Genomic DNA, 230,686 nt, shown 5'->3' with positions numbered 1-230,686 from the left:
ATTGGAAAATACGGAATCAAGATACAGTGGAGAAAAGAGTGCAATGTTGTAGGCGACTTTTTTTACTTCACGTCCAAAAGCAGGCACATTAAACGGAGCTGCTTTGTCTTCTTTTTTACCGTTGTCTTTCTTTACTTCCTGAACAGGTTTCGATACAGTTGGCGGCGGCATGTTTGTTGTTTTGCTGGTCTTTTTAGAGACGGAACAGGCAGACAACAAAACAGCCAGCGTGCATGCAGCAATAAGATGGCTGCATATTTTGGATTTACTCATAGCGATCATTAAATTACAAAAATCATTCCCAACAAACATTATACAAAGAAAGCCCCGTCCGGAGCTTCCTTTGTAATATCAAAAACTATTCCCACTCGATAGTAGCAGGCGGTTTGGAACTGATGTCGTACACCACCCTGTTAATACCTTTCACTCTGTTTATAATATCGTTGGACATTTTTGCCAGGAATTCATAAGGAAGATGTGCCCAGTCGGCAGTCATTCCATCTGTAGAAGTTACCGCACGTAATGCAATGGTAAATTCATAGGTCCTTTCATCACCCATTACACCCACACTCTGTACAGGAAGGAGGATAGTACCTGCCTGCCATACTTTATCGTAGAGTCCTGCATCACGCAGTCCGTCTATATATATGGCGTCTGCTTCCTGCAGCATGGCTACTTTATCCGGAGTGATATCACCCAAAATACGGATAGCCAGACCAGGGCCCGGGAACGGATGACGGCCCAGGAATATTTCACTGATACCTATCTCACGGCCTACACGTCTTACTTCATCTTTAAAAAGGAAACGTAATGGTTCTACCAGTCCCATCTTCATCTTTTCCGGTAATCCACCTACGTTGTGGTGAGATTTAATAGTCACTGACGGACCATTTACAGAAACAGACTCAATTACATCAGGATAGATAGTCCCCTGTCCCAGGAAAGAAATATCCTGTAACTGGGTAGATTCCTGCTGGAATACCTCAATGAAGAGGCGGCCAATGATTTTACGTTTTGTTTCAGGGTCGCTCACACCTTTCAGTTCACCGTAAAAGAGGTCCTGTGCATTTACTCCCTTTACGTTCAGTCCCATATGTTTATATGAGTCCAGTACAGTTACATATTCATCTTTACGGAGCAGTCCGTTATCCACAAATACGCAGTAGAGGTTTTTACCTATCGCTTTGTGGATCAGCTCTGCCGCTACGGTAGAATCTACGCCACCACTCAGGGCCATCACCACTTTCTTATCACCTACCTGGTTCTTGATCTTTTCTATAGTCTCCTGTACAAAAGCAGCAGGGGTCCAGTCCTGTTTGCAACCGCAGATATGTACCAGGAAGTTGCGTAACAGCAGTTTACCTTCCAGCGAATGTGTTACTTCAGGATGGAATTGCAGACCCAGCAACGGATGTGCAGCTATATTATCTGCCTTGAAGGCTGCTACGGGGATGGTATCTGTAGTGGCGATCACTTCAAAACCAGCCGGCAGTTTCACGATAGAATCAGAATGGCTCATCCATACCTGGCTGCGGGCAGAGATATCGTATAATAACTTTTCTTCCCTGTTGTCATGCTCCATGAAAGCACGGCCATATTCACGGATAGTGCTTTTAGCTACTTCTCCGCCAAAATTTTTAGCCATCAGCTGGGCGCCATAGCAAACCCCCAGTACCGGAACTTTAGCCGCCATGGCTGCAATATCTACCGAAGGGGCCTGTGCATCATTCACAGAGAACGGGCTACCTGATAAAATAATGCCTTTAATCGTATCATCCCATTGTACCGGTTGAAGACAAGGTTTGATTTCACAATAAATATTCAGCTCCCTGATGCTACGGGCAATCAATTGCGTATACTGGGAGCCAAAATCGAGGATTAGTATCTTTTCTGTCATGGTGGTGCAAAGATAAAGGCCTAATATCAAATCCCAAGTCTGAAAATAAGAATAGTCTTACACACCCTGAAATTTAATAATATGATGACTATGTATGGCAATGTCAATCAGTTTTGTATTTTCGAGCCGTTATCCGCCATTTTAAAGACCCATAAACATTATCTAATGAAGCATTTAATTTATTGTACATCGTTGATCCTGTTAACCTTGACGCTGTTTTCCTGTGAAGGAAGACGTATAAAAGGTAGTGGGCACGTCACTACAGTGACCAAAAACGTAGGTAGTTATAAAAAGATATCAGTGCACTCCTCTGTAGACGTATACGTGACCCAGGGGCCGGAAACCGCCCTGGTGATAGAGGCTGATGACAATATCATCCCTTATATTATCATTGAGGAGGATGGAGGTGAATTGACTATCAGGCAAAAGGACAATACCTCCTATAGTACGTCTCATCCTATCAAGGTAAAACTGACAGCACCCAATATCACCGAGTTGAATCTGACCAGCTCCGGTAGTATCCATCTGGTAAATACCATTGATAATGAGGAGTCTATAACTTTAAGTGTAACCGGCAGCGGTGAAATCAAAGGAAATATTCATACCCCGGAAGTAAAGGCAGACATCACCGGTTCCGGTGATATTACCGTTACCGGAGAAACCAGGGATATAGAATATGATGGTACCGGCAGTGGAGATTTCAGAGCAAAAGGACTAAAAGCAGAGAACGCAACAGTAAGCCTTACTGGCAGCGGCGATGCGGACATCAACGTCAGCGCAAAGCTGGAAGCTAATACCACCGGTTCAGGAGACGTGAATTATTACGGTAACCCACAGGTGACTTCCAGCAAGACCGGCTCTGGTGACGTGCACAAAAAAGGTTAACATGGACATGACAGAAGTGGCGCGTCAGTTACGACAGCCGGAAGGGGAGGATGGTGTGAAAATGGGGGTGCAGATGAATAAGTCTAACCGCCTGATATACGAAATGACATGGAACTTCCTGCAGATGAAAAAGGAAGATGCCATTCTGGAAATAGGAATGGGAAATGGTCATTTTGTAAGAGAACTGATAGAAAAAGAACCTTCCATTTATTACACCGGCATAGATTTATCTGATGTAATGGTGGAAGAAGCACGCCGCGAAAATGAAGGCATTACTTTTCATTGCGCAGCAGCAGAGAAAATGCCGGTAGAAGATGAAAGGTTCAACAAAGTATTTGGAATAAACGTATTGTACTTCTGGGATCAGCCCGCTGTCACACTCAAAGAAATTCACCGCGTATTAAAACCGGAAGGAGAGCTGATACTGGCTATCCGCTCTAAAGCTACCATGCAGTTGCTGCCATTTACCGATAGTGGTTTTACATTGTATGATATTGAAACGGCTACAAAATTGCTGGAGGAAAATAATTTTAGTGTAGCAGAAGTGATCACAGCAATAGAGCCTGAAAAGCTTGCTGCTGACGGTAGCAGGCTGGTACAGCTGGAAAATATATGCATACGGGGTGTGAAACTTTAAGTTGTATTTAACATTTGGTTAATCATACAAGAGGCATCTTTGTAGTTCTTAAAGGAAAACATTAAGTCCTTTGGCCACGGTACTGTTGTAAACAAATGCAGAGGATTGCAGCAGTACCTGGCTAAGGCACAAGAACTACTTCCCGCCACCATCACACCTCCGTACCGGCATCATATAACAAAAAAATATCTTTACTCTACAGTTGTTTTTTGTATGTTTACAACAACAATTGTTCAACTCCTATTCCTTGTATGACTGAACGACCTAAGATCCTGGTAGTATATTATACGCAGACCGGGCAACTGAAAAGAATCATCGATAATGTGGTAGGACCTTTACAAGACAAGGCTACTATTGTGTATGAGGAGATTAAACCGGTACAGCCATTTACATTCCCATGGGATAAGCAAGTGTTTTTTGATACCATGCCCGAAACTGTATTGGGAAGGCCACGTGCAATAGAACCGTTGAAGGTTAATCCGGACGAACATTTTGATCTTGTTATACTGGCCTATCAGCCCTGGTTTCTGTCTCCGTCACAACCAACAGCTGCATTCCTGCAAAATGAAACTGCTAAACGTTTACTGAAAGATAAACCGGTAGTTACATTAATGGGATGCCGTAACATGTGGCTGAATGCACAGGAAAAAGTAAAAGGTTATCTGCAGCAGGCAGGTGCCAAACTGGTAGGCAATATTGTACTGGTAGATACTTCTCCTAACCTGATAGCGTTGCTCACTGTATTACGCTGGCAGTTCAAAGGGCAGAAAGAAGCTACTAAATGGTTGCCCGCAGCCGGCGTACAGGAAAAAGATATTATTGCCTCTTCCCGTTTTGCCGCACCATTGCAGAAAGCCCTGGACAGCAAACAGTGGGATGCCCTGCATCCTGAACTGATGGAACTGAAAGCCGTTGAATTAAAACCTAACCTGATATTACTTGAACAAAGAGGGATCAGTGCTTTTGGCTTCTGGTCTAAATTTATAAGTGCTAAAGGCGGGCCGGGCGCACCCGAAAGAAAGGGCCGTTTAACCATGTACCGTTTATTATTATTAGCTGGTATCTTTGTCCTTACGCCCATTGATAAGGTATCTTCGATCATAAAGCTGACCTTCAGGAAAACCAAACTGCAGGAAGACGTTGAGTACTTTAAAGGTATAGATCTGCGTTAATTTTCACAGGTGATCATGTAATTAGCCAATATTGAGGGGGAAGTATTATCTGCTATTTACGGTTATATCCGTATAGTATTTTATATTTACGGCCGTTTGTATGCAGTTTTACGCTAAAATAGCACTAGAAAAGGGGGAAGGGACAACGCCAGTCAACCCGGGAGGGTGTCGGGCATCAAAATAACAACAAAAAAATAGGAACCTAATTCAAATGAAGGAAGTTTATATTACAAGGCTCTCTAAATTTTTGCCAAACGAGCCAGTCGGGAATGATGACATGGAAAGCATACTGGGAATGGTGAATGGAAAGCCTTCGCGTGCGCGTGTGAGGATTCTGGGAAATAATAAAATTAAAACCCGCTATTACTCATTAGATAAAGAAGGTAACTCCACCCATACCAATGCTGATATGACAGCCCTGGCAGTGAAAGGCCTTTTCGACGATAAATTTCCTATCAGCAAGCTGCAATTGCTGGCTTGCGGTACTACCTCTCCCGATCAGTTATTACCTAACCATGCTGTAATGGTACATGGCCTGCTCAAATGCCAGCCTGTAGAACTGATTTCAGCTACCGGCGCCTGTGCAGCTGGTATGCAGGCATTTAAATATGCCTGGATGTCCATCAAATGTGGTAACTCTAATAATGGTGTAAGTACAGGTTCCGAAAAATTGTCCAGCTGGATGCAGGCAAACAAGTTCGAACCTGAAACAGAAAACCTGAAACTGCTGGAAGAAAATCCTATCATCGCTTTTGAAAAAGATTTCCTGCGCTGGATGCTGTCCGACGGTGCCTGCGCTGCCTTATTCCAGGATAAACCTAATGAAGACGGATTATCACTGCGTGTAGACTGGGTAGAGATCGCATCTTATGCACATGAGCTGGAAACCTGTATGTATGCAGGTTCTGTGAAGAATGAAGATGGTTCCGTTACCGGCTGGTCCGTAATGAAACCGGATGAATGGGTGAAACAAAGTGTATTCGCTTTCAAACAGGATACCCGTTTACTGGGCAATAACATTGTTCCATCCGGTGCTAAAATGTGGAAAGAACTGGTAGAGCGTTATAATATAGATATTGATAAGCTGGATTATTTCCTGCCTCATCTGTCATCCGAATTTTTCCGTTCCAAAATAGATGAAGAGATTACCCGTCTGGGCGTTCCTATCCCACAGGAAAAATGGTTTACCAACCTGGTGAAAGTAGGTAACGTAGGTACGGCTTCTCCTTATTTTATGCTGGAAGAAATGATGAATACAGGAATGCTGAAAAAAGGACAAACCATTGTGATGATGGTCCCTGAAAGCGCCCGTTTCACTTATGCTTACGCACACCTCACGGTTGTTTAATGAGCAACCTGTAACTTATATAAAGGAGCTTGGTGTTATTACACGGCTCCTTTTATTTTAATGTAAATTTGGCTTTTGTGAAGATGCAGATCACTTAAAGACAACAAAACCCATGAAAAAAGAGGAAGTTCCCCAGGATGGAAATAAAATGCTTGGAGGCACCTTCAAGCAGTTATTTTATGCTACAGACGATGAGGGAAAGTATGTACCTGTAACCAGCGTAGGCTGGGAACCCGAAAATGTGGCTATGCAACAGGCCTGGGAAGAGGTACATGCCCGTGTGGAAAAGGCCCGGCAACAGGTACTGTCTGGCGAAATAAGTCCCATCAGTTACTACATGGAAAAGAACATTATGGACCTGGCACTACTGGCCAGTTATGTCAGCAAATTCCAGTGGCAGGTGAAACGGCATATGAAACCTGCTGTATTTAAGAATTTGAGCGAACGCACCTTGCAGCGTTATGCTGCTGCGTTTAAGATCACTGTTGATGAATTAAAGCATATTAAGGAATAGCAATTATGAGCGATATAGAGTTCAGTCATGTGCAAACTGCGCATTGCGAAAGCGGAGTTATTTCAAACATTTTCCGTCATTACGGCTTACATATCAGCGAACCAATGGCCTTCGGTATTGGTGCGGGTATCTTCTTCGGGCATTTACCTTTTATTAAAGTAAATGGTGTTCCGGGTACTACCTACCGCATATGGCCGGGCGCTATTTTCCAGCGTGTATGTAAACGCATGGGTGTCAAAATGCAGTCGCAGAATTTTTCTACACCGGAAAAAGCAATGCTGGAACTGGACCGTGTACTGGAACAAGGTACACCGGTAGGCATGTTATCCAGCGTGTACTACCTGCCTTACTTACCTGCTGCTTACCGTTTTCATTTCAATGCTCATAATATTCTGGCATTTGGTAAGAACGGGGACAACTACCAGATCAGTGATCCTGTAATGGACCACACTACAGAAATAGACCCCAAAAGTCTGGCAGAAGCCCGCTTTGCAAAAGGCTTTCCGGCTCCTAAAGGCAAAATGTATTATGCGCTGAGCGTTCCCGAACAGGTATCCTTACAGAAGCCTATTAAACAAGGGATCGATCAGTCTTGTCATTATATGCTGAAACTGCGCCTGCCTATGTTTGGCGTTAGTGGTATCCGCTACCTGGCTAAACGTTTAAAGCATTATCCTGAAAAAGTAGGAGAACGCAAAGCCGTACTGTACCTGGGAAATATCATCAGGATGCAGGAAGAAATAGGTACCGGTGGAGCTGGTTTCCGTTTCATGTATGCTGCTTTCTTACAGGAAGCTGCTAACCTGCTGAAGAAGGATGAACTGGGTGTATTATCACAGGATCTTACCCGTGTGGGAGACCTCTGGCGCAACTTTGCCTTCAACGCCGGCAGGGTGTGCAAGAACAGGGCCGTGAATAACGTGTCTTATGGAGAACTGAGTGAAATGCTGATGCAATGTGCAGCGGAAGAAGAACTGGTGTTCAAACGCCTGTCCAAAGTAAAATTATAACGAATGACGAGCATCGCGGTGCAGGACCTGCATAAAACATACAAAGGTGCGTTGGAACCTTCACTCAGAGGACTGTCCTTCAGCTTTCAGAAGAATGCTATTGTAGGATTGTTAGGTCCTAACGGTGCAGGGAAAACGACAACGATCTCTATTTTATGCGGACTGGTAAAAGCGGGCAGCGGGCAGGTGAAAATATTTGATCTGCCACAGGATGCCGCTCACCGGGAAGAGATTAAACGACTGGTAGGCATAGTGCCGCAGCAGATCGCTTTGTTCCCTGAACTGACCGCTATAGAAAACCTCGTTTATTTCGGTAACCTCTACGGATTAAAAGGAAAAGGACTGCGTTCCCGCATAGATGAATACTTACAGGTATTCGGACTGGAAAAGAACGGTAACAAAGAAGTACACCGCTTTTCCGGGGGAATGAAACGCCGTACAAATATTATAGCAGCCATTCTGCATCAGCCACAATTGCTGATCCTGGATGAGCCTACTGCCGGTGTGGATGTGCAGTCGCGCAGTATGATCCTGCAATTCCTGCGGGAATACAACAAGCAGGGTGTGAGCATTGTATACACATCGCATTTACTGGAAGAAGCCCAGACCATCTGCAGTGAGGTAGCCATCATCGATGAGGGCCGGTTGATTGTACAGGGAACTCCGGATGCATTGATTGCTAAACACAGCAATTGCGGCAACCTGGAAGATGTGTTTTTGCATTATACCGGTCATGCGGTGAGGGACTAATTATAAAATATTCATGTTAAGATTACTGGCTACCATAAAGAAAGAATGGCTGTTGTTATTGCGCGACAGAACAGGGATTATCCTGCTGTTTGCAATGCCGCTGGTGCTGATCACCGTGATGGCACAGATAGAAGATGCACCGTTCAGGGACTACCAGGAAGTAAAGTTTGATATTCTTACTGTAGATAATGATCATGGACGTTTAGGAAGATATATACAGGAAGGATTGCAATCCAGCGGACAGTTCAACATTGTGGATTCTGTGAAAGGCCATCCTGTTACAGAACAGGCGGCCAGAGAAATGGTGAATGCCGGCGACTACAAAATTTGTATCATCATCCCGCAGGGGGCTACCGGCGCTATTGTAAGCAATGCGAACAAAATTGTGAACGACATTTCCCACAGAATGGGCATGTCGATTGCGCTACCGGTAAGTGCGCGTACAGATTCATTACATGTAACGGTCTATTTTGATCCTGCAGCCAAGAAGGCGTTCAAGAGCGCTATTCATCAGGCACTGGATAATTTCCTTACGCAGGTGGAAACAGATTTGCTGATGGACCGCATCAAACAACAGTTGAAGAGAAAGGACGTTCCGGAAACGGATACCATGCAGATACAGTTAAAGGCAGTAGGATTGAAAGAGCAGTTTGCCGGTGAATCAAAACAGCCGGATGTGATCTCTAACTCTGTGCAGCATAATGTACCGGCATGGAGCATTTTCGCGATGTTCTTTATAGTGATACCGATTGGAGGGAATATGATTCGTGAAAGAGAAGATGGTAGTCTGCTGAGAATGAAACTGATACCTGGTTCTTATCTGGCTATACTGGCGGGTAAGATGTTGTTCTTTGTAGGTGTTTGTGTGGTACAGTTTTACCTGATGATCCTGGTGGGCATCTATCTGTTACCGATGATGGGCTTACCCAAACTGGTGCTGGGACATAGTCATGTGGCTACATTGATTGTCGCGACCTGCATAGGACTGGCTGCCACGGCATACGGCATACTGGTAGGTACTTTATTCAAAACACCCAACCAGGCATTGAATTTCGGGGCTATCTCCATCGTCATCCTGTCTGCCATTGGTGGTATCTGGATACCATTGGAGATCATGCCGCCAACAATGCAACACATAGGGCATTTGTCGCCGTTAAGCTGGGGACTGGATGCTATTAATAATATCTATCTGCGTGATATGGGGGTACAACATATCCTCACAGATGTAAGTAAGCTGGTGGTATGTGCTGTTGTGATGCTGTGTATAGCAGCAGGGATAGAGAAAAGAAGGATCAGCTGATATTGACTATTGAAGGTAAAACTGTATTTTTATGGCCGTTTGGCATAAAAGGGCAGGTCTTGCTTTCTGGAATAAGCAAAGGGGAGTATAAACCTACAACATACATATGGAAGAATTAAAACAGAAACTGAAAGAACAGATCATCGAAGCTTTGAATCTCCAGGATACCCGTCCGGAAGACATTAAAGACGATGCGCCATTGTTTGGAGAAGGTCTTGGTCTGGATAGTATTGATTCCCTGGAATTAATGGTATTGCTGGAAAGATCTTACCAGATTAAAGTGGAAGATCCCCGTGAAGGCCGCAAGATATTGCAGTCAGTACAATCCATGGCAGAATTTATCAAATCTAAACAACCTGCATAAGAATAACGAGGTATGGCGGAACGTGTGTTTATAACAGGAGTGGGGATGATTACCGCCATTGGTGATGATGTAGCAGGGAACCTTCACAGCCTGTGCTCACAACAGAGTGGACTGGGATTTACCAGTCATCTTGATACTATTTACAAAACGATACTCCCGGTAGCGGAAGTAAAATATACTACTCAACAGCTAAGTGAAATGGCTGGTGTAGCCGGTATTGACGGTTATACCCGTACCACTTTACTGGGGCTGATCGCCGTGCGTGAAGCACTGGCACAGGCAGGTATCACCGACGTGCAGCAGGAGCCTACCGGCTTTATCAATGCATCTACTGTTGGTGGTATGTGCGATACCGAAAACGTTTATTTCGATATCGTAGACCCGGAGAAAACGGGCGACTTCCTCAAATTTATTGATACGCTTGATTGTGCAGACTGTACACAGCGTATTGCTGATACAGTAGGTTTTACAGAACATATTGCTACTATCAGTACAGCCTGTTCTTCTTCCGCCAATGCACTGATGTATGGTGCCCGTCTTATCAAGGCGGGCCTTACTCGCAGGGTTATCTGCGGAGGAACGGAAGCGCTCACGCGGTTTACGCTAAATGGTTTTAACTCACTCAAGAATATAGACAAGCGGCCCTGCCGGCCTTTTGATCAGCAACGTAACGGGTTGAATCTCGGAGAAGGCGCTGCTTATCTGGTGCTGGAAAGTGAATCTTTAGTAAGAGAAAATAATAGTAAAGTGATAGCAGAGCTGAGCGGGTATGCGAATACCAACGAGGCTTTTCACCCCACTTCACCATCTCCTGAAGGGGATGGCGCTTTTGCTGCTATGCGGGATGCGCTGGCGATGAGCGGACATACTATTGCAGATGTGCAATATGTGAATGTACATGGCACGGCCACACTCAGCAATGATGTGTCTGAGGGCAAAGCATTGCAGCGTTTGTTTGGCACTAAGGTTCCGCCGTTCAGCAGTACCAAGCCTTTCACAGGGCATACACTGGCTGCGGCAGGAGCGATAGAAGCTATTTATTCTGTACTGGCTATTCAGCATCAGTTAGTGTTTCCTAATCTCAATTTTACAGAAGGGATGGAGGAGTTGTATATCACTCCGGAAACACAGTTGAAGGAAGGATATCCTGTACATCATGTTATTTCAAATTCATTCGGTTTCGGGGGTAATAATGCCTCTCTGGTGATCAGTAAATATGAAGGGTAAGTATTACATACAAGGAATGGCGGCAATCTCTCCTCAGCATACGTTTGAGGGAGATCTTTCTGTGCAGCCTATGGTGATCAGCAACGGCAATATGCTCTCCTGTGTAGAACCTGATTATAAAGCTTTTATTCCCGGCAATAGTCTTCGCCGTATGAGCCGCATTCTAAAAATGGGGCTGACTACCGCGCTGCGTTGTTTACAGGATAGTGGTATTGAAACACCTGGGGCTATTGTTACCGGTACAGGTAAAGGCAGCTTACAGGATACGGAGAAATTTATCAAGGAGATCCGTGATTATAAGGAGACTGCACTCAATCCTACTCCTTTTATACAATCTACTTATAATGCTGTGAATGGTCTGATAGCCCTACAGCAGAAGTGTACCCAGTATAACAACACCTTTGTACATCGTGGATTCTCTTTTGAGAATGCGTTGCTGGATAGTATGTTGTTATTACATGAGGGAACGGCCAATGTTTTAGCGGGTGCTTTTGAAGAAATTACGGCAGAGCATTTTTATATTAAAAGCCGGATAGGGCAGTGGAAGTCTGAGCATATTTCTAACGATACTTTATACAAGCATTTCTCCCCTGGAACTATTTCAGGAGAAGGTGCTGCGTTTTTTATATTAGGTCCTTCACCCACCACTAATACTTACGCAGAGTTGGCGGGATTGAAAATGTTATACAAACCGAGTCCGGAAAAACTGGCGGCTTCTTTACAAACATTTATTTCCCATGAGGAAATAGATATGGTACTGACCGGCCGTAATGCAGATACTAATTACGATCAATACTACCAGGTAGTAGATCAGCAGTTATCCGGCATCCCACAATTACCATTCAAACACCTTTGCGGGGAATATGATACAGCAGGTGCTTTTGCCTTATGGCTGGGAGCGCAGTTGCTGAAAACACAACAGTTACCGGCACAGTGGTTCCCTATGCTGCAACAGCCACCAGCGAAGCTGCGCAATATTCTCATCTACAATAACTTCTTCGGAGAGCAACATGTGTTCATGTTGTTAAAGGGTATATAAAAACAAAATCCCTGCGAGGCAGGGATCTGTAGTTATTTTACTCTGAACACCGGATATCTCAGATATCCTGGTTCTGCATAAACAGAATGTTCATATACAAATCTTAGCTGTGCATCTGCACTTTTAGCAAATGTGCTATCACTTGCTCTCTTATCTTTTAACTGTTGTTGTAAAGAAGGATGAGAAGATAAATACTCGGCTGCAACATCTTCAAATACATAAGCAGAATACCCTTCTTTTCTACCTAATATCGCATCAAAGAAATTCCAGGCAAAGAAAGAATCTCCACCGGTAGGTTCTAAAGTCTCTATTAAATATCTGTTCGCTACCTGGTTCAAAGGAATATAATAATCTCCTTTTCTAAAATGGATACTATCATTGCTGGTATTCACCTGTACACTATTATGTAAATAATGTCCTTCATAAGGTCGAAGCGCCGTTTTGAAATCTGCTATATGATAAGTCTCTACTAAGATGGTAGTATCATGCGCCAGCGGCTGCATTATTACCTTATTATTTTTAAGGATATCGAGTACTGTCCACCATCCCTGCGGGATGATGTAAGCACTGGGCTTCTGTACAAAATTCCCCGGAATCATGTAATTATAAAACTTTACCTGACGGGTATAAGGTCTTGACCGGTTATAATACAAACGGGGTAAACCGGAAACAGCGCTGGTATGATGTTCTGCTTCAAACCCTGAAAAAGTCAGATAGCTGTAACGCGTTGTATCTATGTTCCAGGCTAAAGGAAAAGTAGCCTGTGTTTTCACCTGTTCTTTAGTTTGTGCACGTAACGTTTTAATCTCTTCACTATGTTCACTTACAAACTGTATAAAAGATTCCATCAGCGCATAAGTAGCCTGTACCCGTAAAGGATATGCTTTCAGCATATGTGTTTCAGGCACAAATCCAAAAGTATGGAAGAGGGTAGTATACCCACTGGAAAACCGGGGACTGTCATCAAATGTCATCCAGCCGTTTTCAGGTGTTTCTCCTTCAAACTCTACATAAGGAACAACATCATACCCTTTTGTCTTCATCAGTTTATACAACCCTGGCTCGAATGTGGAATGCATAAAAGCACCCATAGATCCGCCCAGTTTGGTATATTCAGTAGCTAATAAAGTCATTATATGCTGATAATCAGCCCCATTGCTCACGTGGTTATCAATAAATACATCCGGGTCTGTCATCTGATAAATCTGCTGGAGAGCTCTTGCATTCCTGGAATCAGCCTTGATAAAATCCCTGTTTAGATCAAGATTTCTTGCATTTCCCCGGGAGCCAAAAGCATCCGGGCCATTCTGATCTACCCTGAAATCTGTGCTGCGGTTTAATGCCCCGCCGATATTATAGAGAGGGACAACAGCCAGTACCACATTATCCGGTAACTTCTTTTTCCCAAGCGCAAGATCCCGGAGCAGCATCATACTGGCATCAATTCCATCAGGTTCACCAGGGTGAATCCCGTTATTGATGAGGATGATCCGTTTATTTTTACTGCGGAGGCTGGCGAAATTAAAATCTTTGGAAGGAGAATAAACAACGAGATTAAGCGGGTAACCACTATCAGTATTCCCGATCTCCATCATATGTATCTGCGGGAACTTTTTTACTAAAACGCGATAGTAGGCGATACATTCATCATAGGTAACTGTTTCTTTCCCCTGAGTCCGCTCATACCGGGTGGTAAGGTCTTGTGCAATAGCGGGGGAGCATAGCAAAACCAACAATGCAATCTTTATAAGCTGTTTCATAGAGGAAAATGATATAGATAAAACAAAGAAATGATCGGCGACTAAGATTTTGGCATATTGTAATCTCATAACCGGGCTCTCCATAGGAACCCGTGTTAACATGGGTAAAACAAAAAGCCCTTCCCAGTTACAGGAAGAGCAATTGCATCAAATATTTTAATTCAAAAGCTGCTTAAGCGATAGCATTCACTTTCTTAGTGAGTTTGCTTTTCAGGTTGGCTGCTTTATTCTTGTGAATGATATTGCGTTTAGCCAACTTGTCAATCATAGAGATCACGTCAGTCAACTTCTCGTCAGCAGCCGCCTTCTCAGTCAATTTCTTCAGATCACGGATCGCGTTACGGGTAGTTTTACCGTGGTAACGGTTACGCTCATTCCGTTTGTTGCTTTGACGGACGTCTTTTTTCGTTGCTTTATGGTTTGCCATTTTTGTAATTTCAAGTTTCGGACGGCAAAGGTAACTATTACTTTCTTAGAAAACAAAAAATTCCGAAATAATCCCGTTTTGCCTAAAGCACAAATGTACACAAAAACCCCTTTAAGTGTATTGCTAACAATCAACTAAACATATATTAACAAATTCAACCTATGAAATCCTTTTTTCCTCTTCTCCTTTATCAAAAAACGAACGATATTTGCAATCCCATATATTATATTGTGGGGCCATTCATTAGAATAGCAATTTGAATCGAAGCTTTAGCAAAATATGTTGTAAATGAAGGACTTCTCATTTGTTACCAACTCACATCCTGCCTACATTGAATCTTTATACCAGGATTACCGTAAAGACCCTGGTGCAGTAGACCCTGAATGGGGCAAGTTTTTTGAAGGGTTTGACTTTGCGGTAAATAACGTTAATGGAAAGGCAGGGGCACCGGCAGCAGCCGGAGCTGGGCTACCAGTGAGCAGTGATCAGTTAACAAAGGAGCTGAATGTTTACCGGTTGATACAGGCTTACCGTAAAAAGGGCCACCTGATCTCCAAAACCAATCCTATCCGCGAAAGGAAGGACAGACAAGCCAACCTGGATATCTCTTTTTATGGTTTATCCGAGGCCGACCTCAAAACCGAATTTTATGCCGGTCAGGTCCTGGGTCTTGGAAAGACCAGCCTGGAAAACATCGTAAACCGTGTTAAAACAGTGTATGCCGGTCCTGTAGGACTCGAATTCACCTATATTAACGACGCTAAAAAGGTGGAATGGCTGCAACGTGAAATGGAAACCACTTTCCAGAAACCACTGAGCCTGGAACAACGTAAGCGCATCCTGCTGAAACTGAACCAGGGTGTTATGTTCGAAAGATTCCTCCACACTAAATATATCGGTCAGAAAAGATTCGGACTGGAAGGTGGTGAAAACACCATCCCGGCCCTGGATGCTATCATCAGTACCGCTGCCATCAAAGGCGTTCAGGAAGCTGTTATCGGTATGGCTCACCGCGGCCGTCTGAGCGTATTGGCAAATATCCTTGGTAAAACGTATGAGCAGATCTTCAATGAATTTGAAGGCCATGCCGTACCAGACCTTACCATGGGTAGCGGAGACGTTAAATACCACCTGGGCTTCCACTCCATCGTAGAAACCCCTGAAGGTAACAAGGTGAACCTCCAGCTGATCCCCAACCCTTCCCACCTGGAAGTGGTAGATCCCCTGGTTACCGGTTACGCCCGCAGCAAGGCAGACGTTATCTACAACAGCGATTACGATAAGATCCTGCCTATCCTCATCCACGGTGATGCCGCGGTTGCCGGTCAGGGTGTGATCTACGAACTGTTACAGATGTCTGCCCTCAAAGGTTACTATACCGGTGGTACCATGCACCTGGTGATCAACAACCAGATAGGCTTTACCACTGACTTCGATGATGCCCGTTCTTCCGACTACTGTACTTCTATTGCTTCTACCGTACAGGCTCCTGTATTCCATGTAAATGGAGATGATGCAGAAGCAGTGGTGAAAGTGGCTGAGATAGCTACCCGCTACCGTCAGGAGTTCAATTCAGATATATTCATCGACTTACTGTGCTACCGCAGACATGGCCATAACGAAGGTGATGAACCTAAGTTCACCCAGCCAAGCCTGTATGCACTGATAGATAAACATCCTAATCCAAGGGAAGTATACACCCAGTACCTGCTGAACAACGGTGAAACCGCTGCACAGGAAATGGCCAAGGAAATGGAGAAGAGTTTCTGGGCAGATCTCCAGGAACGACTGGACGAGGTAAGGCAGCACCCGCTTCCTTATACTTACCAGAAACCGGAAGAATGGTGGGCTTCCCTGCGTAAATCTAAATCCGAAGATTTCGAGAAATCCCCTGTTACTGCCGTAAAGGAAGAGGATATCAAACGCCTGTTTGGCGCCCTCACCCAATGGCCAAAGGAATTCGTGCCTTTACGTAAAGTAGAGAAACTGCTCCAGGAAAAGATCAAGGTATTTGAAGCAGAAGGCAAGATCGACTGGGCTACCGGCGAACTCCTGGCTTATGCTACTTTACTCACGGAAGGTAAAGACGTTCGTATGAGCGGGGAAGACGTGAAGAGAGGTACTTTCTCTCACCGTCACGCTATCCTGTTCGATGAAAATACAAATGCTACCTATAACAGGTTAGGCAACTTACAGGAAAAACAAGGCCAGTTCCGCATCTACAACTCTTTGCTGAGTGAGTTTGCAGTACTGGGTTTTGAATACGGCTACGCAATGGCCAATCCCAACACCCTGGTGTTGTGGGAAGCACAATACGGCGACTTTGCCAACGGTGCACAAACAGTAATAGACCAGTACGTGACCAGTGCAGAACAGAAATGGGGTACACAAAACGGACTGGTAATGTTATTGCCACATGGATATGAAGGGGGCGGACCAGACCACTCCAATGCCCGTCCTGAAAGATTCTTACAGGCATGTGCTGAAATGAATATCATTGTTACCAATATCACTACTTCTGCCAACTTCTTCCACGCATTGCGCCGCCAGTTAACCTGGCAGTTCCGCAAACCGCTGGTAAACTTTGCACCAAAAGCTAACTTACGTCATGTGGGTTCTTACTCTCCTTTATCTGCTTTCACAGAAGGCGGATTTAAAGAAGTACTGGATGATGAATTTGTAGAGGATGCATCAAAAGTGAAGAAAGTATTGTTATGTACTGGTAAGATGTATTTTGACCTGAGCGAGAAACAACAGAAGGATAACAGGAAAGATGTGGCGATCGTGAGGCTGGAACAGTTATATCCTTTACCGGTACAACAACTGGAAGCGCTGAATCAGAAATATAAAGCTGCCACCTGGTTCTGGGTACAGGAAGAACCGTTAAATATGGGAGCAGCGTCTTACCTTCAGATGAACTTAAAGCAGATCAATTATGGTGTAATCAGCCGTAATCCAAGTGCAGCTACGGCTACAGGGTATGCGAAGGTTCACGGACGTGAGCAGCTGGAGATCATTGAAACAGCTTTTAACATTTAAAGAATCACAGAAATTAGAAATATGGCTATCGAAATCAAAGTTCCTACGGTAGGAGAATCTATAAGCGAGGTAACAATTGCAAAGTGGTTGAAGAAAGACGGAGATTATGTGCAGCAGGATGAAGTGATCTGTGAACTGGAATCTGAAAAAGCCACCTTTGAACTGAATGCAGAGAAGGCGGGTATCCTGAGAATTGCAGCCCCTGAAGGCGCTACTTTGAAAGTAGGCGATGTGGCTTGTAGTATTGACACTGACGCTGCAGCTCCTGCAGGCAGTACACCGGCGCCGGCCGCTCAGCCAGCCGCAGCTCCCGTTGCAGCACCTGCACCAGCCGCTGCTCCTGCTCCTAACAAAGGAACGATAGAGATGAAGGTGCCTACTGTGGGAGAGTCTATCAGTGAAGTAACTTTGATCAAATGGATCAAGAACAATGGCGACTACGTAGAGCGTGATGAAGTGATCTGTGAACTGGAATCTGAAAAGGCCACCTTCGAACTGAATGCAGAAGAAGCAGGTGTGTTAGAAACCCTTGCCAAAGAAGGAGACGTATTAAAAGTAGGCGATATCGCCTGTAAAATAGATACCAGTGCTGCCCGTCCTGCGGGTAAAGCACAACCTGCTGCGGCAGTGGCTGCCCCTAAAGCGGAAGCAGCTCCACAGGTACAGCAGGCACCGGTTACGGCTATCCCTAACGATATCAAAGCTACCCCTGTAGCGGCGGCCGTTATTGCCGACAAACACGTAGATCCATCCTCTATTAAAGGTACCGGTGCTCATGGCAAGATCCTGAAAGATGATGTATTTGCAGCATTGCAGAACCCGGGTGTGGCTATCGGTCAGGAATTGTTTGGCCGTACAGAGCGTCGTGAGAAAATGAGCAACCTGCGTAAGACTGTTTCCCGCCGCCTGGTGGAAGCCAAGAATACAACGGCTATGCTCACTACCTTCAATGAGGTAGACATGACTGCCATCATGGAGCTGCGTGCTAAATACAAAGAAGTATTCAAGAAACAACACGAAGTGAACCTGGGCTTTATGAGCTTCTTTACCAAGGCTTGTTGCTTTGGTTTACAGGAATTCCCTTCCGTGAATGCTTACATAGATGGTGAAGAACTGGTGTACCACGATTTCTGTGATATCTCTATTGCCGTATCTGCTCCGAAAGGACTGGTAGTACCGGTAATACGTAATGCAGAAAGCCTGGATATGGCTGGTATCGAGAAGAAGGTGGTTGAACTGGCTACCAAAGCCCGCGACAACAAACTCAAAATGGAAGAAATGACCGGCGGTACTTTCACTATCACCAATGGTGGTGTGTTTGGTTCCCTGCTCAGTACTCCTATCATCAACATCCCGCAGTCTGCTATCCTGGGTATGCACAAGATCCAGGAGCGTCCTATGGCGGTGAACGGACAGGTAGTGATCCGTCCTATGATGTACGTAGCGCTGAGTTATGATCACCGTATTATCGATGGTCGTGAATCCGTAAGCTTCCTGGTACGTGTAAAAGAAATGCTGGAAAATCCTGAACAACTGTTGTTCGGTAAGGACCCAATGAAAGCATTATTGAAATTATAAAAGTTTTTAACTGCATTAAAGCTCCGTTAGGAGCTTCGTGTTTGTAGTAAAACATAATATTCTATTTGACTCCGTAGGAGTCCCCTAAACGGCTAATATCAGGGGACTCCTACGGAGTCTGTGTTTTGTTTTTAAAGATATTTGCTACAAACACGAAGCTCCTAACGGAGCTTTAATGCTGCGAAGATTTTCAGATAAGAATTTTTGGCTCCATTCGATTCGCGTTTGTAGCAAATATTTAGTCAGCAAATTTGGCTCCGTTAGGAGCCTCGTGTTTGTAGCAAACGTACAATACAACAAAACACAGACTCCGTTAGGAGTCCCCTCTTTATTATAACTTATTAGTATGACCCGCTGGGAAAATTACTTATCTACTGCAGAAGAAATCATACTCGTTTATGACGGAGAAGTGCCCCTGCACCATTTCCTGAAAGGGTTCTTTAAACAGCGTCCTTATATGGGCAGCCGTGATCGTCGCTGGGTATCGCAGCTGGTGTATCATTACTACCGCTTAGGGCACCTGTGGAAAGATGAAAGAGCTGTGCCGGAGAGAATATTAAAGGGTACTTTTCTATGTGAATCTGAGAACAATGAACTATTGCAGTTTTTCCGTCCTGAATGGAATGAAAAGATAATCCTGTCACTGGCAGAGAAGTTATCTATACTTTCATTTGATGGAGATGTAAAAGATATCTTTCCCTTATTATCTCTTCTTTCAGAAGATATTGATGCGACTAAATTTGCTTATTCTTTCTTCACACAGCCTTATCTTTTTATCCGCACAAGGAATAAAAAACAAGCTGCTATCATAAAACTGCTGGAAGCAGCAAACATCACATTCACAGCTGTCAGCAATGAGAGTATTGCGTTACTCAACAGTACCAAAATAGATACTATTATCACTGATAAAAGCTGGTATGAGATCCAGGACCTTTCTTCACAGAAAGTGGGAGATCTGTTCCATGCAAAAGCAGGAGAAACATGGTGGGATTGCTGTGCAGCAAGCGGCGGGAAATCTATCATGTTAATGGACAAGGAACCGGGCGTAAAACTGCTCGTTAGTGACGTACGGTCCTCTATACTCCAAAACCTGCATCAGCGCTTTAAAGAGGCTAATATCCGCAGTTATGAGGATGTTATACTGGATCTCACATCCCCTGTCACCAATTCCCCTGTAGCTACCAGGAAATTCGATCAGATCATACTGGATGCACCCTGTACCGGTTCCGGTACCTGGGGCCGTTCTCCGGAGAACCTGTATTATTTTGATGAAGAGAGTATAGCTACTTACCAGGATTTACAAAAACGTATAGCAGAGAATGTAGTACAGTTGTTAAAACCCGGAGGATCATTGATCTACATCACCTGCTCTGTTTTTAAGAAAGAGAATGAAGAGGTAGTACAATACATAGAAGAAAAGACAGGCTTGAAAAAGGAGGAGGGAGGGGTGATAAAAGGTTATGATGAGAAGGCTGACAGTATGTTTGCCGTGAGGCTGATAAAAGCTACAACTTAAAATTCAATGTAGCGAGGAAGGTAGTACCTAACTGGCTGAAATGTGAGCCATCATAAGTAACAATACCATACCGGCCATTAAAGGTAATAGCATTGATATTCCTTTTAACAAGAGCCGCATCATTTAAAACAGCCTGGCCCTCGGTATTTAATGCTTTCAGCTTATACTCAGGAAGGATATTCAAAATGTTGTTTACGGCCAGTGATACACCCAGCCGGCGGTTGAACTGGTAACTTATATGGATGTCCGTCACCACTTTGCTGTTAAAAACCAGTTTTATATTCCTGTTCAATCCTTCGCTGCGGAAAGTAGCAGGGCCAAATAGTGAATTGTTCAGGAAAAAGCCCCACCTGTTTAGTGTAAGATCAGTACCCAATATGGCTTTATATTTTGGTCTGCTCGTTAACAGCAATGCTTCCTGTGTATAGTCAAAAACAGCCTGCCCTGCATTTGCGATCAGTTTTGGGTTTGAGACCATACCAAGCAGCCTGTTTGAAATAGTATAATTACCTGCAAGATTAACCGTTAACCAGCTACCCGGATTTATCTGTATGTTCCTGTAATTAGCCACCAGGTCAATGCCCTGTGTGTTAGTCCTTATACCATTAGTAAAAAAACTGACACCAACAATGCCATTGGCCGTTAACACTTCATCCAGTTGCGTACTACCGCGGGAAGTATGCCCTATGTTGGAACTCAGGATGATCCTGTCTTTGATATCAATATTGTAATAATCCAGTGTAAGGCTAAAGTCCTTTGAAGGTCTCAGACCAAATCCTGCAGTAAAGTTGAGCGATCGCTCCGGTTTCAGGCTGGGGACTTCCAGTAAATGGGCCTGCACACTTTTATTGCTTATTACTCCTTGTGTCTGGATGCCATGTCCCGGAACAAAAATCTGTTGTGCAATCTGCAGGTTTACCTGGTGCAGGCCTGGTGCACGGAAGCCGGTGGATACAGACGAACGCAGGGTTAGTTTATCACCCATCAGTTTAGTTCTCCCACTCACCTTCCACACAAAGGCACTGCCAAAATCATTGTAATATTCCTGTCTTGCTGTAGCATTGATCAGTACCGACTTTGAAAGATCATAGCTTACATCAAGGTAGCCGCCAATATTAAAGCGATACGCTTTAATAGCATTAGCTGCACTGATGCCGAAAAAAGAAATAGGACCAATGCCGGAAGAAGAGGCAGTGTCTCCTTCAATAATCCGGAAGCGCTCATTACGGAATTCATATCCAAAACCAATAGATAACCTGTCACTGACCGCTCTTGTAATATCAATATTTCCTACTACATGATTAAAAGCATAACCACCAGGCTTGAATGAAACGGGGCTTTGTGCTTCCAGTGAAGGGTTCCAGGTATTGTTCACTGAATACAACTGTCTGTTTCCTCCAATAGTAAGGCTGATATCAGTATTCCAGCTGCCTACCTCACTTTTTAAGCCAAGGGTAGCATTATAGTCATTGAGATCTCCTGCAAACGTGGGCCCAAAACCGAGATACTCAGTGCCGGCAGCATGTAATAAATTATAGGGGTCCTGTTTCCAGTAAGGGGTTCTGTAATTGGCAAAGCTTTGGATTTTTTTATACACGTAAGCCGCATTGGCATAAAAGGTGGTGTTGTCTTTTAAAGGAATACCGGCGTTGACAAGGAATTTTGCAGACCTGTTGATGGGTGTTCCGTTGATATTATTGGCATCCGGGAAACGTGCGAGGTATGCTTTTACCTGAGCAAGACCCGCAGCAGTACCATCGCCGAGATCTTTGTTATCCTGTTCTGCATCTACTATGCCGGGACGGTTTGTTTTATTTTCCTTCTGGAAATTAATCGTGTAATTGATAAATCCTTTGGTCCCGATATTGGCGCCGCTGTTAAGACTGGTTGACAGCGAAAAACCATCGCCTTTATGTGTAATGCCGCTGGCTATTTTAAAATTTGTGTATTCGAACCGGTCTTTAAGAATGATATTCATGACACCTGCAATAGCATCCGATCCATATTGGGCAGAGGCGCCGTCGCGTAAGATCTCTACCCGTTTAATGGCGTCGGTAGGAATGGCGGAGAGATCGGTTTCTGTTTCACCGCGTCCCGGTGAGGTCTGTATATACACCAGCGAACCGGCATTCTTTCGTTTTCCGTTTATCAATATCAGTGTACGGCTGGGGCCCATGTTCCTTATCTCATAGGGGTCCGACAAAGACGTGGCATCATGTACAGGCATGTTAATGGTATTAAAAGAAGGGGCCCGCAACTGCAACGCTTTATCAAATGATAACTGACCGGTGGTCTGCAACTCAGCAGCATTGATGTTATCAACAGGAAGTGGCGTATTGGTAAACGTTCGTTGTGATGCACGGCTGCCTACAGTTACGACTACCCCGCTCAGGTCCGCCACAGCATTGCTGAGCATTATATCTCTTCTTATATCTGCATTTTCAATTTTAACAGTAGTTGAGTGACTGTTATATCCAACACTGCTGAAGAGAATTTTATGAGTCCCGCTACCAAGTAATAGCCGGTAATTTCCATAGGCATCTGTAACAGTTCCTTTAGGGATGCCCATAATGATCACAGATGCATTTGGCATCGGCTCGCCTTTTTCATTTCTTACAGTTCCTCTTAGCAGGTTTGGCTGGTCATTAATGTAGCCGGAGCCTCCTGTTTTTAAGCCGGATGTTTCTGAAATGATGATCTGAGTGGCCGTAATTTTTTTGAATGTCAGCCCAAGAGGGGTAAGCAGGTTATAGAGCGCTGTATCAGTATTGTAGCTGTCCGTTTTGATGGCTGCTACCATTTTATTCTGAACAATATTTTCTCTGTACAGGATATTGATATTGTATTTTTTTTCGAATGCTGTCAGTACGTTTTTCAGCGGAACTTTATCATCCTGGTTATTACCCAATTGCACAAAGTCCTGTCCCTGCAGTGTATTTACTGCACAGGTCAACAGGCTTATCACAATAAACCATACCCTTAGCATGCGTAGGATCATATGCTCATAACAGTTTCTTGCTAAAAAGGTGACTTACTCTATAATAATATCCCGTCCGTTTTTGGTGATAGAAGCATTCAGCAACTCAGAAAGAGTGTTCAGCAGCAATTGTTCATTTTGTAACTCCAATGTTCCGGAAATGTGCTGTTCTGACAGGTCCTTGCGCCGGAAAATGAAACTATAACCAAAATAGGCTGTAAGGGTTTGGCATACTTCCCTGGCTGGTGTTTTTTCAAACCTGTATTTGTGTTTCATCCATGATGTATACAACTCAGGGTCTATAGGGCTGATAATAATTTTTCCAAGTGATGCATCAAACTGGCAGTAATCGTCAGGTTGCATAATCGTTTGCTGCTTCAGCGCCGGAACACTGAATTTTACTTTCCCTTTCTGAAGCATTACGCCTGTAGTACTATCATTACTTTTCACATTGAATTCGGTTCCAAGTACTTCAATTTCCGCATTGGCTGTATATACTTTGAAGTGCTGTGTTTCCCCGGTAGTAGCGATATGTCTTACTTTGAAAAATGCCTCACCGCTTATCCATACTTCTCTTTTATGCTCCTGCCAGCTGCTGAGGTACCTGATCTTTGAATGGGCATTCAGCACAACTTCAGAACTATCAGGCAGCCATATCGTTTTAGTTGCTGCATAAGGAGTAGCAATGACTGTATAAGAAGGTTTCATGAAATAGTATACCAGCGCACCACCCAATAGTATACCGGTAACAACGGCAGCTACGCTCAGCCATTTTGGGAATAAGGTAGCCACTTTGGAACTCTCCTGGTTTTTATAACCAATTGTCTGATCAATGCTTTGCTTGAGATCAGTATAAAAGTTTTCCGCTACCGGTTCCTGTTTAAAATCAAAAGAACGGATAATATCTATTGCTTTCTGGACTGTTTCTTTTTTATGTGGATTGGATTTTACCCAGGCGGCCCATGATTTGTTGCTCGCTTCTTCCGGGTTCAGTACCCAGTTGATAAACGATTCATCCTGAATAAAATCTTCGGTTTGATAAAGCCGGTACTTGTCCATAGCATTTTTCATTACAGGTCCATTGTTAGGAGAAAAATACAAAAAATTACTCCATTCTGGCTAATAACATTGCGTTTACACTTTCCAGTCCCATATTACAATACTCCAGGTTTCACCATCAGGAGCCTGGTACTCGTAAATGGTATTAAACCCGATCCGTTTATGAGCATTCAGGGAACGCTGATTCCGGTTTGAGATCTCTGTTATGGCAAAGTCATACTTATTTTCAAAGTGTTTTTTATATTCAGCATAACAGCTGTCCAGAATGCCTTTCCCTCGGTATCCTGCTGCAACACAGACCTGGCCGACAACGATATACTGATAATCAGATATTTTTTTATTACGAAATGTTATGTTGTCAAAGGCATCGAACATAGGAATCAGTATAGGTATATCCAACTTCGACTTTTCCGTCATTGCCAGTAAATAGGCTATAACGCGGTCATCATCTTTAGCAATGATACTTTCTTCAATACTGTTCATTTTTTGCAGATCCCCAAAACTATGGGAAACTGTTACAAAACCCTCTGCTGCAATCTGTTCACTTGTTAAACCGGCCGGCAGATTATTTTTCTGCAGTTCCAGGATCTGTAACAGGTCTTTGTCCGTTTTTGATGTCGTATAAACTATCATACTCGTAAAAATATTAAAAGGGGGCGGCATTTGCGATATTACCGCCCCCCAACTGCACAGGTCAACCACTTTTACAATCTAAAATTCAATGTAGCCAGGAAGGTAGTACCCAGTTGGCTGAAGTGGGAAGCATCGTAGGTAACCATGCTATACCGGCCATTAAAAGTGATAGCATTGATATTGCTTTTCAACTGTACAGGATCGTTTAAAACGGCCTGTCCGTCACTGTTTAATGCTTTCAACTGATATTCCGGTGTGATATTCAGGATATTGTTTACTGCTATAGAAGCACTTACCCGGTTACCGAAGCGGTAGCCTATATTAATGTCCGTCAGCACTTTGGTTTTGAAAACCAGTTTCAGGTTCTCATTCAGCCCGTCATTGCGGAAAGTAGCAGGTCCGTATAATGTATTATTCAAACTGAAGCTCCATTTGCTGATATCCAGGTCACCGCCCAATATAGCTTTGTATTTTGGCCTGCTGGTTAAAAGCAGCGCTTCCTGTATATAGTCAAAGGTCGACTGCCCCGCATCGCTAATGAGCTTTGGATCTGTAGGGGCACCATCCAGTTTATTGGAGATGGTATAGTTACCTGCAAAGTTAAGGGTAAGTCTGCCGGAGGTGCCGATCAGCAGATTCTTATAAGTGGCCACCACATCAATTCCCTGTGTTTTTGTACGGATACCATTGGTGAAGAAGCTAACGCCTACAATACCATTGTTGGTCAATACAGTGTCCAGCGCTGCAGTTCCGCTGGCAGTGTGGGTAATGTTAGAACTCAGGATGATCCTGTCTTTAACATCAATATTGTAATAATCAATAGTAAGGCTGAAGTTCCTTGATGGTTTGAAGCCCAAACCTGCTGTAAAGTTTACGGATTTCTCCGGTTTCAGAGCGGGTACTCCCAGCAAATGTGCCTGGGGGCTGTGGTTATTTACAATACCTTTTGTCTGGATGCCCTGGCCCGGAACAAAACTTTGCTGTGCAATCTGCAGGTTTATCTGGTGCAGACTTGGTGCACGGAAGCCTGTGGATATGGATGAACGCAGGGTAACCATATCATCCGCTAATTTGGCTCTTCCGCTTATCTTCCATACAAAGGCGCTACCAAAATCGCTGTAATATTCCTCTCTGACAGTACCGTTGAAAAGCAGGGAATGAGTAAGATCATAGCTCACGTCTAAGTATCCGCCCATATTAAAACGGTTTGCTTTCAGCGCATTGGGCTGACTGATACCCGGAAAAGAGTTAGCACCCTCACCGGAGTAGGAGGCAGTATCCCCTGCAATGATCTGGAAATTCTCACTCCGGAACTCACTACCAAAACCTACAGACAGTTTATCACCCACCGCTTTGGTAATATCAATATTTCCTACCATCTGGTTAAAAGAAAAACCACCGGGTTTGAAAGAGATAGGACTATTTGCCCCTAAAGAATGATTCACGGTATTATCTACTGTATATAACTGTTTGTTACCTCCGGTAGTAAAGCTGATATCATGTGTCCATCCGTCTTTTTCTGTTTTAAATCCAACTGTGGCATTGTAATCATTCAGATCGCCCTGGAAGGTAGGTCCATAGCCCAGGTATTCAGTTCCGGCAGCATGCAGCAATCCATAATCCTGTTTCCAGTAAGGCGTACGGTAATTGGCATAGCTTTGCACCTTCTTGTATATATAGGCCGCATTGGCATAAAAGGTAGTATAGTCATTTATGGGAAGGCCGGTGTTCACCAGGAATTTAGCAGCAGTACTGGTGGGTGTGCCATTGATATTCTTTGCATCCGGAAAACGTGCCAGGAAAGCCTTTACATTCGCAAGACTTGCTTCGGACCCATCGCTCAGATCTTTGTTATCCTGCTCTGCATCTACTTTACCGGGGCGATTGGTTTTATTCTCTCTTTGAAAATTAATGGTATAATTGATGAAACCTTTACGGCCAATATTGGCGCCGCTGTTAAGACTTGTTGACAGTGAAAATCCATCACCTTTATGGGTAATACCGCTGGCTATTTTAAAGTTGGTGTACTCGAACTTATCTTTCAGAATAATGTTCATAACACCGGCAATGGCATCAGAGCCATATTGAGCGGAGGCGCCATCGCGCAGGATCTCTACTCGTTTGATGGCATCTGTAGGAATGGCTGCAAGATCAGCGCCTGTTTCACCACGTCCCGGCGATGTTTGAATATATACCAGTGCACTGGGGTTCTTACGCTTACCATTAACCAGTATCAAAGTGCGGCTGGGTCCCATGTTCCTGATCTCATAAGGGTCCAGTAAAGAAGATGCATCATTCACCGGCGTGTTAACAGTATTAAAAGAAGGTACCCTTAATTGTAATGCTTTATCAAATGATAACTGACCGGTGGTCTGTAGTTCCGATGCACTGATATTGTCAACAGGAAGCAGTGAGCTGGTGGATGTTCGTTGTGAGGCACGGCTACCTACAGCTACTATTATTTCGCTTAAGTCAACCGCAGCAGTGTTCAGGATAATATCCTTTGTTATGTCTGTATGTTCTATTACAACAGGAACAGAAGAAGGGGTGTAGCCTATACTGGTGAAGGAAATTTTGTAGGCACCGGCAGGGAGTGACAGTTGATAAGCTCCGCCGGCATTTGTAGAGGTTCCGCCTTTTTGTCCGGTGATGGTTACAGATACATTTTCCAGCAGTTCACCTTTTTCATTTTTTACAGTTCCTTTTAATATGCTCTGCGAAATTGCAGACGTGCAGACATGCAGCAGTATAGCCATCACAATGATGGCATGAATGAACTTATTCATACGATTTAGAATTTAGATAGATTCTGGTTAAGAGTATTTACCTTTTTAACCGCAAGTATATATTGTAATGGTTTGCAGGCCTGCATCAACCCATTATTACCAGCGGATCAGATACAAGAGGAGGAAGCCCCGGAAATTACCCCATGGGTTTAAAACTTTTTTTATTTAGAGAATTCCTTTAGTGGAGATGAAGTAATACAAGAAGCAGTACCCGGGAACCAGGCATGTTTTCGCGGAGGGTGGTAATAGCCCGTCCCATTAATTTGTAAGATGCTTTCACAGAAAGATTCATGTTTTGGGCAATGTCTTCAAAGTTTAGTCCTTCATAATAGCGCAGGTAAATAACTTCTTTTTGTTTAGCGGTGAGTTTATGCAGCAGACTTTCGATCTGTTCTCTGGTTTGCTTCCTGTCTTCATTCTGAAGCATGAGGGTTTCCGGCGATAGTTCCAGTTCAAAACTGTATTCATTTCCCTCTTCCGGGTGTAACGGTCTTAATTTATTTTTCTTCTCAATTGTGTGGAGAATGGAGGTACGGACAGATTTGAAAAGATAACTTTTGATAGAGTGGTGAATGGTTAACTTATACCGGTTTGTCCATAACCATACAAATACATCATGCAGGCAATCCTGTATAACCGGCAGATCAACATTGAACTTAAGTCCATATTGTGTTAACTGCCGGACATATTTATTGTAGAGATGAGTGAACGCGTCATAATTTCCTGATTTTATTTGTGTTATCAGGGCCTGGTCTTCGTGTAAATTATTTAAGTCAAAGGTTGCGTTGGCCATGTAAGAATCACATTGTTCAGATTGTTGTAATATGTAAATAAAAATTATATAATATTTATTAAAGGCTTTTTGTAATATAATAATAAAAAAGCTTACTTCATATAACATGATAAAATTTTAATATTCATATCTGGTCTGTTTGATGAAAAGAATAAAAATGGAGAGAAGACTGTTAAAAAGAGTCATACGTATATTGGATACTGCACTTGGTCATATATGTTTTGAATTTTACAGGTAACGATGTAGTTTCCATTTAGAAAACTATGTCATGAAACCAACTCAAATATACCTTTTCATCTGCCTCTTAATTTCGACAGTAGTAACAGCCCAAACTCCTGCTGTACCCGCACACGGCACTGTGATCTCTGAAAAGCTGGTTTCGAAGATTCTTCATGAAAATCTCGTGGGACTGAATGAAACCAGGCATGTTATGATTTATCTGCCGCCGGGATATGCGACATCAGGTAAATCTTATCCGGTGGTATATTATTGCCATAGTATGTCGGGGAGTGCTGAAACGATCATTGAAGGTACACCAGCCATCAGGTTGCTCGAACGCGCATTTACAGCAGGCGTAATAAAAGAAGTGATTTTTGTAGTAGCCGATTATTCGACGTCTGCGGTGGGAAGTCTCTATGGAAATTCTCCTGTCAGTGGTCGCTGGATCGATTTCACCACACAGGAGCTGGTCCCCTTTATTGACAGCAAATTCCGTACTATCCGGCATAGTGAAAGTCGCGCGGTAGTCGGTGATTTCATGGGGGGGCGTGGTGCATTGACACTGGCCATGACCCACCCGGAGATCTTCAGCGTTGTATATGCTATGCATCCGGTAGCGACAGGCATGGGCTACCTTCCCTGGACAGAACTTGGGATCGATTGGAAAAAAATCATACAAGCTAAATCACTTACTGATCTCGGCGATGTTCAAAAAGATGTCCGCACAAGTATCTTCATTGCCGTCAGTCAGGCTTTTCTTCCTAATCCTTCACGTCCTCCTCTTTACTGCGATTTTTTCATGGATCTGGAAAACGGGGAAGTGAAAGTAAACGTAGAAAACATGTTAAAAGCCAAGAAAGGATTTCTGCTGGAAGGAGCAATAGGGGAGTCTGCAGCCAATCTCAAAAAGTTGCGCGGTATTGCGTTCGACTGGGCCCGGTATGATGGAAACTACGACCATATTTTCTCTGCCCGCGTATTTACCCGTGATCTTGATGATTTAGGGATCGAGCATGATGCTGAAGAATATCGTGGCAATCCATGGAACAAGAACTGGGCTGATGATGGACGGTTTTACACACGTCTGTTACCATTCATCGCACGACACATGGTATTCGAATAACCCCTAGATCCTTAACGAGCCACGGAACCCTCTGACGTTATAGTAAGAGGACGCACCGTTATGATACACGAAGACCTTGCCATAACGGCGATCAACAAACAGGGCGCCGCCAAGCGCTCTGATATCAGCAGGTGTTTTCACCCAGCTCGATGTTTTCGTATCAAACTCTCCAAGCTGCTGCAATTCCCGGTATTGTTCTTCCGTTAAAAGCTCAATGCCCATATCATCTGCCATGTTAATGGCGCTATCTTCCGGTTTATGTTCTTTCCTGGACTCCAGCGCTTCATGGTCGTAACAAATACTTCTGCGCTCCTTAGGAGTCTCTGCTGAACAATCATAAAAAATGTATTCGCCTGTCTTTTTATCATGACCAACCACATCCGGTTCACCACCAGTGCTTTCCATTACATTGAGCGACCAGATCTTTTCAGTATTAGCTTCCAGCCTTGCCTGTACTTTAGCCCATTCAAGACCTTTATGGCGGTTCATGTTTTTCTCAAAACGGGCTTTTAATGTTTTGAACAGTTCTTCCCGTTGTGAAGCTGACAAGTTCTTTTTATTCATGATTAAATTTATTCAAAAAAAATGGTCCGCAACAGCAGACCATTTTTTAAAAGTTCTATTGAAATAAATTTATTTAATCCCAGCTCTCTGGATAATTCCGCCGGCAATCACATCATCTCCTTCATAAAACACAGCAGACTGTCCGGGTGCAATACCTTTCACCTGTTCGTAGAAATTCACTTTCACTTTACCATCTTCGTTATATAAGTTGCTCAGAGAAGGAGTACTCTTATAACGTATTTTAGTTAACGCTTCCATGCCTTCAGGGATATGATCGTATTTGATCATGTTAATCCCGCCTACGAACATTTCGCTTCTGTCCAGTTCACTCTCGTTACCTAAAACCACGGTATTGGTTTCAGGAATGATTTCAGTAACGAACATCGGTCTGCCCAGGGCAATTTCGAGCCCTTTACGCTGCCCGATAGTATAAAAAGGGTAACCCTTGTGATGACCTACGATCGTGCCGTCACGCAGTACGAAATTACCACCATTTACACGTTCTTCCAGTCCGTCTACCCGACGTTTTAAAAACCCGCGGTAGTCGTTATCCGGCACAAAGCATATTTCATAGCTTTCTGCTTTCTTGGCCAGTTCAGGATATCCGAAATCTTCTGCCATCTGGCGGATAGCCGGTTTACGGTATCCACCCAGGGGAAGCATGGTGCGTTTTAATACATCCTGTTGTAAACCCCAGAGAACATAACTCTGGTCTTTCAGTTCATCGATGCCTTTGCTTAATACAAAGCGGTCGTTTTCTTCCCTGATCTGTGCGTAGTGGCCGGTGGCAATGAATGCGCAATCCAGTGCGTCCGCTCTTTTCATAAGCGCCCGCCATTTAATGTGTGTGTTACACAGTACACAGGGATTAGGTGTACGTCCTGCTATATATTCATCTACAAAGTTCTCAATTACAAAATCCCCGAATTCATCTCTTATATCCAGCACGAAGTGTGAGAAGCCGTGGTGAACAGCTGCCGCACGTGCGTCGTTAAAGGAGTCCAGGTTACAGCATCCCGTCTCTTTTTTACTGGAACCAGCTGACGCATAATCCCAGGTTTTCATGGTGATACCCACCACTTCATACCCTTGTTCATTCAACATCAGCGCTGTTACCGTACTATCTATACCGCCGCTCATCGCTACCAGTACTTTGCCATGTCTGCTCATCGTTGCATATTATTAAGACGGCAAAATTACTGAAAAATCGCCAAATGGGGGGTGTTACGAACGTGGGACCTAGCTACCTGCTTAAAAGTACCGAAACTAACCTTTAAGGGGTTTATGAACCTGGTTTAACTCCTATATAAGCCCTATCTATATAAGTACGGCTTATATACCTGTTACATAGGGGTTATATAGGGCTTATATACGGGTTATATACCCTAATGGGCAGAATATCAGTAGGTTATCACTACCTATTTACATTCTGGTGCTTTTTTACTACTGATTAACAAGGAATTAGAATATAAGTAAAAGCGTAATGGAAGAAAAGGGTAAAAAATTTATACTTAAAGTTCTTCCGGAGTTATATATTTATTGATCAAAATTCTCTGAATAAATAAAATGGATAACATGTTACCTGTACTAAATAAGGCTCATGTATTGAAGCACCCGGGTTTTGGCATTACGGAGCGTTATTTCAGCTATCCTGAAAAGATCTTACAGTTTGGGACAGGTGTATTACTGCGCGGACTTGTAGATTACCTGGTAGATAAAGCCAACAAAGAAGGCATCTTTGAAGGAAGGATCGTCATTGTAAAATCTACAGACGGGCCTACTACTGATTTCTCTTCCCAGGATAACCTCTATACTACCAGTATCAAAGGAGTAGCCCAGGGAGAGTTGGTGAATCAACGGGTAATCAACGCTTCTGTTAGTCGTGTTTTGCAATCGAATGCAGAATGGAAGGAAGTGTTGAAGTCGGTGCATCAACCCGACTTGCAAATCATCATTTCCAATACAACAGAGGTTGGTATTCAATATGTTGCGGAGAAAATAGACAAAGGCGTACCCGCTTCTTACCCCGGTAAACTGCTGGCCGTCCTTTATGAGCGCTACACCCATTTTAAAGGGGCCTCACACAGCGGTTTCGTCATCGTACCTACAGAACTGGTGGTCAATAATGGCAGCTTATTACAGGAGATCATCTTAAAACTGGCCGCTTATAACGAACTGCCCGAAGCCTTCATCAACTGGATCACTGCCAATAACCAGTTCTGCAACTCCCTGGTAGACCGTATCGTTCCCGGTAAACCCAAAGAATTAGCGACGCTGGAGGAAGAAGCAGGATACAAAGATCAGTTATGGATAGATGCAGAGCCTTACCTGTTATGGGCTATTGAGGGAAATGAAACAACCTCTAATACATTGTCTTTCTGCCAGGCTGATACCCGCATGCTCATCACACCGGATATCACTCCTTACAGAGAACAGAAACTGCGTATTTTGAATGGTAGTCATACGATATCAGTACCCCTGTGTTTCCTCAGCGGACTAAACACCGTGTATGAAAGCATGAGTAATACATACATGCGCACATTCTTCAGAACAGTGATCATGGAAGAAATTGTACCGACTATAAAGGACTCCTGTCCGCAGGCACCTGCCTTTGCAGAAGATGTACTGGACAGGTTTGCCAACCCTTACATCGCGCATAAACTGATCAGCATCACCTTCCAGCAGAGTTCCAAAATGAACGCCCGGAATGTGCGTACCATTTACCGTTATTTTAAACAGGAACATATTGTGCCTCAGCATATGGCACTGGGCTTTGCTGCTATGCTACTTTTCCTGCGTCCTGCAAAAGAAGAGAACGGGGTATATTACGGTTTGCGCGGAACAGAATATTATACTATCACAGATGATAACGCCGCTATTTTTGCTGATCACTGGAAAAATGAAAATGTAGCACTAATGGTGAAACAGGTTTGTGAAGATAAACGCTTATGGGAGATAGACCTGAGCACTATTCCTAATTTCCGTGGGTCCGTAGTAACGCATTTGCAGGAGATCCTGCAAAATGGCTTAGGAACGGATTTAGATTAACTGAACAATAGATTATGAAGCAATTCCTGTGTGCTGATTTCCTGTTACGTACAGAAACAGCCAAACAACTATTCCACGATTATGCCAAAGAGATGCCTATCATCGATTATCATAATCACTTATCACCGGATGAAATAGCAGGCAACAGACAGTTTGAAAGTCTTACTGCTATGTGGCTGAAAGGCGACCATTACAAATGGAGGGCCATGCGGGCCAATGGTGTGGATGAAAAATATATCACCGGCGATACCGATGATCTTACCAAATTCAAACACTGGGCGGCTACTGTGCCTTATACCATGCGCAATCCTTTATACCACTGGACGCATATGGAGTTGCTTAACCCCTTTGGCATAAAGCAATTGCTGGATGCAGACAGTGCTTCATCTATATACAATCAGTGTAATGAGCAGTTGTCTCAATGGAAAGCGCAATCGCTTTTAACACATTTTAAAGTGCATGCATTATGCACCACAGATGATCCCTGCGATACACTGGAACACCATAAAAATATTCAGCAGTCGGCTTTTAATGTAAAGGTATTACCTACTTTCCGGCCGGATAAAGTCCTGGCGGTAGAAGATGTACCTGCATTTAATGCATATGTAGAAAAACTAGGCATAGCGGCTGGTATAGAGGCTACTACTTACAGCAAATTACTGGAAGCACTGCGTAGCAGACATGATTATTTCCATGCTGCAGGTGGCCGTTTATCAGATCATGGTATCAGCACTTTTTACGGTAGTCCGTTTACTGCTGCATCACTGGAAAAGATCTACGTTAAACTGCGTGCAGGGCAAACCGTCACTACAGCTGAAGCGGAAGAATTCAAATCAGGTACTTTGCATTTTATCTGCGAGTGGAACCATGAACGCAACTGGGTACAGCAGTTCCATGTAGGCGCTATCCGCAATAACAATAGCCGTTTATTACAATCCGTAGGTGCAGATGCCGGTGTAGATTCTATCGGCGACTGGCAGGTAGCACAGGCCATGTCTTCATTTTTAGATGGATTGGACAAAAAGGGTAAACTGGCCAAGACAGTAGTATATAATTTAAATCCTGCTTATAACGAGGTATTTGCAACCATGGTTGGTAACTTCCAGGACGGTACAGTACCCGGTAAAATGCAGTTTGGCTCCGGATGGTGGTTCCTGGACCAGAAAGATGGTATGGAAAAGCAAATGAATACCTTAAGCAATATGGGACTGCTGAGCAGATTCGTAGGTATGCTCACTGATTCAAGAAGTTTTCTGTCGTATTCCCGCCATGAATATTTTCGGCGTATTTTGTGTAACCTCATCGGCAATGATGTGGAGAACGGAGAACTGCCGGGAGATATTAAGTGGCTTGGAAAGATGGTGCAGGATATTTGCTACAATAACGCGAAAACATATTTTAAGTTTGAGGATAATGAAGCCAGTTAAAGTTATTTCATTCGGAGAAATTCTGCTTCGGTTGTCGCCGGAGTTCGCGCAGCACAACGCTGCAATATATGTAGGCGGTGCAGAAGCAAATGTAGCTGCTGCACTGGCTAACTGGGGTACGCCTGTTACCTATATCAGCCGGGTGCCTGAGAATGGTATTGCAACGCAGGTACTGCAACAGCTGGAAGAAATAGGCGTAGAAACAGACCGTATGCTGAAAGGCGGAGACCGTATTGGTATCTACTACCTGGAACAGGGGAAAGACCTGAAAAACGCCGGTGTAGTGTACGACAGAAAGTATTCTTCCTTCAGTCAGCTGCAACCTGGTACCGTAGACTGGGACAGCCTGCTGGGTGATGCAGAATGGTTCCACTGGAGCGCACTCACACCCGCACTGAATGAAGACGCAGCTATCATCTGCAAAGAAGTGCTGGAAGCCGCTACAAGAAAAGGACTGATCATCTCCACAGATCTCAATTATCGCAGTAAACTATGGCAATACGGAAAACAACCCATTGCCGTAATGCCTGAACTGGCGCAGTACTGTGATGTGATCATGGGCAATATCTGGGCATCTAACCAAATGCTGAATACCACTTTAAATACGGCTGCATTAACGGCAGAAACAAAGGAAGTATATTTGGAGGAAGCCAATAAAGTAGCGAAAGAAATAAGAGAGAAATATCCACGTTGTAAAAAAGTAGCTTTTACATTCCGCTTTTCAAACGCGCCTACGCATAACTTATATTACGCAACCTGGCATGATGAAAAAGGAGACGTGGTATCAAAACAGTATGAAACAAATGCAGTAGTAGACAGAGTAGGAAGCGGAGATTGTTTCATGGCAGGATTGATCCATGCACAACTGGAAGGGATGAACGCACAGCAAACCATTTCATTTGCCGCTGCCGCCGCCTGGTCCAAGTTATTCCTGAAAGGAGATTTTAATTTAACAGCTAAAGCAGACATTCAAAAACTAATATAGATATGGCACCAGCAACCGCAGAGATCATTGCTGCATTTGAAAATAGTAAGCTCATACCTGTATTTTATCACGAAGAAGAAGAGGTATGTTATGAAGTGATGAAAGCCTGTTATGAGGCAGGGATCCGTGTATTTGAATTTACCAACAGGGGAGAGCATGCACGCCGCAATTTCGCTTATATGCGCGATAAGAAACTGGCCGCTATGCCGGATCTGTTCCTGGGTATAGGCACCATTAAAAGCGCGGAGGATGCAAAGTTGTTTGCCGGTATGGGTGCCGATTTTATCGTAAGCCCTATCACCGATGCCTCTATCGCAGATGCCTGTAAAAAGGAAGTTATTGCCTGGATACCAGGTTGTATGACGCCTTCTGAAATAGCCACTGCGGAGAAAACGGGTGCCACATTTGCTAAATTGTTCCCCGGTAATGTATTGGGTCCCGGTTTCGTGACTGCCATCAAGCCCCTTTTCCCTGATATGAAGTTTATGCCAACAGGTGGGGTAGATGCAACTAAAGAAAGTATGCAAACCTGGTTCGATGCAGGCGTAGTATGTGTTGGGATGGGATCAGGGTTATTAAAAAAAGACCTGATAGAGAAGAAAGACTGGACCGGACTGAAAGCTCAGTTGTCCAAAGCAGTGGATATTGCAAAAGCTATCAAGAAATAAAGAAAAACATTAATAAATGCAAACGTTTGCATTATTGGTTGCAGAGTTGTAAATTGACTATACTTTATAAATTCCAAAATGAAAGGCATGGATACCACTACAATTGGCAGATATCGTTGGCGCATTTGTGCCCTCCTATTCTTTGCAACTACTATCAACTATATAGACAGGCAGGTGATCGGACTCCTGAAACCTATGTTGGAAAAGGATTTCAACTGGACAGAAGTTGATTATGGCCACATCGTTACCGCATTTTCCGCTTCCTACGCAATCGGGTTATTACTGTTCGGCCGTCTGGTAGATAAGATCGGCACCAAAATGGGCTACATTCTTTCCATCATTGTATGGAGCGTAGCTGCTATGGCACATGCCCTGGCAAAATCTACCATCGGCTTTGGTATGGCCCGCGTATTACTGGGCCTGGGTGAATCCGGCAACTTTCCTGTAGCCATTAAATCAGTAGCAGAATGGTTCCCTAAAAAGGAACGTGCGCTGGCTACCGGTATTTTTAATTCCGGGGCTAATATTGGGGCCGTAGTGGCGCCGATAGTAGTACCCTGGCTGGCAGGTACTTATGGCTGGCAACAGGCGTTTATATGGACTGGCGTGCTTGGTTTTATATGGCTCATCTTCTGGATATTCATGTACGAAATTCCTGCCCGGCATAAAATGCTTACCACAGAAGAATTTGATTATATCCATAGTGATCATGATGAAGTGAGGGATATTACTCAGGAAAAACCACGTATCGGCTGGATGCAATTATTAGCTATCCGTCAGACCTGGGCCTTTGTATTCGGGAAACTACTCACAGATCCTATCTGGTGGTTCTTCCTCTTCTGGTTACCTTCTTATTTCTCTACTACATTCCACCTCGATTTTACAAAACCTAACATACAGCTGATCATCATTTATACCGCCAGTACCATTGGTAGTATTGGTGGCGGGTACTTATCTTCCTGGCTGATCAAATCGAGGCAATGGCCGGTATTCAGGGCCCGTAAAGCTTCCATGTTGTTATTTGCGGTGTGTATAGTACCGGTGATCTTTGTAAAGCAAACCGGGAATATCTGGGTAGTAGTGACTATTATCGGTCTGGCTGCAGCCGCTCACCAGGCATGGTCGGCTAATATCTTTACAACAGTATCTGACATGTTCCCCAAGTATGCGGTAAGTTCCGTAGTAGGTATTGGTGGCATGGCAGGTTCTATAGGCGGAAGTTTGTTTCCTCTGGTAGTAGGCTGGTTACTGGATCATTATAAATTATTAGGAAATATCGGCGCGGGTTACAACATTCTATTTATTATCTGCGGTTGCGCTTATCTCATTGCATGGGGTATGATGCACCTGTTTGCGCCAAAGATGGAAAGAGTAGACATCTAAGGTTTGATTTTTGGGTGCAGGGCTTTGCCCTGCAAAACCCCTTTAATTTTTTAGTGATGGTGCATTCACACCATCACTAAAAAATTAAAACTGTATTAAAGACTTACACCTCGTTTCCACGGAATGAAATCGTCCTGGTTTAAAAGTTCAGCTTTGGTATGTACTTCACCATTGGCAGTCTTGATCACGAACTCCATAATCTCTTCACCCATCTCTTCAATACTTTTCTCTCCGCTGATGATAGTACCGGTATTGATATCAATGATATCAGGCATACGTTGTGCCAGTTTGGTATTGGTAGCCAGTTTCACTACAGGGGCAATAGGATTGCCGGTAGGCGTACCTAATCCCGTTGTGAACAGTACAATATTAGCGCCGGAGCCGACTTCCGCAGAGGTAGATTCCACATCGTTACCAGGTGTACACAGCAGGTTCAATCCTGGTTTCTTCACATATTCCGTATAGTCCAGTACATCAGTAACAGGGGAGATACCACCTTTTTTAGCAGCACCCGCGGATTTGATCGCATCTGTGATCAGACCGTCTTTAATGTTACCCGGAGAAGGGTTCATATAAAAACCGGAGCCTACAGATTCTGCCTGACTTTCATACGCACGCATGATGCGGATGAATTTATCCGAAGTATCTTTTTCTACGCAACGGTTGATCAGTTCCTGCTCTACACCGCAGAGTTCAGGGAATTCTGATAAGATAGAAGTACCACCCAACGCTACCAGCAGATCAGAAGTATGACCAACAGCAGGGTTAGCTGAAATACCGGAGAAGCCATCAGAACCACCACATTCCAGTCCGATTACCAGTTTGGATAAAGGAGCCGGCTGGCGGTTTACTTTATCCGCTTCTATCAGTGCCAGGAAAGTTTCTTTAATCGCATCAGACAGCATAGCAAATTCAGAAGCGCTCTTCTGCTGTTCGAATACCAGTAAAGGTTTGTCGAATGCAGGGTTCAGTCTTTGCAGGGATGCCTGCAGGATAGATACCTGTGCATGCTGGCAACCCAGACTGAGGATAGTAGCGCCTGCCACATTAGGATGATGGATATAACCTGCCAACAGGGCGCATAGCGCATCTGCATCCTGGCGGGTACCACCGCAGCCACCTTCGTGGGTAAGGAATTTGATACCATCTATATTAGAGAATACCGTGTTACGTTTGGCGGAAGCAGCCACTGCTTCTGCCTTGTATTCCTTAATAGCAGCTACATTGCCTTCTTTATATAAGGACACAAGGTCCTGCACCTGCTCGTTGTATACTTCAGTAGGAGCGAAGCCCAGACCTCTTTCAAAAGCGGTTTTAATCACGCTCACATTGCGGTTCTCGCAGAATACCAGCGGAATTACCAGCCAGTAATTACGGGTACCAACCTGTCCGTCTTTACGATGGAAGCCATTGAAGGTGCGGGTTTCCCATTTGCTTACGTCAGGCTTCTGCCATTCTATATTGCCTTCTTTTTCGTGGAAAGCATTCGCATCGTGTTTGATATTGGATATAGTGATCACTTCTCCTCTATGAACAGGCTCATTGGCTTTACCCACCAGTACACCGTACATGGTGATAGGGTCACCGGCCTGTACGTCGGTGATCATAAATTTATGTTTGGCAGGGACGTTTTTCAGCAGTTTAATCGTGGAACCATTAAACCCGATTTCAGTGCCGCTTTGCAGGTCTTGCAAGGCCACCAGAACATTGTCGTCGGGATGTATTTGTAGAAACGTATTCATGGTGGCTAAAGTATGAAATAAGACAACCCCCTGTTAATACTAAAATCTTAATCCATGATAAGATTTTGACTTCACTTCTTTGCTAAATCCGTTTAGCGGAAAATTTAACATTAAAACAGGCCAGTGTCCTATACTGTCCTATCTTTTTTGCCCTTGCTGTATTTATAGTGCAAACGTTTGCAATTTTCGGCATTATATTATATCTTTCCATCCCGTTATGAAGAATACCTTCATCATTTCTAAAATTAATATGTCGAGATTATGACCGCAGAAACGAGGTATGCCTCCAGTCCAGCCGCTGTGCAGCGTTGGAATACAGAAGAAACAAGGAATGAACTCTTAATAGATAAACTGTTTGAAAAGGATAATGTAAGACTGGTATACAGTCATTACGACCGCTTCATTACCGGTGGTATCATGCCTGTGGCCGGGCCTGTAAAGCTGGAAGCGCCGGATCAGTTAAAGGCAGTATACTTCCTGGAAAGGCGTGAACTGGGCATCATTAACGTGGGTGGTGCAGGCACTGTGACCGTAGACGGAGAAGCATTTGAGATAGCTTATAAAGAAGCATTGTATGTAGGAAGAGGTAAACAGGAAGTGCTGTTCAGCAGTAAAGATGCCGGTTCTCCTGCTAAGTTTTACCTGAACTCAACACCTGCACATAAAGAATTCCCTACCCGTCATGTTACCCGCAAAGACGCTGAGGTAGTTACTTTAGGCGCCATGGAAACATCCAATCACCGCACCATCAATAAGCTGATAGTAAGCACGGTACTGCCTACCTGCCAGTTGCAGATGGGTATGACAGAGCTGAAAACAGGCAGTGTATGGAACACCATGCCGGCACATACGCACGACAGGCGCATGGAAGTATACTTCTATTTTGAAGTACCACAGGGGCAGTCCGTATGTCATTTCTGGGGGCAGCCACAGGAAACAAGGCATATCTGGATGCAGAACGAGCAGGCAGTTATTTCTCCGCCATGGTCTGTACACTCAGGCGCCGGTACCAGCAACTATACCTTTATATGGGGTATGGCCGGTGAGAACCTGGATTATGGAGATATGGATGTATGTGCAATTCCTGACCTGCGATAAACTTATCAATCATGGTATTACAATCATTTGATCTTACGGGAAAAACAGCGCTGGTAACAGGTTGTAAAAGAGGTATCGGCTTTGGTATGGCATTGGCACTGGCAGAAGCAGGGGCGGATATCATCGGTGTTTCAGCTACTCTGGAAAAAGAAGGCAGTGAGATAGAAAAGGCGGTAACAGCACTGGGCAGGAAATTTCATGCCTACCAGGCCGACTTTGGAGACCGTACCGTTTTATATAATTTTATCAGAGAAGTAACAGGACAATTTCCTGTGATAGATATACTGGTAAACAATGCAGGTACTATTCTGAGAAAGCCCGCAGCCGAACATCCGGATGAATACTGGGATGAAGTATTGGATATCAATCTGAATAGTCCTTTTATACTCACCCGTGAAATAGGTAAACAGATGCTTTCTCATGGCAGTGGAAAGATTATCTTTACGGCATCGTTACTTACATTCCAGGGGGGGATTAATGTACCTGGTTATGCCGCAAGCAAAGGAGCCGTTGGTTCACTGGTAAAAGCATTCGCCAATGAATGGGCAGGCAAAGGCATCAATGTGAATGCCATTGCGCCCGGTTATATTGCTACGGATAATACGGCTGCATTACGTGCAGATGAAAAAAGAAGTGCTGCTATACTGGACCGCATACCGGCAGGACGCTGGGGTAATCCGGAGGATTTTAAAGGTCCGGCCGTATTCCTGGCATCCAAAGCATCGGACTATGTACATGGTACCATTTTAACAGTAGACGGGGGATGGATGGGACGATAAAACTCCACCTGAATACTGATATATGAGCAAAAGAACAGAAAAGACAATTGTCGATATTGCGGAAGAGTTAGAACTTTCCGTATCTACCGTTTCCCGGGCATTGCATGATCATCCCAACATCAGTGCAAAGACAAAAGAAAAGGTAAAGAAGATGGCCCGTAAAATGGGGTATCGTCCTAATACCATGGCTGCCGGTTTGCGCAATAATAAAAGCAAGACCATTGGCCTGGTAGTACCTCGTATCTCTATGTTCTTTCCTGCTACTATCAGTACAGTTATTCAGAACAAATTGCAGGAGCATGGGTATAACCTGCTGATCTGTCAATCCAATGATTCCCTGGAACAGGAAATAGCCCTGGCAGATACCCTGTATTCCGCACGTGTGGATGCACTGGCGGTATCTACCACTTTATATACTACCGACTTCTCTCATTTTGATGTATTCAATGAGAACAATATTCCCCTGGTATTTTTCGATCGTGTGCCTAAGGATTATAAAGTGAAAGTGATTAAGGGAGATGATTACCTGGGTGGTCTCACTGTTACCAATCACCTGATAGAAAGAGGCTGTAAAGATATTGTACATATTTCCGGGCCGCTTACCTGTAACCTCTACGTAGAAAGAGTAGCAGGGTATAAAAGTGCCTTGCAGCAGCATAAGATACCTTTTAAGAAATCGCGTATCTTTTATCATGAACTAACCCGCGAAAATGCCTTACAGACCTGCGAGAAAATATTCGCGCAGCAGCCTTACCCGGATGGTGTTTTCGCTGCCAACGATACTACTGCCATTACTATCCTGGAGTATTGCAGAAAGATAAAACTGCGTGTGCCGGAGGATATTAAAATAGCGGGTTATTCCAACGACCCGCGTGCGGAGATCATTACGCCTTCTATTACTTCTGTGGACCAGTGCCCTGCACTGATGGGAGAGAAGGTAGCGGCGGCCCTGCTGGAATTGTTACAGCAGTCTAAGCCTGTACAGAAGTATAACGAAGAGATTATTCCCATTGAATTAATTACCCGCGCTTCTACGGAAGGTCCTGTAGTGAAAACCCGCGGAAAGAAGAAGTAATAATTTAAAAAATACACGGATGAAAAAACTCAGTTTCACATTACTTGTGTTGCTTTTTGTGATGCAGGTAATTGCCCAGACTCCTGCGCGTAAAAAACAGATGATAACCCTGGCAGATAAGACACTTAATTTTGCTGCCGGTCAGTATAAGCTGATGATGCAGCATTTACCAGATACAGTGTTACCCCGTTCTACCAATAACATGACAGGTAAGCTGGTGACTGCGAAGTCTGATTGGTGGACAGCTGGTTTTTATCCCGGTACTTTATGGTATTTATATGAATACACAAAAGACAATACTTTAAAAAAGGAAGCTATTAAACGTGATTCCCTTGTAGAAAAAGAAAAGAATAACAAGCATACACATGACCTTGGCTTTATGATGTATTGCAGTTTTGGTAATGCATATCGTCTCACTAATAATCCTGCTTATAAAGAAGTGTTATTGACCAGTGCGCGTTCTCTTTCTACCCGTTTTAATCCTAAAGTAGGTTGTATTAAATCATGGGACCATGGTGCCTGGGAGTATCCTGTGATCATTGATAATATGATGAACCTGGAACTGCTTACCTGGGCCAGCAGGGTTACGCATGATACCTCTTTTGCGCATATTGCGCGTACGCATGCGAATACAACTATGCTGCACCATTTCCGTGAAAATTACAGTTCTTATCATGTGGTAGCGTATGATTCTACTACCGGTGCAGTGATAAAAAGACAAACGCATCAGGGAGCGGCGGATAGTTCTGCATGGTCAAGAGGACAGGCATGGGGATTATATGGTTATACCATGATGTATCGTGAAACTAAAGACAAAAGATATCTTGATCAGGCGCAGCATATTGCTGATTTTATCTTAAATAATCCAAGGATGCCTAAAGATCTGATCCCTATCTGGGATTATGATGCGCCGAAAGTAACAATGAACGTTGACTCGCCAGATCCAACACCAAGAGATGCTTCTGCGGGCGCTGTGGCTGCTTCTGCATTACTGGAGTTAAGCCGTTATGTAAAAGGGACTGCTTCTACCCGTTACTGGAATGCAGGAGAGAAGATGTTAGAGAGTTTGTGCAGCCCTGATTACCTGGCTAAACCGGGTGAGAATAATGACTTTATTCTGAAGCATAGTGTAGGTTCTTTACCTCATAAGTCGGAGGTAGATGTACCCCTTACTTATGCAGATTATTATTTTGTAGAAGCATTGTTACGATACAAACAATGGGCTAAATAATGCAGAGACGTAATTTTATAAAAGCGATTCCATTAGTAGGTATGGCCGGTGTTGTAAAAACAGGGGAAAGTGTTTTTATCGCAGATAAAGAAAAAGATTCTCTGATAGATAAAGATCCTGTAAACACTGACAGAACCTACTGGGCAAACTTATTAAACCGTATAGCAACACCTGTTTTACTGAACCTCAGCAAGGGGCAGTTAAAACAGGTGATGCCGCTGGTGACAGCACCGGGTTATAACAAGCCGGTAGAAAAGGTGACTTACTTAGAAGCCTTCGGCCGCACAATGGCAGGTATTGCGCCCTGGTTAGAACTGGGTGCAGATAATACAATGGAAGGCAGTATGAGGATCACCTTAACAACATACGCCCTGGAAGCAACCGCACAGGCAGTAAACCCGGATGGCCCGGATTACATGAACTTTACGGGTAAATACGACGGGCAGCCATTAGTAGATGGGGCTTTCTTAGCCCATGCCTTTATCCGCGCGCCAAAGCAATTATGGGCGCCGCTGCCGGCAACTGTAAAACAACAGGTCATCAGTAGTTTTAAAAGCCTGCGTAGCATTACTCCCGGTTATAACAACTGGTTATTATTCTCTGCTATCATAGAAGCCGCTTTATTATTATTCGGAGAAGAATGGGATGCCATGCGTGTAGACTATGCCATTAAGAAACATGCAGAATGGTATAAAGGAGATGGAATGTATGGCGATGGCCCGGATTTCCATTTCGATTATTACAACGCTTTTGTTATCCATCCCATGTTAACTGATATACTGAAAGTATTATCAGATAAAGGGAAAATCAATAAGAAAGAATACGATACTGCTATTATAAGAATGCAGCGTTATGGTGTTATCCAGGAAAGGCTGATTTCCCCCGAAGGGACGTTCCCGGTAGTAGGAAGGTCTATGGTATACAGGAATGCGGCTTTCCAGCCGCTGGTACAGCTGGCATTACATGAGCAGCTACCAGAAGGATTGTCCCCGGCACAGGTACGTTGTGCCTTAACAGCAGTGATGAAAAACATCTTTGAAACAAAAGGCACCTTTGATAACAAAGGCTGGCTGCAACTTGGGTTCTGTGGTTATCAGCCGGAGATCGCAGATGTATATACAGCAACCGGTAGCTTATATCTATGCACTACCGGGTTTCTGGCCCTTGGGTTACCTCCGGAACATGCTTTCTGGGCGGGAAAGCCGGAGGAATGGACAGCTCAGAGAGCCTGGAAAGGAAAGACCGTCTTTAAAGACCATGCGCTGTAGCGCTATTTATTATCAATCAGTATTGATATCTATCAACCCATATCTGATTCCAAAAATCACCAGCCCAACTCTCGTTTTTACCTTCAGTTTATCACAAAGGCTGCTTTTGTAATCATCAATAGTACGTGGGCTTACAAACATCTTCTGGGCGATCTCTTTATAAGATAATTCCGTACAGAGATACTGTAAAAACGTCTTTTCTTTAGCCGTCAGCTCTATCTTCTCATTTAATGATAATACGTCCTTCTGCAAGCCGGAAATCACTTTACCGGAGATATAATCAGGGAGATAGAAGTCTTTTTTGATAATAGAATCAAATGCTTCCTGCAAATCATCCGGTTCCACATTTTTCATGATGTAGCCTTTAGCGCCGGACTTGAGCATCTTGATGATCACAGATTCATCATTCAGCATAGACAGGGCCAGTACTTTGATCTGAGGGAAGTGGTTATTGATCCAGGTAGCGGTTTCATATCCGTTCATACCGGGCATATTCACGTCCAGAATAAGGATATCCGGTAACTGTAGTTCACGGTTATTAATGATCTTTACTACTTCTTCTCCGTTGCTGGCTTCGAACAAAATGAAGTAATCAGGGAAGGTATTAATCAGCCTGCTGAGTGCTTTTCTTACCAGTACATGGTCGTCGGCAATGGCCACACTATATTTCGATTTCCTCGTTATGCTCATGGAATGACTGTTTGTTTACTGGAATAGTGATCCTGATAGCAGTACCACTATTTTTTACACTATGGATATGGAAAGTGCCACCTATCAGAGAGGCTCTTTTACGAATGTTTCTTAGTCCTAAACCTTTTTGATTTTCCTGTTCTGCAAATAATGCTTCGGGATCAAACCCAATGCCATTATCTGTTATTTCCAGTACGATGATGTCGGCATTATGAGACAGGCTAACCTCTACTTTGCTTGCGCGGGCATGTTTAACAATGTTGTTCAGCATTTCCTGTACAATACGAAAGAGAATGATCTCTGTCTGATGGTCAAGCAGGTTCCGGATATCAACAAAATTAACAGAAGTTTCGTATAAATTGGTTCTTTTCAGTCTTTCGAGTTCGAATTCGATAGAATTGGCCAATCCAACTTCCGTAACGCGGTCGGTATGCAGACTGCGGGACAGATCTCTTAATTCAGTAATAGCCTTTTGCAGGGCCTTCCTGCTTTCCTCAATGTATTCCTGTGCTTCACTGTTATTATCCACGGGTACTGTTAACAGGGACAATGCCACGAAGGTGAGCGACTGCCCGATGTTATCATGAATCTCCTGAGAAAGATGTCCAAACACGTTTTCCTGTATCTCGAGCTGGGATTTCAGTAATTCCTGTTCGTAACGTTCTTTCATCAGATGTAACTCCTGGGTTTGTGCCTGTCTGCTTTTCTGGTTGAGTATCAGCATAATTATGATGAAGCCTACCAGTAGAACAAGCAGGAAGATGGATGTGAAAATAACTATGAAGACTTCCTGAAAATTAGATTGCATACAAACGAAATGCTGAACAATAAATATAGAATAATATTCATCACAACATTAACAGAATAAATAATCTTATAGACATATAAAGGCACGTTGGCAATAACATTCAGAATTCCGTTCATTGGCAGACTGCAGGTATTATAGAATAGTATGCCTGTTGATATCCAGAATGTTGGATCATGTAAAAGACTTTGAGGCCCGGAGTGTTTAATACGTTCATAGAAGTAAGCAATGCTGGCTATAACTGTTAGTGTGCAGCCACATATAAAAGAATAAGTATTAAAAGTGTGTAATCCCTGAAAGAATATCATGTTTGCCGACGCAAAGACAGGATATACAATAGCCACCCAGGTAAGGATGGACATAACCTTTCTGTTTTGCAGGAAGGATCTCATCAGGTATATAAGATAGGTAAAGTTGATGATGGTGTAAAAATTATAGAAGATCAGGTTGTTTTTCCGGTGCAGACTGTACCACCAGGCAATGACCTCAATAGTAATCGTCAGTAATATGTACAGGATGAAAGAGTTGAAGTAATGAGGCCGCTGGTTTTTTATCCTGGAAAACAGGGCAATGATAAGGCAAAGTATATAAATGACCACATGTAAAGGCAACCTGTACAGTGGATTATGTGCGAGAGCAAGGACATGCAGGCTTACACAGGACGGTGAATATTGAAAACAACTATTTAACACTGACACAAGGATATTTATAGTGGATGGCAAATTAAGAAAACTAGGGGTTAAATTATTTTTGTTCAAAAAGAAACTGCCGGATATGTATCCGGCAGTATGAGATGACATTTATATAAATGGGGCAAATACTTATATAGTGATAGCTTCTTTTTGAACGATTTGTTGTTGTGTTGTTGTCCCCTGGCCTATACAGCCGGGAGGGCAGGGTAACGCCCAATTGAAGGCTATGACCTCAGGTCCTTTAGGTGTGGAAACATACAGATCTTTATTTTCGGTTTTACCGGTTTCGCTTGTTTTCTGCTGGGTAGCAACAAAAACGACTGTTTGTCTGCCTTCCAGCAGTATATTTTCAGGGAGAGAAGAAGGATATACACCAAAATAGAGCCTTATCCCATCTGCACCAGCTGCTTCAGCCGTTTCTATGTATTGCTTCAGTTCTTCAAGGCTGTACCATATGCTCAGGGAATCCATTTTGCCCAGACGTTCAGAGTTGGCTTTCCATCTGTTTTCCTGGTAGTTATTGCGCAGCATTGTAACATGCTTATTGTTTACGAACTGACCGGCTTTCATGATAATGGCAGACATAAGATATTGATTTAGGTTTGTAGATCTCATTAACAATTTAAAACTACATCTAATGTAAGGACATAAATTACCCTAAGTTATTAATAATCATAACATTACAAACATGAGAAATTTATAATTACTGGCTAATCAGGTCATATATAATTTTATTTAATGCAAAAACCGGTCTTTCCTGATAAATATTCATGTAAATATGAATAAATTTCTGCGTAAATAACGGTGCTATTTTGCCGTATTTTACCGGTATAAATTGATTTTCTGTGAAGGATATCCTATTTTCTGACAAGCCTGGGCGGAATAATGATACCCGCACGTGTGTTTTATAATGAGCGATTAAAATCCACCGTGAAATACCGGGGTAATACATACCGTGATTCACGCAGTTTGTTATCGCATACAACTACATTTCCTCTTGATTTATTGCCGGTTTTTTCCACCTGCTTACCTGTGATTTGAGGATTAATTATCAATTATTTACATGTTGAAATGCTGCTATTTCCATGAGGAACAGGGGGTTTGAGCGTTTTAGCTCAATTCTGATGTTGCAACTTGGATATTGTCGTTTACGTTTAACCGGTCCGTTTACTTTTCTCATCGCACTACAGCAACTATATTTTTAATAATATTGATGCAGGCAATAAGCCTGAATGCTGATTTAAAATATTGTACCCTTTGAAAACCCTATAATTGTATTGTCCCCCCCAAAGTACCATAACTGGCCTGCTTTTTAGCAGGCCTTTTCTTTGCTATATACTCACAGCAATGAGGTAATCTTTCAGTGCAGGAACGTCGTAAAAGAAGCGGAAAGAGATGACAGTGTTGATGGTAGTGTCGTATACAGGACTGAAGAGAGAGACTTCTGTTTCGCCGTCTGTAACCCAGAGGCTTTGGGTTCCTACCAGCTTTCCTGCAACAGTGGTCTTGCAGATTTTGGGCTCTCCGTAAAGCTGACTAAGCCTGCTGGCAAGGTGTTTATTCACTTCCCTGGGATAAAGGAAAATGCGGTTGATAAAGCCTTCTCCGTTCGTAGATGCAAAGAGATGACGCAGCTCTAAACCTGTGTCCCGGCTTTCTATGGTGCATTTCAGATCGCCGTCAAATACGTGGTAAAGGGAAGTGGCAGGGAAGACGTCGAAGGTATGCTTACCTATGAAGTGATCAAAAGGTAACATGCCGGAGAGTGATTCCGGTCTTTTGCCCAGCTGTATATCACCAATGCCCAGGTGGTTAAACCTGAAACTGTGCTGTTGCGGTGTGGGTTTCATATATACACGTTAGTATATATAAATGTACACATAAAACTCAGAAGGTCAGCAACAAATGGGATGAACCATTCGCTGCTGACCTTCTGAGTGACTTATTTTTTATTTATTTTTTTGGCTTGGCCCCCATATAGAAAACCAGTTTTCCGCCATTCATGATATCTGCATGTGTGATGGAATTGGTGGTTACAGGCTGGCCATTCAGCGTTACTTTCTGTACATATACGTTCTTGTCACTTTGTCCGGGAGCCTCTATGGTAAAGGTTTTCCCATTTTCCAGTGTTAAGGTGGCTTCCTTTACAGCAGGGCTACCCAGGATGTACTGATCAGAACCCGGACAAACAGGATAGAAGCCCAGGGAAGTGAAGATATACCAGGCGCTCATCTGGCCACAGTCATCGTTACCACCTAATCCATCTGAGGATGGACGGTACATCTTCTTCAGTATCATACGTACTCTTTCCTGTGTTTTCCATGGTTCGCCGGTCCAGTTGTACAGATAAGCAGCATGGTGAGATGGCTCGTTACCGTGTACATAATTACCGATGATACCATCGCGGGTGATGTCTTCTGTTTCCGCGAAGAATTCATCCGGCAGGTGCATGGTGAACAGTGAATCCAGGTGTTTGGAGAAACTCTTTTTACCACCACGCAGTTCAATCATTTCGGCAGGATACTGTGGTACATACAAACTGTAGTTCCATGCATTGCCCTCAATGAAGCCCTGGTTGTCTGTTTTCAGCGGATCAAACTCTGCACGGAAAGTACCGTTATCCAAACGGGGACGCATATATCCACTGGCTGCATCATATACGTTGCTGTAGTTCTTTGAACGTTTGATGAACTCATCGTAAATATCCTGTCTGTTCAGCTTCTTAGCCATTTGTGCGATACACCAGTCGTCATATGCATATTCCAGTGTTTTGGAAACGGATGCACCGCTTTTATCTTCCGGCACATAACCCTTGTCTATGTAATAACCCAGTCCGTCATAACTACGGTGACGGGCAGTGGTTACACAGGCTTCCAGCGCTTTATCTGCATCAAACGGAGCGTTCCCTTTCACTACTGCATCTGCAATAACAGATACGCTGTGGTAGCCAATCATACACCAGTTTTCATTAGCGTAATGTGACCATACCGGCAGCATATGCTGTACGCTCTGGTTGTAATGTGCTACCATCGACTGGATCATATCTGCATTACGTTTAGGCTGTATGATGTTGAACAGCGGATGTAATGCACGGTAAGTATCCCAGAGGGAGAAAGTGGTATAGTTGGTGAATCCTTCTGCTTTATGGTTGTTCTGGTCCAGGCCGCGGTAGCTGCCGTCTGCGTCCATATAGGTAGTAGGACTGATGAATGCGTGATACATGGCAGTGTAGAAATTTACCATTTCATCTTCACTGTTCAGTTGAGCATTGATCTTGTTCAGTTCTTTGTTCCATTGTGCCTGACCATCCGCTTTCACTTTTTCAAAATCCCATCCTGGTATTTCAGTACGCAGGTTGTTCAATGCACCTTCTGTGCTTACAGGAGAGAGTGCAAATTTGATCTTGATCTTTTCTCCTGCACTGGCTTTAAAGTCGAACCAGGCGCGGACCTGGCGGCCTGCCATTTCCGGGAAGTTATGACTGATATCAAACTTGCGCCAGAAACCTCTGTATACATCGTTGGCATAGGTCTGATGACCATACTGATAGAATGGTTTGGAGAAAGACATTGCGAAGTACTCCACACGCGTACGTGCCCAGCCGTTAGTCTGGCGATAACCGGTGATCAGTGTATCGTTTTCTACTCTTACGAATGTCCACACGTCTTTGTTACCATAGTTGTAGATGCCTGCCATCAGGTCCAGTACGATATGTGCCTGGTCTGTAGCTTCTGCAAATGTATACTGGTGGAAACCTACACGGTTGCTGGTTGTTAACTCAGCGGTGATATTGTACTTATCGAGTTTTACTTTGTAGTAATCTGCTTCTGCCACTTCGTTATCGTGAGAGAAGGTAGAGCGGTAACCGCTTTCAGGATGAGTAGCAGTGCCCGGGTTTAACTGCAGTTTACCAGTGGTGGGCATGATCAGGAAATCTCCCAGATCAGAGTGACCGGTACCGCTTAAGTGGGTATGACTGAAGCCGGTGATGGTTTTATCTGCATACTGATAACCTGCGCAGTATTTGTATACGTCCGGGTTATAGTGTCCATTCTCTTCGTAGGGAATGGTATCGGTTTCAGGACTCAGTTGCACCATGCCGAAGGGCACGGTAGCGCCGGGATAGGTATGTCCCATTTTTTCTGTACCGATGATAGGCTTTACATAGGGCACGAGGTTTTTCTCCTGTGCATGTAAGGGTTGTTGTGCGTATAATGCAATACAGGTAAAGAGTGAAAGGTGGTAAGCGAAACGTACACCCATTGTCTAAAATGATTTTAAGCGTTCGGATTTTGTGATGGTCAAAAATAAACGAAATTTAGTGAGATATAGGCCCGATGTGGTTTCCAGTGTCACCGTTGGGTAAAAGAGTTTAAATGGATTTTAAATAGGCTCCGGTAGGAGCCCCGTGTTTGTAGAAAACAGATTAAACAACAGACTCAGACTCCGTAGGAGTCCCCTTCTATTCGCGACTTAGGGGACTCCTACGGAGTCTATTATAGAGAAGATCATTTTTTGCTACAAACACGGAGCTCCTAACGGAGCTTTTAATTTGCTACAAGGTTAGACACTTTTGGACCGTTCCCTTATTGTAGATAAGGTTGTAGAAAATGAGCCAGCTTGTTATATCCTGTTTCGTTGGGATGTAAGCCGTCTGTAAACAAAGTGGCATCTATGGTAGCATCAGGTTTTAACAATACAGTTCCCGGGTTAATGAACTGCACTTGTTCTTCTCCAGCCATCTGCATAATGCCCTGGTTAATACTCACTATTCTTTTCTCCATGTTCAGGCGGGGCAGTATACCACTGAGTAATATGCCTGCTTTTGGCTGCCGCTGCCGGATAGCTTTTACTAAAGCTCTTAGTCCTGTGATAATCTCTTCATCTGTATTCATATCCAGGTTATTAGTGCCGATGGCGATATATACCTTATTGGCGTTGTACCCATCCAATTCATCATGATACACACGCCATAACACATTTTCAACCCTGTCCCATCCAAAGCCGAAGTTCCTGGCACCAACAGGGTCCATCACTTCTTTCCATGAATCAGCGCCTCTTGCGATAGGAGCTGCGGGCAATCCTCCCCAGAAGTGAGTGATAGAGTTGCCCATCAGCACAGTCTTAGGCGCTTTGGCAGCGTTCATAGTTAAGAGTTCATTGTGACGTGCATCCCAGTCATAACGGTGTAATTCACGGTACTGGCGGCAGGGGATGGTGGTGTTGATAGTGCCGGTAGGTTCGTGTAAAATGGTACGCAAACTGGTTTCATACGCTTTGGCATATTCCAGCATACCGGCATCACCAGGATGAACACCATCTACGGTAGCAGACAGATCGAAGTTGATCTGCGACGCGTTTAAAACGTACACTTCTTTAGCGCCTTCTGATTGCAGTTTTTCATAAGCATCCAGTAAAGCCTTATTGGCAATAGCATGATTCGCATTGCCATTGAGTGATTGCAGCGATGCAGCGGAATGTGCTACCAGTAATATAGGCGCAGTTCTTTTCTTACGGAGTGTATGAACCGCCGTAATAATGCGTTCCTGTATTTCCGCAGGTGGCAGTTCGCTGATATTGGGCAGGCAATCCAGCACATACACTTTTGCATCAATTTCAGATACAAGTGCGGTTACCGGTGGTTCCAGCTTGCCGTTGCCGGAGAAACCGAGATTGATCACCTGCCTGTCCATTTGCCTGTCGAGGAGGTTAGTCCAGGCAAGGCCGGGGCGGGAGGCGCAGGCACCCTGTGCAATGGAAGTACCATATACCACGATAGGTTTCTCCTTGCGTGTTTGCAGGGGAACTACCGCTGTATTACCCGGTACGCCTATTTCCATCCATTTTACATTGTTGTACAAGGGAAGGTAAAGCCGGTATTCCCGGGCTTCATCACTGAGGTTGGAGAATTTATAGGTGACGGTATCTCCGAAGTTATACCTGCCGGAAGCCCATTTCCAGGCCCCGTTAGCGTCTATGGCGTAGAGGTCAACCCCGCTGACACCGGTAGCCGGCATATGTGACATTTCGAATTTGCCGGATACGGTATACCGGATGATGATCTCTTTTGCAGGAGTTCTAAAGCGGATAGACAGTCCCGCAGTCTGATGGGAGATGTTCCAGACGTTTGTTTGTACGGTTTTCTCTGCACGTGCCGGGAGGCGGTCATATGGCAAGCCAACTTCTTTGGGCCATGCCTGTCCTTCTATAACCGGGAAGCTGTTGGTGGCAGGATTCCACCAGGTATATTCCTGTGCCTTTACAACAAGGCTTAATAAAGAGGTAGTAACTACAATTACTGCTGTTCTGATATTTAAAATTACCATACGATTCGTGCTGTATTTTAATTGCTACTAAAAATATTGCATTCTTATTGATTATTATATAGTGTTTTTCATAAAAAATCGATGCTTTTTCAATATTTTGGCAGCAAATTCAGTGAGCAGTGAACAAACCGATTGTAGTTATAAAATTTGGGACGGCATCTATTACACATGAAAATGGTGAGCTGGATGAAACGATACTGGCATCTATAGCCAGGCAGGCAGCGGATTTGCAGCAGGAATACAATATTGTACTGGTATCTTCGGGAGCGGTAGCCGCCGGTAAGAAATACCTGAAACACTATAATGGCACTATCAGCGAGCGTAAAGCCGCCGCAGCTATTGGTAACCCCTTGCTGCTGAGTAAATACGCACGGTATTTTGCCCCTTACGATATCGCGATTGCACAAAGTTTGTGCGAACGCAGGCACTTCAGCAACCGTGCGCAGTTCCTGCAGTTAAAGAAAACATATGAAGAGTTGTGGGAAAGCGGTGTAATCCCGGTAGCCAATGAAAATGACGTAGTTAGTGATCTGGAGCTGAAATTCTCCGATAACGACGAACTGGCTACCCTGATAGCTGTTGGATTTGGTGCTTCTATATTGCTGTTCAGTACTTCTGTAGGTGGGGTATTGGATAAAGAAGGCAAGGTAGTACCGCTGATAGAGCAGATTGATGAAAGCATCTTATCACTGGCAGATACAAAGAAATCCAGTCTTGGTTTGGGTGGGATGGTGTCTAAACTCACCTTTGCCCGTTTGGCTACCCGCATGGGCATTAAAGTGGTGATCTTTGGTATTCATACACCTGATGGTATTATCAACGCAATAGAAGAGAAAACAGGTACCCTGTGTTTACCGCAGGAGTGCAGCATGCCCGCCCGAAAGAAATGGCTGGCCAGTGGCAGCCTGGTAACCGGCCGGGTACTGGTAGATGAAGGCGCTCTTACTGCTTTGCAGAAAAGGCGTAGCTTGCTGGCAGTAGGTGTGTTGACAGTGCTGGAAAAATTTGAATGCGGAGAGGTATTTGAAATAGTAGATGAGGAGCATAATGTGATTGCCGTGGCACGGGCAAAAGTATCTTCAGAGATTTTAACTGAAGATGGGAAAGTGCAGAATTTAGAGATTGCACATGCCGATGATATTGTATTGTTGTAGTAAGAAAAAGTAACATGGAATCTATACAAGGTTTATTGGAGCAGGCACAGGCAGCCACCCGTTCTGTAAAGGGATTGCCTGATCAGCAGAAGCAGCAGTTGCTGCAACGGCTGGCGGTGCATGTAGTGGCGAATACGGCTGCTATAGTGGCAGAGAACAAGAAAGACATTGAGAAGATGTCTGCGCAGGACCCGAAAATGGATCGCCTGGTGCTGAATGAGAGTCGTATCAAACAACTGGCAGATAGCCTGAATGAGATAGCGTTGTTACCTGATCCTGCCAACCAGGTTTTACTGGAAAGAACATTAGATAATGGGTTACATGTGCAGAAACGTACTGTTCCGCTGGGAGTAGTAGGTGTGATTTATGAATCAAGACCTAATGTTACTTTAGATGTGGCAGCGTTATGTATCCGCTCTGGTAACGTATGTGTATTGCGTGGTGGATCAGATGCCTTTTTTACCAATACAATATTGGTAAGCCTGATACAGGATGTATTGAAGGAGTTTAATGTAGATGTAAACGCCGTACAGTTATTACCGGTAGACCGTGCACTGATAGGTGATATGCTTACTGCGGTGAAATACATTGATATCATTATTCCCCGGGGATCACAGCAACTGATAGAATATGTACGCGCTAATTCCCGTGTGCCTGTAATAGAAACGGGGGCTGGTGTTTGTCATACTTATGTAGAGAAAACGGCAGATTTAAATAAGGCCAGTGCTATTGTTACCAATGCAAAGGTCTCCCGTCCTTCTGTATGTAATTCACTGGATACTGTGTTGGTGGATAAAGAAGTAGCAGGAGCATTGTTATCGTTATTAGCACCTTCCCTGAAAGCATATGATGTGGAAATCTTTGCTGATGAAACAGCATATGATATCCTGAAAAAACTGGATTATCCTTTACTGGAACATGCGGCTCCTGAAGATTTCGGTCGTGAGTTTTTGGATTTCAAATGTTCTGTGAAAGTAGTGTCCGGGGCAGATGAGGCCTTGCAGCATATACAGGAATATTCTTCCAAACATTCTGAGGCGATTGTGTCTGCGGATGCGGCTATCAGTGAGCGTTTTTTGAATGAAGTAGATGCAGCAGCAGTATACATCAATGCCTCTACACGTTTTACAGATGGTGGGGTGTTTGGATTAGGTGCGGAGATAGGTATCTCTACACAGAAATTACATGCACGTGGGCCGTTTGCATTAGAAAAACTGGTAACAGAGAAATGGTTTATAAGAGGAGATGGGCAGGTAAGGAATTAGTTCCTTATCAGCTCATTTATCTTTTTAAACTGATATCCTTCTTTTTTTAATTCGCTGATCAGCTGGTTGAGTTTGTTGTAAAACTTATCTGTTCTTCTTGGATCAGTACCGGCATGTATAAGTAATATCACCCCGTTTAAATTCCCTTTTCTGTTTTTATCAAACTTCATTATTTCGTTGTAAATCTCTTTACTGCTTTTGTAATTAGGCATGCCGGGATAAGTGTAATCTGCGTTGCTGCCGGTGCCGGGAGTGAAGTTTACTAACTGTAATCCTATTTTATAAGACCATGTTGCGATGGCGTTGTTCCACCATTCGTATGGAGGGATGTAGTATTTAACAGCCGTTGTATCTATACCTATTTTTTTCATTTTAGATAAATTCTGAGACATGTCTGTTTCAAATTCCTGTTGTGTGACTAAGAGGCTATCACGGTTTTGCCAGTCGCAGTACAACAGGTGTTTATCTGAATGAGGGCCGAGGTAATGACCGGCTTTATACAGGGCTTTAACAGGGAGTTGATATGCTTTTGTATTATAAAATCTTCCAGTGAAAAAGAAAGAGGCTTTTACTTTTTGTTGTTGTAATGTTTGAGAGATGATTGGTAATCCGTCTCCGAATTCATCTGCTGTGAATACTAATGCTATTTCTTTTTTAGAGCTGTCTGTTCTTGTAATAGCTCCCTGTGTAATTGTTTTTCCTTCTGCTTCTTTAGCGGCTAATAAGTAAATCATTACAGCCGTACCATCCATGGTTGGCTCATTGGTGCTGTAGTCTCCGAAGTCATCGTGATATACGGCGAGATCGCTTTGGAAGTCGGCATATTCATCAGCATCTTCCAGTTTTATACCTATGAGATTTTTGAAGATATTGGTGTAAACAGGGCCGTCTACTAGTCCGCCATCCAGTGGATAATGTTTTAAATGTGATAAGGAAGAGTGGGGATCTGAGGGTGTATCGCCGTTGGCAGGTAATCCGTATACCATACCTGTGCCCCAGGGATTACAGCCGAAGATCCAGTCGAAACAGGCTTGTTCTAGTTGGATGTAGGTCTGGTCACCGCTTAATTGGCGGTACCAGTAACATTGAATAGCGAAAGCTACTGTGAGGTTGTTGCTGCACCAGATGTAAGGGATACCTCTGTAGAAACCGTTGTGTTCTGCTTTGTTCCAGACTTTTTCAATACCTGATTTGTAGTATTGGATAATGGTATCCCTGTTATGTCCTTTTAGTTGTTTGGCCAGTTCATAGTGGCCTGCATTGATAAAAGGATACCATTGATAATGTTTTGCGGTGTCTTTACCCAGCCAGGGAGTAATAGGCTCCTGTCTGGCAAAGGTGAGTGCATCGAATGTACCGGCCAGCTCCGCTGCGGCCAGTTCCATATCATCTGTATAATTATCTTCTTCATAGAAATAAGGAGATCTTCCCGGAGCTGTCTGACAAACACCCGGTTTCGCTATTCCCAGTTGATATGCCGCATGGGCTTTATGTAACAGAGAATCTGCATAAGCAGGTTGTAAGGGGGATAATAAACGATAACCCATCGCAAAGGAGCTGCTGAATTTCCCCGCAGTAGAAGCAACGCCGGTACTCCTGTTTTTATATTTCAATAAACCCTGTGGTTCACCGGTGCAGAAATAAACCGGGCGTTCCAGTCCGTGATTGTAAAAGTTGGTATCCTGTTTAGGGATTCGCATACCCTGATGGTCCCGGTCATCTCCGATCTGGTTATACATCCTGTCATCAGCAGGGTACATTTTCATCAGCCAGTCTAGGCCCCATTTAGCCTCATCCAGCACATCTGCGATCCCGTTGTAGCCTGAGAGACCATTTGCCTGTAAACTATCCGTAAAAACGCCTGGGAAATCACGATAAGCTGCTAAGAGGTGCCAGGTTGCATTGGCAGAGGTAGTGACATATTGTAAATAGTCGGAGGCATCGTGCCATCCACCTGAAACCGGCACAAAAACGCTATCCGGACCATAAACCGGAAAGCCGTCATGCGTATGGCAGGAATCTTTCAGAAAAGGATTGAATCCACTTCTTTGCTGGCGCATATAGCGAAGACAGAAATCCGCAGCACCTTTATATACTGTATCGCTGATAGTAAACACAGGGGATGCCGTTATGCCCATAGCTATGGCCGACGACTTAAGACCGGCAGTAACCATAGTGTCTGCTGCATTTATTATCCTTGTTTGCAGGTAATACCGTCCCGGTTGGCGAAATGCGGAAAAGTCCAGCCGGTAAGTTTGCCGGAATGGCCCATATGCGCCAAAGGCAGCACCTGCCATATGATGATACACTACTTTATGCGTACGCGCATCTATCAGCTCAAAATATTTTAATGTATCTTGTTCTTTGCTGCACCATACCGCTACCTTACTGCCAGCAGGAGTATAGCCCATCTGGTTAATGCGGATCCAGTCGGCAAATGCAGTAATATTAATAAAAGTAAACAACAAGCATAAGAGCAGTGTTTTCATACTTAAGATTGTAATTAGTGGAATATGCAGCAATACTAAAATAAGATTTTCTTCGGCTTTCTGCATATATTTTTAGTTTTTCTGCGTTTTTGTATTTACATTTAAGAGAGAATGTGCGTTTTTATGCAGTTTTTAATAACTGTAACAACCAAATAGCTAGTATGTCACCAATCCTCCTGTTTTCTATTGTTATCATTTATTTTGCTGTTCTGTTGCTGGTAGCATGGTATACCGGTCGTAATTCCAGTAATGAATCTTTCTTTATTGGCAACCGTAACAGTAACTGGATGCTGGTAGCATTTGGGATGGTAGGAACTTCATTAAGTGGTGTCACCTTTGTAAGTGTACCGGGTGGAGTGGCCACCGCAGCCTTCGCATATTTTCAGGTAATGATCGGCTATTTCCTGGGATACCTGGTGATTGCTTATGTATTGCTGCCTTTATATTATAAGCTGCATCTCACCTCTATCTATAATTATTTAAGCAACCGTTTCGGAAAAGCCTCTTATAAAACAGGCGCATCATTCTTTATATTATCAAGAACGCTGGGGGCTACGGCCCGTTTGTACCTGGTGGTAAACATCTTACAGGAGGCGATCATGAATCAGTTTAATGTCCCGTTCTGGGTTACTACACTGGTCATCCTCATCATGATATTATTATACACTTTTGAAGGTGGTGTAAAGACTATCGTATATACAGATACTATGCAAACCAGCTGTATGCTGCTGGGACTCGTTATCTGTGTAATCTATATCCTGCATACCATGAATCTTAGTCTGGGTGATAGTTTTACAGCTATGACCAACAAGCATATGACGCAGATCTTTTTCACCAATCCGGATGATAAATCTTTCTTCTTAAAACAGATTTTAGGCGGGATGTTCATCACGATTACCATGACGGGTATGGACCAGGAAATGATGCAGAAGAACATCTCTGTGAAAACGCTGAAAGGCGCGCAGAAAAATGTGGTAACCCTGGCATTTGTATTACTGGGAGTCATCATGTTATTCCTTTTCCTGGGTGGGTTATTATACCTGTATGCCGACTTCCTGCATGTATCTGCCGTAGGGGATAAGATCTTCCCTGTGCTGGCGCTGGAGCATATGCCTGCTTATATGTCCATCATCTTTATCATTGCACTGATCTCCGCATTGTTCCCAAGTGCAGATGGTGCTATCACCGCATTAACATCTTCTTTTTGTATAGATATCCTGGATATACGCCAACGTGGCAACCTTACAGAAGTGCAGCAGAAAAAGACCCGGCAAAGGGTACACCTGGTTGTATCTTTTATCTTTTTGCTGTTCGTGCTGCTGTTTAAATATATTAACAGTGCCAGTATGATCAATGTAATCCTGGTGGTGGCCAGTTATACTTATGGCCCTTTGCTGGGATTGTTCTCTTTCGGGATCCTTACCCGCCGCAGGGTGAATGATGCCGTAGTACCAGTGCTGGCTGTGGCTGCACCGCTGATCTGTCTTTTCCTGGATACCTACCAGGCGAAAGTGCTGGGTGATTATAAAATAGGATTGGAATTACTGGTAATAAACGGTTTACTGATGTTTATCGGGTTATTACTGTTTTCAAAACCGGCAGAAAAAAAACTACTATAATCTTAATGATATGCTGACTACAGAAATGTCTTCCCGTTTTAACAACCTGGAGCAAATGAGTGTGACGGCCATACTGGAAGGTATTAACAGCGAGGACATGACTGTTCCGCTGGCTGTTGCAAAAGCCATTCCCCAGGTAGAGCCGCTGGTAACTGCCATTGTTAAACGCATGAAACAGGGTGGCCGTCTTTTTTATATAGGCGCCGGAACCAGTGGCAGACTGGGTATCCTGGATGCATCTGAATGTCCACCAACGTTTGGTGTACCACATGAGCTGGTAGTGGGCATTATTGCAGGTGGTGATACCGCCATCCGTAAAGCAGTGGAGTTTGCAGAAGATGATGCGGAGCAGGCAGTAAAAGATCTGGCGCAGTTTTCAATCACAGATAAAGATACCGTGATAGGTATTGCGGCATCGGGTACTACTCCTTATGTGATTGGGGGCGTAACAACATTGCGTAAGCAGGGGATCCTTACCGGATGTGTAACCTGTAATACAGGCAGTCCGCTGGCTGCTGCAGTGGAATATCCTGTAGAAGCAGAAGTAGGCGCGGAGTTCCTGACCGGTAGTACGCGTATGAAAGCAGGTACTGCACAGAAGCTGATCCTGAATATGATTTCTACTACAGTGATGATACAGCTGGGACATGTGAAAGGGAATAAGATGGTGGATATGCAGCTGAGTAATAAAAAACTAATCAGCCGGGCGGTGAAGATGGTGATGACGGAATTAGCCGTAGATGAAGAAACTGCGAAACAACTGATTGCAGAAAAGGGAAGTATTCGATCAGCTATTGAAAGTGGAAAGTCATGAATAAAAACCTGCATAAACTCTTCGATATTTCCAATAAACCTGTAAGGCGTATTATCGGCTTAATGTCCGGTACATCGCTGGATGGATTGGATGTGGCCCTATGTGCCATAAGTGGCAGTGGGATGGATACCAAAGTAACACTGGAGCATTTCCATACCTTCTCTTACCCTGTTATGGTAAAAGACGAAATCCGCAAGATATTTGCAAAGGAGATGATCAGCTTTGAACAACTGTGTTTATTGAATCCCTGGCTGGCAAAGGTGCATGCTGCTTATATCCTGGAAGCTTTAAAGAGATGGAACATAAACCCGCAGGACGTAGACCTGATAGCCTCTCACGGGCAAACAGTCTATCACAGTCCTAAAAGCTTACATCAGCGGCAGTTTTTCTTTAATGCTACTTTACAAATCGGAGACGGAGACCATATCGCTGTAGATACAGGTATCATCACCCTTAGTGATTTCAGGCAGAAACATATTGCTGCCGGTGGAGAAGGTGCACCATTGGCTTTATACGGCGACTACTGCATTTTCTCCAAACAGGGAGAAGACAGGATCATGCTGAATATGGGCGGTATTTCGAACTTCACCTTTTTACCTGCTACATTAGATGCTTCTGCGGTGTATGTAACGGATACCGGTCCGGGTAATACTTTGTTGGATGCTTTTGCACGTATTTATTTCAGGGAGGAGTTTGATAAAGACGCTTTGTTTGCTTTACAGGGTAAAGTGAGTGAACCGTTGTTGGCAGCATTAAAAGATCATCCTTTTTTCAAAGAGCCTTTTCCAAGAACAACAGGCCCTGAGTTATTCAATAAAGAGTATGTAGAGAAAGCGCAGGAACGCAGTAATACAAAGGATCTTTCTTCTTATGATGTCATGGCAACTTTAACGTATTTTAGTGCAGATACTATTACAGATGCGTTATTAAGTGTACTGGATAAAGAGAAGGATTATGCAGTGTATGTAAGCGGTGGTGGTGCACATAATCCTTTATTGATAAGTTTGATAAAGCAACAGATGCCACGTCTACGAATCCGCAGTACAGGAGAGATAGGAATAGAAGGAGATGCAAAAGAAGCAGTATTATTTGCCATACTGGCGAATGAAGCGGTAGCAGGAGAGGGGATAGATTTTGGAAAGCCAGGTATGCCGGCGGTTACAATGGGAAAAATATCATTCCCGGCATAGACCGGTTTCATTTCCGCATAAATCTGCTAAAAACAGCAAGAAAATGCGGTTTTATATTTTGTTTTCTGCGTTTATTTGCCGAAATTCAATTTTCAATTAGATTCAACCAAAATCAGATGCTAAAGGAGGAACGCCACGCATACATATTACATCAGGTAAACCTGCATAATAAAGTGTTGTCCTCTCATCTGAGTGAACAGATACAGGTGTCTGAAGATACTATCAGGCGTGACCTTGCGGAGCTGGCACAGGATGGAAAGATTATAAAGGTACATGGAGGGGCGTTATCAAACTCATTTCATCTGGGCATTACATCCAGGGATGTATATGCAGTGGAGGATAAAAAAACAATTGCGTTAAAGGCTGTACAACTCATACAGGACGGGATGTTCGTACTAACCACGGGAGGAACTACTATCGTTGAACTGGCCCGTATCCTGCCAAAGGAATTGCAGGCTACATTTATCACGGTAAGTTTACCGGCAGCTTTTGAATATGCGAATCATCCGAATATAGAAGTAATCGTAATAGGAGACAAACTCTCTAAAGGTTCTAAAATAACAGTAGGTGGAGAAGCTATCTCCAGGATAAAAATGATCAAGGCTGATCTTTGTTTTCTGGGCAATAATGCCATAGATGCAGAAGATGGATTAACAGATAACGACTGGGATGTAGTGCAGGTGAAACGCGCTATGATCAGCACTTCCAAGAAAGTTGTCGTGTTATCTATCTCAGAAAAGATTGATGCTTCTGAACAATTAAAGATTTGTGATGTGAATGAGATAGATATTTTAATCACCGAATTACCACCCAATTCTAAGAAGTTACAACCGTACAAGAAAAAGGGAATACAAATACTATAAAGGATTAGCCTATATAATTTTCAGCGTCATCGTGCGGGAGTAGAGTCCCCGCAGGACTTTGGAGTGTGTAATTGCCATCAGCCAAACAGCAGTAATAATTAATAATTCGTAAAGGGACTATTTAGAGTATAGGTGTATACCGGCCAATCAGAGCTCAGGAAGTATACTGCCATCATTTATCAACTTCAATTATTTAAAATTTAGTTATGAGAATGTATCAATTATTCCGGCGCGTCAGGTGCAGGTATCTGTTACTTTTGCTTGTTATGCATAGTTTAACAGCTGCGGCCTTTGCTCAGGTTAAACTATCAGGTAAAGTAACTGATGAAACAGGTGCGCCAATACCAGGTATAACCGTTGCCGTTAAAAATACCAAATTTGGTACGCAGACAAATGCAGATGGTAATTATGTGCTGACTGCAGATCTGAAGCCGGGTAATTATACGGTCGTATATTCCGGTATCGGCTTTTCTGCAAAAGAAAGTTCACTGACTATTACAAGTGCCAGTAGTTATACTATAAATACTGTTTTAGGTACATCTGTATCTAAACTGGATGAGGTAGTCATCACCGGTACTTCGGCAGGAACAACACGTAAACAACTGGGTACTTACATCAGCACAGTGAAAGCGGATGAGCTGACGAAAGGGGCTACGGGTAACGTGCTGGCAGCTTTGCAGGGTAAAACTGCGGGTGCGCAGGTAACACAGAACTCAGGTGATCCTGCCGGTGGGATCTCTGTAAAATTACGTGGTATCAGTACGATTGGTGGTTCTACAGATCCATTGTATATCGTAGACGGAGTTATCATTGATAACTCTACTACCCGTGTTACAAATGCAGATGCAAGTTATAATGGTGGTAATTCTGTTGGTTCTGTAGGACAGAACCGTATGGTGGACATCAATCCCGCAGATATAGAAAGTATTGAAGTACTGAATGGTGCGGCAGCAGCTGCTATCTATGGTTCCAGGGCGAATGCAGGTGTGGTGCAGATCTTCACCAAAAAAGGTAAAGGTGGTGCTCCTGTAGTAAGTTTCTCTACCAGCTTTAATGTAAACTCACTGCGTAAAAAACTGGATGTAAATGAGGCTCCTACCAAATTTGGTGGTACTCCTGATGTATCTACACAAACGATACTGACTCCTACCATTACTAATACAACAGCCGTAAACCGTTACGATTATCAGGATTATATTTTCCGTACCGGTGTTGGTTCTGATAATAATATATCTGTTGTGGGTGGTCAGAATAAAACAAGGTATTACGCTTCTGCCGGTTATTTATATAATCAGGGTATTGTAAAGAATACAGATTTTAACCGTTACAGTTTCCGTTTAAACCTGGACCAGGAATTAAATAAATGGATCAGCTTTAATGCTACCATGAACTATGTGTATAGCAAGTCTAACGAGAAACCGGATGGTAATACCTTCTATTCTCCTACGAATGCTGTAACCATCATTGGTAACTATTATGATATCCAGAAACGTGATGCATTGGGCAATCTGCTGGCAGTAGGCGAACGCGGACGTGTGAATCCTGTTTCAGTTATTGAAGACATCAAACAGCGTCAGCAAACCAGCAGGATCATTGCAGGTGCAGGTATCAAACTGACTCCAACAAAAAACCTGACAGTAGACTATCACATGGGTATAGATAATTACAGTCAGGATGGTACTACTTTCATTCCTCCTTATGCTTATAATGTGAGCTTAGGTTTCTTTGGTGGTGGTACTACGCTTGATCCTACCCAGAATGGTTATGCAAGTACAGGTAATAATAATTCTTTCCTGATCAACCATGACCTGAATGCTACTTATAACGCGAAGATCAGTGAGTCATTAACCTCTGTTACACAACTGGGTTACTCCCTGCAGTATCAGAAAACGCACTATTCTTTACAACAAGGCCGTGGATTACCTCCTTTTGTACAGGTAGTAAGTGGGGCAGCTACACCTATTACCGGTGCAGATCAGCGCACAGAGTTATCTATCTCAGGTGAGTTCATTCAACAGAACTTTAAATACCGTGATCAGTTCTTTATTACAGGTGCCTTACGCGTGGATGGATCTTCTGTATTCGGCCCTCATGAAAGAAACCAGGTATATACCAAATTAAGTGGTAGTTATGTAGTATCTGGTACTGATTACTGGAAGAAATTAGGTGTGGCCAACTGGTGGAACCTGTTTAAACTGCGTGCTGCTTATGGAGAATCAGGTAACCTTACCGGTATCCCTGCTTATAACAGATACAATACCTACAGTGCAAGCGCTTTTGTAGGTAGTGCCTCTTTCCTGTCACCTACTACCTATACCAATCCGGAAGTAAAACCAGAGAAACAAAAGGAACTGGAATTTGGTACTGATATGGCTTTCTGGGATAACAGGATCAACTTATCAGTGAACTATTATACCAAGAAGGTAGAGAACCTTTTAATCAGCAGCGCTATTGCGCCTACACAGGGTTTCACCACCCGTTTGGATAACGTAGGTTCTCTTTCCAATAAAGGTATTGAAGTGGTGCTGGGTATCACCCCTGTTAAAACAAAAGATTTCAGCTGGGAGCTGACCACTATTTTTAACCGTAACAGAAATAAAGCACTCAGCATAGGACAATCATTTGTGTTGTATTCTACTAACAGTGGTGCTCCTGTAGCTATTGCAGCTGGTCAGCCAATAGGGTTCTTCTATGGTACTTTCTTTGCGCGTGATGCAAATGGTAATGAAGTGAAGAACGCAGCAGGTATTCCGTTAACAGAACTGGGTAAACAAAACAGTTCTTTAAGTTATACTGTTGGACGTGATGCAAATGGATTACCTACAGGTTCTTCCCTGCAGAAGAAAATCGGTGATCCTAATCCAGGATGGACTGGTAGTTTAACGAATGACTTTAACTATAAAAAGTTCAGTTTACATACACAGCTGGATGCGGTGCAGGATGTAAGTGTATTTAATGCAGACTTCAGAACAAGACAAGGTGTTGATAATGGAAAAGTAGCAGAACAGGAAGACAGGGGACAGATTCCACGTGGTTACATTGCCGGTGTATATGGTATACAGGAATGGAGAATAGATGATGGTTCTTTTGTAAAACTGAGAGAAGTATCATTAAGCTATAATATCGGTAAGATAAAAAGCATCAGTGATCTTACTGTAAGTGTAGGCGGTAGAAACCTTTATTCATGGGATAATTACAAAGGATATGACCCTGAGGTGAATGCAGCGGGACAGAGTACAGTTCTTCGTGGTATTGATTTCGGTACGGTACCTGCTCCAAGAACATTCAATGTGGCTCTTCGTGCCAAATTCTAAACTATCAAAAAGAAATTTATGAAAAGGTATATCAATAAATATAACAGTTCGATAATGGCGGCATTGCTGTTGTTCTCTGTTACTTCCTGTAAAAAGGATTACACCGATCCTTCCGGGCCTTCTTCTGATAAGGCATTCAGTTCACCTAATGCATTGACGGATGTTGCTGTAGGTTTACAGAATCTGTATTCTGCAAACAGGACCAGTCTTGTTTACACTACTATTACCGCAAGCAGTTTGCTGACCGGAGAAACGTATGTAGTGAATGCGGGTAATACGGATGAAAATCAGTTGGGACTGGGTGGCGTGAATGTGCAGAATACCAATGCAATAGTGACAGGCATGTGGACTTATGCCAACAAGATTATCTATGATGCCAACAACGTATTAAATAATACGAATGCGGTAGTGACTGATAAAACTTATGCCAGCGGTGTTATTGCTTATACATCTATTTTCAAGGCACTGGCTATTGGTGATATGGCGATGTTCTGGGATCATGTGCCGGATACAATTGGTACGAACACTACATTTATTACCAGTCAGGCAGCATATACAAAAGCTGTAGGTATTCTGAATAATGCATTAGCTACCGTGTCTGCGAATGCGATTAGTACCAGTTTTACAAAGAATGTACCGGCAGGTATTGATATTGTAAATACACTGTATGCACTGAAAGCGCGATATGCATTGTTTGCAGGTGATTATGCAACTGCACTAGATGCAGCAAACAGTGTAACACTTACAACAACTTCTACTTTTAATTATAACAGTCTTACTACTAACCCTATTTTTACACTGGTAGCTGCTACCAATAATATTTACCAGGTAGTAGATTCAGCAATGAGCTTACCGGTAGGATTACAACCTGATGCAGCAGACAAACGTGAGCCGTTTTATGTAAACATCGGTACCAGTCCGCGTTTTAGAATTAAAGGTTTTTATACTTCTACCACACAGGCTATACCAGTATTCCTGCCCGGAGAGATCACACTTATCAAAGCAGAGTGTTATGCCCGTATGCATGATGTAACGAATGGTCTGATAGAGTTAAATAAGGTAGTTACTAAAACAGCAGCTTCTGATCCTTATGGTGTAGGTGCTGCATTACCCGGAGTAGTGGTTACTACAGAAGCGGACCTGCTTTTACAGATCTACAAACACCGTCGTATTGAGTTATTTATGGGAGGGCTGGCACTGGAAGATGAGCGCAGATTTGAACGCCCTGTAGCGGAGCGCAAACGCACTTATTTCCCTTTCCCGTTTGTTGAACGTAATGGTAATACTAATACCCCGGTTGATCCTGCGTATTAATATATAAAGAAGGTTTATTTGAAAAAGAGTTGTGCCGGTTTGCCGGTACAACTCTTTTTTATTACCATTCGTCTATAAATAATTCCCGTTCGCATATTATTTTGCCCTATTAACCCTATTAGGATATTTTTGTTCTACCACTCAACCTCTATTCCCCACTAAGAGCATACGCGAGCACACTATACCTGTTATAATCAATCGAAACAATGAAATTGCCCAACTATTGGACCATTAAAGGCTATTGCCTGCTTATGTTGTTCATGTGTATCTCATATACCTCAAAGGCACAGTTATGTACAGGCAGTCTGGGGGATCCTGTTGTGAGCTTAGACTTTGGCGCTGGTACAGCTACTTTTGCCGGCGCATTAGGCAGTGGTATCACTACTTACTCTTATGTGGCACAGAGCTTCCCTTATGATGGATCTTATACCGTTGAAAACACTACTGCGGGGGCAGGGAATGTCTGGTGGTCTACCACAGACCATACGGGGAATACAGGTGGTTATATGATGGTGGTAAATGCCAGTACCTCTGTAACGGATTATTTCTATCAGAAATCAGTATCCGGATTATGTCCCAATACAACATATGAATTTGCCGCCTGGGTAGTGAACCTGTTACGGTCTTCAGATAATAATCCTCCCAATATTACTTTCTCTATCTTATCGTCAGATGGCAGCACTGTTATTCAGTCCTATACCACTGGTAGTATTGCGAGGACCAGCAGTGGTCCTGTATGGCGGCAGTTTGGGTTTTACTTTACCACTCCGGCCGGTACATCAGATGTGATCATCAAAATGAGTAATAGCAGTCCGGGTGGCGCACCAGCCAACGACCTGGCGCTGGATGATATCACGTTCCGTCCCTGCGGACCCAGTGTAAGCGCCGTAATTAGCAGTGGTGGAACTTCTGCAGAAGTGTGTAAAGGCGATGCAACGGTTTTCACCCTCACAGGCACAGTATCCAGCGGGTATACCAGTCCCGCGTATCAGTGGCAGGTGAGTACAGATTCAGGCACTACCTGGACGGACATCGCCGGTGCAACCAGTACTACGTATACACGTTTGCCTACAGCCCCCGGTACTTACCTGTACAGGATGGCAGCCGCACAGACTGCAAACATCGGCTCTTCTGCCTGCCGTGTTGCCTCTAATGTCATCACCATCACAGTAGATGACAATCCGGACCCTGCAGCCAGCAGCAACAATCCTACCTGCGAAGGGGATACCCTGCAATTAAGTTCTTCCACCGGAGCTACCTACAGCTGGACAGGCCCCAACGGGTTTACCAGTACCTCCCAGAATCCTGTGATCAATGGTATTACATCAGCAGGCAATGGAACATATTACGTAACACTGACGACGGCACTGGGTTGTAGTAATACAGATTCTACGGTAGTGGATGTAAATCCTGCACCTGTTGCAGATGCCGGCAGTGATGTAAATATCTGCGAAGGTAGTACCGTTACTTTACAGGGCAGTGGAGGCAGTACCTATTTATGGTCTCCGGCTTCCAGTTTATCCGATTCTTCTATCGCATCACCAGTTGCTTCTCCTACTGATACCACTACTTATTTATTGACAGTCAGTAACGGGCAATGTAAAGCATACGATGAGGTATCAGTATTTGTATGGAAAAAACCTACAGCTGATGCAGGCCCGGATCAGCGGATCTTTGAAGGAGACCCTGCACAGTTAGCCGGTATAGCAGGAGGTACAGATGTTACATACTCCTGGACACCAGTATATAATATCACAGACGCTACTATTTTAGATCCCATTGTAACACCAGACAGTGATACCACTTATACGTTGACGGTAGTATCCGGAGATGGATGCGGGACCGCATCTGATAAAGTGTTTATCAGGGTGTATAAGAAGATCATCATTCCCAATGCATTCTCTCCCAATAATGATGGAATCAATGATACCTGGAGAATACAAAAGCTGGATACTTATCCCGATGCAGATCTTTCTGTATTTAACCGGTATGGGCAACTGGTATTCAAAAGCAGGGGATACCCCAACGAATGGACCGGTACCTATGATGGCAAGCCATTACCGGTAGGTACTTATTATTATGTGATAGATCTCAAAACTGGTTTCGGAAAAAATCCTACCGGTTGGGTAGTGATTTTGCGATAAAAATACAGACGATGAAGAAAGTAATAATCCTGTGTGCGGGCGTTTTTTTTGCTGCCGGTTCTTATGCGCAGCAGAAGCCGCATTACACACAATATATCCTTAACCAGTATATCATCAATCCTGCCCTTTCCGGTATAGAGAATTACTGGGATATTAAGGTCAGCCACCGGCACCAGTGGACGGGACTGAGTGGTTCACCGGTTACCACTTATTTCACCATACAGGGGCCTATCGGCAAAAAGGACTATCGCACTACCGCTACTTCTTTTGCAGTACCAGGAGAGAACCCCAGGGGGCATCGTTACTGGGAAGACTATACGGCCGCAGAACCTCATCATGGAGTAGGTTTGCAGGTCATCAATGATGTAACAGGGCCTTTAAGCAACCTGAGTGTGTATGGTACCTATGCGTATCATATAGGACTCACGCCCCGTACCAGTTTATCCGCAGGTTTTGGCGCAGGTATCAGCCGTTTCAGTCTGAAGAGTTCGGGACTGGATTTTGAGAATACGACCATTGATCCTGTTGTTTATTCAAGCGGTATCGTCAATACAACGAAGTTTGATATGACGGCTGGCTTGTACCTCTATTCAGCAGATTATTTTGTGGGAGTATCTGCACAGCAGATTGTACCATCTCGTCTTAACTTTTCCAATCATGCAGTAACTGCAGAAACAGGAAAGACGGTGCCACATCTGTTCTTTACAGGTGGCTACCGTTTCCTGCTTACAGATGATTTTAACCTGATCCCATCCGTAATGGTGAAATATATCAATCCATTGCCGGTGCAGGTAGATGTAAATACCAAGCTGCAATACAGGGACCTGATATGGGTAGGGGCCACTTACCGGCATAAAGACAGCTTTGCCGGGATGATGGGCGTAAATATTTCAAACAAGTTTAATATCGGATATTCTTACGACAACTCCACTACTGCACTGGCTACCTACGGGAAAGGCACACATGAGATCATTCTTGGTTTTATTATTGGAAACAAGTATGATGACTCCTGCCCAAAGAATGTATGGTGATGAAATGTTTAAAAGCACTATATTAACGGTTGAAAGTTATTTATACCTACAACTGAGCGACAGCCTGTTCCTGTTTTACAACTATCCGGAGCGGGCTGTTTGCATGTTTAATCTGCCGTTTATATAAAATAAGGATTGATATCTGGGGTTCTTTTTGTAAGTTTCAATAATAATCTGAGGAGCTTATTATTTATTACAAAATCCATGGTCCATGCAATTTAAAAAGTCACTTGCTGTACCGTTGTCACTGGTAGTGGCGGCGATGCTGTGTTCCCTTGCCTTACCCCCACAAGAAGAAAAGGCCAAGAATCTTAAGGTATTACCTAAGAATATCAGTCATGAAGAACTGATGAAAAACATGCACTTCTATAACAAGGCACTAGGTGTGAAGTGCGACTTCTGCCATGCAAAGTCTAAGGATAATCCGCAGAAGATGGATTTTGCCAGTGATGAGAAGGAAGAGAAGGAAACCACCAGGGAGATGATGAGGATGACCAATAAGATCAATAAGAAGTTCTTCAAATCAGGTAAAGATGAGAGTGGTCAGTCTATTATGACAATCTCCTGTTATACTTGTCACAACGGAGAAGCGGAACCAAAGAAGCTGCCAGTGGGTGGGCCGGAAGGCGCTCCTCATGGGGATGCGCCACATGACCATTAATTCAAGGAGTGGGGCAAATGATAGTAGTGACTCAGTTTGATTTTGGGCGCAGGGCGAAGCCCTGCAAAACCCCTTCAATTTTTTTGTGATGGTGCGAAGCTCCATCCAAAAAAATCAAACTAAGTCGCCAAATGATATTTTTTTCTCGTTTTAAAGGAAAAAATTATCTTTATAATAATAGAATTCCACTATATTATATTAGATAATCATTAGAACCACAACTTAAATCGATTGTTATGACCGCATTTAACTCCCTTGCTATTCTGGCGTTGGTCTTTTTTTTAGCACACGTAGTATTGCTGTTTACTTCATTTGGGAAAAACGGATATCAGAAAACGCGATATCTGTATTCTCACATTACACTCTGGATCTGTGGAGGCCTTCTTTTTTTACTGGCTTCACTGTATGCAGGGAAACAGGTATCAGGGATCCTGGATGTATTTGATACACCGGGCAAACAACTGATGATCATCGGTGTGGTATTGTTACTGTCTCTCACAGCACATACCATTGTACGGTACCTGGTGATGCCAAAGTATAATGTAGATAAGAGATAGGTATCAAGTCCTTATTATAGTAAGCCGCTCCTTTATACGGGGCGGCTTTTTTTATTATTAGAAAAAAATCAGTTTTCCGCGGTCCTACCTGCCCGCGTGTTCGTCTTTACTATGAAAATACCCAAACCCACTCACCTTTAAATGTAGTTTTGCTATGAAAAACACCATTGCAGCATGCCTGCTGATTATTGCGGCCACGGCCTGTAATAAAGAAAATGTAACCAAGCTTACCAACAAAGATGCATTGGCCGTTACCACATTGACTATCACCAATTATTATGTAAGCCCTACAGGGAATGATGCGAATGCAGGTACCTCTTCATCTACAGCACTAAAAACCATCCAGGCAGCCCTCAATAAGACCACAAATGGTGCAGGCAGTACCATTTATGTAGCTGCAGGTACTTATGGAGAAAGGCTTACATGGCCCAACTCCGGTGCAGATTCTACATCGCCGATTACATTAACCAATTATGCCGGAGGTACTGTAATTCTTGATGGCAGCACTACCACCAGCAGCACAGCAAATGCGATGATCACAGTGGCCAGCAAAAGTCATATCCGCATCAACAACATCAGCATTGCCAATAACATCCGTCTGAACGCATCCGGTATTTATATCAGTGGTGCTGGTACAGATGTACAGGTAACTTCCTGCAAAATTTATAACGTAGGTTATACCACCGATTCTACCGCTATCCCTACTTCTACACAAAATGCAAATCCATTTGTAGTTGTTGGTTCTCTGGATTCTTCCTACAATAAGATCTATATCGGTAGTAACCAGATATATAGTTGTAATACAGGTTATAGTGAATCTATGACACTGAATGGTAATATTGAAAACTTCCTGATTGAAAGCAATATTATTCACAACGTAAGGAATATCGGAATAGATATAGCTGGTCATTATTCCTGGACAGGTGCACCTGCCAGCGTGAACTATGCACGCAATGGAAATGTGAAATATAATATTGTGTATAAATGCGTATCCCTGGCGGCTGTTAGTGCAGGTATTTATGTGGATGGTGCACAGTATGTGAATGTAGAAGGGAATACTATTTATCAGAACGGTGTAGGGGTAAGTGTTGGTTGTGAGAACAATGGATTTGTTGCAAACGGTATTAATATCCGCGACAATTTTATCTATAATAATATTGATGCGGGCATTTATGTTGGTGCCAATGCGGCGAACAGTAAAGTAACCTATTCATCTATTACGAATAATACTTTCTTTAAGAATTATACCCAAAATGGATGGGGAGGCGAAATCCATATTCAGAATACAGATTATTTAAGTATTAAGAACAATATCATACAATCCGGGAATGCTAATAATTTAGAGGTAATTGCATTATCTGGTTATACTACTACTAATCTGTCTATGGATTACAACCGGTATTATTCTGTTTCAGGTGTTGCTACCAATGTTGCTTTCGACTGGGGTGGTATTACCGGAACCGGATATGGCTCACTTGCTGATTTTAAAACTGCGACAGGCCTGGATGCTCACTCTACTTATGGCATTCCTTCATTTGTAAGCAGTACAACACCTAACCTGCATTTGGCCAGCGGTTCTGCCTGTATTAATACCGGAGACCCTGCCTTTGTACTTGGATACCAGGAGTTTGATATCGACAAACAAACCCGTATACAGAATAGCCGGGTGGATATAGGTGCTGATGAAACGGCTTATTAAAAGATAATCCCCGATCATATTTATATAAAAGGGCTCCCTAAGGGAGCCTTTTTTTTGTATTTTTAGCAGAATACTCACCAAAAAGCAGCTAAAGGAGAGATCTGAGGAGAAAACTCATGCAGTCAACTACCGATACCGAATTGTTACAAAAGCTAAGGGAAGGGGATGAAACAGCCTTCCGGGAGCTATATGACCGGCATAGCAGGACGGTATCTGCATTTGTGTATCACCTTACCCATTCTGCCGTAGATGCAGAGGATATCTTACAGGAAACCTTTTTAAAGCTCTGGACCAGCCGGGAACAACTACCCTCCATAGACCATATCGGCAATTATATCTTCATGATAGCCAGGAATAAAACGCTGGACCACCTGCGCAAAATAGCCCAGCAACAAAAACTGATGGACCGTGTATGGGCAAATATCAGCGCTCCTGCAGATGGTATCGAGCAACAACTGGACGCCCGGGAAAGCCAGCAACTGATCAATAAGGCTTTTGCGCAACTGACTGAACAACAGCAGACTATTTTCAGATTAAGTCGCCAGGAAGGAATGACCCATGAAGCCATTGCACAGCAACTACGCCTTTCCAAAAGCAGGGTGAAGAATGTACAGGTAGAAACACTTCGTTATATCCGGCAATTTCTTGCACAATACGCCGGACCTCTTGGTGTATTATTCGTAGTAACATCCTTAATGAAAAGCTAACATTCAAAACGGGGCCTATTATTTAGTTTCGTGCTGTAATGGCCCAGGATCTTTTTGATGAAGACAAATACCTGCAATTATTCATCTCCGGCAGTGAAGATGCCTTTGATACTATCTTCAAAAGATATTATGAAGGGCTGCTGAACTTTGCGAAGGTCTTAATACCCTATCCAACTGATGAAGCAGAAGATATTGTTGCAGAGATGTTCTGCACCTTGTGGAATAACCGCAAACAGATCACTATCACCAATACATTAAGCGCTTATTTATATACTGCTGTTAAAAACAGGGTATTCGATTATTTCCGTAAACGCAAAATTATCTTCCATATCCCCGAAGAGAATGATACTGCTGCTGCGGGTTACCAGCAACCGGACCATCTGCTGATGTACAAAGACGTAACACATCGTATTCAATCTCTCATCAGCCAGCTTCCCCCTCAAATGAGACTGGTATTTCAGCTGAACCGCTATGAAGGATTCAGTTATGAAGAGATTGCAGGATTGCTGAATATATCCGTAAACTCTGTAAAAACACATATGTTCCGTGCGATGAAATCACTGAAGGCATCGTATGCTGTGTTACCAAATAGTTAAGCGAATCCTTTCCAATATTACCAAACTGTTAACTCCATTTTTCTTGTCACGATCCTTCACCTGAAATACGTCTTACTGCTATTAAACAACGAATTGATTGGAACAGCAGGACATTTATTTATTGATCGCACGGTATTTTAATGCGGAAACTACTACTGAAGAAGAGGCTTTTTTAACAGACTGGTTACAGCAATCAGCAGAAAACAGGGAGACTTTTTCTGTGTTGCAGGAAATATGGACAACAGATAAAGTGCAGGATAATGAAATAATTACTGCCGGATTAAAGAACGTTAAATATAAGATAGCTGCTTCCAGGAGAAGGGTAAGATATATAGCTGCAGCTGCTATGATAGCGGTGATGGTAATCTCCTGTGCGTTGTTGTTTTACAGACCAGGTAATAGTTATATAGAGCAGAGGAGTCTGGCTGGACAGGTATTACACCTGCGTTTACCGGATGGTACACTGGTGCATCTTGCTCCAAAAAGTACGATCCGTTATGCTAAGCAATCAGGCAGAGAAATTATACTTAAAGGAGAAGCCTTCTTTGAAGTAAATAAAAATGCACATCATCCTTTTTCTGTACGCGCCGGTAAGCTATCTGTAAATGTACTGGGTACACGATTTAATGTTTCTGATACGGCTGTATCGCTGGTAGATGGTAAAGTACAGGTAACTGTAGATGAAAAAGCCTATACGTTAACACCAGGTCGTCAGCTGCGTTATAAAGATGGCCATTATTATGAGCAGGCATATGATGTAGATGATGTAACCGGATGGGCGTCTGCGTTACTCGTATTCAGGAATGAAAGTTTTGCATCAGCAGCAGCTAAGATTGAGAAGATGTATGATGTAAAGATTATTTTCTCTGATCCTGAAACTGCCAACTACAGGCTGTTTGCAAAGTTTAGTAATAAGTCACTGACCTATGTGCTGGATGTAATTAAAGCATCAGATAACCTTGATTATACTATCAAAGGAAAAACTGTTTATATCTCAGGAAAAAAATAAAATTAACCAGGACTCGTTCACGCTAAACACCTATATATGTTTCTTTTTTACAAGAATTTAATGCCTAAACATGGCAAGATACTGCTATGTATCCTGTTCTGCCATGTATTCCTGCAGGGTTTTGCAGCTCCTGCAAGAATAGATCTTCAAAAGGTACCCTGTTCACTTTCTGTACAGAATAAACCTCTGGAAGAAGTGTTTGAAATAATAGAAAAACAAACACATTATTCTATTGTTTGTATGGACCAGTCGGGCCTTATGAGCAGAAGAGTAAATGTAAATGCACCCAATGCCACTTTAGAAAAAGTATTACAGCTACTGGCTACACAGGCTACCTTTAATTACAAATGCCTGGACAATAATATTATCATTCGCGCAGCTGTGGCACAACCCGCAGAAGCTCCTGAAGAAAAAACTATCTCAGGAAAAATAACGGATGCAAAGAAGCAACCATTACCGGGTGTATCTATCATGGTAAAAGGGACTAAGAGAGGTACTATCACCAATGATAATGGTGATTTCCAGATAAAAGTACAGGAAGGTGATATACTCACCATCTCCTTTACAGGTTATATACAACAACAGATAGCAGTTAGTAATACGGCTAACTTCCAGATAACCCTGCTGGATGATGAAAAGAAATTATCTGAAGTAGTAGTAACCGCTTTAGGTATCAAGAAAGAAAAAGCAAAACTGGGTTATGCTGCACAGGAAGTAAAAGGTGCAGACCTTGTAAAAGCCCGTGAATCAAATGTAATCAGTTCTTTAACAGGTAAGGTGGCTGGTTTGACCATCCGCAATACCACAGACCTTTTCCAGGACCCTGAGATCTCCTTACGTGGCAGAAAACCATTGATCGTTATTGATGGTATTCCTGATCAGTCAGCAGATCTTTATAAGATCAATGCAGATGATGTGGAAAGCATGACCGTACTGAAAGGAGCTTCTGCTTCTGCCCTGTATGGTTCTATAGGACAGAATGGTGCTATTATGATCACCACTAAAAGAGGTGGTTCAAAAGACCTGAGTGTAGAGTTTAATTCATCTACACAGTTCCAGACCAGCTTTATCCGTATACCTAAAGTACAGAGCTCTTATGGTAATGGATTTAAAGGTCAGTATACTTATATAGACGGTTCCGGTAGTGGTCCGGAAGGTTCCGGTTGGATCTGGGGCCCTAAGCTGGATCAGAAAGATCCTACTACTCCCAGCGGATACTTTGAAACACCACAGTTTAATAGTCCTGTTGATCCTACCACAGGAAAACTGGTACCATTGCCTTTTTTATCAAGAGGGAAAAACAATGTGAAGAACTTCTTCCGTACAGGTGTTATCTCCAGTAATAATATCAGCTTTACCAAGTCTGGTGATAAAGGAAGTTTCAGAGCATCTGCTTCACATATTTATCAGCAGGGTATTGTTCCTAATACTGACCTGAAGAATACATCTTTCAACATGGCAGGTAACTACAACCTCAGCGATGCATTCAGCATTAATGCGAGGATCAGCTATAACAAAGAGTATACACATAACTTCCCTGAAACAGGGTATGGACCTACCAACTACCTGTATAACCTGATCCTTTGGACAGGGCCGGATATTGATGTACGTGATCTGCGTAATTACTGGGTACCAGGGAAAGAAGGTGTACAGCAGAGACATTATAATACCTCTTATTATAACAACCCTTATTTCCAGGCATATGAATATCTGCGTGGTTATAATAAGGATAATACCTTCGGATCAGTGGATTTGAATTACCAGTTCAGTCCTTCTTTTAGCGCTAAGTTCCGTAACGGTATTAATGAGTACGGCCTTAACCGTAATTATAACGAGCCTAAGAGTTATATCGGTTATGGTAGTAAATCAAGAGGACAGTATACAGTATCAACAGGTAATTACTTTGATATTGTATCTGATCTGATGGTTGACTATAACCATACATTCAGCAGCAAGTTTAAGGTCCGTGCACAGGTAGGTGGTTCCAACTACTATCGTAATTTTAAATATGGCACCAGCAATACAGATGGCTTAACCATTCCCGGTTTTTATAACCTGAGCAATTCTGCCAGTCCTGTATTAGCTACCAATGCAATAGAAGAACGCAGAACAAGAAGTTTCTATGGATTGGTGGATGTTGAGTTGTATAACGCATTATACTTCTCTGTAACAGGGCGTAATGACAAGATCTCTACTTTGCCTGTTACCAATAATAGTTTCTTCTATCCTTCCTTAACAGGTGCTGTAGTGATCTCTCAGCTGGTGAAATTACCAGACTGGTTTTCTTTCCTGAAAGCAAGAGGATCATTATCAAGAGTATCCAGTGGTACACTGAACGACAATGATTATACCTATAGTTACCTGCCATCGTACAGCAAAGGAACTATCTGGAATAATACACCTTCACTCACTTATGGAGATGTGATTTATAATACTTCTCTGCGTCCGCAAACATCAGACAGTTGGGAAGCAGGGGTAGATACCAAATTCTTTGGTAACAGACTGGGTGTTGAGTTTACTTACTTCCAGACAAAAGACTATAACAACATTGTATCTATACCCGTTTCTCTGGGTAGCGGATATGCCAGTCGCCTGGAAAACGGAAACGTATACCAGCGCAGAGGTATAGAAATCGTAGCCAATGCAAATCCTGTCCGCAAGGGTGATTTCAGATGGGATGTAATGGTAAACCTAAGTACTTACCGCCGTTATCTGAAAGAGATTTCAGGAGGAGGTACCCGTCTCAATTACCTGAAAGTCGGTGACAGAACAGACCGCATCTTTACCAGCGTTTACCAGAAAGATCCTTCCGGTAATGTGATTTATAATACAAACGGATTCCCTTTGGCGGATAACTTCCAGCGTTTTGTTGGTAACCAGGACCCTGACTGGATCTATGGTATAGAGAACAGCTTCAGCTATAAGAATTTCAGTTTACGCTTTTTAGTAGATGGACGTATAGGTGGTATGATTTATTCAACTACCAATCAGAAAATGTGGTGGGGTGGTACCAATCCTGGTACAGTGAATGCATTCAGGGATGATGCCAATGCAGGAAAATCTACTTATGTAGGCAAGGGAGTAGTGGTAACAGGTGGCGCAGCTACCTATGATGCAAACGGTGATATCACCAGTGATACACGCACCTTCGCAACCAACACTCAGGCGGTTAACTACATTGATTACATGACCAATACCAGCAATGGAGCTAACAACAACTACAACTATTTTTCACAGACTTTCCTGAAGTTAAGAGAAGTAACACTTACCTGGAGAGTGCCCGGTAAATGGCTGAAAGGTACCTTTTTCCATAGTGCAGATGTATCAGCAGTTGGCAGAAATCTGTTACTGTTTTCTAAAATGCCCAACGTTGATCCGGATGCAGGTGTAGATAATCTACAGACACCTTCTACCAGAAGTATGGGATTCAATGTTAATCTTAAATTCTAATCATGAGAAAGATATATACTGTAGCAACCCTGCTGCTGATAATGGCAGCCGGCTGTAAGAAATTCGAAGATTTTCAGACAGATCCAAATAAATCCACCACAGCTACACCAGATCTGTTGCTGAATACTGTTGAACAGAATGCATTTGCTGTATTAGATCTGAGCGCAGCACTGGCAACCAGACAAATGGTATTTACCAACTCTGTTTCCAATGAACAGTACTATGGATGGACAAGAGCAAGCTTTAATGCTTATTCCAACCTGCGCCAGGTAGTGAAAATGGAACAGGAAGCGAATCGTTTGGGTAAGCCCGAATATCTTCCCCTGGTAAAGTTCTTTAAGGCATGGTACTTCCTGCAACTAACCAATACTTTCGGGGATGTTCCATACACAGAAGCACTGAAAGGAGACGGAGATGTTTCTACACCTGTATACGATAAACAGGAAGATATCTTCATTGCTATCCTGAAAGACCTGGATGATGCCAATTCAGCTATTACTGCCAGTACTACTTCAGTACAGGGGGATATTGTATTCGGTGGCAAAATGATCAAATGGAAACAACTGATCAATTCCCTTTCCCTGCGTGTATTAATGAGTTTATCATTAAAGGAAAGTAATACAACACTGAACATAAAAGCAAAATTTGCCAATATCGTTAACAATCCTGAGACTTATCCTTTGATGACAGGAAACGGTGATGCCGGGCAACTGACGTTTTATGATCTGCAGGGTAACCGTTACACACATTACAATGATAATGATCTGCAAACGGCTTATTATATGGAAGAAACTTTCATCGATTTGCTGAAAGGATTAAAGGACCCGAGGTTATTCACCTTTGCAGAGAAAGCGCCTAAGTATTCTTCATTACCGGATAATGATTTCAGTGCCTATGGTGGTGTAAAAGGAAGTGCACCTATCAGTGAAAATAATGATCGCGTAGTAGCCGGAGAAGCGTCTAAAATCAAGGCCCGGTATTTCAATAACCCGGTGAATGAGCCAAGTGTGGCGCTGGGATATCCTGAGTTGCAGTTCATCCTTGCCGAAGGAGTGATCCGTGGCTGGATAGGTGGTAATGCTGCTGACTATTATAACAAAGGTGTAACAGCATCCATGCAGTTTTATGGAATCAGCCAGACTGCCATTGATGCTTATCTTACCTTAAATCCTTATCCTGTTACCAACAGCCTGCAAACGGTGATGACACAAAAATATCTCTCTTCTTTCCTGAGCGGCGGATGGCAGATGTTTTATGAGCAGCGCCGTACAGGTATGCCGGTATTTGATGTGTCTGGCGCTGGTGTACTGAACAACAAAAAGATCCCTGTACGCTGGATGTACCCGGAAACAGAGCTACAGAATAACCCGCAGAATGTAAATAATGCTATCTCCCGTCAGTATAGCTCCGGGGATGATATCAATGCATTGATGTGGTTGTTAAAAGCTGAATAATAATTATCTTGTATATTGGCTCCCTGTTTAGACAGGGAGCTTTTTAATCTGAATGTATGAAGCGATTTATTGTATTTGCCGGATGTCTTTTAATAGCGGGTTCTTTATCCGCACAGAGAACTAAAAAGGTGGTATTTGTTATTGCAGACGGGATACCTGCAGATGTGATCGAGAAATTAGCTACGCCTAATATAGATAAGATTAAGGCGGCAGGGAACTATACCCGCATGCATGTAGGAGGTGATAAAGATACCTACTCTCAGACGCCCACTATTTCAGCAGTAGGGTATAACAGTCTGCTGACAGGTGTATGGGTGAACAAACACAATGTACCCGATAACGATATCACAGCGCCTAACTATAATTACTTCAATATTTTCAGGCTGTTTAAAGAACAGTATCCGGCTAAAAGAACGGCTATCTATTCCAGCTGGGAGGATAACCGTACCAAACTGGCAGGGGATGCTTATGTGAATTTTCATGCAGACGGCTATGAACTGGACACGGTTCATTTCAAACATGATAAGGAGCGGAACTTTATGCATGCTATTGATGAGAAGGTAGTGTCGGAAGCGGTGACAGGTATGCTGAACAATGCGGCAGATCTTTCCTGGGTGTACCTGGAGTATACAGATGATATGGGGCATATGCATGGTGACAGTCCGGAGTTTTATACTGCGGTGAAGATGATGGACAAGCAGATGGGCAAACTCTGGGATGCTATTACCTATCGTCAGAAGAACTTTGCTGAGGACTGGATGATTGTCATCACCACAGATCATGGCCGTGATGAAAAGACCGGCAGAGATCATGGAGGACAATCAGCCAGGCAGCGTGGTACCTGGATGGTGACCAATTACAAAGACCTGAACAATTATGCCCGGTATTATGAACCGGCTATCGTGGATATTATGCCTACCATGGCAAGGTTCCTGAATGTGACTATTCCTGTAAACACTGCCCGTGAAGTAGATGGGGTACCTTTAATAGGTAAAGTGGCGGTGGCCAATGCTGTGGTGAATTATATCCAGGGGAATATTGATATCAAATGGCAGCCTTTGCAGGATACCGGGAAAGTGAAAATATGGGTGACTACCACCAACGAATTTAAGACCGGGGGAAAAGATGCATACAAATTACTGGCGGAGGTACCGGTGAAAACCGGACATGCCCTGGTAGATGTACAGCAGTTACCTGCTGAAATGTATAAAATCGTGTTGGAAACCAGTCAAAATACTATCAATAAGTGGCTGAAACCCTAGTTTAAAAAAAATATTGTTTTTTGACGGTCCTATTGGCAGTGGTCTTCGTCTTTATACTAATATGCCTGATTATCCGTCAAGAATACAAGATCTCCTGGATCGTTATGTAAATAAATCCTGCACCCGTGAGGAACTGGAGGAATTATTCAGCTACATAGGAGATGAACGCAATCGCGAAGTGTTACAATACTTCATGGAAGAGCTTTATCAGGCAGATCATACCGCACCGGATTTAGATTTCAACGAAATATATGCCCAGATCCTTGCACCGGCACCCGCTGCCCGTGCAGGGATTTTTTCATTACGGCGGATGGCAGCGGCAGCCATCGTATTATTACTGGCCGGCAGTGCTTATTTCTTCCTGCAGCGTAAGGCCCCTGAGAAGGGGATTGTTGCCGTGCAGGAAACGGATATTGCGCCCGGGGTGAATAAGGCCGTCCTGACCCTGTCAGACGGTTCTACAGTAACACTGGACAGTGCCGGCAACCAGGTGATCAGCCAGGGACATACCACTATCCGCAAACAGAATGGACAATTACTGTATGCCGCCCAGGGAGACGGGGCTGGTGTACATTATAATAAGTTAACTACGCCCAGAGGAGGGCAGTTCAAATTAGTATTACCAGATGGTACGAAAGTCTGGTTAAACTCAGCATCCACACTCCGGTATCCAACCACATTTACCGGGGAACAGCGAATCGTGGAGCTGGAAGGACAGGGGTATTTCGAAGTAGCAAAAAATGCATTACAACCGTTCCGGGTGATGGTTGGCAATATGGAAGTGCAGGTACTGGGTACCGACTTTGACGTAATGGCCTACCCGGATGAAACTACGGTGAACACCACGTTATTGGCAGGTAGTGTACGGGTAAAGGAAGGATCTGCACTGCAACTGTTACAGCCGGGTCAGCAGGCGGTACTGGATAACCAGCGTCATGGGATCACGGTAAGGACTGCCGACCTTAAAAAAGTAACAGCCTGGAAAAACGGTCTTTTTGTTTTTAATAATATGGCATTGCCCGCTATCCTCAGGGAAGTAGCACGCTGGTATGATGTAGACATCGTATATGCTGCCAAACCCAGTGAGGAACTTTATGGCGGTGGAATAGGCAGAAACCTGAACCTTTCCGGCGTATTGGACCTGTTAGAAGGCAATGGCTATAATCATTTCAGAATAGAAGGAAGAAAAGTAATAGTTCTGCCATAAAGGTAGTAGAAGATCAAAATCAGTAGAAATTAATTAAACCAGAATTTAAGCAGCTGTCCGGTAAGCACCGGCAATTCAATCAGACAATTCTATCAGGGGGGAAAAAGGACTTGTATAAAACCGGAGATGCTCGCAACACCTCCGGCTATTTATCTGGTATCCTTTAATAATCGCTGTAAGACCATTTTAGTACTACCAAACACTACAAAAGTATGCATTTCGATTGTAATGTAATGGCCCGTCGTGTGCGCGGGCTAACAACCAAAATTTGCCTGGTTATGAAATTGACCGCATTTGTTCTGTTAGTCACCTGTCTGCATGTATGTGCGGCGGGTTATTCCCAGAAGGTTACTTTAGCTGTGAAAGATGTTCCACTGCAACAGGTGTTTGCAGAGATTATTACACAAACAGGAGTGTCTATTGTGTATTCAGAAAAGGCATTGTCCAACACCAGCCCTGTTACCTTAAATGTAAAAAATGCCAGTGTACAGGAAGTGCTGGACCTCTGCTTAAAGAACCAGCGGGTGATGTATTCTCATGAAGGGAATAACTTTGTTATTAAACCGGCAGTAGCTGTAACAGCTCCGGCCGATACACTCATTACTATCAGCGGAAAGGTGAATACCGCCAGTGGTACACCCTTACCCGGGGCTACTGTAATCGTAAAAGGTACACATAAGGGTACACAGACAGATGCGCAGGGTAATTTTATATTGCGTGGCCTGGATAGTAAAGCTGTGCTGGTGATCAGTAATATCGGCTATGCTACAAGAGAGATGGCTGCAAGAGATAATATCAGTATATCACTGGAAGAAGATACCCGCAAGTTTAACGAAGTGGTAGTAGTGGGGTATAGTGATAAAAAGAAGAGTGAGCTGACCAGCGCCGTAAGTGTGGTCTCTGCTGATAAACTGAAAGATGTGACCACCAATGATGTGGGTTCCATGTTACAGGGAAAGGTAGCCGGTTTGCAGGTAGTGAACAGCTCGGGTGTACCGGGTACTACTTCAGAGATCAGGCTGCGTGGGGTTTCTTCTGTGAACGCTTCACAAAGTCCGCTGTTTGTGGTAGATGGTATCATCGGTGGCAATTACGATCCTAATGATGTGGAAAGTGTAACCGTGCTGAAAGATGCAGGTGCTACCGCTATGTATGGTTCCCAGGCGAATGCCGGGGTGATCATCGTTACTACTAAAAAAGCAAAGCTGGGCAAGACCCGCTTTGAAGCAAAGGTAACCACCGGTTTCCGTACACCTGATTTTGGTAAGATGAAGATGATGAACGGCAGCCAGTTGTACGACCGTCAGAAAGAATATTACCGCGATTATATTCCCGGTACTACCAATAACTCCTACAAGATAGATATCCTGAAGTTTTACAGCGAGCGTCCAAAAGCATTGCAGAACCAGAATAACAACTGGCTTACTACCATGTTCCAGACAGCTCCTATGCAGAATATATATCTGTCTGCCAGTGGAAGTACCGAGAAGAACGAATATTATACCGGTATTTCTTATTATAATGAGAAAGGTACTTTCATGAATACAGGTTACCAGCGGGTGAATCTGCGTGCGAACTCTACCTATCATTTTTCAAAGAATGTGAGTGTTACCAACAATATCAACCTCAGTGGATCTTCAGGAAAGAGTTATAACTATGAAGATGTATATAATGCGTACCTGAATCTGCCATGGGATAATCCTTATGATAGTAAAGGTCAGCCTGTATATGTAGATGGGAATTCCACTTTCAAGTGGTGGTCCAGGGATAAAATAAACCCTATTCATACCATTCAGAATTCCAATCACCCGTACAAGAATTTTGATATGAACTATGATCTGGGACTGAATGTGAAAATCACCGACTGGTTATCATTTTCCAGCAGCAACCGTGCCGCTGTAAGTTATAACAAGTCTAAAGATTATTATTCTCCGGTAGTAGCAGGGCAGTACAACGGTACTGGTTACCTGAATGAGTTGAGTACATTATCTTATGGTATTATCTCCAACGACCTGTTAAAGTTTAATTTCAAAAAAGGAGATCATAGTATCAGCGGTTTAGCTGGTATCGCCATAGAAAACAGCAAAACAGAAGTATTGGGAGGGTCCGGTAAAGGGTTACCGGAAGGGTTATCAGTGCTGAATGTAGCATCCAATAATAAACTGGTATTTGGCTCTACGGATGCTGCTATTATCCAGTCATTTATTTCCCAGGTGAGTTATGGTTATAAGGAAACATATTTCCTTACAGGGTCTTACCGTGTGGATGGTTCTACAGCGTTTCCTTCCAGTCACAGGTATGGTTCTTTCCCTGCTGTATCAGCAGCCTGGCTGGTAAGTAATGAAGGTTTCCTGCAGGATAATCAATTCATCAATATGCTGAAGCTGAGAGCCAGTTATGGTGTAACCGGTACACAGGATATAGGGTCTTCCCGTTATCTGGGATTGTATTCACTGAATGGCCAGTACAACGGTGGAACGGCGGCTACTCCTTTACAGTTACCTAGTCCTGATCTTACCTGGGAAAGCAAGCAGCAGACCAATGTGGGTATTGATCTCACTGTGTTAAAAAACAGGATCAATTTTACAGTGGATGCTTATAATAACGTAACAAAAAAATTACTGTTACAGGTGCCTCAGCCATTATCTGTAGGGTTTGAACAGCGTTGGGGAAATGTGGGTCAGGTGATCAATAATGGGATAGAGCTGGGTATCAATACGGTGAATATCAAAAGGAAAGATTTTGAGTGGACTACAGATTTCAATATCAGTTTTAACAGCAATAAGCTGCGGCAGTTACCCTCGGATATCATCCGTACGCAATCAACATGGAGTATTTCACAGATCTATCGCAATGGCGGTAACCTGTATGAATTCTATATGCCTAAATGGCTGGGCGTAAATACACAAACAGGCGCACCACAGTGGGAAATAGTGAATAAGGATGCAGATGGTAAAGTAACCTCCAGGGAAGCCACTTCTGACTATTCAAAAGCGACCAACCAGGAAGTAGGATCTGCCTTGCCAAAGTTCCAGGGTGGATTTAATTCAGCGTGGACGTATAAAAATATCTCCCTGAGTGTGAATGGTTATTTCTTATCAGGCAATAAGGTGTTCAGTAATACATTACGTTTTGTGATGAACGATGGTAATGAACCATACTACAACCAGATCGTATTGCCAAAGGGATATTCGATATGGACCAAGCCCGGAGATGTAGCAACAGAGCCTAGTCCACAGAATGCTGCCAACTCTACTGAAACATCCAGCCGTTATTTAAAGGATGGTAGTTTTCTGTCTATCCGCAACATCACATTATCGTATGCACTGCCTAAAACGTTGATCAGTCACTGGCATATGGATGGTGTTACGTTCGCTCTCACAGCGGACAACGTATACACGTTCACGAAATTCCTGGGACAGGACCCCAGTACAACGATCACTGGCGGTGACTATATATTGCCCGGTGTATCGGATTTCAAATATCCGAACAACCGCCAGTTTCTGTTTAACATCAACATCAGGTTTTAGTTAAAACGATCAGACCATGAGAACAAGATTTTTCATCATACTAGCTTTACCGCTGCTTATTACCAGCTGTTTAAAGGATGTGACGCCGAGCGATTCATTAACTACCGGTACTTTAACAAATACAACACAGGGGCTGAAGAATGCACTGAATGGTGCCTATGCCCTGTTTAAAGATCATGTAGAGTTTAATGGTGCCACGGACGGTAACAATATGTATCTGCGTCAGTACTTCCAGATGAGTGATTTTGCCAGTGATGATATTGTATGCGGACAAAGTACGACTGATCCGCTGTATTATAGTTTCACATTGAATCATACGCCTACACAGACCAATAGCCGTTATTTCTGGTACATCTCTTATAAGATTATCAATGACGTGAATACCGTGATTGAAGCTGCACAAAACATCAGTAATCCTGATGCCAATATACAGCAACTGATAGGGGAGTGTTATTTCCTGCGTGCTTTCTGTCATTTTAACCTGGCACGTTTTTATGCAAGGCCTTATACACAGGACCCTTCTGCCAGTGGTGTTATATTACGTACCTCCACCAGCGATCCTTCAGATAAAGCAAGGTCCACCGTCTCAGAAGTATATGCTTCTGTTATTGCAGATGCAGAGAAAGGAGCCGCACTGATGACAGCATCACGCGGGGTACAGTATGCTACTCAGGAAGCTGCCTGGGCTTTGTTATCCAGGGCGTTCCTGTATAAAGGAGATAACGACAGTACTATTTACTACTCAGATAAAGTAATTAACTCAGGAAAGTTCAGTATTGCAACCGCTGCTAATTATCCTGCCATGTTTGCCAATGCAACAACCAGTACGGAGACAATTCTGTGTGTAGCTTTTACGGAGGTAGATGATTATGGTAAGAACGGTTCTATCGCTTCTATGATCTATTCTGATGGTAACTCCGGTTGGGGAGAAGAATTTGCTTCTGCTTCACTGAGAGATACCATGTCTGAACATACAGAAGATCTGCGCTGGTCTTATATTGTACCATCGAAAGATGCAGATGGCAATATTCAAAAGAAGAACGGGATAGAGATGTATTATATCACTAAGTTCTCTTTCCAGGATGGCAAGCCTACGCTCAGTTCGCCCATCATGTTCCGCTTGTCTGAAATGTACCTGAATAAAGCAGAGGCAGAAGCGAAAGCAAATAACGCAACAGCCGCACTGAATGATGTGGATATGATCCGTAAGAACCGCGGACTGGAAGATTACCTGTACAAAGGAACTGCACCGGCAGGTAAGACAGTACTGGAAACTGTGTTGAAAGAAAGACGTCTTGAGCTGGCATTTGAAGGACACCGTTCTGCTGATGTATACCGCAATAAACTGGCGATGAACCGTACTTACTGGGGTTATCATCTGCCCGGATTAAAGGAATCTGATATAGACCTGAGTACGCAGCCTGCTAACTATGCGAATGAGATCGTTAACTGGGATAACAACAGGATCATCTATTTTATTCCGATAGATGAAGTGCAGACTAACAAGTTATGTCAACAGAATCCCTGATTGGTTATTTATTCATCTTTTAATGCAGTACAATTATGCAACTCAAACATATATTTTCTTTCTTCTTACTGGTAACTGTATTAGTTGCCTGTAAAAAAGATAACGATACACCGGAAGCGGATGTCTTTTATGCGGTAAGCATCGAAGGATATGATGTAACATTCACGAACACCACCACAGGTGCCGTGTCTTATAAATGGGATTTCGGGGATAGTACTACCTCTACGGAAGCCAGTCCTGTACATACTTATCCCGGTAAAGGAAAGTATGTGCCTACGCTGTATGCTACTACCAAAGGAGGGCGTGTAACAGAAGCTTCTACTGTAGTGTATATAGCTAAATCATCGCCGGTAAAACTGGATGATAATACGTTGGCAGACTGGGATGATGTAACTACCTCTGAAACGCTTTCTGGTGCTGGTGAAACTTATTTTAAGGAGATGAAGATCGATTACGATGCGAACTATATTTATTTTTATTTCGAGATGACTGCAAATAAGAGCAGTGGGGATATCTTCGATTTTTATCTGGATACTGATAATGATGCTACTACCGGATTACTGACAGGTACATTTCCTGATGGCGGATATGATGTGTTACTGGAAGGTGGGATATTGGCAAACTGGTTTGATGTATACAATCATTACGGCGAACAGAATGCGTTTACTTTCACAGCTACAGGTGTTGCTGAATTCTATACTGTAGGTACGGTAGTGCAGGATGGCACTACGCTGAAATTTGAAATGAGGTTAGTCCGTTCAAAGATAAAAGGACTGGCAGCTACCAAAGCTTTCAGGGTAGGTATACAGACTACGAAGAGCGACTGGTCTGCCACATTGGGAAACATGCCAAATGCGAACCAACCATCTATTTTAGTTAACTTTGAATAGTAATATAAACAGGAGACTTCATGCAGGAGTCTCCTGTTTTAAAATTAAACCTATGAGACCCTTGTTAATGTTAATGTCCGCGCTGGTAATGATGAGCTGTGGAAAAAACAGCAGTAGTGATAATAATACTTCTGCCAAACAGCTGAGCGCCGTAAAAGTTACCTATACTGAAAGTACTACGGACTTTCCCAATCCGGAACGTGGCTTCTACAGATACTCCGAAACAACGGTAGCTAATTATGACCCACTGGATGCGCAAACGCTGGCGGGTTTCCGCGCAGGGCAAAGCGTTTCCGGCACTGTTTATAGTGTCCTCAGCACATTGGTGTTCAGGTATTTTATCCTGGATGGATATACCGGCAAAGCCTTGCCTGCTGCTTTCCTTACTAATATAACCAAAGACTGTGCTACCGCCCGTGCAGCAGGTTTTAAACTGATACCCCGTTTTACTTATACTGTTACTGCAACGGCAGGTAGCTGTTCAGAGGAGTTTATCTGCACTCCATACGGAGATGCCCCTAAAAGTATTGTGCTGAATCATATCAGCCAGTTGAAACCCGTATTACAGGCTAATGCAGATGTCATCGCCTGCGTACAACTGGGTTTCATCGGCACCTGGGGTGAGAACTATTACACCGATTACTTCGGCGATGCTTCTTCCAACGGACAAGGCCAGTTGTATGATAATAACTGGACTGACAGGGCAGACGTGTTGAGAGCCATGCTGGATGCCCTGCCTGTGGACAGGATGGTGCAGGTACGTTATCCGCAGATCAAACAACGTTTTGTGTATGGCGTGAATGCTCCCGCATCTTCTGCTGCTTTAACACAGAACGAAGCTGCGCTGGGTACTGATAAGGCAAGGATAGGATTTCATAACGACTGCTTCCTGGCCAGTGCCAATGACTATGGTACTTATGCCGACTATGGTAACTCTTCCTCTGCTCCTAAAGAAGCTACTACCGCCTTCCGTAATTATTACAGCATGGACAGCAAATATGTAGTAGTGGGAGGGGAGACCTGTAGTGATGAATATAGTCCGCAGAATGATTGTGAACCTGCCGGACACGCAGAACAGGAATTCGGTGATATGCATTACAGCTTCCTGAATGCTGATTATAATCCTGCTGTAAACAACGACTGGCAAACCGGTGGATGCCTTGATAATATCAAACGTAAACTGGGTTACCGGCTGGTATTAAAGGATGCTTCTTTCCAGCAGGCCGATTCCCTTTCCGTATTGATACACCTGCAAAATGCCGGTTATGCAGCGCCATATAATCCAAGACCTGTACAGCTGTTATTGCGCAATACGGCAACCAAACAGGTATATACCTATACGTTTAACACAGAAGTGCGTAAGTGGTTAACAGGAGCTATTACTTTACAGCAGTCATTTGCCCTGCCACCTGCAGGTACTTACGACCTGCTGCTGAACTTACCGGATAAATACACATCTTTAAATACCAAACCGCTGTATAGTATACGACTGGCTAATGATAATGTGTGGGAAGAAACAACAGGTTATAATAAACTGAACTATGCAATCACCGTTCAATAGTAACAAACGTTTATTGTCCTTAGATGTAATGCGTGGTGTGATTATGATCCTGCTGGCAGGAGAAAGCTGCCTGGTATATGAATCCCTGAGACATCTGGACAATAACATGCTCATTAATCAGTTCTTCCACCATCCCTGGCACGGATTACGTTTCTGGGACCTTGTACAGCCAGCCTTTATGTTCATGGCAGGAACGGCCATGTATATCTCTTTTGAGAGCAAAAGAAAGAAAGGCATTACCTGGAAGCAGAACTTTAAACATATTCTGATAAGAAGTATCAAACTATTCTTATTCGGCACCGGTTTACATTGTATCTATTCCGGTAAGATGGTATGGGAACTCTGGAATGTGTTAACACAGTTGTCTGTTACCGCTATCATTGCTTATCTGATTATAGACCGCTCTATTACTTTCCAGATTGTAACAGGGCTATTATTAATTATTCTGAGTGATGTATTATACAGAACAGTATTAATGCCGGGATATGACCAACCCTTTGTAGAGTACCATAATTTTGGTGCCTATATGGATACGCTGCTGATGGGAAAGATCAATCCTGATGGCTGGGTCGCGATCAATATTATTCCTACTGCCGCCCATACAATATGGGGTATGACGGCAGGTAAATTCTTAATGACTGCCAATAGTGGCAATAAGAAAACAGTGGTGCTGTTAATAGCAGGAGTGATTGCACTGGCACTTGGTTTTGGTGCAGATATCAGTAATATCTCGCCCATTATCAAACGTATCAGTACCGCAGGTTTTGTACTCGCCTCTGCGGGATGGGTATTACTGATCCTGGCAGCGCTGTACTGGTGGATAGATGTAAAGGAACACAGCAGGTATACCTGGATAGCTGTAGTGGTAGGAATGAACGCTATATTCCTGTACCTGTTTTTTGAAACGGTAGGCGCACAATGGGTAAACGGAGTGGTAGCGATCTTTATACCAATAAAAATATTATCAGCGCTGGTTACCTTATTCCTGGAATGGTACCTGTGCTACTGGTTATATAAGAAGCAGATCTTTTTTAAGTTATAAATATCTTTCTTTCAGGAGTTTGAGATGATACAGTTCATGTCCTGCTATCATATATACCAATGCTCTTGCTGAAAGCGGGTGGTTATTAGACGTGCCGATATTAGCCAGCTGCTTTTCATTAAGGTTACGTATAAGGTACAGAGAGGATTCACGTACGGCCCTGAATTCGTCGGCCAGGTCGTGGAGCAGGCGTTCGTTGGCAAAGGACTGCTGTGCGTAGTCGTCCTGTTCAAATCCGGGTAATCCCTGTTTTTCACCACGGGCAAAAGCTAAGAGACGGTATGCTAGGATTCTCTCTGTATCTATCATATGGTTCACAACCTCTTTAACGGTCCATTTACCTTCTGCATAAGCATATTCTTCCTTCTCTAAAGGGATGCTGTATAGCAGTGCATGTGTGTTTGACTTTGAGGCTGTCAATACATCCAGCACAGGCATATTACCTACCATGTTAATGTATGCTCCCTGGTAGTCTACATATTCGCCGGGTTGTGGCTTACTGATCATGAGTGATAAATTTTCCTGAAATTAAAACATAATTAGGTATTTTTATAATAACTATAACACATCAATTGAAGAAGATACTGAAGATTAGTGGCATTTCTGTACTGGCCCTTGTGCTCTTTGTGGGCGTTTATTTACTCTCTGCTTTTATTTTATCCAGACTTAGTGTTTCAAAAGAAGATGCAACAAACAATGATATTGCCATCTATATTCTTACGAATGGGGTGCATACCGACCTGGTACTACCTTTAAGGAATGAATATATAGACTGGAGCAAAAGTGTTTCTTTTGAGAATACAACCGGTAAGGATACATTGGCTCAGTTTATTGCTTTTGGCTGGGGAGATAAGGGTTTTTACCTGGAAACGCCTACATGGGCAGATCTGAAATTCAGTACTGCTTTTAAAGCGGCTTTTGCTTTAAGCACTTCTGCTATTCATGCTACTTTTTACAAACAGATGCATGAAGGAAAGAATTGTGTGAAGATCAATATCAGCAATGAACAATATCAACGGCTGATTGCATTTATACAAAAGCGCTTTGATACAAACGAGAAAGGGGAATTTATACATATCGTAACGAATGCCAACTACGGTAAGAACGATGCTTTCTACGAAGCAAAGGGTCACTATAATTTATTTTATACCTGTAATACCTGGGCCAATAACGGGCTGAAAAGCTGTGGACAAAAAGCCTGTGTATGGACACCTTTTGATACCGGTATTTTTTATCAGTATAAATAAAGAGTAGTTATTCTATATGTATGGCTTTTTTATTCATTTTCGCTTCGTAGTTTGTAGCGAAAATAGCGAAGTTTTTATCTGCAAGGGTTTTCATTAGTTTCCTGATATGTTGTTGTATGGGGAGAGGTAAGGTATAAAAGGCCGCATCTATATCAGTAATCCTTCCGTCGTCCAACACTGAATTCTGATGTCTGATAGCTGTTTTTTGTCCCTTGTAATAAAGCAGTATTTTTATTCTTCCATCATCGGTACCATTTAATCCTGCGCTACCATATACAATAAGAGGCTCTACGATACCGTCTCCATCAAGATCTTTTACTTCACAGAGCTTTGTCCAGAACCAGATGGAAGATTCTTCATCCATGTCTGGTCTTTTATGATCATTCAGTTCCCATTTTTTTACAAGTCCTTCGGGTGTTTCCTGCAAGCAGGTCCCTTTAATGGTATAATGTAACGTATCGTTATCGGCTGCTATTGAATCAATACTTTCTGACAATGCCAGGTAGTATTTTCCTGTTTTATCGTTGTAAGTGTAAGCCCTGCGGATGGGGGATTTAATGCCATTTTTAGCTTTAATACTATCTGTGAAAATTGCCACTGTTTCTGTCTTAGATAAGATCGTTTGTGCATGTAGCTGACATCCAATAAATACGATCATTACAGTTAGTAAACATCCCCTTGTTTTCATGCCTGAAAAATACAAATAAAACTCTCTCCCGGAGTTTTTATTTAATGTGCAAAGCCATAACGGCCGCCGCCGGAAACAAAGGTAGCCAGCATCCTGGTTTTTTGTCCGGCTGTAAACATATACATACATGCATCATCAGTATAATCCATGTAGTTCATGGTCATTTCCACCGGAGTACCTGTACACGTACTGTAATGCGGGTAAGAAGGGCAACCATAGTTAGCGGCATTATGCAGTGGGGTATCACCTACCAGGTCATTACCGCAGGTAGCATCACCCCAGATATGCCGGAGGTTCAGGTAGTGGCCTATTTCGTGTGTAGCCGTTCTGCCCAGTCCAAATGGAGCTGTTGCAGTACCGGTATTACCGAAGCAGTCGTATGCAATCACCACTCCATCGGTAGCGCTGGCGCCACCTGGGAATTGTGCATAACCGATTACACCACCGCTCATAGCACCTACCACCCAAAGGTTTAACACTGAGTCTGGTGTAGTTGGATTGATACCACCGGAAGTGCTTTTCTTCATGGCATCATTGGTAGACCAGGTGGTTACAGTTGTAGATTTGCGTACTACTGACTTAAGTACAAAATGCACCCCTACACTTGCTTTTACAGATGAAAACAGGGCAGGTACAGTGCTGAATTCTGAGTTAAGTCCGTTATAATCATTGTTTAATACGTCGATCTGTGATTGTATCTGTGCCGCTGAAATGTTCTGTGCGGTGGTTTTATACAACACATTTACAACAACAGGGATCATAATACTACCATCTGGCAGAAGACGGTAAAGGGATTTGTTTTCCATGATCCGGTTTGTATTGGCTTCTATTGCCGCCATCCGGGATGCCAGGGTTGGATCACTTTTTAGTTGCTCATTTAATACTTCCATAGTGCCGCAATGTCTCTCTTTTGCAGCGGTAGTCGTGTTGCCCGTTACAGGTTTTTCAGATGAATTGTTGTCTGGTTTGGAACACGATGTAATAAAGATAATTCCACAGGCTAATAAAATTGATAGCTTTTTCATTTGTTACAGATTTGGGTTGACTCATGCATCTATCTTGAGGGTGAAATCGCCGGGAGAGAGATTGATAGATTCCAGAGGATCGGGTTTACCTACCGAATATAATTCAAATTTAAATACGTTTACCCTCCGGCCGCAAAAAAACCGTATTACCGGTAAAAAAGAATATTCACCGCAACAAAAAGGACATTTACCGCTTAAATACAATAAAGGTCTGTTTCTGACGATATATTTATAGTACGGTTAATTTATATACCACGACCACTCATCTTTAAAAACGGCGAACAATGGAAAGAAAACATTTTTTGAAAAGCGGACTGGCAGCTTTAGGACTTGCTGCAATTGCACCACTGGCAGGTTCCTGCGGTAAGGACCATGATACAACTGCTGCCACTACCACCACGACAACTGATAGTACTTCCACCGGAAGCTCCAGTTCCGGCTCCTGCACAGCTACTTCTTCTGAAACGGCAGGTCCTTATCCTACCATCACTCCTTCTTCTTATGTAAGAAGTAATATTGTTGACGGACAGTCAGGAGTGCCCTTGACCATTAAAATCACAATTAAAAACACAAACAACAGTTGTGCGGCACTTTCCGGTGCACTGGTGGATATCTGGCATTGTACGGCAGTGGGATATTACTCAGAATATACAGATACTCCGGGTGGTGGATATGCTACTGTAGACTATACAGCATCGCATTTCCTGCGCGGAAGACAGACCACGGATTCGAACGGACTGGTTACTTTTACCAGTATATTCCCGGGCTGGTATTCTCCAAGGGCACCGCATATCCATGCACATATTTACAATTCTGCGGGTACCTCTCTGCTGGTAACACAGATCGCTTTCCCTACAGATGTTTGTAATACAGTGTACACAACTGCAACCGATTATAAAGCGCATGGCACACAGGATACGGCCAATACAGCCGACATGGTTTTCAGTGATTCACTGACGACTGAATTGTCTACTGTTACAGGCAGTGTATCTGCGGGTTATGTACTTACTCATACTATTTATGTGAGCGCCTGATGAGAGTAATACGCTTATTGTATAGGAAGATCATTGATGCCAGCTCCCAGTCCGCCTGGGAGAAACTGGTATTCAATGACTCCTATACTGAGTTCTTAATGCAGGCACAGCTATATAACCAGGAGAAGAAATACTCCACATTTGGTGAGCTGATCACCTATGTACCAAATGCAGATAAATTACATTTCCTGGTAAGTGGCTCTGTCGTTGGATATTTGAAACAACTGAACAGGAAAGTGCCGGATATCCTGAATAATTCGGGGAAGCTTTTTCTGCCCTTTTCAAATTACAAGTTTGAAATCATCAATTCAGATATTAAGGATAAGAGCAAACATCAGGTAGCTGTCAACTTCATGTCAGAGCCGCTTACATGGTATGATACCATAGGCAACCAGTTACTGGTTGCTCTTGATACAACACCTGTTAATGGTGAAATACTGACCGAACAGTTTGCGATGCAGCCTTTCCTGAGCATCTATTCATTAAAGGAAATTAAATAATCATGGTACCTCAATCCAAAGGAAAAATATTCCTGGCAGCAGAACGTGGTTTGAATGAACTGCCGTGGTTCAGGAGTTACAACACCTTTAATTTCGGAAGATATTATAATGAGCATAAAACGCCGTTTGGCGCTTTGTATGTTTTAAATGAAGATACGCTTGCAGGAGGGCATAGCCTCACGATGAGTGTGGAAGAAGATTCGGATATTATTTTAATTCCTGTGGTGGGTGCACTTTCCTGTAATAATGATATTATCACAGCCGGACAAATACAGTTGTTGAGTATGAAGGCCGGTACCTCTTTTTCATTAACCAATCCTTATGAATCGGAGCTGATTAAGTTTTTGCAGATATGGATTAAAGGCACAACCTCATCAAGGTTGATTGATTTTGATTTGGATGCAGAAAAAAATCAGCTCCTTGAATTATGTAAGGGTGTAATGATCGGAAAGTTCGGTGGCAGGGAAGAGGCAGTGTATAAGCTTTCAGATCCCGGAAACAGTATGTTTGCTTTTGTAATAGAGGGGGTATTTGAAGTGCAGTATCGCTTGCTGAATGCAGGGGATAGCCTGGGTTTATCAGAGATCGAAGAAGTGGAACTGGAGGCGTTATCGAACAATGCTATTATACTGATGATTGAAATATTGCCCACCTGTCAATAGTACAGGCGGGCAATATTCACTGTTCACTGTTTATTGTATAGGCGCAGCCGCTGTGTTCAGGTTTACATATGGCCATACACCAGGTGTTGGTACGCTTACACCTTTTGTATTACCCCTTGTTTGTGCATCAGGGCCGAAATAATATAAAGGCCATCCTTTATAAGTGATCTGTGATTTTCCGAAAACATTGATTTTTACGAACGATGCTTTGTCCAGTATGGACGGAATATATTTAATACTATCTACTTCGTAAATAGGCCATGTGGCATTATTACTAAAGTCTGCTTTTGTATAAACATTGGTATTGTTATGATCATGAGCGAATGCATACAATGTTCTGCCATAAGCATCTGTAATGTACTGTGTTACTTCCTGCCCGGGTTGCAGCTGACTGTTATACTGCACACCATCATTACCTGTTAACTGCTGATTAGCGAGCATTACAGTATAATCTGGTTTAGCTATGAACCAGATATTATTAGCACCATCTCCATTAATATCTCCTGCTTTTACATCACCTGCATAATAATACAGGGGCCATCCTTTATAGGTAGTTTGTTTTGAACCATCAGCACGGGTAATTACTCCGAAGTCAGCAGCTTTCAATGAAGTGTCGATAGTAAGATGTTCTTTATAGAATATGGGCCATGCAGCAAGGCAACCTCCTGTACAACCGGATGTACCATTTGCATCCAGTGAAAAGAAGTACAGGCTGTTTCCGAGACTGTCTGTCATAACGCTACCGAATTTAGTGGTGGTGGCCAGCTTTACAGTTGTTCCTTTGGAAGTAGGATTTGATGGATTATCATCCTTTGAACAGCTCGAAAGTACAGACATAGTAAAACACATCGCGACAAATGCCGCAATTTTAAATTGATATTTCATTTTTTAAGATTTATTTAAAGCACGTTATTGTTGTATCAATACCTTAATACGGAGAACGTGGGGAAAGGGTTGCCTGGGGGTAATAATTTAAATAATTAGCCCACCTGTGTATTTTACAGATGGGCTAATTATAAAGGGTCTTTCTTTCATGATTGTTCCTGACAGAAAGGAAATTTTGAAAATGGCTTAATGATTTAACAGGATAAAGATCTGTTGTGCTGCCTCACTTAATTTATCCTGGGCGGTTCTGTCTGCTTCGTTTGTAAGTAATACAATACCTGTATGAAGTTCAGGGTAAAATGTAAGGCTGCTGCTGAAACCCCTGGTACCGCCGCTTTGAAAAATACTTCTTTCATTGCCAGCCCTATGTGCCATCTGCCAGTTAAGCCCCATTGCATAATATTGTATATCTCCCCAGGTGGGAGCATGCGTTAACGCTACAACAGGATTCTTTTCGTCCATTTCATAACCTATATATTTTAGCATATCAGGAATGGTAGAGCGAATAGCGCCTGCTGCTCCGCTGGTGTTATAAGGCATTACATTTCCGTCTTTATCGTAACCTTTCATTAAGTGTCTGGAAACATGTATACCTGTGTTCTCCATATATAATGGGGTAGTAATATACCGGGCTAAAAGCTGATCATAGGTTTTATGATATACTCGCTCTAAAATATAACTGAGTAACTGAGCTGCCGAATTGGAATAGCTTAATTTGATGCCAGGTACCGTATCCAGTTTAACAAGATGCAGATCTTCATAGAATTGTTTGCGTGTGTATTCCTTACCGGGTACTGGTTCAGGAGGAAGATTATTAGGAAGACCTGAGCTGTGATTCAGCAATTGTGAAATGCGGATAGGTTGTCCTTGGTATTCCAGATTTGGATAATTCCCATCCATGTATTTACGGATATCATCATCCAGCTTTATCTTCTTCTCTACAACCGCATTAGCGAGTAGGGTGCCGGTCATTGTTTTCGTAATAGAACCTATCTCGTAGAGGCTTTCATCATCAGGTTTTATTGTTTTACCGAAATGATACGTGTATAAATTCCCATGGTTATATATGCCTATGGAAAGCGCCTGCCTCGTAGTATCACTCATGAAAATCGCTGCTGCACGACTAACAGCTGAATCTATTAAGCTGCTTCTACGTCTTTGTGCGTTGGCATAGAGACTTGCTACGAAGAATAACAGAGTAATGAAGATATTTTTACGCATTGGTAATGGGTTATCTTCTCTGAAGATACAAATATATATAGTCTTTTATTGTGCCTGGAACGAAATGTCGTTTGATAAGTCCCTTTTCCAGGCTACTTCAGCAATTACTGCCTTTCCGCCTTGTGTGGTATGCGTAACTACATACCTGATTTCATTGCCTGTATAAATGTAACTACGTTTTTGTTCGGTGCCTTCCCAGTTGGGGAAAAATGCCTTTTCAATTTTAAATGTGATGGTCTTATTTGGTTCATCTACGGTGTATTTTCCAAAGTGTGAATTACTGCCTTGTACCAAAGCGAGGTATTCTTCCGGAGTGCAGGTATTTTTATCACCGGATTTTATCTGGGGTCTTGTTGTTCTTAGGATCTGTATTGCATAATTACCCTTTTTATCAAATACAAGCATGCCACTGGGGTTATCTCCATAGGGATGTACCCGGCTGCTGTCCGGATATATATTATCAACAGAGATTAATTTCCATGTTCCAACCATTTGTTGTTGCAGAGAGGGTTTCTGGGCAAAGGTTATCGTTGCTCCCAGGGTGGTAAGCAGCATAAAAAGGATATTTTTCATATTTCTGATTTTATACTGTAAAGTTATAACAGGATAATGTAGCTTACCTGTACATTTCTACACTAAAGTTGTAATTTACCTTCATGATCAAAGGAAATTTATATCAGCCTTTTGAAATTGAGTATAAAGAATTACAGACCTTCCCGAAGACCATTTTTAGGAATAATTTTTTTAACCTGATATATGTGATTGAAGGAACGGGGATACAGTATACTAATAACAACAGTTTTAATTACAGGAAGGGTAATTTGTTTTTAATTACGCCTGAAGATAGTTATGCCTTTAAAATAGATACGCTTACGCATTTCTTCTTTTTAAAATTCAATGATATTTATATAAGGCCCAGGTCGGACAAAGACCATGACTGGGTGCAGCGGATGGAGTTCATTTTACAGAATGCCAGTCACCGGCCGGGTTGTATCTTAAAGAACAAGGCAGATAAGCCGATGATAGCGTCATTGATAGGTAATATTATTAAAGAAGATACCCATCAGCAGTTATATCATAACAAAATCATTCAGCAGATTGTAAACACTATTATCATTATTGTGGCCAGGAATATTGCGCTGAAGCTACCAAAAAATGTAAAGGAGAGTACAGGGGAAGTGGTGCTGGATATTCTCCATTATATACAGCAGCATATATTAGAACCGGATAAATTGAGATCGGAACAGCTCAGTAAACATTTCAGGATTTCACTTACCTATCTGGGTCGTTATTTTAAAAAGCAAACAGGGGAGACCCTGCAGCAATATATCTCCAATTATAAAATCCGGTTAATTGAGACGCGTTTATTACATACTGATATGCGCATCAATGAAATATCTACTGAGCTTGGTTTTACAGATGAGAGTCATTTGAACAGGGCGTTCAGAAAGTATAAGGGAATGAGTCCTTCGGAGTTTAGAAAGAAATCACACGCCAAACTGTCTTAGATGATGGTCCATATGTTTATAAGCCGCAATGCCCCATTGTTTTGTTGAGATATTCCCAAAGGCAATATGAGGCAGGACCAATGCTGCTTGATGTCCCGGAAAGCGATCTATCAATTGTATAAATGATGCTCTTTGCTGTTCAAAATTGGCATCAGCTATTATTCCAATAGTTTCATTTGCCGGGTCCCCATTAATTCCTTTTTTGAAATTGGGTGCGATATATAGTGCCAGTAAACGTAACAGATATTGTTTGAGGGTAGTTTTTTTTGTGATAGCACCTCCTTTAAATATCTGTTCATTACAAAGATTGCAATGCAGCAACATTTCGGCAGCATTCATTTTCCCCCATACGGATTTGCTATCCGGTTGTAATTGTTTTACACGATGAATGATTTGTTCGGCTGACTGTTTGATTAATAAATTCTTTTTCACTACTGCTTGTTTATAATTAGTCAGCTTGTACCCCTTACTGATGCAAAGGGTACAAGCTGACTAATATATTGATGAAATATTTCAAACGTGATTAATGCATAGGAGTAGTTTTCCCGGCAATTACGCCTACTAATTCAGGGTGTTCTTTCTTTTCCCTGCTCAATACTTTGTAGGCGATAATGACACTTGACAGCATACATACGGCTCCAATGAGGAAGTGTATTCCGGGAAAATAAAACGGCGCTTTATCTGTGGTAAAGTAGCTGAATGTGCTATTCATGATCAGTGGGCCGATGATGGTAGTAAGGCTCATGAGGCTTGTGAGAGCTCCCTGCAGTTCTCCCTGCTGATTGGGTGGTACATGACCTGATATCACAGATTGCAGGGAAGGTCCGCAGATACCTCCCAGACAATAAGGGATCAGAAAGGCGAACATCATCCAGCCCTGGGTAGCAAAGGCAAACAGTACCAGTCCCATTGTATATAACGAGAGGCCTAGGTATATACTCTTTTCATTCCCTATTTTCGGGTTGATCACTCTTGTTAATCCTGCCTGAACAGCGCCTACCAGCACGCCTACTACTGCCAGGGAAATACCCACCATTTTCTCGCTCCAGTTAAAGCGGTAAATGGTAAAGAAATTCCAGTTGCCCTGTACTGCCTGGCTGCCAAGATAGATGAGGAAGAAGCTGGCTGCGAGTCCGCCTATTTCACGATGTTGGGTTAAGAATTTCAGAGAGCCGAATGGGTTGGCACGTTTCCAGTCGAAAGCCCGGCGGTTTTCTTTGCTTAAGGATTCTGGCAGCAAAAAGTAGCCGTATAAGCAGTTGAGCAGGCAAAGTGCTGCTGCTGCATAAAAGGGCGCTCTGATGCCCCAGGTGGCCAGTAATGCCCCAAGAGCGGGTCCCAGTACAAAGCCGAGGCCGAAGGCCGCGCCAATCATACCGAAATTCTTAGCCTTAGATGTTTCATCTGTGCTGATATCAGCAATATAGGCGGTAGCAGTGGTAAAGCTGGCGCCTGTAATGCCGGCTATAATACGTCCTACGAACAGCCATCCATAAGTGGGGGCCAGTGCCAGGATGATATAATCGATACCAAAGCCTAACAGGGAAGACAGTAGTATAGGGCGGCGGCCAAACCTATCGCTCAGGTTGCCGATTACCGGTGAAAATAAAAACTGTGTAATAGCAAATACGGATAATAACAGGGCGCCATAAGTACTGGCCTGGTTAACTGGTATACCTTTCAACTGGGCGATCAGATCCGCCATTACAGGGATAATCAATCCCCAGCCCATAACGTCAATCAATAAAGTAATAAATATAAAGCCCATAGCGGACTTCTTAGATGTTTGCATAGTATAAAGTTTATTGCCCCTATAGTTGGGAATAGAACAACTTAATGGCAGGGGCAAACTTACACCTAAACAATTAATATTATGGGTGCTAAACACGCCAATTTACAGGGTGAATTGCGTCAATATATAGGATGCTACCGGGGAAAGGTGGAATTTAATACTTTGAAAAAAGGTTATGGTCTTGTTTTCTAGTTGCTGAAAATTGAAGTAGACTCTCTTTTGTTAATCGGTTTTTAGAGCATGTTCGGGGAGTCATATAGGTTAAGCGGGAGTTCAACAGGTGGTTAACAGGGGTTAGTTGGGTGTTAGTCAGGTATAAACCTGCCTAACGTCTTTTTAACTGCTACCTGAACGCACTCAAAGGGTGATCTACCTATAGAGACTCCCCGAACACTCCCTTAACGTGTCCTATACTACTATAGGTTTACAGTCTATTTATCCTCTAATAACTCTGTGAGTCCTCCGGTGGTAGGACTTTGATAAGTAATTCTGGAAATTTTATGATCAGAGACAGTTATGATCATCGGGTATATATCATTCTTTTTATCAGGATACTCAATAATATTTGCTGTATCGAGCAGTATTTTTCTGCTGCTCATAATATCATTCCCTAATTTTATCTTCAATAATTTAGTGGATTGTATTCTTGTAAATACATATCTGATATTGTCCCTGGTTATATTCTTTTTTACAAAAGCTTCCGCCTGACTGATACATCCTTCGCAACCCTGATTAGGAATGATTACATAAATCCCTGTAGAAAACATCTCAGCGTCTAATGAATGAATGCTTTTATGTAGAGATGCATGCTCTTCTGAGCAGGCACTAAAAATAAGTAAGAAAAGTAAGCTATAGTTCAATCTTACATTGTACATACTGAGCGATGTTTTGATCTTTATTATGTGCATTTAGAAAATATACTCCGTTAGCAGTAATGAAAAAATTATCTAATGCCAGTGCTTTAGGGAGAGATGCTTCTCCAAGATATTTAAAGTCTTTATCAAAGGCGATCAGACTGCTTTCTTTGTCAGCCATTTGCCGCTGTTCTGCTGGGGGTAATTCCAATATTCTGTAATACCGGTCGTGATACTTATCATAGATAATATTTCGATAGGAGGGGGTGTTGACAAAGTATTGTAGCGTATACTCCGCATCTGATACCTTTTTATTATTCTTTGACAACTCCATTGAAGTAATACAGATATTTTTCCTGGTAGCTGCGGATATTTCCTTTACCTGCCAGTTCGTATCAATTGCCTGAATATTATGATCTGCCGGAAGACTTAGAAGGATGTTTTTTGTTTGCTCATTATAGGTTGTATAGGGGGCCCGCATATGCGATCCTCCCCAGTTATGAGACCAGTACACATGTGAATAGGGTATCCTGTTGCGAACATTCCCTTCAGGAAGATGAATGACAGAACAGATAGTACGGCCAACAGGATTTTCATTGTCGCTTTCTCCTATCAGGAAGCCAAAGCCAATGATAGTGTTGTTATTGAAAAGGACAGGTGATGCTGCATTCGCATATGGAGGAGCTGAATGATTACCGGTTACCTTATTTATAAACGTCAGCTTTTTGCTGATCTGATCACTGGTGATATCATAATACAAGAGTTCTGCGCCTTTATAGGAATACAGTATCAGACTATCCGGAGACAGATACCTGAAATAAGAGATCTTGTTTTTAATCTTGATCCTGTGAATATTTCCCGGATGTATTATTTCTTTTGTAATACTGAGGGGATATTCCAGTAAGCGATTATTATAATTATCAAACGTATATAATTTGTTATCTTTTTCATGATAATCAACAGGCGTCGATATACCCATTACCATCAGACTATCCAGGTAGAGGTTTAATGTGTCACCTTGTGTTATAATCAGGGAAGAGGCAGTATCCCGGGTAGTTGTGCAGTTTGAATAAGGAGGAGCTGTTCTATTATGGCAATTACTGAAACAGATTATTGTTATCAACAATAATAGTACTCTTTCTGGCATAAGCAATGGATCTTGGTTGTAATGATAAACAGGGCATTTGCCCTGTTTATTAATCTACTCTACATAATAAGTACAATCAGTAATTTCCGGGTCAATTGCGGATACGCAATCATAGTGGTACACGCCGTTAACAAGCGTGATTCTGCATTTTCCACGCAGTCCATGGTGATCATCTGCACAAGCACTTCCCTGGGAAGTTCCTGATACAAAGAGAACAACTGCTGTTACTGCAATACCAATAAAAACTAGTCTGTTTTTCATGTTTACATGATTTAGAATGATGGTGGAAGATGGGTTTCAATACAGGTTGTTGATTAATAGATTGTTCGCTTGGGTTAAGAATATGATGTATTCAACCTATTTCAAATATAAATAAATAAATCTTTTTTAGCAAGATGAATTGGGACTAGGAAACTATGCCGCAAATGACATCTTATTCATAACCGCTATTATTGTAAAACAGCATTACTGAATTCTTATCATCATAATTGATCTGTAGAATGTCGGCGATTGCCTGATTTTTATTTTTAGCCTTATTATAATAGCTTTCACAAATTTTGTATCCTATGTAATAACCCAGATCTGGCCTGGTTTTTATTTGCCCTGAAACATATAAAGCTGCATTATAAATCCAATTATTTAAGATAGATTGATCACTTTCAAGCTTGTCCCTGATAAATGAGCGTTTGATCACGTTATTATACTTGCGTCCATATAGTGAGTATGGCATCGAATTTTTTCTTTTGAGTAACAGGTCCGCTATAAAATCAGCAGAGCCTTCCATAATACAAATCCCGGTCAAATTCATGTTTTGCTGATAGCCATGTGTTTGTTGAGTATGTACTATCTCGTGTGTTAAAAGATAACGAATGCCAGGATTTGCTTTAGTAAACACTTTTAAATAATCATTAAGGGAATCTGTTTTTGCTGATTTGGTTCCTGCTGCAAGTTCAACACCAACAATTACGTTTGAGTCATCACTGTTAAAACCTCCTACTAACATATTCCCTATTGTACAAAAGACTTTAGGGTATGAATATAATGGATATGTTTTTTTAAAATTATCAAATATTGCCTGGTAACCGGCATATTGATTCTTAATATCAATGGTGGCTTGTCTTATTGAATTAAGATATAATTGCTGTGTTTTAATGGTATGGTATAGATCCTTGCTTTCAAAAACATTAAATTTTTTAATGGCTGAAAGACCTGCTGACCCCTTGTTAATATATTCTTCCTGAATGATCCTTACTGCCTCAATAGAATCTTTCATGCGAATAACCTTGTCATAAACATGCCAGAACAATGGGATATCTGATGTCTCTATATGATTATTGGTTTGTGCAGAAAGTGTTGTTTTGAAAAGAATCAGAAAAATTAAGGGGTATATGTATTTCATGAATAAAGATTGGAAATAATGTAATAGTTAATACTGTGCATTTTAGTGAATCAACCACCTCAAATACAAAGTATGAAAAGCATTTCAATAAAAATACTTAATCGATGGCAAGTATAAGAGTATATCAACCAAATGATTGATTTTTAGTAACTTTCCTGCTGGCATTCTTCCATTTGCCAGAGAGAATTGTACAGCTGAGCAATGATTTTGTACATTTCAGATTGTCAGTGTTACTTGATCAAACGTAACCGTTAAACTTGCAGATGAAGTATGCATACCAGTTGAAATGGTGTTTTCTTATGTTGGGGACCTTGATCGTTGGTTACTCCTACGTAAGATTAAGTGAAACCAATGGATTAAATATCAGGAACTTTCTAACGCTTGCCGTATTGATCGTTTTAAATGTTTTTCCATCCTGGATAGTCCAGGCTTATTTTAAGCAGGTTGATTTACCGGGATCTCTCAGGAACGCGAGATCGGCGATAAGTATTATTGCCGGCATCATCATAGCTCTGCTGCTTAACTATTGCTGTGCATTGTTGGTACCCAGCAATTCTCATATGTCGGATTCATCAGTATTTGAACCAACGTTCACAGACTTCCTCAGGCGTCTGATTACGTCGTTGTTTCTCGTCATGATATGTTATAACTTTTTTAATTTTATCTATACAAATAACATTTTGCAGAAAACACAACTGGAAAATGAGCATTTCAGACAGTTACAGCTTCGGGCCCAGTTACTTTCTTTGCAGCAGCAAATCAGCCCTCATTTTTTGTTCAATTCCTTTAGTATCTTAAAAACAATTGCCACCGATCCGGATACGAAAAAATTTGTGGTTCAATTGTCACATGTATACCGCTACCTGTTGAATGTTAATGAAAGGGATGTGACTTCTCTGGAAGAAGAACTTTCATTTGTCCGGTCTTATCTTTATATACTTCATCAGCGCTTCGAAAGTGCGCTGGATGTTACTATTCATGTACCGGAGGCTTATTACAACTATGTAATTCCTCCTTTATCCCTTCAGCTTTTGATGGAAAATGCCATAAAACACAATAGTGTTTCTATTGAGCATCCTTTACAGATGGAGATCAGTATTCAGGATAATGCAAAACTGGTGGTAAAGAATTCCTTATTGCCCAGGAAAACACCGGAAGAAAGCACTAAATTAGGGCTTCAGAATATCTCCGAACGTTATCAGTTACTTTTCAGGAAAGACATAGAAATTATTAAAACAGCGGATACCTTCACTGTCAATTTACCACTAATCAGTCATGAAAGTTATTATCATTGAAGATGAGCCCAAGACTGCAAAAGAACTTCAAATGATGCTGGGCAGCCTTGACAAAGATATTGTTATTGAAGCTGTTTTATCCTCTGTAGGATCTGCAGTTAAATGGTTCCGGGAAAACCCGGCTCCGGATCTCATTTTTTCTGACATACAGTTGGGTGACGGGTTATGCTTTGATATTTTCAGAGAAATAGCAATCGGTGCACCGGTGATTTTTTGTACAGCATATGACCAATACGCCATCCATGCGTTTGAATCCAATAGCGTTGACTACCTTTTAAAGCCAGTAGAGGAAATGATGCTGGAGCGAAGTCTTAAAAAATATCAACGTATAAAAGAACATTATTCCTCAGCTTCATATTCTAACAACCTTAATAATGCCTTTCAGCAAATCGAAAGCAGTTATAAGCAGTCTATACTGGTTTATTACAGGGAGAAAATAATACCTGTCAAGGTAGCAGACCTGTGTTTTGTTCATGTTTCAAATGGAGCAGTTATACTTCGCACATTTGATAAAAAGGAATATCCTGTTCAATACAGCATAGACCAGATGGAAAATATGCTGAATCAGCAGCAATTTTTCCGGGCTAACAGGCAATTTATTATTAACCGGGATATTATTCGTGGTGTGGAACATCATTTCAACAGGAGGTTATTGGTCGATACCATTTGCCAAACACCTGAAGTAATCATTATCAGCCGTTTAAAGGTACAGAATTTTCTCCGCTGGCTGGAATCCTGATCTACTCCTTTCTTCCCCGTACAGTTCGTGACTGGTTTCAGCCATCTTAAATGCAGATTTGCTCTGTTCATTGCCGTGCTTCCATAATGCTTTACAAGCTGTGATAATTTAGCATGCTGATAACAAAGTAAAATTTAATATATGCATGCTAATCTGATCACTTCTGTAAAATATCCTTTGCAACTGAGGAGTATACTTCTTATCTGCCTGTTATTGCCAGTACTTGGTTATTCCCAAAATACTGATAGCAGTGCACGTTCAAAATTAATTACAACATCGCCACGGTTGGGTGGTATTACTATCACTGACCAGGTGGCGCCTATAACAGTTGATGGTCACACATTCACAATGCAATTACCTACAGCAGATATCGGTATACCTGTTTATAAAAATTTTTCTTCTCCGCATCCGGTTTATGTCAGAACGGGTATACGCTACCAGGGATTGTTGCTTTCAAATGAAAAGAATATAGGCAGCACCAATTTCCATTCTCTCGGTGTTCCTTTACTGTTCAGTTATTCATTATCCCGCGCTACCAGTATCTCGCTGATCGGCATTGTATCAGTAGGTTCTGATTTTAAACGAAGCATCAAAGAAGAGGATTTTCTTTACACGGCCGGTGTAAGGATCGGGTTCCATCAAAACAAATCATTCAAATACGGAGTTACTGTTACTTATGTCAGCAACTATGCCGGCCAATATTTGTTGCCATTACCTGATGTTGATTGGACAATTAGCAAAAAATTGAACTTTACTGCACTCTTGCCGGCGAGGGCCTCATTAAAGTATAAGTTATCACAAGCTCAATCCCTGGGTGTTACGCTTAGCATCGGTGGAAGTATGTACCGTTTGAATGAAGAAGGGAAAGAGCAGTACCTGCATTTGCGGCAGAGTAGTGCCGGGCTCATTTATGACCTGAAAATGGGCAACAGATGGAAGCTGAATCTCGTAGCCGGCCATACATTTATGCAGCGGCTGGAGACATTCAATATGGATCAGAAAGTATCCTTCAATGGATTCGGTAAATTGAATGACCGGATCTCAAACGTTTCTTACCAGCAGAACTCATTTATTTTCCAGACTGGTATCAGCTACCAGTTTTAACAGTATTGTGCTGTCTTGTCATATTGATGTTAAGAGAAAAAAAACTTTATCGTTACCACTAACAGTGTAACAATTGTAGGTTTAGGTAATAGCCGGAATATTTTTATTCCGGCTTCTTATATTATTGGGCTTACGCATTCTTTTCTGAATAAATAACCTAGATTCGGGTTAGCATCATTAATTATTTTATTAAATAAAATATTAAAAAACAATAAGATGAAACAAACATTATCACCCTTTATTTTACTCCTGACATTGGCAGCATGTGGTGGTCCTTCACAGGATCATGCAAAAACTGAAGAGAAAAAAGAAGCTGCAGCAACCACTGGTAGCGCCTATACCATTGACACAACAGCCACATCTGTTCAGTGGCGTGCTACTCACAAAGGTGGATTCGCACCACGTTTCGGAGACATTAAGGTAGCTGGTGGAAGTCTTAATGTTGAAAATGGTGTACTTACTGGCGGAAGTTTCGAAGTGAATATGAATACACTTGTCACAGATCCGGCCTCTGTTACAGAGAAAGATAAAAAATCAACTGAGCTTGATGGCCACCTGAAAAGCCCTGACTTCTTTAATGTAGCCAAATATCCTAACGCTAAATTCGTTATCACCGGCGTAGCACCTTATGACAGTGCAAAGGGAAAAAGCCTCATACCAGGCGCTACTCATCTTATAAGTGGTAATCTGACATTGAAAGATAGTACCCTGAACATTACTTTTCCGGCGCAGATTGCTGTTAGTGAGAATGATGTTACTGCAAGTGCAAAATTTGTGATTGACAGAACAGTGTGGGGCATTAATTACAAAACTGAAGGTAGTCCGGAAAACTGGATGATCAGCAAAGAGGTTGAAATAGGGTTTCGACTAAAAGCTGTTAAATAACAAAATATATATTTAACCCGACAGGAAGAAGTAGTTAAAAAGCCAATAAATACTTCAATGGCTGACAGGTTTTTGCCTGCATCCAAACAAAAAAATGGGAATAATCATGCTTGATTATTCCCATTTGATTTGCGGGCTACAGTGTGTATATTATTATTGAAGCCCTCCCGAAGCCTTAATCCTGTCACCTGTTACCCATCCTGCCGCGTCGGAAACAATAAATACTACAACAGATGCGATATCATCGGGCTGACCAAGTCTACCCATCGGCGTCGCATTAATCATATATTGTTCAGCATCCGTACCTAATACCCCCATTTCCTTCACACCTTCAGTTACTGTTGGCCCTGGAGCTATCGTATTCACGCGGATGTTACGTATTGCCAGTTCTCTGGAGAGTGCGACAGTCATCGCATCGAGAGCGGCTTTTGTAGCAGCATATATACTTCCATTGGCCGTGGGATTCTGACTTGCAGAAGAGCTGATGTTAACGATGTTGCCACCGGTTGCGGGGAAATATTTCAACGCCTCCTGTGTTGTTAATACCGGCCCCCACACATTAATATTAAACTGGTTTTTGAATACATCCTCTGTTACAGATTCGATAGGGCCAAACTTAAAAATGCCCGCATTATTGACGAGGATATCGATTCTGCCGAATGTGCCGTGGGCTTTTTCAAAAAGCCGTTTAACGTCTGAAGCGCTGGTGACATCCGCCTTTATAGCCAGGGCAATTCCTCCTTCAGAAAGAATTTCGCCTACTACTTTATCTGCGTCTGACTCACCGGAAGCATAGTTGACTACAACTTTTACACCTTCTTTAGCGAGCTGCTTTGCAATGCCAGCTCCTATACCTTTTGAAGCACCAGTAACAATTGCTACTTTGCCATTTAGATTTAAATTCATTTTTTCAACTTTATACTGCTAAAAGTAAATGGAGTAATTTTACAAAAAATGAAACTTCCCTTTTGGGAAGTATACTTTAACAGGTAATCAACATGTTATAAAATGGAAAAAGACATATGTACACCTACACCTGTGTATACTGATTGCATGAAGCAAATGAAAGGGATCAATGATACAATGGATATCCTGAGTGGTAAATGGAAGATCCGCATTATAGCCGCATTGACCTTTGGTCCCAAAAGATTCGTGGATCTTCAAATGATCATAGAAGGAATTGGGTCGAAAATGTTGTCAAAAGAATTGCAGGATCTTGAAATAAACGGATTGGTTAAAAAAGAACTTATAGCTAAGAGACCTGTAAGTTTCAATTATGAAATAACAGCGTATGGGCAAACACTAAATTCAGTTGTCAAAGAATTGGCGACATGGGGTAATGAACATAGAAATCAGATCATGAATAAAAAGTAAAACCTGCGAACTAAAGATTATGCAGTATGTATTTCAATTGAATCCTGTTTAACGAATGTTGACATTAAATACAGCATACGGAAGAAAATCAGCAATTTGATTTTTCCATGTCGAGTAACCACTTTTTCCTAAATAATCCACCTCCATAACCCATTAGCTTTCCATCTTCGCCAATTACGCGATGGCACGGAATAATGATCGAAATCCGATTCATTCCATTGGCGTTGGCAACAGCACGAACTGCTTCGGGATTATTAATAGCTATTGATTGTTGTTTATAAGAATGTGTTGCTCCGTATGGGATTGTTTGTAAGGTTTTCCATACTAATTGTTGGAATGCTGTTCCCGGGGTAAACAATGGTACCGTAAACTGTTTTCTCTTTCCTTCAAAATATTCGTCAAGCTCTTGCTTTAATAAATCAAAATGCCTGTTAGCTCCCAGAATAATATTGGCATTTAATCTTTTTGCCAGTGTTTTCAATTCTGTTTCCAGCATTTTTCGGTCTGTAAATTCTAAAAGACAGATGCCTTGCTCAACAGCACAGGCAAACATCGTTCCCAACGGAGTTTCAAGCCGGGTAATGTTTATAACCTGTTTGTCTTTACTATTTGAAGGAGATACGCCAAAAACAGATTTAAAAGAGTCTCCAAAGCCACTTAAGGATTCATAGCCTGCACCAAAAGCAACAGCCGTAACCGCTTCTCCTTCTTGTATTTTTTTAAAGGCCGCATTAATACGAAACATCCGTTGATAAGCATGAAATGTAATACCATGATTTTTTAAAAACCATCTTCTTATAGCACTCGGTTCAATACCTTTTTGAATTAAATCCCAGTCCTTAAATTTTAATGATGGATCCGCATTTAATGCGTTTAAAATCTCTTTAATAGAATCAGGGGTTTCTCCTATTTTTTCCAGTGGGTTACAAACTTTACAAGGTCTGTATCCTTTCAATATGGCTTCGCTGGTCGTTTTAAAGAATTCTACATTTTCTGCTTTAGGCTTCCGTGCAGTACAGGTGGGCCTACAAAATATTCCAGTGGTTTTAACTGCTGTTATGAATGTTCCTTCGAAACTGATGTCTTTTTCGATAATTGCTTTGTACATCATTTCTTTAGTCAGCATTATTATTTCTTTTTTTCAAAGATAGACTTACCCGTTTCGGCACACAACCGAAAACTTAACAAGTATTTCGACCACAAATCACAATTCTTTCATCGGGTCCCAGAATATTTTTTTGAAGTTTACTATTCTGCCGGTATTTACGGTTATGCCTTCTGCTTCCAGTTTTTTTTGCCGTTGCCCGTTGTCCCCGCTCAGGACCCCTGTACTGTTTACTACCCTTTGGACGGGTACAGCGGGTTTCACGCCCATCGTGAGACTCATAGCCCGACCAACCATTCTTGCCCCCGACTTCAGTCCTACGGCCTTAGCTATCGCACCATAACTGCTAACCCGGCCTTTGGGTATGCTGCGCACTACATCAAAAATGGCTTTGTATATAGCTTCAGGATCTATTGTGTTTGTCTTCATGTTGGTTAATCTTTATGTATAAGTTAAAGAAAAGTCAGATACAGATTACCAGCCATTTAAAAGCTAACCATATTCATTTGTTTTTTATAGTTCCCCGGAGACATTCCTGTAGTTTTTTTAAAAATTTTAGAGAAGTAAAATACATTTTCAAAACCTGTTTGTGTGGCAATTTCGGAAAAGGTCATTTGTGTTGTTACAATCAGGTATTGGGCTCTTTCGATTCTTTTTTCATGTATGTATTTTACAGGTCTTTCTCCGGTGTGTTGATGAAAGAGTCGTGAAAAATAATCTGTATGAAGGTTCGCTCTTTTCGCCAGATAGGTTACCGATAAATCGCGGCTTAGATTTAATTGAATATAACTGATGGCATTTAGGATTTTAACCGGTACATGACCTCCTTCCTTATATTTAAATGTCTCTTGTGTCAAAAAGCGTGAGACCAATTGTAAGAGAATACCATGTGTTTCCGTGAATGTTGACATGCTTTGCAGGTTATTAAGATCCTGATACTCTCTATAGAATATATTTTTTTCATATATCCTCGGATTGTCAGAACGATTAATACCCCTGCCCAGGTTTATTTCCAGTAAACGTGCAAAATTCAGTATATCAATTTCAGTCGCTTTTACCTTAAGAATGGATCTGTTATTTTCGAATAGAGAAATGCCATCCGACGATTCCTCAAAAAACTGGACGAAATACTGACTAAGATGGTTGGAGCATACAAGGCTACATAATGTGAAGCTTGGTATAATATACAGAAAACCGGGCTCAAGTCTGATTTTAGCTGAAACATCCCAGATTTCTCCCTCTCCGCCGTCAATATAGTATAGCCTGAAATATGGGCTAATCACGTTTTTGTAATTCCATCTGGAGTCCAGCTTTACATGGTCAACGTTTAATAACGTGAATGTATGTTTTAGCGCTCTTTTAATCATGCTGTGCAATTAATTAGCAATATCAATTGAATTAGCTGTCTGGAAAGCAGCTTCCACTTTTTCGCCACAGCAATAATAAACAAATAGTCGGTTTTGTATAAAGAAAAGTCCTATTAAGCCAAATGTTTGGTAAGTATTTCGAAGTAAGTTTGATTTAAACTATTAGTCGCCATTATAAGTATTTAATAAAAGTAAATTCCATGAAAAGAAGAATGCTGATAAAAGGTTTAGCTACGGGGCTGTCATCCTTATATCTATCTAATCTTTATGCACGTAGTTTGTTGAAATCTCTGCCGATTCCACGTATGGAATCCGGTCCATTTCAGCCCACCTGGGATTCGCTGGGGCAATATCAGGTACCAGACTGGTTCCGTGATGCAAAGTTTGGGATCTGGGCCCATTGGGGACCGCAATGCCAGCCAGAACATGGTGACTGGTACGCTCGTGGCATGTATCAGGAAGGTAGCGACCAGTATAAATATCACTTACAAAAATATGGACACCCTTCAAAATTTGGTTTTAAGGATGTAATAAATGAATGGAAGGCAGAGAACTGGAACCCGGAAGAACTGGTTGCCTTATACAAAAAAGCCGGTGCCAAATATTTTATGGCCATGGCCAATCATCACGATAATTTTGATCTATTCCCCAGTAAATATCACAACTGGAATTCTACTAAACTAGGACCTAAAAAAGATATCATTGGTGGTTGGGCAAAAGCAGCCAAGGAACAAAGCCTGCCCTTTGGTGTCACTGTTCATGCCTCCCATGCCTGGACCTGGTATGAGGTTGCCCAGCGTTCAGACAAAAGCGGCCCTTATGCGGGTGTCCCTTATGATGGCAAACTGACTAAAGGTGATGGCAGCAATAAGTGGTGGAATGGTTATGATCCGCAGGAATTGTATGCCCAAAACCACGATTTGAGTAAGGACAGTCTTAATGATGGTAGTATGGGTGGGTATTGGGATTGGGGTAATGGCGCAAATGTACCTGACAAATCCTACTGTGATAGTTTTTTAAACCGGACCCTTGAGCTGATCAATAAATATGGTCCTGAGCTCATTTATTTTGATGACAATGTGTTACCGCTTTTGCAGGTAAGTGATGCAGGGCTGAAAATAGCAGCTCACTTCTATAACGCCAGCGTAAAAAAACATGGAAAAGTACAGGCTGCCCTATTTGGAAAAATGTTAAACGAACAGCAACGCAAATGCATGGTCTGGGATATTGAGCGGGGACAAAGTAACCAGATAGAACCCCTGCCATGGCAAACTGATACCTGTATCGGTGGCTGGCATTACGATCGCCGCCTGTTTGATAACAAAGGCTATAAGAGTGCCAAAACAGTAATACACACTCTGGCCGATGTGGTAAGTAAAAATGGTAATCTTTTACTTAACGTTCCAGTACGTGGTGATGGCACTATCGACAGTGAAGAACGCACTGTAGTGGAACAGGTGGCCGCATGGATGCAGATCAACAGCGAAGCAATTTACAGCACACGTCCCTGGAAAACATTTGGAGAGGGACCAGCCATACAATCTGTCGTGGCTTTAAGCGCACAGGGCTTTAATGAGGGGAAGGGTAAACCATTTGAAGCGGAAGATATTCGTTTTACGACCAGGGGCAAAACACTTTATGCAATAATGCTGGGGTGGCCGGCAGATAAAGTTGCTTTAGTTAAGACATTGGCTGCAAATGATCAGATGGGAAAGATAAGCCAGGTAAGCATGCTGGGAAATGACAAGCTGAATTTTCAACAAACATCCGAAGGACTAAAGGTGCAGTTACCTCAACAACCTCCGTGCAAAGAGGCATTTGTATTAAAAATTGAAGGGGCGATCGTATAGATCGCCTAATTGCAATCCTAAAAGATCCTGACGGTTTTCAGAACTGGTAAGCCGGGTTGTTCAGGATAATAATGGTTTGATCTGGGTAGGAACCAGTAACGCTGATCGATAAAAAGAACAGACTCAACACCAGTTATCTGCTGAACAACCCCAATGACCCTAAGAGTATCCGTTAATGACCCGCCTATCGAAATATTACCATTGATATTCAGTTATTTGTAACATTCATCCCCCCAGTTTGAATCATATGACACCCCGGTTTCTGGCAACATAGCAATAGCTTTACGAGTATATAATCCACGTATATGAAACTAGAATTGCTGCTGCTGTACTTGCTGGCCTATGCCTCGTTTGGCGACCTATTAGCTAGTCTTTCTGCTTATATAGCAGATCCTAACCGCCCTCTGCTTTGTTGGTCACCTAAAACAGGTAAACCTGAAGTCGTCACAAACCACATTTAGACATTAGCTCATAAGAACAATGAAAGCTGTTGAAAAGAATTGGCACTAATAGATTGCCAGGTTCTTTTTACAAATATTCCAGCCTTATGAAATATCATCCTCGCTGAAAATGCCTCCTGAGGATAATTACCTACAGACGTTAAACTCTAAAAAATGAAATCAACCAAAAAGATTTGCCTGCAGATATTACCGCTATTGGGTATCCTTTGGGGATTCCTTTCCAGCATAAGCCTCTCTGCGCAAACAATAAAGATAAGTGGTAGAATCATCAATAAAAGTAATTCTACCCCGGTCCCCGGCGCAACTGTTACCTTAAAAGGCACTAGTCGCTTCTCTATTAGTGATGAGGCGGGAAAGTTTACGATCGATGCTTCCACCGGAAGCGTATTGGTAATTACAATGATAGGTTACCAGAGAAAAGAAGTTGTTGCTAAAACTACTTCCCTTGTAGTAGAAATGACTGAGAATATTTCACAGTTGGACGATGTGGTGGTAATTGGTTACGGCAAAGTAAAACGGCCAGACGTTACCGGTGCAATATCTTCTGTTTCCGGTGATGAGATCCGTAAAACGCAACCTGTAACCTTTGACCAGGCTTTGCAGGGAAAGGTTGCCGGCTTAGTAGCTCAACAAATATCAGGTCAACCAGGCGGAGCTGTATCTATACAGATCCGTGGCTTGTCTTCTTTTGGAGGAGGTTCGCCTATGTACGTAATAGATGGGATCATTATTGGTAGTACGGCCTCATTGGGTACAGGCGTCAATCCATTGGCTGGTATCAATCCTTCTGAAATTGAGTCCATTGATGTATTGAAAGACGCATCTGCAACGGCAATTTATGGTTCACAGGCAACAAATGGCGTAATAGTAATAACAACCAAGAGAGGACAGGTCGCTCCGCCAAGCATTTCTTATGATATGTATACAGGCTACCAGCAAATACCTAAAAAGCTGCCTGTGATGAATTTAAGGGAATATGCAACTTTTATAAATGAAAGGAATACAGGGTTAGGATGGGGATTTGATACCCGGCCGGAATTTGCAAATCCAAAGTATCTGGGCGAGGGTACTAACTGGCAAAAAGAGCTTTTTAGAAATGCACCGATGTACAACCATACATTGACCATTAACGGAGGGGATGTAAAAACACAATATTTGCTGTCAGCCTCCTATTTCAACCAGGAAGGTATAGCCCTTGGGTCTAAATTCCGCAGAATTTCATTAAGACTCAATCTTGACAATAAAACGACCAATTGGTTAAAGATCGGTACCAGCCTGCAACTTGTTACCATAAAAGAAAATGTGAATTCGTCAAGCTCAAATGTAATTAATACAGCATTAAGTCAGACGCCGGATATAGCCGTGAAAAATGAGGATGGAAGCTGGGGAGGGGCCTATAACCCGAATGGATGGGTTAATAGCACCGTAAATCCATATGCGATAGCCCTTATTAATAAAGACGAGGCAAAAAGAAACCAGCTTTTTGGTAATCTATATGCAGAAATTGCTTTTACCAAAGATCTGACCCTCCGGAATGAAGCGACAGCAAGCTTTTCAATGGCAACAGAAGACCGGTTTAATCCTTCCTATACATTTGGTCTTGTAAAAAACAATAATAACAGTGCGTCCTATAGTTCTTCGCAAAGTTTATCTACAACTATAAGGAACTTCCTTACCTATTCACATCTGTTTAAAGATAAATACAATCTAAATGCTTTACTGGGGCATGAAGCGCAACTAAATACCAGTGAAGCTGCTTCTGCGGGCAGAACAAATTTCCCTTCTAATAATGTGCAGGTAATCAGTAGTGGTGATCCTACTACCGCCACTAATTCGGGTAGTAAAGGACAAAGCGCCCAGGAATCGTATTTTGGCCGTATTAATTTTAGCATCAATGACAAGTATCTGTTTACCGCCAATGTGCGGGCAGACGGTTCTTCAAAGTTTGCCTCTGAAAATCGCTGGGTAACTACCTACTCAGGAGCATTTGCGTGGAAATTGAATAATGAAAAATTTCTGCAGTCTGCAAAAGATATTAATGAATTAAAGCTGCGCCTGGGCTATGGTTTAACGAATAATCAGAATATCAGGGATTATGCCTATACCTCTACACTGGCTACTGTGGCTACCGGGTTAACGGGCATAGCACAGCTTACGCAGAATGTGGGAAACCCTTATGTGCAATGGGAGAAAACAAAATATGCAAACATAGGGCTGGATGGGGCGCTTTTTAACTGGAGAATAAATTTCTCCGTTGATTTTTATAATCGCAGGACTGATGGACTCGTCTTGCAGATCCCTTTACCGATGTATTCCGGAACGGCAATTGGTTATTCGCCAGGTGCGCTGGATGCCCCATATGTCAATGTAGGTAGTGTTAATAACAAGGGCTTTGATTTTAGAATCAGTTCAATCAATATTAAAGCAAAAAATTTTAGCTGGAAAACTGATGTGACAGTTTCCCGCAATATTAATGAAGTGCTTAAGCTGAATACAGATGGAGCTTCACTGGACAGGCAGTACAGCAAAACTGTAGTGGGCAGGTCTATCGGGGAGTTTTACGGATATGTTATTGACGGGGGCGTGTTTGCAACGAAAAAAGATTTGGAGACCCACGCGTTACCGACTAAAAATGGCGTGCCATTACCAGTAGGGGCTGCCGGTGGAAGCATCTGGTATGGTGATCTGAAGTTCAAAGATTTAAATGGTGATGGCGTTATTAATGAACGTGATCAAACGTTTCTCGGTTCCCCCATACCTAAATACCAGATTGGTTTCAATAATACCTTCTCCTACAAGAATGTTGATTTGAATATATTCTTCGCTGCAAACATCGGCAATAAAGTCTTTAACCAGCTTCGCGTAAATGGAGAATACCCAGGTACCAGTTTTGGTTATCTCAGGTCATTAATGGACTATGCGAAACTAACCCTGATTGACCCGGCAGGGAGTGCCACTGATATTAATAATATAAAGGTGACTAATCCGGAAACAAGGATACCCGGAATTAGAAATGATAATACCAATGATAATAACAGGAATTCTGACAAGTTCGTAGAAAATGCAAGTTTTTTGAGATGTAAGAATATTTCTTTAGGATATACTCTCCCCGAAAAACTAATTGCTAAAGCCAACATAAAATATCTGCGGGTTTATTTCAATGTTTCAAATGCATTCATCATTACAAACTATAAGGGAATGGACCCTGAGATCGGATCATGGGATCCGTTGTCTGCTGGTGTTGACGGCGGTTATTATCCGCAGCCACGTGTATTTACCGTTGGTGCGAACATTAAACTGACCAAATAAAATATTCATCTGTTTAATATAAATAGTTATGAGATCAATATTGGATAAAATAATTGTCTTCCTGTTAATTACGATCGTTATGACAGGATGCTCCAAAAGCTTTCTGGATCGTCCACCCCTGTCACAGATAAGTGCTGATAATTTTTATCAAACTCCTAATGATCTCAGGTTGGCAACAGCTGCATTGTATGCTGGTACACCCTGGGGAGACTGGAACTACAATTGTTATTTACCTGTTGGCGAAGTACTGAGTGGAAATATGGCGGTTGGTTACTGGGGAGATGCTGTGCAACTTAATACTTTTACCGTTACCGGCTTAAACGGGATCATGATTTCCAACTGGAAAGGGATGTATAATATCATTACACACTGTAATGTTACTATTAATGCCATCATGCAAAAGGCGCCGGCTTCCATCCCTGATATAGATAAAAATGCTGCTATCGCTGAAGCCCGCTTTATACGTGGATTTGCATATTATAATCTGGCGCTGTTATGGGGTGCTGTACCTATTATTGAAGATAACAGTAAACTGATTGTATCTCCATTGGTTAACCGTATAAAAACGGAGGACGTATATAAATTCGCGATTAATGACCTGATTTTTGCTGCCGGAAATCTTCCAACTGCTGATGCCGCAGGAAGGGTAACTACCTGGTCGGCACAAGGCATGTTAAGTAAGGTTTATCTGACAGCAGCCGGATTAAATCATGATGGAGGCACCAGAGACCAGGCTTACCTGGATAGTGCAAAAAAATACGCTGGTAATGTGTGTAAGAACAGTGGCCTGGCGCTGGTAGCTAATTATGCCGACATCTTTAAAACCCAGTTTAACGATAATCCCGAGTCATTGTTTGCATTGCAGTGGGCCCCGGGTGGAGGTTGGCTGGAAGGAAATATGCTGCAGATCTATTCTCCGGGTGGTACAGAAATATCTGCCAATGGTCAGGCCGGCTGGTTTAGTATTCGCCCAACTATAGATATGTACCAACTTTATACTACAACGGATTCCCTGAGGCGCAAGGCTACTTTTATGATTAATGGGGATTATTACCCGGAGTTGAATGCAGCAGGCGGAGGGTATAAATTTACAGGCGATTGTGGATTGAAGAAGCATATTATCGGCACAAACAAGGATAATAATGCGCCAACTATGACCCTGACTTCCTCTACGGAGCATAATGCTTTATTAAGACTGGCGGATGTTTATCTCATTTACGCTGAATCAATACTTGGTAACAATGGCTCAAGTGCAGACGGTGAGGCGCTTCTTTACTTTAATAAAGTTCGAGCAAGAGCCGGGATTGCTCCTGCCAGTATGATAGATATTGATACTCTGATTAATGAGAGAAGAATTGAACTGGCAGGAGAGGGACAATATTGGATAGACCTGGTTAGATTATCTTATTATAACCCAGTCAAGGCAATCAGCAAATTAAACGGGGAAAGGCGTGTAACATTTACCCTTCCGAATGGTGTTTTAACACCTGCAGATCCATATGGCATTGTTACGCCTGCAACCATTCAAAGTTTCACTTTTCCAATACCTTCTTCTGAGGTTACGGCCAACCCTAAACTGCTGGAACCTCCGGTATCTTATTATTAAAAAATACTAAAACTATTATACCGTGAATAAAATAATATTTTTTGTTCTTACTGCTGTCTTTGCCCTGATGCAATCAGCTTGTAAGAAGGAGGTAACTGAAAGAGCTCCTGTCATAACAAACGTTAGAAATTATGCAGCCTCACCTGCTGATACGCTTGTTAATTCTATCACTACCGGTCAATGGGTGGTGCTTATCGGACATAATTTAAAGGATGCCGTACAGATCTCCTTCAACGGCGTACCCGCTACTATCAACAGTGTAATGTTTTCAGATACCAGTGCTACTGTATTGGTACCCGCCGTGATACCATTTCCATCGGTGCCTGCAGAAAGCCTGAACACCATCCGCTATATTACCAGGCAGGGGACTACCACTTTTACATTCGGCATTGTGGCTCCGCCGCCTACTATTAGCAGCATTTCCAACGAAAATGCCAACGAGGGCGATTCCGTTTATATCAATGGGCTTAATTTATTTTTTATAAACGAACTAACTTTTGCCGGTGCGCCAATTACCAATTATGCTACAGCCGCTGATGGTACGTCCATCGGATTTGTACTGCCGGCGCTTTCACAAAGCGGACCTGTAGTGATCACCACAAAATCCGGCACAGCTTCTACCGCCTTTAATGTAAATGATTCCACGACCGGCGTTCTCTGTGATTTTGATAATATAAATACTTTCAGTTGGGGTACCAACACTGATAACAGCAGTGTTAATTTTCCAGGTAACAGGGGCTATTATGCGGTATTAAGCAATGATATTCTGCCTGCCGGTGATGGTAACTGGTGGAATTCACAACGGAGTATCAATACCAACGACGTACAGTGGGTCCCTGTTGACAGTTTAAGCCTTCCTATTGATCAATACGCCTTTAAGTTTGAGATCAATGTTCCTGACGCCTGGAGTGGCACCTCTATTTATGTAGTAAAAGGTTATGCGTTTGATTATATGGCCCGCTATGAACCGTGGCAAGGTGCCAATGCCACTGTTACTCCCTTTACCACAAAGGGTTGGCATACAGTAACCATTCCATTATCAACGTTCAGGGCTAATGACGGTAAAGGTACGGCAGCTGCAAGTCTGACCACTTTGCTGGGTAGCTCGGGCAACGGAGCTGTAAATATCCAGACCAAGAACTTTTCTGCCTCTCCTTCGGCATCTGGTTTACAAGCCGCTATTGATAATATCAGGGTAGTGAAGATTAAGTAGTAGAATATTTTTAACCAAATAGATGAACATGAACATGAAAACCAAAAGTTGGTGTGGACTTACCGGACTTATTATTTCCGTTGTACTGTTTGCATACTGTAGTAAAAAGAGTGGAATTACACCTGAATTGTCAGTCTCTTTATCTGAAATTGCTTTTCAGGCAGAAGGAGGTGCTTCCAATGTAACAATCACCAGTAACGTAGAATGGACTATCAGTAATCCGGCTTCTTCCTGGTTGCAGGTAAGCCCCTCCACCGGAAAGAGCAGCAGTGATTCCATCCGGTTAACTACTGTTGCCAATACTACAGGTGCTCCCAGATCCACGGTGTTGGAGGTTAACGCGGGAAATAGCCAGATCCGCAGGATTAACATAACACAAGCCAGCGGCTTATATCCAGGCTATAATATATCACCTGCCCAGGCAGATCCAACCGGTATGGAAAGTACTGCAGTGCAGTTGGCTGCTAAATTTAAACTGGGCTGGAACATTGGAAATACTCTGGAAGCTATTGGTGGAGAAACCGCCTGGGGAAATCCCTTGATTACTGAAAGTTATATACAAGCTGTAAAACAGCAGGGATTTACTGCTATCCGCCTGCCCTGTGCATGGAACCAGTTTTCCGACAAAACTACTGCCAAGATTCAGGATGCCTGGCTCAACCGGGTAAAACAGGTGGTTCAATATTGTGTCAATAACGATATGTATGTTTTACTCAATATTCACTGGGACGGTGGCTGGCTGGACAACAATATTAACAAGGCAAAACAAGATTCAGTCAATGCCAAACAAAAAGCATTCTGGGAACAAATTGCTACCACTATGCGTGATTTTGATGAGCATCTGATGTTTGCAAGCGCCAATGAACCGCCAGTTGAAAATGCGGAGCAAATGGGAATACTCATCAGTTATCATCAAACCTTCATCAACGCAGTCCGGTCTACCGGTGGACGTAACAGCTACAGGGTGCTTGTGGTTCAGGGGCCGGCAACGGATATTGATAAAACCAGTAATCTGATGAATACTCTTCCTACAGATGCGATCAAAGATCGTATGATGGTTGAAGTGCATTATTATTCTCCATACCAATTCTGTTTAATGGATGGCGATGCGTCCTGGGGTAAAATGTTTTATTACTGGGGTACGGGACATCATTCTACCATTGAACCTGATCGCAATTCTACCTGGGGAGAAGAAAGTGATGTAAATACTTCCTTTGGCAAGATGAAAACCAAATTCGCAGATAAACAAATTCCTGTCATAATGGGTGAATACGGAACCTATAGACGAGGTGGCAGTAAGAATGTTCCCAAAGATCTGGACACTCACAACGCTTCTGTGGATTATTGGTTGACTTATATAACCAAACAGGCAATTGCCAATGGTATTAAACCCTTTTACTGGGATACTGGTGGTGCATTGGACAGGCGAACTAATGCGGTGCTTGATAAACGCTCTATTGATGCTATCAATGAAGGAGGAAAATAAATAGCCTTTGTATGTATAAGGGATGAAGTTTTACTGAGTCCCTTATACATCTCTTACCCGAAAACAGGCATTGTTGCTATTAAATATATTGAAATAGAAATTCACGTAATGAAAAAAATAGTAAGGCGATTAGTACTCGGTTTCACTGGCATCATGATGGCAGGTATAGTCAATGCGCAGAATGCAACTTCGCAGGTAGCCAGTCACTTCTTTCCTGAGAAAAATCTTATTACGACCGGCATCTATTATTATCCTGAGCATTGGAACGAAAACCAATGGGAGCGGGATATAAAAAGAATTGCCGGTATGGGCTATGAGTTTGTACATCTGGCCGAATTTGCCTGGTTTAAAATGGAGCCCGAAGAAGGGAAATTTGAGTTTGCATGGCTTGATAAGGTGATAGGCCTCTGCACTAAATACAACTTGAAAGTGCTGATGTGTACTCCTTCTGCAACCACGCCGGCCTGGATGAGGGCGAATTATCCTGAAACTTTTGTGATGGACGGTCATTACATCCGTGGTGAGCACGGCACACGTGGATTAGGGTCAATCGTTAATCCTGCTTATCGCAAGTTTGTAGAATTAGTGCTAACTGAAATGGCCAGACGTTACGGTCAGAATAAGAATGTAATAGGTTGGCAACTCGATAATGAGCCTGATGCCAAACCTGATTATAGCCCTTCTTCGCAGGAGGCATTCAGGCAGTGGCTAAAGGACAAATACAAAACAATAGATGCTTTAAATACTGCCTGGGGAACTGCCTTCTGGAGCCAGTGGTATAATGATTTTGATCAGGTTATCATCCCCAATACCACCCTGGTAGGTTGGTGGGGCAATAACCCTCATGCTTTGCTTGATTTTAAAAGATACTCGGCAGATGCCCAGGCAGAATTTCTCGATTTTCAGGCAGCAACATTACGACGTCACATTTCGACGGACCAGTTTGTGACGACCAATTATACAGCAGTTTCCACAGGTGCTGATCCGCGGCGGACAAAACACCTTGATTTGGCTACCTATACAGCTTATCCGAATGGAGGCAGCAATAATATCGGTGACCTCGGATTCAGGTTGGGAAATAGCAGCGTTATCCTGTTCGCTGCCGAATATTATAAATCGGTTGGGGGTGTATCCGGTGTAATGGAAATTCAGCCCGGCCCGGTAAACTGGGGTAGTTATAACCCATTGCTTTTACCAGGTACGGTACGAATGTGGCTGTACCACACTTTTGCAGCTGGCGGAAAGCTTGCCTGTTCCTACCGGTTCCGTCAGATCAATTATAGTGCTGAGCAATACCATGCCGGCGTAATACAAACAGATGGTGTAAGTCCTTCACCAGGTGGCGAGGAATATATACAATTCATGAAAGAAATAAAGGAATTGCGGAAGCTATACAAACCTGGTGCTTCAATGCCTGAAAAATTGGCTACGCGGTCAACGGCAATTCTTTGGAACCTGGAAAATTACTGGACTATTGACCGGCAAAAACAGACCTGGCAATGGGATACCTGGAATTACCCGATTAAATTCCTGGAAATAGCAAAGTCATTTGGCGCCCCCGTGGATTTGATACCGGAAACTGCTGATTTGTCGAAATACAAATTTGTGATTATTCCTGCATACGAAATGGTTGATAGTGCTTTGGTAAAAAAATGGAGGGAATATGCCGCAAATGGAGGGCACCTGATTATTACCTGCCGTACAGCCACTAAAGATCGCATGGGACACTTCTGGGAAGCTGAATGTGCCGCTCCTATATCCGGGCTAATAGGTGCACAGGTAAAAGCAACCGATATGCTTTCAGGTAACGCCAAAGGAGATATCCTTATGGGATCCACCCATTACAGCTGGAATAACTGGGCCGATTTACTGGCGCCTGATAAAAACACGGAAACACTCGCTGTATTTGATAACCAGTTTTATAGCGGAAAAGCAGCGGTAGTGAAACATAAGGTTGGTAAAGGCACTGTTACCTATATCGGTGTGGATACAGATGATGCTAAACTGGAAACAGACATACTGAAAGGAATTTATACAGGAGCAGGTGTTACCACTGAAAATTATCCCCCTGGCGTATTTGTTTACTGGCGGGATGGTTTTTATGTGGCCGTAAATTATTCCTCGGATAATTATACCATGAACATGCCTGAAACCGCCAATATTATTGTGGGTGAAAAAATATTAAAACCCGGTGCTGTATCGGTCTGGAGCGAATAATTATAAGAAAGGTAAATATACTTTAAGATGAAAAGAATTTTATTTCTAATGCTGCCTTTATCCATTTCAGGAACACTGGTTGCTCAAACGGCAAAACAGAAGAAGCCAACCATTCAGGAACGGGTTATCAACGTTGATTTCAACAAAACAGCAGGAAAGCTGAACACTATGTTCAATGAGTGTGTCGGCGCAGGCCGTGCCAACGAAGGACTTCGGGCAGATTGGCAACAGCAGCTTGCATATGTAAAAAAAGAATGCGGTTTCAAATATATCCGTATGCACGGTCTTTTGACAGACGACATGGCTGTATATACAGAGGACAGTAAGGGTAACCCGATGTACAACTATATGTACATTGATGTTCTATTCGATTTTTTACAAAGCATTGATGTAAAACCCTTTGTTGAGCTGGGTTTTATGCCCTCGGCATTGGCCAGCGGTTCCAAAACAATCTTCTGGTGGCGGGGCAACGTAACTCCACCAAAGGATTACGAAAAATGGGCCGCATTGGTGCGGGATCTTACCCGGCATTTTACAGAACGTTACGGCGCCGATGAAGTAAAAACCTGGTATTTCGAAGTTTGGAACGAGCCTAATCTGGATGGTTTCTGGACAGGAACGCAGGAAGACTACTTCAAATTATACAACTATAGCGCTAAGGCTATTAAAAGCGTTAATTCATCTTATCGCGTTGGAGGGCCGGGAACAGCCGGAGCTGCCTGGGAACCCGAAATGATTGCATACTGCGATAAAAATAATGTGCCTGTAGATTTTATAAGTACCCATGCCTATGGCGTAAAGCAAGGGTATCTCGATGAATTTGGCAACTCAGGTACCGTACTTGATAAAAATCCCATGAGCGTCAGCGGTGATGTGCTTCAATCGCGGAAGGAAATTGCCAGCTCCTCTATGCCTGATCTGGAACTTCATTACACTGAATGGAGCGCCTCCTATACACCGGCGGATCCTATCCACGACAGCTATCACGAAGCTGCATATGTTTTGCAAAAATTAAAGCAGGTGGGCAAGGCTGCCAACTCAATGTCATATTGGGTCTTTACTGACATTTTCGAAGAGCCCGGACCCCGTTTTACACCGTTTCACGGAGGCTTCGGTATGCTGAATACGCAGGGGATTAACAAACCTGTATTCTATGCATATCAGTTTATGAACAGGCTGGGAAATATTGAATTGGTAAATAATGATTCCACTTCATGGATCTGTAGGGATTCCACAGGAAATATTCAGGCACTGGCCTGGGATTTTACTAATACTCATCCAGGAGATTCTGTGCATAATCAGCAATATTATATCCGTGATCTTCCTTCAAAATCGAAAGGAAAATTGAAGGTCAATATTGCAAACGTACCCGATGGTATCTATGCAGTTGAAATCTATAAAGTAGGTTACCGTTGCAACGATGTGTATTCTACTTATCTCTCCATGGGAAAACCGGCACAACTTACAAAACAGCAGGTAGAGCAGATTAAAAAACAAAACGACGGCTCACCGCTTTCCAGGGAGATTATTACTGTAAAAGCCGGAGTCCCTTTTACAAAAGAGCTGGAGATTCGTGAGAACGATGTTTTCTTTTTGAATATTATTAAACTGTAATCATATCTGTTATTAAACTCCCTTAAAACCAAACCCAATGAGTAGAAAACCTATTTTGCTTTTGTTGTGCCAAATCATACTTTGTACGGCCGTTGCACAAAACGTTACTATTTCAATTAATTCAATTCAAAACAAACGGTTGATTTCTCCATACATATATGGCCGGAACCAATCCTTTGAGAAGTCTGCACAATTTTACAAGGATGCAGGTTTACGTTTCTCCCGTATGAACGGTGGTAATAACGCAACAGGTTATAACTGGCGTAAAAAAATTACGGTCCATCCCGACTGGTATAATAATGTTTATGGTACTGATTGGGATGCATACGCACAAAACATTGCGGCCAACTATCCTGGTATGCAGGGGATGTTTGCCTTTCAATTACTGGGTAGAGTTGCATCCAATACCAATAACAACTTTGATGATTGGTCTTTCAATCAATCCCAGTATTGGTCTGGGGTTGGTCAAAATTTAGCCGGTGGTGGCGTACCCAATACTCAAGACCCTTCCGGTAAGGCATTGGTTGAAGGTAATATTAATTTGTTTACGCAGCCATGGCCTTCCGATTCTGCTGTGGGAATTCTTAATCATTGGTTTGGAGCCAATGGTATAGGGCTAAACCAAAATCAATTCTTGTACTGGAATATGGATAATGAAGTAGATATATGGAGTGGCACACATGATTATGCTATGCCAACGCAAATATCGGCCTCTGTCTTTATGGATCATTACATAGAATTGGCGAAGAAAGCGAAAGCTTTATATCCTGGCATCAAGCTCTGTGGACCTGTTGCAACCTCAGAATGGCAATGGTACAAATGGTCAAATGAAAGTATATACATAAACGGCAGGTATTATTCCTGGATTGAGTATTTTATAAAACGCCTTGGAGATGAGTATAAGGCAACCGGTATTAAGCTGGTAGACGTAGTAGATATTCATAACTATCCCTGGTATAATAATGATGATGCTGCGGCGCTGCAGGGACACCGGATTTATTATGATACGACGTATGATTATCCGGGTTCAAACGGTATTAGAACAAGTACCGGCGGATGGGATGCCTCACTTACAAAACAATATATTTTCAAGCGTATCGACGGCTGGTTAACTGAACATTTTGGTGCCAATCATGGCATAACATGTGGTGTAAGTGAATGGGGTACCATGTCAAGCAGCAACCCAAGCCTTGAATCTGTTATATATGCTTCGCATCTTGGTACATTTGCAAACAATGGCGTAGAATTCTTTTCTCCATGGAACTGGTCTATCGGCATGTGGGAAACATTGCACCTCTTTAGCAGGAATGCAAAAAAATATAGTGTTTCAAGTACTTCTTCACTCGAAAACACGGTATCAGCTTACTCCTCAGTAAATGAAAATGCCGACTCTTTAACGGTGATGTTGGTAAACCGTGACATGACTACTTCCCGCACTGTTACCATCAATCTAAACAATTTCACAGTTGCTGATGGAAATTACCAAACATTGCAGTTGTCATCTTTGCCGGCACAGGAAACTTTTGTATCGCACACACAAAATGCACTGAAACAAAATACAGTGGCGGTAAATTCAAATTCACTCACCATAACTGTACCGGCTCTTTCTACAACAGCAATTCTGCTGGTTAAAGCCGTAACTGCTGCGACTTACGTTAGTCTCACTAACCGTGCTACCGGATTGTTGGTAGATGGTATGTACAGGTACTCCGATGGATCCAATGCAGGACAATGGAGTTACAGTGGCAGTGATGCACAGCAATGGTCCATTGAAACAACCGGTAATTATGTAAAATTGAAAAACCGCGTTTCTGGTCTATATCTTGATGGCATGGGCAAAACGACCAACGGTGCTGTAACTGGCCAATCGGGTAATAGTAACAGTAATAACCAACAATGGCAACGGGAAACCTCCGGAAGCTATGTGAAACTAAAGAACCGCGCTACCGGATTATATCTCGATGGTTTGGGCAAGATTACTAACGGTTCCGATGCGGGTCAATGGTCAGAAAGCACAAGTTATAACCAACAATGGACAATAGCGTCTGTTGCACCGGGAGGGAAATCAACAGTCACAGATACTTTATCATCAGTGGAAACAGAAGGGGCAACCCACAATCAGGTGGTAGTATATCCCAATCCCTTTTCGTCAACATTCAATGTAACGATTGATAAACCAGGTGAGGTAAAACGCATTATTATATTTGACATTATGGGTAAACAGGTTGAAGCTGCTAAACTTACCTCAATTTCAAGCTTAATGTCAATGGGGGCTTCCCTAAAAGCAGGAACGTATATAGTTCGGATAGAAGCAGCAAACTGGTTAAAAACGTTTAAAGTTGTTAAGACAAATTAGATCAAAATAATATTAACAATATGCTCATTCGTACGATAAGGTATTTGCTGTGTGGCATCGCTTTCTTCCTGTGTTCAGTTAGTATTAACTATGCTCAGACAAAGGCTCCCGAACCATTTGGCCCGGTGCCAACGGAAAATCAAATGAGGTGGCAGGAAATGAAATATTATGCTTTTCTCCATTATTCCTTAAATACTTATACAGATCAGTCGTGGGGATTTGGCAATGAAGATGTAAAATTATTTAATCCGTTAAAACTGGATTGCCGTCAGTGGGCCCGTATATGCAAAGAAGCAGGTATGAAAGGAATAATACTTACGGTAAAACATCACTGCGGTTTTTGTCTATGGCCTTCTAAATACACGGAGTATTCTGTAAAAAATGCTCCCTGGAAAAATGGCAAAGGAGATGTGGTCCGGGAAATGGCGGATGCCTGTAAAGAATACGGTTTAAAATTAGGTATATACTTGTCGCCCTGGGATAGAAATCACCCGGATTATGGAAAGCCTGAGTATATCACCTATTTCAGGAATCAGCTTACAGAACTGCTCACCAACTACGGACCTATTTTCGAAGTGTGGTTTGATGGCGCTAATGGTGGTTCAGGATATTATGGTGGCGCTAATGAAACCCGCACCATTGACCGGACTACCTACTACGACTGGAAGAATACATATAAGCTGATCCGCAGGCTACAACCTGATTGTGTAATATGGAACGATGGTGGCGATAGGGGAGACCTGCGCTGGGTAGGTACCGAAGGTGGTTTAGTAGGTGAAACGAACTGGAGTTTACTAAATGCCAAAGGTGAGGTTGAATGGAATATGTTGCATTATGGCCTGGAAAACGGGGATTCCTGGGTGCCAGCCGAAGTAAATACTTCCATCAGACCAGAATGGTTCTATCATCCACATGAAGATAGCCAGGTAAAAACAGTGCCGCAATTAATGGAAACTTACTATAATTCCATAGGACGGAACGGCACATTACTGCTTAATTTTCCGGTTATGCCAAATGGGCTGATCCATCCAAATGATGAAAAAGCAGCGCTTGAATTTGCCAAAGCCGTAAAGGAAGCATTTGCCGTAAATCTTGCCACAAATATGAAGGTGAAAGCCTCTAATGTTCGAGGGAATGATAAACGGTTTGGACCAGGTATGTCTGTTGATAATAATGAGGATACTTATTGGGCAACTGATGATGATGTGACTAACGCGTCGTTAACTATAGATCTTGGTAAACCAACCACGTTCAATCGTTTCCTGGTCCAGGAATATATCCGGTTGGGACAACGCGTGAAAGCCTTCTCCGTGGAGGCCCTTGTTGATGGAAACTGGAAACAGCTGGCAAAAGCAACAACAATCGGATATAAGCGAATCATCCGTTTTTCAGCAGTAAAGGCGACGCAAGTTCGTTTTAATATTACCGGTTCGAAAAGCTGCCCGGTAATTTCCAATATCGGAATTTATAATGCACCGCAGATTCTTGCTGCGCCTTCCATTATCAGAAATCAGGCTGGTGAAATAACTATAACTCCAGCGGATATTGAGTCGGTCGTTTACTACACTTTAGACAGCAGGCAGCCTACTTCAAAATCAAAAAAATACACAGGTCCCTTTCAATCAGAAGGGAAATTGGAGATAGGTGCTATTGCTTACGAACCAGCTACAGGTAAAAGCAGTCCTGTGTCCCGGGAAAAATTTGATATTCCCCGAAAGAACTGGAAAATTGCCGGACTAAATGATGAAAAGGCAAACCTGATCCTGGATGGAAACCCATTTACTGCATGGCATCAAAGCAATGACAAAAAAATGCCCATTGATCTGCTACTCGATTTGGGAAGTGAGCAAAAACTTTGCGGTTTCAGATATCTGCCAGACCAGGGCAAAACCACCGGAGCAATAGCAAAATATCAATTCTTTGTTTCGCAGGATAATACGGAGTGGAAATTGGTAGATGAAGGAGAATTTCCAAATATAAAAAACAATCCATTATGGCAAACGAGAAGCTTTATACCGGTAAAGGCCCGTTATGTAAGACTTCGTGCAGTGCGTGAGGTGAATGGTAATAATGATGCCGGATATGCAGAAGTAGATGTGATCACCAAATAAAATTTACAAGGATAGTAACGCATGAAAACGATAGTAAGGATAGTAGTTGTATTGGCTGTAACTTTTTTTTACCAGTCATTATGTTATGCACAACCCGGTGGTATTGAACGGAAACAATTATTTGATTATAGCTGGAAGTTTTTTTCAGGCGATATACCTGAAGCTAAAACAAAAGACTTCAATGATAAAGATTGGCGAAACCTCGACTTACCACACGATTGGAGTATTGAAGGGAGGATAAATCCCAAAAATCCAACCGGAGGTGCAGGTGGATATTTTCCTGCCGGTATAGGATGGTACCGGAAAACTTTTCGGGTTCCCGGGGAATGGAAAGGCGAACACATTTCTATTTATTTCGAGGGTGTATATATGAACTCCGAAGTTTTTATTAATGGAAAATCGCTTGGCATTTATCCGTATGGCTATACTTCGTTTAGTTATAATCTTTCACCTTATCTGGAGTTTGGTAAAGAAAATGTGATATCAGTAAGGGTAGACAATTCTCAACAGGTAAACAGCCGGTGGTATAGTGGCTCCGGTATCTATCGCCATGTTTGGATGATGGTTACAGATCCTGTGCATGTGGCACAGTGGGGAATTGCAATTTCAACTCCCGATGTTACTGCAAAAAATGCCACCGTCCAGGTAAAAACACTGGTAAAAAATGAAACATCTATAAATCAAAGTATTGTACTTAGAACCCTTCTTTGGAATAAAAATTCTAAAAAAGGAAATGATCAAATTAAGGTTGAACTACCCGCTAACAGTGAAAAAGAGATTACCCAAAGCATACATGTATTAAACCCTTTACTTTGGTCACCTGAAACTCCCAGTTTATATCAGGCTCAGGTACAGGTATTAAAGGATAAAAAAGTAGTTGATGATATTAAATCAGATTTTGGTATCCGCTCCATAAAATTTAGTTCCGAAAATGGTTTTCAGCTTAATGGCAAAACAGTGAAAGTAAACGGTGGCTGTGTGCATCATGATAATGGGTGTTTAGGTGCTGCTGCTTTTGACCGCGCTGAGGAACGCAAGGTTGAGTTACTTAAGGCTGCCGGGTTCAATGCTGTAAGAACTTCTCACAATCCTCCCTCTGAAGCTTTTTTAAACGCCTGTGATAAATCAGGTTTGTTAGTGATGGACGAAGCATTTGATTGTTGGAGAACAGGGAAAAACAAAAATGACTATTCCTTGTATTTTGATAAGTGGTGGAGGCGCGATTTGGAATCAATGGTTGTGCGCGATCGTAATCATCCTTCGGTTATTATGTGGAGTATCGGAAATGAGATACCAGAGAGAGGTGAACCTGAAGCAATAAAAACTGCTACAATGCTTGCAGATGCTATCAGGAAAATAGATCTTTCCCGTCCCATCACATCAGCCATTGTTGAAAATGGTAAGAATTGGGCAGCGTTTGATTCACTAATGGATGTACACGATGTAGCTGGTTATAATTATCACTTGTATAGTGCTCCCGCTGACCATCAAAGAGTTCCTTCACGTATAATTATTCAAACTGAATCCTATCCGAGAGATGCTTTTACAAATTGGAAACTGGTAGAGGATAACAAGTATGTTGTTGGGGATTTTGTTTGGACAGCAATGGATTATTTAGGAGAATCGTCTATAGGTCGCTGGTATTACTCAGGGGACACTCCCGGTCAGCATTGGGAACATGATTTTTTTCCCTGGCATGGTGCTTATTGTGGAGATATAGATTTGATAGGATGGAGAAAACCTATATCACATTATAGGAGCATGTTATATAATAACGGCGAAAAACTCTATATGGCTGTCCGGGAACCGGCTCCGGAGCCAATTGAAATCAAGGAAACCTGGTGGTCGGTATGGCCTACCTGGGAAAGCTGGACATGGCCTGGATTTGAAGGAAAGAATGTTCAGGTTGAAGTATATTCAAAATATCCGAAAGTCCGGCTTTACCTCAACAACAAACTTATTGACGAACAGGCAACTACCGGCGATCAACAGTTTAAGGCAACATTTTCTGTTCCTTATTCACCAGGCTTACTTAGGGCTGTTGGTGTGGAAAATGATAAAGAAATTGAATCGACCATTTTACAAACTGCCGGCATTGCCGAACAAATAAAACTAACTGCTGATCGGAAAGAAATATTAGCAAATGGACAAGACCTGATTTTCGTTACGGTCGAAGTAACGGACCAGAATGGTATATTTCAACCCAATGCCGCTGCTCGTTTTCAATTCAAAATAGATGGACCTGGTATTATTGCAGGAGTAGATAATGCTGATATTAAAGATACTGATCCATATACAGGTAATACACGTAGAGCGTGGCACGGACGTGCATTAGTCGTAATTAGAAGTACGCAGCGTACGGGTGATATTAAGCTTACGGTTACTTCAGTTGGGTTATCTGATGGTACTTTAAGTATCAAAGCATTGCCATGGAGCCTAACTAAATGACATTGAATTTATAAATTTTATATCTTTCTGATTTAATTATACATATGGAAACTACCCACTCTATTTATTATCCCAATGGAGCAATTTATAAACTCTTTTTGGCATCAGGCTGGTATGATACGGCAACTCCTGCGAAATATTGTATTAATGAATTAAATGAGGTATGGCAAACTATTCAGGCTGGTAACTCTTTAATTATTAAAAGTAATAATGAGACTTATCAAATCGGGTCAACTGACGATTTCCGATTTTGGCTGGAAACAGTATTTAAAGGTGGATTTGAGGAATTTGTGGGGAAATAGAGCATGCAACAAGCATTATTTGAAAACAGCCTCACATCATAGTTATGAAAGTAAAAGAAATAAACAAGCTGATAAAAGAAATTATAGTATGATAAAAGTTCGTCTTCCGATAAAAGATCTGTTGAAGAATTCCTTATTAAGGAATTTGAATATTTTTCAACTTTATCCTGGAGTTTAATCTTGTTCCCAAAGCAACTCAATTTTTATTACTCGATAATTAATAGCTTTCTGGATATTATTTAAAAAAGGAGATTAATTTCCTTAGCTTTAGCAGGAAGATCTCACACATGAAAGCTTTTCTCCTCCTCACCAGTTTTATCAGTTTCACCTTATGCGCAATAGCCCAACATCCCGGATATTACAAACTCCCCGTCCCGGCAGATCGGCAAACCGCTCAACAACGTAAAGCCGACATTAACAACATCAATGCTGATGCTTTTACCACCGGCAACTTCAAAGGTATTCCCTATCGACTTCTGTCACCCGCTACAACGGTGAAGGGGAAACGTTATCCGTTAGTATTGATACTCCACAGCTCGGGAGGTATAGGAATGGATAATCTCAAACAACTGAACGTGCTTGTAAAATACTGGGCGCAGCCGCAGATACTGGCTGCCTTTCCGGCTTATATAGTGGCCCCGCAATTTCCCGAACGTACATCCAACTATATACAAGCTCGTAGCGGCGTACCGGAATCTGTACCATCGGCTACATTACCGGATGCCATACGCTTGGTAGATTCTCTCAAAAAAATATTGCCAATAGATGAAAGCAGCATTTACGTGCTTGGCTTTTCTATGGGAGGTTCCAGCGTGATCAACACCATTGGGTGTGTACCTGGCTTATTTGCAGCAGCAGTGGCGATATCTGGTATCCCTGACTTCGGCCATACGGCCGCATTGGGTAAAGTGCCATTGTGGATCATACATGGTAATGCCGATCTGGAAAATCCTTTTGCTAGCGATTCCTTATTATACCATCAATTGAATAAAAAGCAACTGACCTTTTGGGAGATAGACAAGTTACAACACGAAATATTCAGCGATTTGTATACTACCAATATCCTGCCTGAATGGTTGTTCCGTCATCATCTGCATAAGAAATAAACTTGTGCGTTGAAATTTACCTATCTGATGGATTTGAAAATGTAAATGAAAGATAAAATAGTTTAGCGCATAGGGATCTGAGCAACAGAAACTAGAAGATGTTTGTATGGCAACAGTTGACCGATTTTGCCATAATAATAAGACTTTCGGAGTAAGAGATGTAAACTTCTTTCTTTTTAGGTTTATTAAACTACAGCTTAATGACAATCCCTCAAGTATTCAACTTGATCCTATTAAAGTAGAGCACTTTTTTTATTCCGAAAACAAAAAAGCCTCCAAATCTTTCGACTTGAAGGCTTTAAAGTTTGCGGCCCCAGGTATCGTAACCTCGAATCAAATTATGCAGGATTGGATTGATTTGGAGGCATTTAGTCCGAAATGAGCGAATATAATATGCGAAAAGTTCGAGGTTGGTACAACAAGAAAATCGACTAGAAGCCAGGATTTAAACTTCTACTCTCGCTTTGGAACTTACAGTTCGGACAGTTTTTTTTGAGGGTAAAACCTTACTTTAATAATTTATAAATATTGCAGCCACCGATAATCAGACTGATTATCTCTTTTGTATTTATCAAACCATTTGCAAAATGGATAAAGTAGAAAAATCAAACCGATCCAGACAAGGTATACAATAAACAGGTTAAAGCCATAACCCTTTAACCCGATCGTACTGTTGATCCTCCCTGTAAGTATCATATCTGACCATGCGTAACCTTGTATTCGTGCGGCAATTAATGCAAAAAAGTGGATCAGGTAAAGATGTATTACGTAATAAAAAAAAGGAACCCTTCCAAAGACAGCAATCTTTCGGGTTAAAGAATTGAGAGGTCTTTCTGCTAGTGATAACAGTATCATTGCTGGTCCGAGCGTTATAAGTGTATACAAAAGAGATGGTGGGTATTTTGTTACATTTAAAAAAGATAAAAAGGCATATTTCTGAACCTCCCAATGTGCAGCATCTCCATAAATATTACCCAATCGTAAAACAATAAATAACAGGATAGCTCCCGCTCCTGTTATCAATAATATTTTACTTCTGGATGCCAAAAGGTAGATGCTTCCAAAATAATATCCAAGCGCCATAATACCAATCCATGGCAATACAGGATAATGAATGTGAAAAGAAAAGGGACCTGAAATAAACATAGCAGGTTCATGGAGGAAAGACCATAAAAATGCCTGTAATTCATTTCCGTGGACATGGATACCATCCAGCAGGTTATGTGTAAAAATGAGTAATACGGCCACTGCTAAAATAATATACTGTTGTAAATGGATCATTCCTGACAATACTATCATACTGATACCAATTGCCCAGATTACCTGCAGATTGAATATTGGATAGGATGGATTGAATGTTAGCCCTAATGAGATAATAAACAACTCTACAAAAACCAGCCATAATCCTCTTGTAAAGAGATATACAGATAATTCTTTTTTAGTTCTTTTTGCACCATATAAATAAGCAGAAATTCCTGCAAGGAAAACAAAAACCGGTGCACAATAGTGCGTTATAAATCTTGTAAAAAACAGCCATACATTTGTTTGGGAAAGATCTGTAGGACTGTAGAGAAATGCATCGTGGTGGAAATAATCACGAACATGGTCCAGGGCCATTATGATCATTACGGTACCTCTTAAAAGATCTATTGATTCAATCCGTTTGTTTTTTAACATAATTGCGGGTTATACTTGATTTGCAAAACAAGCGTAAAATCCCCTATACTGTATAAGAGGTTTTCCCTATTTTTGTGTAACCCCAACATCCACTACTATGGAACTTATCGAGAGAACCGGGTTCTTAGCGTTGATTCAATCGAAATTTAAAAATGTGAACAATGGCGAAGGCCATTGCATCCTTGTAACAGGCGAACCCGGGATTGGAAAAACTTCACTGGTAAAGGCTTTTTGTAATGAAATAAAACTAAAATATAAGGTTTATCAGGGTACTTGTGATGCACTCTTTACTCCAAGACCTCTTGCTCCACTATATGATATCCTTTTGCAGCTCAGCGGAGATATTGCGGCATTTAATGGGAATATAGAAGATCGCACTACTCTATTTTTCAGTGTATTACAGCTACTACAGGAGCCGAAATTTCCTACAGTACTCATTTTTGAAGATATTCACTGGGCAGATGAAGCAACGCTTGATTTCATAAAGTTTCTGAGCAGGAGAATATCTCAACTTCAGTGTCTCTTCATTCTTACCTACCGGGATGATGAGGTTCATTCAAGGCATCCACTGCGGAATGTTCTTGGGCAGTTAAGTCCTCAAATCTATACGAGAATCCAACTATTACCATTTTCCCGGCAGGCTGTCGAAAAGTTATCCCGGGAGAAAGGATATAGCGGAGAAGATGTATATAGTGTTTCCGGTGGTAATCCCTTTTATGTGTCCGAAATTCTGGCCAGCTATAGTGGGGGAGTACCTGATAACATTATGGATTCCATTTTGTTTGTTTATAATGGATTGGAAGATCACACCAGGCACTTATGGGAGGTGTTATCTATATTCCCTGCGGGCTTTGAAATAAGGTACCTGAAGGAGATGGAACCCTTGTATGAAGAGGCGCTCAAATTTTGTCTTGAAAAGAAAATTCTTATCATCCGCGACAGACGGATTGTTTTTAAGCATGAATTATATAGACGAACAATAGAATCGACTCTTCCTCCGCTACTACGGACAAATCTGAACCAGAAAGTTCTTACTATCTTCCTGCAAATATTTGAACAAAACGGCGAAATTGAACGAATCATTCATCATGCCCAATATGCAGATAATGATACGTTAGTAGTGCATTATGCTCCTGTCGCAGCGCGCCAGGCAGCTTCTGTTGGCGCACATACAGAAGCTGCCAGACTGTATCTTACCACTTTAACATATTATCAGGGGAAAGATACAGATACCCTCATTCAGTTTTTTGAAAATTATGCCTATGAATGTTATTTGACCAATCAAATACATGAGGCAATCAAATACACGGAAAAAGCCTTCGTACTATTGAAGGATCATCAGGAAAAATCCGGTAATTGTCTGCGATTCTTATCACGTCTTTGGTGGCTTGCCGGTAACAGAAAGAATGCAGAGTCTTTTTCACAGGCATCTGTTGAACTGCTTCAGGACCTTCCTTCCTCTACTTCAAAAGCGATGTCGTTCAGTAATATGTCCCATCTGAAAATGATGTTGGACCAACACGCTGAGTGTATATTCTGGGGGAAAAAAGCCATTGCGATCGCAGAGGAACTACATGATGAAGAAACCCTTTCGCATGCGCTCAACAATGTAGGATCTGTAGAGGTATTCATAAAATCCTCACATCAGCATGGATGGGAACTTTTGCAGAAAAGCCTGGACATTGCATTGAAGAACTCTTTTCATGAACATGCTGCCCGTGCCTATTCAAATCTTGCCAGCACGGGAATTAAAATGAAGGATTACGCTTTTACCAGGGAAATACTGGAGACAGGCATAGCTTATTGCGAAAAAAGAGATCTGGATTTATGGAGGTCAAATATGCTTTCCTGGAAGGCTTTAATGCATCTCGAAACTGCAGACTGGGATTATGCCCTGATGATTGCCAATAACCTCCTGAAAAACGATATTCAGCCAGCTTCTTTTGCCATAACTTCTCTTTTGATAGTAGCTAAAATAAGTATGCGGAAAGGTAAGCCTGATTCACTTTCGCTGCTTATAGAAGCTAAGAAAAAGGCATTCGAAACAACACAGTTGCAATGGATCCTTCCTACTGTAATCGCTTTGCTGGAATATGAATGGATAACCGGTGAGGTGATTCTCTCAAAAGAGGAACTGGATCAGGTGAAGTCATCCATTTTTGAAGTTGAAAATGCTGAATTTGCTTTGTGGATGCACAAAGCGAGAAAGCAGCAGGTGGCCTTACCTGAAATTCATGAGGGATACCAGATAAACAACCCCTATGCAGCGAATTTATGGGAGAAATCCGGTGCTACTTACTTACAGGCGATGATATTATTCGAAGGAGATGAAGACAGTAAAAAAAACGCCCTCAAAATCATACAGGCACTTGATGCTAAGGCCGTATATGAAAAGATGAAGTACGAAATGAAAAAGTCTGGTATCAGATATATTCCGCGTGGCATCAGGAAGACAACTCAATCAAATCCCTGTCAGTTGACCGATCGGGAGCTGGATGTATTGGTATTATTAAACAAAGGGTTAACCAATAGAGAAATTGCTGACACACTTTTTATATCTGCTAAAACAGTCGACCATCATATATCTTCTATACTATTTAAACTTGATGCGAAATCAAGGGCCAAAGCGGTGCAGGAAGCAATAAGACTTGATATTTTAAAATAGGGAATTATACCTATATCCTTAACGTGGATAATGTGTTTTTTTGCCTATCAAAATATCATTATCATGAAAATAAATTTTATTGTAGCCCCATTATTTTTTTGCAGCCTGTTTGCATCTGCTCAATCGAATCACCTTTACATAGATGTACATCATCTTGGAGCCGGTAATGTTAAATTGGAGGATGTTGCCAAAGCACATGAGAAGGATCTGGCCATACAGAAAAAGTTTGGTGTAAATTTTCTCTCCTATTGGGTGGATGAAGCGAAGGGGGACGTTTACTGCTTATCTACAGCTCCTGATTCTGCCGCTATTACAAAAACGCATGCTGATGCACATGGTTTACTGCCTGCTCAAACCTACATGGTAGAATCCGGTCAGCAGGCATTGTTAAAATCCGGCAACCATTTTTTTCTTGATGTTCATAATTTAGGCGCAGGAAATGTTACAGCAAAAGATGTAGCCGCTGCCCACAAAAAAGATCTTGCAGTACAGGATAAATATGGTGTAAATTTTATTAACTATTGGGTTGATGAGAAACGAGGAACTGTCATGTGTTTATCTCAGGCCCCTGATTCTACGGCTATTATTAACACGCATAAGGATGCACATGGATTAATTCCTGCTTACGTTGAAGAAGTTAAGAACGGAAATTAGGCTCTTTATTAATAAAATTTCTAATTAAAGCCTTCAGGTCTTTCGACTTGAAGGCTTTAAAGCTTGCGGCCCCAGGTATCGTAACCTCGAACCAAATTATGCAGGATTGTTAAAGGCAAAACCTTATACTGCAATGATATCGTTTAGCATTTCACAATGTTTTTCCAAACGGCTGCCTGGTGCTTATGCCCATTTTTGACCTGTATCAGTCGGTTAGAGTATGCCTTGCAAGGCGATTCGCAGACATTTCCCAGCTAACAGTTTACAACAAATATCCGGGGCAGCTGACCCGTTTTAAACCAATTAATTAATTATTGTATTGAAATTCAGTAGTTTATAAGGAATGAGCAAATATATTTTGAAAACCTCTTGTAGATAATAAAATAAACATTTACTATTGTAGTGTAATACTTAACTACTACACTACATGATTAAGATTTCAAATTTATCATTTGGTTATAGCAACAAAAAATTGCTCTACAGCGACCTTTCGCTCAATATAAAAGGGGGAAACATATATGGTCTGTTGGGCAAAAACGGCGCAGGGAAATCTACGCTCCTGAAGAACATCTCCGGAACATTATTTCCCAAAAAAGGGAAGGTAATAGTTAACGGTAGTATTCCCCAAAGGAGAAAACCATCGTTCCTGAATACTGTATATTTTATTTCAGAAGATGTTACACTTCCGCCGCTAACCCTCAGGAAATATTTAGATTTATTTTCGGTGTTCTATCCCAATTTTAACGTGGATGAATTAAACACTTTTCTAAAAGAGCTGGCGGTTTCCGTTCCCGCAAAGCTCAGTGCGTTGTCATTTGGTCAGCAAAAAAAATTCAGTATTGCCTTTGCGTTAGCCTGCAACACACAGATTTTATTAATGGATGAGCCTACCAATGGCCTGGACATTCCGTCGAAAGCGCAATTCAGGCAATTGATCGCATCAGTAATGACAGATGACCGCATTATTATCATCTCGACGCATCAAACCCGTGATCTCGAAAACTTAATTGATCAGGTGATCATTGTCGATGATGGCCAATTGCTTTTAAACGAATCTGTTGATTCGATTACTGAAAAGCTAATCTTTGAAACGGTTAGTACTCCGCCAAATGATAATAGGATCTTGTATGTGGAGAAGCATCTGAAAGGAGTGTCTCTGGTGAGAGAAAATACTTCGGGTGAAGATACCCGGATCAATTTGGAGAACTTATTTAATGGCGTTACCTCAAAGCCACAATTGGCAAAAGAAATTTTCACCAGTAACACTAAATAAAATGAACGATACATTTAATATAAAACGGTTTGGTTGGGTGTTCAAAAAATCAGTACTTGAACGCCCCGCACTAATGCTTGGATTGATGTTAGTGACACTTGTCATTACTTTACTTACCTATGCAATTGTACAATCGATGGCTGGCATCGCCAAGGCCCAGGTCAGCGCCTTTGTTTTTGGTTTTCTTGTTGGCGGGAGTTTCATGTCGTCTTCAGCATTGGGCTATTTTTCATCCAATTCAAGTGGTACATCCTTTTTAATGCTACCTGCGTCACATTTGGAGAAATGGCTTTGTGCCGTGTTGATTTCAGGAGTTATTTATGCCGCAATATATCTTGGTTTTTTCAGATTAGTGGATGTGTTTTTTGTAAATAACTACCATCAGGGACTTGATCCTAATGGACCCAATTATCAAAATTTATATCATTCAGTTGAAGTATTTGGATTTAATAATGAAATAGCTAAGAACATATTCATCATTTTCTTTAATATTTCAGGAGCTATGTTATTAGGTTCACTGTATTTTAATAAGGTCAGTTATATCAAAGTGGCTCTGTTGGTTTGTACGCTGGTTATATTCACTTACTTTGCCAATCTTCTGATCGCTGGCCTGTTTTTTAACCATATCGACATGGCTACCCCTTTTAAAAGTATATTTTTAAAGGTAGGTTCTGCGATTGGAATTGTAGATCTGCCCGAAGGTGTGAGTTCGGCAATCAGCTTTTTGATAAGTTATGTGATCCCCGGAACATTATGGTTAACGGCCTTAATCAGGTTGAAAGAAAAGGAAATGTAAATGGAATTCAGAGACAAACAAGCGATTTATCTGCAAATAGTGGAATATGTATGTGAACAGATACTGCTGGGAAATTGGCAGACCGGAAATAAAATACTAAGCATAAGGGACCTGGCTATTTACATGGAAGTAACACCTAATACCATACAGCGTACTTATGATTTTTTGCAGCAAAAGCAAATTATAACTAACCGCAGAGGAGTGGGATACTTTCTTGAAGAGGAGGGTATGCAACGTGTTCTTGCCTACCGGAGAGAATTGTTTTTGGAAAATGAACTTCCATTAATGTTTAGAAATATGCATTTACTTAAAATAGGGTCGGAAGAAGTTAACAGAAGATTTGAAGAATATATTAACCAAAATTATAAGGATAAATAAAATGAAACTAAGTACTATAATACTCATTACCATGCTGGCGCTTTTCGTGACTAGCTTGTTTGCCTCCAACCTGCTTTTCAAAAGGCAATATGACCAACGGGATAAATCCGATTTATATTGGAATTACAATAAGATATTGGAACACCCTTTTAAGCATTTAAAAGTTGATGGTGGAAATGTGACTAATATCGTTTTTGAGCAAAATAAAAACTCTTCAGTAAGAGTGCTGGATTATTGGGGTGGTTATCAGAAAGATAGTGTGAAAGCCTATATAAATGGGGATACTTTACATATCAAGTTTCTTAATAAATATGATAATCTTATTGAAAAGTCATGGATGCAAAATAACATCCTGGTGCGTGTTGCTGCCCCTGAACTGTTATCAATTGAAGGGCATGATACGAATCTTGAATTAGATGAGTTTCGGCAAAAATCGCTTACAGTTTGTTTATCAGGAAAGTCACGATTAGAGGTAGAGAGCAATATTCATAGTTTTGATCAACTTGATGTTACCCAAAATGACTCAACTCAAGTGGTGTTTGAAATGAACCCCGATCTGAAAGGTTCCCCGATCATGCATGCAAAAAAAATAACAGCGAGGTTAAAGGGGGTAACCCTTCTGGATATGGGCCATTTATATACCGACCAAAGTGATCTTTCAGTGGCAGATAGCTCAGCGCTTATTCTTTCAGGTAAAACCATAAATTCTTTAAAATCCAATTAGGTACCGGTAACTGATTAAGTCAATAATCAAATCATTCTCTAAATAAATAACTGCCTAAAACGGATTCAACAATTTCCATTTTGGAAACAGTTCAGGAAGAAGGAGGATAAAGCGTGAATTGGAATTTTATAATCTGGATGCAATAATACCCAGGAACAGAAAAAAGATACATAACAAAGCGATATTCAAATATGGCTAAAATGAGAAAAGCCTTCAAATCTTTCGACTTGAAGGCTTTAAAGCTTGCGGACCAGACGAGACTCGAACTCGCGACCTCCGCCGTGACAGGGCGGCATTCTAACCAACTGAACTACTGATCCTTCCCGTTTTGGGATTGCAAATATTGGATAAATATTCCAATCACGCAAATAAATTTATTTACTTGTAAAAGAGCACGTAAAAAATTGTAATTGACAAGGTCAAAACTGTACATTTATAATACACGTAGTTATGGGAAAAAGCAGCTGTAAGGGACATTTTCTTTAGTTTTACAGCTCTGGGGTCGCTTAAATGTTCAATTGATATGGATCATATGCCGTTGGAGGAAGAGGTGTTGTTAAGGATGAAGCAGGGGGATGAGTCTGCATTCACAACTATTTACCGGCATTATCACTCTTCGCTTTATGTGTATCTGTTACGGTTTTGCAAGATCCCTTCCCTCGCAGAAGATCTTGTTCATGACGTGTTCCTGAAAGTATGGGAGATAAGGGACCGTATCAACCCTGAACTGTCTTTTACAGGATACCTGTACCGCATTGCCCGTAATCATGTTATTAAAACAATCGATAAACTCGCTACCGATCAGGTACTGAGAGAACAACTGTTTAGTCAGCTCGATGAGCCTGCCGACACTCACCCTGAACAACTGGTGAGAGCAAAAGAATATGACCGCCTCTTTCATGAAGCGCTTACACGTATGCCTCCCCAACGTCTTAAAGTATTTACACTCTGCCGCCAGGAAGGGAAAAGTTATGAGGAAGCTGCCGAAATCCTGGGCGTTTCCCGTAATGCCATCAAAAAACACATGGTCCTGAGTATGCGTTTTATATACGATTATGTACACCGTTACGGCGATATCCTCCTGGCCGTTTACCTGGTCAGAAAGTTTTTTTAAAGAAGAAGGTACCCTATCTCCTCATTTCCGGATATTATATATACAGATACTTGTTACTTATGTCTCAATCCACGGAGCATTACGAAAAATTATTACAAAAGTACCTTGATGGTCAATGTAGTATGGCTGAAACTGAAGAGTTATACGCCTGGCTGCAGACCTCTTCCTCCCATCGTTCCCTGCTGCTTACCATGCAGCGTGAATTTGAACAGGCCATGAACAACCGCCATGAAATACCGGCGGAACTGAGTGACAGGATTGAAAAACGCCTGCTGGAAGAAATCACCCATCATAAAATCGTCAAAATCAACCGCTGGCGCTGGGTCGCTGCTGCCGCGGTGGTTCTCCTGATAGGGGGGATTTACTTTTTACGAACCACTACTTCCCCTGAAATCACTCCTCTTGCATTAAATACATCTAAGGATGTGGCTCCGGGTACCAATAAAGCTATACTCACCCTGGCCAATGGAGATGTGGTTACGCTGGATAGCGCCGGTAACAAGGTGATTACACAGGGTAAAACGGTTGTAAGGCAGAAGAATGGTCAGCTGCAATATGCTGCCCAGAGCAACGAAGATGCAGTAGTATATAACACGCTGACGGTCCCCAGAGGCGGTCAGTTTAACATCGTGTTACCAGATGGCAGCCATGTATGGTTAAATGCAGCCTCCAGCCTTAAATACCCTACCGCTTTTAATGGGCCACAGCGCAGGGTGGAAATACAGGGGCAGGGGTACTTTGAAGTGGCTAAAAATGCCAGACAACCCTTCTTTGTGAAGGTAAATAATATGGAGGTGCAGGTACTGGGTACCAGCTTTGACATCATGGCCTATACCGATGAGAAAAGCGTAAATACCACGCTTGTAGAAGGAGCAGTAAGTGTAAATAATCATCGCTTACAGCCTGGTCAGCAGGCAGTGTTAGACCCTGTTACAGGAACTATAACAGTGCATCCTGCGGATGTAGACCAGGTAATTGCCTGGAAAACAGGCTTCTTTGAGTTTGATAATGCACCACTGTCGGATATTATGCGTCAGCTTTCAAGATGGTACGATATCGATGTCAATTATAACCAGGCCGCAGATAACCGGCTTTTTGGGGGGCGTATCAGCAGAAGCCTTCCGCTCTCCGATATTCTGCATATGCTGGAAGCAAACGGACCTAAATTCTTATTGTCTGGAAGAAAACTTATTGTGAAATAAAATCTGTACTACGCTGGATCCACGTACAGCGGGGGCAGGGATATTAATTAATAAAAAGTTAAACGTTATGCTAAGAACAACTGATACAAATTAAAGGAGCAGTGTGCCCACAAAAAACCGGAAGCGCTTGCAACACTTCCGGCATAATAGCTTGGTCATACTGAAAACCCACAACCCGTTAGAATTATTGATCTTCTAATTCCCAAACACTACAAAAGTATGTATTTAAACTTTAGTGGTAGGACTTCCTGTTACCGGAAGAGCTTATCAACCAAAATTGTCCACGTTATGAAACTGACAACCTTTTTGTTGCTTGTAGTTTGCTTGCAAATCAGCGCAAAAGGAGTATCACAGCAAATCTCTATCTCTGAGAAAAAAGTACCTATCAGAAAGATTCTCAGGGAAGTATCCCGTCAGGCCGGAGTTTCAATCATATATGATGAAACCTTACTGGCTGGCGCCCGTCCCGTAACTATAGATGTGAAAAATGCGAGTGTGAAGCAGGTGCTGGACCTTTGTCTTTCAAATTTGCCTTTATCTTATTCTATAGACGGTACAAGGATCATTGTACAGCGCCTGCCGGATGACAGGATAGCCGCTGCTGATACTACTATCACAATTACCGGCCGTATCACGGACGAAGGTGGAGGGCCATTACCCGGCGCTACCGTGCGTATAAAAGGTGGTGTTACTGGTACAGTTACTGATGGTGCCGGTAAATACAGCATCAAAGTAGCTGGTACCGGTGTTGAACTGGTATTCAGCGCAGTAGGGTATACCACAGTAACCCGTGTTGTAAATGACCGTACCATCAACATTAAATTAGAAATCTCCCAGACTGCCTTAACAGAAACCGTTGTGGTAGGTTATGGCGTACAAAAGAAAAGTGTAGTGACCGGCGCTATCTCCAGCGTAAAGGCCTCTGACCTGGAAAGCCAGCCTGTTACCCGCCTGGAACAGGCATTACAGGGCCGTACTTCCGGTGTGACCATTGCTTCCAGCTCCGGCCAGCCAGGTTCCGGTTCTTCTGTAAGAGTAAGAGGTATTACCACCTTTAATAATAATGATCCTTTATGGGTGATAGATGGTGTGGTGGTTGACAATGGCGGTATCGGTTACCTGAACCAATACGATATCGAATCTATAGAAGTACTGAAAGATGCTGCTTCCCAGGCTATCTACGGAGCACGTGCTGCTGCCGGTGTGATCCTGGTAACTACCAAAAAAGGTAAAGCCGGTAAATTAACCGTAAGCTATAACGGTTACTACGGTACTTCCGAACCTGCCCGCAAACTGAAACTGCTGGATGCCACACAATACGCTACACTGAGGAATGAAGCTTCTGTTGCCGGCGGTGGTGGTATCGTTTATGCAGATCCAAAGTCGTATGGTAAGGGGACCGACTGGCAGGCGCAAATCTTCAACAACAGTGCCATGAGGCAGAACCATGAAGTAAGCGTAAGCGGAGGTAATGATAAATCTACCTTCTACAGCTCTTTCGGTTACCTGAAACAGGATGGTATCGTTGCTACTGATATCTCTAAATATCAAAGAGTAAATCTGCGTCTGAACTCTACTCACAAATTATCCCAATGGGCTACTTTCGGTGAGAATGTAGGATACGCTTATGATAAGGCATTAGGTGTAGGTAATACCAACAGTGAATTTGGTGGTCCTTTAAGTTCTGCTATCAACCTCGATCCTATTACTCCGGTAGTTGTAACGGATCCTGCTGTTGCTGCTGCGGCTCCTTATAACAATGTAGGTATTCGCAGGGATGCAAATGGTAATCCTTACGGTATTTCCAGTGCAGTAGGACAGGAGATCACCAATCCCCTGGCATATATCTCTACCCGCCTGGGCAACTATAGCTGGTCGCACAACATCGTAGGTAATGCTTACCTTGAAATAGCACCTGTCAAAGGATTAAAACTGCGTTCTACCATTGGTTCCAAGATCGCCTTCTGGGGTAGTGAATCATATACTCCCATCTCTTACCTTAATTCATCTACGATCTCTTCCCGTACTTCTTTTAACCGTAGTACGAACCAGGGTTATAACTGGAACCTGGAAAATATCATTTCCTATACAAAAGGATTCCAGAAACACAATTTCACTTTGCTGTTAGGACAGGGAGCGTATATGGATAACCGTACCAAGGCTATCAGTGTTACCTTCAATGATGTTCCGGCAGATAACTTCGATGATGCTTCCCTTAACTTTAAAGTGGCATCCGACAAACGTGTATCTGATGGCAGTGAAGGTGCAGACCACAGGATTTCTTCCCTGTTCGGTCGTATCGATTATAACTATGATGAGAAGTACCTGTTTGAAGGTATTGTTCGCCGTGATGGTTCTTCCCGCTTCGGTGCCAATAATAAATACGGTGTGTTCCCTTCCTTCTCCATGGGTTGGGTGGCTTCCCGTGAGAAATTCTTCCCGCAGACAGACATCGTGAGTTTCCTGAAACTCCGTGGTGGATATGGTGTGGTAGGTAATGATAACATCGGTGATTTCGCTTATTTGTCAACCATAGGCAGCGGCAGAAACTATGCTTTCGGCAACTCCGGTAGTTACCTGATTGGATACAGCCCTAATGCACCTTCCAATCCGGACCTGAAATGGGAATCTACCAGTCAGACCAACATCGGTTTTGAAGCTACTGTTTATCACGACTTCACCCTTGCTTTCGACTGGTTTAAGAAAACAACTAAAGACATCCTGCAGAACCCACGTATCCCTGCTTATGTAGGCGCTATTTCCAATCCTGCTGCCAACGTAGCCAATATGGATAATACCGGTGTGGAACTGGAACTGGGATATCATAAAACTTTGGGTGATGTAACATTATCCCTGAATGGTAACGTTTCTTACCTGAAGAATAAAGTAACAAATTTAGGTAGAGGGGTGAGCTACCTTTCAGGTGGACAAACCTTCCAGTCAACCAGTTATCCTATTACCCGTACAGCTTTGAATCAGCCGCTGAACAGCTTCTATGGATGGAAGACCCAGGGTATTTTCCAGACACAGGCAGAGATAGATAATTATACAAATAAAGCAGGTCAGAAGATTCAGCCTAATGCAGTACCTGGTGATTTTCGTTGGGAAGATGCAAATGGAGATGGCCAGATCACAGAAACAGACCGTCAGTTCATTGGTAATCCAACTCCAAGCTGGACATACGGTTTTACTGCCAATGCAGGATACAAAGGATTTGATGTGGTAGTATTCATACAGGGTGCTGCCGGTAATAAAATATTCCAGGGCTTACGCCGTCTGGACATCCAGAATGCCAACTGGCAGACAAAAGCTCTGGGACGCTGGACAGGACCAGGTTCCAGCAACGATTATCCAAGGTTAACCATTGATGATAAAAACAGAAACTTCACCAACCCTTCTGATTTTTACCTGGAAGATGGCAGCTATTGCAGAATCAAATCTTTACAACTGGGATATACCATCTCAAACAGTCTCACAAAGAAAGTAGGAGTAGATAGATTCCGCGTATACCTGATGAGTGAAAACCTGCTGACATTAACCAAATACACCGGTTATGATCCTGAAATAGGTGGTGGTGTATTTAGTATTGATAAAGGGATCTATCCTCAGGCACGTTCTTTCATGTTGGGTGTAAATGCCAGTTTCTAACAATTTAAAGCTGATTAAAATGAAGAGAAAACATATTTATATAATAGCCCTTGCTATAGGCTTACAGCTTGCAGGTGGTTGCAGTGATAAATTCCTTGAGGTAAAACCAAAAGGTACAGACCTCGAAACAAACTATTACAAGAATGCTACTGAAGCCTTTAATGGCCTGGTAGCAGTATATGATGTGCTGGGATGGCAGAGTAATGGTTATGTAACAAAAGTAGGGGCTATGGATGCCGGTTCAGATGATCATCTGGCAGGTGGTGGCGGACAAAGTGATGTTACCGCTTTCCAGGTATTCTCCAATTATACATTAACACCGGATGTTGGTCCACAGGGCGATTTATGGTCAAAAGGATATTCAGGTATCTTCCGTGCCAACGTATTGCTGCAGAAACTGCCCGATGTACCTATGGACGAAAATCTGAAGAAGAGATTTGTAGCAGAAGCTAAATTCCTCCGTGCTTTCTTTTACTTCGATCTGGTACGTTTGTTTAAAAATATACCGCTGACTACGACCACTATTTCTACCTCTGATATGTACAATGTCTTACAGGCAACACCTGAAGAAGTATATGCCCAGATAGAAACAGACCTGAAAGATGCCATTGCAGAAACCAATCTGCCTGATCAGGTACCCATAGCTACCGAAGGCGGCCGTGCTACAAAAGGCGCTGTACATGCTTTGCTGGGTAAGGTATATTTATACGAAAAGAAATATTCCGAAGCAGCAGCTGAACTGGCATTGGTAAATGGAGCAACACCCGGACAAACAAATGCACAATACGGTTATAAATTACTGGATAGCTTCCCTAATCTGTGGAGATCTGATAATGCCAGCAAATTCAATAGTGAATCTATCCTGGAAGTAGCATTCACCTCTACCTCTGCCGGTACCTGGGATTGTGTATCCTGTACAGAAGGTAATGTGCTGAACATCATGACAGGCCCAAGAGGATACAAGATTTTAAAACCTTCTGCGCCTGATCTGGTATCCGGATGGAGCTTCCTGGTGGTAACACCTTCCCTGTTTAATGCCATTCATTTTGATCCCCGTTATAATGCGACCGTTCTCAACCTGGACAGCCTGAAGGCAAATGGTATCGCTTCATATGAAGAAGGGTATAAAAATACCGGTTATTTCCTGGCAAAATTTGCAGGACATGCCGCTAACACAACTACAGGTGGTGGTACTAAAGAGCTCAACTATCCGCAGAATCTTTATGAAATACGCCTGGCAGATACTTACCTGATGGAAGCTGAAGCCCTCGTAAAAGGTGGAGAAAGCGGAGCACCCGGCACCCGTTCCTATCAATTACTGAATGCAGTAAGGGCACGTGTTAAACTGGCACCGGAACTGGCTACAGATGATAACATCTTCAATGAAAGACGCCTGGAACTGGCTGGTGAAGGACATCGCTGGTTCGATCTGGTACGTACCGGAAGAGCAGCAACCGTACTGGCTGCTAAAGGATTCGTTGCCGGTAAAAATGAAATTCTGCCTATTCCATTATTAGAGCTTGAAAATACCAAGCTGGAACAGAGCAAGGAATGGGGTGGAACTAAATAATGTCTTTAACAATTAACGCATTCAGAATGAAAAATATTTGCTTCATTGCAATAGCTGTAATCATATCATCTTGTTCACCGGAGTCTTCATCCAAACAACTGGGCCCTTTACCTACGGCTTCTTTTACTGTGACGCCGATGGAAGGTAAGCCTTATAAGATGATTGTAAAAAGCACAACTAACGGCGGATTTTTATGGCGCTGGAACTATCGTGATACAAGAGTAGCCGTACGTGAAACGGATACACTGAGTTTCGCAAAACAAGGTGAATATCCTATTCAGTTTACCGTATTTACAGATGGTGGTTATGCCACTACTTCTCAGAATGTAACCGTTACCGCAGATGCTCCTGTGGCTGATATCCTGAAAGGTGGTGATATGGAAGCGGGTAGCGAACAATACTGGACATTGTTAAATACAGGCGGTACGCAAACATCTATCCAGGTTACAAATGGTGTGATGCAGTTTGGTAATACAGGTGATTCTAACGGTGCTATCTACCAGAAATTAAAGGTAATCCCGGGAAGGGAATACACTTTTTCCGGTGATGTAAAAGGTACTGGTGCTACCAATACCTGGTTTGAAGTATATTTCGGTACAAAGGCACCTGCACAGGGATCTGATTACTCCGGTACCGGTGTAACCAAATACATTGCTTTGAATACCTGGTCTGGTTGCGGGTTGGTGCCATTTGATGGTAACCTGGCAGAGATAGGTTGTGATGGTGATGGTAAAGGGAAAGGCGGTACGATGGTATTCGCTGGCAGCGATACCACGGTTTACATGGTGATCAAAGCGGGTAGTGCCGGTGGTAACCTGGGAACAGGTATTACCCTGGATAATGTGAAGTTCATGGAAGAACAATAGTTTTTATAACCTATGCAAACTTTAGAGGCTCCGTAGGAGTTACGTGTTTGTAGAACACATAGCTTCTGCGGAGTTTTTTGAGTCTGCTTATAAAAGATTTAAGATGAGAGTATTATTTCTGTTGCTGGGATTGAGCATAATGGTATCCTGTTCAGGCAAAGGAGCTGCCGGTACTGATACAGTAGCGCCACAGGGGCCTGTAGATAAGGGCTGGACCTTTGAATCAACACCTGTATGGACCGATGAATTTGACTATACAGGTTTACCCGACAGTACAAAATGGGGCTATGATATAGGTGGTAGTGGCTGGGGAAATAATGAGCTGGAATATTATACCAATAGCATAGATAATGCAGGAGTAGCGAATGGCTTATTAACCATTACTGCTAAAAAAGAGGCGAAAGAAGGAAAAAATTATACTTCAGCAAGATTAGTAACAACGAACAAAGGAGATTTCCTCTATGGCCGTATAGAGGTAAAGGCAAAATTACCTGCAGGCAGAGGTACCTGGCCGGCTATCTGGATGCTGCCTACAGACTGGGCATATGGAGACTGGCCAAAGTCTGGTGAGGTGGATATCATGGAGCATGTAGGATATGATCAGGATGTAATCCATATCAGCTCTCACACTGAAGCATATTACTTCAAAATCAATACGCAGAAAACAAGTACAAAGAAGATAGTAAACGCCACAACTGCATTCCATTTATACCGGATGGACTGGACGCCTTATGCCCTGCGCGGATATATAGACGATCAGTTGATTTTCCAGTTTGCCAATGAAGGCAAAGGATATACAGTATGGCCTTTTGATAAAAGATTTCATCTGTTGCTGAATGTAGCTGTAGGAGGAGACTGGGGTGGTGCTAACGGTGTGGATGATACGATTTTCCCTACCGCTATGCAGATAGATTATGTAAGAGTCTATAAAATGATTAACAAATGAGCAACAAATTAATCGCCTGCATAGCAACCCTGTTTGTAGCATGCAGTTCTAAAGGTGGCGGTAATGAACCTGTTATACCCATAGACCCACCGGTAAAAGCTTCTGATGTAGCGTTCTGGTTAACCAATCCCGACAAATCAGTATTATTAAAAAAACAGACAGTCAGCCTGATATTTAAAGACACCATAAACATCTTTCCTACCATAAAAGTAGATGAAACGAAAACGTATCAGTCTATAGATGGTTTCGGATATACGCTCACCGGTGGCAGTGCTTCTTTAATAAATGCGCTGGCACCTGCTGTGCAGGATGCTTTGCTGAAAGAGCTTTTCCTGGCAGACAGTACATTCATTGGGGTGAGTTATCTGCGGATCAGTATCGGAGCTTCCGATATGAGTGCAACAACATTTACGTATGATGATGTGGCTTCCGATACTACACTGCAACAGTTTAGTATTGATAAAGAAAAAGCAGATCTTATACCGGTACTGAAAAAGATCATTGCTCTGGCACCCAATATTAAAATCTTAGGCTCTCCCTGGTCTGCTCCGGTATGGATGAAAACAGGGGGGAGTTTTGTGGGTGGTAGCCTGAAACCGGAATATTACGCAGCTTATGCACAATACTTTGTAAAGTACATACAGGCGATGAAGGCAGAAGGTATTACGATAGATGCCATCACTCCGCAGAATGAGCCTTTACATGGTGGTAATAACCCCAGCATGGTGATGCAGGCTGCTGAACAGGCCAGCTTCATTAAAAACAACCTGGGACCTGCCTTTAACGCAGCAGGTATCAGCACAAAGATCATCGCTTATGATCATAATGCAGATCGTCCGGATTACCCTGCTGCTGTGTTGGGTGATGCCGCTGCTTATCCTTTTGTGGATGGCTCCGCTTTCCATTTGTATGGTGGTGATATCAGTGCCTTAACACAGATCCATAATGCATTTCCTGACAAGAATGTGTATTTTACAGAGCAATGGGTAGGTGGCCCCGGCGACTTTGCCAGCGATCTTAAATGGCATGTAAGCACACTGATCATAGGAGCAACCCGTAACTGGAGCAGAAATGTATTAGAATGGAACCTTGCTGCTGACCCATCTTACAAACCACATACAGATGGTGGCTGTAGTACCTGTCTGGGTGCATTGACAATCACCGGTAGTGTTTCCCGCAATGTTTCTTATTACATCATTGCGCATGCAGCTAAATTTGTTCGTCCTGGTTCTGTAAGGATTGGATCGGAGTTTACCAGTCAGCTGGAAAACGTAGCTTTCAAAACACCAGACGGAAAAAGAGTACTGATCGTATTAAACAGCGCGGCTGCTCCGCAAACGTTTAATATCCAGTCTAACGGTAAGATAGTAACCACTACACTGAATAATGGTGCCGTAGGCACATATATCTGGTAATTATTATGAAAAAGATTGTTTTAATTGGTTTGTTGCTCGCTTCTTATGCTGCTAAAAGCATGAATGTAGCAGATACGACCATCACCGTTTTTACAACTGCAGAGAATACCAAATTAAGACTCACCGAAACGGGTAAACTGCATTTCAAACCCTCTAAACAACCCATGGAAACTGAGGTCTGCATCTTTGTAGATCCTGCTAAAAGTTTTCAGACCTTAACGGGTATTGGTGGCGCGCTGACAGATGCTTCTGCAGAGACCTTTGCCAAATTACCAAAGGACAAGCAACAGGAATTATTACAGGCTTATTATAACCCGGTAAAAGGTATTGGATATACGCTGGCAAGGACCAATATCCAGAGCTGTGACTTCTCCAGTGATACTTACAGTTATGTGGCAGAGCATGACAGCCTGTTAAAGACTTTCAGTGTACAACACGATCAGCAATACCGTATCCCTTTCATCAAAGCTGCTATTGCAGCTGCCGGTGGGAAGTTAACGCTGTTTGTGAGTCCATGGAGTCCTCCTTCCTGGATGAAAGACAATAACAACGTATTACAGGGTGGTAAACTGCTGCCTGAATACTACCAGACCTGGGCTAACTTTTTCGTGAAGTTTATCCGTACGTATGAAGCGCTGGGTATTCCGGTGTGGGGTTTGTCTGTGCAGAATGAACCGATGGCTAAACAGAAATGGGAGTCCTGTATTTATACTGCGGAAGAAGAACGGGATTTTATCAAAGGGTATCTTGGACCTACTTTGCAGAAGCAGGGGATGAGCAGTAAGAAACTCATTGCCTGGGACCATAACAGGGACCTGGTATACCAGCGTGCGAGTACTATTCTAGAAGATCCTGCGGCTGCTAAATATGTATGGGGGATTGGTTATCACTGGTACGAAACCTGGACCGGCAGTGATATGCAGTTCGGGAATGTACAGAAGGTAAAAGAATCTTTTCCTGGTATGAACCTGTTATTTACAGAAGGTTGCATAGAATCTTTTAAACGTGAACGTATCAATGAATGGTTTATAGGAGAGAGATATGGTTATTCTATGGTGAATGACTTTAATAGCGGTACTGTTGCATGGACTGACTGGAATATTTTACTGGATGAAACCGGTGGTCCTAATCACGTAGGTAACTTCTGTTTTGCACCTGTGCATGCAGATACTAAAACCGGGGAGTTAATTTATACGAATGCTTATTATTACCTGGGGCATTTTTCTAAGTTTATTCGTCCCGGTGCAAAACGTGTGATCAGTTCATCAAATAGAACTCAGCTACAGACCACTGCTTTTCTGAATAAAGATGGAAAGCTGGCTGTTGTTGTATTAAATCTTACAGATAAAGAAATACCTTATCAATTGTGGATTAAAGGTAAGGCAGCGCCTACCGTTAGTTTACCGCATTCGATAGCTACGTTAGTAGTAGAATAAAAAAAGCCTTCAGGATGATCCCTGAAGGCTTTTTCTTTACAATATAAACTATTGTTTATCCCACCACAGTCTCGTTCCTCCATTATCTGCACCACCCAGTAACTGGATCGCTTTATTCACTTCAGTTGGATTCGTATTATACTCATTCTGCGGGAATGGTAAACGTCTGATCTGTACATCTGTACTGATAGTACCACCACTGTTATTGTTTACAACAGGGAACAGTTTAGGATAACCAGTACGGCGATATTCTGTCCAGGCTTCCTGTCCTTCGGGGAACATAGCAATCCATTTCTGCGTAATGATACGCTCCATTTTATGATCGGTATCAGCCGCATCATCCCATTGAATCCTGATATCAGAAAGTGCATTGATATTATTCGCTGTATTCTTTGGATCTTTATAAGCAGCAGGTTTACCTGCAGTATCGCTTACATAATTTCCAACAGCAGCACCCCACTGGGTCATTGAGGTATTAATACCCTGTTCATACAGTGTTTGTGCTGTACCACCTGCATTCGACCAGTTGCGCACCGCAACTTCTGCACGTAAGAAATATACTTCTGCTGCTGTCATGATCTGTACAGGAGTAGTCAGCGAAAAAGAAGGACTTCCATCTTTATAATTGATGCTGGAGTAACCTACATAATCATCTTTGGAATTAGATCCGGTAATACTACCAATACGGATACCTACATATTGAGCAGGAAAAGCATCATCTGTAGATTTGTCAAAATATTTACTGGTACGGGGATCATTATACCCTGTCATATAAGATACAATAGAAGCACCTGCTCTGGTATCAGCCCAGTTCTGTGCTATAAATACCAGCGGATTGGTAAGACCTGCACCAACCATTTTAACCGTCATATTAGCATCATTAGAAGTAATCACACCACCATTAGCGGGATCAAGCGCTTTCTCTGCCTGTGCTTTAGCTGTAGTAGGATCTGCTTTAATAATATGCATGGCTAAACGCAAACGTAATGAGTTGGCGAACTGTAGCCACTTAGTGAAATTCCCACTGTAAACAAGATCAAAGTTGGAAAAATTGAAAGGGAGAGTATCTGCCCCGCTGAGATAAGTACGAAGATTAGTAGTAGCAGAATCCAGTTCCAGGAAGAAACGGTTGTAAACATCCTGCTGACTGTCATACGCTACATTAGTTTTAGAACTACCAGCCTGGCTGTAAGGAATAGGGCCATAGATGTCTGTAAGGCGGCTCATCCCAGCCACCTGTACGATCTGTGCCACTGCCCATACCGCAGGGAAATTCTTATTTACACCATTGTTCCGCAACTTACGGATAGGGGACATAATATTGAGATAACCTACTTTAAAAGGTTCCCCGTTCCATCCGTTTACAAGGAAATAATTCAGGTTATTCAACCCACCGTTAAAAGGAGTAGGAGACATCATATAACCTGAAAAGCAGTCAGCATTCAGATTTTGTTGTAACTGGTAAGAGTTGGGATCACCACCGCCGGAGAAGTTGATGATAGACATTTCCGCAGTTTTAAGATAAGCCCCCAGATCGTTAAAATCAGCACCCAGCTGACCATTGGAAAGACCAGTATTATCCGTGTTGTATCGTTCAAAGTTTTTTGTACAGGCACCCAGCAGCAAAGCAAGTCCTAATGCACAAAGAGATATATAATAGCGTTTCATTTTTCTCGTTTTAGCAAATTAAAAAGTAGCATTCAGTGTCAATCCATAACTGCGCGTAGCCGGTGGCATAAAGATGTCAACACCGGAAAGTCCATTCGCTGTAGACATCGTCAGCTCAGGATCAAATGGCGCTTTCTTGGAGAAGTAAAACAGGTTACGTCCTGCAAGGGACAGCTTTAATGCTTTCACAAAAGTGTTCTTCACAGGTATGGTATAACCCAGTGCTACCTCACGTAAACGTACCGTGGTAGCGCTGTACATGTATTCACTGGAAGCAGCTTCACGTCCGCCGATAGTGGTATACCATTTCTGCGCATCTACAGTGCTTACTGCATTACCGTTAGGATCTACACCATTTACTTTTACACCACCTGCATTACGGGCATCACCGGTTACTTTGGAAACACCGTACTGGTCCATCATGGATTGGGTGACAGACATTACTTTACCACCAAATTTGCCATCTATGAGTAATGACAGGGTGAAATCTTTATAGGCCAGGTTGTTATTCCATCCCAGTTGCCATTTCGTGTTGGCATTACCGAGATATACGAAGTCTCCCCCCTGTTTGAGAGGATTGCCATTGGCATCTATCTTCACACGGCCCTGTGCATCATGTTGTAATACGGTACCATAAATATCACCGTAAGATCCACCTACTGAAAATTTGGAAGCATAGTTAGAACCTGATGCACCGCTTATTGTAAAGCTGTTGATACCAGGTGCCAGTTCCAGGATCTTATTATCATTCATCGCATAGTTAATACCGGTATTCCATTTCAGTTTACCGTCTTTCAGCACATCATATTTGATGATAGCTTCAATACCCTGGTTCTGGATATTACCTGCGTTGATGTAGTAAGAGTCATAGAAAGATGCATTGCTGGCAGCAATCTGCAATGTCTGGTTTTTGGTATTGGTTTTATAGTAGGTAATATCTGCACTCAGACGGTTCTCGAAGAAACGCCATTCTGTACCAAATTCGATAGACACTGTTTTCTCAGGTTTCAGATCTGTGAAAGGCGCTACGTTATTACCTATGATTCCACCACCTGCGCCAATAGTATTCTGTGCAGGGAAGGTCTGGTAAGCCAATGGTGAGTTACCCACCTGTGCATAAGAACCACGTACTTTGGCAAAACTGATAGCTGAAGGCAGATGGGCTAACTGACTCAGGATGACATTAAGACCGGCAGAAGGGTAGAAGTATGACTTGGTAGGCGTATATGCCAGGTTGGATGACCAGTCATTACGGGCAGTCAGGTCGAGGAATGCCCATTCTTTATACGAAATGTTTGCACTACCAAACACCGACTGGAACTGGCTATGATTTTCCTGTAAGGTGCCTGAATTGGCAGCATTGATATTTTTGAAGTTCTGGATGGTAAAGATATTAGCGTAGTAAAGTCCATCCTGACCAGAATTGAATTTCTCGCCACCTGTTTTCACATCGCGGATACTACCACCTAAAACACCGGTAACCCTGATATCTTTATTTACCGGGATATTGAAGTTGGCTAATAAATCACCATACTGCTGATTGGTAGTAGTGTTACTATACACATATACACCATTGGCAGGAGAGAGGGTAGCGATGGTACCGGCATATATTTTCTGCTCGTACACATCATTGATCCTGTCTATACTTCCTCTTGCCTGAATGCTTAACCACGGAGATACTTCATATTTCAGGCTGGCATTCATCAGCAGGCGGTTCCTGTTTAAGGAGTTAGGATTACGGTTTACGATCCACCATGGGTTCTGCTGAACGTCTTCATTGAAAGGCCAGTTCTGTACTTTCAGATAATTGCGGGCAGGATCTGCCACCTCATAATTATTTTTATACTGCTGCAAATCCAGTCCGCGCGGGAATAGGTACAATCCTGTTAAGGGATTAAAGTACAGACCGGTAAGCGGTGTATTATCAATCGTCTGCGTCACATAGTTTACATCCGCTTCAGCCGTTAATTTATCATTCAGGAAATGTCCGGTTTCTTTGAAGCTAAGGTTGTTCCTGCCCAGTTTATTCTTTGGTTCAATGCCTTTGGCAGAGGTGTTGGCATAAGAAAAATACGTTTGCATTTTATCTGTACCACCAGCCAGGCTGATAGAGTTGGTAAGGGTTGAGCCTGTCTGGAAGAAAGAAGACAGGTTATCCTGTGCCCCGGAAATCTTAGCTCCCCAGCTTTGTGTTTTACCAGTACCCGTTTGTCCGTAACTGTTCTGGAAAGAAGGTTTGTAAGCCACCTGGTTAAGGGTAAGGCTGGAAGAGAAATTGATCTGCGTATGACCGGCTTTACCACTTTTCGTAGTGATGAGGATGACACCGTTTGCACCCTGACTACCATACAATGCTGCTGCAGAAGCACCTTTTAATACAGAGATGCTTTCGATATCTTCCGGGTTCATGTTGGAGATAGGATCTCCGCCATCGTAAGCACCACTACCACCATAAGCACTGTTAGGCTGAGTGCTGAGCGTATTGTTCATCGGCACACCATCTATCACGTACAAAGCCTGGTTGCTGCCTAATCCTGATTTATTACCACGTAAAATCACTTTAGCAGAACCTCCCACACCGGAAGAACTGGAAGAGATGGTCATACCTGCCACTTTACCATTCAGGGTATTGATCAGGTTAGGGTCTTTTGCTTTGGTGAGTTCCACACCGCTCACCTGTTGGGTAGCATAAGTGATGGATTTCTCTGAACGTTTAATACCCAGTGCGGTTACTACCACTGTACCCAGTTGTTTATTGGATTCGGTTAGTGCAACAGACAGAGTAGTATTACTGCCTATGGGTACTTCTTTAGTTTCAAATCCCAGGTAGCTGAACACCAGTATATCGGTGCTTTCTGCCTGTAAGGTGAAATTACCCTGATCATCTGTCAAAGCACCACGGGTAGTCCCTTTTACCTGCACACTTACATTCGCCAGCGGACGACCGGCAGCATCTGTCACCTTCCCCTGTATAGGGGCAGTAGGCTGTACCGCGACTACTTCCTTTTTTGCAGCCCTGGGGCTGATCACGATTATTTTGTCTACAATAGAATAGGCGAGGGGCTTGTTCTTCAGACATTTGTCCAGTACTTCCTGTAAGGCAGCGCTTTTTACATCGAGGCTGATAGTACCGGTACCCTGCAGGAGTTTTTCATCGTAAACAAACTCGTATCCTGTTTGTTTACTGATGGTATTGAACACCTGATAGAGGGAGAGGTTCTTACCTGTAATGGTAACTGTTTGAGAAAAAGATCTGGCGCTCAGGTTTAATGAGAGTACCAGTGTGAGAATGGCAGTTAATTTCATAACCATCAATAGTTTACTGTGTACAAATCCACTCCTTTCAGGGGATTTGCATGTAACGCGTAGTTCCATACTTTTGTGTTGTTGGCTTAATAATCGATTTTCAAACGTTAAGGAAATTGGAGCCATCTTTTGCCGGGCCCTGATTGCAGTCGGGGTCCGGTTTTTTCCAGGCCGTGGATTTATTTCTTACGTGGTCATAACTGGAAATTTTTAATTGTTAATGTGGTATTACTGTAATCTTATTACCCTTTACTTCAAAATGTACCCTTTGTGTGGTTTCCAATGCTTTCAGTAGTTTGTCTGCGTCTTCCCTCCTGGAGATCACACCCGTCAGGTCTATATCAGAAACATCTCCCTGGTAACTCACATCCATATCATACCAGCGCGATAACTGCCGCATGATGGCTTTGATATTGGTGTTCCTGAAACGGAATTTCCCCTCTTTCCAGGCCAGGGTTTGTTCCAGATCTGCCGGTGTAATCACAAATTGTTTGTCCTGTGCCGACAGGCTGGCCTGTAATCCCGGTTTAAGTACACTGCTCTGACCGTTGTGCGTCAGTTGCACAGCACCTTCTACCAGGGTGGTCTTCACAGCCTGTTCATCATTGTACGCCATGATATTAAAGCTGGTACCCAGTACTTTTACATCTATATCATTCACCCGCACACTAAAGGGCTGACTGGCCTGCTTCGCAATTTCAAAGTACACTTCACCAGTAACCTCTACCAGTCTTTCCTTGCCGGTAAAGGCTGTAGGGAAGCGGATACTGCTGGCGGCGTTGAGCCATACCCGGCTACCATCTGCCAGTGTAAGCTGGTACTGGCCACCATGAGGCGTCATCACTTTGTTATACATCACTGCAGATGTATTGCCCTGCGCCTTATAACTAAGATGGCCATTGGCATTCATCACCTGTGTATTACCCTGTTGGGCAAGGGTGCCTGTACTGGCGCTGTCTAAAGGCACAACGGTCCCATCGGCGAGGGTGAGCATAGCCTTTGTAGCTCCGGGAGTTAAAGCATGGTGTTCAACTTTGGCTGTAACTACAGGTTTCTTTTCCGGTAAAGTATAGATGCCCACTATGATCATCCCGCCTGCCAGCATGGCTGCAAGGGCGATGTAACCTCTTTTCCTGCTACGCGGTTTATCCGCCTGGAAGATGGACATTAACATCCCTTCTTCATTCCAGCCTGCATCCGGTACTTCACTATGTAAAGCAGCCAGTATATCTGCTTTAATAGCTTCTGCATGCTCATCGTCCCCTACTTCCCGCAGCAGGCGAAGGCATTCCTCCTCACTGATCTCGTTATTCTTATACTTTTCAAGTAATAGCTTTATTTCTGACGTTGTCATAAACAATACATTTGGCAGCGGTAGATACGGAGTAAAGACGAGCGGTAAAATCAAAAGGAGTATCGGGGCAGAAAATATTTTTTAAGAAAGACGCTGTTTGATAAAAGTGCGCACAGAGGACATAGCTAGTTGCATCTGTTTTTTCACAGTATGGATAGAAATATTAAGGTGATGGGAGATCTCTTCATTGCTGAAACCCTCTTTCCGGGCTACATACACCTTTTTACGTTCGGGGGGCAGATGGGAAACAGCCTTATCCAGCAGGTTTTCATATTGATGGTCCTGAACACGGTAATCGGCATCATCCACAGCGGTAGGCTGGTGATGGAACAGGTAATCATAGGCTTTGCTGCGTACGGCCTGTTTTTTAAAGGAATCGTATATATGGTTCCTGGTGAGGATAAAGAGGTAGTCTTCGAAATTGTTGATAGAGGGCATAGTTTCTCTCTTCAGCCATACTTTAAGAAAGACTTCCTGTACTATTTCACGTGCAGTAAGGGTGTCTTTTACGTAAAGCATAGCCACATCAAACACCTGTTTGCTGTATTTATTGAAGACAAGTGTATACGCAGATTCGTCTCCCCTGGCGATCTGCTTCATCAATTCCCGCTCCTCTGGCAATAGTCCTTATTTTTGAATGCTATATTAAAATTAAGCACAAATTTCAATACTGCCCGAATTTGTAATGACAGACGGTGTTGGGAAAAGAAAACTGCTATTACTATCTTGCAAGCTTAAACTGGAAATATTATGAGCAAGGCGCTAACGCTCCTGTTGTTAATTGCTTTATGTCATTCTGCTGATGCACAGCAGAAAAAGAGGTCCGGCAACCCTATTGTCCAGGGATGGTATGCCGATCCGGAGGCCGCTATTTTCGGTAAGCAATACTGGATTTATCCTACTTTTTCAGACAGATATGAAAAACAGGTATTTTTTGATGCCTTCTCCTCCCGCGACCTGGTAAACTGGACCAAACACGACCATATCCTGGATACGGCTGCTGTGAAATGGGCTAACAGGGCTATGTGGGCGCCTGCTATTGTGGAAAAGGAAGGTAAGTACTATTTCTTCTTTGCAGCAAATGATATCCAGAATAATGATGCTAAAGGTGGGATTGGTGTAGCAGTGGCAGATAGTCCGGCTGGTCCTTATAAAGACTACCTTGGTAAACCATTGATAGATAAGTTCCACAATGGGGCACAACCGATAGATCAGTTTGTATTTCATGATAAAGACGGACAGTATTATATCATTTACGGTGGCTGGCAGCATTGCAACATTGCAAAACTGAGTACTGATTTTAAAACGGTAGATACTGTTTTTAATGAGATTACACCGTCCGGATATGTAGAAGGCCCTTTTATGTTTATCAGGAATGGTAAATATTATTTTATGTGGTCTGAAGGGGGATGGGGTGGCCCGGATTATTCTGTGGCTTATGCTATCGCCGATTCTCCTGCCGGTCCTTTTAAGAGGATAGGTAAGATTTTACAGCAGGATACAGCTGTGGCAACCGGCGCAGGACATCATTCTGTAATTAATGTACCGGGTACAGACCGCTGGTATATTGTTTATCACAGACGGCCTTTAACAGAGACGGCTGCTAATAACAGGGTAGTATGTATAGATGAAATGCATTTTGATGAGAACGGGTTTATTATCCCGGTGAAGATTACAAAAGAAGGTGTAAAAGCAGATAAACTAAAATAAAGAAATGGCTCAGCATTAACTGAGCCATTTCTTTTTATTTCACAAATTCCCTCGTCACATTTTTATCTCCCTGCATAAACTGCAATGTATATACCCCTGAAGGCAACTTTGACACATCTATCGTCTGTGAAGACGCTTTCAGCATCATCACCTGCCGGCCGGCCATATCAAAGATCCTGATAATACCACCTGTTACAGGTTTGGACGACTGGATATGTAATTGTTTATCCACAGGATTCGGATACAATACAAATGTTTCATTTACTAAAGGATTTTTCACGGCAACAGTCGCCAACGTTAGTGTTCCCACTAAATCCATCCCCACATCTATTTTCTGTCCGCCGGTTGTCTGATTACAATGTACCGCAATCACGTTATTCGCATTAGGGCGAATGGCATTTAACGCCGCATCAAAGAGCGGGACGTGTACATATTCAGTTACAAACTGCCGGGTTTTGCCGGCATAAATACCATTGATATAAACTTCCGTTTCCTCGTCATGGAACATCTTAAACACCAGTTTTTTTACCTGTGCAGCAGTAAGATTGCCCGGGTTGAAAGTCTTTCTGAGCCAGATATCGTTGCTGGTCCAGGATGTACCATAAGGGGCAAGTGTACCAAAAGGAGCAGTGCCGGTAGACCATGCTGCATCACTATACGTTTCTGCATACCAGTTACTGGCAGGGGCAGTGGTGGTATATTTCCAGGATTGTGAAACAGGAAGTATAGTGGTATACGTTGGTTTAGAACCCGGTATAGCATTAGCGGCCGCCATCAGCTGCTGATCTACTTTTAAGACTTTTCTGTCATAAGTATAAAACCCGTTGATTTCACCTTCCTGATCTGCCAGCTCTGTGTAAACAGATGCAGACATACCATGTGTTTTCTCAAAATCGCTCAGATAATAGGCATACTTTTTAAACTCATACAATACTTCTTCACCGCTATAGGCACGAAAATAATAGAATTCATTAGTGGTATAAGTATGGCCGGGTATGGTGAGTCCAACACCGCCGTACTCTCCGCATATCACTATTTTAGAAGCATTTGCTTCATAACCGGGATTGGGATAAGCGTGTGTATCCCATATATGTCCCACATTATAATGGTTCCAGCCACTGGCCGCATTTACAAGCCGGCTGGGGTCTAAACCGATGGCATACTGAGTTAGGGTTTCTGTATCATGCTGGCCCCATCCTTCATTAAATACAATCCACATGCAGATAGAAGGGTAGTTGTAACACTTATTGATCAACTGGGTCAGCTCATTCTTAAAGATTAGTTTACCGGCATCAGAAGGATCGACAAAGGCCCTTAAAGAAGGCATATCCTGCAATACCATTATACCCAGCTTATCTGCCCAGTAGAACCAGCGGGCAGGTTCCACTTTAATATGTTTGCGGGTCATGTTAAAGCCCAGGTTCTTTGTATTCAGCAGATCGTTTTTCAGCGCTTCATCTGTAGGAGCGGTATAGATCCCGTCTGGCCAGAAGCCCTGGTCCAGCGGACCTTTTAAGAATAAAGGCTGGTTATTCAGGAAGATTTTATTAAACCCGTCTGATGATCCCATACTTACTTTACGCATCCCGAAATAGCTATTCACGCTATCGAGGACGGTGGTGCCGCTGTTCAGCGTAATAGCCAAATCATAGAGGAAAGGATCGGTAGGGGACCATAAATGCGCAGCTGGAATGTTAATAGTAAGAGCAGTATTGGCGTTGCCGATAACCATTCCGGTAACAACAGCACCGTTTTTAGCAGTAGCCGTGACAGTAAGGCCACTGGTATTGCCACTCACGTTTACGGTTAGTTTCAGCTGACTGGCATCTACATCCGGTGTGATTTTGATATCGGAGATAGTGGCCGTGTTGTTCACCGGCTCCAGCCATACGGTTTGCCATATGCCGCTGGTAGGGGTATAGAAGATCCCGCCCGGCGTAACGGTTTGTTTCCCTATAGGCTGGTATCCGTTTGCCGCTTCATCTGTAGGGTCGTATACCCTTACGGTAATCGTTTGCGTGCCACTGGGGTTCAGGTAAGGAGTAATATTGAAAGAGAAGGCATCATAACCGCCCTGGTGAGTGCCTACGCTCTGGTTGTTCACAAAAACTTCTGTTTCCCAATCGACTGCTCCAAAGTTGAGCATGATCTTTTTACCGCTCCAACTGGCAGGCAGGGTGAATTTCCTTTTATACCACAGACGGTTGCTATGTTCCATTACACCGGAAAGGGCCGATTCAACAGGGTAAGGAACGAGAATACTAAGCGGTAGGTTGCTGGTAGGCAGGGCTTCTCCCGCTGTACCTTTCTTGTATTGCCATACGCCGTTTAGGTTAAGCCAGTCGGGGCGTTGGAGTTGTGGTCTTGGATATTCTGGCAGGGCATTCGTTGGGCTTACCTGTGAGGCGTAGTTCGTCATCAGTTTAGCCTGTTTCATCTGCCAGGGAGTTGTTACATTCTGCGGGAACAGCTGGCTCTGGGGAAGTATTTCCCTGGCCTGAGAGGCGCTGGCCCATTCCAGTTTAATATTGGCGCCACCGTAGTCATCGAAGTATTCTACTTTGATTTCGTATAGCTGGTTGGCGTTGAGTGTAATCTGACCGCTATAAGTAACGTTGAAATCATTGAGCCATTTATCTACTACTAACACGTTATTGATCCAGATACGCCGTCCGTTATCCGAAGTAATATATAAAGTATAGTTCTCTGTATAGCGAGGCAGGATGTAGCCGGTCCAGCGGGCGCTGAAGGTATCAACATGGACCCCATCACCAGGAGAGCCATACCCCCAGTCGAAATTAACGGCAGCGTCTGTACGGGATAATACTTTGTTTTCAAAATTGAGTCCGTTGTAGTAATCAACGCTCAATCCGGAGCCATAGGTGGTAGAGAAATACAATTGAGAAGCAGGTACAACCTGTTTTACCTGGGAGGGGCTGGACCATTCAAACTTAATATTGGCGCCGCCGTAAGCCTCAAAGTATTCGATGCGGATATCGTATTTCTGGTTGGCTTTAAGGGCTATTTGTCCGGAATAGGTAATATCCCAGTCATTGACCCATTTATCTACTACCAGTTGATCATTGATCCATATTCTTCTGCCATTATCTGAGGTAATGTAGAAGGTATAGGTTTCATTGTAAAGGGGTTGGATCTGTCCTTCCCAGCGGGCACTAAAGCTGTCTGCATTTACTCCGGACAGGGGAGAACCGGTACCCCAGGAGAAATTAACGGTGGCATCCGTACGGGAAGCTACTTTAGTTTGAAAATCCATTCCATTGTAATAGGTAGCGAGCAGACCGGTACCTGATTGTGCAGATACGTGGAGCTGACAGATGAGCAGCATGAAGCTACAGCATAGGGTGAATGCATGTTTGGCCATTGTTACGGGTTATTTATGAGGGTGAATAAATGAGCGTTATTGAAGAACCATAGGAGGGATTTATTCGTTTATATAATATTGGGTTAAAGGGTTTAGCAAAAAAGGGTCTTCAACAATATAAGAATTAATAACATATTTATTACTAATATGGGTGGGATAAATATTTAATAATATTAACTTGCAATAGACTAAAAATTTAACCTTTATTTCACAAGCTTTTTTTGGTTGATTAAGTTACTTGATAAGGAGAATACAAAGAAAAGTGAGATAAAGCGTATATACTGCCAGTAGTTGTTAAAATAGTATTTGTTTAACCTATTAATAGGTTATATCTATGTACCACTTCTTGGCTATTGTACAAAATGTTAAAATTTAGTACTTTGTGTTAGAATAACAGTGAACGTATTTAAGAAAGCAGAATAGAGCTTGTTGTGTTAAACGTATATCTCAGGAAAACATGTCATTGAATTTATTGAACTATTGAATCTTTATTAGGAAGTAACTTATTAATCTTATAGTCACGTAACAGAAAAACACTTCATTTTTTAGGAATAGTACTGGTGTGTGGGGCATTGTAATGGCGCTTGTCATTGTGGATCTACTGAACTATTGAATTTTCAGGAAGTAACCAATAATCTTTTAATCACGTAATAGAAATACACTTCATTTTTAAAAATTTATTCAGATAAATATAACGGGCTGATAGCTCGTACCTGGTTTTTGAACTTAGTGATAATTCGTGTGTGTTATAACAGTTGAACAATGAAAAAAATAGCACACTAAATTAAATAATCATCTTCTGGATGATCAACCAATTCTTGCCTTAAAAAGGCGAGCAGGACTTGTATTGCTTATTAAACATTATAAAACAGAAACAATGAAAAAATAGCTCTACTTAATTAAATAATCTTCTTCAGAACGCTCAACCAAATTCCTGCCTGAAAGGCGGGATGATACTGTATTGCTCATTTAATACAATAAAACAGAAAACAGAAACAATGATGAACTGTAGAATCAAAGCGGAGCCCTTTGCCCGTGACTTAGAGAGAGTGCTATGCGCTCGTTTATTTTCAAACCAAAAACTAAATCGATAATGAGACAACTTCGTTTGCTGGTTATTGCGCTGTTACTGTCTTCAGTAGCATTTGCTCAAACAAGACAGTTGAAAGGAACTATCAAAGATGCAAAATCAGGGTCACCACTTCCAGGTGTAACTGTTCTTGCTAAGGAGAAGAATACTGCCACAGTTTCAGGTGGTGATGGTTCTTTTACATTAAATGCCCCTTTGGGCGCTTTTACATTGCAGCTTTCACTTGTAGGATATGGTACTAAAACGATGCAGGTTACTGCCGATCAATCTTCACTCGATCTGTTGATGGACGAATCTACCACTCAGTTGGGTGAGTTGGTGGTAACGGCATTGGGTATTACGAAAGATGCAGGTAAAGTTGGTTACTCTGTATCTAAAGTAGATGGTAGTGTAATGACACAAGCCAGGGAAAGTAACGTAGCACTCTCTTTGGGTGGACGCGTAGCAGGTTTGAATGTACACGGTTCCAACGGAGGACCTGGTTCTTCTGCACGTATCCTGTTAAGGGGTATGCCTAGTATGAACTCCGGTGGTGCGCCATTATTCGTTATTAATGGTATTCCGATGGATAACACACAACGTGGTGCTGCAAGTGAGTGGGGTGGTGCTGATGCCGGTGATGGTATTGCTAACATTAATCCGGATGATATCGAAAGCATGACTGTTCTGAAAGGTCAGGCTGCATCTGCATTATATGGTGCAAGAGCTGCAAATGGCGTCATTCAGATTACTACTAAATCTGGTAAGAAAGGTCAGTACACTGTTGAGTATAACATGAACTATACCAATGATAAGGCCATCAACTATACCGACTACCAGTACGTTTATGGCCAGGGGGTAATCGGCACCAAACCAAATAACGCAGCTGATGCGCAGGGTTCTGCAAGGTTTGCTTTTGGTGGTAAAATGGACGGTTCTTCCTTCACTCAGTATGATGGTAAAACTTATGCTTATTCTCCATTTAAGAATAATATCAAAAACTTCTATAGAACGGCTCCTTCTCTGACTAATACCATCGCTATTGGAGGTGGTACTGAAAAGAGTTCTTTCCGTTTATCAGCATCCAGCCTGAATGGTCAGTCTATTGTTCCAAACAGTGAACTGAACAGAAAGACTGTTAACTTAAATGCAGATCAGAAGATAGGAGAGAGACTGGATATTAAAGTACTGGTAAACTACGTTGATGAATACCAGCAGAATAAACCACAGTTGAGCGATGGTCCAAACAACGCAAACAACGGTTTGTTCCTTGCTCCGAATATCGACGAAAGGATCCTGGCTCCGGGCTTCAACCCGCTGAATGGTCATGAAGTTGTATTCAGTGATGATAACTATGTTACAAATCCATATTTCGTAACAAGTAAATATATCAACAACATCGGTAGAAAACGTTTAATCTCCGCCGTTACTGCGCGTTATCAGCTTACCAGCTGGTTATATACGCAGGGGCGTTTAGGTTATGACCTTTCTAATGACCGTGTACTCACAGTTGAGCCTTCCGGTTTGGATTACTCTCTGGCAACTTCATCTTTCCCTGGTCACTCTGGTAGCATCACCATGAAAACCGGTCAGAACTACCAGTTAAATGGTGACTTCTTCCTTGGTGCAAACAAGAAGCTGACAGAAGCCATCAATCTGGATGTTATAGTAGGTGCTAATATCCTGAAAAATGGTACAGACCTCGTAACTATCGGTGGTGGCCCATTCATCATTGACGGTTTCTACACACCTAAAAACGTGTATAACTTTAACAGAGATTATGTTTATACAAAGAAAGAATCTCATTCTGGTTACTATACAGTGGATCTGAGCTACAAAAATTACCTGACTTTAAATACTACAGGGAGATATGATGTATTCTCTACACTCGCAGGGGTTGGTATTCCTAACAGTCAGGTGAAAATATTCACACCATCTGTGTCTGGTAGCTTCGTGTTCTCCGAATTAGTACACGTCAAAAATATGACATATGGTAAGTTCCGTGCATCATATGCACAGACCAGTGGAGAACCAATACTTCCTTACCTGACTTCTGTATACTATGCACTGGAAGGAACTAACAATGGTGTACCAAATGGTAAATTCAACAACAGTTTACCAAGTGGTCTGCTGAAACCTTTCAGAGTGTCAGAAATTGAGTTAGGGCTTAATTTGAAATTCTTTGATAACCGCTTAGGCTTCGACGTTGCTTACTTCGATCGTAAGACTAAGAAAGAGATCATGAAAACCAAATTCAGTCTTGCAACAGGTTATGATAATGGATATGTACCAACCGGTTCTACCCAGAACAGAGGTCTGGAGTTAGAAATTACCGGTACTCCTATCCAGTCTAAGGACTTCTCATGGAATGTTTCATTCAATTTGACTTCTGTGACGAATAAGATCCTGGAAACTGATGATAATGGCTTAAGTATCACTAACGGTACTTATCGTTTTGCTCCGGGTTCTGCTACTACTGCTTTCGTAAAAGGTTTAGCAGGTCCTCAGATCCAGGCATATGATTACACCTACACTGCCAAAGGTGAGATGATAGTTGATACCAGTGGGTTACCTGTGAAGAGTGCATTGAAAAACTTTGGTAGCGTATTACCAACATTATATGGTGGTTTGAATAACAACTTTAACTACAAATCATTCAACCTTTCCTTCCTGATCGATTACAACTATGGTAACAAGATCCTGTCTGCTACTGAAGGATACACTATTTTCCGTGGTCTGAACAAATCAACCCTCGAAGGTAGAGAAACAAACGGCGTGACTAAAGGTGTTCTCGCCGATGGTACAGCAAGCACCAAGGTTGTGGCACCAAAGGATTACTACAAACAAGTATCTCAGGGTATTACCGGTACCAGTGTACAGGACGGAGATTATATTAAACTACGCCAGATAACATTTGGTTACACAGTTCCTGAGAAATATTTCTCCAGCCTTCCGCTGATCCGCTCTGCTACGGTATCCCTGGTAGGTCGTAACCTGTGGACAATTATGAAGAAAACTAATAACATTGATCCTGAATCCGGATTCTCTACACTGATTGGTTATGCAGGTATCGAAGGTACTGGCGTTCCTTCTACCAGGACCTACGGTATTAATGTTAACATTAAATTAAAATAAGTAAGGATATGAAAAAAGTATTCATATATATAGGTATCCTTTCTGCCATGCTACAGGTAGGATGTACCAAAGACTTCAACGGAATTAACACGGACCCTACTCAGACTGGTGCCTCTAATTTTGATCCGAACTATCTCATCACCAGTGGTCAGTTTGCATTCGCATCAAAGGGTTATGCCTTGTTCATGTTCTCCAGTATGTGGTCACAGACATTGTCTTCCACATCCTCTCTGCAGTCAGATTACCAAACCAACGGTGATAAATATGTATCATCCGGTTCTACTCCTGACTACCAGTCACGTATCTGGAATGTGAACTACGGTTCTACTGATAAATATTCTACAGGAGCAGGTAACCTTGTAGCCGAAGCTATCTCCTTAACAAGTGGAGATCCGGCTAAAGCAAACATTACTGCTGTTGCAATGATTATGAAAGTAGTGATCATGCAGGAAACTACAGACACATACGGAGATATTCCTTATTCCCAGGCATTCCAGGGTAAAACAGGTATCACCCGTCCTGTGTATGATAAACAACAGGACGTATACAACTCTATGCTGTCCGATCTGGAAACAGCTATTGGCATGCTGGATGCTTCTAAAGTACTCGCAACAGGAGATGTATTCTATAGTGGTGATGTAGCAAAATGGAAAAAGTTTGCTTATTCACTGATGTTACGTGTTGCTATGCGTTTAACCAAAGTTGATGCAGCTACTGCAAAAACATGGGCTGAAAAAGCAGCTGCTGGTGGAACATTCGCAAGCACTGCTGATGATGCGCTGGTAAAAACAGAAATAAGCACCAACCACACAAATGCACAGAACCACGACTATAACACAGATATCTTCCAGACAAGATGGAGCAAAACTCTCATTGATTATCTGAAAGCAAATGCTGACCCAAGATTAGGTGTTTGTGCGGAAGTACCGCTGGATGGAGAAGCAAATGGCAGTCCTGGTCCGGGTACAATTGGTGCTGCTGTACAAATTGGTATGCCTAACGGTTATGACTTTAAGGGGGGTACTACAGATATCAGTAACGAACCTAACTATCCTGGTGCGAGCAGTACCAGTAAGGCAGGCAAATACTCCCGTCCAAGATTCTCCGTATATTCCAACAACGCAGCTCCTATCTTCGTATTAAACTACGCAGAAACTGAACTGATGCTGGCAGAAGCTGCGGCAAGAGGATGGACCGTTACAGGAACTGCTGCAACTCACTACGCAAATGGTGTTATTGCTGCATTAACTTCACTGGCAGAAATAAGCTCAGATCTTACTATCTCATCGGCTACAGCTACTACTTATGCAGCTGCACATCCCCTGAATGTAACAACAACAGCTGCTTCTCTGAAACAGATCAACGAACAATACTGGGCTACTACCGGTTTGGAGTTTAATTACATTCAGAGTTACTTCAACTGGAAGAGATCAGGCTATCCTGCGTTAACTCCGGTTGTTTATCCAGGTAACTTCTCTGGTGGTACTATTCCAAGAAGACAGCCTTATCCGGTAGGCGAAGTTTCATTGAACGGAACCAATTACGCTGCTGCTGTAGGTCGTTTACAAGGTGGTGACACCTGGACTTCCAGAATATGGTGGGATGCACAATAACTAATTAGAGAGTACTTTTTTGACTATTGAACACGTGTAAAAGTTAATGTGGCAGTTGCTGCATTAACTTTTACCTTTTTACCTTCCCTTTTGTAGTGCGTTTCTAAAAAAACTTCCTTCAATGAATTGTTCCACTACCACAACACGATTACTTATTTTGCTGCTGTTTATTTTTCCCAATATCATTACAGCACAAACGCTTTTTCAGTTACTCCCCTCCAAAACAACAAATGTAAAGTTCAGTAACAATTTAAATGAGACTGAAAAACTCAATGTACTGGCTTACGAATATTTCTATAACGGGGGTGGGGTTGCTGTAGGCGATATCAATAATGATGGCCTGCAGGACCTCTATTTCACCGCTAACATGACGCCCAATAAATTATATCTCAATACGGGCAACATGAAATTTAAAGATATTACCAAAGAGGCCGGCAAAGGCATTGGAGGCAAACAAGGCGGTTGGAAAACAGGCGTAACAATGGCAGATGTGAATGGGGATGGCCTCCTTGATATCTATGTATGTTACTCCGGCAAATTCAGTGATGAACTGCGCAGAAACCAGTTGTTCATCAACAAAGGCAACTCACAGTTTGAAGAGAAAGCAGCAGCATATGGGTTGGATGATCCCGGATACAGCACTAATGCGGTGTTCTTTGATTACGACAATGATGGGGATCTGGACATGTTCCTGCTGAATCATAACGTGAAGAAAATCGATAACATAGATTTTGCGCAGTTAAAAAATGAAACAGATTCCCTGGCTGGCAACAAATTATACAGAAATGATGGCAATCATTTTACAGAGGTATCCCAGAAGGCTGGCATCATACAAAACCCACTCACCTTTGGACTAGGCGTGGCTATAGCAGATGTGAACCAGGATGGCTGGCAGGATATCTATGTAACCAATGATTATAACGAACCTGATTATTGTTATATCAATAATCATGATGGTACTTTTAAAGAAGATTCCAAAAGCTGCTTCCGGCACCTTGCCCAGTTTTCAATGGGAGTAGATATAGCGGACTTCAACAACGATGGCTTACCGGATATCCTGACCCTGGATATGTTACCGGAAGATAACCAACGCCAGAAACTCCTGCAATTACAGGAGAGCTATGAAACATTTGAACTGATGCAGTCACAGGATCTCCACAAACAGTACATGCGCAATATGTTGCAACTGAATAATGGAGATGGTACATTCAGCGAAATAGGGCAGATGGCGGGGCTATCTAATACCGACTGGAGCTGGTGTCCGCTGATAGCAGATTTTGATAACGATGGCTTTAAAGATGTATTCATTACAAATGGTTATCTCCGCGATTATACCAACAAAGACTTCCTTAAATACTGGGGCGACTATAAAGTAAAAAAAGCCCTGGAACGTGAACCTGTGAAGCTGATGGACCTGGTTAGTTCCATGCCTTCTACTTCTCTTAAAAAGTACATCTTCAAAAACAAACATGACCTCACCTTCTCTAATATGCAGGCAGACTGGGGCATGGATAAATCCGGTATTTCCAGTGGTGCCGTATATGCAGATCTGGATAACGACGGAGACCTGGACCTCATAGTGAATAATATCGATGACGAAGCGTCTATATACCAGAATATGAGCCGGGAAAATAACCATACTTCTTATATCTCTTTTAAACTAAAAGGGAACGGCGCCAATACCAATGCTATCGGTGCTAAAGTATATGTGTATTCGAACGGGTTGTCACAATTTCAGGAAGTAAACCCCAACAGAGGTTATCTCTCCGCAGTATCTACTCAGTTATTATTTGGGCTGGGGAATGCTACTACCATAGATTCTATCCGCATCGTATGGCCGGATAATAAAGTGCAGCATATGAAGGGCGTTGCTGCCAACGAATTGCTGAAAGTAGATTATGCACCTGATGCTACTTTTGCTGTTGCACCTTCTCCCAAAGGCATCTTTAGCAAAACAAATGGCATCATAGATTATAAGCACACCGATAACGGAAGGAACGATTTTAAACGTCAGTTACTGATGATGTTTATGTATTCCAAAGTAGGGCCTATAGTAGCGAAAGCAGATGTGAACAAGGATGGACTGGAAGATCTCTTTATCAGCGGAGATGCAGAGAAACCCGGAAAGATTTACCTGCAACAGAAGGATGGTAGTTTTGCTGTCAACAATAACGTGACACTGGAAGATGAAACAGAGACACTGGTAGCTGATGCTGTTTTCTTTGATGCGAATGGGGATGGCTTCCCTGATCTCTATCTGGCTATGGGTGGATATGGTATTATAGATGCTAATACACCTTTATTACAGGACCAGTTGTACCTCAATGACGGAAAGGGGAACTTCTACCGTACGAAGCAATCTTTGCCCGATGTAAGTGCCAATAGTAAATCCTGTGTTCGCCCCTGTGACTTTGATAACGATGGTGATATAGACCTGTTCGTAGGTGGCCGTGTAATCCCTGGTATGTATCCTGTAGCGCCGGTTTCTTACCTGCTGGTGAATAACGGCAAGGGACAGTTTACGATCGCAGATGTGCCTTTTGCGAAAGCAGGTATGATTACCGATGCACAATGGTCAGATATTGATAAAGATGGCAGAAAAGACCTGGTGATCTGTGGAGAGTTTATGCCTATCATGGTATTTGCTAACAAGGCTACCGGGTTTACAGATAAAACAGCGGAATACTTTGATCAGCCCCTGGGCGGTTTCTGGTTCAGTTTGTCACTGGCAGATGTGGATGGGGATGGTCATGATGATATCATCGCAGGTAACCTCGGTAATAATACACAGATCCATGTTTCTGCAAAAGAACCTGCTGAATTATACTATGCAGATTTCGATAAGAACGGTTCTATAGATCCATTTTTGAATTTTTATGTACAGGGTGTGAGTTATCCTTTTGTTAGCCGGGATGAACTGAATGACCAGATTTATCCTATGCGCCGGAAATTCAGTACTTATAAGAATTACTCGAATGCCACCATGAAGGAAATTATTCCTCCGGATGATCTTGCAAAAGCAGGTAAGCTGACTGTCAACGAAACAAGAACAATATGCCTGTTGTATAAAAACGGAAAATTTATTCCGGACGCGTTACCATTACAGGCACAGTTCTCTGTAGTATCAAAAATAGTGACTGGGGATTTTGACCACGATGGTAAAGTAGATCTCTTATTGTTCGGTAACCACAGTGATAACAGGCTGAAGCTGGGAAGCATAGACGCCGGTTATGGTTGTCTGCTCAAAGGTGATGGAAAAGGGGATTTCAGTTATGTAGATCAGCCGGATGCGGGCCTTTCTGTTAAGGGCGATGTGAAGTCTGCCACAGCTATGACAATCGGTGATAAAAAGTATGTGATCGTAGGTGTTAATAATGAAGGTATCTCACTCTATAAAGAACAATAAACCATGAAGAGACTTATCATAGGAATATTATTATTATGTCAGTTTGGATACGCACAGCAAAAAGACAACCGGGGTATCGTTGATTATATTCAGCCTGCTGTTTTTTCATTAACGATGGTGATGATGCATGATGTAGTCAACCCACCAGCAGCTACCCGCTTTTATAGTTATGCCACCCTGGCTGCTTACCAGATAGTAGCGATGCATAATAAAGACATTCCTTCTCCCAAAGGATTCATTAAATCATACCCTGTTATTACTATCAGTGATACAGTAGGTACGTATGATTATCATGTTGCCGCAGTATATGCTATCCTGGAAGCTGGTAAACAATTGCTGCCTTCCGGTTTCATGCTGCAACAGGACGAAGAAAAACTGATACAGTTATTTAAGAAAGATAAAGTACCTGATAGTATCATTAAGCATTCTGTAGCTGCAGCTACAGAAGTAGCTGCGCAGATTGTGAAATGGTCTAAAGGGGATGGTTATGGAAAATTAAGTACCCGTTTACGTTACACACCATTGAAAGGAGAGGCATACTGGTACCCTACTCCGCCTGCCTATATGGATGCAGTAGAGCCACACTGGCGTACTATCAGGCCCATGATCATTGATTCCTGTAATCAGTATCCGGCTTTACCGCCTACACCATTCAGCAAAGATACCAGCAGCGCTTTTTATAAGTTAAACATGGAAGTTTATCATGCCGGTCTGGAGCTGAAAGATAATCAGGAACATCTGAATATCGCTTCTTACTGGGATTGTAATCCTTTTGCAATAACTACTTATGGTCATATGGCTATTGGTTTTAAGAAGATCACTCCGGGTGGTCACTGGATGAATATAACAGGTATCGTCGCACGAAAAGCAGATATTGATTTTGATCATACTATCATCTTACATGCTATTTCTGCTACTACGATGATGGATGCCTTTATCGCCTGCTGGGATACAAAATTTTCAACTAACCGTGTCCGTCCTGAAGCATTTATTCAGAAGAATATTGATACTAAATGGAAGCCACTGCTGCAAACACCACCGTTTCCTGAGTATGTGAGCGGACATAGTATTGCGTCTACGGCGGAATCAACTGTATTAACCTATATGCTGGGAGATAACTTCTCATTTACAGATAATACCGAAGAGATGTTCGAAATTCATGCACGGTCATTTACCTCTTTTAATCAGGCTTCACAGGAAGCTGCCATTTCCCGCCTGTATGGTGGCATCCATTACCGTGATGCTATTGAGAATGGTGTGACACAGGGTCGGCAACTGGCAGAAGGTGTGATCAAAAAATTGAAAGCAGCAGGGATAAACCCCGTTTATCCTAAAAAGTAGGAGACGATAACCGAATGAGAAGGACCCTTCTTTTGCAGATGATGCTATACATATCTGTATTTATATAGACTGGAAGTTCCCTAAGGGGTGTCATTTCTCTGTCGGAATTAAGATATAAAAACATATAAGAACTATAGCATAAAATTAAACGGCTTGAGAGTAGTATTTTACCACTCTCAAGCCGTTTAATTTTATCCGTCTGAACTATTAGGTACAGACTTACTGGATAACCAGTTTTTTGATATAATTATTGTGTCCGTCAAATACGTTTATGAGGTAAATACCGGATTTGAATTCACTCACATCTATTGTTACTTTACTCTGACTACTGTTTGGATAACTGAATGTTTTTTGTGTTTTACCTGATATATCCAGAATCCTGATTGCTTTAATGAAAGAAAGAGTTGAGCTTGTTTTACCGGGATTGATGCTAACAATCACATTATTGGAAGAAGGGTTTGGAGCAAGAGTCACATCAATCGTTTTGTCTGACTCAGGTTCCGGCTGGCTTCTTAGTATGCTGTCTGGTGTAGCGGTAAGACTGGGATCAGCTATTCTCATTGTGCAGGTGTTTGTCCAGTAATACGGATCTGACCATGCCTCTCCGCAGTCGTTTATAACTTTTACCTGGAGGCGGTGTTGTGTACCACAATTACCTACAGCGATTGCATCTGAACTGCCTGTAGCGGTAGTTTTTTTCAAAACACCATCCACATACCAGTAGTACGGACCTGGAGTGGTAGAGTTGGCGTAGGCAGAAATTCCATAGTAAGGATATGGTACCAGTGAGATATTTGTCAGTGTCGGATACGGTCCAACTCCAATATTCAATGTTTTGACTGCTGCAACCGGAGTACTGAAACATCCGCCTGAAAGAGTCGCTGTAAGCGTGAGCGAACCATTGGTTACTCTTGTAACAAGTACCGACGCACCGGATGGCGTTAGTGTAGCAATTCCTGAAGAAGCTGACCAGGTGACTGTGCTGCTGCATGGAGCATTAACAGTGAAAGTAGAACTTGTACAAATAGTTGACACTCCTCCTGATATAGAGGGAGTAGGGTTAACATTTGCAACAGGTACAACACCCCCGGCTGCATAATTATGTCCTGCTACATCAACAGATGCAGATACGTTTGTAATAGCTGCTCCACCACATGCATCTGCTGTTAATGTAATAGCACTTGAAGGAGTAGTAATAGTAGCAGGAGCAGGACTACCATTGTATAACCAGCCACTATTGGCACCTACATTAAAATGATATGCTGTTATACCGTCTACTACAGGAATCGAAACACCTACATTCTGGGAAAGTGCAGTACCACATACCTTAGTAACAAGAGCGGTAGAAACCATATTAAGCACCACATTATCAGTAATGGAGATCTTCGTGATCTTTACTTTATTGATTACTGTACTTCCTACACTGGGGCCAGCCAGAATAGTAACGATATTCATATCCGCAGTAGGGGTGTAGGCAGTAAAACTATACGCCCCCGCAGAACCTCCGGAGGGTACATTAAATGCATTAGCACTTTGTACTATTGAGTAGTTGGCATAAGCAACACCGCCACAGGGAGTAGGGTTCGTCTGGTTAGCATCCGGTAATGCGGCATAAAAACTTGCATACATCGGCTGTGAGGAAGATCCTGCAAGTGCATTGGAAGACGCTGTTACCGTTACAGTATAAGTATGGCCTTTTTTAAAAGGATATGCTATCGCAAACGCAGTACCTAGTTGATTACTAGTGCTTGAAGACCATAATGTTGATAACAGGATACCTCCTGACCCATCATAACCAACACCACCACTAACAGGATAGTGGACGAAGCCTCCTATAGTAGCCGGTGTGGCAGTATTAAAAACATTACAGCTACCAGGGTTCAATGGGGCCGACGTGTAACTAATAGTACTTGTGACCTGAGCATAGGTCGTGGGAATCATGTATGCACATAGGCATAACAAGAATGTAAAGATCTTCTTCATAATCGAACAATGTTAAAATTAAAGGTTAATTAAAAAAGGGTTTAATTGATTGACAAAGGGAATATTTAAGGGGTAATGAAATACGTAGTTAAGATAGTAAGTAAAAATGCATCCCGAAAATTCAGACTGTTAAATAAAAACTAATATTCTTTTCCAAAGATTTTAATCCTTTTGACAACCTTTTCTTACATTCCCGGTGTTAAGTGTTATTTATACAACAGAAGTTACCATAAAGAAGAAAAGCTGCCTCAATCTGAGGCAGCTTTTTGTAGCATTAAAGATTATCACCTTTTGGCTCATTAGTCTTTTTATTCCCTAATTCTTCCAGCAGTTTTAATCCTAATAAACCGCTGATAGGTCCATTAGCACCATCTCCACCACTGATCAGTACATCAGGCATGATCTTGATATGCTGTGCACCAATCGCTTCCATCACTTTCAGCTGAGTGAAGTTATTTCCACCCATTGCTTCCACTGCCAGTTTATAAGATTCCGCGCTGGATTTACCGATAGCCAGTATCTTTCCTGCTTCTGCATTACCAGTTAACATGATTTTCTCAGCATCCGCTTTCGCAGTCAGCTCTGTACGTTCTGCTTCAGCAATCGCTAACAGGCGTACTTTCTCCGCTTCACCACTTGCCATCAGCTTCATCCTATCGGCTTCCGCATTGGCCTGTAAACGCATACTGTTGGCATCACCAGTGGCTTTCTTCACAGTAGCATCCGCAATCCTTTCTGCAATCAATACGCCCTGATCTGCCTTTACGATCTCTTTCTGAATTTCTGCGATTGCTGTTTCTTTTTCAAGCGCCTGTCTTGTTTCCTGCGCACGCATCTGCGTTTCGTAGGTCACTTTCTGTTCTTCCGCAATCTTACGGTCTGTGAGTGTTTTCATCAGGCTTTCAGGAGGAACGATATCACCGATCAGTGTATCCACACCAAATACGTTGTATTGTTCCAGTACGGTACCAATATGACTTCTCGCAGATTCCTGTCTTTCTTTACGGCTTTTCAGGAAGTCGATGACATCAGAATCCTGTGCGGAGTTACGGAAATAGTTACCGATGGTAGGTTCCAGTACCTGTGTTACAAGGTTGCCCATATTACCGAAACGGGCAATTACTTTAGGCGCTTCTATGGCAGGAATATGAATGATCTGTGCCACATCCAGGTTAAAGGTAAAACCGTCTTTACTACGTACCGTAATAGTAGAAAGGTTCTTATCCAGCTGATGCGCTTCACTGCGTGATGCTGCCCAGTTTAATACCAGGTTGGTGGTAGGCACATATTCTACCTTCATGATATAAGGGTTGATAGGATATTTACCTGGCCCCAGTGGTTCTGCCCACACACCTTTATGGTTTTTACCAACGATGTTACCATGTTTGAATTCAACACCACTCAGGTCTTCGCCGTCACTACCCACATAAGAGATCACAACACCTACATGGCTGATGGGGATCTCTGTCATCTTCAGCATTTCCACTTTCGCAAACCAGGGATTTAAGAAGTAAGATCCGGAGAGGATCACCTGTTCCTGTAAACCTTTGTAACCACCAGCGGCAAGGAAGGTATCTGTATCCTGGTAGTTGTTATGGTTGGGGATCATCTTACCGGCAATCTGTCCGCTTTCGATGGCTTTACCTTCCATCGTGGTAACAATACCCACGGCATTATCAGGTACGTTGATCATATCAGTTATTTCCACTTCAAAAATGAAGGTGTTGATACGATAAGAACCTGGCGTCATAATCGCTGTCTGACGTCCTTTTTGTCCGCCATTGCGCAGGAATGCTTCTGCATTCTGGAATGCATCGCAATCTACACGACGGGCCAATACAGCGCCCTGTTGCAGCTCTGTACCATCTTTCGCCAGTACAAGACCAATTTTACCGGTGGGGATGATGGTGAACGCCTGGAAAGTAACATCGTACTGCCAGAACCATTTCCCGAAATAAACACCAGGAGCAAGTGTCTGCGCCTGGAAACCAGCCTGACCATCAGTAGCGATGATACGGCCTTCAGGTAACGACTGGTTACCTACTAATACGAACTTCTTGGTGACAAGTCCGATTTTATCTTCCGGAACAATAATAACGCCGAAGAAAGTACGGAGGATAACACGGTAAAGAACAAGGCATAGAAGGGGCAGGCCGATGATTATCAGCCACTTGATTAAAACAGTTGATTCCATATGTATTTTGTTGAAGTAAAAGGTATCCGTCCCTGTACAATCATGTACAAAGAGTTGTATAGGTAGTTTAACTAGATCTTTGGAGGAGAAGTGTTAAAGATGGTAAAGGGATGGTAAAAAAACTTTGTAGGAATAAATGAATCAGTGTCCATTTGATTGTTATTACTATACAAAGGTTATACAAATTTTCTGAATCAAAAAAAATATTCCTTTACCTCTTTCCGGAAGATTGGGAAAGTGATAAATAGTATTCTTTATGCTTATGCCGGAAGCGAAAAGCCTACCTGAGACAAAAGTCTCAAAATACCTTGTGTCCTTGACCTTTTCAGCTCTTGGATTCGACACAAATCCTATATCCCTTCATCATGGAACCCTCATTCCTTCGGCACTCTTACGTCATTCCTATATCGTTTGGATATAGGAATGCTAGTAGAATGATATAGGAGTGATGAAGGAGTGATGAAGGAATGATGATAGAGTGAGCCACCATAGAGCTTTTAGCAATCTATTTTGTTGAGGGGCTGTAATGCATAAAAAAAGCGCCCCGGAAGGGGCGCCACGTCATAATTGGCCATTGGTATAGGGTCATAGCTTGAGGAACTTAAACTTCTTTACCTCCCCGGAACGGGTTTCTACCAGCATGATATACATACCACTTATCAATCGGGTGATAGGCATACTGATAGTCGTAGATCCGGTTGGGATATTATACGACTGTATACTATACTGTCTGCCGCTGGCATCCACCAGTAATACCCTGTATTTAGCCGGTTCGGTAACGCCCTGTACATGTAGGTTAATGACATCAGCAGCTGGAACAGGATAGATATACATATCAGTGGCAGAGAGCTTCACAGTATCAGAATAAGCAAAACTCTTATCCGTACCAGTGATTTTTAACCGGTAATAAACATTACGGTAGGTAGCTGCCAGTCCGGAAAATTCACGGTCTTCATAATTGTACGTAAAGAAACCATCATTGCCGCTGGCCTTCTGTGTATTAATAAGCTGAAAATCACGGTTATTGGTACTACGTTCCAACTGATAATCAGATAATTCCTGTTCATCTACGGTATTCCATGACAACAGTGCATTACCCCTGGTAAGTGTACCTGTGAAAGCAGTCAGATGCAGCAGTTGTGGAGAAAGCAGGTTATTCAGCTGATACTTTACTACTCCAAGATCGGAAGTAGCAAAGTAGATATCAGCATGATCTGAATAGAATTTGAAATCTATAGAAGAACTGCATTGCAGGTAACCCATGCTGCCGGCAGGTACGGAAAACCATTTTACCCCGGCATTTGTACTGAATACCAGCCGGCTGTCACCCAACAGGGATGTATAAGACGCCGCCATGATATGCCCTTCTGTTGCATTCGAAAAAGATACTTTCTTAAGGTCATTGGCAGCAAAGGTTAATGTCCAGTTTTTACCACCGTCTTCTGACTGGAAAATCCCCTGTGTCGTAGCAATGGCCATCATCTGAGGGTTATAGGGATTCACATTCATATCCCAGATATTATCATATCCATCCGTTAAATTATCCAGTCCCTGACTTTGGGTTGTCCAGGTAAGACCACCATCCTCAGAAAGATATACTTTGGCTCCTGCTGAAATATAAACGGTATTACCATTGTTACCCGGTGCTATGTAGGCTGCGTTAATAACACCACTGCCGGGAGGTGTTACCGGTGTTGCAACCGGGTTATCAGGATCACTGATATCCAGTGTATAAAGCGTAGAATATGCCTCATTAAAAGAATAGGAAACCCAGTAGCGGGAATTATTGTCCGGATCTTTTTTTACCAGTTTCAGATAAGTAGCAAAATCCTCTGTAGGGAGATTGTGAAGGGTGGTCCCATAGTTATCACTGTACATTAACCGGGCAGAATTGCCAAAGTCGTCTCCGCCTTTAAACAGGAATAAACGCCCCTGCACAGTGGTATCTGCTATTGCTGTAAGGCCCCGTACGTTCACCATGTAAGGAGGTTGTATATTGAAAGCCTGTGTTTTGCGGGTAGAAAGGTCTTTTATGATGTAACCACCCTGACTGCAATAATACAACTGACTTGTATGGGGATAATCTCCCAGCGTCACTTTATCTGTCACATAAAAGGGGTTTTTAAGCTGTATAAGCGTTTTTCCCCCATCAGTTGAATACTGGGGCCAGGCATCGGAAGTAATGAATAACTGATGGTTATTTTGAGGGTTAATGGCGATCGAGATACCGCCGGTGAAAACGGTAGAATTAGGTTCAAAAGAGGTAGACGTCCAGGTACTGCCACCATTGCTGCTTTTTAGTATTTCGTTCTCTTCCAGCATCCACATGGTAGTGGTATCAGAAGGGGCATACTGGATGAGAGTAATATGGTTGAGGATCTGATCGTTCCAGGTGATGGGGACTTTCGAGAAGGTTGTTCCACCGTCGAGGGTACGGTATAATGTTTCCGGTGCCATACCAAAGTTGACAAAACTGCCAACGAAAAACTCCTTAGGACGCTGAGGGTTAAAGGCGATTGGGCAAAAAGCGGAACCTCCCAGTCTCCAGGTCCAGTTTTTACCTTCGTTGGTAGAGATGAACAGGCCACCGTTCACGCCCTGGGAGCCCAATCCCCTCATCAATATCAGTTTGGCAGGATCATCCGGCGCGATGGCGGTATTCAGGATCTGAACTGTACTGTAACTATCGCTGTAATAGACCTCTTTCCACTTCTTGCCGGCGTCTTTGGTATAATACACCTTTGTATAAGGATTGAAACCCAGCGAATAACCGGTATTCAATAGTACTATGGTTGCCGCTGAGTCATAGATACTGTAGGATGTCACCCAGGGATGCACATCCAGGTTAGGCATTACAAAATGCTGCCGGATGGATTGAGTGGCAAGGTCCAGGATATATAACCCGTTTACTTCGTCAGATTGGCTATAGCTGACTACGAAGGAGAGTGCCTTACCACCGGGTAATAATTTTAGTTGTGAGATAGCGGTTATACTGCTTGGAAAGGAAAAGAAAATCTGCCAGGAGCTGCCATTATCTGTAGATACCATGATATGATTTGCACCGGAGCGGGCATATAATTTACCTGAAATGGTTTGGTCGTAGGTGATGTCCCATAACTTGCCGTATTCACTGGAAGCCTCAAAAGAAAGTTGGGCGCTGGCAGCAACGAACATGCCCAGCAGCATGCTTAGAAGTATAATTTTTCTCATATTTGGGTTGATTGGGTTGCCCGGTGAAAATACCCTACTTCCTCCAGGAATCGCTGTAACAGGGCGTGACAAAGTGTGACATTTAGCCTACAACCCAGATAAATATTCAAAAAGGGAGCTGTTTTCAGGTAGTTGCATCTTTTTCGTAATACGTTCTTTACGTTTCCTGCAGCCTTCAGGAGTGATGTTCAAAAGGGCCGCGATTTCCTTCGCATTTAAGTTCATGTAGATATAAGAGAGGAAGCGGACGTCGTTGGAAGTAAGGTTCGGATGATTTTGACGGAGGGCATTCAGAAATCCCTGGTTCACTTCCTGGAAATGCGTACTGAAATCTTCCCATTCGGAATCGGTACGGACATAACTTTTTAATTCTGAGATATGTTTGAGCAGGATACTATCTCTGGAAATATCCGGGACTTTGGACAGGGCGGTCATGATTTCGTCTATCAACTCATTCCTTCCGGAAAGGAATAATGCTTTGGCGGATAGTTTCCGGTTACGGATCTCAATCTCATTTTTTAGTCTTTCCTGTTCCAGTAAGGCAGCCGTTTCTTTTTCTTTCAACTGTTCTTCCAGTAACAGCTTCTGGCTCTTTTCATTTTCAAATTCCAGGGTGATGATCTTCCTGCTCCTCTCTGCAATCATCCCTTTTGCCCGCATTAACCAGATGAAAAAGGAGATAATCACAACGATAAAGGCGATGATCAGGTATAGTACCCTTCGCTGGCTGAACAATTTAGCCTCATTCAGGGAGAGGTCGTGCCTGGAATTGAGTAATTCAAATTTCAGCTTGCTGTTCTCAAACTGCTGTCCGTTTTTGATGGTATTGATGGAGTCGCGAAAACGGAGAACAGAATCCTTGTTTGCGAGAGCAAGGGCATAAGAATGATTTTTAAAGTGGATATCCGATAAGGTCTGGTAGATCTCTATCTTTTCTTCCAGGTTGGGATTTCTGTTCAGTACTTCCCCGGCGTAGAAGAGGGCCTGTTCCAGGTTGTTTTCCTTTAGCCTGATAGCTGCCAGTAAGGTATAAAGGGCGATCTGCTCGTCTTTATAGGAAGAGTCCCTGGCTATTTTCAGTAATCGCGTAGCCAGCTGACCGGCTTCGCTGGTATTCTCTTCCAGGAACTGGTTTTGCGCATAGGTTAGCTGAGCGCCCAATAACCTTTGCGGATCATTCCTCAAATAAGGGAAGGCCTCTTTGAGGTAAACGCGGGCTTTTCCCAGCTGGTGCATCTCATTGTTTACAATACCGAGGTTGGATGCATAGTTACCGATGCGGATCTGGTCGTTTTTGTCTTTTGCTATTTTATAAGCTTTCTGGAAGTATTCTGTGGCCTTATCGAAATTCTTTTCTTTGGAATAGAGGATAGCGATGTTGTTGAGTACTGTCATCTCCAGCGTAGCATCTTTTTCCGTCATGGCAATGTTATAGGCATTGAGGAAATTGCGCAGCGCTTCTCCGTAGTCCAGCATGAAATAGTAGGTGAGGCCGATATTATTGGTAGAGAGGAATAATTGCTTTTGCCAGTGGTTTTCGGTAGCCATATGCTGGGCATCTGTCAGCAGTAGTAATGCTGTGGCATATTTTTTATCCAGCATAGATACTACACCTTTTTTTATGATAGAATCACAGTAAGGTCGGTTATGGGCGTGAAGCTGAATACTTAAAATAAGCAGGATTCCGGCAATTATACACTTCATGGTTGGCATGCTACAGGTCTGAAAATAATATAAAATTATTAATGATGCTAAAAATGTATTATAGTGGCTTATCCACCCCAATCTGATCTGGTCAAAATAAACAATTGTGCATCTGTTTTAATATAGATATATGGTTTTACTTTGCTGTATGGAAACTACAGCATTGAACCCACAGGAAATACAGCAATTCAGGGCTGAAACTAAAGGAACAGCCGAAAAAATCCACTTTAATAACGCAGGTTCTTCCCTGAACCCGGATATAGTTGTTGACACAGTAATTGAATACCTGAAAGATGAAGCCTTATTGGGTGGATATGAAGCAGAATATAAGTACAGAGATGCATTAGAAAATACGTATACCCTGATCGCTCAGCTGATCAATGCTGATGTGAGTGAAGTAGCTATTGTAGAAAATGCGAGTGTTGGATGGGGCATATTATTTAACGGGATTGATTTTAAAAAGGGCGATGAGGTGATTACTTCAGAGATGGAGTATGTAACTAACCTGATAGGATTTTTATATGCGCAGAAAACGCATGGCATTGTCTTTAAGGTGATACCGAATGATGCACAGGGGAATTTCTCATTAAAAGCATTGGAAGAAGCAATTTCAGCACAAACGAAATTAATCGCTATCACACATATCGCTTCTACAACGGGTGGTATGATGCCGATTGTTGAAATAGGTAAGATTGCCCGTAAAAACAATATCCTTTATCTGGTAGATGCTTGTCAGAGTGCCGGGCAGGTGCCTATAGATGTAAAGGAAATTGATTGTGATATGTTATCTGTAACAGGGCGCAAGTATATGCGGGCGCCACGGGGTACCGGGTTTTTATTTATAAGGAAAGCGATCCAGGATAAAGTGAAACCATTATTTATGGATGGACACAGCATAGAGTGGGTAAGTGAGGATGATTATAAATTAAGGGATGATGCCCGGCGTTTTGAATTATATGAGAAGAATCGCGCAGTGACACTTGGTATGGGGAAAGCAATTGAATATGCGCTTAACATTGGTATAGACAGAATCTGGCAGCGTGTACAATATTTAGCTGATATAATGCGTCTTAAGCTGAGAGAGATTGAAGGGATAACGGTGCATGATACCGGAGATCAGCAATGTGGGATAGTGACCTTCTCCTTACACGGAACAGAAAGTGGTGCTGTAAAAGGCAAACTGGCGGAAAATAATATTAATGTTTCTGTTGGTCTGGCTAAGTCAACGCTGATATACATGAATAAAAATCAGCTGAGTAATGTTGTAAGAGCTTCTGTGCATTATTATAATACGGAAGAGGAAATAGAGGTGATGTGTGATGTGCTTAAAAAGATAAAATATTGAAAACAAAACTGGTCATTGTTTTTTTATTGCTTGTAGGTATAGCAGGATATGCTGTTAACAGGATGAGCCATCATAAAATAAAGGATGGTGATATTATTTTCCAGACATCATTGTCGGGGCAAAGTAAAGCGATCCAGTTGGCTACGCATTCAAAATACAGTCATTGCGGCATCGTGTATAAAAAGGGCAATGAGTTATTTGTTTTTGAAGCGGTAGAACCTGTTAAACTAACGCCTTTGAGTAAATGGATAGCCAGGGGAGAAGGAGGCAAGTTTGAAATCAGGCGGTTGAAAAACAGGGAACAGATATTGACGCCTGCGGTATTGGAAAAAATGAAGCAGGTGGAGAACCGTTTTGCGGGGAAACACTATGATATTTATTTTGACTGGTCAGACGATAATATCTATTGTTCTGAGTTAGTCTGGAAAGTATATAAAGAAGCAACAGGATTGGAAATAGGTCAGTTGGAAAAACTGAGAAATTTTGATCTGAGCAGTGAAGCGGTAAAACAAAAAATGAAAGAGAGATATGGAGACCATATCCCTCTTGATGAAAATGTTATCTCACCGGTAAGTATTTATAACAGTGAGTTATTAAAGCGGGTGAATTAAATCAGCTTCTTTAACTTCCGCGGTTCCCGGCTCTGAAAATCATTCTTAGTGCCTGGTCTTTTGTTGTGTAGGCTACTGCCCAGTGATAAAAAGTCTTAATCTTGTTATTATAATTTACAAGAGATATCAGGTGAATAAACAGCCAGCTCATAAGTCCTAAGAACCCATTTAGATGTACTTTGTGTTTGAACAGATCGGCCACTGCGTGATGGCGTCCTACAATGGCCATATCACCTCTGTCAAAATACTTAAATGGTTTCAGTGGTTTGTTTTTTGCCATTGCTAACAGGTTCTTTGCCAGTCTGTATCCCTGCTGAATAGCTACCTGCGCTACTTGTGGATGTCCCTGGGGATATACAGGATCTGTTTCCTGTATGCTGATATCACCGATGGCGTAGATATTCCGGAGGCCTTTTACCTGGTTGTATACATCTGTGATCATCCGTTTTCCAGCACCCAGACTGCCAACAGGAATACCTTCGAATGTATGGGCGGTGATACCTGCTGCCCAGATCAGTGTTTTGGCTTCAATGACTTCTCCATCAGAAAATTTTATCTGATCGTTCTCAAAGCTCTCTACATGAGTACTTAATTTTATACGCACCCTTAACTGCGTAAGTGCTTTATAGGTTCCCTCATGCGTTTTATCGCTCATGGGAGCCAGCAGAAAAGGATGTCCATCTACAATATAGATTTCTCCTTCCGCCCTTTTTAATTCCGGGTAATCCTTCTCCAGGATATGTTTTCTCATTTCTGCCAGCATACCTGCCACTTCAACACCTGTGGGGCCACCACCGGTAATCACAATGGTCATAAACTTTTTTCGTTCGGCAGGATCCTTTTCAATGGCAGCTTTTTCCATTGTTTTGATCAGTTCATTGCGCATATACAGTGCATCATCAATTCCTTTCAGGGAAATGGCTTTCTCACGAATGCCTTCATTCCCGAAGAAATTTGTTTTAGCACCAGCAGCAAATACCAGGTGATCGTAGGTTAGCTCCCCATCATTTAAATAAAGGGTTTGTCTAGCAGGATCTACTTTTATCACTTCTGCCAATCTGAATTTAATTCCTTTATTACGGAAGAGTTTCCTGAAAGGATAACTGATACTGGAAGGGTCCAGAAAACCGGTTGCCACCTGATACAGTAATGGAGTGAAATAATTGTAATTATTCTTATCCACCAATGTAACCTCGTAATTTTTGTTTTTGAATAGTTGCCGGGCAACATTCAAACCGGCAAAGCCGCCACCTACTATTATAATCTTTTCCATAGTTTTAATTTTATTAAAACCCGTCAGACAGAATAGAATAAATATAGTTAGAGCATAATGCAGTAGCAGGCTTGAAAGATAAGCATGAAATTACTGTATTTTACTCATAGTCTTTATATAAATAAAATATAGTCATATATAAATTCATCCTCATTTCCTCTGGTCCATACGTTTTATTTTTCCATACTTTATTAAAGGCCTTAACAAGCTATTAACTGATTCTTAATCAGGATATTCTAGATTTGTAATCTACCCGCTATTTTCCGGCACTTTTTTAAAACTCATTATAAAAAGAAGGCATTTTCTTAATTCAATACTATAAATGGCAAGTATCGTTAATTCGGTAACTAAGGAACTGGTTATTCTTACCCCTCATTATGTATTTGGAAGAAATCCGGTTATTGCAAATACCCATTTGCCTCAGGTCGATATATCCCAGTCCCATTCTTCTGTATTCTGGGCCAGGGACGGCTGGTATCTAAGAGATCATAGCAGGAATGGTACATTAATAGATGGGGAACTTGTTCGTCAGTCTACCCGGAAACTGATAAAAAAACATGTCATACAATTCGGCAGCGATGAAAGTACGCGATGGGAAATTCTGGACCTGGAGCCGCCCGGCCCCTATTTGAAATCTCTCAGAAGAAAAGATGAAGTGATTAAGCTATCGCCTGTAACAGCACTGAATAACCAGGATCAGCATGAAGCCGCCATTTATTATTTACCTGAAAAAGGCTGGGTCTTTGAAAAAGGAGGAGACTCTTCCTGTTTGTCTCATGGCAGCAAGATCGTATTCCAGGACGACGAATGGGAATTTGTATCCAATGGAGACATAGAAGAAACATTAGACCTTGGGAAAATTGTAAACCATGCTTATTTTCTCTTTCAACTGAGCCAGGATGAAGAACATATCAGGTTACAACTGGTGGTGTCAGATGAACAAATAATAGACCTGGGAAGCCGTTCACATAATTATATGTTGCTGGCGCTTAGCCGTTGTCGCCTGACAGATCAGTTACCCGGTATCACTCCCGAGGAACAGGGATGGGTGCAGGTAAGCAGCCTGGTAAAAGATTTATCCAGGGAAATGAGAAAGGAGATAGATATGTATTTTTTGAATTTACAGATTTTCCGGTTGAGGAAACAATTGGCTGAAACGGTGTCTTTTGGATATGCATTTTCTAATGTGATTGAAAGACGTGCAGGAGAAATACGTTTAGGACATCCTTTCTTTTGTATTAAAAAAGGAGAACATAATCTTGGGGCTATTTTGCCTGAATAGACTGTTAAATAAGTACTGTTTTATGATGCCTGAATTCCCTCATTTAAATAACTACCGGATCCTTGAAATACTTGGCGAAGGAACTTTCGGCCAGGTATACAAAGCGATACAGATCACTACCAACCAGTATGTGGCCATTAAGATGCTGAAATGTGATCTCCTGAAAGGTAAACAACAGATTGCCAGGTTTGAACGTGAAGTGCAGATCTGCGCTGAAATCAGCCATCCATACATCGTAAAGCTGTTAGATAAAGGTTATACATCAGACGATATTCCGTTTGTCGTTTTTGAATATATATCAGGTGTTACGCTTAAGAAACTACTCCTGCAGGAAGGCGCTATGCGTATTCATGATGCAAAGGAGTTAATGGGACAGGTACTGGATGCATTATCATGTGCACATGATAAAGGCATTGTACACCGGGATCTGAAGCCGGAGAACATTATGGTAACGAAGACAGGCACCAGGGCATATGTGAAAATACTGGATTTCGGGATCGGGGCTTTTATACAGGATGCGATCCTTAACCATGAAACAGCAGGTACGCCTGCTTATGCTGCACCTGAACAATTGAGAGGAGAGCCGCCTACCACCAGATCAGATCTCTATGCCTGGGGGCTTTTACTGATAGAATGTATCACCGGTAAGCCTGCTATCCGTGGAAAATCTGTTGCTGATATTTATTATCAGCAGCTCAGTAACACTGTTATTGCTATTCCTTCGTTTATGCTGGGACATCCGCTACAGGATTTGTTACTCCGTGTACTGGATAAAAAAGTAACAACAAGGATAGCTGATGCACACATATTATTCCATGATTATAATCATATAGATTTTACTACACTGGCAGTAAATAAATCTGAAGATAATCATCCCGGGTTCTCCGGAAATGATACGATGGATAATGCATTAGCCTGGAATTATGAAAGAAGAGAAAAAAGACAAATTACTGTCCTTTGTATAAAAGTAAATATTCAGGTAACAGAAGATGCGGGAACAGATGAAGAAACGCTGGAAGAAATACAGCGGGATCAGATTACTACCTGTACTGATATTGCATTACGTTTCGGTGGATATGTAAAAGGGATTTTTGCTGATCATATCATGATTTATTTCGGATATCCGCATAACAGTGATAGCGATGCAAGGCTCGCCAGCAGAACCGCACTGGAAATTCTTGCACGTATACAGCAACGTAGTACGCGGTTCTATAAACAACTGAGGATTTACCTGGATATCCGTTTGGCGATCCATTCCGGAATGATTATTTCCAGACAACATAAGGTGCCGGATGGTATTACGGCGAATATCGCTTTAAACTTATTGTCTCATACTTTTTCCCAACGCATATTGATTACTGATGCCGCCAGGCAATTGTTAGAGCCATATGTGGAATTCGAAAAATACAAGAATATGCAGTTCCCTGATATGCTATATGAAATGGAGACATTTCACATATTAAGGGAGCGCTCTGTTGAGGCATTCTCTCAATTGAAATCTGCGGCTGTTAACAGAAAAATGCATGGAAGAGATGAGGTATTAGCAACGATTATCCGGCATTATGAAAAAGTGGACAGTGTTAATGGACAGGTGATACTGGTAAGAGGGGAGGCTGGAATTGGCAAATCCAAATTGTTGTATGAGACGAAAAAAGCCATTAAAACGAATGCACTTATAGAACTCCGTTGTCTTCCGGAATATAGAAATATAGCATTGCAGCCTCTTCTTGAAATCATCAGGCAATACTATGGTTTGCATACCAGTACTGAAAACTCTGTATCATTATTAGAACAGATGCTTTCCGGGGCAGGATGTGAAGTAAATAGTGCGTTGCCTGTTTTGCTTTCATGGCTTGATATACCTTTTACTGAGCAATACCCCGCTTCGCAGGCCAGTCCGTTTGAGCAAAAAACAATCCTGTTCAATGCATTGAAGAAATGTATTGTGAAAATAGCGGAGGCCAGAAAATATGTACTGATCATAGAAGATTTACACTGGCTGGACCCGAGTAGCAGAGAATTGTTGTCTGAGATGATAACAGGTACGGATAAAAATAATTTTCTATTTCTGTTCTCAGCCAGACCGGAATTCATACCGGAATGGACAGATCATTCTTTTTCTCTTATACAGCTGGAACCGCTGGATAAAGTAATGTCCAAAGGGATAATTGAAGAATTGCTTGGGAATAAAACAATCGGGCAGCAATCACTTGGATATATTGTTAATCATACAGATGGTATTCCGTTTTTTATTGAGGAGCTGACCATGATGCTGATGACTAAAGGCCGCCTGGTGTTAGAGAACGATGTTTATACACTTACTGATAATAATCTGCAATTACCTGTACCCGCTACATTAAGGGAGTTGTTGAATGCAAGACTGGATGATATGGTGCTTGCTAAAGAGACCGCTCAACTGGCGGCTACAATAGGGCGCGAATTTCAATATCAGCTTTTAATGCAGATCTCTGTAAGAGAGGAAGAAAGTGTGCAGGCTGATCTTGAAGAATTAGTCAATGCGGATATCATCTACCCGCTAAGAACGGAGAAAGGTTTGGTGTATGTGTTCCGGCATGCTTTGTTTTGTGAGGTTACATATAGCAGTCAGGTTACTGTCGCCCGGATACAGGTACATGGGCGAATTGCAGAAGTATTGATAAACGACAATACACCTGTAAATGCTTATGAGGCTGAAAGGCTTGCCTGGCATTTGCATGGTGCAGATAGAACAGCATCTGCTGTTGACTGGCTGTTGAAAGGAATGAATTTACTGGTAAAGACTTCCGCAAACAGGGAGTGTATGGCTTTATGTCAACAGGCATTGAAGTGGGTATATGAATTGCCGGAAACATCAGAGCGGAATAATACAGAATTTTCTATCAGGCAATTGCTGCTTTCCAATCTGATTGTGGTGGAAAGTTTTGGGTCTGATGCTGTTCTCCGGCAACTTGATATCATGCACAAACTGCAAAATGATATGGATGTGCAGGAAAGCTTCTTTCCCAGCATGTTCCTTTACAGTACTTATTACGCTATGCGGGGCGACTGGAAGATGGCAACTCAGATTGCGCGGCAATTATATCAGCAGGCAGCCGGACTTAATAATAGAAAGTTCATTATTGTATCTTCTGTTTTTCTGGGATTACAGCTGTTTAATGATGCAAAATTTGTTGAGGGTGCGGCCATACTGGAAGAAGCGCTCGCGCTGTATGATCCGGTACACGATGATCATCTTGCTTATGAATTTGGTCTGGATCAGGAAGTGTTGGGTGCAGGAACATTAGCAAGTATGTATGTATTTCTTGGAAGAGAAAAAGAAGTTCCGCTGCTGGAAAAACGGATTACAGAAAAAGCAGCACGTCTGAATCACCCGCATACAAGTGCATCCATGTACCTGGGCCTCAGTTGTGTGTATTTCTATTTAGGGAATAAAGCCGAGGTGGAAAAATTCAGTGCGGCGCTTTTGCAACTGAATGAACAAACAGATCTCAATATGTTTGGCCATTATGCGGCTATTCTTCATGCCTGGTCATTAGATGATCTTGCAGGCGCTATGAAAGCGTTGGAAGAAGAAACGGCCAGCGGTATACAATCTATGCGCAGTTTCTGGCATACCATTATTGCCGGAATGGAAATCGAAGCAGGGTATTATGAATCAGCAACGGGCAGACTGCTTAACTGTTTATCTTATCTGGGAAATTCTGATGGCGCACTTTATTCCGCAGAAATCTATCGTCTGCTTGGTACTGTATGTCTTGTGAAACAGGAATATGACACCGCCTTTAAATATTTAAATACTGCGGAGGAAATAGCATATGAACAACATGCTGTGTTGATTCAAAACAGTATAACTGCACTCATTGTAAAAACGGAGAATAATATTTTATAACAATTCAATTACCTCAAAATGGCAACAAATTTTGTCTCAAACCAATGGCTGTCGGCATATTATAAAGTATTGGCCAGAACCTGGGAACATCCGGAATTTAAAGAAAAACTATTATCTGCGCCCGCAAAAACATTAAAGGAGTTTTGTGATTTTGTTGTACCGGAACACATAGAAATTCATTTTAAGGAAGTGTATGACAGGGACTTTTCTTCATTTCCGGCATTCCCGGTTTCTGTTTTTGATACGCCACCCTCACAGAAGACTGTATTGAAAGTACCACTTGTTCCGGCGCCCGGGAATCTTAAAAATGAACTGGCTTATCTTAATTCTTTTACAGTACCTGATAATATATTTTGTTGCTGTATGTGTTGTTAATACTATTATTATGCTTTCCAGATTAATTAATAACTCCACACAGGATCAATTTCTTAAGATCTATAATGACGCCTCACATAGCACACTGTTTGGCTGGTTATATACCTTTGCAGATCCGGATAATCCTAACATTACAATAGAGCTCTGGGCATTGGTGAATCCGGCCGATGTAGGTCTGTCAGGTATCTGTATTTATCCGGTGGTGGAGCCGGCACTGGGTCTCATTCCCGGTGATTTCAAAACATGGCTCCGGTTCTTATCCACAGGTCCTCAGTTTGGTGCGTTTATTTACAGCGCTTCATATATGATTCCTTCTTCGTTTGATCAACCAGGTTTTGAAGGAAGCGTTGTTGCTGGTATCTATAATCAGGGAATACAGGGAGATGGGCGCGCACTGGTTTCTGTAAGTCTTCAGACAACACCGGAGATACTTGATGCGCAGACAACTACGTTTGACCAGATTCTGCAGATGTCCACACTGGATGCACAGCAACCTGCTTTTTTGTATCCACCTTTATTGCCACTGAGAACGGCGATAACTCCACAGACGTTTATCGAGAACGGTGGTGTTCCGGGAATGGAACCGGCAGAAGTCGAAGTAATCATGTATGAAAAGATGCTTACTAAAGTTTGTAAGCTAATGGAATTAGTACCGGAAGATTTTTATCTGTTTGTAAATTCCTGATGTGGATGAGATATACATGCTTTCACCAGAGCTGAGTTATGCAGGTATCGATAATACATGGGGGTTTGTAATCGGGTATCTGGGTATATACCGGGTAGAGGGGATATTATATACCAGCATATTGCAATTGCTGAGTACAAGGGCATTCTCTGATACTGAGTTAATTGAGTTTTTTAAAAAGGAGTTTGTATTGCCACATGTGTTGCATGCTATCACTACACTTTCCAGGCAGGGATATATTATCCGAGGTGCTGATTTTATCAGAGGGAAATATTTGCTGAGAGAAGAGATTCCGCTACCCGTTCTGCCTTCTGATTTTATTATATCATGTCATTCAGATCTGGATGATGTTGATGCGGAACGGGCTTATCAGGATGCGTTGTTGCGGGATGAGATATGGCTGCCGGTAGTATATGGTGCAGGGCACACTTTTGCCGGACCATTCTTTTCCCGTAGATCAGGTTTATGCCTGGCGTGTTTGAGTTGGCGGGTGAAACAAAACAGAAGTGTATTGAACTGGATTGTGGGACATACAAAGAATGCAGTTCCAATGCCCTTGTATGTCCCGGTTTCTCTTGTGACCAGTGTAAATGCAGGTATTGTTGATCTAGTAGCCTCTTATGGCTCTTCCGGAGATAAAATGATAGCTGTTGATACACTGGGCAAGGCAGTGGTTCATTTGTTGAAGCGGCGTCCTGAATGTGTTGTTTGCGGTGACCCGCTGCTGGTAACCCGGCAGATGTATGAGCCATTTTCTATTTGTGATACGGGGTATGCTAATGCACCGGGTTATCGTACGGTAATGCCGGCTGCTACATGGGAAAAGATGAAGCATCATATTAATCCTGTTGCAGGTGTTTTATCAGAGCTGCGTGCTATTGCCGGCGAAACATCCATGCATGCACATGGGGCCGTATATCCTGATACACCTGTGAAGGATAAACCGGAAGCGAATGAATTTTACAAAAGTGCATTTGGGAAAGGATATTCTGCACTTGCATCTAAGGTGAGTGCTTTGTGCGAGTCTATTGAAAGAAGGAGTGCGAGATACCGGGGAGACGAACCTGTTTTTAAGGCTTCTTTGGAAGAGTTAGACCCATATGCAATTGCTCCGCATGCCATTCAGCATTTTCATGCAACACAATTATTACAACCTGATGCTACACATGCCCTGGGACCAGTCCCCTTACCACTAACCGATGGACAGGTTATGAACTGGTTGCCTGCCTGGTCGCTGAGAGATCAGGAGAGGCGGTATATACCCGCAGAAGCGGTTTTGTATGGGCTTCCCTGGCCTGAAAATAACCGGGTGGCCATATTTGAATCCAATGGGCTTTCAGCCGGAAATACCAGGGAAGAAGCGATTTTACAGGGGGTACTGGAACTGATAGAACGTGATGCAACAGCTATATGGTGGTTTAATGGTTTGAAACGACCCGCTTTCAATATTGATATCATGGGAGAACATGGTTGGTTTCATACTGCATTACAGCAGCTAACTGCTGCCGGATGGTCTGTACACTTCCTGGATTTAACCATTGATACTGTTACACCGGTAGTAGCCGCTGCAGGCTATTTCGAAGGAGGCTTCCTGGTCGGGTATGGCTGCCACTTTGATCCCCGTACAGCGATCATCAGATCTCTCACAGAACTGATACAAATACGTGCGCTGATGAAACCTGTAATACCACCTGCCGGTTTAAACACAGATTATCTGTATCCATCTGCAAATGCAAAGGTGATTCAATTTGAGTCATATGATTTCACCAGACCACCAGTGGTTTCAGAAATGTGTACTGAAGGAATAACAAGATTGGCCAGGCTGGGTATCGATACAATTATAGTAGACTGTACCCGTCCTGATATTGGACTACCCGTTATTAAAGTCTTTGCACCTGGTCTCAGGGCATTCAGGCCCCGGTTTGGCTCCGGGCGGTTATATGAGATACCTGTTACAGCAGGTCTTACAGATAAAATACTTACCTACTCAGCAATGAATCCTTTATGGATGACTCCTCAACCATATCACCCGGGTGAAATACGCTGAAATAGGCGTTTCAAGTGCAGGTATCTACTTTTGAATTGTAAGTCGGCGGAGCTCCTAAACTGACACAAAATAAAAAGGCGGATACCGAAAAGCCTGAACAGAGTAGGTATAAATAAACAAATCCCAAAGAAATGAGTACTTATATTTTAAAAACAGCATTTACAGACAGACAACTGGATATTCTGTATGCTACCGGTACCAATGTTGTTGTTGCAAAACCTACTGGCGGATCAAGCCCAAATGTAGCCTGGCAGGTATTCAAACCTATGCAGTCAAACAGGTTGTCATGGGGAGAAGAATATGGCATTTATGCTTCTACATCATCCGTTACAAATGGCGCTGTACTGTCTCAGTTATCCAGCGTTCCTGTAGGAGCTGCCATGAACAAATTATATACACTGGAACCATCCGCTGTAATTTCAGGTCCGGCCAGTGGCGGTACTCCATCTTCATTCACGCTCCAGAATAAATATGCTGCAAAGGATTATATGACAGTTGGCCTGTTCCAGGATGCGAACATAAATGGAATCGATATTCTGGGGAACGCGCTTTCCGCAGCACCGGTTTTATTAGCCAGCACTGCAGTGATGACTCCTTTCACTATTGTTTATATCTGGCTCCAGTCCCAGGTTGTCAGTAACACAGTAGTAACTACCGTTACATCTCCAATGACCATGTTGAAATTTGGTGGTGATACTACTGAAATTTCAGTAAGTTATGACAGTGCATCAGGAAAGTTCCTGCCTTCTGCTTCTGCTACCCAAAGAAGTCTTGCAACAGACTTCGCTTATCTGGAAGCCTCTTTATAATCCCACTGCATTTAAATTACCGGGGGGTGATTTATCACCTCCCGGTTAAACACAAAGAAAATGGAAACTTTCATCGAAGAGTTACTATTTGCGATGCAGCAGCAGAATCTTGTGTATAACAGTGATTTCAGGTATTACAGCAATAAGGTAATCAATGGGAATAACATTGATTACAAAACACCGGATGGGTGGTTGTATGATGATCCCGGCAGAAATGGAAAGATTGGTTTTGATCCTGCAACTAACAGGTGTATCATTTTCAAAAGTGAAGATAATAGCCTGATGCGTTTCAGTCAGGCGCTTCACGAGTTTCCAAGATGGCAGCAGATGTTGTACGGAAAGAAAATCACGGCGAAGATTAAACTGAGTATCTCCACTGTGAGCGATGTAAGTGTAACACTCTCTGACGGGATTGATGCGAGTACTGTAACAAAGAAAGGCATCGGGGATTTTGAAATAGATGTTCAGCTGGTCATAAACTCCAAATCCACTTCCATTTTATTATCTGTTGAAAGTAAAGCTCCGTTTGTTACGATTGCCATTGCAAATGTATGTGCTAATGCAGGTAACATCGCCCTTAAAACGCTTCCCTGTGTTGTCCAGGGGATCATAGGGGAAAGGAGGCAATATATTTCTACTGATAATCCTCCCGCTGAAGAACTCTCTCTTTGTAACAAGTCTGAAGAACTGGGTGCTGATTATACACGATTGAGCAGTGTGATCAATGGCAGATTCGGAACAGGTATCAACAAGCGGTCCATGCTTCCCGATATGCGGGGTTATTTCAGCAGGGCATGGGACCACGGTGCAGGTACTGATCCGGATGCTCCATGGAGAACTCCGCTGGGAGGAACTGTGAAAGGAGACAATGTGGGAACTGTGGAGATTGATGAATTTCTTACACACGATCATCAGTTAAGCTTTTCCATGAATAACTCCATACTGGGAGGAAAAGAAACTGCTGCTGTTACACTTAATGCACAAGCTACCTCCAATACAAAGCCTGTTGGGGGGAAAGAAACCAGGCCCAAAAATCTGGCTGAGTTATATACGATCAAATGGGCCTGAATTAATTAACAAATTTAAAACTTAATAATTATGCCGGTTTTTAATTTAAGATGTGCTAACAGATCTCAGTCTGCACAGGATTGGGCGATCTTTAATGGTCCTTCATTTACTTTGCAACCCGATTTCGTAAATAGCGGAAACGTCAACATGACTAATACCTACACATTCAGGATCGCTGTTAATACAAACAATAGTTTTGGGCATGCAGACCTGACCTACACAGCCGGAACAAATGTATGGACGCTTGCGAGTCTAACACCTAATGAATGGGAGCTGGCGCAGGGAAATGGTATTGTAACTGTAAGATGTTTACTGGAAAATGTAAATGAAGACGATGCTCCTTCGTATACTGCCGGGGTTCCTGTATTAGACGATGAGGCCGGGGTAGGCAATGTAAGTTATCCGGCCTACCAGTTATATAAGGATGAGGACCGTACTACTTATTGCAGCTCCAGGAAGGTAGGTAATCATGAGGAAGGTAACCAGTGGATTAAACTCTGTCTGGCAGCTCATCCGGGTACGCGGGTACAAGGGCCGCCCTGGACAAGTGAGGATCAGAAAGGTGTAATATGGCCTGACTAATCTGGTTTAATTTTCCGTATAATAGACAAAGCCTTCAAATCTTTGAAGGCTTTGTCTATTATTTACCTTGTATACTTATGTTTTAACCGGAGATGAGAGTGAGTGCGGTCAGCAGTTCCTGCTGAAAACTTTTTCCTTTATCCTGATTGTACCAGTTTTGTAGCTGTAGCTTCGTTTCCTCCTCATCTACCTGTTCTTCCCTGAGGCGATAGAAAAGCTGCTGACAGGCCAGTGGTCTGGGTCCCCACACCAGCAGATCCTCACCATCGTCGTTTCTGATGATTAGTTTGGGAATAGACCTGGTTTGTTTTGGGCCGGTGAGATAATGTTCTATCAGGAATGGTGGAGCATCACGAAGCTGAAGGTCCAGTCTGATGAGTGGATTTGGCTGGATAAGCTTGTAAATAAACGGCAGGATATGTGCAGCATCCCCACACCAGGGTTCGGTAATCATAATCCACTGCTGTCCGGATTTAATACTTTTAATTAATTCTGCCAGTTCATTATTTAATTCTCCTACTTTAAGCCAGCGCTGTTGCCTCGCCCAATTGAGCCTGGTATAATTTACATACGCCGGATTTTCGTATGGATGGATGGTAAGTTCACCATTTAATACGGACTGAAAGTATAGTAAGTAATCTGCAAAATCCATTTTCCTATTATTTAATAGCCACAAATTTACCTGGTAAACGTATTTGCAGCAAGGTTTGTTTGAATACCATTTAGTTGTAACCGCCTAATAATATACCTTTGTCATGAAATAAATGCATAAAATTACAATGAAACTTATTGCAAATGGTCGCATTTGGATTGAGACAGAGGAAGGGCCATTTCTCGGTTATGGAAGAATTGAACTACTGCAAAAGATTAATGAGCTGGGCTCTTTGAAAAAAGCCGCTACGGAAATGAAAATCTCTTACAGACAAGCATGGGATTTTGTAGATCAAATGAATAAAAGGACCGCTAACCCCTTGGTTATTCTCGAAAGAGGAGGAAAGGGAGGCGGAGGCGCTGTCCTTACTAAAGAAGGAGAAAAAGCTATACAATTATTCAATGATCTTAATACATCTTTTCAACGCTTTCTTGCCGAAGCCATTTCCGGAATGAATAAGAATAAATAATTCCTATTCTTTAGCAAATTGTACAATCATTGTAGTTACTTCCCATATCCAACGGGCTGGTTTCTTTTCACCCGGTACTATTACCCGGAATGGTCCTTTATTTGCAGGTAAAGGATTTCCATCCATCTTGTCTGCAAGAATGATTACGCGATTGGTGAATGTTGAATCCAGTTCAGGGAGAGAGAATAATACTTTATAACCATCACCAGACTTTACCAACAGATATTTTGCCATGTTCTCCCCACGAAGTTCAGCTCCAAGGGTAACACCTGCCTGCCGTAGAATATCTGATAACGGAACACCGGAAAAAAGATGTTCTTTACCATCCCGGTCCGCAGAACGAACCTCCACTCTTCTCATATTGGCCAGGTCTGCCAGGCCAAGATTTAAAGGATGTGTTACTTCTCCTTTCACAGTGACAGTGGGTTGTTTCTCAGTACTCTGTCCCCAGACAAGAGGAGTATAGAAAACAACCAAAAGAAGGAAATATACATATTTCATCGTAAGAGGTATTTAAAGATTGTGAATATGAGGTGAAAAATATAATCAGGTGCTTTCCCATCGATATTAAAAATACGAATAATTGAAAAGGATTTTATTTAAATAAAAAAGCCTTCAAACCGAAAGATTTGAAGGCTTTAAAGCTTGATAAGTCTTATTGTATATCCCAAATACCTGCTGAACGTTCCAGATTTACCAATGCAGCGGCATAATTAAATAATGATTGATAATAGTTTTGTTGCACGTCGTTGTAAGTACGTTGGGCATTTAATACTTCCAGTAAAGAAGTTTCTCCACGTTTATAACTGTATATTTTGCCTGTTAATACTTTTTGCGCTTCAGTGAGCAAACCACTTTTAAATTGTGATACCTGTTTTTGTGCTGCTTTATAATTGAAGTAGGATTGTGTTACTTCTGTCTGAATTTGCAATAATACCTGGTCATATTGAACTGCTGATTGCCTGATGGAATATTGCGCAGCTTTCATCTCACCTTTATACCTGTTGGAGAACTTTAAAGGAATGGAAATGCCCGCATTGATGCTTCTGTAGGCTGGGGTAGGGGCTATGTCATTAGTAGCTTCACCACTATATTGTACACCCGCTGAAATGCCCAGATCAATTTTCCTGTTGGCTCTGATCAACTGTAAATTTTTATCGGCAACAGTTTTATTATTGATTGCTGCCACAACATCAGCCCTGTTATTCTGTGCATTGATAATTAAAGTACCCAATGCAAAATCCCTTTCCAGGTTATCTGAATCCGATATGGGAGTAAGTAATGTATCGGACTGTGCTTTGCCTGTATTAATGCTTAGTTGCACTAAAGCAGTTTTCCAATCGGCTTCGTTTTGATAAAGGCTGTTCAATAAACTACCTGCTTCTAATTTTGATTGCCTTGCATCCACCTCTGTAATAGCACCTAACTTAAAACGGATAGCATCTGCATCAGCCAGTTGTGCCATGGTGGCATAAGAATTTTGCTGTACCTCTAACAGATTATATTGCTGCAAAGCATTAAAATATGCAATGGAGGCATCTGCCTGAAGGTTGCGGAAATAATCCTGTAGCAGGGCTTTGCTTAATAACACCTGGCTTTGTGCAAGATCAATTCTTGACTTGCGTTTACCTCCTAATTCTAAAGTGGTACCAATACCAGCATTATAGCCCTGCCCCAGATGTTTACTTGATTGTTGATTATCATAAGCCCCAAAAGTTAATTGAGGATCAGGAAAAACTTTGGCAGATTCAATACCAGCTTCCGCAATATTGACATTGTATTGCTGTGCTGCATAACTGAGGTTTTGCCTGCCCACCAAACTTAAATATTGGGTGAGTGATAGTTTTGTTTGCACGAAACCCGTATCCAATTGTGCATGTGCTGTCATGCAGATGCACAGGATTATCCACATTGATAAAATATATTTTTGCATGAACTTATTTATTCATTAGATGATGAAGCTTGTTTATAATCGTCCTTCCCCCATTTATTTTCCATCATATAGTATAAGGCCGGTAAAACAAATAGTGTAATGGCGGTTGCCACAAAAAGACCATATACGATCACGGTTGCCAGTGGTCTTTGTACATCAGAACCGATGCCCGTTGCCAGGGATGCGGGTAACAAACCCAATGCTGCAACGGTGGCGGTCATTAATACAGGACGGAAACGGTCTTCAGCCCCTTCCACAACAGCTTTAAGTAAATCGTAGCCTTGTTTTCGCAGGTCGTTTATATGCGAAATCAATATCACACCATTTTGTATGGCTACACCAAACAATGCAATGAAACCCACTGCTGAAGAAACATTCAATGTCATGCCTCTGATGTTCAATGCCAGCATCCCCCCGAACAATGCCAGTGGCACAATGGATAAGATCAGCCCTGCCTGGCGGAATTTACCGAATGCACCATAAAGCAATAAAAACATGATGGCCAGTGCCAGTGGAACAATTATCATCAGCTTTGCATAAGCCCTGTTCTGATTTTCAAATTGCCCGCCCCATTTGATATTGTATTTTTCATGATCGTACTTTACGGTACGTTCAATTTTGCTCTGTGCTTCCTTTAAAAAAGCTGTCAGATCATTGCCACGTAAATTGAGTTTCACGGTCAAATGCCTTTTGTTTAATTCCCTTGTAATGGTGCTTTCCCCGGTAGCAGTTTTTACCGTTGCAATTTGCGACAAAGGAATTTTTGCTCCTGTTTGTGAAGTGAGCATCAGGTTGGAAATTTTCTCAGGTGTATTACGGCTTTCTTCATTATAGCGACAGATAACGTCATACACTTTATTGCCAACAAATACCTGGGATATAGCTTTCCCGCCAATAGCTACTTCAATCAGTTCTGCCACATCTGTTACATTCAGTCCATAGCGGGCCACTGCGTCTCTGTCAACAGAGATCTGCAATTGAGGCAATGGGGGTTCCTGGTCGATGGCTACATCTACAGCACCTTTAATGCTTTTAATGGTGGTCATGACGTTTTCAGCAATCTGGCGTGTTTCTTTAAAATCATCCCCATATATTTTTACCACCAGTTCGCTGTGTGCGCCTGCAATTTTATCCATTACACCATCGATCATAGGCTGACTGAACCCAACACTGTACCCCGGCATGGTTGCATATTCTTTGGCCAGGTCGTTAATCAGGTCGGCTTTTGTCCTCCCGTTCTTCCACTCACTATAAGGCTTGATGCCAATGCTGCATTCAAAGTGTGAGGCTGTCCATGGATCTGTACCATCATCGTTACGCCCTGCCTGCACCATCATATAGGTTACTTCGCTATACTTCATGGTATGTTGCCGTAACGTATCACTCATTTCTTTCGATTTCTGTAATGATACACCGGGAGGCAGTTGCACCTGCAACCAAATAGAACCTTCATCCAAAGGGGGTAAAAAATCTTTACCTACGGTGATGGAAAGAATAACTGCACTGATTAAAACAAGTACCAAAGGGATGAATACCCGTTGGGGAGTCTTCATTACTTTTTTACCACCTTCAAAATAGGCTTTGGTTAATTTTTCCAGCCATTTATTATGGAATAATTTGCGTGGCTTCCGGTAGACCGCATAAGCCAATCCTGGTATTAATAGCAATGCAACCGCCAATGCACCCAACAATGCAAAACCAACAGTAAAAGCCATTGGGGTAAACAGTTTCTTTTCTACCCTTTCAAAAGAGAACAGGGGCAGGTAAGCAGTAATGATGATAACGGTGGAGAACAAGATGGGTTTGGCTACTGCCAGTGCCCTTTGCCCTATGGTGGTTTCCTGCAATTCTTCCGTAGGACTTTCCTCTCTCTTTTTCAAAATGGTTTCCATCATTACAATGGCACCATCCACTATAATCCCAAAGTCGATAGCACCAAGCGAAAGCAGGTTTGCCGGAATATTTGTAAAGTGCATCAGGATGAATGCGATCAATAACGCTAATGGAATGGTGATGGCCACAATTAATGCCCCACGCCAGTTACCGAGAAAAACGATCAGCACAATAATTACCAGACTCATTCCTTCCAGTAGCGTATGCGATACTGTATGCAGGGTGGTGTCAACCAGGTTGGTTCTGTCTATATACGGCCGGATGCTTACACCTTCAGGTAAGATGTTTTTATTAAGGTCCTCAACAGCAGTATGGATACCTTCCAGTACTTTGGATGGGTTCTGACCTTTTAATAATAATACAATGCCTTCATCACCTTCGCTGTAATTTACCTTTCTGTCGGTATAACCTAAGATACCTTTGCGTTCCAGGTTTCCGTATTTTAAAGTTCCTACATCATTCAGGAATATGGGAACTCCATTTACTGATTTCACCACTACCTTTCCTAAGCCTTCCAGCGTTTTTACAAGGCCAATGCCACGTACCACATAACCCAGATCACCTCTTGTTAATACACTGCCTCCTGAATTGGTATTGTTGTTATTGATGGCAGTTTGTACATCGGTGAGGGACAATTTATATTGTTCTAATTTTCTTGGGTCCAGTTCTATCTGGTATTGAGTTGTAATACCACCAAAGTTGGTAACGTCGGCTACACCCGGTACCTGCTTAATGCGGGGAATAATCTTCCAGTTCTGCAGGTCTGTGATTTCTCTGAGATCATGGCCTTTGCTCTCTATGATATAACGATAAATTTCACCAATGGGTGAGGTAAGCGGGTCTAACCCTGGTTTCGCGTTATAAGGCAGATCCACATCGTTCAGTCTTTCTGTGATGCGTTGTCTTGCCCAATAATCTTCAATACCATCTTCAAACACAATAGTAATGATAGACAGCCCGAACGTGCTTTTACTGCGCATTACGTGCATACCGGGCATACCATTTAGAGCCCTTTCTACTGGAATGGTTATTTGTTGTTCTACCTCTTCTGCTGCGAGCCCCGGCACCTGTGTTACTACTTGTGAAGTAACATCTGCAATATCCGGATAGGCTTCAACAGATAGTTGTTTCCATGAATAATAACCGAAACAGGCCAGGAGTACAAATAATGCAACAAAAAGCCAACGTTTTTCTATTGCTGTGAATATTAATTTCTTCATGAACGATTTACTTTATTTTGCATCCAGGAGATAAAAACTACCTTCTGAAACAATCTTATCTCCATTGTTTAATCCTGATTGAATAACTATTCTTTCGCCTTGTGTACCGGCTGTTTCCACTTTGCGTTTTACATATTTCCCCGCAGCAGTTTCGACGAAAACGAAACTGGCATCATTCATCTGCAACAAAGCTTTTGATGGAATAAGAATAGCATTAACGGGTGCAACAATGAAATTTACGGTTACGTACATGCCGGGTTTGAGCGTATGATTGGTATTATTAGCAGCTATCAACACCTCTACGCTACGTGTATCTTCATTGACAATCTCCTTTACATGATATACTTTTCCCTGGATATGTTCTTCGGGTAGAGCCGCAATTTCAATATTGCATTCATCTAATTCATGGACAAAGCGGATGTCTTTTTCTTTTACCTGTCCAACAATCCAGATCTTAGATAATTCTGCAACAGTGGCAACACTGGCTGCATCATCTTTTATGAACTGACCTAATACTACTTTGTTTTCAATCACCTCACCTGCAATAGGTGAATGAACCACTAATGCCTGTCCTAATGAAAGTTTATCGGGATCTGCTTTGAATATTTTAATACCTATTACAGCATTTTCATACTCTTTCTTTTCTATGTCGTAAGCTGTCTGCGCTTCTTCCAGATCCTTTTGTGTACCTACGCCATTGGCAATTAAATCCTGCTGGCGCTTCAGCGTTTTTTCTGCCTGTTGCATCTGTGATTTCTCCTGGAAGAAAATCTTTTGTGCTGCAATAAAATCTGGCGAGCTTATTTCGAACAGCGGTGTTTCAGCTGTGGTTTTCATGCCCAACCGTAAATATGATTTTGTTACCCGTCCCTGAAAGGGAGGCGCAATTTCTGCATATTGGGTTGGGATGGCTTTTACCGTACCGGTGGTCAGCATTTGCAAACGATAGGGCTCACTTTGAACAGTTGTTGTTGTAAGTTTGTTTTGCAGGTTTGAATTTGCCGGAATAATGATGGTATCGCACTGAAGGATATAATTACTTTTTTCTGTTTCAGCCTGAGGGCTATGGCAGGAGTAGTTGATCAGGAGCATTCCACTGAACAATAATATTTCTCTTTTCATTTTCTAATTGAGCATCTGTTTAATGAGAGTTTGCCCCGCAAAACTAAAACAGCCCCATGGAAGGGGCTGTTAGAATTGCTTTAGAATGTTATTAGAAAATCATTAGAGAAATGAATATCAGATATGAGGCAATGTAAGGGTAAAGGTTGTGCCTTCGTTTTCTTTGGATAGAACAGAAAGATTGCCATTATGTAATGAAATGATTTTTTGGGTGAGGAATAGCCCAATACCATTACCTTCTGCAAATTTTTTGTTTGTCCCTCTGTAAAAAGGAGTGAAAATATGTTGTAATTCCTCATTACTGATTCCAATACCATTATCTGAAAAACTCAGGATAATTTGTTTGTCATTGTAAGAAATGGAAATTATACTTTGTTTGTTGTTAGAAAATTTACAACCGTTTTCTATTAAGTTTATAAAGGCTACTTTTAACAGATATTCATTGCCATTTATTGAAATGAAATCATCATTTTCAGTTTCTTTTTCAAAAATGATATTTACTTTATAGTCTGGCTGATTGCGAAGCACATCATTTCGGGCATCTAATAAAATTTCATCCGGTCTTACTTCTCTAAATGAAATTTCTGTCTGATCGTAACTGGCTTTTGCTAAATCCAGCAGACTATTGGAAAGTCGGATTAATTTCTGAATATCAGAAATGATATGCTCTATCGACTGTTGATATTCTGTATTGCTTCTTTCTTTTTGTATTGTAAGCTGCATTTCTGCCAGCATTGCGGTAAGCGGTGTTCTTAATTCATGGGAAATATTGGAAACGAAATGCTTTTGTGCATCAAAAGAGCTTTCAAGTCTGTTGAGCATCTCGTTAAAAGTGATGGCAAGTGCCGCGATTTCATCTTTCCGGTTACCTTCTTCCACTCTTAAATCAAGATTGGTAACGGTGATCCTTTTTACTTTTTGCACCAGTGATGAAACGGGTTGTAATGCCTTTTTTGCCAGGAATTGCCCAACAAAGAATATAATAACTATAGAGAAAAGGAAGGCAATGATAATAGTGTTGCGAAGGTTGGCAAGTTTGGTAAGTCCGTACTCGTCTTTTGCAGCTGCTGTAATTACATAATGTAACCCGTTGTGTTCATATAGGAAACCGACTACCTGTACATCTTCAAGGTAAAATTGAATTTCTTTGTGTGCAATGATATGGTCTATCATATGCTGTGTTTCTTTCACCTTATCTATTTCCACTGCATCATGGTACAATAGATGAAAAGCAGTATCGTAAATGGCTACTTCTTCCTGAAATAAAGCATTGGGTGCATTTTTATAGATGAGTTGTAAGACTGTTGGGGCAACCTTTGTATCAAATAAAAGATTAGCTTTTGTAGCTGCCTGTTGTTTCAATCTTTTAAAATATTCATCTTCCCTGGTCTCAGATGAAGTGAAATAAACAGTTAATGCAAACGCCAGTAATAATGCCGCAACCAACGAAGTAAACAATAGGGTAAGCCTTGTTTTAATTTGCATTGTCAGTCCTGTTTAAAGATGAAACCAAGACCCGGTTTGGTGTGAATGAGTTTAACATCAAAATCCTTGTCTATTTTCTTACGCAGGTAATTAATGTATACATCGATAAAGTTGGTCCCTGTGTCGAATGTAGTTTCCCAAACCTTTTCTGCAATTTCTGTTCTTGACAAAACCCTTTCCGGGTTTTGCATCATGTATTCTAACAATTTTAATTCTTTCGGTGTTAGAGAAATTTCTTTGTTGCTCCGTTTTACAATTTTGGTGTGTATGTTTAATTCAAGGTCTGCATATTTTAATATAAAGCCCTGTGAATTGCTTTTCCCATTATTGCGTTTTAATAAAGCGCGGATGCGTACATGTAATTCTCTTAAGTCAAATGGTTTTACTAAATAATCATCTGCCCCTGCATCAAACCCTTCTACTTTGTCATCGGTGGTCCCTAATGCGGTAAGCATAATAATGGGGGTATCCGGTAATACGTTTCTGATCTCTTTGCACAGATCCAGTCCATTCACTTTGGGGAGTATAATGTCAGTTATGATCAGGTCAAAACTGTTTTTTAATGCCAGTTTTTTACCTAATTCACCATCATAAGCAACAGTTACCTCATAAAATTGCTCTTCCAATCCCCGTTTGATCAGTTGTGCTACGCGTTCTTCATCTTCAATAACGAGTATTTTCATAAGAGTTATATTATGATCCTGTTATGCAAATATATTTCAAAAAGGTACGGTAATGCAGAAAATGCCCACAGTTTGTACTATAATCAAAACCTGAATATCCATAAAACAATTATTTATAGAGACAATACTAAGTATTTGTGTTGCAGCTTCCGGAGCAATGGACAACTTCCAAATTATGCAAGATTGGGTGTTTAGTCCTATATGAGCGAATATAGTATGTGCAATTAACCCCAACATTTCGCTGTTTTACCCCAAAGAACATTACTTCAACGAGAAACCACTGAAGTTTGTTACCTATATTAAATTATGTGAACATGAGAATGAAAATCATCATTTCCTTTGTAGTACTTTTTATAAGTACAGGTTTATTCTTTGCCTGTAAGAAAAGTTCTACGGAAAATCCTACAACTAGCGCTACTGTTACTGCACTAACATGTAGCTCCGCTGTTATTTCAAGTGCAGCAGTAGCCAATACTGTCTACAGTGGCACCGCTACAGTGCCATACACAGGAGGTAACGGCGCAAGCTATTCCGCAGGCAGCGGGATTTCCTCCACTGGAGTTACCGGCCTGACTGCTACCCTGGCTGCAGGTACTTTATCCAGTGCCACCGGAAACATTACTTATAATGTTACCGGTACCCCCACTTCGTCAGGGACCGCTAGCTTTGCAATTACATTTGGAGGTCAGTCCTGTTCCTTCTCAGTAACTGTCGGAACTGCGACAACTGATTGTTCTTCCGTAACGGGCGTAGAGAAAGTAGTATGTCTGGCTAACGCCTTTTTAGCTACTTTATCCACCACCCAACAAGCACAAGTCGTGCAAACACTTAGTTTGTCAAATGCCAAATTATGGAGCAATCTTCCGTGTGGGCTTAGCTGCCGTGATGGCATTGCATTCAGCAGTCTGTCGGCCACTCAGCTTGCTGCCGCATTGGCCGTTATACAGGCTGCGACCGGCACAACTACTGATGATGGGTACGACGAGTTTTATAAAATAAATGAAACAGATTCCCTTTTAGGTGTGGTAAGTAGCAGTAGCGGTTATAGTAAAGGGCAATATGTTATCTGCTTTTTGGGTACGCCGAGTACAACCGGCAAATGGATGCTACAGTTTGGAGGTCACCATTATGCAGGTAATATTACATACAATGCCGGTGCTACAATCAGTATTACGCCTTCACATCAGGGAGTCGAGCCAAAAAGCTGGACCACAGCGGGTGGAGCAGTAATCACTCCATTAGCATCCGAGCAATCTGTTATGGCCAATATGCTGGCATCTTTTACCTCTGCTGAACTAAGCAGCGCGAAAATTTCAGGTACATTTTCGGATGTGACGATGGTTCCCGGAAGCACCACCAATACTTTTCCTACAACCAAACAAGGTATACAGGTAAGCACACTCAGCACGGCTGCTCAGGCGAAGGTACTTGCGGCAATGGTGCCATGGATAAATGATCTGGATGCCACTTCTGCTGCCGCGTTTACCACCATTTATACCAATGAGTTGGCCAATACTTATGTTTGTTATGCGAGTAATACCAGCGGAACTTCCGGTAATGCCAGCTCCTTCTTTACCACCAATACGGATTATGTTCGCATCGACGGACCTAGCGTATGGATTGAATTTATATGCCAGACAGGGGTTGTATATCCAAGCCAGATCCATTATCACAGTGTGTTCCGCGATCATTCAAGAGACTATATCGGTTTATAACAGAATAATATGATTCCATTTTTTGACACTAACAGCCGCCGGACAATAGGACGGTGGCTGTTTTTATCTATCGCATTCATTTTGCATTCTCATGGCAGCTTCGCCCATCAGACACCGACAACGATCATATTGATGGATGTTAGTCCGGACAGGGTAGGACTGGAACTCCAGCTTCCACTGAGTGAGCTGGAATTAGCCTTTGGTCAGCCGGTCACCAAAGACCCTGAAACGCTCGTCGCCAGACTGGGGCCACAATTAAAGGAATACCTCCGGGCACACATTCACCCTTTTGTGGACAAAGAACATCCATGGATCGTTGATATCGGAGATATGACGGTCGCAAAAGGTGAGCAGGCGGCCAGCGGCCCACCTTATTGGGAGTTAAACGTTCACCTGCTGATGCTGCCACCATCTGGCGTAAGTACCCGGAAATTCACGCTGGACTATGATGTTATCATGCATCAGGTCATCAATCACGCCGCATTTGTTTCTATCCGCAACGACTGGGAAACTGGTAAAGCTTCCGGAACGCCGGTAGAAGCAGGGGTGATCCATTGGGATATGAAAGACAATGTCATCTATCCTCTGCAGATTAATCTTGAAAAAGGCGATTGGTGGACGGGATTCAAAAGCATGTTTTTTCTTGGGACACAGCATATTAAAGAAGGTACCGACCATCTTCTTTTTCTTCTGGTGCTGCTGATGCCGGCGATGTTGCTGGTACACCAAGGCCGATGGGGACGTTTTGGAGGAGTCAGGTATTGCGTGATCAGAGTGTTGAAAATAGTGACCGCCTTTACAATAGGGCATTCGATTACGCTTCTGATTGGTGCAATGAATTGGGTACGCTTACCCACTCAACCGGTAGAGGTGCTCATTGCGATCTCGATACTTGTCTCAGCCGTACATGCCATCCGTCCTGTTTTCCCGGGGAAAGAGGTATTTGTGGCCTGTGGGTTCGGCTTGATCCACGGTTTGGCTTTCGCGTCGGTACTTGCTAATCTTCATTTAGGAGCAGGACCTATGGCTTTAAGCATTTTGGGTTTTAACATCGGCATTGAAGTGATGCAGCTGGCTGTAATTGTCGCGATCATTCCCTGGCTGATCCTTCTTAGCCAGACACCGTTATATCCTTCTGTAAGGGTGGCAGGGGCGGTGCTTTCGGCCATAGCAGCTATGGGATGGATCATTGAACGGGTTACCGGCTACCAGAACGTAGTAACTGCCGGAATAGGGCAAAGTACCAGGTATATGGCGATGGCAGTAGTTGCTTTGGGAGTATTATCACTAATCAGTTATGTTATTTCGCGTAAAAAACTTGCATCATAAATATGATTTCTTAATATTGAGTTTTAAGTACTGGTGGCATGAAATTATCGCATCTACAGAAAATAATATTGCAAATTACAGGCTGCTTACTATTTTTAAGTCAGCCAATCTGGCTTCCTTCCAGGCCGCCTGAAGAGGCCTTTCATCTATTTTCCAGGCCGATATTGCGTGATTATAGTGCCAACGCATTAATGCTTATCTTTTTTTATTTACATTACTATCTGATAATACCTAAGTTTTACTTTACAAGGAAATATCTGCTCTATTTTTCAATCTCCATTTTCGCCTTTTGCTGTATTGTTCTATTACCTTCTTTAATGACAGGCAGAAACCCTTTTTCCTCACATCAGAATCTGCCTTTCCCAGCCCACGGCCACCCTGTCATTCCATTTTTTGAAGAAATTAAACATCATGTTTTTCTTTTTATAGCTGTTGTTACATTTTCACTTTCACTCAGAACCAGAGCACGATGGTATGAGGCAGAATCCCAGCGTCAACAGGCAGAGTTAGCCAGTTTGAAAGGGCAGATTAACCCACATTTTCTATTCAATACTTTAAACAGTATTTATTCCCTTGTTGTGGACAAAGATGATGCTGCAGCAGATTCAATTGTGCATTTATCTGAATTGATGCGGTATATCATTAAAGAAGCAAAAGACGGGAAAATACCATTAGCCAAAGAATTAAGCTACCTGGATAACTATATAGAATTACAACGTGCAAGATTAGGTAATACTGTAGCGGTAAACTTTCACGTTCTTACTGAAGATGCAGACGGATTAAATATTGCTCCATTATTACTTATTAGCCTTATAGAAAATGCTTTTAAATATGGGGTCAATCCAGACGAAGAATGTAGTATTAATATTGAAATTACGGTCATAAACAGGTGCCTGAATTTAGTTGTGCGCAACAAAAAGGTTTCCAGAATATCCACTATTACATCTAGCGGAATTGGTATAGACAATACCAGGGAACGCCTACAGCTAATTTACCCATTAAAGCATTCCCTGCAGATTGAAAATGAATCGAAATATTATACTGCTAATTTATCAATTGAATTGGTATGATCAGAGCAATAGCATTAGATGACGAACCTCCGGCTTTAAACATCATAAAAGCCTTCTGTTCAACAAATCCTGATGTATCCTTAGAAAAGGTTTTTACCAGTACAGATAGAGCATTGTCATACATCAATAACAATTCCGTTGATCTTATTTTATTAGACATTAATATGCCCACTGTTAGTGGGATCGATTTTTATAAAAGGATATCACAGGATATTATGGTCATTTTTACAACATCCTATACAGAGTATGCTGTGGAAAGTTATGTTATAAATGCTATTGACTACCTGGTGAAACCCTATACACGCAAAAGATTCAACCAGGCTATCAAAAAGGCTCTTGATTTATATAGCATGCGCAAAGTTGCATCGCAAGCCGGAGAGCTGTACCTAACGGTACGATCGGATTATGGTTTGATGAAGGTCTTTTATACGGATATAATATTTATTGAGGGATTGGATAACTATCTGAAAATTCATTTAACTAATAAACAACCCATTGTAGTAAGACTCACCATGAAAGGCTTAGTCGAAAAGTTACCTGTTCAACAATTCATTCGGGTACATAGGTCTTATATCGTTTCATTAAAACATGTATCTTATTGCCGCAACAAACTAATTACGCTAACAAATAATGAAGAGATCGCATTGGGCAGCAGTTACGAACAAGAATTTATGAAAAGAATGACCTAAGTGGAAATGTTTTCTATGCATGGAAAATCTACCAGATATCTTCTTCATAAAAGGTGGTATTCATCATGCAGGCAGCATGTTTATATATCAGAGTTAGTATTGCGATAAGAGGTTATTCCCATGGGTAATTGTATATGATAACCACTAATGAAAAAATAATTTACGCGACATTTTGTTCAAAAAAAGCTATATTTGCGCATATTGAATTATCTATATATAGATAATTCTACGTCTTCCGTAACGATGTTTTAGCAAATCTTTTTGCGGGCATAAACGGCTATCATAATCTAAAAGATCATGTTATGCCTTTATATGCCTTTATCATTCTTCGACAGAAAATTCCTCCATAATTATTCTACCAATCACGAAAGTTGTATCGCTTAATCTTAGCGGTAAATTCTATTTTTTACAAAAAATTAGCACAGAATAAAATGACGATAATAATTATTGGTGCAGGTATTGGAGGATTATGTCTTGCACAAATGTTGAAGAAAAATGGAATAAATGTTCAGGTTTTTGAACGGGATGCAAATGCTTCTGACAGGCGTCAGGGTTATCGTCTTCATCTTGATGCAGATGGTATTTTAGCTATTCAGGAATCATTACCTGAAAAACTATTTGAATTGTTTGAACTAACATCAACAAATCCATTAGCATATACAACAATTTTGGATACAGCGTTAAAACTGAAGAGACGATTTCCCATCGATGAATACAGTAAGACAGAACACCATATTGAGACGGGAGTTGCCAAACACCTCAATGTAAATAGAGCCACATTAAGGGAAATATTACTGATTGGATTAGATGATATCTGCCATTATGGAGCTAAATTAGACCATTATGAGGCAGATGAGAAAGGAGTAACCGCATTTTTTGAAGATGGAAGAATTATAAAAGGAGATTTACTGATTGGTGCAGACGGAGCAGGCTCTGTCGTAAGGAAACAAAGAGCTCCTGAAGCAAGAATTATGGACTCCGGTGCCAGGGCTATCTATGGACGTATTAAATTAGAGGATGCGAGAAAGGTATTACCACAACTATGTATTGCAGATGTTTTCACTGCAGTCTCAGATGCCCGTAAATTGATTTTGGGTGTAGGACCAATCATTTTTCCGGTACGTCCGGAATCTGCAGCTCAAAGTTTAGGTCTTGATAACACATTAAGCGAACAACACGATTATGTAGGATGTATTATTTCGGGGCGTAAAGAATTTTTTGGTTCTGATGATACAGAAGTAAGAAGGAAAACAAGCGATGAGTTACAACAAATGGCAGTTGAACTTTTAAGTGACTGGCCAAGCGAAGCATCATCTGTTCCTGCAGCTGGTGAAAAAGGTTCTTTTTTTTATATTGAAATGAATTCCAGTATTCCTTTTGATTTAAAGCCACATCATAATGTTACTCTTTTGGGAGATGCCATTCATAACATGACACCCAGTTTGGGAAGAGGTGCCAATGTAGCCCTAAAGGATGCAGTGCTTCTTGGAAAGGCGCTTATTGAAGTAGCCTTAGGAAAAAAAGCGTTAGTCAATTCTTTGGCAGACTATGAAAAGGAAATGACGGAATATGGCTTTAATGTTGTTCGTCACTCAGCCGAAATGGGAACAAAGTTATTGGGACAAGACCCGCTAGCAGAATAAGATGGAAATGGATGTTCTAATCAACATTTGAAAAATAAATTTATAGCCGTACAGTGTTTGCTGTACGGCCATAATCCGTAGATTTTAACCGGCAAACCGATAGGCCTTTAAAGTTGTTTCGCCTTATACAAACAAAATTATACTTACAACATATGCAGGAATGGAATAATTTTTATGTAGCAGTTGCGGGTTCTGCAGCGGCTTTGACAGGACTACTTTTTGTTGGCATTTCCATTAGTTTGACAAAAATATTATCAAACCCGAGACTGCCAATGAGGGCATCTGTCTCTCTAACGCTATTGCTATCTATTTTGATATTTTCAGTGCTTTTGCTTGTGCCACAAAAAACATTAACCTGTATTGGTTACGAAATTACTATTCTTGGATTTATTGTTTGGGGCATTGTAACAAGAACTGATTTCAAAATACACAAGCAAGTGCCAAAGGAATACAAACGGCAGTCTCTTTTTTATTTATTTATCGACCAACTCGCAATTATTCCATATGTCATTGGAGGATTTTGTATTTTATTCATTGGCGAAGTCGGACTTTATTGGTTAGTGCCTGCTATTGTTTTATCATTTACAAAAGCCGTTTTAGATGCCTGGGTTTTACTTGTAGAAATTAACCGATGATTATAAGAAATTAGGGGATCAGCGCTTAAAATCCTTCAAACGCAAAAAAGCCTTCAAATCTTTCGACTTGAAGGCATTAAGGCTTGCGGCCCGAGGTATCATAACCTGGAACCAAAAGAAGCCTGTCAGAATTTAATAGTAAGTTTCTGTGAAACAAGTTTGTCATCCTTGTAGTATTCAAAAAACCATTCCCCGTTTTTTCTAAACACAATACCTTTTTCAACACCATTGTCCGCAATGAAATTATCAGGTTGTGAAGTTTTTAGTAAGGTCATTACTTTCTTAGGGGAGGTGTCAATCAGTTGGTAGCCATTAGCATTCGCCTGTGCATATAAGACATCCTTATTGTCAGCGATTGTAGCGGGCGTAGCAGCAACTGTTGCGGGTGAAGCGCCGGGAGCCGGTTGTGTAGCCTGCATGGTCCCGCTGCTATCGTATTTATATTGTGCCGCTGACAGAGATACAAATGCCTTTCTTAATGCATCTCTATAAACTGTATTCCACTCTTTCTCCCTGCTTATTCCTTCCTCACTTTTATAGACAATATTGCCCTGACAATCTTTTAGCAACAGGGTTAAACTAGTGGATAGAAATTTTCGTTTCTCTACAAGTTCCACGTTTAGCGCACTACATTTATTATTGATAATCTCAGCGGGCAACACGTCGGTAGTCATGAGGCTCGTGAACCCTACGCTTTCCAGCAGGGATTTGGTAAGCGTATTAATTCCATATTGATCATCCTGTTTAAATATACCAAATCGTTCAGGTACTAACACGTACTTGTAATGATTGAGGGTATTTTGTGACCGGGCTGTAATGGCAAAAAACATTGCCAGCATGAGGATAACTACTTTCATATACATAGAATTGTAACGAAGATAAACAAAATGCCTGTAAGAAAATGGAGGCCAGGTATAGCCTTCAGATTATTCTAATATTTGGCAGGCATCCTTTCCTAAAGGTTTTGTATGGTTACAGGGAGGCTATTGGCAGCTTTACTCCTATCCCTACGTGACCTTCATTACAGGTACCACGCACTTTTTAAATATTTGTAATTTACGGGTGATATTTCATGCATATAATACACATAGTTATAAACACTCATGATAGCAATGAATAATCATAGTTTATCAACGGTTAAACAGCGTGAAGCTTTTTTTATGGCAATTTACAAAAAGGTGTTTCCCATCGTTGCGCGTTACGTAGCGAGGATGGGGGGCAGCCTTGAAGAAGCACAGGATATTTTTCAGGATACGCTCGTTATATATTACGAAAAAGCTGCGTCTACACAGGCTGAAATCATTGTAAATGAGAAAGCCTATTTGGTAGGTATTGCTAAAAGGCTATGGTTGCAGCGTTATAAAGCAAGCAGCAGGAACCAGCCCTTAAATGATCAGGATATCGAAGTTGTACCTGATGAACAACTGGTCACAGAGAAAATACTGCATTACCTTGAAATTGCAGGTAAGAAATGCCTGGAATTGCTTAAAGCTTATTATTATGATCATTTGCCGGTAGATAATGTTGCTGTGATGTTTGGCTACTCAGGCAAACATTCGGCAACGGTAGCAAAATATAAATGCCTGGAGAAAGTCAGGGAGACAATTAAACAAAACTCATTGAACTATGCGGACTTCATTGAATAACATCAAAGCTATCGACGATTATCTTTTGGGGTGCATGGCCCCTGGTGATGCGGTTTTGTTTGAGGCGAACGTATTATTGAATAACGATTTGATAAACGAAATAAAGCATCAACAAAGCGCTCATGAGATTATCAGACAATATGGCCGCCAAAAGATAAAGGACGAGATTGTCGCTGTACAAGAAAAATTAGCTGCTGCTCCACAATACCTGGGCTATATGCAGCGCATCGCTAACCTCTTTAAATAGCAATAAAACATGGACACAGGTCGTAAAGAATTTAGAAAATATGCTGTTAAACATCACCGCATAGGTAGCCAGCATGTGGATAGGTACCTAAATAGTACAATATCTATCCCCCAAAACATGACGCCTTACATTACAGAGGAACGGCAACTTAATGTAGCACAGATGGATGTTTTTTCCCGCCTGATGATGGATCGGATCATTTTTTTAGGCGAACCTGTTGCAGACAGGATGGCAAATATAATTCAGGCGCAATTACTTTTTCTGCAATCAGTAGATGCTAAAAAGGATATCCAGCTTTATATCAATTCCCCTGGTGGTGATGTCTATTCGGGCATGGGTATTTATGATACCATGCAATTGATCACCCCTGACGTGGGTACCATTTGTATTGGTATGGCCTTTTCTATGAGTGCTGTTTTACTTTGCGCGGGCAAAGCAGGAAAGCGTGCCGTGCTACGGCATTCGCGTGTGATGATTCACCAGCCTTCGGGCGGAGTGCAGGGCGTTTCTGCAGATATCGAAATTACCGCGCAACAAGTAATAAAGGTAAGGCAGGATCTGTATAAAATCATCTCCAAACATAGCGGTCAGACCTATGACTGGGTTCATAAAGCATCTGACCGCGACTATTGGATGACAGGACAAGAAGCTAAAGAACACGGTATGGTAGACGAGGTGTTAGGGGATACGGATTAATAAGTAAATCAGAATATCATGAATGAAGAACAAATGTTTGAAAATCAAGCTCTAATTAAAAATGCTTATGCTGCTTTTAATGCCAGGGACATTGACGCGATACTCCAGGTCATGCATCCGGAAGTTAAATGGGCAAGGGCTTGGGAAGGTGACCATGCTAACGGGCATGATGAAGTTAAAGCTTATTGGGAAAAACAATGGAAAGAGATTGACCCGAATGTAACGCCGGTTGGTTTCCGTGAAAGAGAAAATGGGACTTTAGAAGTTGAAGTTGACCAACTGGTAAAGGATTTAGAGGGTAACATTTTATTTAAAGGAAAAGTAAAGCATATATATGTGATTAATGATGGTCTGTTGCAACAGATGGATATTGAATTAAGCTAAAGCGCTAAAAAGTTGCATGAATTGTTTGAAACAATTTTAAAGGATTAAAACCGGGGCTCTAAAGCAGTTGTTTTACCATGAAAGACCAGTTTATGTCTGCCTCCCCATTTATGTAATTCAATACAAACGGGAATCAATTCCCTTCCAAGAGACGTTAACATGTACTCCAATTCTGCTTTACTAACCAATCCATCTTTTTCTAATTCTTTCAATTGAAGTGTAAGCATCCTCTCTGTAATGTTAGGAATACTTTTTTTTAATTCACCAAATCGTTTTATTCCTTTATGCACATGCATCAAAATAGGAAGCTTCCATCTGCCACCCATCAATTGAAAGGCATACGTCAAATTACATTCTGTAAGAAATTGACGATTGATATTATTTGTTGAGTTCTCTTTTATAGCCATACTTACAAAATTGTCTGTCCTGTATTTTCCTTGTTCAGCATTAACATTGCAATATAAATTTAAACATTATTACAATGAACAAGGAAAAAATTCGGATTGGATTTATAGGATTAAATCCAGATAGTCATTGGGCATCGAGATCACATCTGCCGGCATTAAAAACGTTGACAGATGATTTTGAGATCAAAGGTGTGGCGAATTCTACGCATGCAAGTGCACAGCGCACAGCCAATGCATTGCAAATTCCGTATGCATTTGAAAATGTACAGGCGTTAATACATTCGGATGAAATAGACCTTGTAGTAGTGACCGTCAAAGTTCCCTATCATTATGAGCTGGTACGCGATGTATTAGCAGCAGGCAAGCATGTATATTGTGAACATCCACTGGGTAATGGATTAAAAGAAGTAAAACAACTGGCTGCACTAGCAGCCGACAAAGGTGTAGTTGCCGTTGTGGGAACACAGATGGTGGTTTCTCCGCAGGTAGTTTATCTGCAGGAACTCATTAATAACGGTTTTGTTGGCAAAGTGTTATCTACCACATTAATCGGCTCAGGTGGTCAATGGCGGGATGAAACCCTCAGAGATGTCTATTACATGTATGATAAGAATAACGGCGCTACTTTGCTGACAATTCCACTGGCGCATACATTGGCAGGTTTGATCAAAGTTGTCGGTGGTTTTGATCAACTCACTTCACGCATGACCAGTAATTATTCAACTGTTAAATTAAATGATACCGGAGAAGTAAAACCTAAAACGGCCGAAGATCAAATCATGGTAATGGGCACCTTGAAAAGTGGTGCAGCTATTTCCATTCATTATCGTGGTGGAATGTCCAAAGGCACTAATTTCCTTTGGGAGATTAATGGTTCTGAAGGAGATATACAGGTAACTGGTAATATTGGACATGGGCAATTAGCACAGCTTTCTATTTATGGTGCCGGACGTGAGGATAAGGCATTGAAATTATTAAATCCCCCTCCAGAAAATCCGGTAGCGGAGAATGTAGCGAGAATGTATGAATTGATAGCCGGGGATATAAAGAATGGTACTCGTAAAGCACCGACGTTTTATGATGCAGTGTCGTTACATACGGTGTTGCAGGCAATTGAAACCAATGAATGAGTTTAGTTAAGAACTGATTTCATCGCCCATATGGGAATAAATATTCTTGAAAAGCCAGAGGGATATAATCAATACTGAAATATACAAAAATTTAAAAGCCTTCAAATCTTTCGACTTGAAGGCTTTTAAAGCTTGCGGGCTGTAGGAGACGAAGTTCGAACCGGTATGAGAATGATTTATCTGAAATTCAGGAATTCATTAGTGAAAATAATTGCTACTGACAAGTTAAGAACTGATCACTTTTCGATGTTGTTTCCCCCAGTTTATCAAACTTTCCATAATTGGATACAAAGACTCACAATAGTCTGTAAGCCTATACTCTACGTTTTTGGGGAAATCGGGATCTTCAATTCTTAGTATCAGGTTGTTCAGTTGCATTACTTGCAACTCTTTTGACAGCATGGCAAACGTAATTCCCGGGATACTTTGGGCAATCTCCCGATATCGACAAAGACCATTATATAACGCTAAGACTACAGACATACGCCATTTGCCACTCAAAACATATAAGGCATCTTGCCCATACTTAATTTCCTGTTGGTTCTTTATCGTACAAATGTACTGTCTCCCCTTATTTTCTTCCATTGTCATGTGCTATGGTTTACTATAGCATTTTTAAGATCAGTCAATGCAGCTATTACTTTTGTTAAATATTGTAATAAAATTAAAGATTAATTCTCAAACTTTTTAGTAAAATGATAGTGACTAAACATAACAAATTATTGCACCTCAACATCGAAAACGGAGTGGCCAATATCACCTTCGATAATGCACCTGTTAATGTACTCAGCGCCTCTCTGATAAAAGCGTTACGGCAACTACTCGGGGAATTATCCAATAACAATGACGTTAAAGTCATCGTATTTGATAGTGCAAATCCTGATTTTTTTATCGCCCACGTGGATATAAATATTCTTGAAGAACAGGATATATTAGACGAATTGGGAAAGGCAGCACCGGATGGATTAAACATATTTCAGGCCGTTGGCGAAATGCTCAGAGAACAACCTCAATTGACGATCGTAAAATTGAAAGGCATTGCCCGTGGCGGTGGGGCTGAATTTATTGCAGCTGCTGATATGTGCTTCGCCTCTTTAGAAAAAGGGAAGCTGGCGCAATGTGAAGCGCTGATGGGTATTATACCTGGAGGCGGCGCGACACAATACCTATCTTCAAAAATGACACGTGGTCGTGTGTTGGAAATTATATTAGGAGCTGATTTATTCGATGCCGCTACTGCAGAGCAATATGGCTGGATCAATCGCGCTTTGCCGGATACTGAAATCGATACGTTCGTAGACCAGCTGGCACAGCACATTGGCGACTTACCGGAAGATGTAATAAAAACGACGAAAAAAGTTTTAGCCCCGGTAAGAAATGCAGAAGGTTTTAAAGCTGAAAATGATGGTTGGGCAACGCTGGTATTTTCTCCCGGAACGGCGGAGATTATGAAGAAAGCTATGGAAAATGGCGTGCAAACTGTAGCCGGTGAATTAAAGCTGGAAGAACTACTCAGAAGTTTAATGTAGTTCACCTGCGTTTCTTTCATTAATAACATGGAAAAGAGCAGTAACTAATTTATTCAGATCTTTAAAAACAATGCATTCCCAATGAAAGTGAACAATCCTAAATGCAGTAATACCTGACAACAATGAAACGAACGAAAATGAGCCTAAGTTTTAGCAGCAATTAGTATGCTCAATTAACAAAGCATATTCTTAGTTTCAAACCAGGGGCATTCGAACATATTGTAGATTGATAACCAATAAGTATATAAAATTAAAAAGACTTCAAGTCATTAACTTGAAGCTTTTTATATGCAGACTGTCTTGAGATTCCTCCATGTAATTAGTTGAAAATATTGAACAATACTGCTAATTATTACATTATAAATTTCATCCGTGTAAAGAATAAATTATGTAAATTAGAAAATTCTGCTATGAAACCTCTCTATGAAACAATTTCTACTATTGTGCTTAGCCCTTATGGTTGCGCTTTTTTCATTTTGCCAGAAAAGGGACAAATTGCTCTTAAAGGCATATCGCTCAAATTCTCCGGGAAAAATGGAACATTTTTTTGATACCTGGAAAAAGAACACTTCTCTTTCAAGTGCAGATATTAAAACTATGAATGACACCGTTCGAAATATTTACCAGGTTTTTCAGGAATTTTATACTCCTCTTAAAACTGAAGGGATTGGCAGTTATGAATGGGGACAGAGTTTCCATTATGCAGGGGCAAAATATCTTTTACTACAGGATAATATTAATTTTGGAGTAGTAGATGTACTTAATAAAGATACTCTTATACAGGTAAATTTAGGAAGACTCGCAAAGCGTCTGAATATTACAACCGATAGTGCAATTAGGGCATATAAAGCGGATGCTAGATTTATTCTAAAGAGATTCCATTTTGAATGGCCCACTCCCCCAATATATACTACTATAACAAAATTCCGGCCGCAAGTGAGTTTTAGTACGCCGAAGACTGTCACACTTACGGAACAATATGCTGCTTTACTAAGGGCTTTTCTTAGGAATAATCATACTAAACCAGGTGCTAAAAATATAGCTGCTACACAAGAAGAAAGAGATAAACGTTATGCCTTTCTGGAAAATTATTTTAAAGTCTGGAATGGTAATTGGGAACTATATTCTCCTCCCTATGTAACTTCTATTACATTTGATAAGAACCTTGAAAATGCAGTGGTGAATTACCACGTTGTATCCTCCGGAGGTTATGCATATCTTAAAAAGATCAATGGTAACTGGACATTAATTGAGGCAGAACGAACATGGGTACACTAAACCAGAGGCGTTTGAGTTTATGGCCTAACCCAATGGCGAATAGTATCAGCGGCAACGTCGTACTCATATATTTGCCTTGTCAACGTATCGATATTCAACCATTGCGCAGTACTGAATATTACTCCATCTCCGTTATTTATGTCTGCACCTAATTGTACGATAACATAACCAGTTGTGTCGGTATTCTCAAAGCGGTCATAAATAAAAACAATGGAGCTGTCTTTAACATAGTCTTTCACCAGCTCGTTTATGGATAGGGAAATGTAACTTAGAATGGTATCGCGCATCCAGGGAAACCGGGCGTTTACTTCTTCGTTGGTGTGATCGCTATAATTGACCGGCTGTTGAACAACAGGGGCTGCTGCAATAGAGTCTGGCACCGATGGGACAAAGGTCTTATCTGATTTAGCCCCCGTACCATTACCGGTATGACAAGCAGCAAATAGCACTAAAGAAAACGCAATGAGATTTCGCTTCATAAATATAGGCAAGTAATTAATTAATAATATCTGAAGATACAAGATTAGTCGTAAAAGCATAGAGGAAGAAATACTATTGCCCTATGGTATTTGTGATCAACGCTGTGGTACAGATGGGGTAACAAAATAATTTGAATTAAAAAAGCCTCCAAATCTTTCGACTTAGAGGCTTTAAAGCTTGCGGCCCCAGGTATCGTAACCTCGAACCAAATTATGCAGGATTGGGCTGATTTAGGGGGTGTTTAGGTCGAAATGAGTGAATATAGCATGCTAAAAGTTCGAGGTAGGATGAATAAGGGTTATGTCTAAACGTAATATATTTAATTATTGTAAATGTGTTTAAAATGGGTAATTCATGGTAGCTTGGTTGTATCCTGAATGGCATTATCTGTCGGCAAAAGGGTTTGGTAGAAAACCTAAAGATAAGGTCCAGTCCTTTGTTGCGCTGGATTTCAGGGTATAACGAGGTGTTTGTGATGGATTTTATTTTATCTTTGTTTGTATGAGGAAGTATCCAATAGGCTTACAGGATTTCGGGAATATAAGGAATGGGGGTTTTTTATATATTGATAAAACCCAACTAATCTATAACCTAATAGAATCCGGTAACTATTATTTCCTGAGCCGCCCCAGACGTTTTGGTAAATCCCTGTTGTTATCAACCATTAAGGAGATTTTTAAGGGTAATAAAAAGCTATTTGAAGGCCTTTGGATCCACGATCAATGGAATTGGGAACAAATACATCCCGTGATACATTTACGATTAAGCAGGATTGATTATCAGCAATTTGGATTATATGAGGCGCTGAATATGGAAATGGGTGTTTTGGCAAAAGAGCTGGGCCTGGAACTGGAAGCAACTCATTTAAAAGGTAGGTTTGAAGAACTAATCCGTAAGGCTTCTGCCAATGGAAGGGTTGTGATCCTGATTGATGAATATGATAAGCCGATTACGGACTACCTGGAAGATTTAGAGAAAGTGGAGGAGAATCGATCAGTGTTTAAGAGCTTTTATTCTGTACTAAAAGATGCTGATGAATATATTCGCTTGCTGTTGATTACTGGCGTAAGCAGGTTCACCAAGGTGAGTATTTTTTCTGATCTGAATAACCTGAATGACATTACTATACATCGTAACTATGCAACTATAGCAGGTATTACCCAACAGGAACTGGAAACTAACTTTGCAGAAGAGATCACCGAAAGACAACCACTTCAACCGGATTTATTAAGTAAACTTAAGTTTTGGTATAACGGATATGCCTGGCATGAAGATGCGGAACGGGTATATAATCCATTTTCCGTATTGAAATACATGGATGGCCGTGATTTCAGGAATTACTGGTTTCAAACGGGTACGCCCACCTGGCTGGTAAAACACATGAAAGAAAGCGGAGAATTTGAAATTGAAAATATCCATATAGACGAAATTGCGCTGGGCAATTTAAATATAGAACACTTTTCAACAGTTCCGATTTTGTTTCAGACTGGATATCTAACAATTAAAGGATATGACGCCGATACCGAATTATATGAACTGGGATATCCAAATAAAGAAGTAGAAGATAGCTTGAATGACGCGTTACTGAGTGCGTATAGAGATGTATATCCAGCCAGTAATTCTGTTGCGGTTACCACTGATTTGGGAAAGGCATTAAAAAACAATAATATGCCTCAACTAATCAAAGCGTTGGATGTAATATTATCTACCATTCCCTATGATCATTGGCGGGCAGAAAGCGAATCTATCTTTCATATCATTGTGCATCTCTCTTTTAAGCGCTTAGGTCTTGATGTACGAAGCGAAGTACATAGTGCTACCGGCAGATGTGATATACTGGTATTTACCGATCAATATATTTTTGCTATAGAACTTAAATTGAATGGCACAGCGGAGAACGCGCTTCAGCAGATTTTTGAGAAGGGTTATTTGCGTTCTTATCAATTAGATGTTAGAAAGAAAATAGCGATTGGTATCAATTTTTCATCTGAGAAACGATCTGTTGAAGAGTTACAGGTGAAGGAGATGGAATAATTCCACTGAGATTAACATCTCACTTAATGTATAAACTATTTTACCAGCTGTTGAAAAGTAGTTGATTATTTCAAATACTATCCTTTTTCTATAAAGGGAATCAAGCCCTGCCAGAGCAGCCTGTCTGGTGGGAGCTGTATAAATATCCTTTAAATCGGTTGTAAATTCCTTTTTGTCCTTCCATACTACATACCGGCAGCTGTTGCGGATTTGGTGAACAACACAAATCTGGGTAGCAGAATCCGGAAATATAGAACGGATTGTCTGGGTGAAACCATTGAGATTGTCTGTTGCGGTGATCAAAATATCTTCCAGGCCCCTGGCCTTCATGTCTGTCAGAACGCTCATCCAGTAAGCTGCAGATTCATTCTTACCCAGCCACATTCCCAGTACTTCTTTAAGGCCATCCCTGCGAAGTCCAACAGCAATGTGAACCGTCTTATTAATTACTTTACTGTTCTCCCTTACTTTCATTTGACCACTATAGCTAATTGCTTACTATTATATCTACTACCGGAAAGAAAGAGAAAACGGAAACACTACTTTATCTTATATTTAAAATAAAAAATGCCAACTATCAGACATAATCCAGCGAGCCTGTTTCCTCCTTACCGCTGTTATAGTCATGCAATAGAAGTCAAAGGTAATTCCAGTTTACTTATAATTAGTGGACTGAATGGTTATCTGCCAAATGGACAAAGCATGCCAGATACATTTGAAGAACAAGGGGAAATTATATGGGAATACATTGGCACAATTCTGCAAGCTGCTGGAATGGATTACCAAAACCTTGTTTCCATCAGAACCTATTTGGCTGACCCATCGTATGACGAAGCTAATGTTCAATTAAGAATTAAATATTTGGGAAATAATCAACCTGCATCAACAGTTATTTGTTGCCAATTGCTTGATCCTAAGTGGAAATTAGAAGTTGAAGCAATGGCTGCGAAATGAAAAAGTACGTGCTGACATATACGAGAAATTTGGGATCAAGTTCAGCCGGGAAAAACCAGAATTGCCAGAACACTTACAACCAACCATTATTGACACCCCAAACCTCGAAAAATACATTGAACTAGCTATTATTCGTGTCACAGAACCTGCGTCAATGTGGGCTTCCAGTAATTATGCAGAAAAACAAAGATTACAATCCAGGATATTTCCGGAAGGAATCTATTATAACAAGAAAACGCATGAACCCCGAACCCTAAAAATGAATAAAATGTTTGCCTTTGTTGCAATATGCTTTAGAAAAGCGATATTCAAATGTGGCTAAAATGAGAAAAGCCTCCAAATCTTTCGACTTAGAGGCTTTAAAGCTTGCGGACCAGACGGGACTCGAACCCGCGACCTCCGCCGTGACAGGGCGGCATTCTAACCAACTGAACTACTGATCCTTCCCGTTTTGGGATTGCAAAGATAGGAAAAGACGAATCAATTTTACAAATCTTTTTAAAAAAAGTTTTTACAGCTTTATCTTTACATCGTTCTTTAACCAATTTATACTAAAATATGCAATTCCTGGATTTTGAGAAACCTATTGCGGACCTGTACGATCAGTTGGAAAAACTGAAAGAAAACGGGGAGAAGTCAGGTGTGGATGTAACCGCAACTGTTAGGGAGTATGAACAAAAGATAGTAAATACCCGGAAAGATGTGTATGACCACCTCTCCAGTTATCAGCGCGTACTGTTAAGCAGACATCCGGAAAGGCCATATACCCTCGCATATATCGAGAAGATGTGTACCAATTTCGTTGAGTTGCATGGCGACAGGAACGTAAAGGATGATAAGGCCATGGTAGGCGGATTTGCCGAACTGGATGGCGAAACAGTGATGTTTATTGGTCAGCAGAAAGGTATTAATACCAAAATGCGCCAGATCCGTAATTTCGGAATGGCCAATCCTGAAGGTTACCGTAAGGCCCTGCGTCTCATGAAGCTGGCAGAGAAGTTCAATAAGCCTATCGTTACGCTGATAGATACTCCCGGCGCTTATCCGGGGCTGGAAGCAGAAGAACGCGGTCAGGGTGAAGCTATTGCCCGTAATATCTTCGAAATGGTGAAGCTGCGGGTGCCTGTTATCTGCATTATCATAGGAGAAGGAGCTTCCGGTGGTGCACTGGGTATTGGTATCGGCGACAGGATCCTGATGCTGGAAAACAGCTGGTACACCGTGATTTCTCCGGAAAACTGCTCTACTATCCTGTGGCGCAGCTGGAATTTCAAGGAAAAGGCTGCTGAAGAGCTGAAGCTTACTTCTGATCATATGAGCCGTTTTGGTCTTGTAGATGGCGTAATCAAGGAACCACTGGGCGGTGCTCATGTGAATCCGGATGAAATGGCGGTTATTCTGAAGCAGACCATTAAGGATACGCTGGCAGAATTACGAAAGATTGATCCTGAAACCCGCATTGAGCAAAGGATCGACAAGTTCAGCCGCATGGGTTTTTACGACGAGCGCTAAAAATATTTGCAACATCACATTTCAAATTATCATCTTTGCAGCTTCTTGGGGAGACGGAAAGAGGTAATTTGGAATTTGTTATCTGGAATTTAATAAGATATGGAACAATTAAGAGGCACCGGCGTTGCGCTGGTTACGCCCTTTAAAAAGGATGAAAGCATCGACTGGAATGCTTTTGAAAGATTGATTGATCATGTGATTACCGGTGGGGTAGACTATGTAGTGCCCCTGGGTACCACCGGAGAAACACCCACTCTCAGCGCAGATGAGAAGCTGGACCTGATGAAATTCACATTCGAAAAAGTAAGCAAGCGTGTTCCTGTAGTGGTAGGCATTGGTGATTATAACACCC

Annotated in this window: 181 protein-coding genes and 2 tRNA genes (2 of these 183 running past the window's edge); 122 read left to right on the top strand and 61 right to left on the bottom strand. The window is 42.1% G+C overall.

Annotated elements, in window-relative coordinates:
* Together BMW86_RS04480 and guaA are read right to left on the bottom strand one after the other, a co-directional pair.
* Positions 1-273 carry the 5' end (the start) of an ABC transporter substrate-binding protein gene (locus tag BMW86_RS04480; RefSeq protein ID WP_177189150.1) on the bottom strand. 1,050 nt of this gene lie to the left of the window's left edge, so 273 of the gene's 1,323 nt are visible here — the first part of the coding sequence; it begins with the start codon at positions 271-273; its stop codon lies beyond the left edge, outside the window.
* Between the two features lie 85 nt (positions 274-358).
* Positions 359-1,897, bottom strand: coding sequence for a glutamine-hydrolyzing GMP synthase (guaA, locus tag BMW86_RS04475; RefSeq protein ID WP_089779356.1), 1,539 nt, complete (start codon positions 1,895-1,897; stop codon positions 359-361).
* Positions 1,898-2,062: 165 nt separating this feature from the next.
* On the opposite strand from guaA, the gene BMW86_RS04470 reads away from it, so the two are divergent.
* The 11 genes from BMW86_RS04470 to BMW86_RS04420 all read left to right on the top strand — a co-directional run bounded on the left by BMW86_RS04470 (position 2,063) and on the right by BMW86_RS04420 (position 12,143).
* Entirely contained in the window at positions 2,063-2,782 is a 720-nt protein-coding gene (locus BMW86_RS04470) for a head GIN domain-containing protein (protein WP_177189149.1), read from the top strand.
* Position 2,783: 1 nt separating this feature from the next.
* Positions 2,784-3,419: a class I SAM-dependent methyltransferase gene (locus tag BMW86_RS04465; protein ID WP_089779353.1), complete on the top strand. Its 636-nt coding sequence runs from the start codon at positions 2,784-2,786 to the stop codon at positions 3,417-3,419.
* A 251-nt stretch (positions 3,420-3,670) separates the two neighbouring features.
* Positions 3,671-4,591, top strand: a complete 921-nt coding sequence (locus tag BMW86_RS04460) for a hypothetical protein (RefSeq protein WP_089779351.1) — start codon at positions 3,671-3,673, stop codon at positions 4,589-4,591.
* Between the two features lie 211 nt (positions 4,592-4,802).
* Positions 4,803-5,939, top strand: a complete 1,137-nt coding sequence (locus tag BMW86_RS04455) for a dialkylresorcinol biosynthesis protein DarB (RefSeq protein ID WP_089779350.1) — start codon at positions 4,803-4,805, stop codon at positions 5,937-5,939.
* Positions 5,940-6,051: 112 nt separating this feature from the next.
* Positions 6,052-6,453 carry a flexirubin biosynthesis protein DarG gene (locus BMW86_RS04450; RefSeq protein ID WP_089779348.1) on the top strand — a complete coding sequence of 134 codons (402 nt, stop codon included), beginning with the start codon at positions 6,052-6,054 and terminating at the stop codon, positions 6,451-6,453.
* A 5-nt stretch (positions 6,454-6,458) separates the two neighbouring features.
* The gene (locus BMW86_RS04445; RefSeq protein WP_089779346.1) at positions 6,459-7,463 is read left to right on the top strand and encodes a BtrH-related acyltransferase DarH; all 1,005 of its coding nucleotides are present in this window, start codon (positions 6,459-6,461) and stop codon (positions 7,461-7,463) included.
* A gap of 3 nt (positions 7,464-7,466) precedes the next feature.
* Positions 7,467-8,213 carry an ABC transporter ATP-binding protein gene (locus tag BMW86_RS04440; protein WP_255372844.1) on the top strand — a complete coding sequence of 249 codons (747 nt, stop codon included), beginning with the start codon at positions 7,467-7,469 and terminating at the stop codon, positions 8,211-8,213.
* Positions 8,214-8,226: 13 nt separating this feature from the next.
* Entirely contained in the window at positions 8,227-9,513 is a 1,287-nt protein-coding gene (locus tag BMW86_RS04435; RefSeq protein WP_089779344.1) for an ABC transporter permease, read from the top strand.
* A gap of 106 nt (positions 9,514-9,619) precedes the next feature.
* Entirely contained in the window at positions 9,620-9,877 is a 258-nt protein-coding gene (locus BMW86_RS04430; protein WP_089779342.1) for a phosphopantetheine-binding protein, read from the top strand.
* 12 nt (positions 9,878-9,889) lie between these two features.
* Positions 9,890-11,104, top strand: coding sequence for a beta-ketoacyl-[acyl-carrier-protein] synthase family protein (locus tag BMW86_RS04425; RefSeq protein WP_089779340.1), 1,215 nt, complete (start codon positions 9,890-9,892; stop codon positions 11,102-11,104).
* A 16-nt stretch (positions 11,105-11,120) separates the two neighbouring features.
* On the top strand, positions 11,121-12,143 hold the full coding sequence (locus BMW86_RS04420) for a beta-ketoacyl synthase chain length factor (RefSeq protein ID WP_177189148.1): 1,023 nt from the start codon (positions 11,121-11,123) through the stop codon (positions 12,141-12,143).
* Positions 12,144-12,175: 32 nt separating this feature from the next.
* Here BMW86_RS04420 and BMW86_RS04415 read toward each other — a convergent pair whose 3' ends face one another.
* Positions 12,176-13,903: a M14 family metallopeptidase gene (locus BMW86_RS04415; RefSeq protein WP_089779336.1), complete on the bottom strand. Its 1,728-nt coding sequence runs from the start codon at positions 13,901-13,903 to the stop codon at positions 12,176-12,178.
* A gap of 172 nt (positions 13,904-14,075) precedes the next feature.
* Positions 14,076-14,330 (bottom strand): 30S ribosomal protein S20, encoded by a 255-nt coding sequence (gene rpsT, locus BMW86_RS04410; protein ID WP_089779335.1) that lies wholly within the window; start codon positions 14,328-14,330, stop codon positions 14,076-14,078.
* Positions 14,331-14,618: 288 nt separating this feature from the next.
* Between rpsT and BMW86_RS04405 the strand changes: the two genes are divergently transcribed.
* From BMW86_RS04405 to BMW86_RS04395, 3 genes are all read left to right on the top strand, one after another.
* Positions 14,619-17,369 (top strand): 2-oxoglutarate dehydrogenase E1 component, encoded by a 2,751-nt coding sequence (locus BMW86_RS04405; RefSeq protein ID WP_089779333.1) that lies wholly within the window; start codon positions 14,619-14,621, stop codon positions 17,367-17,369.
* A gap of 21 nt (positions 17,370-17,390) precedes the next feature.
* Positions 17,391-18,947, top strand: coding sequence for a 2-oxoglutarate dehydrogenase complex dihydrolipoyllysine-residue succinyltransferase (odhB, locus tag BMW86_RS04400; RefSeq protein ID WP_089779330.1), 1,557 nt, complete (start codon positions 17,391-17,393; stop codon positions 18,945-18,947).
* Positions 18,948-19,293: 346 nt separating this feature from the next.
* Positions 19,294-20,463: an RsmB/NOP family class I SAM-dependent RNA methyltransferase gene (locus BMW86_RS04395; RefSeq protein WP_089779328.1), complete on the top strand. Its 1,170-nt coding sequence runs from the start codon at positions 19,294-19,296 to the stop codon at positions 20,461-20,463.
* Here BMW86_RS04395 and BMW86_RS04390 read toward each other — a convergent pair.
* From BMW86_RS04390 to BMW86_RS04370, 5 genes are all read right to left on the bottom strand, one after another.
* Entirely contained in the window at positions 20,453-23,461 is a 3,009-nt protein-coding gene (locus tag BMW86_RS04390) for a TonB-dependent receptor (protein WP_255372843.1), read from the bottom strand. The genes BMW86_RS04395 and BMW86_RS04390 overlap by 11 nt on opposite strands.
* Before the next feature lie 33 nt (positions 23,462-23,494).
* Positions 23,495-24,511, bottom strand: coding sequence for a FecR family protein (locus BMW86_RS04385; RefSeq protein ID WP_143056482.1), 1,017 nt, complete (start codon positions 24,509-24,511; stop codon positions 23,495-23,497).
* A gap of 63 nt (positions 24,512-24,574) precedes the next feature.
* Entirely contained in the window at positions 24,575-25,132 is a 558-nt protein-coding gene (locus BMW86_RS04380; protein WP_177189147.1) for a GNAT family N-acetyltransferase, read from the bottom strand.
* A gap of 71 nt (positions 25,133-25,203) precedes the next feature.
* The gene (locus BMW86_RS04375; protein ID WP_089779324.1) at positions 25,204-27,918 is read right to left on the bottom strand and encodes a TonB-dependent receptor; all 2,715 of its coding nucleotides are present in this window, start codon (positions 27,916-27,918) and stop codon (positions 25,204-25,206) included.
* A gap of 178 nt (positions 27,919-28,096) precedes the next feature.
* Entirely contained in the window at positions 28,097-28,711 is a 615-nt protein-coding gene (locus BMW86_RS04370) for an RNA polymerase sigma factor (RefSeq protein ID WP_177189146.1), read from the bottom strand.
* Between the two features lie 268 nt (positions 28,712-28,979).
* Between BMW86_RS04370 and BMW86_RS04365 the strand changes: the two genes are divergently transcribed.
* Positions 28,980-30,053, top strand: a complete 1,074-nt coding sequence (locus BMW86_RS04365; RefSeq protein ID WP_089779319.1) for an alpha/beta hydrolase — start codon at positions 28,980-28,982, stop codon at positions 30,051-30,053.
* Between the two features lie 3 nt (positions 30,054-30,056).
* Here BMW86_RS04365 and BMW86_RS04360 read toward each other — a convergent pair whose 3' ends face one another.
* Together BMW86_RS04360 and mnmA are read right to left on the bottom strand one after the other, a co-directional pair.
* Complete coding sequence (locus BMW86_RS04360) at positions 30,057-30,617, bottom strand: DUF4256 domain-containing protein (RefSeq protein ID WP_089779316.1); 561 nt, start codon at positions 30,615-30,617, stop codon at positions 30,057-30,059.
* A 69-nt stretch (positions 30,618-30,686) separates the two neighbouring features.
* Entirely contained in the window at positions 30,687-31,787 is a 1,101-nt protein-coding gene (mnmA, locus tag BMW86_RS04355; RefSeq protein ID WP_089779315.1) for a tRNA 2-thiouridine(34) synthase MnmA, read from the bottom strand.
* 405 nt (positions 31,788-32,192) lie between these two features.
* Here mnmA and BMW86_RS04350 point away from each other — a divergent pair, with 405 nt between their 5' ends.
* The 5 genes from BMW86_RS04350 (at position 32,193) to BMW86_RS04330 (ending at position 38,128) form a co-directional block, all read left to right on the top strand.
* Positions 32,193-33,665, top strand: coding sequence for a tagaturonate reductase (locus BMW86_RS04350; RefSeq protein ID WP_089783554.1), 1,473 nt, complete (start codon positions 32,193-32,195; stop codon positions 33,663-33,665).
* A gap of 14 nt (positions 33,666-33,679) precedes the next feature.
* Complete coding sequence (gene uxaC / locus BMW86_RS04345) at positions 33,680-35,092, top strand: glucuronate isomerase (protein WP_089779313.1); 1,413 nt, start codon at positions 33,680-33,682, stop codon at positions 35,090-35,092.
* Complete coding sequence (locus tag BMW86_RS04340) at positions 35,079-36,077, top strand: sugar kinase (protein WP_089779311.1); 999 nt, start codon at positions 35,079-35,081, stop codon at positions 36,075-36,077. Before uxaC ends, BMW86_RS04340 begins: the two co-directional genes overlap by 14 nt.
* Before the next feature lie 2 nt (positions 36,078-36,079).
* A complete protein-coding gene (locus BMW86_RS04335; protein WP_089779308.1) occupies positions 36,080-36,745 on the top strand; it encodes a beta/alpha barrel domain-containing protein in 666 nt (221 codons plus the stop codon).
* A 78-nt stretch (positions 36,746-36,823) separates the two neighbouring features.
* Positions 36,824-38,128, top strand: a complete 1,305-nt coding sequence (locus tag BMW86_RS04330) for an MFS transporter (protein ID WP_089779306.1) — start codon at positions 36,824-36,826, stop codon at positions 38,126-38,128.
* Positions 38,129-38,223: 95 nt separating this feature from the next.
* Here the strand turns inward: BMW86_RS04330 and BMW86_RS04325 are convergent, their stop codons facing one another.
* Entirely contained in the window at positions 38,224-39,870 is a 1,647-nt protein-coding gene (locus tag BMW86_RS04325) for a UxaA family hydrolase (RefSeq protein ID WP_089779304.1), read from the bottom strand.
* A 261-nt stretch (positions 39,871-40,131) separates the two neighbouring features.
* Here BMW86_RS04325 and kduI point away from each other — a divergent pair, with 261 nt between their 5' ends.
* Genes kduI through BMW86_RS04300 form a run of 5 tightly spaced genes read left to right on the top strand, consistent with a single transcriptional unit; the run spans position 40,132 to position 45,321 of the window.
* Positions 40,132-40,968 (top strand): 5-dehydro-4-deoxy-D-glucuronate isomerase, encoded by an 837-nt coding sequence (gene kduI / locus BMW86_RS04320; protein ID WP_089779302.1) that lies wholly within the window; start codon positions 40,132-40,134, stop codon positions 40,966-40,968.
* An 11-nt stretch (positions 40,969-40,979) separates the two neighbouring features.
* Positions 40,980-41,747, top strand: a complete 768-nt coding sequence (kduD, locus tag BMW86_RS04315; protein WP_089779300.1) for a 2-dehydro-3-deoxy-D-gluconate 5-dehydrogenase KduD — start codon at positions 40,980-40,982, stop codon at positions 41,745-41,747.
* A 22-nt stretch (positions 41,748-41,769) separates the two neighbouring features.
* The gene (locus BMW86_RS04310) at positions 41,770-42,822 is read left to right on the top strand and encodes a LacI family DNA-binding transcriptional regulator (protein WP_089779298.1); all 1,053 of its coding nucleotides are present in this window, start codon (positions 41,770-41,772) and stop codon (positions 42,820-42,822) included.
* 19 nt (positions 42,823-42,841) lie between these two features.
* Positions 42,842-44,053: an AGE family epimerase/isomerase gene (locus tag BMW86_RS04305; protein ID WP_089779296.1), complete on the top strand. Its 1,212-nt coding sequence runs from the start codon at positions 42,842-42,844 to the stop codon at positions 44,051-44,053.
* Complete coding sequence (locus BMW86_RS04300; protein WP_089779294.1) at positions 44,053-45,321, top strand: DUF2264 domain-containing protein; 1,269 nt, start codon at positions 44,053-44,055, stop codon at positions 45,319-45,321. Before BMW86_RS04305 ends, BMW86_RS04300 begins: the two co-directional genes overlap by 1 nt.
* A 12-nt stretch (positions 45,322-45,333) precedes the next feature.
* On the opposite strand, the gene BMW86_RS04295 is transcribed toward BMW86_RS04300, so the two are convergent.
* The 7 genes from BMW86_RS04295 to BMW86_RS04260 all read right to left on the bottom strand — a co-directional run bounded on the left by BMW86_RS04295 (position 45,334) and on the right by BMW86_RS04260 (position 53,834).
* On the bottom strand, positions 45,334-46,011 hold the full coding sequence (locus tag BMW86_RS04295) for a response regulator transcription factor (RefSeq protein ID WP_089779292.1): 678 nt from the start codon (positions 46,009-46,011) through the stop codon (positions 45,334-45,336).
* Positions 45,983-46,819, bottom strand: coding sequence for a sensor histidine kinase (locus tag BMW86_RS04290; RefSeq protein ID WP_089779290.1), 837 nt, complete (start codon positions 46,817-46,819; stop codon positions 45,983-45,985). The genes BMW86_RS04295 and BMW86_RS04290 overlap by 29 nt, the downstream gene beginning before the upstream one ends.
* Positions 46,789-47,514 (bottom strand): hypothetical protein, encoded by a 726-nt coding sequence (locus BMW86_RS04285; RefSeq protein ID WP_143056481.1) that lies wholly within the window; start codon positions 47,512-47,514, stop codon positions 46,789-46,791. The genes BMW86_RS04290 and BMW86_RS04285 overlap by 31 nt, the downstream gene beginning before the upstream one ends.
* A gap of 123 nt (positions 47,515-47,637) precedes the next feature.
* Positions 47,638-48,093 carry a hypothetical protein gene (locus BMW86_RS04280; protein WP_089779287.1) on the bottom strand — a complete coding sequence of 152 codons (456 nt, stop codon included), beginning with the start codon at positions 48,091-48,093 and terminating at the stop codon, positions 47,638-47,640.
* Between the two features lie 746 nt (positions 48,094-48,839).
* Positions 48,840-49,358, bottom strand: a complete 519-nt coding sequence (locus BMW86_RS04270) for a hypothetical protein (protein ID WP_089779283.1) — start codon at positions 49,356-49,358, stop codon at positions 48,840-48,842.
* Positions 49,359-49,461: 103 nt separating this feature from the next.
* The gene (locus tag BMW86_RS04265; RefSeq protein WP_089779281.1) at positions 49,462-51,771 is read right to left on the bottom strand and encodes a GH92 family glycosyl hydrolase; all 2,310 of its coding nucleotides are present in this window, start codon (positions 51,769-51,771) and stop codon (positions 49,462-49,464) included.
* A 323-nt stretch (positions 51,772-52,094) separates the two neighbouring features.
* Positions 52,095-53,834 (bottom strand): SGNH/GDSL hydrolase family protein, encoded by a 1,740-nt coding sequence (locus BMW86_RS04260; protein ID WP_089779279.1) that lies wholly within the window; start codon positions 53,832-53,834, stop codon positions 52,095-52,097.
* A gap of 119 nt (positions 53,835-53,953) precedes the next feature.
* Here BMW86_RS04260 and proB point away from each other — a divergent pair, with 119 nt between their 5' ends.
* Complete coding sequence (proB, locus tag BMW86_RS04255) at positions 53,954-54,988, top strand: glutamate 5-kinase (RefSeq protein ID WP_089779277.1); 1,035 nt, start codon at positions 53,954-53,956, stop codon at positions 54,986-54,988.
* 14 nt (positions 54,989-55,002) lie between these two features.
* Complete coding sequence (locus BMW86_RS04250; RefSeq protein WP_089779275.1) at positions 55,003-56,253, top strand: glutamate-5-semialdehyde dehydrogenase; 1,251 nt, start codon at positions 55,003-55,005, stop codon at positions 56,251-56,253.
* Here the strand turns inward: BMW86_RS04250 and BMW86_RS04245 are convergent.
* Complete coding sequence (locus tag BMW86_RS04245) at positions 56,250-58,742, bottom strand: glycoside hydrolase family 9 protein (protein ID WP_089783553.1); 2,493 nt, start codon at positions 58,740-58,742, stop codon at positions 56,250-56,252. The genes BMW86_RS04250 and BMW86_RS04245 overlap by 4 nt on opposite strands.
* 161 nt (positions 58,743-58,903) lie before the next feature.
* Here BMW86_RS04245 and BMW86_RS04240 point away from each other — a divergent pair, with 161 nt between their 5' ends.
* From BMW86_RS04240 to BMW86_RS04130, 23 genes are all read left to right on the top strand, one after another.
* Entirely contained in the window at positions 58,904-60,361 is a 1,458-nt protein-coding gene (locus BMW86_RS04240; protein ID WP_089779273.1) for a sodium:solute symporter, read from the top strand.
* Positions 60,362-60,371: 10 nt separating this feature from the next.
* Entirely contained in the window at positions 60,372-61,175 is an 804-nt protein-coding gene (murQ, locus tag BMW86_RS04235; RefSeq protein WP_089779271.1) for an N-acetylmuramic acid 6-phosphate etherase, read from the top strand.
* On the top strand, positions 61,172-62,365 hold the full coding sequence (locus BMW86_RS04230; RefSeq protein ID WP_089779269.1) for an anhydro-N-acetylmuramic acid kinase: 1,194 nt from the start codon (positions 61,172-61,174) through the stop codon (positions 62,363-62,365). Before murQ ends, BMW86_RS04230 begins: the two co-directional genes overlap by 4 nt.
* 116 nt (positions 62,366-62,481) lie before the next feature.
* Positions 62,482-63,228, top strand: a complete 747-nt coding sequence (locus BMW86_RS04225) for a DeoR/GlpR family DNA-binding transcription regulator (RefSeq protein WP_089779267.1) — start codon at positions 62,482-62,484, stop codon at positions 63,226-63,228.
* Positions 63,229-63,494: 266 nt separating this feature from the next.
* A complete protein-coding gene (locus BMW86_RS04220) occupies positions 63,495-66,542 on the top strand; it encodes a SusC/RagA family TonB-linked outer membrane protein (protein ID WP_255372842.1) in 3,048 nt (1,015 codons plus the stop codon).
* Between the two features lie 18 nt (positions 66,543-66,560).
* Entirely contained in the window at positions 66,561-67,856 is a 1,296-nt protein-coding gene (locus tag BMW86_RS04215) for a RagB/SusD family nutrient uptake outer membrane protein (protein WP_089779263.1), read from the top strand.
* A gap of 206 nt (positions 67,857-68,062) precedes the next feature.
* On the top strand, positions 68,063-70,000 hold the full coding sequence (locus BMW86_RS04210) for a gliding motility-associated C-terminal domain-containing protein (protein WP_089779261.1): 1,938 nt from the start codon (positions 68,063-68,065) through the stop codon (positions 69,998-70,000).
* 11 nt (positions 70,001-70,011) lie between these two features.
* Positions 70,012-71,031, top strand: coding sequence for a PorP/SprF family type IX secretion system membrane protein (locus BMW86_RS04205; RefSeq protein WP_089779259.1), 1,020 nt, complete (start codon positions 70,012-70,014; stop codon positions 71,029-71,031).
* A 211-nt stretch (positions 71,032-71,242) separates the two neighbouring features.
* A complete protein-coding gene (locus BMW86_RS04200; protein WP_089779257.1) occupies positions 71,243-71,692 on the top strand; it encodes a c-type cytochrome in 450 nt (149 codons plus the stop codon).
* 236 nt (positions 71,693-71,928) lie between these two features.
* The gene (locus BMW86_RS04195) at positions 71,929-72,249 is read left to right on the top strand and encodes a hypothetical protein (protein ID WP_089779256.1); all 321 of its coding nucleotides are present in this window, start codon (positions 71,929-71,931) and stop codon (positions 72,247-72,249) included.
* Between the two features lie 154 nt (positions 72,250-72,403).
* Positions 72,404-73,948: a choice-of-anchor Q domain-containing protein gene (locus BMW86_RS04190; protein WP_089779254.1), complete on the top strand. Its 1,545-nt coding sequence runs from the start codon at positions 72,404-72,406 to the stop codon at positions 73,946-73,948.
* 116 nt (positions 73,949-74,064) lie between these two features.
* Positions 74,065-74,655, top strand: a complete 591-nt coding sequence (locus BMW86_RS04185; protein WP_089779252.1) for an RNA polymerase sigma factor — start codon at positions 74,065-74,067, stop codon at positions 74,653-74,655.
* 38 nt (positions 74,656-74,693) lie between these two features.
* Positions 74,694-75,251 (top strand): RNA polymerase sigma factor, encoded by a 558-nt coding sequence (locus tag BMW86_RS04180; protein ID WP_089779249.1) that lies wholly within the window; start codon positions 74,694-74,696, stop codon positions 75,249-75,251.
* A gap of 97 nt (positions 75,252-75,348) precedes the next feature.
* Positions 75,349-76,260: a FecR family protein gene (locus tag BMW86_RS04175; RefSeq protein WP_089779247.1), complete on the top strand. Its 912-nt coding sequence runs from the start codon at positions 75,349-75,351 to the stop codon at positions 76,258-76,260.
* A gap of 36 nt (positions 76,261-76,296) precedes the next feature.
* Positions 76,297-79,710: a SusC/RagA family TonB-linked outer membrane protein gene (locus BMW86_RS04170; protein WP_089779245.1), complete on the top strand. Its 3,414-nt coding sequence runs from the start codon at positions 76,297-76,299 to the stop codon at positions 79,708-79,710.
* A gap of 2 nt (positions 79,711-79,712) precedes the next feature.
* Complete coding sequence (locus BMW86_RS04165) at positions 79,713-81,164, top strand: SusD/RagB family nutrient-binding outer membrane lipoprotein (RefSeq protein ID WP_089779243.1); 1,452 nt, start codon at positions 79,713-79,715, stop codon at positions 81,162-81,164.
* Positions 81,165-81,220: 56 nt separating this feature from the next.
* Positions 81,221-82,426: an alkaline phosphatase family protein gene (locus BMW86_RS04160; protein WP_089779241.1), complete on the top strand. Its 1,206-nt coding sequence runs from the start codon at positions 81,221-81,223 to the stop codon at positions 82,424-82,426.
* A gap of 13 nt (positions 82,427-82,439) precedes the next feature.
* The gene (locus BMW86_RS04155; protein ID WP_143056480.1) at positions 82,440-83,633 is read left to right on the top strand and encodes a FecR family protein; all 1,194 of its coding nucleotides are present in this window, start codon (positions 82,440-82,442) and stop codon (positions 83,631-83,633) included.
* A gap of 278 nt (positions 83,634-83,911) precedes the next feature.
* Positions 83,912-87,163: a TonB-dependent receptor gene (locus BMW86_RS04150; protein WP_089779237.1), complete on the top strand. Its 3,252-nt coding sequence runs from the start codon at positions 83,912-83,914 to the stop codon at positions 87,161-87,163.
* 16 nt (positions 87,164-87,179) lie between these two features.
* Positions 87,180-88,691 carry a RagB/SusD family nutrient uptake outer membrane protein gene (locus tag BMW86_RS04145; protein ID WP_089779235.1) on the top strand — a complete coding sequence of 504 codons (1,512 nt, stop codon included), beginning with the start codon at positions 87,180-87,182 and terminating at the stop codon, positions 88,689-88,691.
* Between the two features lie 35 nt (positions 88,692-88,726).
* Positions 88,727-89,581, top strand: coding sequence for a PKD domain-containing protein (locus BMW86_RS04140; protein WP_089779233.1), 855 nt, complete (start codon positions 88,727-88,729; stop codon positions 89,579-89,581).
* Positions 89,582-89,633: 52 nt separating this feature from the next.
* A complete protein-coding gene (locus BMW86_RS04135) occupies positions 89,634-91,142 on the top strand; it encodes a DUF4832 domain-containing protein (protein WP_218149118.1) in 1,509 nt (502 codons plus the stop codon).
* Positions 91,123-92,184 (top strand): acyltransferase family protein, encoded by a 1,062-nt coding sequence (locus BMW86_RS04130; RefSeq protein WP_089779231.1) that lies wholly within the window; start codon positions 91,123-91,125, stop codon positions 92,182-92,184. The genes BMW86_RS04135 and BMW86_RS04130 overlap by 20 nt, the downstream gene beginning before the upstream one ends.
* On the opposite strand, the gene BMW86_RS04125 is transcribed toward BMW86_RS04130, so the two are convergent.
* Entirely contained in the window at positions 92,179-92,691 is a 513-nt protein-coding gene (locus BMW86_RS04125) for a DinB family protein (protein ID WP_089779229.1), read from the bottom strand. The genes BMW86_RS04130 and BMW86_RS04125 overlap by 6 nt on opposite strands.
* A gap of 65 nt (positions 92,692-92,756) precedes the next feature.
* Here BMW86_RS04125 and BMW86_RS04120 point away from each other — a divergent pair, with 65 nt between their 5' ends.
* Positions 92,757-93,431 carry a TIGR02117 family protein gene (locus tag BMW86_RS04120; RefSeq protein ID WP_089779228.1) on the top strand — a complete coding sequence of 225 codons (675 nt, stop codon included), beginning with the start codon at positions 92,757-92,759 and terminating at the stop codon, positions 93,429-93,431.
* 7 nt (positions 93,432-93,438) lie between these two features.
* On the opposite strand, the gene BMW86_RS04115 is transcribed toward BMW86_RS04120, so the two are convergent.
* Both BMW86_RS04115 and BMW86_RS04110 read right to left on the bottom strand, forming a co-directional pair.
* Complete coding sequence (locus BMW86_RS04115) at positions 93,439-94,089, bottom strand: M949_RS01915 family surface polysaccharide biosynthesis protein (protein ID WP_089779225.1); 651 nt, start codon at positions 94,087-94,089, stop codon at positions 93,439-93,441.
* A gap of 71 nt (positions 94,090-94,160) precedes the next feature.
* Complete coding sequence (locus tag BMW86_RS04110; protein WP_089779223.1) at positions 94,161-95,144, bottom strand: zinc metalloprotease; 984 nt, start codon at positions 95,142-95,144, stop codon at positions 94,161-94,163.
* Between the two features lie 284 nt (positions 95,145-95,428).
* On the opposite strand from BMW86_RS04110, the gene BMW86_RS04105 reads away from it, so the two are divergent.
* Genes BMW86_RS04105 through BMW86_RS04095 form a run of 3 tightly spaced genes read left to right on the top strand, consistent with a single transcriptional unit; the run spans position 95,429 to position 97,340 of the window.
* Positions 95,429-96,178 carry a dioxygenase family protein gene (locus BMW86_RS04105; RefSeq protein ID WP_089779221.1) on the top strand — a complete coding sequence of 250 codons (750 nt, stop codon included), beginning with the start codon at positions 95,429-95,431 and terminating at the stop codon, positions 96,176-96,178.
* Positions 96,178-96,678 carry a hypothetical protein gene (locus BMW86_RS04100; RefSeq protein WP_089779219.1) on the top strand — a complete coding sequence of 167 codons (501 nt, stop codon included), beginning with the start codon at positions 96,178-96,180 and terminating at the stop codon, positions 96,676-96,678. Before BMW86_RS04105 ends, BMW86_RS04100 begins: the two co-directional genes overlap by 1 nt.
* 2 nt (positions 96,679-96,680) lie before the next feature.
* Positions 96,681-97,340, top strand: coding sequence for a pirin family protein (locus BMW86_RS04095; RefSeq protein ID WP_089779216.1), 660 nt, complete (start codon positions 96,681-96,683; stop codon positions 97,338-97,340).
* A gap of 30 nt (positions 97,341-97,370) precedes the next feature.
* Here the strand turns inward: BMW86_RS04095 and BMW86_RS04090 are convergent, their stop codons facing one another.
* The 3 genes from BMW86_RS04090 to BMW86_RS04080 form a co-directional block, all read right to left on the bottom strand.
* Complete coding sequence (locus BMW86_RS04090) at positions 97,371-98,225, bottom strand: hypothetical protein (RefSeq protein ID WP_089779215.1); 855 nt, start codon at positions 98,223-98,225, stop codon at positions 97,371-97,373.
* A 186-nt stretch (positions 98,226-98,411) separates the two neighbouring features.
* The gene (locus BMW86_RS04085; RefSeq protein WP_089779213.1) at positions 98,412-99,446 is read right to left on the bottom strand and encodes a serine hydrolase domain-containing protein; all 1,035 of its coding nucleotides are present in this window, start codon (positions 99,444-99,446) and stop codon (positions 98,412-98,414) included.
* Positions 99,447-99,491: 45 nt separating this feature from the next.
* The gene (locus BMW86_RS04080; RefSeq protein ID WP_089779211.1) at positions 99,492-100,019 is read right to left on the bottom strand and encodes a lipocalin-like domain-containing protein; all 528 of its coding nucleotides are present in this window, start codon (positions 100,017-100,019) and stop codon (positions 99,492-99,494) included.
* Positions 100,020-100,102: 83 nt separating this feature from the next.
* Between BMW86_RS04080 and BMW86_RS04075 the strand changes: the two genes are divergently transcribed.
* Positions 100,103-100,954 carry an AraC family transcriptional regulator gene (locus BMW86_RS04075; RefSeq protein ID WP_089779209.1) on the top strand — a complete coding sequence of 284 codons (852 nt, stop codon included), beginning with the start codon at positions 100,103-100,105 and terminating at the stop codon, positions 100,952-100,954.
* On the opposite strand, the gene BMW86_RS04070 is transcribed toward BMW86_RS04075, so the two are convergent.
* The 6 genes from BMW86_RS04070 to BMW86_RS04050 form a co-directional block, all read right to left on the bottom strand.
* Positions 100,934-101,386, bottom strand: a complete 453-nt coding sequence (locus tag BMW86_RS04070; protein ID WP_089779207.1) for a DUF1569 domain-containing protein — start codon at positions 101,384-101,386, stop codon at positions 100,934-100,936. The genes BMW86_RS04075 and BMW86_RS04070 overlap by 21 nt on opposite strands.
* Positions 101,387-101,477: 91 nt before the next feature.
* Positions 101,478-102,746 (bottom strand): TCR/Tet family MFS transporter, encoded by a 1,269-nt coding sequence (locus BMW86_RS04065; RefSeq protein ID WP_089779204.1) that lies wholly within the window; start codon positions 102,744-102,746, stop codon positions 101,478-101,480.
* 431 nt (positions 102,747-103,177) lie between these two features.
* Positions 103,178-103,621 carry a hypothetical protein gene (locus BMW86_RS04060; RefSeq protein ID WP_143056479.1) on the bottom strand — a complete coding sequence of 148 codons (444 nt, stop codon included), beginning with the start codon at positions 103,619-103,621 and terminating at the stop codon, positions 103,178-103,180.
* Positions 103,596-104,747 (bottom strand): DUF4221 family protein, encoded by a 1,152-nt coding sequence (locus BMW86_RS04055; protein WP_089779200.1) that lies wholly within the window; start codon positions 104,745-104,747, stop codon positions 103,596-103,598. The genes BMW86_RS04060 and BMW86_RS04055 overlap by 26 nt, the downstream gene beginning before the upstream one ends.
* A 54-nt stretch (positions 104,748-104,801) precedes the next feature.
* Positions 104,802-105,008: a hypothetical protein gene (locus tag BMW86_RS32445; RefSeq protein WP_143056478.1), complete on the bottom strand. Its 207-nt coding sequence runs from the start codon at positions 105,006-105,008 to the stop codon at positions 104,802-104,804.
* A gap of 172 nt (positions 105,009-105,180) precedes the next feature.
* Entirely contained in the window at positions 105,181-106,146 is a 966-nt protein-coding gene (locus BMW86_RS04050) for a DUF2268 domain-containing putative Zn-dependent protease (protein ID WP_089779198.1), read from the bottom strand.
* Between the two features lie 263 nt (positions 106,147-106,409).
* Between BMW86_RS04050 and BMW86_RS04045 the strand changes: the two genes are divergently transcribed.
* The 4 genes from BMW86_RS04045 (at position 106,410) to BMW86_RS04030 (ending at position 110,169) form a co-directional block, all read left to right on the top strand.
* On the top strand, positions 106,410-107,441 hold the full coding sequence (locus tag BMW86_RS04045) for a sensor histidine kinase (protein WP_089779196.1): 1,032 nt from the start codon (positions 106,410-106,412) through the stop codon (positions 107,439-107,441).
* Positions 107,422-108,180 (top strand): LytR/AlgR family response regulator transcription factor, encoded by a 759-nt coding sequence (locus tag BMW86_RS04040; protein WP_089779194.1) that lies wholly within the window; start codon positions 107,422-107,424, stop codon positions 108,178-108,180. Before BMW86_RS04045 ends, BMW86_RS04040 begins: the two co-directional genes overlap by 20 nt.
* A 141-nt stretch (positions 108,181-108,321) precedes the next feature.
* Positions 108,322-109,284, top strand: a complete 963-nt coding sequence (locus BMW86_RS04035; protein WP_089779192.1) for a DUF6268 family outer membrane beta-barrel protein — start codon at positions 108,322-108,324, stop codon at positions 109,282-109,284.
* A gap of 216 nt (positions 109,285-109,500) precedes the next feature.
* The gene (locus BMW86_RS04030) at positions 109,501-110,169 is read left to right on the top strand and encodes a YceI family protein (protein ID WP_089779190.1); all 669 of its coding nucleotides are present in this window, start codon (positions 109,501-109,503) and stop codon (positions 110,167-110,169) included.
* Between the two features lie 153 nt (positions 110,170-110,322).
* Here BMW86_RS04030 and BMW86_RS04025 read toward each other — a convergent pair whose 3' ends face one another.
* Positions 110,323-111,075: an SDR family NAD(P)-dependent oxidoreductase gene (locus BMW86_RS04025; RefSeq protein ID WP_089779188.1), complete on the bottom strand. Its 753-nt coding sequence runs from the start codon at positions 111,073-111,075 to the stop codon at positions 110,323-110,325.
* A 102-nt stretch (positions 111,076-111,177) separates the two neighbouring features.
* Between BMW86_RS04025 and BMW86_RS04020 the strand changes: the two genes are divergently transcribed.
* Positions 111,178-111,543 (top strand): winged helix-turn-helix transcriptional regulator, encoded by a 366-nt coding sequence (locus BMW86_RS04020; protein WP_089779185.1) that lies wholly within the window; start codon positions 111,178-111,180, stop codon positions 111,541-111,543.
* 88 nt (positions 111,544-111,631) lie between these two features.
* On the opposite strand, the gene BMW86_RS04015 is transcribed toward BMW86_RS04020, so the two are convergent.
* From BMW86_RS04015 to BMW86_RS04005, 3 genes are all read right to left on the bottom strand, one after another.
* On the bottom strand, positions 111,632-112,669 hold the full coding sequence (locus tag BMW86_RS04015; protein WP_089779184.1) for a bifunctional transcriptional activator/DNA repair enzyme AdaA: 1,038 nt from the start codon (positions 112,667-112,669) through the stop codon (positions 111,632-111,634).
* A 78-nt stretch (positions 112,670-112,747) separates the two neighbouring features.
* The gene (locus BMW86_RS04010; protein ID WP_089779182.1) at positions 112,748-113,077 is read right to left on the bottom strand and encodes an MGMT family protein; all 330 of its coding nucleotides are present in this window, start codon (positions 113,075-113,077) and stop codon (positions 112,748-112,750) included.
* 56 nt (positions 113,078-113,133) lie between these two features.
* Positions 113,134-114,015, bottom strand: coding sequence for a helix-turn-helix domain-containing protein (locus BMW86_RS04005; RefSeq protein WP_089779180.1), 882 nt, complete (start codon positions 114,013-114,015; stop codon positions 113,134-113,136).
* Between the two features lie 200 nt (positions 114,016-114,215).
* Between BMW86_RS04005 and BMW86_RS04000 the strand changes: the two genes are divergently transcribed.
* The 14 genes from BMW86_RS04000 to BMW86_RS03945 all read left to right on the top strand — a co-directional run bounded on the left by BMW86_RS04000 (position 114,216) and on the right by BMW86_RS03945 (position 136,094).
* Complete coding sequence (locus tag BMW86_RS04000; protein ID WP_089779178.1) at positions 114,216-115,865, top strand: alpha-L-fucosidase; 1,650 nt, start codon at positions 114,216-114,218, stop codon at positions 115,863-115,865.
* A gap of 43 nt (positions 115,866-115,908) precedes the next feature.
* Complete coding sequence (locus BMW86_RS33305) at positions 115,909-115,977, top strand: two-component regulator propeller domain-containing protein (protein ID WP_143056636.1); 69 nt, start codon at positions 115,909-115,911, stop codon at positions 115,975-115,977.
* 193 nt (positions 115,978-116,170) lie between these two features.
* A complete protein-coding gene (locus BMW86_RS32725; protein ID WP_177189144.1) occupies positions 116,171-116,326 on the top strand; it encodes a hypothetical protein in 156 nt (51 codons plus the stop codon).
* Between the two features lie 153 nt (positions 116,327-116,479).
* Positions 116,480-119,635: a SusC/RagA family TonB-linked outer membrane protein gene (locus tag BMW86_RS03995; RefSeq protein ID WP_089779177.1), complete on the top strand. Its 3,156-nt coding sequence runs from the start codon at positions 116,480-116,482 to the stop codon at positions 119,633-119,635.
* A 28-nt stretch (positions 119,636-119,663) separates the two neighbouring features.
* Positions 119,664-121,241 carry a RagB/SusD family nutrient uptake outer membrane protein gene (locus BMW86_RS03990; RefSeq protein WP_089779175.1) on the top strand — a complete coding sequence of 526 codons (1,578 nt, stop codon included), beginning with the start codon at positions 119,664-119,666 and terminating at the stop codon, positions 121,239-121,241.
* 22 nt (positions 121,242-121,263) lie between these two features.
* A complete protein-coding gene (locus tag BMW86_RS03985; RefSeq protein WP_143056477.1) occupies positions 121,264-122,454 on the top strand; it encodes a glycan-binding surface protein in 1,191 nt (396 codons plus the stop codon).
* 34 nt (positions 122,455-122,488) lie between these two features.
* Positions 122,489-123,940: a cellulase family glycosylhydrolase gene (locus BMW86_RS03980; protein WP_218149117.1), complete on the top strand. Its 1,452-nt coding sequence runs from the start codon at positions 122,489-122,491 to the stop codon at positions 123,938-123,940.
* A gap of 108 nt (positions 123,941-124,048) precedes the next feature.
* Positions 124,049-126,157 carry a beta-galactosidase gene (locus BMW86_RS03975; protein ID WP_218149116.1) on the top strand — a complete coding sequence of 703 codons (2,109 nt, stop codon included), beginning with the start codon at positions 124,049-124,051 and terminating at the stop codon, positions 126,155-126,157.
* 27 nt (positions 126,158-126,184) lie between these two features.
* Positions 126,185-127,771 (top strand): GH39 family glycosyl hydrolase, encoded by a 1,587-nt coding sequence (locus BMW86_RS03970; protein WP_089779170.1) that lies wholly within the window; start codon positions 126,185-126,187, stop codon positions 127,769-127,771.
* 139 nt (positions 127,772-127,910) lie between these two features.
* On the top strand, positions 127,911-130,127 hold the full coding sequence (locus BMW86_RS03965) for a glycoside hydrolase family 44 protein (protein WP_218149115.1): 2,217 nt from the start codon (positions 127,911-127,913) through the stop codon (positions 130,125-130,127).
* Between the two features lie 20 nt (positions 130,128-130,147).
* Positions 130,148-132,238 carry an alpha-L-fucosidase gene (locus tag BMW86_RS03960; RefSeq protein ID WP_218149114.1) on the top strand — a complete coding sequence of 697 codons (2,091 nt, stop codon included), beginning with the start codon at positions 130,148-130,150 and terminating at the stop codon, positions 132,236-132,238.
* 21 nt (positions 132,239-132,259) lie between these two features.
* Positions 132,260-134,686 carry a glycoside hydrolase family 2 TIM barrel-domain containing protein gene (locus tag BMW86_RS03955; protein WP_089779167.1) on the top strand — a complete coding sequence of 809 codons (2,427 nt, stop codon included), beginning with the start codon at positions 132,260-132,262 and terminating at the stop codon, positions 134,684-134,686.
* 44 nt (positions 134,687-134,730) lie between these two features.
* Positions 134,731-134,988, top strand: coding sequence for a hypothetical protein (locus BMW86_RS03950; RefSeq protein ID WP_089779165.1), 258 nt, complete (start codon positions 134,731-134,733; stop codon positions 134,986-134,988).
* Positions 134,989-135,275: 287 nt separating this feature from the next.
* Positions 135,276-136,094 carry a carboxylesterase family protein gene (locus tag BMW86_RS03945; RefSeq protein ID WP_089779163.1) on the top strand — a complete coding sequence of 273 codons (819 nt, stop codon included), beginning with the start codon at positions 135,276-135,278 and terminating at the stop codon, positions 136,092-136,094.
* A gap of 519 nt (positions 136,095-136,613) precedes the next feature.
* Here BMW86_RS03945 and BMW86_RS03935 read toward each other — a convergent pair.
* The gene (locus BMW86_RS03935) at positions 136,614-137,771 is read right to left on the bottom strand and encodes an acetyltransferase domain-containing protein (protein ID WP_089779159.1); all 1,158 of its coding nucleotides are present in this window, start codon (positions 137,769-137,771) and stop codon (positions 136,614-136,616) included.
* Between the two features lie 97 nt (positions 137,772-137,868).
* Between BMW86_RS03935 and BMW86_RS33275 the strand changes: the two genes are divergently transcribed.
* The 6 genes from BMW86_RS33275 (at position 137,869) to BMW86_RS03905 (ending at position 144,261) form a co-directional block, all read left to right on the top strand.
* Positions 137,869-140,436 carry a helix-turn-helix transcriptional regulator gene (locus BMW86_RS33275; RefSeq protein ID WP_089779157.1) on the top strand — a complete coding sequence of 856 codons (2,568 nt, stop codon included), beginning with the start codon at positions 137,869-137,871 and terminating at the stop codon, positions 140,434-140,436.
* Between the two features lie 63 nt (positions 140,437-140,499).
* Positions 140,500-141,090, top strand: coding sequence for a DUF4242 domain-containing protein (locus BMW86_RS32975; RefSeq protein ID WP_218149113.1), 591 nt, complete (start codon positions 140,500-140,502; stop codon positions 141,088-141,090).
* 427 nt (positions 141,091-141,517) lie between these two features.
* The gene (locus BMW86_RS03920) at positions 141,518-142,363 is read left to right on the top strand and encodes an ABC transporter ATP-binding protein (protein WP_089779156.1); all 846 of its coding nucleotides are present in this window, start codon (positions 141,518-141,520) and stop codon (positions 142,361-142,363) included.
* 1 nt (position 142,364) lies between these two features.
* On the top strand, positions 142,365-143,159 hold the full coding sequence (locus BMW86_RS03915; RefSeq protein WP_089779154.1) for a hypothetical protein: 795 nt from the start codon (positions 142,365-142,367) through the stop codon (positions 143,157-143,159).
* The gene (locus BMW86_RS03910; protein WP_089779152.1) at positions 143,160-143,537 is read left to right on the top strand and encodes a GntR family transcriptional regulator; all 378 of its coding nucleotides are present in this window, start codon (positions 143,160-143,162) and stop codon (positions 143,535-143,537) included.
* A 1-nt stretch (position 143,538) separates the two neighbouring features.
* Positions 143,539-144,261: a head GIN domain-containing protein gene (locus BMW86_RS03905; protein WP_089779150.1), complete on the top strand. Its 723-nt coding sequence runs from the start codon at positions 143,539-143,541 to the stop codon at positions 144,259-144,261.
* Positions 144,262-144,507: 246 nt separating this feature from the next.
* Here the strand turns inward: BMW86_RS03905 and BMW86_RS03900 are convergent.
* A tRNA-Asp gene (locus BMW86_RS03900) sits at positions 144,508-144,581 on the bottom strand.
* A gap of 203 nt (positions 144,582-144,784) precedes the next feature.
* On the opposite strand from BMW86_RS03900, the gene BMW86_RS03895 reads away from it, so the two are divergent.
* The 8 genes from BMW86_RS03895 (at position 144,785) to BMW86_RS03860 (ending at position 156,458) form a co-directional block, all read left to right on the top strand.
* Positions 144,785-145,375, top strand: a complete 591-nt coding sequence (locus BMW86_RS03895; RefSeq protein ID WP_089779148.1) for an RNA polymerase sigma factor — start codon at positions 144,785-144,787, stop codon at positions 145,373-145,375.
* Between the two features lie 59 nt (positions 145,376-145,434).
* Entirely contained in the window at positions 145,435-146,577 is a 1,143-nt protein-coding gene (locus tag BMW86_RS03890) for a FecR domain-containing protein (RefSeq protein WP_089779146.1), read from the top strand.
* A gap of 288 nt (positions 146,578-146,865) precedes the next feature.
* Entirely contained in the window at positions 146,866-150,225 is a 3,360-nt protein-coding gene (locus BMW86_RS03885) for a TonB-dependent receptor (protein WP_089779144.1), read from the top strand.
* 19 nt (positions 150,226-150,244) lie between these two features.
* A complete protein-coding gene (locus BMW86_RS03880; RefSeq protein WP_089783548.1) occupies positions 150,245-151,795 on the top strand; it encodes a RagB/SusD family nutrient uptake outer membrane protein in 1,551 nt (516 codons plus the stop codon).
* A 26-nt stretch (positions 151,796-151,821) separates the two neighbouring features.
* Entirely contained in the window at positions 151,822-152,661 is an 840-nt protein-coding gene (locus BMW86_RS03875) for a hypothetical protein (RefSeq protein WP_143056476.1), read from the top strand.
* Between the two features lie 103 nt (positions 152,662-152,764).
* Positions 152,765-153,607, top strand: a complete 843-nt coding sequence (locus BMW86_RS03870; protein WP_218149112.1) for a glycoside hydrolase family 16 protein — start codon at positions 152,765-152,767, stop codon at positions 153,605-153,607.
* Positions 153,604-155,022, top strand: a complete 1,419-nt coding sequence (locus BMW86_RS03865; protein ID WP_089779140.1) for a glycoside hydrolase family 30 protein — start codon at positions 153,604-153,606, stop codon at positions 155,020-155,022. Before BMW86_RS03870 ends, BMW86_RS03865 begins: the two co-directional genes overlap by 4 nt.
* A 5-nt stretch (positions 155,023-155,027) precedes the next feature.
* Positions 155,028-156,458, top strand: coding sequence for a glycoside hydrolase family 30 protein (locus BMW86_RS03860; RefSeq protein WP_089779138.1), 1,431 nt, complete (start codon positions 155,028-155,030; stop codon positions 156,456-156,458).
* Between the two features lie 48 nt (positions 156,459-156,506).
* On the opposite strand, the gene BMW86_RS03855 is transcribed toward BMW86_RS03860, so the two are convergent.
* The 4 genes from BMW86_RS03855 to BMW86_RS03840 form a co-directional block, all read right to left on the bottom strand.
* Positions 156,507-158,126 carry a RagB/SusD family nutrient uptake outer membrane protein gene (locus BMW86_RS03855; protein ID WP_089779136.1) on the bottom strand — a complete coding sequence of 540 codons (1,620 nt, stop codon included), beginning with the start codon at positions 158,124-158,126 and terminating at the stop codon, positions 156,507-156,509.
* Positions 158,127-158,144: 18 nt separating this feature from the next.
* A complete protein-coding gene (locus BMW86_RS03850) occupies positions 158,145-161,432 on the bottom strand; it encodes a SusC/RagA family TonB-linked outer membrane protein (protein WP_089783546.1) in 3,288 nt (1,095 codons plus the stop codon).
* Positions 161,433-161,649: 217 nt separating this feature from the next.
* Complete coding sequence (locus tag BMW86_RS03845; protein ID WP_089779134.1) at positions 161,650-162,786, bottom strand: FecR family protein; 1,137 nt, start codon at positions 162,784-162,786, stop codon at positions 161,650-161,652.
* A gap of 81 nt (positions 162,787-162,867) precedes the next feature.
* Positions 162,868-163,407: an RNA polymerase sigma factor gene (locus BMW86_RS03840; protein ID WP_143056475.1), complete on the bottom strand. Its 540-nt coding sequence runs from the start codon at positions 163,405-163,407 to the stop codon at positions 162,868-162,870.
* A 129-nt stretch (positions 163,408-163,536) separates the two neighbouring features.
* Here BMW86_RS03840 and BMW86_RS03835 point away from each other — a divergent pair, with 129 nt between their 5' ends.
* The gene (locus BMW86_RS03835) at positions 163,537-164,496 is read left to right on the top strand and encodes a glycoside hydrolase family 43 protein (protein ID WP_089779129.1); all 960 of its coding nucleotides are present in this window, start codon (positions 163,537-163,539) and stop codon (positions 164,494-164,496) included.
* 34 nt (positions 164,497-164,530) lie between these two features.
* On the opposite strand, the gene BMW86_RS03830 is transcribed toward BMW86_RS03835, so the two are convergent.
* Positions 164,531-167,878 carry a PA14 domain-containing protein gene (locus tag BMW86_RS03830; protein ID WP_089779127.1) on the bottom strand — a complete coding sequence of 1,116 codons (3,348 nt, stop codon included), beginning with the start codon at positions 167,876-167,878 and terminating at the stop codon, positions 164,531-164,533.
* Between the two features lie 1,093 nt (positions 167,879-168,971).
* On the opposite strand from BMW86_RS03830, the gene BMW86_RS03825 reads away from it, so the two are divergent.
* The 4 genes from BMW86_RS03825 to BMW86_RS03810 all read left to right on the top strand — a co-directional run bounded on the left by BMW86_RS03825 (position 168,972) and on the right by BMW86_RS03810 (position 178,442).
* Positions 168,972-172,082, top strand: coding sequence for a SusC/RagA family TonB-linked outer membrane protein (locus BMW86_RS03825; protein WP_089779125.1), 3,111 nt, complete (start codon positions 168,972-168,974; stop codon positions 172,080-172,082).
* A gap of 8 nt (positions 172,083-172,090) precedes the next feature.
* Positions 172,091-173,695, top strand: coding sequence for a SusD/RagB family nutrient-binding outer membrane lipoprotein (locus tag BMW86_RS03820; RefSeq protein WP_177189143.1), 1,605 nt, complete (start codon positions 172,091-172,093; stop codon positions 173,693-173,695).
* 121 nt (positions 173,696-173,816) lie between these two features.
* Positions 173,817-177,101 carry a VCBS repeat-containing protein gene (locus BMW86_RS03815; RefSeq protein ID WP_089779120.1) on the top strand — a complete coding sequence of 1,095 codons (3,285 nt, stop codon included), beginning with the start codon at positions 173,817-173,819 and terminating at the stop codon, positions 177,099-177,101.
* A 3-nt stretch (positions 177,102-177,104) separates the two neighbouring features.
* On the top strand, positions 177,105-178,442 hold the full coding sequence (locus BMW86_RS03810; RefSeq protein WP_089779118.1) for a vanadium-dependent haloperoxidase: 1,338 nt from the start codon (positions 177,105-177,107) through the stop codon (positions 178,440-178,442).
* Positions 178,443-178,661: 219 nt separating this feature from the next.
* Here BMW86_RS03810 and BMW86_RS03805 read toward each other — a convergent pair whose 3' ends face one another.
* The 4 genes from BMW86_RS03805 to BMW86_RS03790 all read right to left on the bottom strand — a co-directional run bounded on the left by BMW86_RS03805 (position 178,662) and on the right by BMW86_RS03790 (position 187,431).
* Positions 178,662-180,425, bottom strand: coding sequence for a T9SS type A sorting domain-containing protein (locus BMW86_RS03805; protein WP_089779116.1), 1,764 nt, complete (start codon positions 180,423-180,425; stop codon positions 178,662-178,664).
* Positions 180,426-180,699: 274 nt separating this feature from the next.
* Positions 180,700-182,619 carry an SPFH domain-containing protein gene (locus BMW86_RS03800; RefSeq protein ID WP_089779114.1) on the bottom strand — a complete coding sequence of 640 codons (1,920 nt, stop codon included), beginning with the start codon at positions 182,617-182,619 and terminating at the stop codon, positions 180,700-180,702.
* Between the two features lie 585 nt (positions 182,620-183,204).
* Positions 183,205-185,829 carry a T9SS type A sorting domain-containing protein gene (locus BMW86_RS03795; protein ID WP_089779112.1) on the bottom strand — a complete coding sequence of 875 codons (2,625 nt, stop codon included), beginning with the start codon at positions 185,827-185,829 and terminating at the stop codon, positions 183,205-183,207.
* An 87-nt stretch (positions 185,830-185,916) separates the two neighbouring features.
* Entirely contained in the window at positions 185,917-187,431 is a 1,515-nt protein-coding gene (locus tag BMW86_RS03790) for a tetratricopeptide repeat protein (RefSeq protein WP_177189142.1), read from the bottom strand.
* A gap of 250 nt (positions 187,432-187,681) precedes the next feature.
* On the opposite strand from BMW86_RS03790, the gene BMW86_RS03785 reads away from it, so the two are divergent.
* Together BMW86_RS03785 and BMW86_RS03780 are read left to right on the top strand one after the other, a co-directional pair.
* Entirely contained in the window at positions 187,682-188,878 is a 1,197-nt protein-coding gene (locus tag BMW86_RS03785; RefSeq protein ID WP_089779109.1) for an aminotransferase class V-fold PLP-dependent enzyme, read from the top strand.
* Entirely contained in the window at positions 188,875-189,489 is a 615-nt protein-coding gene (locus tag BMW86_RS03780) for a YiiX family permuted papain-like enzyme (protein WP_218149111.1), read from the top strand. The genes BMW86_RS03785 and BMW86_RS03780 overlap by 4 nt, the downstream gene beginning before the upstream one ends.
* Before the next feature lie 10 nt (positions 189,490-189,499).
* Here BMW86_RS03780 and BMW86_RS03775 read toward each other — a convergent pair whose 3' ends face one another.
* Positions 189,500-190,762 carry an NAD(P)/FAD-dependent oxidoreductase gene (locus BMW86_RS03775; RefSeq protein WP_143056474.1) on the bottom strand — a complete coding sequence of 421 codons (1,263 nt, stop codon included), beginning with the start codon at positions 190,760-190,762 and terminating at the stop codon, positions 189,500-189,502.
* A gap of 322 nt (positions 190,763-191,084) precedes the next feature.
* On the opposite strand from BMW86_RS03775, the gene BMW86_RS03770 reads away from it, so the two are divergent.
* The 8 genes from BMW86_RS03770 (at position 191,085) to BMW86_RS03740 (ending at position 201,499) form a co-directional block, all read left to right on the top strand.
* On the top strand, positions 191,085-192,044 hold the full coding sequence (locus BMW86_RS03770) for an FHA domain-containing protein (protein WP_089779105.1): 960 nt from the start codon (positions 191,085-191,087) through the stop codon (positions 192,042-192,044).
* A gap of 22 nt (positions 192,045-192,066) precedes the next feature.
* Positions 192,067-195,933: a TOMM system kinase/cyclase fusion protein gene (locus BMW86_RS03765; protein WP_089779103.1), complete on the top strand. Its 3,867-nt coding sequence runs from the start codon at positions 192,067-192,069 to the stop codon at positions 195,931-195,933.
* Positions 195,934-195,951: 18 nt separating this feature from the next.
* A complete protein-coding gene (locus BMW86_RS32435; protein WP_143056473.1) occupies positions 195,952-196,308 on the top strand; it encodes a hypothetical protein in 357 nt (118 codons plus the stop codon).
* Positions 196,309-196,318: 10 nt separating this feature from the next.
* Positions 196,319-196,993 (top strand): hypothetical protein, encoded by a 675-nt coding sequence (locus BMW86_RS03760; protein WP_143056472.1) that lies wholly within the window; start codon positions 196,319-196,321, stop codon positions 196,991-196,993.
* A gap of 1 nt (position 196,994) precedes the next feature.
* Positions 196,995-199,040 (top strand): TOMM precursor leader peptide-binding protein, encoded by a 2,046-nt coding sequence (locus tag BMW86_RS03755; protein WP_089779099.1) that lies wholly within the window; start codon positions 196,995-196,997, stop codon positions 199,038-199,040.
* 131 nt (positions 199,041-199,171) lie between these two features.
* Positions 199,172-199,849: a hypothetical protein gene (locus BMW86_RS03750; protein WP_089779097.1), complete on the top strand. Its 678-nt coding sequence runs from the start codon at positions 199,172-199,174 to the stop codon at positions 199,847-199,849.
* Between the two features lie 60 nt (positions 199,850-199,909).
* A complete protein-coding gene (locus BMW86_RS03745; protein WP_089779095.1) occupies positions 199,910-200,917 on the top strand; it encodes a hypothetical protein in 1,008 nt (335 codons plus the stop codon).
* Positions 200,918-200,947: 30 nt separating this feature from the next.
* Positions 200,948-201,499, top strand: coding sequence for a hypothetical protein (locus BMW86_RS03740; protein ID WP_089779093.1), 552 nt, complete (start codon positions 200,948-200,950; stop codon positions 201,497-201,499).
* Positions 201,500-201,581: 82 nt separating this feature from the next.
* Here BMW86_RS03740 and BMW86_RS03735 read toward each other — a convergent pair whose 3' ends face one another.
* Positions 201,582-202,151 (bottom strand): thioredoxin family protein, encoded by a 570-nt coding sequence (locus BMW86_RS03735; protein WP_089779091.1) that lies wholly within the window; start codon positions 202,149-202,151, stop codon positions 201,582-201,584.
* Positions 202,152-202,278: 127 nt separating this feature from the next.
* Here BMW86_RS03735 and BMW86_RS03730 point away from each other — a divergent pair, with 127 nt between their 5' ends.
* Positions 202,279-202,620, top strand: a complete 342-nt coding sequence (locus BMW86_RS03730; protein ID WP_218149110.1) for a winged helix-turn-helix domain-containing protein — start codon at positions 202,279-202,281, stop codon at positions 202,618-202,620.
* A 3-nt stretch (positions 202,621-202,623) separates the two neighbouring features.
* On the opposite strand, the gene BMW86_RS03725 is transcribed toward BMW86_RS03730, so the two are convergent.
* The 6 genes from BMW86_RS03725 to BMW86_RS03700 form a co-directional block, all read right to left on the bottom strand.
* A complete protein-coding gene (locus BMW86_RS03725; RefSeq protein ID WP_089779087.1) occupies positions 202,624-203,121 on the bottom strand; it encodes a molybdopterin-dependent oxidoreductase in 498 nt (165 codons plus the stop codon).
* A gap of 154 nt (positions 203,122-203,275) precedes the next feature.
* Complete coding sequence (locus BMW86_RS03720; protein WP_177189141.1) at positions 203,276-204,532, bottom strand: TolC family protein; 1,257 nt, start codon at positions 204,530-204,532, stop codon at positions 203,276-203,278.
* Positions 204,533-204,561: 29 nt separating this feature from the next.
* On the bottom strand, positions 204,562-207,666 hold the full coding sequence (locus tag BMW86_RS03715; RefSeq protein WP_089779083.1) for an efflux RND transporter permease subunit: 3,105 nt from the start codon (positions 207,664-207,666) through the stop codon (positions 204,562-204,564).
* Positions 207,667-207,678: 12 nt separating this feature from the next.
* Positions 207,679-208,788 carry an efflux RND transporter periplasmic adaptor subunit gene (locus BMW86_RS03710; RefSeq protein WP_089779081.1) on the bottom strand — a complete coding sequence of 370 codons (1,110 nt, stop codon included), beginning with the start codon at positions 208,786-208,788 and terminating at the stop codon, positions 207,679-207,681.
* 117 nt (positions 208,789-208,905) lie between these two features.
* A complete protein-coding gene (locus BMW86_RS03705) occupies positions 208,906-210,273 on the bottom strand; it encodes a HAMP domain-containing sensor histidine kinase (RefSeq protein ID WP_089779079.1) in 1,368 nt (455 codons plus the stop codon).
* Between the two features lie 2 nt (positions 210,274-210,275).
* Positions 210,276-210,956, bottom strand: a complete 681-nt coding sequence (locus BMW86_RS03700; protein WP_089779077.1) for a response regulator transcription factor — start codon at positions 210,954-210,956, stop codon at positions 210,276-210,278.
* Between the two features lie 314 nt (positions 210,957-211,270).
* Between BMW86_RS03700 and BMW86_RS03695 the strand changes: the two genes are divergently transcribed.
* From BMW86_RS03695 to BMW86_RS03670, 6 genes are all read left to right on the top strand, one after another.
* On the top strand, positions 211,271-212,671 hold the full coding sequence (locus BMW86_RS03695) for a DUF3500 domain-containing protein (RefSeq protein ID WP_089779075.1): 1,401 nt from the start codon (positions 211,271-211,273) through the stop codon (positions 212,669-212,671).
* Between the two features lie 9 nt (positions 212,672-212,680).
* Complete coding sequence (locus BMW86_RS03690) at positions 212,681-214,000, top strand: HupE/UreJ family protein (RefSeq protein WP_089779073.1); 1,320 nt, start codon at positions 212,681-212,683, stop codon at positions 213,998-214,000.
* Between the two features lie 38 nt (positions 214,001-214,038).
* Positions 214,039-215,070, top strand: coding sequence for a sensor histidine kinase (locus BMW86_RS03685; RefSeq protein ID WP_089779071.1), 1,032 nt, complete (start codon positions 214,039-214,041; stop codon positions 215,068-215,070).
* Positions 215,067-215,759 (top strand): LytR/AlgR family response regulator transcription factor, encoded by a 693-nt coding sequence (locus BMW86_RS03680; RefSeq protein WP_089779069.1) that lies wholly within the window; start codon positions 215,067-215,069, stop codon positions 215,757-215,759. Before BMW86_RS03685 ends, BMW86_RS03680 begins: the two co-directional genes overlap by 4 nt.
* Positions 215,760-216,130: 371 nt before the next feature.
* Entirely contained in the window at positions 216,131-217,402 is a 1,272-nt protein-coding gene (locus BMW86_RS03675; RefSeq protein WP_218149109.1) for an FAD-dependent oxidoreductase, read from the top strand.
* A 152-nt stretch (positions 217,403-217,554) separates the two neighbouring features.
* Positions 217,555-218,037, top strand: a complete 483-nt coding sequence (locus BMW86_RS03670) for a hypothetical protein (RefSeq protein ID WP_089779064.1) — start codon at positions 217,555-217,557, stop codon at positions 218,035-218,037.
* A gap of 125 nt (positions 218,038-218,162) precedes the next feature.
* Here BMW86_RS03670 and BMW86_RS03665 read toward each other — a convergent pair whose 3' ends face one another.
* Complete coding sequence (locus BMW86_RS03665; RefSeq protein ID WP_089783545.1) at positions 218,163-218,894, bottom strand: hypothetical protein; 732 nt, start codon at positions 218,892-218,894, stop codon at positions 218,163-218,165.
* Positions 218,895-219,197: 303 nt separating this feature from the next.
* On the opposite strand from BMW86_RS03665, the gene BMW86_RS03660 reads away from it, so the two are divergent.
* The 4 genes from BMW86_RS03660 (at position 219,198) to BMW86_RS03645 (ending at position 221,010) form a co-directional block, all read left to right on the top strand.
* On the top strand, positions 219,198-219,683 hold the full coding sequence (locus BMW86_RS03660; protein ID WP_255372841.1) for an RNA polymerase sigma factor: 486 nt from the start codon (positions 219,198-219,200) through the stop codon (positions 219,681-219,683).
* Entirely contained in the window at positions 219,664-219,930 is a 267-nt protein-coding gene (locus BMW86_RS03655) for a hypothetical protein (RefSeq protein WP_089779062.1), read from the top strand. The genes BMW86_RS03660 and BMW86_RS03655 overlap by 20 nt, the downstream gene beginning before the upstream one ends.
* A 117-nt stretch (positions 219,931-220,047) precedes the next feature.
* Positions 220,048-220,626 carry a ClpP family protease gene (locus BMW86_RS03650; protein WP_410492553.1) on the top strand — a complete coding sequence of 193 codons (579 nt, stop codon included), beginning with the start codon at positions 220,048-220,050 and terminating at the stop codon, positions 220,624-220,626.
* An 18-nt stretch (positions 220,627-220,644) separates the two neighbouring features.
* Positions 220,645-221,010 (top strand): nuclear transport factor 2 family protein, encoded by a 366-nt coding sequence (locus tag BMW86_RS03645; protein WP_218149108.1) that lies wholly within the window; start codon positions 220,645-220,647, stop codon positions 221,008-221,010.
* A 44-nt stretch (positions 221,011-221,054) separates the two neighbouring features.
* Here BMW86_RS03645 and BMW86_RS03640 read toward each other — a convergent pair whose 3' ends face one another.
* Positions 221,055-221,417, bottom strand: a complete 363-nt coding sequence (locus BMW86_RS03640; RefSeq protein ID WP_089779059.1) for a winged helix-turn-helix transcriptional regulator — start codon at positions 221,415-221,417, stop codon at positions 221,055-221,057.
* Between the two features lie 74 nt (positions 221,418-221,491).
* On the opposite strand from BMW86_RS03640, the gene BMW86_RS03635 reads away from it, so the two are divergent.
* Entirely contained in the window at positions 221,492-222,547 is a 1,056-nt protein-coding gene (locus BMW86_RS03635) for a Gfo/Idh/MocA family protein (protein WP_089779058.1), read from the top strand.
* Between the two features lie 225 nt (positions 222,548-222,772).
* Here the strand turns inward: BMW86_RS03635 and BMW86_RS03630 are convergent, their stop codons facing one another.
* Positions 222,773-223,138: a winged helix-turn-helix transcriptional regulator gene (locus BMW86_RS03630; RefSeq protein ID WP_218149107.1), complete on the bottom strand. Its 366-nt coding sequence runs from the start codon at positions 223,136-223,138 to the stop codon at positions 222,773-222,775.
* 104 nt (positions 223,139-223,242) lie between these two features.
* Between BMW86_RS03630 and BMW86_RS03625 the strand changes: the two genes are divergently transcribed.
* Together BMW86_RS03625 and BMW86_RS03620 are read left to right on the top strand one after the other, a co-directional pair.
* Positions 223,243-224,076, top strand: coding sequence for an enoyl-CoA hydratase/isomerase family protein (locus BMW86_RS03625; protein WP_089779054.1), 834 nt, complete (start codon positions 223,243-223,245; stop codon positions 224,074-224,076).
* A gap of 423 nt (positions 224,077-224,499) precedes the next feature.
* Positions 224,500-225,354 carry a hypothetical protein gene (locus BMW86_RS03620; protein WP_089779052.1) on the top strand — a complete coding sequence of 285 codons (855 nt, stop codon included), beginning with the start codon at positions 224,500-224,502 and terminating at the stop codon, positions 225,352-225,354.
* A gap of 17 nt (positions 225,355-225,371) precedes the next feature.
* On the opposite strand, the gene BMW86_RS03615 is transcribed toward BMW86_RS03620, so the two are convergent.
* Positions 225,372-225,833 carry a hypothetical protein gene (locus BMW86_RS03615; RefSeq protein ID WP_089779050.1) on the bottom strand — a complete coding sequence of 154 codons (462 nt, stop codon included), beginning with the start codon at positions 225,831-225,833 and terminating at the stop codon, positions 225,372-225,374.
* A gap of 502 nt (positions 225,834-226,335) precedes the next feature.
* On the opposite strand from BMW86_RS03615, the gene BMW86_RS03610 reads away from it, so the two are divergent.
* Positions 226,336-227,868 carry an ATP-binding protein gene (locus BMW86_RS03610; RefSeq protein WP_089779048.1) on the top strand — a complete coding sequence of 511 codons (1,533 nt, stop codon included), beginning with the start codon at positions 226,336-226,338 and terminating at the stop codon, positions 227,866-227,868.
* Here BMW86_RS03610 and BMW86_RS03605 read toward each other — a convergent pair.
* Positions 227,845-228,342 (bottom strand): IS256 family transposase, encoded by a 498-nt coding sequence (locus tag BMW86_RS03605; protein WP_255372840.1) that lies wholly within the window; start codon positions 228,340-228,342, stop codon positions 227,845-227,847. The two genes, BMW86_RS03610 and BMW86_RS03605, sit on opposite strands and share 24 nt — an antisense overlap.
* Before the next feature lie 93 nt (positions 228,343-228,435).
* Between BMW86_RS03605 and BMW86_RS03600 the strand changes: the two genes are divergently transcribed.
* Entirely contained in the window at positions 228,436-228,822 is a 387-nt protein-coding gene (locus BMW86_RS03600) for a RidA family protein (RefSeq protein ID WP_089779046.1), read from the top strand.
* The gene (locus BMW86_RS03595; RefSeq protein ID WP_089779044.1) at positions 228,800-229,144 is read left to right on the top strand and encodes a hypothetical protein; all 345 of its coding nucleotides are present in this window, start codon (positions 228,800-228,802) and stop codon (positions 229,142-229,144) included. Before BMW86_RS03600 ends, BMW86_RS03595 begins: the two co-directional genes overlap by 23 nt.
* Before the next feature lie 47 nt (positions 229,145-229,191).
* Here the strand turns inward: BMW86_RS03595 and BMW86_RS03590 are convergent.
* Positions 229,192-229,265: transfer RNA gene (locus BMW86_RS03590), tRNA-Asp, on the bottom strand.
* A gap of 115 nt (positions 229,266-229,380) precedes the next feature.
* Here BMW86_RS03590 and BMW86_RS03585 point away from each other — a divergent pair.
* Positions 229,381-230,334 carry an acetyl-CoA carboxylase carboxyltransferase subunit alpha gene (locus BMW86_RS03585; protein ID WP_089779042.1) on the top strand — a complete coding sequence of 318 codons (954 nt, stop codon included), beginning with the start codon at positions 229,381-229,383 and terminating at the stop codon, positions 230,332-230,334.
* Between the two features lie 99 nt (positions 230,335-230,433).
* Positions 230,434-230,686, top strand: the beginning of a protein-coding gene (dapA, locus tag BMW86_RS03580; protein WP_089779040.1) for a 4-hydroxy-tetrahydrodipicolinate synthase. Its footprint extends 626 nt past the window's final position; only the first 253 of its 879 coding nucleotides appear in the window; the start codon lies at positions 230,434-230,436; its stop codon lies beyond the right edge, outside the window.

It is taken from the genome of Chitinophaga sp. YR573 (assembly GCF_900110995.1).
GTDB lineage: Bacteria > Bacteroidota > Bacteroidia > Chitinophagales > Chitinophagaceae > Chitinophaga.
The sequence above is the reverse complement of the archived record's forward strand: the minus strand, read 5'-3'. Positions and strand labels throughout refer to the sequence as shown.

What these genes read in the sequence shown, in the direction of transcription:
- BMW86_RS03815 (WP_089779120.1), top strand. Translation starts at nt 173,817, where the DNA reads ATGAATTGTTCCACTACCACAACACGATTACTTATTTTGCTGCTGTTT.
- kduI (WP_089779302.1), top strand. Translation starts at nt 40,132, where the DNA reads ATGACCGCAGAAACGAGGTATGCCTCCAGTCCAGCCGCTGTGCAGCGT.
- BMW86_RS03610 (WP_089779048.1), top strand. Translation starts at nt 226,336, where the DNA reads ATGAGGAAGTATCCAATAGGCTTACAGGATTTCGGGAATATAAGGAAT.
- BMW86_RS03865 (WP_089779140.1), top strand. Translation starts at nt 153,604, where the DNA reads ATGAGCAACAAATTAATCGCCTGCATAGCAACCCTGTTTGTAGCATGC.
- BMW86_RS03585 (WP_089779042.1), top strand. Translation starts at nt 229,381, where the DNA reads ATGCAATTCCTGGATTTTGAGAAACCTATTGCGGACCTGTACGATCAG.
- BMW86_RS03715 (WP_089779083.1), bottom strand. Translation starts at nt 207,666, where the DNA reads ATGAAGAAATTAATATTCACAGCAATAGAAAAACGTTGGCTTTTTGTT.
- BMW86_RS03800 (WP_089779114.1), bottom strand. Translation starts at nt 182,619, where the DNA reads ATGGAATCAACTGTTTTAATCAAGTGGCTGATAATCATCGGCCTGCCC.
- BMW86_RS04110 (WP_089779223.1), bottom strand. Translation starts at nt 95,144, where the DNA reads ATGAAAAAGCTATCAATTTTATTAGCCTGTGGAATTATCTTTATTACA.
- BMW86_RS03640 (WP_089779059.1), bottom strand. Translation starts at nt 221,417, where the DNA reads ATGGCTATAAAAGAGAACTCAACAAATAATATCAATCGTCAATTTCTT.
- BMW86_RS03855 (WP_089779136.1), bottom strand. Translation starts at nt 158,126, where the DNA reads ATGAAACGCTATTATATATCTCTTTGTGCATTAGGACTTGCTTTGCTG.
- rpsT (WP_089779335.1), bottom strand. Translation starts at nt 14,330, where the DNA reads ATGGCAAACCATAAAGCAACGAAAAAAGACGTCCGTCAAAGCAACAAA.
- BMW86_RS04015 (WP_089779184.1), bottom strand. Translation starts at nt 112,669, where the DNA reads ATGCTGACTAAAGAAATGATGTACAAAGCAATTATCGAAAAAGACATC.
- BMW86_RS04180 (WP_089779249.1), top strand. Translation starts at nt 74,694, where the DNA reads ATGGCCCAGGATCTTTTTGATGAAGACAAATACCTGCAATTATTCATC.
- BMW86_RS04075 (WP_089779209.1), top strand. Translation starts at nt 100,103, where the DNA reads ATGATCAAAGGAAATTTATATCAGCCTTTTGAAATTGAGTATAAAGAA.
- BMW86_RS03770 (WP_089779105.1), top strand. Translation starts at nt 191,085, where the DNA reads ATGGCAAGTATCGTTAATTCGGTAACTAAGGAACTGGTTATTCTTACC.
- murQ (WP_089779271.1), top strand. Translation starts at nt 60,372, where the DNA reads ATGCTGACTACAGAAATGTCTTCCCGTTTTAACAACCTGGAGCAAATG.
- BMW86_RS04145 (WP_089779235.1), top strand. Translation starts at nt 87,180, where the DNA reads ATGAGAACAAGATTTTTCATCATACTAGCTTTACCGCTGCTTATTACC.
- BMW86_RS04215 (WP_089779263.1), top strand. Translation starts at nt 66,561, where the DNA reads ATGAAAAGGTATATCAATAAATATAACAGTTCGATAATGGCGGCATTG.
- BMW86_RS03615 (WP_089779050.1), bottom strand. Translation starts at nt 225,833, where the DNA reads ATGAAGCGAAATCTCATTGCGTTTTCTTTAGTGCTATTTGCTGCTTGT.
- BMW86_RS04005 (WP_089779180.1), bottom strand. Translation starts at nt 114,015, where the DNA reads ATGATTAAAAGAGCGCTAAAACATACATTCACGTTATTAAACGTTGAC.
- BMW86_RS03775 (WP_143056474.1), bottom strand. Translation starts at nt 190,762, where the DNA reads ATGGAAAAGATTATAATAGTAGGTGGCGGCTTTGCCGGTTTGAATGTT.
- BMW86_RS03645 (WP_218149108.1), top strand. Translation starts at nt 220,645, where the DNA reads ATGAATGAAGAACAAATGTTTGAAAATCAAGCTCTAATTAAAAATGCT.
- BMW86_RS04010 (WP_089779182.1), bottom strand. Translation starts at nt 113,077, where the DNA reads ATGAAGACAAACACAATAGATCCTGAAGCTATATACAAAGCCATTTTT.
- BMW86_RS03860 (WP_089779138.1), top strand. Translation starts at nt 155,028, where the DNA reads ATGAAAAAGATTGTTTTAATTGGTTTGTTGCTCGCTTCTTATGCTGCT.
- BMW86_RS03885 (WP_089779144.1), top strand. Translation starts at nt 146,866, where the DNA reads ATGAAACTGACAACCTTTTTGTTGCTTGTAGTTTGCTTGCAAATCAGC.
- BMW86_RS04260 (WP_089779279.1), bottom strand. Translation starts at nt 53,834, where the DNA reads ATGGTAATTTTAAATATCAGAACAGCAGTAATTGTAGTTACTACCTCT.
- BMW86_RS04160 (WP_089779241.1), top strand. Translation starts at nt 81,221, where the DNA reads ATGAAGCGATTTATTGTATTTGCCGGATGTCTTTTAATAGCGGGTTCT.
- BMW86_RS04350 (WP_089783554.1), top strand. Translation starts at nt 32,193, where the DNA reads ATGTTACCTGTACTAAATAAGGCTCATGTATTGAAGCACCCGGGTTTT.
- BMW86_RS03700 (WP_089779077.1), bottom strand. Translation starts at nt 210,956, where the DNA reads ATGAAAATACTCGTTATTGAAGATGAAGAACGCGTAGCACAACTGATC.
- BMW86_RS04340 (WP_089779311.1), top strand. Translation starts at nt 35,079, where the DNA reads ATGAAGCCAGTTAAAGTTATTTCATTCGGAGAAATTCTGCTTCGGTTG.
- BMW86_RS04415 (WP_089779336.1), bottom strand. Translation starts at nt 13,903, where the DNA reads ATGAAACAGCTTATAAAGATTGCATTGTTGGTTTTGCTATGCTCCCCC.
- BMW86_RS04065 (WP_089779204.1), bottom strand. Translation starts at nt 102,746, where the DNA reads ATGCAAACATCTAAGAAGTCCGCTATGGGCTTTATATTTATTACTTTA.
- BMW86_RS03950 (WP_089779165.1), top strand. Translation starts at nt 134,731, where the DNA reads ATGGAAACTACCCACTCTATTTATTATCCCAATGGAGCAATTTATAAA.
- BMW86_RS04095 (WP_089779216.1), top strand. Translation starts at nt 96,681, where the DNA reads ATGGTACCTCAATCCAAAGGAAAAATATTCCTGGCAGCAGAACGTGGT.
- BMW86_RS03850 (WP_089783546.1), bottom strand. Translation starts at nt 161,432, where the DNA reads ATGAAATTAACTGCCATTCTCACACTGGTACTCTCATTAAACCTGAGC.
- BMW86_RS04295 (WP_089779292.1), bottom strand. Translation starts at nt 46,011, where the DNA reads ATGAGCATAACGAGGAAATCGAAATATAGTGTGGCCATTGCCGACGAC.
- BMW86_RS04245 (WP_089783553.1), bottom strand. Translation starts at nt 58,742, where the DNA reads ATGAAAACACTGCTCTTATGCTTGTTGTTTACTTTTATTAATATTACT.
- BMW86_RS04455 (WP_089779350.1), top strand. Translation starts at nt 4,803, where the DNA reads ATGAAGGAAGTTTATATTACAAGGCTCTCTAAATTTTTGCCAAACGAG.
- BMW86_RS04435 (WP_089779344.1), top strand. Translation starts at nt 8,227, where the DNA reads ATGTTAAGATTACTGGCTACCATAAAGAAAGAATGGCTGTTGTTATTG.
- BMW86_RS03635 (WP_089779058.1), top strand. Translation starts at nt 221,492, where the DNA reads ATGAACAAGGAAAAAATTCGGATTGGATTTATAGGATTAAATCCAGAT.
- BMW86_RS03650 (WP_410492553.1), top strand. Translation starts at nt 220,048, where the DNA reads ATGACGCCTTACATTACAGAGGAACGGCAACTTAATGTAGCACAGATG.
- BMW86_RS03955 (WP_089779167.1), top strand. Translation starts at nt 132,260, where the DNA reads ATGAAAACGATAGTAAGGATAGTAGTTGTATTGGCTGTAACTTTTTTT.
- odhB (WP_089779330.1), top strand. Translation starts at nt 17,391, where the DNA reads ATGGCTATCGAAATCAAAGTTCCTACGGTAGGAGAATCTATAAGCGAG.
- BMW86_RS04385 (WP_143056482.1), bottom strand. Translation starts at nt 24,511, where the DNA reads ATGAAAAATGCTATGGACAAGTACCGGCTTTATCAAACCGAAGATTTT.
- kduD (WP_089779300.1), top strand. Translation starts at nt 40,980, where the DNA reads ATGGTATTACAATCATTTGATCTTACGGGAAAAACAGCGCTGGTAACA.
- BMW86_RS03895 (WP_089779148.1), top strand. Translation starts at nt 144,785, where the DNA reads ATGGATCATATGCCGTTGGAGGAAGAGGTGTTGTTAAGGATGAAGCAG.
- BMW86_RS03720 (WP_177189141.1), bottom strand. Translation starts at nt 204,532, where the DNA reads ATGTGGATAATCCTGTGCATCTGCATGACAGCACATGCACAATTGGAT.
- BMW86_RS04375 (WP_089779324.1), bottom strand. Translation starts at nt 27,918, where the DNA reads ATGAATAAGTTCATTCATGCCATCATTGTGATGGCTATACTGCTGCAT.
- BMW86_RS04170 (WP_089779245.1), top strand. Translation starts at nt 76,297, where the DNA reads ATGTTTCTTTTTTACAAGAATTTAATGCCTAAACATGGCAAGATACTG.
- BMW86_RS04020 (WP_089779185.1), top strand. Translation starts at nt 111,178, where the DNA reads ATGGAAAAAGACATATGTACACCTACACCTGTGTATACTGATTGCATG.
- BMW86_RS04380 (WP_177189147.1), bottom strand. Translation starts at nt 25,132, where the DNA reads ATGATAGTTTATACGACATCAAAAACGGACAAAGACCTGTTACAGATC.
- BMW86_RS04055 (WP_089779200.1), bottom strand. Translation starts at nt 104,747, where the DNA reads ATGCCAGAAAGAGTACTATTATTGTTGATAACAATAATCTGTTTCAGT.
- BMW86_RS03660 (WP_255372841.1), top strand. Translation starts at nt 219,198, where the DNA reads ATGGCAATTTACAAAAAGGTGTTTCCCATCGTTGCGCGTTACGTAGCG.
- BMW86_RS04240 (WP_089779273.1), top strand. Translation starts at nt 58,904, where the DNA reads ATGTCACCAATCCTCCTGTTTTCTATTGTTATCATTTATTTTGCTGTT.
- BMW86_RS04030 (WP_089779190.1), top strand. Translation starts at nt 109,501, where the DNA reads ATGAAACAAACATTATCACCCTTTATTTTACTCCTGACATTGGCAGCA.
- BMW86_RS04310 (WP_089779298.1), top strand. Translation starts at nt 41,770, where the DNA reads ATGAGCAAAAGAACAGAAAAGACAATTGTCGATATTGCGGAAGAGTTA.
- BMW86_RS03665 (WP_089783545.1), bottom strand. Translation starts at nt 218,894, where the DNA reads ATGAAAGTAGTTATCCTCATGCTGGCAATGTTTTTTGCCATTACAGCC.
- BMW86_RS04140 (WP_089779233.1), top strand. Translation starts at nt 88,727, where the DNA reads ATGCAACTCAAACATATATTTTCTTTCTTCTTACTGGTAACTGTATTA.
- BMW86_RS04060 (WP_143056479.1), bottom strand. Translation starts at nt 103,621, where the DNA reads ATGTACAATGTAAGATTGAACTATAGCTTACTTTTCTTACTTATTTTT.
- BMW86_RS04330 (WP_089779306.1), top strand. Translation starts at nt 36,824, where the DNA reads ATGAAAGGCATGGATACCACTACAATTGGCAGATATCGTTGGCGCATT.
- BMW86_RS03920 (WP_089779156.1), top strand. Translation starts at nt 141,518, where the DNA reads ATGATTAAGATTTCAAATTTATCATTTGGTTATAGCAACAAAAAATTG.
- BMW86_RS04325 (WP_089779304.1), bottom strand. Translation starts at nt 39,870, where the DNA reads ATGAATACGTTTCTACAAATACATCCCGACGACAATGTTCTGGTGGCC.
- BMW86_RS04335 (WP_089779308.1), top strand. Translation starts at nt 36,080, where the DNA reads ATGGCACCAGCAACCGCAGAGATCATTGCTGCATTTGAAAATAGTAAG.
- BMW86_RS04270 (WP_089779283.1), bottom strand. Translation starts at nt 49,358, where the DNA reads ATGAAACCCACACCGCAACAGCACAGTTTCAGGTTTAACCACCTGGGC.
- BMW86_RS04225 (WP_089779267.1), top strand. Translation starts at nt 62,482, where the DNA reads ATGCTAAAGGAGGAACGCCACGCATACATATTACATCAGGTAAACCTG.
- BMW86_RS03600 (WP_089779046.1), top strand. Translation starts at nt 228,436, where the DNA reads ATGCCAACTATCAGACATAATCCAGCGAGCCTGTTTCCTCCTTACCGC.
- BMW86_RS04370 (WP_177189146.1), bottom strand. Translation starts at nt 28,711, where the DNA reads ATGGCCAACGCAACCTTTGACTTAAATAATTTACACGAAGACCAGGCC.
- BMW86_RS03875 (WP_143056476.1), top strand. Translation starts at nt 151,822, where the DNA reads ATGAAAAATATTTGCTTCATTGCAATAGCTGTAATCATATCATCTTGT.
- BMW86_RS03890 (WP_089779146.1), top strand. Translation starts at nt 145,435, where the DNA reads ATGTCTCAATCCACGGAGCATTACGAAAAATTATTACAAAAGTACCTT.
- BMW86_RS03765 (WP_089779103.1), top strand. Translation starts at nt 192,067, where the DNA reads ATGATGCCTGAATTCCCTCATTTAAATAACTACCGGATCCTTGAAATA.
- BMW86_RS04430 (WP_089779342.1), top strand. Translation starts at nt 9,620, where the DNA reads ATGGAAGAATTAAAACAGAAACTGAAAGAACAGATCATCGAAGCTTTG.
- BMW86_RS04025 (WP_089779188.1), bottom strand. Translation starts at nt 111,075, where the DNA reads ATGAATTTAAATCTAAATGGCAAAGTAGCAATTGTTACTGGTGCTTCA.
- BMW86_RS04300 (WP_089779294.1), top strand. Translation starts at nt 44,053, where the DNA reads ATGCAGAGACGTAATTTTATAAAAGCGATTCCATTAGTAGGTATGGCC.
- BMW86_RS03760 (WP_143056472.1), top strand. Translation starts at nt 196,319, where the DNA reads ATGCTTTCCAGATTAATTAATAACTCCACACAGGATCAATTTCTTAAG.
- BMW86_RS03680 (WP_089779069.1), top strand. Translation starts at nt 215,067, where the DNA reads ATGATCAGAGCAATAGCATTAGATGACGAACCTCCGGCTTTAAACATC.
- BMW86_RS03970 (WP_089779170.1), top strand. Translation starts at nt 126,185, where the DNA reads ATGAAAAGAATTTTATTTCTAATGCTGCCTTTATCCATTTCAGGAACA.
- BMW86_RS04165 (WP_089779243.1), top strand. Translation starts at nt 79,713, where the DNA reads ATGAGAAAGATATATACTGTAGCAACCCTGCTGCTGATAATGGCAGCC.
- BMW86_RS03825 (WP_089779125.1), top strand. Translation starts at nt 168,972, where the DNA reads ATGAGACAACTTCGTTTGCTGGTTATTGCGCTGTTACTGTCTTCAGTA.
- BMW86_RS03820 (WP_177189143.1), top strand. Translation starts at nt 172,091, where the DNA reads ATGAAAAAAGTATTCATATATATAGGTATCCTTTCTGCCATGCTACAG.
- BMW86_RS03790 (WP_177189142.1), bottom strand. Translation starts at nt 187,431, where the DNA reads ATGCTGGATAAAAAATATGCCACAGCATTACTACTGCTGACAGATGCC.
- BMW86_RS04445 (WP_089779346.1), top strand. Translation starts at nt 6,459, where the DNA reads ATGAGCGATATAGAGTTCAGTCATGTGCAAACTGCGCATTGCGAAAGC.
- BMW86_RS03945 (WP_089779163.1), top strand. Translation starts at nt 135,276, where the DNA reads ATGAAAGCTTTTCTCCTCCTCACCAGTTTTATCAGTTTCACCTTATGC.
- BMW86_RS04050 (WP_089779198.1), bottom strand. Translation starts at nt 106,146, where the DNA reads ATGAAATACATATACCCCTTAATTTTTCTGATTCTTTTCAAAACAACA.
- BMW86_RS03620 (WP_089779052.1), top strand. Translation starts at nt 224,500, where the DNA reads ATGAAACAATTTCTACTATTGTGCTTAGCCCTTATGGTTGCGCTTTTT.
- BMW86_RS04365 (WP_089779319.1), top strand. Translation starts at nt 28,980, where the DNA reads ATGAAACCAACTCAAATATACCTTTTCATCTGCCTCTTAATTTCGACA.
- guaA (WP_089779356.1), bottom strand. Translation starts at nt 1,897, where the DNA reads ATGACAGAAAAGATACTAATCCTCGATTTTGGCTCCCAGTATACGCAA.
- BMW86_RS03710 (WP_089779081.1), bottom strand. Translation starts at nt 208,788, where the DNA reads ATGAAAAGAGAAATATTATTGTTCAGTGGAATGCTCCTGATCAACTAC.
- BMW86_RS03980 (WP_218149117.1), top strand. Translation starts at nt 122,489, where the DNA reads ATGAAAACCAAAAGTTGGTGTGGACTTACCGGACTTATTATTTCCGTT.
- BMW86_RS04465 (WP_089779353.1), top strand. Translation starts at nt 2,784, where the DNA reads ATGGACATGACAGAAGTGGCGCGTCAGTTACGACAGCCGGAAGGGGAG.
- BMW86_RS03845 (WP_089779134.1), bottom strand. Translation starts at nt 162,786, where the DNA reads ATGACAACGTCAGAAATAAAGCTATTACTTGAAAAGTATAAGAATAAC.
- BMW86_RS03915 (WP_089779154.1), top strand. Translation starts at nt 142,365, where the DNA reads ATGAACGATACATTTAATATAAAACGGTTTGGTTGGGTGTTCAAAAAA.
- BMW86_RS04440 (WP_255372844.1), top strand. Translation starts at nt 7,467, where the DNA reads ATGACGAGCATCGCGGTGCAGGACCTGCATAAAACATACAAAGGTGCG.
- BMW86_RS03870 (WP_218149112.1), top strand. Translation starts at nt 152,765, where the DNA reads ATGAGAGTATTATTTCTGTTGCTGGGATTGAGCATAATGGTATCCTGT.
- BMW86_RS04450 (WP_089779348.1), top strand. Translation starts at nt 6,052, where the DNA reads ATGAAAAAAGAGGAAGTTCCCCAGGATGGAAATAAAATGCTTGGAGGC.
- BMW86_RS04150 (WP_089779237.1), top strand. Translation starts at nt 83,912, where the DNA reads ATGAAATTGACCGCATTTGTTCTGTTAGTCACCTGTCTGCATGTATGT.
- BMW86_RS04100 (WP_089779219.1), top strand. Translation starts at nt 96,178, where the DNA reads ATGAGAGTAATACGCTTATTGTATAGGAAGATCATTGATGCCAGCTCC.
- BMW86_RS04080 (WP_089779211.1), bottom strand. Translation starts at nt 100,019, where the DNA reads ATGAAAAATATCCTTTTTATGCTGCTTACCACCCTGGGAGCAACGATA.
- BMW86_RS04105 (WP_089779221.1), top strand. Translation starts at nt 95,429, where the DNA reads ATGGAAAGAAAACATTTTTTGAAAAGCGGACTGGCAGCTTTAGGACTT.
- BMW86_RS04230 (WP_089779269.1), top strand. Translation starts at nt 61,172, where the DNA reads ATGAATAAAAACCTGCATAAACTCTTCGATATTTCCAATAAACCTGTA.
- BMW86_RS04405 (WP_089779333.1), top strand. Translation starts at nt 14,619, where the DNA reads ATGAAGGACTTCTCATTTGTTACCAACTCACATCCTGCCTACATTGAA.
- BMW86_RS03630 (WP_218149107.1), bottom strand. Translation starts at nt 223,138, where the DNA reads ATGACAATGGAAGAAAATAAGGGGAGACAGTACATTTGTACGATAAAG.
- BMW86_RS04210 (WP_089779261.1), top strand. Translation starts at nt 68,063, where the DNA reads ATGAAATTGCCCAACTATTGGACCATTAAAGGCTATTGCCTGCTTATG.
- BMW86_RS04250 (WP_089779275.1), top strand. Translation starts at nt 55,003, where the DNA reads ATGGAATCTATACAAGGTTTATTGGAGCAGGCACAGGCAGCCACCCGT.
- BMW86_RS04195 (WP_089779256.1), top strand. Translation starts at nt 71,929, where the DNA reads ATGACCGCATTTAACTCCCTTGCTATTCTGGCGTTGGTCTTTTTTTTA.
- BMW86_RS04390 (WP_255372843.1), bottom strand. Translation starts at nt 23,461, where the DNA reads ATGATCCTACGCATGCTAAGGGTATGGTTTATTGTGATAAGCCTGTTG.
- BMW86_RS04470 (WP_177189149.1), top strand. Translation starts at nt 2,063, where the DNA reads ATGAAGCATTTAATTTATTGTACATCGTTGATCCTGTTAACCTTGACG.
- BMW86_RS32435 (WP_143056473.1), top strand. Translation starts at nt 195,952, where the DNA reads ATGGCAACAAATTTTGTCTCAAACCAATGGCTGTCGGCATATTATAAA.
- BMW86_RS03750 (WP_089779097.1), top strand. Translation starts at nt 199,172, where the DNA reads ATGAGTACTTATATTTTAAAAACAGCATTTACAGACAGACAACTGGAT.
- BMW86_RS03830 (WP_089779127.1), bottom strand. Translation starts at nt 167,878, where the DNA reads ATGGCCAAACATGCATTCACCCTATGCTGTAGCTTCATGCTGCTCATC.
- BMW86_RS03685 (WP_089779071.1), top strand. Translation starts at nt 214,039, where the DNA reads ATGAAATTATCGCATCTACAGAAAATAATATTGCAAATTACAGGCTGC.
- BMW86_RS04205 (WP_089779259.1), top strand. Translation starts at nt 70,012, where the DNA reads ATGAAGAAAGTAATAATCCTGTGTGCGGGCGTTTTTTTTGCTGCCGGT.
- BMW86_RS04190 (WP_089779254.1), top strand. Translation starts at nt 72,404, where the DNA reads ATGAAAAACACCATTGCAGCATGCCTGCTGATTATTGCGGCCACGGCC.
- BMW86_RS03745 (WP_089779095.1), top strand. Translation starts at nt 199,910, where the DNA reads ATGGAAACTTTCATCGAAGAGTTACTATTTGCGATGCAGCAGCAGAAT.
- BMW86_RS04290 (WP_089779290.1), bottom strand. Translation starts at nt 46,819, where the DNA reads ATGCAATCTAATTTTCAGGAAGTCTTCATAGTTATTTTCACATCCATC.
- BMW86_RS03705 (WP_089779079.1), bottom strand. Translation starts at nt 210,273, where the DNA reads ATGCAAATTAAAACAAGGCTTACCCTATTGTTTACTTCGTTGGTTGCG.
- BMW86_RS04220 (WP_255372842.1), top strand. Translation starts at nt 63,495, where the DNA reads ATGCATAGTTTAACAGCTGCGGCCTTTGCTCAGGTTAAACTATCAGGT.
- BMW86_RS04135 (WP_218149118.1), top strand. Translation starts at nt 89,634, where the DNA reads ATGAGACCCTTGTTAATGTTAATGTCCGCGCTGGTAATGATGAGCTGT.
- BMW86_RS03655 (WP_089779062.1), top strand. Translation starts at nt 219,664, where the DNA reads ATGCGGACTTCATTGAATAACATCAAAGCTATCGACGATTATCTTTTG.
- BMW86_RS03990 (WP_089779175.1), top strand. Translation starts at nt 119,664, where the DNA reads ATGAGATCAATATTGGATAAAATAATTGTCTTCCTGTTAATTACGATC.
- BMW86_RS04280 (WP_089779287.1), bottom strand. Translation starts at nt 48,093, where the DNA reads ATGTCTGCCATTATCATGAAAGCCGGTCAGTTCGTAAACAATAAGCAT.
- uxaC (WP_089779313.1), top strand. Translation starts at nt 33,680, where the DNA reads ATGAAGCAATTCCTGTGTGCTGATTTCCTGTTACGTACAGAAACAGCC.
- BMW86_RS04200 (WP_089779257.1), top strand. Translation starts at nt 71,243, where the DNA reads ATGCAATTTAAAAAGTCACTTGCTGTACCGTTGTCACTGGTAGTGGCG.
- BMW86_RS04085 (WP_089779213.1), bottom strand. Translation starts at nt 99,446, where the DNA reads ATGCGTAAAAATATCTTCATTACTCTGTTATTCTTCGTAGCAAGTCTC.
- BMW86_RS33275 (WP_089779157.1), top strand. Translation starts at nt 137,869, where the DNA reads ATGGAACTTATCGAGAGAACCGGGTTCTTAGCGTTGATTCAATCGAAA.
- BMW86_RS03785 (WP_089779109.1), top strand. Translation starts at nt 187,682, where the DNA reads ATGGAAACTACAGCATTGAACCCACAGGAAATACAGCAATTCAGGGCT.
- BMW86_RS04045 (WP_089779196.1), top strand. Translation starts at nt 106,410, where the DNA reads ATGAAGTATGCATACCAGTTGAAATGGTGTTTTCTTATGTTGGGGACC.
- BMW86_RS03795 (WP_089779112.1), bottom strand. Translation starts at nt 185,829, where the DNA reads ATGAGAAAAATTATACTTCTAAGCATGCTGCTGGGCATGTTCGTTGCT.
- BMW86_RS04090 (WP_089779215.1), bottom strand. Translation starts at nt 98,225, where the DNA reads ATGAAATATCAATTTAAAATTGCGGCATTTGTCGCGATGTGTTTTACT.
- BMW86_RS04420 (WP_177189148.1), top strand. Translation starts at nt 11,121, where the DNA reads ATGGCGGCAATCTCTCCTCAGCATACGTTTGAGGGAGATCTTTCTGTG.
- BMW86_RS03960 (WP_218149114.1), top strand. Translation starts at nt 130,148, where the DNA reads ATGCTCATTCGTACGATAAGGTATTTGCTGTGTGGCATCGCTTTCTTC.
- BMW86_RS03740 (WP_089779093.1), top strand. Translation starts at nt 200,948, where the DNA reads ATGCCGGTTTTTAATTTAAGATGTGCTAACAGATCTCAGTCTGCACAG.
- BMW86_RS03730 (WP_218149110.1), top strand. Translation starts at nt 202,279, where the DNA reads ATGAAACTTATTGCAAATGGTCGCATTTGGATTGAGACAGAGGAAGGG.
- mnmA (WP_089779315.1), bottom strand. Translation starts at nt 31,787, where the DNA reads ATGAGCAGACATGGCAAAGTACTGGTAGCGATGAGCGGCGGTATAGAT.
- BMW86_RS04460 (WP_089779351.1), top strand. Translation starts at nt 3,671, where the DNA reads ATGACTGAACGACCTAAGATCCTGGTAGTATATTATACGCAGACCGGG.
- BMW86_RS03835 (WP_089779129.1), top strand. Translation starts at nt 163,537, where the DNA reads ATGAGCAAGGCGCTAACGCTCCTGTTGTTAATTGCTTTATGTCATTCT.
- BMW86_RS03935 (WP_089779159.1), bottom strand. Translation starts at nt 137,771, where the DNA reads ATGTTAAAAAACAAACGGATTGAATCAATAGATCTTTTAAGAGGTACC.
- BMW86_RS03995 (WP_089779177.1), top strand. Translation starts at nt 116,480, where the DNA reads ATGAAATCAACCAAAAAGATTTGCCTGCAGATATTACCGCTATTGGGT.
- BMW86_RS04425 (WP_089779340.1), top strand. Translation starts at nt 9,890, where the DNA reads ATGGCGGAACGTGTGTTTATAACAGGAGTGGGGATGATTACCGCCATT.
- BMW86_RS04185 (WP_089779252.1), top strand. Translation starts at nt 74,065, where the DNA reads ATGCAGTCAACTACCGATACCGAATTGTTACAAAAGCTAAGGGAAGGG.
- BMW86_RS04265 (WP_089779281.1), bottom strand. Translation starts at nt 51,771, where the DNA reads ATGGGTGTACGTTTCGCTTACCACCTTTCACTCTTTACCTGTATTGCA.
- BMW86_RS03625 (WP_089779054.1), top strand. Translation starts at nt 223,243, where the DNA reads ATGATAGTGACTAAACATAACAAATTATTGCACCTCAACATCGAAAAC.
- BMW86_RS03735 (WP_089779091.1), bottom strand. Translation starts at nt 202,151, where the DNA reads ATGGATTTTGCAGATTACTTACTATACTTTCAGTCCGTATTAAATGGT.
- BMW86_RS04115 (WP_089779225.1), bottom strand. Translation starts at nt 94,089, where the DNA reads ATGATCGTATTTATTGGATGTCAGCTACATGCACAAACGATCTTATCT.
- BMW86_RS03805 (WP_089779116.1), bottom strand. Translation starts at nt 180,425, where the DNA reads ATGAAGAAGATCTTTACATTCTTGTTATGCCTATGTGCATACATGATT.
- BMW86_RS04040 (WP_089779194.1), top strand. Translation starts at nt 107,422, where the DNA reads ATGAAAGTTATTATCATTGAAGATGAGCCCAAGACTGCAAAAGAACTT.
- BMW86_RS32445 (WP_143056478.1), bottom strand. Translation starts at nt 105,008, where the DNA reads ATGAAAAACAGACTAGTTTTTATTGGTATTGCAGTAACAGCAGTTGTT.
- BMW86_RS03725 (WP_089779087.1), bottom strand. Translation starts at nt 203,121, where the DNA reads ATGAAATATGTATATTTCCTTCTTTTGGTTGTTTTCTATACTCCTCTT.
- BMW86_RS04360 (WP_089779316.1), bottom strand. Translation starts at nt 30,617, where the DNA reads ATGAATAAAAAGAACTTGTCAGCTTCACAACGGGAAGAACTGTTCAAA.
- BMW86_RS04035 (WP_089779192.1), top strand. Translation starts at nt 108,322, where the DNA reads ATGCATGCTAATCTGATCACTTCTGTAAAATATCCTTTGCAACTGAGG.
- BMW86_RS03905 (WP_089779150.1), top strand. Translation starts at nt 143,539, where the DNA reads ATGAAACTAAGTACTATAATACTCATTACCATGCTGGCGCTTTTCGTG.
- BMW86_RS32975 (WP_218149113.1), top strand. Translation starts at nt 140,500, where the DNA reads ATGAAAATAAATTTTATTGTAGCCCCATTATTTTTTTGCAGCCTGTTT.
- BMW86_RS03880 (WP_089783548.1), top strand. Translation starts at nt 150,245, where the DNA reads ATGAAGAGAAAACATATTTATATAATAGCCCTTGCTATAGGCTTACAG.
- BMW86_RS32725 (WP_177189144.1), top strand. Translation starts at nt 116,171, where the DNA reads ATGAAACTAGAATTGCTGCTGCTGTACTTGCTGGCCTATGCCTCGTTT.
- BMW86_RS03605 (WP_255372840.1), bottom strand. Translation starts at nt 228,342, where the DNA reads ATGAAAGTAAGGGAGAACAGTAAAGTAATTAATAAGACGGTTCACATT.
- BMW86_RS04305 (WP_089779296.1), top strand. Translation starts at nt 42,842, where the DNA reads ATGAAAAAACTCAGTTTCACATTACTTGTGTTGCTTTTTGTGATGCAG.
- BMW86_RS04130 (WP_089779231.1), top strand. Translation starts at nt 91,123, where the DNA reads ATGCAATCACCGTTCAATAGTAACAAACGTTTATTGTCCTTAGATGTA.
- BMW86_RS03975 (WP_218149116.1), top strand. Translation starts at nt 124,049, where the DNA reads ATGAAAAAAATAGTAAGGCGATTAGTACTCGGTTTCACTGGCATCATG.
- BMW86_RS03810 (WP_089779118.1), top strand. Translation starts at nt 177,105, where the DNA reads ATGAAGAGACTTATCATAGGAATATTATTATTATGTCAGTTTGGATAC.
- BMW86_RS03695 (WP_089779075.1), top strand. Translation starts at nt 211,271, where the DNA reads ATGAGAATGAAAATCATCATTTCCTTTGTAGTACTTTTTATAAGTACA.
- BMW86_RS04125 (WP_089779229.1), bottom strand. Translation starts at nt 92,691, where the DNA reads ATGATCAGTAAGCCACAACCCGGCGAATATGTAGACTACCAGGGAGCA.
- BMW86_RS03690 (WP_089779073.1), top strand. Translation starts at nt 212,681, where the DNA reads ATGATTCCATTTTTTGACACTAACAGCCGCCGGACAATAGGACGGTGG.
- BMW86_RS04395 (WP_089779328.1), top strand. Translation starts at nt 19,294, where the DNA reads ATGACCCGCTGGGAAAATTACTTATCTACTGCAGAAGAAATCATACTC.
- BMW86_RS03670 (WP_089779064.1), top strand. Translation starts at nt 217,555, where the DNA reads ATGCAGGAATGGAATAATTTTTATGTAGCAGTTGCGGGTTCTGCAGCG.
- BMW86_RS03910 (WP_089779152.1), top strand. Translation starts at nt 143,160, where the DNA reads ATGGAATTCAGAGACAAACAAGCGATTTATCTGCAAATAGTGGAATAT.
- BMW86_RS04000 (WP_089779178.1), top strand. Translation starts at nt 114,216, where the DNA reads ATGAAAAGAAGAATGCTGATAAAAGGTTTAGCTACGGGGCTGTCATCC.